We start from the raw sequence: 225,230 nt of genomic DNA, 5'->3' as shown, positions 1-225,230 counted from the left end.
GGTTCCACCCAGTGCCACGACTGGGCGGCGATGACCGCGTCGAATGTCCGGCCGGTCGACTGCCAGGCCTCGAAGGTCGCCACCTCGACCTGCAGGCCGCGGGCTCGCGCGAAGTCGGCCATCCGCGCATCGGGCTCGATGCCGAGCACGGTGCAGCCGGCGGCCTGGAACTGGCGGGCCGCGATACCGGTGCCGCAGCCGACGTCGAGCACTTCAGGGCCAGGGCTTCCGGTGACGATCCGCGTCACCAACGGATCAGGGTAGCCGGCCCGGGCCTGGTCGTAGCGTTGCGCGTCCACGCCGAATGACTCGGCCATCCGCCGGGCCTCATGCGGCTCCGCCGGGGATGATTCCGGCTGCCCTCGCGGTAAAATGGGCATGCGCCCACCTTAGTGGGCACGCGCCCACTGGGCAACGGTTGCCGGTGGGATGACGCACGAGAGGAACTGTGAATGCCGACTGGGGTGCACCTTCGCGACGCGCGGCAGCAGCTGTTCGACGCTGCGGAACGCGTGCTTCTGCGGGACGGGCCGAACGGACTGACCAGCCGGGCCGTTACCGACGAGGCGGGCTGCGCCAAAGGCGTCCTGCACCGGCACTTCACCGACTTCGACGCCTTCCTCACCGACCTCGTACTCGACCGGGCCGCGCAGCTTGAGACGCAGGCGAGTGCGCTGCGCGAGTGCGCCGGCACTGGCGCGGTGGCCGACAACCTCACCAGCGCGCTGACCACCCTGTTCGGACCGATTCCTGTGGCAATCATCCCGCTCATCACCTTCCGTGATGAGCTGCGCGCACGGCTGCGGCAGGCCATGCCCGGGGGCGGCATCGCGATCCTTGCCCAGGCCACGACCGCGATCTCCGTCTATCTGGCCGACGAGCGCGAACTGGGCCGCATCGCGGCCGACGCCGACATCGACTCACTCACCCTCTCGCTGGTCGGTGGCGGGCATCTCCTGTTCGCAGACCGCGACCCCGGCCCGCCGACCACGGCAGCCGTCAACAAGCTCGTGACAGCGGTTATCGCCGATGCCGTGCAGCGACGACCGGTCTAGTGACCCCTTGAGTGTCGACAAACGCATGTACGCCGAGCGTGGTCCGGCCAGCCTTCTTCAGGGCCGGGCCGACCTCCTGGCCGCAGCCGCCGGGGGCCAAGACAGCCATCCCCGCTCCAGCGGGTGCGGAACCACGCTGCGGCCTCCCTCCATCATGCCTCCAGGGCGCTGACGTCACTGCTTGACGTGAACGAAGCCGCGAGAAGCACCCGCTGGCGGAGCAAGGGAGTCCGGCCCGATGGAACATCTGCCGCTTCAGCGCTCCAAGTCTGTTGACGTGTCCCTCGACCACGCCGGAGCTGTAGTCCGAGGTCAGACCAGCCAGCACGGCGTCCGATGTCCTGACGCAGGAATCCGGCGAAGCTCTACGCTCTGACGCTCGCTACTCAGTACGTCAGCGCACTCATGCTCGAAACTAAAGGTCCTGAACTATCGGCGCCAATGAAGAGAGCGATACGAGGTAGCGATGAATCGATGGCTTTTCGGGCACGGGCGGTAGGTGGCTGCCATGTGTACCTCGTAGGCTCGAAACCGTGAGCGATCACGACACTCATGGGTCCGGCCTGATCGACCTGAACCTGCTGCGCACCTTCCTCGCGGTGCACCGACTAGGCTCCTTCACCGCCGCCGCACGGCTGAGCCTGTCGCAGTCCACCGTCACCACGCAGATGCGGGCGCTGGAGAACCGCCTGGGCCACGAGCCGTTCGAGCGCCGGGCGCACGGCGTCAACCCGCTGCCCCATGCGGACGAACTCGCCATGCGGCTGTCGGCCCCCCTCGATCAGTTGGCCGACATCACCGGCGAGGCGCCGAGCAGCACCGTGGCAAGGCCCATCTGGCGGGCCCCGCGGAGTTCCTGAGCGCTTTCGGCCTCAAGGTGCTGGCCCCGATGGTCGCGCAGGGCGTCCGGCTGCGGCTTGGTCATCTGACTGACCGAACTGCTGCTCCGAGTGGGCGTTAAGTCCGTTTCTGGTTGCAGCGGTAGGTAGTCCTGTTACGGTGCCCGGATGACATTTGAAGATCATGACCCGTCGGCCCGACGCACGAACGACGCCTGGGCCGACGCCCTGGCCCGCGCGGTGCAGCTCGCGCTCGCCACACTGCGGCCGGCACCCGCGCAGGCGGAGGCATGGGACGCGAAGGCTGGTGCGCTGGAGTGGACGTGCTGGGAGACGGCCGAGCACCTGGCGGACGACTTGTTCTTCTACGGCATGCAGATCGCGACACCCGGCCTGCCGGCCGGTACCTATGTCCCCCTTGAGATGCACCGTCAACGGCCCGAAGGGCCGGTCAACATACTCCAGGCCGCGCGGGAGCCGGGCCCGTCCGGGCTGCTGACAGTTCTGGAGGCGTGTGGTGCGATGCAGGTCTCCCTGACCCGCACAACTCCCCCGTCCACCCTCGCCCACCACGCCATGGGTGCCTCGGACCCGGCCGGTTTCGCGGCGATGGGCATCGTCGAGACCCTTCTCCACACATACGACATCGCAGCCGGTCTTGGCATGGAATTCACCGCCCCCGACGACCTCTGTGCGATGGTCCTCGATCGGCTCTTTCCACATGTGGAGCGCGGCGAGGAGCCGTGGCAGACGCTGCTGTGGGCGACCGGGCGAGGTGAGCTCGCGGGGCGGGAGCGGCTGGAGAAGTGGCGCTGGTACGGGGAGGTGCGTGAGGCGGAGTGAGGCTCGCTACCGCTCAGAGCCCCGCCTGGCTGGGCCCTCCTCAGCGGACGCTAAGACCGATCTTCCTCGATTCGTGATCGCTCGATCGTGGTGCTGATCGTCACGTCGACCACCCGTTGGACATGTTCATGCCAAGATGTGGGGCATGGAGCGACAGCCGTACCCCAGCGACATGTCGGACGAGCAATGGGTGTTGATCGAGCCGATGATCACAGCCTGGAAGCAGGACCGGGTGAAACCGGGTGAAGCGGTCGGCGACCGGCGACCCCGGGGCCTGCGATCTGAGGGAAGTCGTGAATGCGATCTTCTACCACAACCGGACGGGCTGCCAGTGGCGCTATCGGCCGCATGACCTGCCGGCCTGGTCGGCGGTCTTCTAGTGGCGCGAAGACGGGCTTGACCAGCGGATTCAGGAACTCCTGCGCTGCCGGGTGCGGGAGAGAGCCCGGCGATTAGAGGACCCGTCCCTCGTGATCATCGACACCCAGTCCGTCCGCGCGGCCGCGAGTGCCCCGAAGACCACGACCGGGCTGGATGCCAACAAGAAGGTGTCGGGGCGCAAGCGGGCACTGGCAGTGGACGTGTTGGGGCCCGTCATCGGCGTAGTCGTGCTGGCCGCATCCGCCCACGACAACGCCGCCGGCACCGCCCTGCTCGACCAGGCTGCCCAGCGGTGCGGCCTCCGCCTGGAGAAGGCTCTGGTGGACCAGGGCTTCAAGGATCAGGTCATCATTCACGGGGCGCTACTGGACATCGACGTCGAGGGCGTCCACCGCAACCCCGACCACCAGGGCAAAGGCTTCGTTCCACAGCCGAAGCGGTGGATCGTGGAGCAGGTCAACGGCACGTTGATGTCGCACCGCCGCCTGGCCCGGGAGTACGACCACCGGCCTGACGCCTCCACCTCGCGCGTCTACTGGGCCTCCATCGCGAATATGGCCCGCCGGCTGACCACACCCGCCCCGGCCTGGCGCGACACCTTCGGGCTGGCCGCATGAACAGCATCGAGCCCCTGGCAGACCTCCAGACTCAGCACGACGCGACCGAGGCCCGGGCCGGCGAACTACGCGAGCAGATCCAGCACTTGACTGCCACCTTGGCCAAGACCGAAGCGCGACTCGCGGTCCTGGCCACCACCCGGAAGGTCGTCACCGAACTCGCACCGGCCGGAGGCGAACCCGAGCCGTCCGGGACGAACACCGCCTACCAGGCCATCGCGAACGCCTTCAACAAGCATCCCGACCAGGCATTCCGGGCCCGTGAGCTGCACGAACTCCTCGGCATACCCACCGATGAGGCAACCGTCGACGTCACTCGCGCCCGCCTCGGACGCCTCCTTCGCCAAGGCTTCCTCACCCAGCCCGGACGTGGCCGCTACCAGAAACGGACTTAACGTCCACTGAGAACTGCGTACCGGACGCCACGACATCGTCGTCGCCACCCGCCGACGCCGCGGTCGAGCGCTGCAGGCCGAACGCCTCGCCGATGAGGAATTCGGCCTGGTCACCGCCCCGGCATGGGCCGAACGGCTCAAGGGGCATGAGCTGCCCACTGCCCTGGAGAGCCTCCCAGTGATCGCCTACGCCGAGGACCTGCCCATCGCCCGACGCCACTGGCGCCATGTCTTCGACCGCCGCCTGTACGTCCAGGCCGCCATCACCGTCCCCGACCTGCGCGGCGTCCTCACCGCCGTCACCAATGGCGCCGGCTGGAGTGTCCTGCCCAGCTACCTGTGCCAGGGCGAACTCGCCTCCGGTGCCCTCCGGCCAGTGCACCAACCGGAGGACCCGCCGGTCATCACCGCCTACCTCGTCCAATGCCTGGGCAGCTCCACCAACCCGCACCTGACTCTCGTCCTGGAGCACCTGCTGTCCGCCGCCAAGACCTGGTGAGCCACGTGTGAGACGGTTTCGCAAGTCGCAGAGGCAGAATGGGCCACCACAAGGTGCGGCTTGAAGCGGTTCCAGCCGGGCCAGGGCGAGCCGGGCAGGTGACCCCGGTCGGGACGGTCAGTCGGCCCAGTGCGCCAGGACCTTCTGGCGGATTTCCGTGGGGTAGGCCTGGCCGAAGGAGCTGTGCGGGAGGCGGCCTGAACCCGGTGCGGGCTGGAGGGCGTTGTGGACGACCACCGGGCCGCGGCGGGCCTCCTTCTCCTCGGGCGTGTAGCAGCCCAGGAGGGGATGGATGCGGCCGTCCCACGCCTCTGCGTGCTGGACGGGATGGACGCGGGTGGCCAGGGCCCACAGCAGATCGTCGTCGTCGGCCGGATCGATGTCGTCGTCCAGGACGAAGACGTTCGAGGTCACGCGGCCCGCGCGGGAGGCGGCCAGGACCTCGCCGATCCGGTGGACGAAGGCGTCCGCGTCGGTGCCCGGCAGCCGGTCGCGCCAGTCGGCGGGCACGGTCACCACGGACCAGTGGGCCGCGGCGCGCAGCGGCAGCCAGACGGTGCCGATGGGCAGACCGGCGGTGCGTAGGTCGGCGAGCATCTCGGCGGCTTCGCCGACGCCGGTGACGGTGTGGTACTCGTCCACCGGGCGGCCTTCGGCGACGAGCGGCCAGATGGGGTCGTCCCGGTAGGTGATGGCCTCGACGCTGTAGACGGGCTGCATCGAGGTCTCGTCGGAGGCATACCCGGCGAACTCGCCGAATGGGCCCTCCAGTGCGTCACGGCCCACGGACAGGTGTCCCTCGATGACGATCTCGGCACCGGCAGGGACCTCGAGGTCGTTGGTCTCGCACCGGACCACGGGCAGCGGTTCGCCGTGCAGGGCGCCGATGTAGCCCGCCTCGTCCACGCCCTCGGGCAGCGGGATACCGCCGACGAACGGGACCGCCGGGGCGCCGCCCTGGACCAGGGCGTACGGCATGGGCTTGCCGATCTTCGCCCATTCCTTCCAGATCAGGCCGATGTGCTGGGGCGGCACCACGAGGCCGGTCATGCGTCGGCCGTCGAGCATCATGATCCGGGCGATGGACCAGTTGGTCCACCGGCCGTCGGGGGTGCGTGCGACGATGATGCCCCAGGTGTTGGTGTAGCGCTCGCCGTCGGCCTGGTGCACGCGCGGCACCGGGAAGCGGTCGAGGGTGGCGTCGTCGCCGAGCAGCACGTTCTGCTTGACGGGCGCCTCCTCGCGTGCGACGCGCTTGGGGGGTACGGGGGTGGCGTGCCGGGTGCGGGCCAGGTGCTCGACCAGTTCGGCGGCCGTGGTGTCGGCGGGCAGGCCGACGGAGAGTGCCACGCGGGCCAGCGGCTTGTCCGGCAGCGAGCTGAGCCCGGCGGGGGCGCCCAGCAGGCGGAATCCGGGCTCGACGCCGGTGACGTTCTCGAACAGCGTGGCAGGGGAACGGCGTTCGTAGGAGAGCCGGGTGATAGCGGCGGCCTCCAGGTCGGCGCTCACCTCCCGGTCGATGCGCCTGACGTCGCCCAGGGCGTCCAATGCGTCGAGGTACTCACGCAGGTCGGAGAGATGGGTCACGGTGCAACTCCCTTGCTGTGCTTGCGGAGTGGTGTTCTTGTGGGATGAGGGCGGAACCGCCGTCGTCGACGGGCAGGTCGGCGGGCCGGGTGGCGACGGCGTGCCGCATGCCCTGCCAGCGCCGGGCCGCACCGGATTCGATGCCGAACTGGTCCAGCACCCGGGCCACGATGTGGTCGACGATGTCGTCGACCGTGGCGGGATGGTTGTAGAAGGCGGGCATGGGCGGAACGATCGAGGCGCCCATCCGCGCCAGCGCGAGCATGTTCTCCAGGTGGATCTCGTTCAGCGGGGTTTCCCGCGGTACGAGGACGAGCCGGCGCCGCTCCTTGAGCGTCACATCGGCGGCGCGGGCCACCAGACCCTCGGCATACCCGGCACGGATCCCGGCCAGGGTCTTCATGCTGCACGGGATGATCACCATGCCGTCGGCGCGGAACGAGCCGGAGGAGATCGCGGCGCCCTGGTCCTCGGGCGCGTACATGACGTCGGCGAGCCGAGCCACATCGCGTGCGCCGAGTCCTGTCTCCGTCTCCAGCGTGGCGCGCGCCCACCGGCTGAGCACCAGGTGGGTCTCCACGTCGTCGTGGTGGCGCAGTTCGGTGAGCAGTCGTACACCGAGCACCGCGCCCGTCGCTCCAGTCATCCCCACGATCAGTCGCATGCCGACCCCATCCACATTCAGTACACGGAATGTCTGTACACGGAATATACTCTCTTCCGTGACGAACGCAAACCCACGCAACTGGCTGCAGCTAGACGAGTCGCTGCCCCATCAGCTACGCCGGGCCACCCAGGCATGGACGCTCAGCTGGCAACAGCGCGTACCCGACCTCACGACCCCCCAGTTCGCGGTGCTGCTGGTGCTGCGCGACCACGGCAGCATGGACCAGTCGGCCCTGGGTGCCCTGACCGCCATCGACCGCTCCACCCTCACCCCCCTGCTCGACCGCCTGGAGGCCCGCGAGCTGGTGACCAAGGAGGCCGACCCAGCCAACCGCAGGCGCCGCATCATCACGCTCACCGAAGCGGGCCGCCGACACCTCAAGGCCGCCGTCGCCGAGGCCGCGCGACTGCACGAACGACTGCAACTCCTTTTCGGTGAGGAGGAGTTGCGGCGACTGGTGGACGCGCTCCGCACACTCGGCGACATGCCGCCGGAAGCCACAGACGAGCCCTGACCGCGCCAACCCAACTTGTATCGAGCAGTTGACACAAGATATCAGGCTGCGACATCTTGTAATCACCACTTGATACAAGCACGGCTTGCGGCAAGCAACGCCGAAGGCTCTGGGCGCAAGCCGCGCGGCCACCACACTCACCGAGGTCTCCTATGCTCGACACCGTCCGGCCTGTATCCCGCCTCCGTGCCCGCGCCCACCGCTACGCCCGCTGGGCCGGTCTCGTTGCGGGCCTTATGGCCGCACAGCAGGTGGCCTCCCTGGGCACGAGCAATTTCGGCGACGATTACGGCGCGCTCATCGTGTACGCCATCACCGCTTTCGGCCTCTGCGCGGTGGGCGGCGTCCTGCTCGGAGACGCGCTCACCCTGCGCCCTCAGGAAGCCGTACGCACCGCCGGTCTCGTACCGCGCCGGGTCCGGGACCATGTGCCGCCCCGCATGGCCCCGTTGCTTGTTCTCCAGGCGGTATCCCTCGTCGTGCTGCTGGTGATCGGGGCTGCCACGGCTTCCCCCGATGCGATGGGCCGGGCGGGCCGGGCAATCACTGTCACCTGCGACGGTGCACCCAAACCTCTCGGACCGTGGCCCGGCATCTTCTACGGCATCCCGATCCTCGCCTCTCTCACGGCCGGAACCGGCGCCTGCTTCTGGGCCCTGCGCCGTATCGCCCACCGCGCCGGGGACGATCAGCAGCGCCGTGACCGCTCCTGGGCGATCACCGCAGCCTGGGGAGTGCTGGTCTCGAGTCAGCTGTTGCTCGTCGGTTTGATGATCGCCACCGTGCTGACGCACACGACCTGCGCGGCCACGCTGGGCACTGTCACTGCCTTGGTGATCTACCCTCTGGGCCTGCTGGGTCTGATCAGCCTGGCATGGTGCCTGTTCACCCTGGTGGCACCCCGAGCAGCACGACGATGACGGAGCCAGCCGTCCGCGTCGACACGACCAGCCCGGTGCCACCGTACGAGCAGATCCGCGCCCAGCTCGCCGCCCTGATCATCACCGGCCGACTGACCGAGGGCGAACGCCTGCCGACCGTGCGTCAGCTCGCCGCAGACCTGGGCCTGGCACCGGGCACCGTGGCCCGCGCCTACCGCGAACTGGAGACCGCCGAGCTGATCCGCACCCGCCGTGGCGCGGGCACCCGGGTCGCGGCACCCCCGTCCGAAGCGAAGCAGCCCGACCCGAACCAACTCGCCACGCTGGCCCGACACTTCACCGCAGCCGCACGCGCACTGGGTGCCAGCCCCGAGGCCATCCTTCTCGCCGCCCACCAAGCCCTGAAATAGACCTTGCCGCGTCTGGATCACCTGATCGTCGGCTGCAACCCCCATTTGGTGAGGAGGGGTTCGGCGGCTGATGGACGCGTTGCGGCACTCGGCAACGGGCGACCGGAAGCCGAGGACGAGACCTGACGGGTGTCAGGCAGCGTGTTGCGACTGTCGACGTCCAAACGCTGTGCCAGACCGCAGCCTGTGACCCACTCAAGCATCACCACGAACAGCGGTTTCAGACCTGGGCTCACCCGGGGTGCTGGGCGCCATCGCTCACCTACATCACAAGGCAATTGCCCCTCCCCGGCAACCGGCGAGACACCCGGTTGTTACGCAAGGCCACCAGGGTGTCATGTTCATGCATGCTTCGACTTGGAGGGTTTCCTTGCTGACTTTGCGACGTCCCAAGCTGTCCTGGGCCAAGCGGTTCGCGGTGCTGATCGCCGCCATCGCGTCCGTGTTCAGTGTGTCCGCCGTCAACAGTCCTGCCGCGAATGCGGCGGTCTACAGTTCTTGCAGCATCGACGGATGCTCCGACGCGGCCTCGGCCAACTCGACCTGGTCCGACCTCGGCTACCCGACCACTCGGGGCTGGTACGACTGGCCGGACGGGCAGTGCAGCTACGCGGGCGGCGAGTTCTACAACAACGACGGGGAGTTGCCTTCCGGTGACACCTTCTACGAGTACGACGTCTACCCGCGCTCCTGCGGAGCCCATCGGGACGCCTACCGGATCGTCGTCGACTCCAACACCGGTGCGGTCTGGTATTCGCCCAACCACTACACCGACTTCTACCAGCTCTGATACTGCAGCACGACTTCGACAATCGGCCTGCTCGGATGTGCGGGTGAGTGTAGTCGGCTGATGTGCCCATCAGGGGCGGTCCTCCTGGGACCGCCCCTCGATCATGTGCAGGCGGCCGCTTTGCGGAAGCGTGCTGCGCCTCAGCCCGCCCACCCGATCTCGCCCACCTCGATCGCTCCGGTATGCCGCACGTAGCACCTGTCAGCTGTCGCCGTCAGCAGCCCCATCAACCCAGGTGACGTCACACTCTGAACCGCCACCCGAATACGTGCCACGTCCTGGAACGCGTCGTTGATCGGATAGCCCGCGTCCCGCAGCATCTGCACGGCCGTCTCCAACGGGATCACACCCGCCCGGTACGCGGTGACGACCTCGTCCAGTACCACGGCCCGATCCGTCGGTGTGTGCGGCGCCCACGCCAACCGTGCTGGGAGCACGAACCTCAGCAGCAGCCGGTACTTGTGCTCCCTGGCAAGCCGCACCGACCCCACCAGCGCATCCAACGGCGCCAGCGCCAGCGCCAGCTGGAACGCGTACCCCGACGGCACCTCCGAAGCATCCAGCCCAGCGTGCCCAAACCGGCCGCAATGATCCACGAGTTCGCCGCGATCCGGTCACGAATGCCGGGCCAGGGCGAATCACGGCCACCAGGCCGCCGGTGACATCACGGTCCTGGGAACGGACCGGACCGACTTACAACGGCCCGCTCACCCCGGGGTACCAGTGGGGATGGCGAGTTCCCGGCCGCGATAGAAGCCTTCCCGCTCCTCTACAACGTACGGGGCCATGGCAGCACGCCGCTGTGCCTCGGGCTCGGAGGCCCGCCAGGAATCGCATGCCTCCTTGGAATCCCAGAACGACACACCGGTGATCTCCTGTCCGTCCTCGGACCAGTACGCGAAGGCGCGGCGCATGCCCTGCGGCTGGGCGGCCGGCCGCCATGCCCTCTCGAAGTCCTCCAGTGTGCCCGGCTGAATGCGGCGGGTCGTCACCCAGACAAAGTGTTCCTCCATCGCGGTCTCCTCCGCTACGGCGATTCGGCTCGTCGGCGCCACTTCGACCACCGTAGGTCCACAGCACGGATCACGCCTGCGCGGGAAAGCTGAGGTCGGGGCCGTGCCGATCTCACACATACGGAGGACCGCCGCACCGGCGGCGGCACATCATCGGAAGTCTGGCCGGCTGCCAGGGCGGCGAGACCTTCAGCGGTCGGCATGCGCAGCGCGTGTTGCGGAGCGACCGAGTGCACGTGTGCTCCCGTGCATGGCAGACGTCCAGGGGGCGCGGAAGGCGATACATGATGGAGGTACAGCTGTGTTCTGCGAGGAGGAGTACGGCATCGCCGCCCGGCCGGACCCGCGCGCGTACTTCGGGCGGCTGGACCCGCTGGGGTATGAGATCCCACACCATGCCCAGCCAGTCTTCCGGTAGGCCGCCGGTGCTGGACCTGTGCTGCTTCACCTGGCGGAACTGTGCGAGCGGTGCATCTCCCCCGCTCACCAGACGATGTCGACGGCGGAACTGGCGGCACAGGACAAGGAGTTCTACACCCGGACGTTCACAGCCCTGCTGGACGGCGTCCGGAGACCGGTATGGGTCAGCGCATTCGTGCTGCGGACGGTGTCGTACCACCCGATCGTTCAGGCACTGGTCGCACACGGTAGGAGTACCACCGTCGATGTCACCCGCACCCGTCCGCAGCGTCTCTTCACCGACGAACGCGAACAGCCGTATGCGACAGTCCAAAACCTGCTGGTCACTGCAATGGTCTATGACGAAAGGTGCAACACCTTACATCCGCTCCATACTGATCGCATCCCGACGAGCGGGTGCGGAATCTCCAAGCCTCACCACCCGTCACGACGCGGGTCCTGTCGGCCACCGCGGACATGTCGTGAGGAACCTGTACGGGCCTCACAGCAGCGAAGGTCGATTGCGCCACTGGCGACGCCACAGATCGACTGCCAGGGACCAGAACCACAAGCCCACCGTGATCAGGTGAGCCCTCTGGGCGATCCCCTGTCCGCCCGGTCGGCCGACGTAGGGGCCGACGGAGGAGATCGCCGCGGCCATGGAGACCGGTAGCAGCCAGCGGGCCCGTTGCCCCGTCTGGCAGCCGTTCCCGGGAGCCCGGCGGTCATGGACGAGGAAGGCGGCCATCGAGGCGAACAGGGCGAGGTGCACGAGGCCACTGGTCATCGTGTGCGCGACGCTGTCGGCGGGACATCCGGCCTCGAGGGAGGGCGCACACCGTATCGGCAGAGCGACGTCCGCCACCGAGCAGGTCCCGAACACCAGCAGCGCCCACCACCCGGCAGCGGACCAGCCCCACGGCAGCGCCGTCACGACCAGGGAGGCCACGGCGATCACCAGAGCCGCCGTGACCAGTTCCACCACGCTGAACAGCACGTGGTGGGGCTGATCGGCTGCAAAGGCCTCACTGACGTACGAGTTACGCTGGTCCAGTCCCGTCCGCACCCAGAACTGCAGCAGCCAGTCGTTGTAGGTCACGGCTGCCACCAGCAGCAGCACCGCAGCAACCCGCCACCAAGCACCCAAGTCGTCAGGGCGCAGTATCCCGTACGCATCGGCACCCGCCACGTCGTGCGCACCCAGCGTGTCGTCCTTGCTCAACCGTAGGCTCCCGCGCTGAGACTCCATTGGCGAGTACGACACATACCGGCAGCGGAGGGTGAACACAGCGGCATCAGTGGCCAATCACCCACATAGAGGTCACATCGCCACCGCGCATACGCCTCAGGACCGCCCGCTCCAAGCCGGGAGTTCGGCGGCGGTGACGATGCTGCGGACGCCCAGGCCCGCGCGGAGGGCCGGGGTGGTCTGGTCGACGATGACGGCGCAGCCGGCCCAGTGACCGCCGCACTCCTCGACCATCGACCGCACGGTCGCAGCCTGGCTACCGGTCCCAATCCAGTCGTCCACCAGCAACAGCCGGTCCCCGGATCCCACCGCCGCCCGCTGCAAGCGCAGCTCCTGGCGCAGACCCCGGTAGTCAGGGTCGCTGCACCGGGTGACCTTCGCCCCGGGAAAGATCCCCTCCCGCTTGCGTACCGGAACGAAGCCGACGCCCAGTTCCACGGCCACCGCCGCACCGAGCAGGAATCCCCGCGACTCGATGGCGCAGACCGCCGTGACCCCATCGCCTCGGAAGGACTCAGCCAAGCCGCGGACCACCGCAGCGAGCGCCCGGGAGTCGCGGAAGATCCGCCAAACGTCGGCGTGACCGTCGCAGGCGGACCACGCAATGCGACAGACTCGCCTTCGCCTGCCAGGTCACACGCTTCGTGACAACTTCGGGTCGGGCACGGTCTCCCCTTCGTACACAGTCGCCTCGAACGTCCGTCTACCCGACCGTCACTCTCATGCGCTGCCAACGTGTTCGCACGCATCAACTTTGCGGGATTCCGACCGGACCCGTCCCCGTTGTTACCCGGTGCCTGCTTTCTGCAGTGCCGGGCTCCTGGAACACGACTCAGCATGCCCCGCCGGCGCGCTGCCGGGCTGGGGCCGGGGAGGGAAGCTCGATGGGTTCATGGCGGTGGAACGATCAGCAAAGGCTCGCCGGCACAGTCGGTGTCAGGGCCACTATGGACGCGGTCGCCATGAAGGACGACCCGCAGGCCGCGCAGTGGCCGTACGTTTTCGTGCGCGGCGCGGACTGCGGCCACTCAAAGATCGACGACACAGGTTCTACCGTCCGCGGACCAGGCGCCCCCTGAGACCACAATGAATCGGACCAGATCACCTGAGACGAGGACCAGATCCTTGGAGACGGGACAGCAAGCCGCAGCGGCGGGCTCCGGCTACCCGATGTTCCGTGTCACCGATTACTCCCGTTGGGGTGGTGGCCGCTTCAGCGTGTGGTGTCCGCGGCGGGCTGTGCGGGAGGAGGCAGGTGCCAGGCCAGCAGGCCGGTGGCCACCGCCAGCGCCAGAAGAGCCCGCGGCCAAGCGGCAAGGGAACACAGACATCTGCCCCGACCCGCAGCCCCGGCCACGTGGCGCAGCCCCCTCCACGTGGTCCTGGCGGTCATCCCCCGCGAACTGCACTCCAGCCGGACGGGCACGCACTGGAGGATGAACGCCTACAGCCCGCCTGCTGGGCAGGGAGCGGGATCCCTGTCACCACGCGCCCCCGGCGTACGCTCTGGCCTTGATCGGCTACATCACGAAGCGGGACGCCATCGTTCATGTCCTGGCCAAGGCCTGCGGACCGGCGAAGTCACCGCCCGGTACCCGTCGCCGACCGCTCTCGCCCTGGCCGGGTACGAGCGAGGATAAGTCCGGCGCGAACGCCGCACGGCTGCAACGGACACACGGCCATACGCCCGACGGAGAATCCACCTGCGGTCATCGCGCATGCGCAGACCCGGCAAAGCCAGCAGTGCGGAAGACGGCGTTGGCCACTCCCCTCCCGGCGGGAGCCGGCAGTGCCCGCAGGGACCGGTCAGGCCACCCGGACATGCTCTCCGCCGGGGTGAGCCGGTTCCTGAGCCGGCGGCCAGACCCGGCCGCGCGGGGCGCGTGAGTGCGCCCGTGCGCCCCCCGTGTACACATGGCGGCAGGCGGGCCGGCCCCACACGATGGAGGCAGAAGGTGCAGGCGAGTTCGTTGAGGAGGAGTACGGGATGACCGAGTCGGGCTCCGACGGTTCCGGCGGCGTGGCGGGCGGCAAGTCACGGTTCGACGACATCTACGACCGGCCCGACCCGCGCGCCTACTTCCGGCGGCTGGCCCCGCTGCGGTACGAGATCCCGCACCATGCCCAGCCGATCCTGCGGCAGGCCGCCGCCGAGCGCACCGCCCTGGACGACGGCCACCCCCGCCCCCCGGCGGTGCTGGACCTGTGCTGCTCGTACGGGATCAACGCCGCACTGCTCAACCACGACGTGACCATGGCCGAGATGTACCAGCGCTACACCTCCAGCACCGCCCAGGCCATGTCGACGGCCGAACTCACCGCCTGGGACAAGGAGTTCTACACCGAACGCCGTCGGCCCGACGCGGTCCCCGTGATCGGCCTGGACATCTCGGCACCCGCCGTGGCGTACGCGCATGCGGTCGGTCTGCTGGACATGGTGTTCACGGACGACCTGGAGCAGAGCCCGCCCAGCCCCCGGCTCGCCCGAGCACTCGCGGAGGTCGGCCTGATCACGCTGACCGGGGGCGGAAGCTACATCTCCGCCCGGACCTTCACCGCCCTGCTGGACAAGGCCCGGCGGCCGATGTGGGTCAACGCGTTCGTGCTGCGGACCATCTCCTACGACCCGATCGAGCAGGCCCTGGCCGCACACGGCCTGCGCACGACCTGCGACCCCTCCCGCACCTACCCGCAGCGGCTCTTCACCGACACCCGGGAACAGCACTACGCCATCGAGGCGGTACGCGCACTGGGCCACGACCCCGCCGCCCGGGAACAGGCCGGCCGCTTCCACACCCTGCACTACGTATCCCGCCCCGGCACTCCCCGCTAGCCGACAGCGGCCGGCCGTTCCCTACGCCGCGCGCACACCGGCGAGCGCCTCGGGAAGGGTGACGGTCCCGGCGTAGAGCGCACCCGATCAGGGCCTTCGGTGCCCTGGGGTCGCAGAGCGGCGACGGCCTTCAGGTCGGCGAGGGTGGTGATGCCCCCGGCGGCGAGGACGGCCGCTGGTGTACGTGCGCAGACCTCCTGCAGCAAGGGGAGGTTGGGCCCGGTGAGGCTGCCCTCCCGGCTGACGTCGCTCACCCCGACACGCCCACCGTGGCGGGCGATCGCCTGCGCACACCAGGCCAGATCGGCAAGGTCGCCGCGGCCCAGGTTCAACCGCGCACACCCGGTCCCCAGGGCACGCTCGAGGGAGGCGCCGTCGTCGACGCCCGCCCGGCACATCAACTGCACGTCGATGTCGAGCGCAGCGATGATCCGGCCGGCACCCTCCATCAACATCGAACCCGCCCCGCACCTCGGTCATCACCAGGTGCAGCCACTCCGCGCCTTCCTCCTGAAAAGCCAGCGCGCACTGGATGGGATCGGTGCGCACCTCCTCCTGCACAAACCCGTCTTGCATCAGGTGGACGACCCGCATGCCGGCCACGTGCACAGACGGCAGCACCGTGAAGTCGCCGCCCATGTGCCGATCGGGCCCCATCGCCCCCCTCCTTCCCTCCGGCGTCCCACGGCCATGGGACTCGCCGCGCACCCACCCCGCAAGAGCGGGACAGCTCTGCGTCAAAGAGAGCTTGAACAGGCTTCTTGACGCATCCGCCACCGGTACCTGTCCAGTCGGACTGCCTGATCCCGGGGCCCGTCCAGAGGAGACCCCGCTCTCGGACGGCAACGAGATCAGGCTGAGAGTGTTCCTGTCGCACACCAAGACCCGGCGGGCGAAGCTGAGGGAGGAACAGCTCCAGCGGTTGGCCGGCCTCAGCCTGGAGTGGGCGGCGCAGGCGTCGCCGGCTCCACCAGCTCGCTGGCACGGAGCGCGAGCCGGCACTCAGCCCGGAATGGCACAGCACGCTGTCTGGGCGGGGGTTTTGTATCCGGTGTGTATCAGGGAGCGATTGGTTGTCCATCGGATCGGTGCGTCGGCCCACGGCGCAGGGGGTCCACAGGGAGTTGGAATGCCGTGGGCTCCTCCGGCTGTCCGGGCCGTTGCACCCCATCTGACCTGGGGGTTCACGGATGGGAGAGGCTGCGCGACAGGTACTGCGTGTCCCTCCGCGCGACGCAGTCGCCGCGTCCAGGGTCTGCCGTATCGTTCCTTTCGGATCGTCGGCCGCGCATGAGTCGTCAGTGCGGCCGGAATCGATGTCTCACCTGGACCACCCGAACAGGAGTTTTCCGCCCGTGTCCTCGTCCGCCCCGGCTGAAGTCTCTTCACACCCTGTTCGCGTGCTGCTGGTGGAGGACGACGAACTGATGCGCCGGTCCTTCACCGTCGCCCTGGAGCGCTACGGCTACGAGATGAAGGCCGCGGCCGACGGGTTGGCAGGACTCGAACTCTTCCGAGACGAGGACTTCGACCTGCTGATTCTGGATGTGATGCTGCCCGGTCTGGACGGGATCGGCCTGTGTCGCCGAGTCCGGGAGACCAGCCTGGTCCCCGTTTTGATGATGTCCGCTCGCGGCGACGGGCTCGATGTCGTCGCCGGTCTGGAGGCCGGAGCGGACGACTACGTGGTCAAGCCCGTGGACACCTCCGTGCTCGTGGCGCGCATCCGCTCGCTGCTGCGGCGGGCGGCCTACGCGCCCATCACGAGAGCCGGGCATGCCCCGGACGACGGCTCGGCTCCCGCCGAGGAAAAGGTGCTGAAGTTCGGGGACCTGGCCATCGACACCGCCGGCCTGGAGGTGTCCGTCTGCGGACGCCCCGTGGCGCTGACCCCGACCGAACTGAAACTGCTCCTTGAGTTCGCCGCGCATCCGGGCGTCGTGCTGGAGCGGCACACCCTGCTGCGCAACGTGTGGGACTACGGCTGGGACGGCGACAGCCGGGTCGTGGACCTGTGTGTGCAACGGCTGCGCAGGAAGCTGGGCCGGGACCGGATCGAGACGGTCCGCGGCTTCGGCTACAAGCTCAGGCGCTGAGATCGGTGCGCCCGTTCCACCGGCTGCGGCCAGACCTCGCCTCCCTGCGTTGGAAGATCGCCGCGCTGGCCGCCGCCACAGCCTGCCTGGTCGTGGCCACGGTGGGCGTGCTGGTGCACCTGTGGACCGCACGCGACATCCGCTACCGGGCCGAAGCGCGCGCCTTCAACGGCGTGTACTCGGCCATGGACGTCTACCGGCGCACCGGAACGCTGACTGGCGGTGCCGAACTCGACCCGGCCGACCTGCCCGCCGCACTGCGCGACCCGAGCGACAACATCCGGCACACGGCCTACGACGGGCGCGTCGACGGCAATGTGGGGCCGAGCATGTGGGCCGCGCAGCGGACCGGCGGCCCGGGCAGCCCGGTCCTTGCCGTCCAGGTCAACATGAGCAGCGAGTTCCACGACCTGCGCCAACTCGACGTGACCATGGCAGTGGCCTCGCTGGTCACGCTCGCGGCGGCCACGCCCCTGGCCGGCTACGGGGCCGGGCTGCTCGCCCGCCGGCTGCGGCGGGTCTCCGAGACCGCGGGCCGGATCTCCGCCGGGGACCTCGATGCCCGAACCGGGCCCACCAAGGGCCGCGACGAGGTGGCCGACATCGCCGCCACCGTCGACCTCATGGCCGACAGTCTCGGCAGGCGGCTGCGCACCGAGCGGCAGTTCACCGCGGACGTGGCCCACGAGCTGCGTACCCCTGTCGGCGGTCTGCTGGCCGCCGCCGACCTGCTGCCGCCCGGTGAGACGGAGGATCTGCTCCGTGCCCGGGTGCGCGATCTGCGCGGCCTGGTCGAGGACCTGCTGGAGATCTCCCGCCTGGACGCCGGCGCCGAGCAACCGGTCCGCGCACATGTGCCGCTCGGCGCCGTCGTCTCCGAGGCCGTGGCGCGCACCGGCTTCGACACCGAGGTCACCGTTGCCGAGGCGGAGTCCGCTCCGACCGTGGAGACCGACCCGCGCCGCCTGGAGCGGATCATCGGCAACCTCGTCGTCAACGCCCACCGGCACGGAGACACCCCGGTGCAGGTCACCGTCGAGGGCCATACGGTCGTCGTACGCGACCACGGCCCCGGCTTCCCGAAGGACCTGCTGCTCCACGGCCCGCGCCGCTTCCACACAGGCGCCACGGAGCGCGGCTCCGGCCACGGCCTCGGCCTGACCATCGCCCTGGGACAGGCCCAGCTCCTCGGCGCCGAGCTGCACCTGGACAACGCCCCGGACAGCGGCGCCGTCGCCACCCTGCGCCTGCCGGACTGACCCTCCGGCGCCCACACATCCCTACAGAACCGATACGAAGCAGAGCGGACACCAATACACAGCGGCCCAGGCCCCGATACGTTCCCCGGACACCCTTCGAAGTGCACCTTCCGCACCGAAGAGGAGTCCCCCGTGACCACCGCCCCCCGTTCCCCGCACACGCTGCACACACTGCGCACGACGCCCGGGATCGCGGCCGCTGCCACCGACCTGACGAAGGTCTACGGCAGCGGCGACACCCGGGTCGTAGCCCTGGACCGGGTCAGCATCGGCTTCCGCGAGGGCGAGTTCACCGCGATCATGGGCCCCTCCGGCTGCGGCAAGTCCACCCTGATGCACTGCGTCGCCGGACTCGACTCGCCCAGCTCCGGCAGCGTCCGCGTCGGCACCACCGAACTGAGCACGCTGGGCGACCGGCAGCTCACCCAGCTGCGCCGCGACCGGATCGGCTTCATCTTCCAGGCGTTCAACCTGCTGCCGACGCTGACCGCGCTGGAGAACATCACACTGCCGATGACCATCGCCGGACGCCGCCCCGACCAGCAGTGGCTGGACCGCGTGGTCTCCATGGTCGGCCTCTCCCAGCGCCTCGACCACCGGCCCGCACAACTGTCCGGCGGGCAGCAGCAGCGCGTCGCGGTCGCCCGCGCCCTGGCCGCACAGCCCGCGATCATCTTCGCCGACGAGCCCACCGGCAACCTCGACTCCCGCGCCGGGGCCGAGGTCCTCGGCTTCCTGCGCGACTCGGTGCGCGAACTGGGCCAGACCGTGGCCATGGTCACCCACGACCCCGTCGCCGCCGGCTACGCCGACCGCGTGGTCTTCCTCTCCGACGGCCGCCTGGTCGACGAGATGGCACACCCCACCCCGGACCGGGTCCTGGACCGGATGAAGGCTTTCGACACCCGCTCACGCACCAGCTGACCTGCCCTCACCCCAGCACCGAACCCGCCACCCGCTCGCTCGCAACCCGTCGAGCCCACGTCCACCAGGATCCGCCACCGCCATGTTCCGTACCGCCCTGCGCAACGTGTTCGCGCACAAGGCCCGCCTGCTCATGACCGCGTTCGCGGTCATGCTCGGCGTCACCTTCATCTCCGGCAGCCTCGTCTACGGCGACAGCACGAGCCAGGCCGCCACCACCAAGGCGACCGACGGCTACCAGCGCATCGCCGTCAACGTCTCGGCCGACGCCTCCCCCGGCGGCCGGTCCGCCGGCCTCGGAGCCCGCACCGTGACCGCTTTGGCCAAGCTCCCCGGCGTCGCCGCCGCCTCGGGGCGGGTTAACGGCTTCGCCGCGGTCGCCGACCGCGACGGCAAGGTCATCGGCAACGGCACGTCCTCCCAGGGCGGCAACTTCGCCCCAGCGGCGGACGGCAAGGACCCCGCCTACCGCTTCGCCCAGGGCTCCGGCCCGACCGGCAACGACACGATCGCCCTCGACGAGACCACCGCCGCCAAGGGCGGCTACCGCATCGGCGACACCGTGCGCGTCGGCACGAACAAGGGCGCCGCCTCCTACACCCTCAGCGGCGTCTTCCGCACCGACGGCACCAAGCTCTCCTCTGGCGGCAGCCTGACGCTGTTCACCAATGCCACCGCCCAGCGGCTCCTTCTTGAGCCCGGCCGCTTCCAGGACATCGAACTCACCGCCACACCAGACACCGACGTGAACCAGCTCGTCAGCCGCGTCGAATCGGAGCTGCCCAAGGGGGCCAGCGCGGTCACCGGGGCCCAGCTCGCCCGGATCAAAGCGAACCTCGCCGCCTCGCACAGCGACACCATGAGCCAGATCCTGGTGGGCTTCGCCGCGGTCGCTCTCTTCGTCGCGACCTTCCTCATCTCCAACACCTTCACCATGCTGGTTGCCCGGCGCACCAGGGAGCTGGCCCTGATGCGGGCCGTCGGCGCCACGCGCAAGCAAGTGCGCCGCATCCTGCTGACCGAGTCCCTCTTCGTCGGCGCGATCGCCTCCGTGGCCGGCGTCGCCGCAGGCACCGCGGTCGCCGCCCTGCTGCAGACACTCTTCGCCCCCGCCGACAGCACGGCCGCCCCGCTGGTCCTCACCCCGACCACCGTGATCATCTCCCTGCTGGTCGGCACGCTGCTGCCCATGGTCGCCGCATGGCTGCCGATCCGCCGAGCCATGACCATCCCGCCCGTCGCCGCGCTCAGCGCCGCCGAGCACACGGCGCCCGCACGCACCAGCTCCCTGCGCACCGGCATCAGCGCCGCGCTGCTGCTCACCGGCACCGCCGCCGTCGTATACGGGGCCCTCACCGCGGGGAGGGACGCCCGGACCGTCATCGCCCTCGGCGCGGCCCTCGCCCTGACCGGCACGATCGGCTTCATTCCGCTGCTGTCCCGGCCCTTCGTCGCCCTGCTCCAGCCGCTCCTCACCCGCCTGGCGCCGGTGCACGGCGACCTCGCCACCCGCAACACCGTGCGCGACCCGCGCCGTACCGGCGCCACCGCCGCCGCGCTCGCCATCGCCCTCACCCTCGCCTCGGGCCTGTCCGTCCTGGGGGCCTCCGCCGCCCAGTACCTCGACCGGGCAACCACCCACGCCCTCAGCGCCGACTACGTCGTCAAGTCCGAAGGCGGTCAGCGGATGACCTCCGCCACCGCCGCGCCCCTGAAGAAGCTGCCCGGCGCTGCCTACAGCCCGCTCAACCAGTCCACCGGATACCGCCTGGCCGGAAGCTCCTCCGTCCTGACCGGCGTCGACCCCGCCACCATCGGCCGACTGCTGCGCTACGACGTGATCGAGGGCTCCCTCGACAGCCTCGCCAAGGGCCAGATCGCCGTGGCCGACTTCAAGGCCAAGGAAGCCGGCTGGCACGTCGGCCAGAAACTCCCCCTCCAGCGCCAGGACGACCAGCGCGGCAGCGTCACCATCGGCGCCATCTATCAGGCGGACCAGCAAAACGACCTGATCCCCAGCATCACCGCGCCCGACTCCCTCGTCGCCCGCTACGACTCCACCCCGTCCACCGCCGCGATCCTCGTCGCCACCGACGGCGGACCCAGCCGGGACGCGCTCGCCGGCGTCACCCGCGCCCTCGGTGACAACCCCGCCCTGTCCGTCCTCGACCAGGAGGACATCCGTACCCAGGACAGCAGGGGCATCAGCGAGCAACTCAACGTCTTCTACGCCCTGCTGAGCATGGCCCTGGCAATCGCCGCACTGGGCATCGCCAACACCCTCGCCATGTCCGTCCTCGAACGCCGCAGGGAGATCGGCACGCTGCGCGCCCTCGGCCTCGACCGCGCCGGAGTGACCCGGATGATCCGCCTGGAGGCGCTGCTCCTCGGCGCACTCGGCGCGACCCTCGGCACATCCATGGGCGCCTTCCTGGGCTGGGCGCTCAGCCGCACCCTCCAAGAGAGCGTCGTGGGCTACGAGTTGGTCCTCCCCTGGGGTCGCCTCGCTCTCGGCATGCTCATCGCCCTGGCAGGCGCGCTGCTCGCCTCCCTCTGGCCGGCCCGCAGGGCCGCCCGCGTCGACATTTCCGCGGCGACGACGGCGTAGTGACGACCCGCCAGGAACGCCACGAAGAACCACGCCCGGCGAGGCCACCGCCACCATCCCCGTCGAAGCCGGCCCCCGGCCACCAGGCCGCCGTCACCAGCGGCGCCGAGTCCGGCCGACACCTGGCCATCCTCGGCCTTTGCGGCGCCGCCCCCCTCAAGGAATCCCCGGACGGCATTGCTACCTCGCCCGCACCGCACGCTGCACCTGGATCGCGCCTGCGACGACGGCGCAGATCGCGACGGTCCCCCAGATCTGGGTCCACGGGATCACCGTCGGAGCCGCCGTCCCGAGCCTGCTCAGCGAGGCATGCTGGGTCACCGCAGCCAGTACGGTCGCCACGGCGGCGAGCACTGTTCCGACGACCACGGCCACGGCGGACTCGGCAGCGGCGACCTTCATAATCTGTCCGCGCACGGTGCGGGCGAGTTCGAGCAGGGCGAACTCGCGCCGTCGTCCGGCCATCGCCATGGTCAGCGTGTTGGCGACCGCGATCAGCGCGTACGCCAGTGCGATCCCCAGGATCACCACTGCGGCGTTGTTCGTCTGCCGCGCGGCATGCGAACGCTGGGCCGTGAGGTAGGCGCCGCACGCCATGACGTGGGCGCCGGAGTCCGCCAGTACCCGGTTCACCACGGCCGTCCGCTGCGAGTCGAGTTTCCTGCCGCTGCCGACTGCAGAGTCGACGTAGACCTGACTTGTCGTCAGTGCGTCGCCCAGCGTGGAAGAGACGTAGGTGTCGCCCCTGTGCACGCCGCGCGCGACGACGGCGGCGATGACGGTCGGGACCCGGCAGCCGGTCGGCAGCAGGGCGACCACGTGCTGCCCCACCGACAGGTCGTCGGATTCGGCCGCGTGCTCGTCGATGACCAGGAAGTTCTCGGGCAGCGAGGCGAGAGAGCCGGAGAGCGCGGGCGGCCGGACGGTGGCGCCCATCGCCTTCGTGGGCACCACGTTCGTGCTCAGCGAGTCGATCTGCTCGCCGTGGGCCGTGCCGATCCGGATGTTCATGGCGGCCACCGGGGGGACCCGAACGCCGGGCACGGCCCGGAGCCGGGCCAGGGTCCTCGCATCGATCCCCAGGTCGCTGGGCACCACGACGGCCGCCGCGTGGCAATGGCTCGACGCCGTCCGCCAGGACGACCTGCCCAGCCTCCGCACCCTCGCCGCTGGCATCGACCGCGACCGCGACGCTGTCATCGCCAGCCTCACCCTGCCCTGGAACTCTGGCCTCGTCGAAGGACACGCCAACCGCATCAAGATGCTGAAACGGCAGATGTTCGGCCGCGCGGGCTTCCAACTCCTACGCAAACGAGTTCTGCTGTCGTAAGGAAGTAGGTGCCACCAGCCGCAGTCGGCACATGCTCGTCAGATGACCTGTGCCCAGTTGGTCATCGCAAGGCGCGATCCATGACGATCCGGTGATCGGAGACCCACTGATACGCCTCCTGCACCTCTGTCACTACCCCAGCATCACGGAGGCGGATCATCGCGAGGTTTCCGGATTCGGCAGCAGCCTCAATGCCACGCCAGCACCTGTCCTGCCACCACAAGATCACGGAAACCAGATCACTCCGTTCGACCAGCCCATAGCTGTCAGTGATCAACCTCAACCGACGCGCAGCTTCGGACGTATCCCCGACCCCCGGCCCGAGTCCGAGATACTGCCAGCAAACGTGGGCGACATCATGAATGCGCGCACCCGGCGCTGCCAAGTCCCAGTCGATAAAAGCCACCGGACGCAAGGCGCCACTTACTGGCCGATAGACAGTGTTCTTGGGCGAGAGGTCGTTATGACATACGACCTCATGTGATCCCGCCAGTTCCGTGCCTGCCGTCAGGTCGTGGAACTCCCGCACGAGCTGAGCGACCCGCACCAGACTCTCGTCCGAGAAAACGGCTGACGGCTGCTGTGGTTCCCAGGCCACATGCCCATCGAGGTAGGTGAGAACCTCGCGCCCTTCCTCGTCGATGCCGCGGTAGCGGGGCGCACCCGACCATCCGCTGGCCTCAAATATTCTCAGCAAGTCACCGATGAAACCTGTACTGGCCGACGCGGGACGGCGCACGGTGGAGCCAACGCGCACGACGTGATTAACCAACCCACCAGGCAAGGACGACTCAGTCATCCCTCCATTGTCGATGGCTTTGTCGGCCGCCGAGCCGCCGTCGTACTACGTCTTCATGCGCGCTGGCTGTGGGCCTCCTCGGTTCCGTGATCGACTACCGGCCACACCGAGCAGTCGAGGATGCGTCCGTCCACGGTGCCGATCAGCAGCTGGCCTGGATCAACGAGTTCGAGAGACAGCGGTACGACGCGTTGGTCGCCGATCTTCAGGTGTTGCCGCCAGCGGACCGTTCCGTCCGAGGCGCGAAGGGCCACCAGTTCGCCGGTGTTGAAGCCGACGTAGACCGTTTCCGCGTCGCCGTCCACAGCGGTGGCGGGGTACTCGGCCGTGAATTCCCAGCGGACCACCCCGTCCGTGAGGCTGCGCCGTACGACAAAGGCCCGCTCGCTGTGGCCCGCGAGCATGGTTCCCGCATGCACCAGTTCCCGGCTCTCCGGAGGACCGATCTCGATGCCGGGGCCGCCGAAGAGATGCCTGGGCGGTGACTGCCAGTCGAGCGGGAACAGCCGCTGTGGCACGGATTCGTCATCGGGATCGACCGCGACCACCCACTTGTCCCGCGTCGGCGCGCGCTCCTTGCCGTCGAGGAAGAGCAGCCGGTGGCTGCGGCGGATGGGGAAGGAATGGCTGCGGGGACCGAACTCTCCCAGGCTTGTGGTCCCCTGCGGGGTGCCCTCGGCGGGTGGTATCAGGGCGACCGGCTGTGGCTGGGGTTCGTACTGCCTGTTGGGGGCGGTCGAGCGGAGCGCCAGCCAGCCGTCCTGACGGGCGGCGATCGTGACGGAGTGGCCGAGCGCCAGGGTACTGAGCGTCTTGCCGTCCGCGAGGGACACCCGGGTGACGAGCGGTGGCTCGGCGCCCGGTTCCTGTCCCCTCCAGCTCTCTCGCGTTCGCGCCACGTTGACCCAGGCGTCGAGATCACGGACGACCAGCTGCCGGCCACCCTCCTCGTCGGGAATGCGCCAGCCCAGCCGCCCGTCCGCCAGCCAGGCTTCCGCCAGTACCCCCTCCAGGCATGCCAGCACGCGTCCGTCCGGCAGACCGTGGACGTCCCACACCTGTCGGCGGGGTTCCCAGCAGGACTCCCCGGCCAGCTGCTCGACGGCCCGACGGGCCGCCTGGTCGGGAAAGGACCGCTCGAACTCGACCCACTGACCGTCCAGTTCCTTCTGCTGCACCGAACCCCGGGGCACGGCACTCCAGTTCGGCCGCTCGACGATGGCTTCGTACGCGTGCGAGTCCAGTTCGTCGGGGTCGTCGTAGTCCGTCGCGGCCACGATGAGCCGCAAGGCCAGAGGGCTCTCCCACTCCACCTTCAGGACCTCGCGAGGCCTGCGCATCATCGAGCGCGATCGCCCCGACTCCAGATCGATCAGCAGCAGTTCGCCGTCGAAGGTGTGCTCCCCGTCGTACTGCCCTGTGCCGACGGCCACGAGGGGAAGCGTCGGATGGATCGCGAGGGAGTGGACGGGCCAGCGAGACTCCACGAGCCAGAGGCAGCGCAGATCGTCCGTGCCGTAGACACCCACCCGGTGGGGGCGCCATGCGTACCCGGCGGTCTGGCTCCCGGACCAGCTGAGCCATCCCAAGTCGCCGCCTACGACGGCGATCCCGCGCTCCTGACTGATGGCAACGGCAGACGGCGTTCCGATCTCGGCGAAGGGGTGGTCACCGAGAACGCGGCGGACGGTCAATGAGTCGGGCATGGTGCCATCATCGCCGATGAGAGCCACCCGGCCCCTCTGTCCCCGCACGGGGTAGACGGCCTTGCCCGAAGAGGACAGGCGCTTCGCGAACAGGTAGACCTTGGCCTGCTGGTCAGCCAGACGGATCGTCACGTCACCGATGTCCACCTCTGCCTCGGCTCCCGGCCGGTGGGGCTGCGGAATGGACTCCTTCACCGGTCCGCGGCCCGCCTCGGCAGCGATCCGGGGGCGCCGGTCGGCGACAGACAGGGCCCTCCCTATAGCTCGGGGTTGCGGTCCCAGCCGAGCAGCACCAGGAGGCCTTATTGGCGGCCCGCTTGAGGATGGGCCCGAAGGCCAGTCCTTACCTGCACGGGTGTCCTCACCCCTCTGCCGTGCGGCCGCCGAACATGGCGACGGCTTCACGGCCCTTGATCTGATTCTCGGTGACGTAAGGGCGCAGTTCGGCCTCGTACGCGGCGAACGCGACGCGGTGGTCGCCGTCGGCGGCGGACAGGTGCCGGGCCAGGGAGCGGGCGCCGAGCAGGGCCTGGGAGGTGCCCATGCCCGCGGTCGGGGCGGCGCAGTATCCCGCGTCGCCGAGCAGCGCGATACGGCCCTTCGACCAGCTGTCGAGCTGGACCTGGCAGGTGGAGGCGAAGTAGAAGTCGTCGGCCTCGGCCATGGCCGCAAGCAGCCGGGGGGCCTGCCAGCCGCGGTCGGCGAAGGCGGCGCGCACCGCGTCTTGCTGCTCGTCGCGGCTGCGTCGGTCCAGCGCGGGCGAGTCAGTGGCGAAAGAGAGGCTGACGGTGAGCCGGCGCGGGTCGCCTGCGCTGAAGAGGTAGATGACCGCGTTTCCGGCGAACTGCAGCATGCCCTGGTGGTCCAGGCCGAGGTAGTTGTCGGTGGTGAACCCGACGCCGGACAGGCCCAAGTGACGCAGCGCCTGCTCGTGCGGGCCGAAGGCCAGCCGCCGCACGCGCGAGTAGATCCCGTCGGCACCGAAGACCAGGTCGAACTCGCGGGTGGCGCCGCGCTCGAACTCGACGGTGACGCCTTCTTCGTGCTCGGTCAGCGCCGTGATCGAGTCGTCGAAGAGGTACTCGATGTTGTCGGCGGTCATGCGGTACAGGATCCGGGTGAGGTCGCTCTTGGGGACCTCCAGCTCGCCGGCGAACGCCTCGGCGGGCAGCTGCCCGGTCTCGGCGCCGGTCTCGTCGATCAGGGTGGTACCGCCCATCTTGGTGTCGTGCTCGCGTACTTCGGCGAGGATGCCGAGTTCGTCCAGCACCTCGAAGGCGGCGCCACGGAAGTCGACGGCGTAGCCCCCGCCGCGCACGGCGGGGGCGCGTTCGACGATGGTCACCTGGTAGCCGCCGCGGTGCAGCAGGTGGGCCAGGGCGGGTCCGGCGACGCTCGCACCCGAGATCAGAACCTTGGTGTTGGTGGTCATGACAAGGACCCTAGATCGACTTGGCCATATGGTCAATCCATTTGGATGAACCAAATGGGCAAGCCTCTTGTTATGCTCGACGGCATGGGAAATCGCGAGGATCTGCTGGCGGGCGCCAAGAAGTGCCTGATCGAACGGGGCTGGGGGCGCACGACGGTGCGGGACATCGCCTCTGCCGCAGGAGTCAGCCACGCCGCCATCGGCTACCACTTCGGCTCCCGGGACGCCTTGCTCACACAGGCTCTGGTTGAGGCGGTGGACGAGCTGGGCGAGGAACTCGCCAGCCATTCCCCCGGAGACCGACCGGAGAGTCGCTGGGAGGCACTGATCGACAGCTTCACCACGCACCGCGCGCTGTGGGTGGCCCAGCTGGAGGCCGCCGTGCAGGCACAGCACTCGCCCGAGGTGCGAGAGCGCCTGGCAGACGGCCAGCGCCAGGGCCGCGAGGGCCTCGGCGGCTCGGTGCCGCTCGCGCTGCTGTCCGGCCTGATGCTGCAGTGGCTGGTGGATCCGGAGCATGCGCCGTCTGCTGCCGACGTAATTGCCGAACTTCGCTCCCTGGCCAACGGATTGTGAACGGCGGGGCACTCCGCCTCGGGACAACCCGCTCTGCCCCTACCGCTACCGGTGCTGAGATGCTTTTCCGCTTGGAGCATCCGCCAGTAGGTGGTGAGCTGGGGCTATCGGATGCGGGGCTGGCCGGGCGGGCGCCCCAGCGGTGGGTGTACCAGGCCCGCCGGATGAGGCTACGCACGGTGATGATGTGGCGAGGGCGAGGTAGAACTCAGTGCAGATCCGGCGGCGTTCGGTGTTGCGTCGAAGCTTGCCGAAGTCGTTCATCCACGAGTTCGTGCGCTTCGCAACCCAGCGGCCGTCGGTCTGACTCGGGGGCTTGGTGCCACGCTCGGTGATCTTGCCGGTGATGCCGCGCTCGGCCAGCCCCGAGTAGACCTGCAGTCGGTACCGGTATGCGGCGGCGGTGGCGACGTTGTAGAGGTCTTCGGGCTCGGTGAGGTGGGAGTCGGCGGCGTGCCAGAAGGAAGCAGGCGGGCACAACCGCCCGCGCCTGCTGCGACCGTGCTGTTCGAGGTAGTCCGCGAGCCGGAACAGCTGTCCCGACGAGCGCGGGACTGCCTCAGGCGAGGGCGTTCCGGGCGGGCGGTCCACGGGGCGCCGACGGATGCGGCTGAGGGGTGCCTGCCTGCCGTGGACCGGTCGGGCGAGTTCGGCGTAGGCCGCTTCCACCCCGTCCTCCTCGAGCTGCTCGAAGTCGGCATCGGTGAGGTAGTTGGATGCGGCAGCGGTCAGGAAGGACTGGGCGAGGTACAGGCCGACGCCCAGACGCCGCGCGTCCATCGCCGCCTTCAGGATCGCCCGCGCGGCTGGAGTACCTTCTTTGTGCCGCCGCAGGAGTTCGGGGGCTCCAGCCAGGTCCTGCGCGAGCCGGCCGTGGCCGCCAGCACGAGTCAGCGCCTCGGCCAGCAACCGGTCACCGGCGTCCGCCTTCAGCCTTGCACTGGCCAGCGCCGCCTCGTCGAAGGTGTCCGGGACCGTGAAGCACCGTCCACTGAGCAATTCCCGGGCCCGGCTGTGCGGATCGGGTCTGCCTGGAACGGGAAGATCGGTGTAGCGGCTGGCGTACTCGGGCCACATCGTGCCCACGACCAGGACCGGGCCCCGCGCAGGTGTCGTGAGCAGGCTATGCACAGCGGCCGCAATGCGCTCGCCGTCCCGGGGGGCCGCCGAGGTAGTGCTGGGCCTCGTTCAGCCACACCACCGTCCGCGGACCCACCCGCTGCAAGTCCTCCAACGCGGCCTCCGCCCGAGTCGGATCGAACGGATGCCACAAACGCCACCCCAGACCGGCCAGCGGCTGAACCGCCTCCCAGCACGCCCGGGTCTTGCCTGTCGAGGACGTGCCGACCAGCACCACCATCGCGCTGCGGCCCGCCGTGACCTCCTGCACCGCATCAGCCAACACCCGGTCATGCTCCCGCTCCACGTACCCACTCAGCACCCGCCGGTGACGCACACTGCTGCCCTCACCGCCGGTGCCAGCATCGGCGGGGTGCACCTCCAGGTCGTGCGGGTCCCACAAGGACAGCGCCCGGCCCAGCCCCAGCCCGTCCGCCACCTGCGGACCGACGGGCGTTACGACGCGACGCTGAAGCTCCAGCAGGTCGTCCACCGGCAGCTTCAGCACCTTGGCCAGTGCCGCCACGGTCCTCTCCGATGGAGCGGGGCCACCGGCTCGCAGTGCCTCGTACACCGTGGTGCGCGCAATGCCGGACCTCGACGCGAGCTGCGTCCTGCTCAAGCCGGCGAGAGCTGCGCTGTCCCGCAGCCAGCGCTGCAGCTCGACCAGCGCCGACTCCGGCGTTACCTGATCGCCTTGCACCCGATCCCCTTGCAGCTCGGTGTCCGCAACTGTTCATCTTCGTCCGGCACGGATTCCGGCGTACACCGAATCCGGGACAACGGTCAGACCAGCAGCCCGCCCGACTAACGGGAGTCTGCCGTGACCATCGCCCTCATCCTGCTCATCATCGCGCTCGTGCTGGCCCTCGGAGTTTCATGTGCAACGGGAAGCCGTCACAACACAGCACGGGAAACACCCACAAGGCCATCGGCGTTCCCACAGATCAGCAAATTCCGTCGGTGGCCCCACACACACGCGGGTCCGGCCGTTGGCCGGCATGAGGGCCGGTGTTCTGTCGCACCCAACCATGAGCGAATCTCACCGAGGGCTGACGGATCGCAGTTCGTCTCATCGAAGGTTAAGTGAGCAGATCAGGGCGCTGCCGCAGCGGGCTGCGAGGCTGCCGGCCCAGTAGTCTGCGATCAGCCGAGGCTGGGATGCTCGCCGCCTTAGGGGGTCCGCTCCTCCGGCTTGGGGCAACGAATGAGTACTCGGGCCGCCGCGCGGCAGGCGATCGATACGAGGCAACCGAGTACAGCGACCAAAGGCGTACGGAGTGCCCGTCCCGAGCCCCGTCAGGCCAGGTCAGACCTAAGGTGCTGCCGCGTCGAACAGGCCGGCGCGGGCGGCGAGCAGGGCGGCGGCGGCCGCGCGGTGGGCGGCCGGTTCGTCAAGAGCCTCGCCGGTGATGAAGAGGCGGTGGTAGAGGGGGGCGGTGGCGGCCCGGACCAGCTCCACCGGGTCGACGCCGGCGGGGAGTTGACCGCGTGCCACGGCGCGGGTCACGACTTCGGCAGCTTGCTTATGGCGGGCGGTGAAGAAGGCGCTGAGTGCCGCCGCGCCGAGGGTGGAGCGGAGGGCCGCACTGATCAGGGTGGTGGGGGTGGTGCGCAGGTCGGGGTCGGTGAAGGTGGCGTAAACCTCGCGGGCCAGCAGGTGGATGTCCTCGTCCACACTCCCGGTGTCGGGGATTGGCCAGGGTTGGTCGGCGGAGAGCGCAAGTGCGTCGGCGATCAGGCCATCGACGCCGCCCCAGCGCCGATACACGGTGGCTTTGTGGACGCCGGCTCGGTGGCAGATCGCGTCAACCGTGAGCTGGTCGTACCCCTTCTCGGTGAGTTCGGCGAGTGTCGCGGTGACCACGTCGGTGCGGACCCGGGCGCTTCGCCCGCCAGGCCTGGTGCCTGCCTTCGAGGTATCCGGGCTATCAGACAAAGTCGACTCCAGTCGCTTTAGGGCTTGCGTAGAGGTAGATCCACTGCCAGGATACTAATGCGACCCAGGTCGCGTTAGATGTTGCGGCAGAGGAAGGACTCCAGTCATGACCGTGTCGATCCCGAACCCCGAGACCCTGCACCCGCTGCCCGGGCATGACCGGGTGGTCCTGCTCCGCCCGCTGGTCACCGACCCTCGGATCGAAGTCGGCGAGTACACCTACTACGACGACCCCGACGGTGCGACGGAATTCGAACGCCGCAACGTGCTCTACGGCTACGGGCCCGAGCGGTTGGTCATTGGCAAATACTGCGCGATCGCCGCCGGCACCCGCTTTCTTATGGCGGGCGCCGCCCATCCCACCATGGGCGTCTCCACCTTCCCATTCACCATGTTCGGCGGCAGCTGGACGGAACGGACCCTCGACCTGGTCACCAACATGCCCAGCCGGGGCGACACCGTGATCGGCAACGACGTCTGGATCGGCTACCAGGCACTGATCATGCCCGGCGTGCGGATCGGCGACGGCGCGATCGTCGCGGCCGGCGCGGTGGTCACCGCCGACGTCGAGCCGTACACCATGGTCGGCGGCAACCCCGCCCGCCCGATCCGCCGCCGCTACGAGGACGCCGACGTCGAGCGCCTGCTCCGGGCGGCGTGGTGGGACTGGCCGACGGAACTGGTCACCGAGCACCTGCGCACCATCATGGCGGGCACCCCCGCCGAGATCGAGCGGATCGCGAAGGAGGTCACCGCATGACGGTGGAGGAGCGGATCGACGGCATCGCTGTGCTCGACCACAGCAGGGAAGGGCCTGATGTGCTGCTCCTGCACGGCGCTTGACTGGCAGCCCGTCCGGCCGCACCTGACGGGCCTGCGACTGGTCGCCATGGACTGGGCACCCAACGCTGGGTCCTCGAGCGCGCGTTCGCCCACCTTCACCACTGGTTCCGCCACCTGCGGATCCGCTGGGGTCCGCAACGACGTCCACGAAGCCTTCCTCAACCCGGTATGCGCACTCATCTGCTGACGGCTGCTGGCCGTGGTTCAACGCCACCCGTCGTAGGCGGCGGATGTACCAATCTCCTGCGGCCAGGTCGCCCGGACCGGCTGCAGGCGTTTCGCACTGCTCGTCAGCCCGTCTCTCTACCGGCCGCACCGGGAACCGATGTTCCGGATCGGCAACGTCCTCCATCACGTGGAGCAGGAGTATCCGGAACGGTTCGGACGCCGTGATCACACCAGTCACACGAAGACCATCACGGTGATGCCCGGTACCGGCAGACAGGTTCAGGCCACGGCGTTGACGGAGGATCCGGACGCGAAGGCCAGGATGTGCGGGACTGCTTCGCGCAGGCTCTCGAAGTGGCGGTGCACGCCCTCCACTGCGGCAGCGGCGTTCACGCCCCACACCGTCATACCGGCACGCAGCCCGGACTGCACTCCGGACGGGGCATCCTCAATGACCAGGCAGTCTCCCGGTTCGGCACCCAGTCGCGCAGCGGCCCGCAGATACGGCACGGGAGAGGGCTTGCCCTCTTCAACAGCAGCTGCATCGACGATCAGGCCCGGCACCGGCAGGCCTGTCCGCAGGAAACGGCCGCGTACTCGGTGCTCGTAGTTCGAGGTCACCAACGCCCAGGACCTCGGCGGCAGGCCGCGCAGCACCTCTGCCGCACCGTCGAAGGCCGCGTACAGGCCGGACCGGACGTCCTCGTCCTCCAGCTCGTGCAGCTTGGCCAGGCACTCGTGCGGATCGTGGCACGCGGCGACCTGCGCGAAGGTTTCAGTGGGTCTGGTCCGCAGGGCCACCCTGTAGACCTCGTCCGGGTCCAGTCCGTAGTGCTCCGCCCACGCTCGCCATACCTGGCGCTGGTTGTCCAGGGCGTCGATCAACGTGCCGTCGACATCGAACAGGACGTACCTCGTCCCGCCGGGCTGCCCAGATTCACTCATCACACATTGATCATGCCAGGCGTCGGGCAACCAATCGCGGGACAGCCCTGGAAGCGTTGTTCATTGGCTGCGTGCGCCCCAGGTGGCCCTGGCGCCTTGGTGACGCGGCGAAAGGGAGTTGACGTCCGAGGCGTACTCGGGTCTTCTGCTGCGATGTCTGATCTTCGCTTCCAGCAGCCTCACGATGACGCCACGCTCAGGGACTGGCAGTACGTCCACAACGTGATCATCCCTATGCACCTCCTCTCCCTGGACGAGATACGGGAACGCGCACAGCGCCACCATCTGGAGGTCGCGTACCTCGATGACGTACTCGTGGGCTGCAGCACAGTGCGCCCTCCCTCGGACGACGCGTCGACGGCCACGGTGATCGCCCGCGTGCTGCCTCCTCACCGTGGACAGGGACTCGGCGAGAAGCTCTATGCGCGCGGGCTCGACCGGGCACGGGAGTTGGGCGCCGAGGTGATCGAAACGGTGGTCCTGTCCTCCAACGAGGACGGTCTGCGGTTCGCACGCAAGCACGGGTTCGCCGAGATCGAGCGGTACCTGCTGCCGGGGGAGACGATTCCCTGGATCGATCTGCGCCTTTCCTGACCTGTCTCCTTGCGGGCCTGGGCGGCCTCTTTGGCGGCTGCTTTCGCCTCTTCCTTTTGCTGCTGGTGGCGCACTCCGGCCGAGAGCCAACGGCCCTGTCCCTCCCACAGTGGGATCACTGACGTGGACGGCACTCCCCTCATGCAGGGTTCCGACACCCACGGCTGCCACCCTTCCGGGAGCGGCGGCCAAGAAGGGTCCGGGGGCCATCCGGGCGGTGGCGCCCACCCGGCGGAGTCGGCCAACCCGGCGGCGGATTGAACCTATACAGCAACGTGCCCCCCAACTCGGCCCGTCCCCATCTCCAGCAGCGGTGATCCGCGCCCCTGCAACCGGGCGCGAGAGGTCAGCTGGGGCAGGCACATCCGGCGGCGCTCTTGGCTGCCCTGAAGGTGACGGCCGGGCCATCTCTACTCGGGAACGCGGCACCGATTCAGTCGGGGGCGTACTCGTCGCGGAAGTCCGATCACGTAGATCCCCCGTGGTTCATTGCCGGGACCGGTCGCGCCACACCTAACGGTGCTCCGTGTGCCGGGTGTGGTCGACGGAGGTGAGCCACTGGGTGACGGTGGCGTCGATGAACTCGTCGGTGGCCTCGCACCGGTCGAAGAAGAGGCGGGCGAGGAGCGGCCCGTAGAGCAGGGTGTACTGCTCGGCGGTGATCTGCAGGCCGGACGGTTCCAGGAGTTCGTTGAGGGCGGCGAGGCGGTCTTCGACGATTCGCCGCAGCGCCTGGGCGCTGTCGGGGTCGTGGTCGGCCTGGGCGGCCATGGCGAGGGCGGAGGCGCGGGTGGCGGGGTCGGTGATGCCGGCGCGCAGGCTGATCAGCCAGGCGGTGGCGACAGCGCGTGCGTCGGTTCCGGGTTCGGGGTAGCCGACGTCGGGGCCTTGCAGGGTGAGGTCGGAGAGCAGGGCCGCGCGGCTGGGCCAGTGCCGGTACAGGGTCTGCCGGGTGACGCCGGCCCGATCGGCCAGCAGCGCGTAGGTCAACCGGGCCAGCCCGACCTCGGGCAGCAGTTCACGGGCGACGTCCAGGATCCGGGCGCGGGTGCGCTGGACGCGCGGGTTGCTCGGGTTCGGCTGGCGGAGGTGGACGGGCGGCTTCGGCGGCATGGAGACAACCCTAAACCAAATCACACATCATGTGTGATGCAGGCCGCCTTGCGTCGACTTCGCTTTTCATACGAGGTGTGTGATACACCGGAAAGGCAATCACACGCTCTGGATGATTCAGGTTCAGGGCGTGTGCACCCCCTTCCTCCTGGAGATCTTGATGTCCACCGCGATCATCTACTCCCGCTACGGCGGCCCGGACGTGCTCACCCCGGCCGAGGTCGATGCCCCCGAGCCGGGTCCGGGCCAGGTCCGCATCAAGGTCCGGGCAGCCGCCGTCAACCCGATCGACCTGAAGCTCCGCTCCGGCATGATGGCCGGGATCATGCCCGTCGAGTTCCCGCATCTGCCGGGCTGGGACGTGGCCGGCGTCGTCGACGAGGTGGGCGAGGGCGCCACTGCCTCGGTCGGCGACGAGGTCTTCGGCGTCGCCTCCTTCGGCGGCTACAGCGAGTACGCGTTGCTGGAGAGGCCGGTCGCCAAGCCGGCAGAGGTCTCATTCGCCAGCGCCGCCGCGCTGGTGACCGTGGGTGAGACCGCCTACCGCGGCCTGCACCACCTGGGTGCCGAGGAGGGCGAGACCCTGCTGATCCACGGCGCGGGCGGCAGCGTCGGCACCATCGCCGTGCAGCTAGCCGCCGCCCGGGGCATCACCGTGGTTGCCACCGCCGGCGAGCACGACCTCCAGCGGCTCACCAAACTCGGTGCCAGCGCCGTCCGCTACGGCGAGGGATGGCTGGAGCGGGTCAAGGCCGCCGCCCCGCAGGGCGTGGACCGCGTCTTCGACGCCTCCGGCGCGGGCGTGCTGGCGGACTCCATCGCCCTGACCGGCGACGCGGGCCGGGTGATCACCATCGCCGACATGGCCGCCGCCCAGCACGGCGTGCGCTTCACCGGCGCCGACCCGACCGACCGCCTCCCGCAGGCCCTCCCCGAGCTGGCGGACCTGATGGCCGCCGGCAAGCTCGACCTCCCCATCGGCGCCACCTACCCGCTCGCCGAGGCCGCCCGCGCCCACGCCGACATCGAGGCCCGCCACGCCCGGGGCAAGGTCATTCTCCTGCCCTGACCCGAGACCGCCGTTCCAGCCGCCCTCCGCACCTCATACAGGGCAGATGAGACGGCTCCACCGGGCGCCGGAATCCCCCGTCCGGCCGTCCCAGAGCCGCGGCCGGCTCCTGCACGGACCGGCTGCGGCCCCACCCCAGCGGCGAATCCGCGCATGCCCCGCACCGGCACGCCACGAGACGGGAGGCCGAAGCCGACGGCATGGGGCAGCCTCCCCACGCTGACGGCGGATGCGGACCTGGCTGCTGCACTCACGGTGCTGGGCCAGAAGTGGAACGAGATCATCCTGCACACCCTGGCCACCCGCCCGGTCCGCTACGGCGAACTGCACACCGCCATCCGCCCGATCAGCACCAAGGTGCTCGCCGACCGGCTGCGCGAACTGGTCGAGGCGGAGCTGGTCACCCACGCCCAGCCCCGGCCCGGCCTCACCACCTGCACAGCCCCCACACCCCCGATAAATCACCACAACCCGAAGGACTGATCACCTCATGTCTGCACACCGCCCCCTCGCCCCGGCCCTCGCCCGGACCGTGCTCGGCTCCGGACCCGGCCTCGTCCTGGCCCACGGTGCCGGCAGCAGCATCGACAACACCTACGGCCCGATCCTTCAGGGCCTGGCCGCCCACCACACCGTGGTCGGCGTCGACTACCCCGGCAGCGGCGACACCCCCCGCGCCACCGCGCCCCTCGACCTCGATGAGATGGCCGATCAGCTCATCGCGGCCGCCGACGCCGAGGGCCTGGAGACCTTCGCCCTGCACGGCTACTCCCTCGGCGGCCCGATCGCCATCCGCGCCACCGCCCGCCACCCCGAGCGCGTCACCGCCCTCGCCCTCTCCGCCACCCTGGCCCACCCCAACAACCGGCTGACCCTGATCCTGCGCACCTGGGGCAAGCTCGCCGCCGCCGGCGACCGCCGCCTGCTGACCGAGTTCCTCCTGCCCCACGCCCTCAGCCCCCAGGCCATGGAGGCCATGCCCGCCGAGCAGTTCGAGGAGATCATCGCCTACACCGCCGCCAACATCGCCGACGGCACCGTCGATCACGCCGAACTCGCCACCCGGATCGACGTCCACGACGACCTCGCCGACATCCGCGTCCCCACCCTGGTCATCTCCACCACCGCCGACCATCTCGTCCCGCCCGTCCTGCACCACGAACTCGCGGAGAAGATCCCCGGCGCCGAACTCGCCGAGATCCTCACCGGCCACCTGCCCATGGTCGAACGTCCCGAGGAATGGCAGCAGCTCATCACCGACTTCCTCGCCAAGTAGCCACAGCGCGCCTAACCACCACGCGCACAACGGGACATGGCCCGGCCGGTGCCCCCGGCCGAGCCCCTCGGTTACTCACCACAATGCGGAGACAAGGTGCCGTCTTGTCCCCCTCCCGGCACGAGCGTCAGAAACCCGGTGATCAGGGGGGCCTAGGCCGTTTCGTTTGGATCAGCTGGTCGTTGGGCCGGGTGGCCGCATGAAAGCAGGATCTCCGGTGCAGCACGAGGGTTGCGAAGCCAACTCGAGTGCCGGGGGGTACGTCCGGATCGCCAGGACGGGCGTCAAGCCGATTGACCCATCCGCGGGTGGCTGGGCTGTGTCGTGCCCCGCGTGGATGCACCGGCCGAGGCCTGAACCTCCTGCCCATCAACTGGGTCCTGCTCGTCCTGCTTCAACGAGGTGCGGTCCCGGCCAGTCCGCTTTCGTAGGCGGCGATGACGAGTTGGGCCCGGTCCCTGGCCCCCAGCTTGGTCAGCAGATGACTGACGTGGGTCTTGACCGTGCCAACGGTCAGATACAGCTCGGCGGCGATTTCGTTGTTGGACAGGCCGCGTGCGATCAGACCCAGCACGTCACGTTCGCGGCCGGTCACTCCATCCAGAGTGCGGGTGACCGGGCCGGGGTAGCCGGGGCGCCGGACGTAGGTCTCGATGAGCCTGCGGGTGACGCCGGGTGACAGCAGCGACTCCCCGGTGGCGATCACCCGCACGGCGTCGATCAGGCGTGCGGGCGGAGTATCCTTGAGGAGGAAGCCCGCGGCGCCTGCGCGGAGCGCCTCGAAGACGTACTCGTCCAGGTCGAAGGTGGTGAGCACCAGGACGTGGACGGGCACCGGAGACGGGCCGCCGAGCAGCGTGCGGATGGCCTCGATGCCGTTGAGCCCGGGCATGCGGATGTCCATCAGGGCTACATCGGGGCGCAGTTCGCGGATCAACCTGACCGCCTGGGTCCCGTCGGCCGCCTCGCCGACGACCTGGAGATCGTTTTCCGACTCGATCAGCACCCGGAAGCCGGCACGCACCAGGGTCTCGTCGTCCACCACGACGACCCGCACCGTCATGCGCCCTCCATATCGGCGCCCACGGGGAACTGGGCTGTTCGCTCGTCCGTGGCGTACGGCAGCCGGGCGGTGACGCGAAAGCCGTGCGGCGAGAGCGGGCCCGCGTAAACCTCGCCGCCGTAAAGGGCTGCCCGTTCCTTCATGCCGGTCAGGCCGTGGCCCTCGGTGACCGGGGTTGTCGTGCGGCCGGCTCCGGCATCGACGACTGTGAGAACGACCTCGCCCGGCGCGTAGGCGACCGTCGCCCGGGCGTGGCTGGTGCGGGCATGCTTGACGACGTTGGTCAGGGCTTCCTGCACGATGCGGTAGGCGGCGCGATCGAGACCTCGGGGCAGGGCGTGCGGGTGACCGCTGATCGTCAACTCGACCTGGACACCGGCCCGTCGGGTCTGTTCGAGGAGCGTGTCGAGGTCGTCGAGGCCGCCGGGCAGCCATTCGGCACCGTCGTCATCGCGCAGGACACCCAGCAGCGAACGCAGCTCTCCCAGGGCGGCCCTGCTCGTCGTCTCGATCGCGGAGAGGGACTTCGCGGCCTCGTCAGGCCTGCTGCCGATGACGTGGTGGCCGACGCCCGCCTGGACCGCGACGATGCTCAGGCTGTGCGCGACGACGTCGTGCAACTCCCGGGCGATACGCATGCGTTCCTCGACGAGGAGGAGCTGTGCCCGCTCTTCGGCCTGCTCGACCAGGCCTCGGGTGTAGGCGCGCCCCTGCCTGGTGGACCATCCGATCGCCCAGGCGGCGGCCTCGACGATGAGGCTTTGGCTCATCCCCGGCCACCCCCAGTAGTCGTGCCCTGTTATGCCCTGCATAGGGATCATCAAGGCGAGTTGTGCGGCGCCTGCCACCGCGCCCGCGTACGCCGCCACACGCGCGGGCCGGGCGACCGCCACCCCGTACACCAGCAAAGCAGTCGCCAGCACCCCCGTCAGGCTGAGCGCGCCGTCGGTGGCCATCACCACCGACCCCACCGCCAGTGCAGGCAGTGGAAGCAGCCGCCGGACGGCGACGGCCACGCCCAACGAGCACGTCAGCACGGTCTGCCATGCCGGCCAGCCCGTGCGGTGCGTACCGAGCGTCCACCACAAGACGTTCGACGCCACCAGGACCATGGCCAAAAGCACATCCAGCCCGACCAGCTGAGTCGTCGTCAGCCTCCTGGCGACGGACGCCCCGTCATGCCTCACCATCATGACTCGCACGCATCCGACCCTAGCCGGGAGGGCGATCATCCGCCTCTGTCCAGAGACAGAGATCAGCCGGTCATTCCGTGGCCAGATCCGCGGGGCGGGCACCCTCTGCCAGGGTCGGCCTCATGGATCTCTCCCGGGCCCCCGCCCGCCGATGGCTTTCCCCCGTGCCCTGGGGCTTCGCCCTGCTCGCCGCCGCGTCGTCCCTGACGTACGGCGGTGATCACGCGGTGAACGCCTGGGCATCGACCAACCTGGACAATATGGGTGATCATCCTGTGGAGGCGCTCGTCGCCTCCGCCTTCCTGTTCGGCGCCGATCCCTGGGCCTGTCTGCGCAGCATCGCCCTGGCCGGGGCCATGCTGGCGTTTCTCGTCATCCGGTTCGGCACCATGCGGGCGGTCGCTCTGATCGCGGCCGGCCAAGTCCTCGGCACACTGGTGAGCGAAGGGCTGCTGGCAGCGCGGATCGCGGCGGGCCAAGCAGACCCGGCGCTGCGTGCGACGCTGGACGTCGGCCCTTCCTACGTGATCGTCTCGGCCCTGGCCGCCGTGGTGGCAGCGGGGGCCCGGCGGTGGCACCGGTGGACCGCGCTCGCCGCGCTCGTGGTGCGCGCACCACACATCACGAGCGGCCTGACCACGCTGGGGGTCACTCCCGTCGGCCACGTGACAGCACTGTCCACCGGCATGCTGCTGGCACGGGGTCTGCAGTCGTCCGACGCCCCCCACCGCTACCTGCACCGACTGACGTTACGCGCAGCGCCGCTTCAGACCGAGGGGCGTACCAATGGTCGCGTACCTTCTGTGGTCCGGCCACCAGCACGGCGTCGGGCCACACCCCACGACAGACTGGACGGGACGAGGGTCAAGCCAAGTATCCCGTGCGAGACGCACTGGGGCGCTGCCTCCCTGACCCGCACCGCGCCTGTTCCCAGCAAGGATGGGGACTGCTCAGGCGAATAGTCCCACCCCAACACGGTCCTTGGCCGGGTGATCTCGGCCGGGTGGATGCATGAGTACAGGGCCCCTTGGTAGCTCGGGTTTACGACCACTCGAGTGCCGGAGGCCCTGTTGTTCCAGTCTTGCGTGACGATCCCCGTCTCGCCCAACTCCCGCGTGTCGTCCTGCGATTGTCTCGCAAGGAGTTCCACGACCGGCTGCGCGGCCGGGTCCGCGAGGCCGAGGGCCGCGAGGCAGAGCCGACCGCGGCGGTCATCGACTCACAGTCGGTCAAGGGCGCCGCCTCGGTGCCCGCCGCCACGCGCGGCTACGACGGCGGCAAGAAGATCAACGGAAGACGCCGCCCGCGTCATGCTGCCCCGCCTGCGGGCACGGTTCCACAAGATCACGCTGGTGTGGGTCGACGGCGGCTACACCGGCTGCCTGGTCGCCTGGACGAAGGAGAAACTCCAGCTCACGCTGCAGATCGTCAAACGCAGCGATGACATGAAGGGGTTCGTGGTCCTGCCGAGAAGGTGGGTAGTAGAGCGCACGCTGGGGTGGCTGATGCGCTCGCGCCGCCTGGTGCGGAACTTTGAGACACTGCCCGCCAGCAGCGCGGCGTTCATCTACTTCTCGCGGGCCATGCTCATGAGCCGTCGCCTCGCCCGCCCGGCTTCCCAGCGGCGGCAGGAACAGTCACGGTGAGCCGACGCGGCGTGAACCGCCCGGACGGCGACACGGCCAGCCAGCCCCGTTCGGCCAGGCGTCTCGTCTTGCACCGCACCCCCTCGATCTTCGCCGGCACCAACTCCAGCCCCAGCCCGGACGCGATCTCCTTCGCCGACACCCCCTCACCGCCTTCCGGACCGGCCTCCACCAGCTCCACGATCCGCCGGTAGTCCGGCGCGAGCGCCTCCACCATCACCCCCTCCCCGAAGCGCGGCACGATCGACCCCGCGACCAGGACCTTCACCACTTTGACCGCCGGCACCGGCTCCGGCGCCTCCTGCACGGCCGCATCCGCCGCATCACCGGGGGCGGCCAGGGCCTCGGCCAGCTCCACCCGCGCGATCACCCGCTGCTCCAACACCGCCTCAGCCCCAGCAAGTTCGGACAGGATCCGGTCCGCCTCCGCCTCCGCCTGAAGCTCCTCCACCCGCACCCGGGCAGCGGCCTCCCGCTCCTCCAGCAAACCCATCACCGACGCCACCGGCCACCTCCGCATCGTCGAGGACGAACTGATCGCCCAAACGCTCCCACGACGACACCGGAACCATGCCTGAACAGCGGAAACTCAGTGATCACATCCGGTAAGACAACGGCTTCTGATGGCACAGGCCGATGTGGACGAGAACCTGAACTGGGCGGTCTCGATGGACTCCACGATCGTGCGTGCTCACGAGCACGCGGCCTGGGCCCGCAAAAAGGGGCCCGGCCGGCGAACCGGACGACCACGCCATCGGACGGTCCCGCGGCGGGCTGACCACGAAGATTCACCTCGCCGCCGACGGCAATTGTCGGCCGATGGCCTTCGTACTGACCGCTGGACAGGCTGGTGACGCTCCCGCATTCGCCGACGTGATGGCCCGCCTACGCGTCCCACGCCGACGCGGCAGACCTCGCACCAGGCCGGATGTGATCCTCGCCGACAGGGCCTACTCCTCACGCGCCATCCGTGACCACCTGAGCAAGCGCGGCATCCGAGCGGTGGTCCCCGTACGGGCGGACCAGCAGGGTCACCGACTGCAGCGAGGCAGCCACGGCGGGCGGCCACCCGCCTTCGACCGCGAGGCATACAAGCTGCGCAACACGGTCGAACGGTGCATCAACCGCTTGAAGCAGTGGCGCGGCATCGCCACGCGCTATGAGAAGACCGCGGCCATCTACCTGGCCGGACTTCACCGAATCTTCCTCTGGTCCGCAAGAGGAAGCCCGTCGCTACGACGAGGGTGCCTCTTCCAGGCATGACCGCAGTTGTTCCTTCAGGAATGGTACGGATGCGGCGTCGTACGACATGGCCACGACGAGCCTGCCGAGTTCGATGCCCTCGGGCTTCTGCGTGTAGGACCACCGCTGCCCGGCCCGCAGCAGGGTCTTGAAGAGCAGCAGCCGTCCGGAGGCATCGTCCGGCAGTGCATCGTCCGCAGACTCGATGATCAGTACGTGGTGGTCGGCAGACAGCCAACTCAGATCGCCCAGACAGTCGGAGAGGGCGTTCCAGTTCCAGCCGAAGTAGTCGGGCAGCCGCAGTCGCTCGTAAAACTGCTGGAAGACGGCGTCCGTGTCACGCATCTCGCGGCCGTCGAGACGCGCCACGTACGTCCTACCGGTCACCGGAAGCAGCAGATCGACAGGCAGGGAGCCTTGCTCCGGGACTACGTGCAACCAGGGCGCGATGTGCACCGCCACCCTCCCTCCCGTCATTGAGGCCGTCGACCGCCGTCGGCCCCGGCAGCAGAGCTGCGAAGTCTAGATCTAAACGAAAGGGCCTACGCGTCCACCCGCGGCCTCGGCCACCAGCAGCCAGTACACGCCCGAGCCCGACTCGAGCCCTATTGCACGGCGCCGCGCGTCGTCCCAGGTCGCGGGCGTGACCCTGCGTTCGTCGGCCCGGCCGAAGCACCACGGAAGGGTTCTGGCCTCCCGTGCCCAGTACTCAGCGTCGACCAGGACAGCCACCGTGGCGGCCGCCGTCCGCCGACGCGGGATCCAACTGCCACGGGCCGGTCACCGCTGCACGTAGACATAGTTCCCCTGCCCCCGGCCCACGGTGCCGAGCGCTGGGGCGACGATCTGGAAGGTCACCGAGCCGACGTACGTGCCCGCCGCGATGATCTTCTTCGGGTCGTCGGGCACCGGCGTGTAGTACGTCACCTGCTGCCCGTTGGTCGGCACGGTCTGGGTCTGGTCGGAGGTGGCGGCGGCGCCCGGCGGCCCCTGCGCCGGATGGCCGGGCGAGCCACCGGGGACGTAGCCCAGGGTGCCCCAGACCCGCAGGTTGACCTCGGGCACATTGCCGTTGGTCGTACAGCTCATCCGCGCCTTGAAGATGACGCTGCCCGCGCCGTTGGAGAAGTGCGGGTTGTCGATCTGGGTGGTGCACACGGCGACGTCGTCGACCGAAGCAGGTGCGGCCGCCCGTGACGAGGCCGAGGCAGTGCCGAAGGCGGTCGACAAGGCCAGCAGCGTGGCGGCGGCCGTGAGGACGACACGGCGCCGCACACCATCGGAGGCGTTGGGCATGGGATCTCCTTCCACACAGAGCAAGGCCCGGAACGCAGGAAGTCAGCCGCAGTTCGCGTTGATGTGGTTGGACTCGTGAAACTCGTAACTTCCATCGGCGTGCTGCGAGTTGATGTATGTGCGGAAGCCGTGGATGCCAGTGCCCGCGCAGTCATAGGTGATGGTCTGCGCATGCTGCCCGGTGAAGTTCACGGTGGCCATGTCCTCCCAGCCATACCAACGCGAGCGCTGGATCACGAGCGTCGCCCCGCCACCGCACGGCGCGATGATGGCACCGGAGCCGGAGATGGTGTTGCCGTCCTGGAAGGTAGGGCCGATCGAGGTGCAGGTGAGGTTGGCCCCAACGGGCCGGCTCGGACCGGCTCCGGTAGTGAGCAGGGCGCTTGCGGCGAGCACGGACAGCGCGGCAGCCAGGCGTACACCACGGCGCCTACGGATCCGCGGCCGCCCTGAGCCGTACTGCCCAGCGCGGAAACTGCTCATGTTGTCGGTCATGTCAATCGCTGGTCCCTTCCAGTCCGTTGGGGCCGGCTGCCACGCACTGGGCCGAGCAATGCAACGATGCGTCGCGAATCCAGAGCAGGCGGTAACGTCGCCACCACGGCGCGCGGAGATCACCGGGGGCATACGCGCCACGCTGCGCGCCGCCGACCGCTGCTGCGGCGAGCGCGGACAGCCCGCAGCGCATCCGAGGCGTCGGGTCCGGGGCCGACGCCATCCCACCGTCGGCGGCAGGGCAACTGGACCGGAAAGTCGCCGAAGGTGCCAACAAGAATCGGCCTTCTGGTCCAGGCAGAGCGCTCAGATCCACCGGGCAGCCCGTTCAGCTCACCGTCCTACTAGCAGGCGTTGAGCACGTAGGGCCGTAGCGGCGCAGGATTCGGTGTCGCCCGCCAAGACGCGCAGGAGGGCGGCCCATGACCGGCCACCCGGCGCTCTTCCTCGACCGCGACGGCACGCTGACCGAGCCTCGCCACTACCCCAGCCGTCCGGAGGATCTGGCCCCTGGGTCCGGCATCGCAGAGCCACTGTGCCGTCTCCAGTGATTCAGCCGGCTTCATCGGTGTGCCGCCATGCGATGACGTCCGTGCTCCGGTGACGAAGGCCGTGGGGGTGACAGTGGGCGGCGGCCGTGCCTGTACGGGGAAACCAGCTGTGACGTGACATCGGTTCCGCACGACCAACCCCCAGCCAGGAGTAACCGTGAAGAACACCATCACCACCACAGCGATGCAGTGTTCCGCCGTGCTCGCCGCCGGCGGGTTCCTGACCACCGGCTGCGGCTCGCCCAGCGACAGCGGCTCCGGGCAGGCGGGGACGACGTCGTTCGAGGGGCGCGGGCCCATCACTCTCGCCGCCGGCAGGGACTCCACCGGCGCGACGCAAGCCGCGGTCGACCGCTGGAACAAGTTGCACCCGAAGGAGAAGGTCACCTACATCCGGTTGCCGGCGGACGCGGACTCGCAGCGTCAGCAGATGATCCAGAACGCGGAGATGAAGTCCGACGCCTATACGGTGCTCTCTCTCGACGTGGTGTGGACCTCGGAGTTCGCAGCCCATCGGTGGGTCGACAGGCTGCCCGAGGAGCGATTCCCGCTGGGCCAGATGGTGGGGCCGGTGGTGGAGACGGCCAGGTACCGAGGCGGCCTGTACGCGGTCCCGGCCGGCGTGGGTGGCGCTCTGCTGTACTACCGGACCGACCTGCTGAAGAAGGCCGGCATCGACGGGCCGCCGACGACCTGGGCCCGGATGAAGGCCGACTGCGCGAAGGTGAACAAGCTGATCGAGGCCAAGGGCATGTCGTGCTACGCCGGGCAGTTCCAGAAGTACGAGGGCCTGACGGTGAACTTCTCCGAGGCCGTGAACTCGGCGGGCGGTATCGTCATCGACGCGAGCGGCAGGCCGGATGTCGACACTCCGGCGGCGAGGAAGGGCCTGGACTTCCTCGTCGGCTCTTTCAGGGACGGCACGATCCCCAAGGAGGCCGTCACCTATCAGGAGCAGGAGAGCCGTCTGGCGTTCGAGGGCGGCAAGCTGGTCTTCCTGCGCAACTGGTCGTACATGAATTCCCTGGCCGCGAAGAGCGGGATCGCGGGCAAGTTCGCGACCGCGCAGCTGCCCGGCCTGAACGGGCCCGGCTCCTCCAGCCTGGGCGGCCACAACCTCGCCGTGTCCGCCTACGCCAGGAACAAGGCCACGGCGCTGGACTTCATCAGGTTCTACACGAACCAGAGGAATTCCACCGCGTTCCTCGAGCAGGCCGCCTTCGGCCCGCCCTACACCGCCCTCTACGACGACAAGACGCTGATCAGGCAGTACCCGTTCCTACCCGTCCTCAAGCAGTCCGTCCTGCACGCCGTGCCGCGCCCGCAGGTCGTGCAGTACGGCGATGTGACCGCGGCGATCCAGCAGCAGGCGTACGCCGCCCTGACCCGGACCAAGACCAGCGCGCAGGCGCTGAGGGACCTGCAGAGCACGCTGCTGAAGGCCGTGGATCAGTGAGGAGCGGTGCCATGACGAAGACCGAGATCCCGCCCGGGCCTGCCGCCGTGAGCCCGCGCTCCCAGCGGGTGAGACGACGGCGGGGTGCGCGCAAGCCTGCCAGGGCCGCCGCGGGCTCGGGACGGATGGCGGCCCTGCTGGTGTCCCCGACCCTGCTGGTGCTGACCGTCGTCGTGCTCTGCCCGACCCTCATGGCCCTGAAGGAGTCCCTGTACGGGCCGCAGCGTCTGGACCCGGCGACCGGCTTCATCAGCGACACCGAGCCGTTCGTCGGGCTGGAGAACTACGCCGACATCTTCGGTGCCGCCGGAGACCGGTTCTGGAACGCCTTCTGGAACACCACCTTCTTCACCGTCGTCACGGTCGCACTGGAGACGGTGATCGGTGTGGCCATGGCCTTGATCATGCACAAGGCTTTCCGTGGCCGCGCCCTGGTACGGGCCGGCTTCCTCGTGCCCTGGGCGGCGCCCACCGCCATCTCCGGCCTGCTGTGGCGGTGGATCTTCAACAGCGACGGCATCGCCAACGCCCTGATCGGCCGTCAGATCCTGTGGACCACCGAGGGCTTCCAGGCCAAGGTCGCGGTCGTGGTCGCGGAGGTGTGGAAGACCGCTCCCTTCATCGGACTGCTGGTCCTCGCCGGCCTGCAGGTGATCCCGAAGGACGTCTACGAGGCCGCCCGTATTGACGGGGCGAGCCCGCTGCGCCAGTTCTGGCAGATCACCCTGCCGCTGGTGAAACCCACGCTGCTGGTGGCGGTGCTGTTCCGCTGCATGGACGCGCTGCGCATGTTCGACCTGCCCTACATCCTCATCGGCGCCCAGAAGAACTCGGTGGAAACCCTGTCCATGCTCGTGCAGAACGAGGCGTCCAACGTCCGCCTCGGACCGGCCTCCGCCTATGCGGTGCTCCTCTTCCTCTACGTCCTTCTCGTCGCGTTGGCCTTCGTACGGCTGCTCGGCGCGGACCTCGTCGGTGACGACAGTGCGGGCGCGCCCGGGCGCAAGCCTCGGAGGCTGAGGTTCTCCCGCCGTAATGAGGTGACGGCATGACGAACTCGGCGCAGTGGCGCCAGTGGCGGCCTTACGTGGGTGTCCTCGTGGTGATGGCCTACTGCCTGGCCCCGTTCTACTGGATGCTGGTCTCCAGCCTGCGCCGCACCACGGACATCTTCGACACCTCGCCGCTGCCCTCCCCGGTGTCCTACGAGAACTACCGGGCCGTACTCGATCCCGCGCAGGGCTTCGGGCGGGCGCTCCTCAACAGCCTGATCGTCGCCGGTGTCACCACGGTCCTGGCACTGCTGCTGGCCACGTTCACCGCCTACGCGATGGCCCGGCTGGAGTTCCGGTTCAAGCGGCTGATCCTGACTCTCATCATCGCGACCTCGATGTTCCCGGTCGTCTCGATCGTGGTCCCGCTGCTGAAGGTGTTCACCGACATCGGCTGGATCAACAGCTACCAGGCCATGATCGTGCCGAGCATGTCCTTCGCGCTGCCCCTGGCGGTGTGGAACCTGACCACGTTCTTCCGGCGGATGCCCGACGAACTGGAACACGCCGCCATGGTCGACGGCTGCACCCGCGGCCAGGCGTTCCGCAAGGTCATCATCCCGCTCGCCGCGCCAGGCATCTTCACCACCGCGATCATCACCTTCATCGCCGCTTGGCACGAGTTCCTCATCGCCCTGTCGATGGTCAACAAGCCCAGCATGCAGACCGCACCGGTCGCCATCTCCAAGTTCACCGGCGCCACGACGTACGAGACCCCGTTCGGCAGCCAGATGGCCGCCGGCGTCCTCGTCACGATCCCACTGGTGGTCATGGTCCTGCTCTTCCAGCGCCGCATCATCGCCGGACTGACTGCCGGTGCCGCCAAGTAGCCACGACCTCCCCCGCTCCCGTGGCTCCTCGCGGCACTGCTGCCCGGCCAGTACAGCGCGTCTGGATGCAACCTGCGCAGGCTTGGGGGAAGAGCCAGGTACCAGGCCCCCGTACGGCGACTTCGCAAGCACGCGCTTCGCCTGCCGGGGCGGCGAGCAGGTGGACGCTCTGGGGCACCCTGACCATGCACGGCGTGTGCCGCTTGGGGCCAGCAGACGTGGAGGCCGTGTCGGCGTCCACTTCGACGTGGACTCGGGCCTTGACCTGCGGGTTGCGTGCCAGCCCGTAATGGGCTCAGCCGAGCGCGGCGCCGGCGCACGTCCACCGGGCGAACTGATCGTCAGCGTTTGGCTTGGGGCTCCCCTGTGATCCAGTCCCAATCAGTGATCGTGGTGCGCATCAGCCGGGCGGTGGTCGACAGGTGGTTGTCGGCGCCCCAATAGAGGGTGACCGCACGACGGCAGTCAGGGCTGTCGACGGGGATCCAGGCGATGGGGGCCTGCGTGACGCTGCGGCGGGCGAAGGCGGGGACGAGACCGATACCCAGTCCCGCGCTGATCAGGTCGGCGATGGCGCTGTGTTCGTCGCTTTCGCAGACGATCTTCGGGGTGAGGTCTCGTGCGGCGAAGAGCCGGTCGAGCAGCCGGCGTACCCAATGCCCCTCGCGGGCGGTGACGAAGGGCTGGTCGGCGAGTTCCTCGACGGTCACAGACGTACGGCCCGCCAGCGGATGATCGAGTGGCGTGCCCACCCCCACCGCCTCATCGAACAGCCGCACCGACTCCAGGCCCTCGGCATGGATCGACTGCGAGGCGACGCAAAGATCGACCTCCTGGGCGCGCAGGCGGCGGGCCATGTCCTCGGGCGGCGACCAGTGGAGCTCGATCTCGACGGCGGGATGCGCGCGCTTGTAGGCCGCCAGCGGCCCGGTGAGGGTGAGGAAGGTTTCCGACGCCAGTCTCACGCTGCCCAGGCCCTCGCCGGTGGCCTCGGTGACGGCGCGCCGTCCCGCCTCGAGTTCGCCGAGGGCACGTTCGACGTGATCGCGGAACAGCTTTCCGCTGTCGTTCAGCCGGAGGCGGCCGCCCCGATCGAACAGCGGCACGCCCAGTTCGCTCTCCAGCCGCGCGATGGTCCGGCTCAGCGACGGCTGGGCGATGTGAAGCTCCTCGGCAGCCCGGCTGAGGTGCTCCAGGCGCGCCACCACCAGGAACTGCTTGAGGGGGTTCAGCTCCATCATGCCTCCGGATACATAACTCCATAGCAATATTCATCTTAGACAAGATAACACCCAAGCCATAGCGTCGAGTTCAGGAGAAGCAGGGATTCCACCGCGAAGGGACAGGTTGGGGCAGCAATGACTACGCAACACGAGGTAGACGAAGCCAAGATCCGCCAGCACATCGACAAAATCGCCGAAGGACTCCAAGGCAAAGATCTCGAGGGCCTGAAGCGGCTTTATGCAACGGACATCGTGTCCTTCGACATCCAGCCACCACTTCAGCATGTGGGGATCGAGGCGAAACTCAAGAACTGGGCGCCCGTGTTCACGTCCTTCGAGAGTGTGACTTATGAGGTTCGCGACCTGGCCCTCACCGTGGGCGACGAAGTGGCCTTCGGGCACGCGTTCGCTCGTCTCAGCGGCACGCTCAAGAACGGGACGGCGGCAAACGGTATGTGGGTCAGGGTCACGTACTGCCTCCGGAAGATTGACGGCACTTGGTTGATCGTGCACGACCAGGTCTCGGTCCCGCTCGACGTCTTGAGCGGCACAGGAGTCGTCGACCTCGAGCCCTGATCCCACCGACTCCACCGACCCCACCAACCCCGCCGCGTCGCCGCGACACCACGTCCACGGAGCACATCACCCAGTGCACTCGGCGGCAGCCAACAGTGTCCGTCACCTCGTGATCAGCAAGGCGCATGGCGGTTCACCTTCTACGACGTCACGATCGTCATGAGCGAAGACCTACTGGGCTCGTCGATCGCCGTGACGATCGGCCTTGCGCCCATCAACACCGGCAGCGAGATGCGTGACAACCACCGGCATCGGCCGGGCCGACGACGGTTGGGCCATCGGACGGGGAGCTGACGTTGCACGGCGCCACACGGCAGGTACCGCTCGCCGTCGAGGTCATCGGGCTCGGCTCGGGCCAGTGAGGTGGACAGCGGGCCGGCTTCTCCGCGACCGCATAGATCGACCGGCGCGGCTTCGGGATTGACATCAGCACCCCGCTGGACACCGGCTACTCGCGGTCGGCGACAACGTGTCATCAGCCTCGAGATCCAGGCCGTTTGCCAGAAGTGACCCGGACGGGCAGCCCGCACGGCCGCCATCCACCGATCGTGCGGGGTCCCGATTCCGCGGTTTGACCCAGCGGGACCGGGATCCGCAGCTCTGGTCCAGCGCTCTCGCCGAGATTCATGCGGTGTATCCGTCCCCTTCGGTTCGGCGAAAACACGCGGCGCCGCCCAGAACACCGGCCGATCCGCGCAGCAGCACGGCCTCATCCGACACGACCCGAGAGGTCCCCTGAGATGGCAATTTCCGAGTTCTCCCCTGTCAGGCACAGGTTCGTCGAAGTCGACGGCGTACAGGTCTCCTACGGCCAGTGAGGAGGGCGACTCATGGTCACAATCAAAAGATTCCGTCGGGCCGTGTCGGCCCGAGCCGATGCTGCGCATCGGAAGCGGTCCTCTGCGTGGGTATTGCGGGCGGTCGTCAGCGCGCACACGGTCGCGATCTTCGGTCAACCCGTGTTCGCCGGCGTCTATCTGAGCGGTGACTACGACGCCCTGCGCTGGCACGCGGCCGGCGCCAACGTCGTCACCTCCATCGGCTACGTGCAGTTGATTGCGGCGATCGTGCTCTGGGTCCGGCTGCGCCAGGTCTGGCCGTTCGCCGCCACGCTGGCGTTGGTGGCGGCCGAGACGGTGCAGTACTTCGCCGGTATGGACGGAGCCCTGTGGCTGCACCTCCCCCTGGGCGTGCTGACCATCGTCGCGCTCGCCGTGCTGTTCATCGCCGTGTGGCGGGAGCCCTTCCTGCGGCCGTCCCCACACACGGCGTCGCCCCTGCACAAGGAGAACGTCAATGTCCGAAACCCGTGAAATCGGCAGGCGCCAGGTCCTTGGCATCGGCGGAGCGCTCGGGCTGACGGCGGTCACCGGACTGGCGACCGCGGCGCGCCTGGCGCGCCGCCCGGCGTTCACCGGCGAGCAGCTGCGCAGCGGTGTGCCGCTGCCGCCCGCGTTCCAGGTGCCGTTGCCGCTGCCGTCCGTCCTGAAGCCGGTCAGAACCTCGGGCGGCGTCGACCGCTACAAGATCACCCAGCGTGAGGCGCCCCTGGAAATCCTGCCCGGCGTCAAAACGCCTATGTGGACCTACGGTGGGACATTCCCAGGCCCGCTCATCGAGGCCCGCCGCGGCCGCCCGGTCACCGTGACGCATCACAACGAGCTGCCCGTGCCGACCGTCGTGCACCTGCACGGCGGACGGACCCCGGCCGCCTCCGACGGCTACCCGACCGACCTCGTCCTGCCGAAGAACTGGCAGGCCCCCTCCACCCACACGGTCCACGGGACCCACGGCATGAGCGGCATGGACGGCATGCACGGGATGCACGATCCCAAGGCCGTAGTGACCAGACTGACGCGGGAGTACACGTTCCCGATGGACCAGCGGCCGACGCTGCTCTGGTACCACGACCACCGGATGGACTTCACTGCCCCCGCAATCTGGCGCGGCCTCGCCGGGCTGCACATCATCCGCGACGACGCCGAGGATTCGCTCGGTCTGCCCTCCGGGCCGCGCGAACTGCCGCTCATGATCGCCGACCGCGCGTTCGACGACCACGGCAACCTGCACTACCCCTCCCTCGACCCGACCCTGCGCAAACAACCAGGTGTCGAGGAGGCCTACCTCGCCGGAGTCCTCGGCGATGTGATCCTGGTCAACGGCGCCCCGTGGCCCGTGCACGAGATCGACGCCGCCCGCTACCGACTGCGCATCCTGAACGCCTCCAACGCCCGCCACTACGACCTCGAAGCAGTCACCGACGACGGACGCCGCCTTGACCTCGTCCAGGTCGGCGCCGACCAGGGCCTGCTCGCCGCGCCGGTCACCCACCGCTCCCTGCCGATCGCCCCGGCCGAACGCTACGACGTGATCGTCGACTTCGCGGGAGTCCCGGTCGGCGGCCGCGTCAGGATCGCCAACCGGCTGGGCTCCGGACGCACCCGCGACGTAATGGCCTTCAAGGTCGCGCGCAAGGCCACCGACCACACCCGCATCCCCCGCGACCTCTCCCACGACCTGCCGACCTGGCGCCGGTCGGACGCCACGCGCATACGCGCCTTCTCCTTCCGCGCCGGGCGCATGCACGGCGGCCACGGATGGCTGATCGGCGGGCTCCCGTTCGACCCCGCCCGTTCCGACGTCACCACCCGGCTCGGCGACGTCGAGGTGTGGCGGCTGATCGCGGACGTCCACCACCCCGTCCACCTTCACCTGGTCGGGTTCCGGGTGCTGTCGCGCAGCGGAAGGAAGCCACTCCCCCACGACGCGGGCCTCAAGGACACCATCTCGCTCCGCCCGGGCGAATCGGCGGAGATCATCACCCGCTTCGACGGCTACCGCGGCCGCTACCTCTTCCACTGCCACAACGCCGAACACGAAGACATGGGAATGATGGCCAACCTCGAGATCATCTGACCCCTAGCCGGCGATGATCCCGCCACTGGCACATGTGCGGCGTCGCCACAGCGGACACCCTCCCCGGCCTCAGTCCCGGCAGCCGCGAAGCCATCGCCTGAATTGACTTGCGGAATTCGCACTGGATGAGCATGCCGGTCAGCCTGTGGGCAGGCCGATATGGTCGCGTTCGAGCACGGAGCGGAGTTCCGAGAGGATCTGTACGGCGGCCAGTTCTGAGGGGCCGCCGAGGGCGTCTGCGGCTACTGCGCGACGGGTCCTCTCCTGAAAGGCTCCAGGGCATGCCAGAGATCAGCGGGATTGGAGCAGTCAACGTCGAGTACAGCCACTTCTCCGTAGGCGAGCATCGGGAACGAGGCTTCGAGCGCAGGGAGAGCAAGCCGGACTTCCAGACCGACGAACCGGTCATCACCGTTCCAGGCCAGCTCGTCGTGACGTCGCGGCTTCAGCAGCACACTGCGCCGGTCGTCTTGGCCGTCAACGACCAACTGGACGAGGCACCGGGGCCGACCTGGGACCTGGTCGCTTCTGTGGACTACCAGCCGGTCTACCAGGGCCGCATGGCAGCGTTTGACACGATGAACGGCCCGGCCCGTCCGGCTCGTGAATCGGTTGAGGTGTTCGGTCGGCAAGCCGAACCGGGTGAGCCGTTTGTTGACTTGGACCCGTCCCGTACCTACCGCGCACAGGTGTGGTCACAGGGCCGGAGCGACTCCCTCGAACGACTCAACGCTGCTACGGAGCACCAGGAATGGGATGTTCCTGAGGGTCTCGAGGCGTATGTGATTGTCTTCGTTCCCTCCGGAACGCAGGAACGCCCGGCTCCCTCCGAGACCGGCAGCCGACGAGAGCGCATGGCCCGTACGAACGGAAAGCCCCCACTGAACATGCGCTGATCCATCTGGCAGGTCCGAGGGCGACCCGAGCCCCCCGGGCGACCGTGGTGGCGTGGGCCGGTGTCAGGTGTGTCGCGCGGTGTCCTTGGTCAGTTCCCGCAGGCGTTGTACGGCCTCCTCTCCCAACTCGCTGTCCTCGGCGAAGCGTCTCAGCCACGTCAAGCCCACTTCGCGGCTTCCGTCCAACCGAGCCAAGCCCCAGGCCGCGCATACGCGCTCGCTGCCGCCGAAGGCGGTATCTTCCACGAAGCGGGACAGCAGAGTTGCTCCCGTCTTCTCGTACTCCTCCATACAGGCCAACTGCCAGGCAGCCAACAGGCGTGCGTCATCATCGATCGCGGTGTCTTCGGAGAAACGGGCAAGCCACGCCGCTCCGGATGCCCTGTGTTCGGGAATCGCGACGAGCGCTCGCGCGGCCGTCAGGCGATCGCCCATGCGACATCCGGTGTCTTCCGTGAAACGGACGAGCCACGCCGCACCGGTCTCGCGGTGCCCCTCGATCCAGGCCAGTGCCTCGGCGGCAGCCACACGTTCGTCGACGTCGAGCCAGTCTTTCCATTGGACCCAGCCGGTCAGCCAGGCGGCGGCGACATCCTGATGTCCTTCCAGCCGGCCCAGGTAGCCCATCGCTTTCACACGTTCCCACACTCGGTTGCCGTCGTCCTGTGCGAATCGGGTCAGCATCTCGGCACCGGCTTCCACGTTCCCGTCCAGATGGGTCAACCACCAGGCCGCGTAAACGGGTGCTTCGAGTGGATCGTAGATACTCGGGTGCTCGATCAGGTGGCGTAGGCGGCGGATGAGGGGTTCCACGGGAAGCTTGGTCTTCAGGCCCGCCACCAGCGTCATGAGCACGCTCAGGGTCTTCATCTCTCCGTGCTCCGCCAAGGCACCCACGCGCCGAGTGGCCTCGGTCGCGATGGAGTCATCGGCACTGAGGAGTCCGTCGAGAAGGAACCCCAGGTAGGAGACGGGAAGATCGGGTGGTTTCGGGGGGCTGTCCATGGCCTCATCGGGAAACAGCTCGTGGAGCAACTGGGCACGCGCCGTCTCGTGACGTGTCGCGTAGCGTGCGGCGTGGTATTCGAGAAACGTTCGGTGCGGGAAGCCGAGGCCCCCGGCGCGGTGGACAAGCAGGCCGGTGTGCAGGAACAGGTCCTCCAAGAACGCCTCCCAGCGCTCCGGACGGACCTTCCCGGGACGGCGTACGGCTTCGTGTGCGGCCAGTGCCTGAGGTACGGAGGACTCGCGACCTGTGAACCACCCGTGGGCCACGTACTCGATCAGCTCGGGCAGCTGTACGTGTACCTGTCGCGCGGCGGCGTCCGCTTCCTCGCGTGCTCGCGCACTCTGCACGCTCTCGACCAGGCGCGCAATCGATGCCTCATGGCTGTCCGCGACACGTTTGCTCTCGTTGTTCTCGTAGAGCAGGTCGGTGAACGCCTCGTAAGCCGCGGTACGGCCGTCGGGCAACGTGCGCTCGGGGTCGATGACGTACAGCTGGCAGAGCATGAAGGCCATGAGCGGGGTGCGGGCCAACTCTTCCATACCGATGGTGCGCAGCTCCCGCGTGAACTGGCGAGCGCGACGGGCCGCCTCCGGCGACGACCACCGCGCGCCGAAGTATTGTTCGGCATAGTTGTTCAGGTCGTCGGGAGTGAAGGGCTGCAGTTCGTAGTGCGGCACTTGGCGGTCGAGAACGCTGAGTTCGTTCTCGGCCAAGGGACGGGTCGCGATGACGCACCGGTAGACCGATGGGTGGCTCGTAACAGCGTTGGCCAGCTTCTCCAGCACTGTGCGACGCTCAGCGGCAGTGGCGAGTTCGTCGAGATCGTCGACCAGCAGCTGCCAGTGCGCTCCCGGCCACGGCGGTTCCGGGGGGCCTTCCGGGAATCCCGGACACCGCCCGTACCCCCTGAGCTTTCTGGTGGCGTCCGCAACTGCTTCCGCCACCTGGGTTTCCTCCCCGGCGAGTGTGCGTGCGCTCACCCAGACGGGGACTGCCGGCTCTTCGTCCTCGGCAGTCTCCACTCCGTCGAGCAAGGCGGCGGCAGCGTCACGCAGCCGCATGCGCAGAGTCGTGGATTTGCCGCCCCCCGGGCCGGCGATGAGGACGCACATGCGATCGGCTCTGCGGAAGATGGTCTCGACGCGTTCCGCCGGCGCGCCTGCGCGAGGGGGGCGCCGCGCAGCGGCGGCGTCATCGCCTCGGGACACAGCCTGGTCCCGGGATACCCGGCTGCTTCGCTGGTGTACGAACACCTTGACCAGTGACGGCGGCGCGCTCGGGCCGAGAACGTTTTGGTACGGATGCTGCTCGCCGGCCTTGCGGGCGGCTTGAAGGTAGTCGCGCATCGTGGCCTCCGCCGCGCCTGCCACGCCTTGGGCCGTCAGCTCGTCCACTACGGTCGCTGTGCCGGGGTGGCCGTGCCGGCTCACCAAGTTGGCAAAGTCCGGCAGGCGTACTGCCTCGTGGACGGGGGTCGCTTGCAAGCGGCGCCAGCCCATCGTCCGGTTGTCTTCGGCAACGACACCGACAAGCCGGCCGTGGCAGAAGATCGCCGAGCCCGACGCACCCGCCCACGGGCGCTCTGAGCCGGCGTGCGGCGCAGGCCAGACAGGGCAGTCCAGCACCCAGCCCGCAGAAGTCGTGGAGACCGCCGGCAGGGCTCCGCGCAGGTACTCACACTGAGCCTCGGTTCCATCGCTTCCGGCGGCGAAAGCGGGAAAGCCCGCTCCTTCGAACGGGAGGGGGGCCACACCACCTGGCCGTCCCCACCGTATCGGTGGCCCATCAGTCGGCACCGGTTCTTCAAGCCACAGCAGGGCCACATCCAAGGCGCTGTCGGACGGGGCGCCGTGCCGGGGATCCGGCCAGCACACCCGTGCCGCCACCTCGACCGGTCCGGCCCCGTAATGCGCGTGGCCCACCCTTGCCACCGCCTTGCGGGCCCAGCGGCCCTCGCGCAGGACGACATGCAGCGCCGTCAGGACGAGTCGTGGCCCCACCAGGTATCCGGAGCCGGAACCATTCGGGTCACCGGTCCGGACCAGGACCAGTCGCTGCGGATCCATCTCACTCCTCCCACGGCTGCGGGGGCCCGCCCTGCACAGTGGCTCCCGCACCGTCATCCGACCGCGGGACGTCGTGCGACTGCCGCGGCGACCCGTCGTCCGGCGTGTCCAGTCCGCCGGTGGAACGACTGATTCTGGCCGTGGCACCGCCCAGTGCCTCATCGCGCACCTGCAATGTCAGCGTCAGTATCTGCCGTCGTGTACGGCCGAGCACACCACCGGCCTCGGCACCGGCCTTGGCGCCCAAAGCCTTTACTTCGACCTTCGCTTTGCCGTTGCCTTCCTGGCGGAACTCCAGCTCCAGTGACAGCTCGGCCTTCTCCACCTCGAACCGGAGCTGCTGGTGAGCGCCTTCCGCCTGCGCGGCGTACAACTCGCGCCGCAACTCGGCCAGCGCCTCGGAAAGGGAAATTCCCATGCTGCTTGCTTCCCCCCAACGGTCGCCCCACCCGGAGCGCCCCTAGTGACGTTCGCTCTGATTTCTGATTACTGCCAGCCGCGCTTGACCTCGACGCTGTTGGAGACCTTGTCCGCACCTGCCGGTAGGCTCCATGCGCAGTTGTCGTGCAGGTTGGTCAGCAGCTTCTGCTCCTGGTCGTCGTTGACTCTGAGGTAGTACAGCGTCCGTGTGGACCCGACCTGCGAGTTGTGCACGTCCCGCTCAAAGGTGTACGTCCTCTTTTCCGCTTCGGGGCCGATGGGATCACGCGGGCAGTAGATGGGTGTTCTGTGCCCTTCACACCGACGTTGTCCATCTCGCTGATGAGGTAGTACTTCGTGCCCGTCGGCGGCGGGCACATGAGCTTGGCCGTTGTCTCGAACGTGCCGCCCACTTGACTGGGAGCGTCAAGCTGAACAGCGGGGAACGCACAACTCTGTACTGACTGCGGCTTGTCGTCCGACTTGTGCATGCCGAACCAGCCGTTGATGAACGCGGTGCCGACCGTGCCGGCAACGGTGATGATCGCTGCACCGACCGTGGCATTGAGCCGCCATCCCATGACTGACTCTCCCCCCATACCTTACTGATTATGCTGAACGCGTGCACGCGCCGTGAAGGTCGTATGGTTCCCGAAATCGGAAGAACTTCTGAAAACGCCCGCAAATGACTGGTATAGATGCCTTCGTGCACATGTGGCTCCGCACCGCGGCACCAACCAGTTCGATGAGCCGGAAGGTCTGCCCGTGCCGCGCCTTGACGTGGTGACTGAGGTAGACAGGGTCGATGGGCAGGCAGCGCCCGCCGACGCCCGGGCCGGGCAGGAACTTGGTGAAGCCGAACGGCTTGGTCGCCGCCAACTCCAGGGTGTGCCACACATCGACGCCCAGCGTGTGGGCCATGCGCGACAGCTCGTTGACCAGGGCGATGTTGACGTGCCGGTACGTGTTCTCGAACACCTTGGCCAGCTCTGCCTCTTCCAGACCGGAGGCCGGGACGGTGATGTCGGTGACCGAGTCGTAGAAGGATTCACGCGTTGCAGGCATGCGTCGGTGAGACCCGCGACGATCTTGGGCGTGTTCTCCAGGCGCCAGTCGGCGTTGCCGGGATCGATGCGCTCGGGACTGAACCCGACATGGAAGTCCCGCCCCGCGATGAGGCCCGAACCCTCCTCCTGCAAGGGTATGAGCACGTCGCGGGTGGTGCCGGGGTACGTGGTGGACTCAAGCACCACCATGGCCGCCGGCTCGAGCCACATGGCCAGCGTTCGCCCGGCCTCACGCACACAGGTGAGGTCTGGGGCTCTGTCGGTCAGTGGTGTCGGCACGGTGATGACCGCGATGTCGAAGCCCTTGAGGTCCTTCGGATCCGAGCTGGGCCCGTAGGCGCCCGAACGCAGCACGCCCTGAAGGCGGATGGATGGGATGTCCTCGACGTACGACGTGCCGGAAGCCAGCTTGTCGCAACGCTCCCTGTCCGGTTCGTAGCCGGTCACGGTGTGTCCGGCTTCGGCGGCACCGAGGGCTAAGGGCAGGCCGACATAGCCCTGCCCGAGCACGCAGACGTGCATGGTGTTTCCTCCCTTTGAGCCGGCCTGCGAACGAGCGCAGACCGGAAAACGGCGCCCCTGAAGTGCGGCTTCCTGTTCCTGAAGCAGGCAACCGCGGCGTCGGGTACTGCATGAAGCGCGGCGTGTCAGCGGGCCCCGCCGAAGCCCCCGTCAGGCTGCAGCGGACGCTGATGGTGAGCCACCGCCATTTCAACCATCTCAACCGCGCGCCTGAGGGCCTCGCGTCCAGTGCCAGGCACACTCGATGATCTTCACAACTCCCCCCTATGTGTGGACCTCAAGGCTTCAACAAGCCTTCCCGGTGCGGAATGCTCTTTACCGAGCCGATACCCATGAATCACCTCTGAGGTCTCGGAAACTGGCAATTGTCGAGCAAGTTGCCTTCAAACCAGCCCAGTTGGGATGCGCGCACTAGCATTGTCCACGCTTCGAAGCCCCCCGGCGCCTACACATGACCTACGATCCATGGGTGCGACCCAGTCACGGGTTCCGCTAATAGATCTTCACAATTCCCGCCCGTTCGTGCTTCGTCAAGGTTTAAATATCCGTCCCCCAAACGGAAGCGTTGCTGCCGTATTGCGACCTGCCGACTGAAGCGCGGCGAGTGGACATGCGCCGGTGCGCGCGCCCCTGTACCACCGCCCTGTGGTGACTGTCGCGGAGTCCGTGTGGGTGGCGGTGTCCTCGGCGCGGAAGATCACGCGGACCATCTTGCCGGTCAGGTTCAGCTCGGTCATGCCGGTCCTGCGGATGTACGGCTGCTTGTCGTCACCTTTTGTGGTCCCCCGCACCGACTGGCTGCCACGTACGAATACCGAGGTGTCATCGAGGTCGACAGACGCGGTGCCGCCTCCAGCAGCTGTCCAGCCGTGCCCGGGCTGGAACTGCTGCGACCCCGTAGCCCGCCGGTACCGCGGGCGACGGCTGACCGGTGCGTAGGTCGGCGGGGTTGCGAGATCACTCAAGGCCTTGGCCCCGCGAGGTATAGAGGCGTCGCCCAGCCGCGCTCCGCCGACCGCGACCATGCCGAAGGCTCCGGCACGACGCAGCGCAGACCGACGGCTGAACGGATGTGCGGTCATGGCACACCTCCCTTGTGTTCATCGTGGCCTCCCGACGATGTCTGATCGGGTTCCTTCTCGTCGTACTCTTCCCCCGCGTACTCGCTCACCCGGACCGGGGCGCCCTCCACCAAGGCCGGATTCACCGATCTGTCGTTCGCCGTGTACGACAATGCCGGCGACCCGGTGACGTACCGGCTGCAGGCCGTGGAGCTGGTCCCTGACACCTCGTCCGTGTTCCCCAAGGGCCTCGTCTCCCTGACCTTCGACGACTCCCACGCCTCCCTGCACGATCTGGCGCGGCCGGTGATGGACGCCTACGGATTCCCTGGGACGAACTACAACATCGCAGATGCCATCGGTGCCGACGGCTGCCTGACGATCGGCAAGGTGCGGTCGCTGCAGGACCGCTCGGGCTGGGAAATGGCCGGGCACGCGTGCGCGACGAGCGCCCATGCCGCGAGTTACGGCAGGCTGACAGCGCAGCAGGTCGACGACGACCTTCGAAGGCTGCGTGAGTGGCTGGTGTCGAACGGCTTCGGCGGCACGACGCTGTCGAAGCTGACGGCCGCCGGAGGCGCACTCGACCGCTGTGCCGTCAACGGTGACTGGCTCATCATCTGCCTGCACCGGGTCGTTGCAGGGCGGCCGAGCAGCAATACCGAAATCAGCCAGAGGGGCCTGGCGGCGCTGGTGAAGGCGGTCTCGGACCGTGGCATCCCGCGTGGCGACGGTCGCGGCGGTGATGGAGTACTACGCATAGCGCGGACCGACTCGAGAGGCTCAGTACCGAAAGCCTCCCAATCCCGGGGGTTTCAGGGGGATAGCTGGAGCGCCGCAGGCACAGGCGGAGGGTTGCCCGGACAGGAGGTGTTGGACGGCGCGGAGCCCGTCGCGGACTTCGGCGGCGGTTGCGGGGTCGCTTGGCGAGGCGCGCAAGGACGAGGGCGTCGAACTCGCCGGGGATGCCGGGACGGGCCCGGCCGGGCGGTGCGGGGGTGTCGCGCAGATGGGCGTTAATCATGCCCACTGATCCGTCGGCGTCGAACGGCGCCCATGATCTTGCTCGACTTCTGCGTGGACTTCATGAACCTGGCGATGCGGGCGGTCACGCGGCTGGGCGGGTCAGCGCGGCCTTGTGGCTGTCGCGGTGCTGAGGGGTGATCCAGATGACCGGGCGTGCTGTCCCTCAGCCTGCTGCTGGGCGGCGTACTCGTCTAAGGGCCACGAGCCGCAGGGCCGCCAGCAGGAAACCGCCTCCAGGACGGTGCGCGGGGTGTCGGGAATCGGCACGCCTCCAGTGCTGGCTCAGCCGGTCAGGCGGATCGGCATGAGGAGGTAGCGCAGCGCAGGGTCGTCGCAGCCCGCGCCACGCAGCACGGCGGGCTTGGTGGCGTTGGTGAAGTGGAACTGGACGGACGCGGTGTTGAGCAAGTTGAGCGCGTCAACCGGGTAGGTGGGGTTGAAGGCGATGCTGAGCTCGCCGCCTTCGAGGCCGACGTCGACGCTGTCGACGACCTGGGCGTCGTCGTTGGTGCCGCCCCTCCAGGACGAGAGTGCCGCCAGCGGAGAAAGTAAGCTTGATCGGGGATTCCTTTCCGGGCGGCAGCCGGCGCCGTATCTGCGCGTGAATCATCACTGTGCATGGCCGCCCCATAAATCAGTCGAAACTCGTTCGGCCGGAAGGCTATCCAGGTCGCGGCAGGTGCAACCGGGCACACTGTGCAGTCCGGCACCGGAACGCCCACTTCACAGTGCAGCCAAGCACTTCACGAGGCCTGCCGCCGAAGTAGGTTCTGCATCACGCGCCCTCGGCGCCCTCCGCCCCACCTGGGCGGAGGCGGCTGAACCCGCTCGTACAGCACGTCCGTCGAGACGCCGCCCAGGGGTGTGTGGACTTGTGTGGGAAACGAGACTCCACCCCGCAAGCACGGCAGCCTGGAGGTGCTGCTTCGCGCAAGGCCGGCCCAATCGGCGAAGTGTCAGGAATACGTCTGCTGTTCGTCGTTCTTCAGCTGACCATGCACAAGCAGGCTCGTAGCGGACGCGCCAACCGGGGGATGTCCAGGCGGTTCCATGAAGGGCCGTGACGCAACAACCGGGAGGCCCGGGCCAAGCCTCCGCACTCAACCCAAGGGGGAAGCATGCCTAGTTGGACGGGACGCATGACCAAGGCCGTCGTCGCCGGCAGCATCGCCGTCGCGGGCGTGGTCACCGGCACCGGCACCGCCCACTCGGACCCCGCGACGGACTGCCGAGCGGGGAGCAACAGCCCCACGGTCAACGTCACCAAGACGATCTCCATCGGCTCCTGCTACTACGTCGAAGGCAACGGCTACACCATCTGGGGCTGGATCCCGTACCAGAACAACTCCGGCAGCGCTGTTACGTACTGTGCGCACGCCATCGATGTTCACAACCCCGGCGGCCCCTGGGCCCACGACTTCGGTTGCGACCACACCACTGCCGACAAGCAGGGGATGGCCTACCCGGGCAGGGCGGAGCCGTACCGAAGCTGGGGCTGGCAGACCTGGGATGCGCCGGCGGGCTCGTACGTGATCTCCGCCGGCTTCTGGTTGAACGGCCACTACCTCGGTGACGTCGAGAGCCCGAAGACCACCATCGGCCGACACTGAGGAGGAAGCACATGCCTGATTGGACGGGTGGCGGCGCCGACAAGGGCGAAGCCAGCACGAACACCGCCGAGGAGACCACCACGGCCACCGAGGCGGACACGACCACCGAGGGCACGGCAGCCGGCGAGGAGCTGGCTGAGCCGGACAGCGAGTGACCAGCGAGCAGGGGCCCAGGCCACCAACGTGGGTGGCCCAGGCCCCTGCTCGTCTCAGCGGGTAGACCGCGCGGCCGGTGCCGGACGGCCGAGCCTCGATCGCGCGCACCGTGGTGCCCTCGATCCGCAGCCGGGCCCACGGTGCGGGACCAGCAGCACCGCTCGGCCCGCGACCTGCGCCACCGGGGGCTCGGCCGCCGCCGCTTCGGTGGCGAGCTGTTCGGCCATCCGGTGCCAGACCCGTTCGGCGACGGCGAGTTCGTCGCGCTCGGCCCTGAGCTGCGCGCATGATCTGCCAGAGGGAACTCAGCCTGTCTTCTGTTTGTACAGTTCGAGATCCCGGTTCACAAACAGATGCACATAGCCGCAGTTCCAGCAGATCAGGCCAGTTGCCGACTCGTTCGCCCAACCCAGGCTCATGAACTCCAGGCCAGAGCTGTTGAGCTTGACCTCACGGTCCCTGAACAGGTCACCCTGACAGAAGTTGCACTTGATCCACACGCCCCCGAGAGCCGCGCGAACAGGCTTCGCCATGCCTCCACCTTTCCTATGAACCGCAGTAGTGGTACGCCCGTCTCGCACACGAACTGTGTGGCGGGCGGCGTGATCAGACCCCACCGCATCAGCCCAGTGACCACCCGATCACGAAGACGGCGATGGCGCGCTCTGGGACTCAGGCGATGCCCGGCTGGCGCTGAGCGTCACGGCGACCGATGAGGAACCAGAGCAGGCTCCCGAGGAACGGGGCCATGAGGGCGAAGACGACCCAGACCAGCTTCATCCCTCCGGTGAGGTCGGACCTGACGATGCCGAGCAGAGCGCCGAAGTACAACGCGAGAGCACCGGCGACCACAGCGGCTCCTGCGCAGGCGATCACAACAGTGCCTGTGGGGGCGAGGGCCATCTGGTGTGCGAGCTGTCCTTGCATCGTTTGTTCCTCCTGGTGATGGGGTGATTCTCGGAGGGCCCGGTCGGGCGTCCTCAGCAGGTGGCAGTCCGGCTGTTCCGGGGTGCCGACTGTGTCCTGGTCAAGCCCCTGTTCATGAGGGGTGCCGTGCGGACCGCAGCAGGTAGACGCCTGCGGCGACCGGGAGCAGCGGGACGGCCAGGAGGACGGCGATGAATGCTCCGAGGCCGAAGTTCAGCGTGCCCGCGGGAAGCACCCACTGCGACACCGCGAACAGCGGTGGCACGAGGGCGGCCGCCGTCGCGATCGCCTTGTCCCGGGTGCACCACTGCGGCGCTCTCCACAGCCACCAGATCGCGCCGATCAGGGCGGGGACGCCCAGGAGTGGTGCGAAGACCGTGAGGGGGCCTGTCACCGCCAGCAGTCCCAGCAGGGCGAGGGTGCGTCCTCGGTTCACTTGGGGGGCGCGGGGCTCGTCGCCGAGTGCGGTGGCCGCGATGGTGCGCGGGTCGCCGAGGCGAGTGAGCACGCTGCGGATCCCGTCGTCGCCGGCTGCGGACTCTTCGGCGAAGGTCACGGCGATGTGCTCCTCCAGGTCGGCCAGCAGCTCGTTGCGGCGTTCTGGGCTGAGTCCAGCCGTTCCACGCGCCACGGCGGCCAGGTAACTCTTCACCAGCGGGTGCTCGGTGATCGTCACGATGGTCTCCTGTCAGTCGGTGATGAAGTGGTCGACCGCGTCACGGAAGTGCGGCCAGATGGCGGTGAACTCCTTCAGCGCCGCATGCCCCGACGACGTCAGCTCGTAGTAGCGCCGCGGAGGCCCGCTGGGGGACTCCTGCCAGCGGGTCTCCACCAGTCCGTCACGGCGAAGCCGCGACAGCAAGGGGTAGATCGTCCCCTGGCTCGTGACCATGACGTTCACCGCGCCGAGGGTTTCGAGCAGCTCCACGCCGTAGCGCGGGCCCTGGCGCAGGATCGCGAGCACGCAGTACTCCAGTACCCCCTTGCGCAGCTGGCTCTCCGCTTTGCCTGCGACGGGGTTACCTGCGATGTCAGGTTCCATGCATTGCACAGTACCTGGTCATCCCTGGAAGCCCAAAGGTGATATTGGTGCACCCGTGATGCGGTCGGATCTCGGCTCATCAGCGCGAGCAGCCCTCGTTCCGGGACATAGAGCCGACGGCACAGTGACCCGTCGGACAGGCGCTAGCAGTATCGGGCCGGTCCGGCTCCCGTGTGTTGAAGCTGGCCCGGCCCGTCGCACCCCACCGTCCGCGCCCGCTGCCGGTGGAGCTCCTCGGGCGGATGCGCACGGGCCGGGTGATGCGCAAACCGATCCCGGTGCCGTGGATCTCACCACTGCAGGGCGGGCGCCCGCCCAGGCGCGGCAAGGAGTTCCGCTTCGCCGAGCCGGGCGCCTGGGGCGAGCCGGACGCGGCCACCGCGCTCGCCACCGACCGGTACGGAACCGCCAGCGCGATGGCCTAGAACCGCATCCACCCCCCTCACCACGCGCTGCGCGTGGATCCACCACACTGGCGAACTTCCCACATCGTCAAAGGAACGCTGATCCGCCCGCAGGTCGACCATCTGCCCGCGAGGACGCCTCACTCCCGGCCTGGCTGTGGTCATCCGCCACCGGCCTGACCTGCGACGGTGTCGACGTGCGCTGGCAGGCGTTCTTGCGGTGGTTCGACCTGGAGCACACGTTCCGCATGATCAAACACATCTCCAGTCGGGCAGTCAGACGCTCGCGCCGTGCGGGTTGATCCGGTGGATGCGGCTGCTGCCGGGCGGACACCTGGAGCCTCTCGGCCTGTCTCTCCTCGGGGGTTCCCTGAGGGAGCTGGGCGAGGAGTCCGGCATCCGGGAAGACGTGGGGCCGGTGTTCCTGTCCCCCGTGCGCATCGACGTCCGCCCCATCCCCGCGAACGACGCCAAGAACGAGGCCGCCGCACACCAGCACTTCGACTTCCAGATCCCGTTCCACCTTCAGCGGGATAGTTCGCATTTTCTGCACAGCCGACTCACAGTAAGTGACCGAAAACCGTCTTCAGGCGCCCTGATCTTCCCCGTACGGTCTTCGACTTGGGCGCGATTCGCACACGCGTTTGAAGCTTCCTACGGGGAAGGACACGATTTTTCGTGCAAAGAACCAGACGGTGGTTGACCGGCCACCGCCTCATATCCCGCGCCGCCGTCGGCGACGCCGGCCGCCGGACCCGAACTGCACGGGAACGCCCTCGCGGCTCCCGGTGGTGGAGGGCGGCCCGTCTCGGGCAAGAACCCGGAGGCCGGCCCGACGTGGAACAAGGTCGGGGGGAAATGGCAGGTGGATCGCACCACCGTGACCCTGCGCAACACGGTGACCGACCCCGATGGCGACCAGAGTGATCTGACGTTCGACGTGTGGACCGTGAACGCGGACGGCTCTCCGAAGGCACACCTCGACACCGACAAGAACCAGTACGGCATGCCCGTATCCGGCTACGTCAAGTCGGGTGAGAAAGCCTCCGTCGCCATCGACTACGGCTACCTCCATCCCGGCTGGACGTACGCCTTCCGTACCTCCGCCTACGACGGCAGCCTGTACGAACAGACGTGGTCGCCGTGGGCCACCTTCACCATCCGGGACCACGCCGTCGACATCACGCTTCCCGAACCGGACAAGAACGCGCCCGATGTCGACCTGGCCCAGTACCAGGAACCCCTGAAGGTCGCCCAGCCGTGCTCGCGGATCGTCACCACGCCAAGTGCGAACATCCGCAAGTCCCTCGCCCGCGTCGGCGACCTTCCCAACCTCGTCACCCGGTGCGACCGCTACAGCGGGACCCACATCAACCGCACCGAAGCGTGCGTCGGCGGCTTCACCTACGAAGTCGAAGGTGTCGTGGTGAAGGACGGAAAACCGACCGGTGAAGTCCTGAACGCCACCTGGGCCATCGGCGAACAGTACAAACTCGATCCGCAATCCACGCTGATCTAGCAGCGCATGGTGCTGGTCCCGGTCGAGATGGACCCCAAGTTCGTCAACCTGACGCTGAACGTCAGCATGGACTGCGTCATTGGCACCGACTGCACCAGCAACAACAGCGACCAGAAATGGAGCGGTTCGCTGACCTGGACGCCTGGTGATATCCACGTCGCCACAGGCCTGATGTCGCACACCTACACATCGACCAACGTGGACGTGCGCAGTGTCTGGCTCACATCCAAGATCACGTCCTACTCTCCGGTCACCAACCCCTCCGCCCAGCGCTGGATCGCTAAGGACGCGGAGATCCGCTGTGACACCGTGGTCACGAAAGCCGGCGGATGCGTGTTCCCGAAGTACAAGCCCACCTGGGTCATGAACTTCAAGAAGTTCCCGGCCGCTGTCGCACACGCATGGCTGACACAGGCCAAACTGCCCAATCACCCTGGTAGCGCGCTTACCAACAAGCCGCTGATCTACCTGCCCGCTACCGGTTCCACCACCGGGCGGACTCCGGAACAGAACCGCAAGATCATCTGCCCCAAGGGCTGGGCAGCGAAAAACGGCAACCCCGACGCCACGACCCTGCCCGGTAACACGCCCAGCGGAAAGGATCCTTTTTCCTGCGACGAGTTCGCCTACGCTGCCACCTACAACAGCGGCGGCATGCCGGCTCCCGACGGACTGAACCCCGTGGCTTCCGGCGACCAGTGTCTCCAGACCTACTCCCAGCGCACCCAGCCCGATGTCTGGCACTTCTACGACGAAATCCGACAGGGCGCGCCGACATGGAAGGAGGTGTGCGGACGCTCCGCGATGTCGAACTGGATGAACACGCAGTCCATGCAGCCGTTCCCCAGCAGCTTCAGTCAGCCGAACCGGCTGCTGGAAAAAGACGAGTACTGGTACTACGCGCCCGAGTTCGACAAGTGCGACGCCTCCAAGGCGACCGTGAAGTGCACCCTGAAGTGACCTGATCCGCGCACAGGGGCGGCGTCCGTGAGCTACCGTGGCGCCGCCCCGCCCCATAAAGGAGACATGATCGTGAGCGACGGGATCACCTGGGTCGCCGAGGAAAACCATCCGCTGCCTGGCGGATACTGCGTGATCCTCGCACGCGGTCTCGGCCCCGAAGACCTCGTACACCGGCTCGTCCCCGACGAACAGCCGCGCCCGACGGGACCGCGAACTCAGGAAGCGTTCGAGGACGAGCTGAAGGAACTACTGCGCGCAACCGGCCGGCACTACCCCATGGCCGGTGTGCGGTACGGATCAGTGGGCGATCTCTCCTTCGCCATCGGCCGCGGACAGTGGGAACTGGCGCTGGGCCGGCACGACACACCGGTCATCTGGTACGGCGACGTCCACACGTACGAGCTGTACTACTTCACCGAGCACCCGAACGTCCCGGAGCCGCACTTCCGCTACAGCCACGACGGCAGCGTGCGGCTGTGTTTCGACATCGACACCGACGAGGCCCCCTACCTCTTCGACGTCGACGGCGACGATGCCGCCCTGGTCGCCGACATGGATTCCGCCGGCGAAGTCACTCCCGCATTTGAACTGCTCGAACAGCGCTTCGGTCTGACCCTGCCGAAAGAACTCATCCTCACCGGCGAACTACCGGCCGCGATCATCAAGGGTGCCTGACCGAACGCAGCCCAGCGCTCCCGCCAGGTATGACGCTGCTGATTGAGACCGTCTCCTACGCGGTGAGGCGGACGCTGAGCTGTGCGTGGGGCGGGGTACGTGGAGTTGGATTGCTCCGGGTGGAGTTGGATTGTTCCGGATGGGTTGTGGGAGATCGCGAAGCCGCTGATCCCACCGTCGAAACACGCAAGCCGACGAGTGGTACACCCTCGTCGTACAGGCCGCCGATGTCACCCAGTCCGCCAGTGCCGTGAGCGACCGTCGGCCACCGCGTCCTGGCCGCGCCTCTTCCGCCCGAGCGCCGCCGCCTCCGCACCCGAAAAGGCAGGTCACCCGTCTCCTGGTACGCCGAACGACATGACGACAGCCGCCCCGCCAGCAGCTGCATGGTCACCAGCCTCGACGTCGCCCGCCACCTCGGCGACGTCACGCTCGGCACCGTCTATCGCCAACTCGGCAGATGGGCCGAACAAGGACTCGTTACCAAGACCGGACCCGCGACCTTCGCCAGCCAGAAAACTTCCCCAACCCCCATGCCACCAGCGTAAATTCGCTAACTACCTGGTCTTGGGTAAACGTCAGTTGGGCAGCTGGCCCTTCTCCGGCTCGCCAGCGGGCACCGGCTCCAGCACCGCGACATCCATCGGGCCAGCCAGCTCGTCCGCAATCTCCCCGCCCAAGGCGGCCAGCACCGGTCCGGCCGAGTGGGCGTCGAGGGCAGCCTGATCCGCCCAGTTCTCCACGACGGTGACGCGGTCCTCGCCGGCGTGGACGGCGTAGAGCAGACAGCCAGGCTCGGCATGCACGCCGGAAGCGTGTCGGCGGAACGCCGCAAGCACCTCCTCTCGGCGGCCGGGCTTGGTCCGGAGGGTGGCAACGACGATGGGCACAGAAACTCCTTGGGTTCGTAACTGTCCGTATCACGGACACGATCTCGATGGCCACAAGAACTCTATGCCAGGCACGGTGCCTTGGCCTGGCCGGGCTGCCTGGCCCCGATCACATCGTCGTGAGCGCACCTGAAGCTCTCCGGCAGCCGTCAGTGTCATCGGGGTCTGCCACCACGTAACCCTGCCGCACGCCCCGTCCTCCGTCTGATGGACTGGCCGGACTCTTCTGCTGACCCGGAGCACCTGCCTGTCGCTCTCGTCCGCCGTGACGGTCACCGTGACGATACGTCCGGCGTCCGGCCCTGTCGGTGTCGGCAGGAACAGGGAGTGCACAGAGGGAGAGGTACCCGTGATCGTCTGACACCGGTCGTTCGCGCAGGCTCGCACGGTGGCCTGTTGATGCGATGCCGCCCACGGCGCGACATCCAACAGCACGTCCGGAAGGGGGATGTTCGGCCCGTTGCACACCCGCGGTGACGCACACCCCGCGACCGCACTAATGGCCAGGGTGGCCACCCACAACAACCTGATCGCACCGGACCGCACTGCGCTGCCGCGCACAGCGATGGCTCCGATCGCACACGAGTGGGTGCCGCTTCCGTACCCCTCCGGTAAGCGCATGCCGTCCCCTTGGGATTCGCGCCATGTAAAGGCAGGGTAGCCCGGTCCCCGTACCACGGTGAATGCTGAAACAGACCCACCTGCGTTTGCCCGGCTCGCTGTGCACTACGGCACCGGAACCCCTTCCTCAACACGCTTGAGGGGTACATCCACACGCCCACAACTACAACACGGGCCCAGTTAAGTACAACTGACCCCACCGAGCAGCGCGGCCCACACCCAGCAGGTGGCTCCCGCGCTGCACGGGTCCGGGCACTCGTCCGCAATCCTGGCGGCCTCCAGCACCAGGGGCGAACAGCGGATCGTCGTCGGCGACCCGGCCCTGCCGAGCCGCGGCGGTCCTCGGCATCGTGAGGCCTTTGCTGCCGCCGGCGCGGGTCCGGCCGCAGGGTGGCGGGGTGGCCGACATTGCGTCGGGCGGCTGGACGGTCAGATCGCCGCGGATGCCGCTCGGCGACCCGCCGACACACCGGTACCGGATCCCAGGTGGACTGGTTCACGAACTGCTGCAGGTTCCTTCATCAGTCCCCGCAGACAGCAGACGCCCTTGGCCCGCTGGTCCTTGCGCTGCACCGAGGCGAACACATCCGCCACGAATAACGCCAACGCCGCCCGAACACAGTTCACTTCATGTGCGTCCACACATTCACCGCGCCCCTGAACACGGTCGACACACAAACCTAACGGAGTCCTACCAGGAGGGCCCGGAGGTGGTCTAGAGGAGGCCGTACTCGATGGCCGTCGCGTCCCGGGTGGCCAGAAGACCGTACTCCGTCGCGGACGCGTCAGGGCTGACCTTGGAGTACTTCGGGCCGTCCTGCACGGCATGGGCGGAGTCGACGGAGCTGCCCCCGCCGCTGACGGAGAGCAAAATGGCGACGAGCAGACTGGCGCCGAGCATGGCAGAAGTGCGGAGCCTCATCAGTTCCCCCGTGGATGAGTTGGGCTCAAGTCTGCCTGAAGTCTATTACGTACCAAGGCAGTTGACTACACGCAAATCGACAGGTGTTCGGGCACGTCCCATTTGTACACACCACCAAGACTGTTGATATCCGCCATGCGGTAGGCCAACACCGTTGGTGTCCACGCCCGGTCGCATGGCGTCGCCGTGCGGTTCTTCTTCGACATGGTGGTTGACCTTCGTTCAGGCAGGGCGCGGCGGCGCGGAGCCCCTGGTCACGGCTGGATGGGGCGCGTGGTGTACTGCAGGGCGAACACCTCTTCGGTGGTGCGGCACAGCGACTCCACCGCACGGCGCAAGGACTGCCAGGACGCCAGCCAGAGAACGGCTCCGAGGACTGCCGCGGGCCACCACCAGATGCCGACAAGCGTGACCGCGAGGCTCCACGCCAGGGACTCGCAGACCGTGCCGAAGGTGTCCCGAGCCTCGCTCAGCGCGACGCGCGAGGTATCCGATATCACGAGGAGCAGCTTTGACCACTCGTCGGTGATCTCGACGCCCGTCTCCGTTCGGACGCGCTCCTCCGCCGCGCGGAGCCGGTCGCCCGACCATGTGGGGCAGCCAGGCTCGACCGGTGCCGTGCGGGCCCGGCGCGCGTCGAGCCTGGCCGCGCGCAACTCCCGTCCGGCCCCGCGAGCCCGCACGGCTTCACGCGCGATGTCCGTGGGATGTGTCCAGCGTCGTACCCGCCACCGGGTCAGTCGCTGTCCCACGGGCGCGAGCCACCACGGCCAGGCCCCGGACGCCAGCACGCCCACCGCGCCTGCCGCGTACGGCACCGCGAACGCGGCTCCCGCCGCCGCCACGGCGACGAGCACGAGTGTCGCGGCACCGTCGGCGGTGACGCCTCCGCCCAGCGGCAGCGTGCCGGCGATCCCGTCGCGGGCGAGCCCGAGGTCGTTCCAGTGACGCTGGCCGAGCTGTCCACCGCCCACGACGGCGACCACGACGTACAGCACGGCGGGCAGTAGCCGCCGCAGGAACCACCCGTCGGGTATGCGCTTCTGGAGTTCGATGAGCAGTCCCACCGGAGTCCTCAGTCCACCAGCTGCATCGGACGGCGGACCAGGGCACACGTCGGTGTCTGCGAGGACTCCTCGCGCAGGTCCACTCGGGAACAGCGGCTCGTGGGGCAGACCCAGCCGACCGACCGCGGCGTGGGCCCGGACGGCCAGTCGCCCACGCCCATCGTGGCGCGCAGACCGAGCCCGCCGGGAATCCCTGCCGCCTCGGCCGCGTCATGCAGCGCCCGCACGGCAGCGCGCCACTCGTCGGTGGCCGGGTCGCCGTCCCGGACGACGGCGCAGGGCGCCTCCCACAGCGTGGGGCCGATCAGCCCGCGCAGCGTGTCCGCGTTACGACACAGGTAGTCGACGGCATCCTCGTACAGCCGGTGCACCTTCGCCCCATCTCCCACCGCAAGCCCTCTCAACTCTGCAGGAACCACTGTGCTTTGACGGCAAACCAAACTACTGTGACGAGCAATGACCGAGCTACGGGAACGAGTTACGGCGCGTCTGCTGGCAGCTCAGAATGCCCAGGACCCCGCGGCGCTGCGCGAGCCGGATGCGGTCGGCGACGCGTTCGCGCTCCTGCGCGAGGCCGCACCGTCGCCCGAGGGGCCCATCGACTTGGACTCGGTGCTTGCCGTGTTCTGGACGTTCTGGTTCGGCCATCACGGCGCAGACGCCCCGGAGGCGCAGCGGGACACGTCGATCGTGGTCAGTACGTTCGGCTTCCTCCAGCCGCGGGTTCCGGAGCACATCCGGTTTCCCGAGCCGCTGCGGGAGTCCTTCGATCCCGCCGACCCGGCCCACGACGCGCGCTTCGCATACCTGGTCAGCTCGGTGCACGCCGACGTGCTCAGCGCGGGCGAGTCGGCCGAGCCCGACCAACTGGCCGCGCTGAACCATGCGCTCGCCTGGTCGGACACGGCGCGACAGCTCCTGCCCGAGGATCACGAGGGGTTCATCGAACTGACGGTGCATGCCCTCGGCATCGAGGTGGCGCGGTTCCAACTGGCGGCGGATCCCGCGGCTCTGGCCGCGGCCGCCCGGCACGGGCGGGAGGTGTGCGAGCGATTAGCTGCCGCGGCTCCGGGTTCGGTCGGCCCGGGAGGGGCCGACGCGTGGGCGCTCGCTCTCACCACGGTGCTGGACGCGGCCCGGCTGCTCGGCGATCCCCCTCTCACCGGGGTCGAGCGGCTGGTCACCGCGGCCCCGGACGGGGCGCTCACTCGTGAGGCCGGGGAGGGCCTGCGCTTCCTGCGCGCGGTACACGCCGAGCCCGCCGCCTGGCCGGGGCAGCGGGACCTGCAGATCGGGGCGGCCATCGCCCAGGCGGGCATGCAGGAGCACGACCCGGCCCGCATCGCCTGCGCCGTGCACCGCCTGCGCGCGGCCCTCGAACACACCCCCGGCGGTCATCCGGCCCACGGCCTCGTCACTGCGACGCTCAGTGAGGCGCTCGGCGCCCTCGCCGCGGAGCGCGGCGACGACGGAATGGCCCGCGAGGCGGCCGAGCTGCTCGCCACCGTCGACGCGACAGGCGCCTCGAGCGACGCCGACCAGGAACAGCTCGCCCTTCTCCAGCAGTTGCACAAACTGACCGAGGACGACGATCCGGTGCGGCTGCGTGCTGCGGGACCGCTGGTCGAGCGTCTCGTCGGCCAGTTCAGGCAACAGGCCGCCGAGAGCGGTGAAGCCCCGGACATCGACTTGGAAACCATGTCCCTCGCGGCCACGCTCACCACTGGCGCGGTCTCCGACCAGCGGATCGCCCGGTACCGCACCGCCCTGGCAGCCCTGCCCGCAGACAAGCCACACCGCTACGCGTACACAGCCGTGCTCGCCGCCCTCACCGGCCTAAGGGCACACGAGCTGCGCGAGACGCAACCCACCACGGCCGCACGGCTCGACTCCGAGTCACGGGCGCTGACCGAGGAAACGGCAGCCACGGCACCGGCTGGCCTGCTGCTGCTCGGACTGCTGCGCAAGAACGCTTACGACGCGGCGCTGCCCGTCGCCGTGATGGCGGTTCTCACCGGCGAACCGGACGGCAGAGCGGACCCGGAGATGGCCGAGGCGGTCTCCCGCCTGTCCCGGATGACCGATATCCGCCTCGACGGCCCGGACCACATGGAAGCCGACATCACGGTCATACGAGAACTGCTCGAACGACTCGGCGAGAACGAGACCGACGAACGGGCCTACCTGTCCGCGGCGCTGGGCACCGCGCTGTCATCCCGTCGCGATCCCGCCGACCTCGACGAGGTCGTACGTCTGCTGCGCTACGCCCGCTCGCACGCGTCCGAACTCCCGGAAGGCATCGACGCGATCCTCGCCAGGGCCCTCACGGCGGCGGGGGCCGGACGCCTCGACCCGGAAGCCGCACGCGAGGCGGCCGCGCTGCTCGCGGGGTTGGCGGCCGCAGCGGAACCCTCTGACATCGGCCGCGCGGTTCTGTCGGCTGACACGGAGTTCCACAACGCTTTGCAGAACTACCTGACCGGCCACGAGCCGGGCCAGCTCCACCGGGCCCGGGAGATGGCGCAGCGGCTGAAAGCGCTCAGCGGTGCGGCGGATGCCGGTGCGGAAGAGCTACCGCCGGGGTTCGACGTGCGGGCCGACCACTATCTCGACCTCCTCGACACGGTGGGGCCGGGCGGCGGCCCGAAGCGCGGCATCACCGAGGAACTGGTCGAGCGGTGCCGCCGGACGTACGAGGCGTGTCCGCCCGGTCACCCGACGCGGATCTCCACCGCGATGACGCTCATCCGGGCCCTCGCTCTGCGTGCTCTGGAGATCCGCGAGGCCGACCACGAACACGCACTGCGTCTCGTGGGCGAGGCCGGCCACCTCGTCGACGCCGTTGAGCAGGACGCACCCGACGACTGGGCCGACATGATGCGTCCCATCGTCGTCATGGTCGCCTCCGGAGTCCTGGGCCGGCACCTGCCTCCGGTCTCGTCGGACCGGGCGCCCGAGACCCCGGCCCCGGAACCGGCAAACGCCCTTGAGGCAATGCTGAGGCCCATACTGAACCGCATGGCCGGTGTCGCCGACCCCACCGTGCTGCGCGACCCGAGGATCCCGGTCTGGTTTCGGGCGCACGGGGAGATCGGGGCCGCGGCAGGCGCGTTGGGAAGACCGCAACCGCGTATCGACCTTGCCCTGTCCCACCTCGAAGCGGCCGTCGAGGCGATGCCCAGCATCACCGACCGAGGCAGCGACCAGCAGTCCGCCGAACACGGCCTGACATCATTCGAGGGGGACATACGGGCCATCGTCGAGCTGACACTCTCGGCGATCCTCCTCCGGGACGGCCTCGAAGCGATGAACGAGTACGTGGAAGCCGCCCACCAGCACGTCGCGGCCCTGGAAGAGATCATCGCGACGGCCTCCGAAAAGCCAGGCCTGCCGGAAGCGCTGCCCACGCCTCCCCGTCCCCCGTCGCGTGTCATCGGGGGCCCCGACGTCGACCGAACCACCGAGTTGCTGGAACGCGGCCGTGGACTCCTGCTGTCCCGGCGGCTCGAAGCCCGAGCGGAACTCAGCGAACTGCGGTCCGGGCACCCGGCACTGGCGAGCGACTTCGAGCGGCTGACCGACCAGCTCGCCGACATATCCGAGGCGCCGGACCCTGCCCCCGCCGGACACGCTGAGCGATCCCGGCTTGCCCGGCTGCGCGCGTCGCATGAACTCGACGAGCTGGTCGAACGTATCCGCAGCCAACCCGGGTTCGACGACTTCCTGCGCCCACTGTCAGCCGGGCAGTTGCGCAGCCTGGCGGCTGACGGGCCCATCGTCGTACTCAACCACGCACGGCGCTATTGCCACGCGCTCGTCGTGACGTCCCAGTCGATCAAGGCTCTGTGCCTGGAAGCCGAATCGGACGAGATCACCCAAGCGGCCCGGAACCTGCGCGAAGCCGTCGACGCCATCAATGCCCAGGGCCCCTCCCGGCGGTCCCCGGCCGAACTCATCGCCGCCGGGACCACGATCAGCCGGACGCTGTCCTGGACCTGGCACAAGATCGTGCAACCGGTTCTCGCACTCGTGGGGGCAAACGCACCCGTTCCCGGCACAGGGCCATGGCCGCGGATCTGGTGGGTGCCCACCGGTGCGTTCAACGCCCTGCCACTGCACGCGGCCCAATGCACGCAGCCCGACTGCGAACTCGGCGACTGCGGCGCCGCCCTCGACGCCGTGGTGTCGTCGTACGCGCCAGGGTTCCAGACACTGGCCTACGCGCGCGCCCGGGCCCAGCACCGTGACACCGCGGACAGCGGCAGCGCCCTGCTGGTCGCGGCACCCGAGGACGAACTGCCCGGCGTCGCTGCGGCAGCTGACTACGCGGCCGGGCTGCTGGGTGCCCACCGGCCTCTGGTCGGCGCCCCCGCGACCCGCGCGGCGGTGCTCGCCGGACTCGGCGACGCCTCCTGGGTTCACTTCGGCTGCCATGCGGCCACCGACCCAGCAGCACCCTCCGGTGCTCTGCTCCACCTGCCGAGCGGTGAGCCGCTGTCCGTCCTCGAGATCTGCCGGGCACGGCCGCGCTCGGCACGGCTCGCCTTTCTCGCGGCTTGCGGCACCGCCCGTACGTCCGAACGGCTCAGCGACGAGGCCCTCCACATCACCAGCGCCTTCCTGCTCGCCGGTTTCCCCGCTGCGATCGGAACACTCTGGGAAATCGACAGCACCCATGCGGACCACGTCACCCGAGATTTCTACCGCCGCTCGACCGGCGCCGACGCTGCCGCACACGCCCTGCACCACTGCATTCGAGCGCTACGACAACGGATACCCAACCGCCCGCATGTCTGGGCGGCCTACGTTCACGCCGGTTCCTGAGCAAGCTCTTTCGACCGAGAGGAACACCGCGGGCGGACTATGGCGTCAATGTGCCGGCGCGGGTGATCCGTTGCAGCGGGCAGCAGGTGGCCCTCAGCAGGGCGAGCGGCCTGGTAATCCGCACCCGTAAGCCCTCGGCCACCGCGAGCGCGTGTTCCACCGTCATCGTCGGCGAGGCTGCAGCCACGCGCACCGGGCTTCGTGGGCGCCGACTGCGTGATGCATGTACGCAAGCATGGCGCTGAAGCACTCGCTCCGCCCAGGCGGCAAGGTGACATCGCCAACGGCGACAGGTCGCTAGCATCCAAAATCGGTAGGGAACAAGCAAGTGAGGTCGTTGGCTACTGCGTTTGAGGGTCGATGTCAGCCAGCGGTCACCATGAGTGCGGATGCTCAATGAAGGTCTCCACCTTGCGGCGGGGTGGGTCAGGGGGCAACGGCGAGGACGATCTTGCCGGTGGTGCGGCCGGTCTCACCCAGTGTGTGGGCCCGCGCCGCTTCTTCGAGGGGGAAGATCTCGTCGACGACGACACGCAGGCGTCCCTCCTCGACCAGGGAGGCGATCGCGCGCAACCCTGCATGGTCGGGCTCGACAAGCATGAACACCGCCCGCACTCCGGCCGCTTCGGCCTCCTTGGCGGGGAAGGTGTCGTCCGGCGGCAGGATCGAGACCAGCGTGCCGCCCGGCCGCAGTGTTCGCAGGGACCGGGCCCAGTTGGGGCCGCCCAGGGGATCCAGGACGACATCGACGTCGCGGAGGCTCTCGGCATGATCCTGAGTGCGGTAGTCGATCAGCTCGTCGGCGCCGAGCGAGCGCAACAGGTCGTGCTTGGAGGCGGTGGCCGTGCCGATGACGTACGCGCCGCGAGCCTTGGCGATCTGCACGGCCAGATGACCGACTCCTCCGGCGGCCGCGTGAATCAGGACGCGCTGGCCGGGCCGGACGTTCGCGGTGTCCACCAGGGCCTGCCAGGCGGTCAGTGAGGCCAGCGGCAGGGCGCCGGCCTGGATGTGGGTCAGGCCCTGGGGGCGCGGGGCGAAGTGCCGGGCCGGAGCGGCGACATACTCGGCATAGGCACCCGCCGGATGCGGGAAGCGCGGCATCCCGAACACCTCGTCGCCGGCCTGGAACAGTGTCACCCCGTCGCCGACCGCCTCGACCACACCAGCGACGTCGAAGCCGAGCGTGAACGGCGGCTTGGCGCCGTTGGCGAACACCCCCCGCTCGCGGGTCTTCCAGTCAGCCGGGTTCACGCCCGCCGCGTGCACTCGGACCAGGATCTCGCCCCGGGCTGGGACCGGCCGCTGCGTCTCGACGATCTTGAGGACGTCCGGTGCCCCGGCGATGTTCTGGGAGATGGCGCGCATGGTCGCGGAAGTAGTGGCCTGGTCCATATGACGTGCTCTTTTCAGCAGTGGGCTTCTTGTGGCGTGTGCCGGATTTCCTGGGCACGCCCTCAGACTCCCGCGCTGGACAGCCTCCCAATAGTGGCTTGATGGTCGCGGAATGAAAGGATCGGGCCATGCACCACATTGGCGTTCTGGCCCTGGATGGCGTAGTCCCCTTCGAGCTCGGCATCCCCGCACGGATCTTCGGCGCCGCCCGCGACGCCGTGGGCAACCAGCTCTACTCCGTGACCACGTGCAGCTTGGACGGCCGCCCCGTCCGAACCGAAGCCGACTATCAGCTCACCGTCTCCCACGATGCCTCCCTGCTGGCCACCGCCGATACCGTCGTCATCCCGCCCACTCACGCGCTGGGCCCCATCCGCGAGGAGGGCCGCCTGCCCGACACCCTGCGCAAGGCCCTGGCTGCCATCCGGCCCGGGACCCGGATCGTGGCGATCTGTACCGGCACGTATGTGCTGGCCGCTGCGGGACTGCTCGACGGCCGCCGCGCCACCACACACTGGCGCGAAGCCGACCGCCTGCAGCGCATGTTCACCTCTGTGCGCATCGACCCCGGCGTCCTCTTCATCGACGACGGTGAAATCCTCACCTCCGCCGGGGTAGCCGCCGGCATCGACCTGTGCCTGCACATCGTCCGCCGCGACCACGGCAGCGACATCGCCAATGAGGTCGCCCGCTCCTGCGTCGTACCGCCCTGGCGCGACGGCGGCCAGGCCCAGTACATCCGGCGCCCCGTCCCCGACCCCTCCGCCCCCGGCACCGCCCCCACGCAGGGATGGGTCATGGAGCGCCTCGCTGAACCCATCACGCTGGCTGACATGGCCGCCCACGCCAACGTCAGTGTGCGTACCTTCACCCGCCGCTTTCGCGACGAGGTCGGCACCAGCCCCGGCCAGTGGCTCATCCACCAGCGCGTCGACCTGGCCCGGCACCTGCTGGAGACCACTGATTGGCCCATCGACCTGATCGCCAGCCGCGCCGGATTCGGCACCGGTGTCTCCCTGCGCCATCACCTTCATGCCGCCATCGGGGTCACACCGCAGGCATACCGCCGCACCTTCCGTCCCACACTCGTCGGCGGTTCAGCCCAGTAGCCACGAGCAACCCGCTTGAGACGTGGATCTCGAGGATCTGAGAACGAACATCTCGTGGTCATGAAGCAGTACTCGCCGGAGCTCAAGGCGGATGCGGTCGCGCTCTGCCAGTCACGTCCCGGAGTGACGATCAGGCAGGTCGCCACCGATCTGAAAACCAATCCGGAGACACTGCGCACCTGGGTACGGGCGGCCGGGACAAGTCGGCCCCGGGACGGCGGGCCGGACTCCAGGAAGACGCCCCCCTCGTGGCCCTCAAGAACATGACGATCAGCGTGCGTTCGGTCGACGGCGCGCCTGCGGAGCCCGGCGGCTCGCCTCAGTAAGGGGGTACGGCGCCAGGACGGTAGCCAGAACAGAACGACGGTCCTGGCGCCTCTCAAGCGGCGTCGCTCCCTGCGTGAAGGCTCCGCTCGCGTGCGAGCAGCCGCACGGTTGCGCCTCGTACAGCCGTCGGACGAATCCATGTAGCAGCCACCGTTTCTCAACGCACGGCAACATCCGTGCAACACACGGGCGTTGAATATCACAGCTTGGCCAAGTTCTTCCCGCGCGTTGGTCACACGTTCACGGTGCTTGCCTGATGCGCCCCGTCTGCACGAGCGAACGATTGCTGGTGGCCCACCTTTCCCCCGGGCCGGCCGTCACTCCGGAGCGCCTGTCTCGCTCAAGAAAGGGCCATCATGGCTGAGTTGACACGCCGTAGACTGCTGGGTTCGGTCGCGGGCGCGCTGGGCGCCACCGCGGCCCTCTCCCTCCTCCCGCCAAGCATCCAGAAGGCCGTCGCCGCGGGGCCGCCCCAGCGCGGATCGTTGAGCGACATCGAGCACGTGGTCATGCTGATGCAGGAGAACCGCTCGTTCGACCACTACTTCGGCACCTTGTCGGGGGTCCGGGGCTTCAGCGACCCGGACGCCCTCAGGCTCGGCAACGGGCGTTCGGTCTTCTACCAGCCGGACACCAAGAACCCGAAGGGTTATCTGCTGCCCTTCCACCTCGACACCCACACGTCGAGCGCACAGGCCATCCCATCCACCAGCCACGCCTGGTCCGTGCAACACCAGGCCTGGAACGGCGGCAAGATGGACCAGTGGCTGCCCGCCCACCGCAGAGCCGACGGCGTCAACGGCCCCTATGTCATGGGCTACTACACGCGCGAGGACATCCCGTTCCAGTTCGCGCTCGCCGAGGCCTTCACCATCTGCGACAACTACTACTGCTCGGTGTTCGGACCGACGTGGCCCAATCGCCTGATGTGGATGACCGGCACGATCGACCCCGCCGGCACCCACGGCGGGCCGATCATCAGCAACGTCGCGCCCACACCGTATCGCTGGACGACGTACGCCGAACGACTCCAGGCGGCGGGCGTCAGCTGGAAGGTGTACCAGCAGGACGACGACTACGGCTGCAACCTGCTGGAGCAGTTCGCCACCTTCAAGAACGCGCGGCCCGGCTCCGAGCTGTACGAGCGGGGAGTACGCCCGCAGCCGGAGGGCACCTTCGAGGACGACGCCCGCAACGACCGTCTCCCGGCCGTGAGCTGGATCATTCCGACGGGTTTCCAGTCGGAGCACCCCGACTATCTCCCGGCGGCCGGCGCCGACTTCGTCGCCTCGAAGATCGAGGCCATCGCATCCAACCCTGCGGTGTGGCAAAAGACCGCCTTCGTCCTCAACTACGACGAGAACGACGGCCTGTTCGACCATGTGGTCCCGCCCACCCCGCCCGCGGGCACGGCGGACGAGTACATCCAGGGTCTGCCGATCGGTGGCGGCTTCCGCGTCCCCGCCATCATCATCTCGCCCTGGACCGTGGGTGGTTGGGTCGCCTCGGAGGCCTTTGACCACACCTCGGCCCTGCAGTTCCTGGAGCGGTTCACCGGGGTTGCGGAACCGAACATCAGCGAGTGGCGCCGCGCCACCTTCGGCGACCTCACAACCGCCTTCCGCTTCAGCGACGCCCGCCCGAACTCACCCCAGCTTCCCGACGACACCGCGGAGCAGTTGGAGAAAGCGAAGGAAGAGGTGGCGACTTTGCCGAAGCCGACGCTGCCCGGGGCGGACCAGACCTTCCCGCACCAGGAAAGCGGCCGCCGCCCGCACGTGTGACCCCTCCGAGCCCGTGCACCTTGTCATGTCTCTGGGCCCTCGCCGGGGCCCGGGGACGCACGTGCCTCGGGCAGGTCCAGCGAGTCGATTCGCTCTCCGTAGGACTCGGCTCATCACCTGTTGGCCAGTTGCACTCGCGTTCTTGCCAGCGTCAGTGCCCTGGGTGCTGGTGGGCACGCTTGGGGAGGTCTTAACTCTCTGTGCGTCGATGACGCACGCGGTTGGTTCGGCCTTGCGTCCCTCCTGCCACGGTGGCCAGCCGGTATGACAAGCGCGACTACATCGCCAACGGCACCCCGGCCGTTGCAGCGACGGTCATCCAGCTCCGAGACATCATCCAAGAGCCATGAGCAACGACCTGGCGCCACCCACAACGATGGAAGGGCGCGAGGGTATGCCGCGGTTGAGGTTCTGCGGAGGCTTCGGTCCCCGCGCGTGAAGGCGCCCGTCAATCGCTCCGCTTCTTCGTATGCGCGTCGCCCTCCCGTTCGCCGAACAGCACCTCGGCGGCGGACTCCCATGCCTGGACCAGGTCGACCGTCTCCGGCGCTCGCAGCCACTGGATCTGCAGGCCGTCCATCATCGCCACGATGTGCCGGGCAAGCGATTCGGGATGGTCGCTGATGTCCCTCGCCAGGGACGCGAAGGCGGCTATCGCTTGCTCTTGCCGCTTCACGAAGTAGGCGTGCGCCGGATGGCTTGGTGTCAGCGACTCGGCTTCAAGCACCGTGAAGAGCCGGACGAATTCCGGTTGCTCCGAGTTGCGCTGCACCGTCGCCGAGCACAACTGCCGCAGACCGACTCCGTCGGGGCCGCCGGCGGACCACTCGTCCGGGATCTCGTCCTCACCGACGCCGAGGTGCGCGCGAAGCGATCGGGCATCCTCGACATCCCGGTGTTCCAGCACGGCGATGAGCAAGCCGGTCTTGGACCCGACATGGCGCAGCACACCCGGAACGGTGAGCCCGCACCGATCGGCCACGTCCTGCATCGACAGTCCCCAGAAGCCGCGATCTGCGATAAGTGCGGAGGTTGCGTCGATGATCTGGCGCCGTCGCTCGGCGGCTGGCAGTCGTGGCCGGTCGCGCCGGTACGAGGGCGCCCCCTCAGCCATGTTCGCCAAGACCTTTCCGTCGGGCGTCACCGTCGTTCCGGGACAGCGCTGCGGGACAGTAAGTTCCCCGAGCAATGGTCAGTATTACACGGGAAGACAGCCTGATGGCCCAGGAGTTGATCCACACCACGGCCGCGGCGTGCCCCGTGTGCAGCACAACAGCACAACCCTTCGTCCAGTCGCCGGCCGATGTCGGACATCACCCGCTTCCACTCCCGGGGCGAAGGCCGCCAGTGGCTACCAGGGCGAATTAGTTAGTAGCTACTAGCTAGTGACTTGACTGAGACGGCACCCTAGCCCCGCCCGGACGCGTCGGCAAGGGGTGCGTCCACGTCGCACGGGAAGCGGTGTGGCGACCATGACGATCCGCCAGAGGTCTTGTCTGGCCCGTGAGTTCAAGGGGTGCCGAGGTTGGACGCGTCGCAGTGCGAGGGCGAGGCAACGCCCGTGCGCCGCCAAGGGGACGTCGACTCGAAAGCGCAGAACGTTCCGCTGAGGCTCCGCCATCGACAAGGCCGCTCCGGCAGCCGCCTGTTCGAGACCGCCCCTTCCGTGCTCGTCAGGAGCATCTTGCGTTGGCTTCACAAAGTGAACGGATGCAGACCGCTTGACAGTCGGTCAACCTCGCTGGCTTCATGTGTCGCGGCGTGAGTGAGCTGGGCGAGTTCACACGCCGCCTACTGGTCCCGCCTCACGGCGGCACCGATCCACCGTTTTGGCGCAATCCCTTCTCATTTCATTTCCGGAAGGTTCCGGCGTCGGCGCTCCGCAATATGGGAGCGCTCCCAAAGCGTCGCTCCCCACTCTCCGGATCCATCCCCCACGGCCCGGGTGCCCCACAAGCCGCCTTGGCCATCGAAAGGATTCCCATGACCAGATCGAGCCCGAAGCCTCGCAATGGAGCTGCGGCGGTCGCGGCAGTCGTGGCTGCCCTGTTCCTGGTTGCCCTCACCCTGGCCGGCGCCTCGCCGGCATCCGCGAACACGACCCTCTGCGGCAAGACCGACAGCATGAAGGTCTCGGGCGGCAAGTACATCGTCCAGAACAACGAGTGGGGTGACTCGATCCCCCAGTGCATCGATGTGTCGGACGACGGCTTCAAGGTCACCACCGGCTGGCACGACGTGGGCACCAGCGGCGCTCCGGCAGCGTATCCGTCGATCTACGCCGGTTGCCACTACGGCAACTGCACCAGCGGGAACGGCCTGCCGCTGCAAGTGTCGGCGTTCGGCAACCCGCAGTCCAGCGTTGACTTCTCGACCGCCGACGGCCAGTGGGACGCCTCGTACGACATCTGGTTCGACACCAACTCCAACCCGTCGGGCCAGAACAACGGCGAGGAGATGATGATCTGGGCCAACCACTCCGGATCGCCCAGGCCGTTCGGCACCAAGGTCGGGACGGTGTGGATCGAGGGCGCCAACTGGGATGTCTGGTACGGCCGTCAGGGCGCCGGCATCTCCTGGAACACCGTCTCCTACGTCCGCCAGCAGCCCACCAACGCGATCACGGTGAACATCAAGGACTTCACCAACGACTCGATCAGCCGCAGCTACCTGTCGTCGGCGTGGTACATGACCAGCGTGCAGTTCGGCTTCGAGCCTTGGGTCGGCGGCCCCGGACTGGCTGTGAACTCCTTCTCCTTCGACTCCAATGGCTCCGGGGGCGGTGGTGGCGGTGGTACGTCCGGCACGGTCGCCGGTCAGCAGAGCGGCCGCTGCCTGGACCTGAAGGACTGGGGCACGGCCGACGGCACCCCCGTCCAGCTGTGGGACTGCGGAACCGGCTGGAACCAGAAGTGGACGCGGACCGACGGCACCCTGGTCAACCCGCAGACCGGCAAGTGCCTCGACGTGGCTGCCGGTTCCACGGCCAACGGCGCCAAGGTGCAGCTCTGGTCTTGCAACGGCACCGGCGCCCAGCAGTGGCAGTTCAACGCCAACGGCACCGTCACCAACCCCCGGTCCGGGAAATGCCTGGACGCCGACGGCTCCGGCAATGGCGCGCTGCTGCAGATATGGGACTGCTACGGCGGCGGCACACAGCCCAACCAGGTCTGGACACAGAAGTAGCACCGTCCCTGCGTGGCAGGGCTCGGCGCCTGACACGCAGGACCGGCAGCTGCCGCCTGGGGACCCGCACCACCGCGTGGTGCACCGCAGGCGACAGCTGCCGTACCCAGAGGTGTTTCACAAGGAGTCGTGCTGCGGAGCGCCGGGGCAGATGTCCCAGCGTCCTGCCGTGTCAGGTCACCCTCCCGGTCTCCCGCCTCCAGTGAGCCCGACAGCGACGGCCGGCGCCCCACGACGGTAACGCGGCTGCGGGGCGCCGTCCCGGACACAACTCCGGCACGTCCCCGTCCTCGTCACCCAGCACCCCCTCGGCCGGCACAAGCGCCAGTCCGACCGCCACCACCAAGGCCACCTCACCGACCAGCGCCTCCGCCTCCCCGACCCCGAAAGCACAGCAGTCCCATGGAGGCCACCGCTACGGCTCCTGACAGCCACGCCCGCCCTCGCATCGCCCAGCCATGCAGCCGCACAGCCGCACAGCTCATGATCAGCACTCCCCTGCACCCAGCACTCCCCATACACCCGGCGGAGTAGTCACGATGGCTCCCCCCGAAGGATGACCGAGGGTGTGCCATGGGCGATGCTGTGAGCTGTGACTGCTGATCTTCGCCAAGCCGGAGCCGGGGCCGGAGATGGAGACGGGGACGGGGACGGGGACGGGGGCGCCCCACCGGCATCCGCTCCGACGTCGCCCCCTGCCGAACGTGCGCACCGGCCACGCCGTTCCCGGCTGCGGCGGTGGCTGCGGCGCGCCGCGCTGGGCTGTGCCGTCCTGCTGGTGGTCGTCACAGCGGCCTCGCTCGTCTACAACGGCGTCACGGCCGGGCGTGCCGCGCCGCCGCGGGGGCTCCGGTACGTGCAGGCCGCCGACATCCGCACGCGCTACCAGACCTGGGGTACGGCGGGCCCGCCGGTCGTCCTGGTGCACGGCGCCTTCGAATCCGTGGACACCTGGTCGCGCCTTGCCCCGCTGCTCGCCCGCGACCACCGGGTGTACGCGCTCGACCTGACGGGCGACGGATACAGCGAGCGCCACGGCCCCTACACCGTCGACCATTTCACCCGGCAGCTCCTGGGTTTCCTCGACGCCATGCACCTCGGCGGTCCCGGCGAGCGCCCGCTGTTGGTGGGGCACTCCAGTGGAGCCGCCGCGGTCACCGAGGCGGCGTTGCGGGCCCCTGGTCGACTGGGAGGCGTGATGCTCCTCGACGGCGACGCCCTCGACACGGGTGCCGGGCCGCCGCCCGCCCTCAAGTACGTGCTGATCGACCCGTACCGCACCACCCTGCTGCGGCTCGGGCTCGGCATCGATGCGGTGATCCGCAGCGTGTACGACGCACAGTGCGGGCCTGCATGTCCGCGCCTGGACGCCGCCGGTCTGGATCAGTGGCGACGCCCGCTCCGCGTGCCGGGCGCGGAGAACGCGCTCTGGAGCATGCTGGCCGCCGGTGTGCCGGGTCTGCCCGCGGACCAGGTGGCCCGGCTCGCCGGGGTGCGCCTGCCCAAGTCGGTGGTATTCGGTGCCCAGGACGACGTGTTCACGCGGCAGACCCCGCAGGAGACCGCCCGGCGCATCGGCGCACCACCTGCGACGCTCATCCCGGGCGCCCGGCACCTGACGATGATCTCCAGCCCTGAGGCGGTCGCGACGGCCGTGGACAGACTCACGGCGGCATCGGTCGCGGCATCTCGGTAACCCCGCCGCTGCCCCGGGGCGTACGTCAAGGGCACCCTCGACTCCGACCTGCAGCAGTACCCGGTCGAGATCGCAGGCCCCGCCCTGCAGTCTTCGACGCCGCGTTCGTCACCATGCCGGTATCGGCGGTCAGCCGGGGCGGCATCGACATGGTCAGTTCCACGCCGACCACGACGGTGAGCGGCAGGAACGCCGGGCTCGTGCGTATCTGTTCGCAAACGCCGTTTCCTCGGCCCCCTCCGACCAGTACCCTGTTCGCCACTGTGCGTGAGGATCTGCCGATGCTACGCGGGGGAACAGGGCGGATGAGTGTCCGGGAATTGAAGCCTGAGGGCCGGCAGCCGGTGCGAGCCGAGGACGAGGACGAGCAGCGGCGACTGTCGGTGTTCCACCTCGTCGGCCTGGCGGCGGGGGGCATGATCGGTTCTGGCTGGCTGCTGGGCGCGGACGACGCGTTCCGCCGGGCCGGTTCGGACGCCTACCTGGCCTGGGTGTTCGGCGGCCTGCTCATGCTGCTCATCGCTGCGGTCATGGTCGAGTTGGGCACCGTCGCCCCCAAGACCGGCGGGCTGATATTCCTGCCGTTGCAGAGCAGCGGCGCGCTGGTGGCGACGGTGGTCGCGGCCGGCCTGTGGATCTTCTACGCGATCAACCTCTCCAGTGAGGCCGTCGCGATGACGAGGGGCCTGTCCTGGAAGGTCCACGGGCTCCTGGACCCCTCCCAGGCGCTCACCCTCAAAGGCTGGGGCTACGCGCTGCTGTTCATGGCGGTGATCTCCGCGGTGAACCTTGCGACCCCGCGGATCTTCTTCAGGATCAACTCCTGGCTGACGGTGGTGAAGGTCATCGTCCCGGTCCTGACCGTCGCACTGCTGATCGCGGCCGGCTTCGACCACCACAGTCCCCACGCGAGTGGCGGCGGCACAGGGAAAGGCGCCGGCGCCGCATTGGCAGCGGTCGTCGGCAGCGGCGTGATCTTCGCCTACGTCGGCTTCCAGGGACCGCTGGACTTCGCCGGGAACATCAAGCGATGGGGACGAGGAATCGGCGAGGCGGCCCGGCTTCGTAGGGCGGTCTTCGGAACGATCATCGGGGCGATGATCCTGTACATATCGCTTCAGGTCGTCTTCACGAAGTATCAGGCGTCCTACTGGAGTCCGGCCGACATCGAGCCGTCGCCCTATGCCCAGTTCGCCTTCGCACTCTCCCTGTGGTGGCTCGGGTGGCTGCTCAGGATCGGCGCCGTGATCTCACCCATGGGCGCGGGACTCGTCTTCGCCCATGCGCTCACCCGCGAGGTGGCAGCGCTCAGCCGGGCCCATCTCACCCACCGCGGGCTGCAGACCGCCCGCAAGGCCTCCCTGAAGCGGCGGTACGACGTGTACTGGCTGGTCCTGGTCGTCGACTTCTTCGTCGCGGGCGTCGCGTTGCTGGCGGTCGGCGGCAGCTGGAGTTCTCTCGTCGCGATCACCGGAGTCCTGACGCTGGTCGTCTACGCCGTCCCGGGCGTCGTCCTCGTGTCGCTCCGCGACCACCTGACCGGCTGGTCCCACCTGAGGCGCGGCGTCCGCGAGGTCCTGGCGCGGACCGGTTTCGCCCTGATCGCGCTGATCCTCTACGGGGCGGGCTGGGCCCCCCTGTGGCGAGGCATGGCGACCCTCACGGTGGGCTGCGCCCTGCTGCTGTGCCTGCCGATCCTCGCCCGGTGGCTGCCCGCCTTCGGCCGGATGTACGACGCCAAGGTGCACGTGACACTGTTGCGGCACTGGCGCACCAGTCCCGCCGCCCAGGCTGGGCTCTGGCTGATCGGCCATCTCGCGGTGCTGACGCTGCTGACACTGCTGGGCGATTCCTCGGTCGGAGTCCTCCCCCATCTCCTCGGGGGCTTCCTGGCCGTCGCCGCGGCGCTCGCGGCCTTCGAGGGCCTGGTCAGCGCGTCCAGACGTCACATGGCCGAAGTGGCGCCCATGCTGCCGACTCCGGGCACCGGCCGCCCCGCCGCGGCCGCTAACGCAGCGAACGAATGACCTCCGTGGCCTCCGCCTCGAATCCCCTGCCGCGCAGCTCCTCGACCGCCTCCTCCCGGCGGTTCGTGTCGGACCAGCGGCCCACCGTGGCACGGAGCAGGAAGTACCTGTCCTCTTCCTCCATCGTGCTGGTGCGCAGCCGGTCGACGACCAGAGCCACGCCCTGAGGGGTGACGCGCTGCTCGTTCTCCAGGCATCGTTCGAGCAGGTCCCAGCCGTCGCGGGGCAGATCTGCACCGTACAGGCAGGCGGCGATCTCGGCGATGACCGCACCCGACCCCGGGCGCACCCCGACGGAGTGGGACGGGTCCGCCAGTTCCTTGCAGGCCAGATCGACGGCCTCGGCGCGGCCATGGCCCCGCAGCCCTCTGACGTAGTCGACGAAGAGCCCGGCGTCGGCGCCCTGTTCGAGGACACGCGCGGCCAGTCTCTGGGCGATCGTCTGCGCCACACGGTTGCGGTCCCTCGGCCGCTCGATCCTGACCAGCAGAACGGCCATGTCGGTTCCGGAACGGCCGTCCGTGTGCGCCGCGGCGGCGATGCGCAGCAATCTCCTGCATTCCGGCTGGGCGTTGAAGTTGCCCAGTACCGTGTCCAGGTAGTCGAGTTCCACCGGCGAGCGGGGCCCGGCCGCTCGCGCCGTCCCCCTGGCCACGATCTCGGCGAGCAGGTCCTTGGTCGTCCTGGTGAGGGCCTCTGAGCGGTGCCAGGCGATGACGATCTCCGCCAGGTGCTCCACGTTGTCGCGCGACGCGGCGTGCTCGCGGATCAGGACGCACTTCTCCGAGGACCCCTGTCTGGCCAACTGGCCGCAGATTTCCGCGATGTCGTGCTGGGACAGCCGTTTGCCGACATGCTCCACGAGTGTGTCCGGGCTGTCTGTCCGGGTGGCGATCAGATGGGCGACGATCCGTCTTGTCTCGGGTACGTGATCCGGAATCCGCAACTGTGCGTCGACCCACTCCTCCAGGATCCGCTCGGAGGGACTGAGCTGGTGGAGCGCGCCGGCGAGATCCTGGAACTCCCTGGGAATCGTGTACGAGGCCTGCAACGGCACGTCCACCTGCTCGGTGATCGCGACGAGGGTCTGACGGAGGAGTTCGGCGGCCTCTTCCCCGCACTTCTCATCACGCAGCGCGATGTAGAGGAGGGCCTTGTCGAGATTGGTCCGACCCGAACTCGGTGTGGTGAACACGCGCAGCGTCCTGTCCACCAGCTCGCTCTTTCCGGCGCCACGGCACTCCCGGACGAAGACAGCGACGTCGAGTACCGTCCGCTGGCAAGCGATGTCATGGATGACGCCGTCCGTCAGCCGCGGGTACCGGCCATCATTCGCACGCTCGGCATCCCATTGCCGAATGGCGAGTTCCGCGGCATGGATGATGTTCCGGCTCAGCGCCGCCGTGGCCACCATGTTGACGGCGTCCCGGTAGTCGAAACTCACCGCGCATTCGATGAGCCGGTCGATGGTGCTGAGCATGGCGAACGCGTGCAGGGCCCTGATCGCGTTGGCGGGCCGGGGCCTCTCGCTGCTCTCGGTGACGGGCTGCTCGCCCTCCCGCATGGCCTGCATGCGCTCCCTGAAGGCGGCGACCGAGCACTTGGTCACCCATTCATAGCCGAAGCGCCATGGCTCCGTCGCACCGTCATCCTCGGAACGTCTGGCCACGCCGGAGCCCGCGGCCTTCTGGCCCTCCGTCATACGCGCAGTGCTTTCTCCACCTGGTTCCAGTAGCGGGCGAAGGCATGGGGCGAGTTGAACGCCTGGTTGGCCCTGACGTCGATGTGCCGCGCGAGATGCCGGCTGGCCTCATCCGGCCTGGAGCTGAGCAGAGCGACCACGTCGCCGGTCTTCCGCTCGTCCTTCAGCAGTTCATCGAGGCGGGAGCCCCGGTCCATCATCAACGTCTTGACCCAGTCCGCAGGCTCGACCGGGAGTTGCGGGACCGGGTCGCGCTTCTTCAGCTCCATCTGGTTGGTGAAGAGCGGGGTGCCGTCACGGGCGTCGTTCAGCGACATCCTCGGTACCTGGTGCTGGGCACCTGTGCAGTTCTCCATCTCCTTCTTCACCGCCTCCCGCAGGAGGCCGATGGTGAGCTGGTGATTGTGGTCCTTCGTGCCATCCTGCAGTATGTGCAGCAGATGCCCGCTGAACGGTGTGCACTTCGAGAGATTCCCCGGCAGGGCCGAACAACCGTCAGCAGGCGCGAAATTGGCATTCTTGACGGCCGTGAACACACAGGTGCCCTCGTCCAGCGCGCCCAGGACTCCGGGAAGAACGGGCTCCTCCCCCAGCTGAGGCAGCAGGTTCGAGTAACAGCAGTCGGCGATCAGAACCTTCAGCCTCGCCCTGGCCTTGCGCATGACGCGGTAGACATACCAACTGGAAAGCCAGGTCCATGGCTTGTCCCGGTAGGACGAGCCCACGGAGAAATGGACCTGCGCGCCGGGAACGTCACTCCAGTACTGGCCGTGGCCGACATACACCACCAGGAAGATGTCGTCGGGCCCCGTCTCGTCCGCGGCTTCCTGCAACGCCCTCATCACGCCGTCAGCCGTCTGGACCTCGTCCTCGGTCAGGACCCGGCAGCAGTCGGTACCCCACATCTCGTCGCCCGCGAGGACCTCGCCGTACATACGCGCGCTCGCACCGATCGGAGGATGACCTTCCATCCCCGAACTGACGGCGTACCTCGCCGGTCCTATCACCACCGCACGAGAGGCCATCTCAGCCGTCCAGCCCTTCCGCCGTCGGCTCCGCTGCCAAGTCGGGTACGGACTGGGTGCCGACCGAAGTCTCGGGCGGATCCAGCCGCTCACCGCGCCATCGTTCGACAACCCTCTTCGCGGCGTCCACCGCGGCAGACACGGCCATCTCGGTCGCCTTGCCGACCACGGCCACGAGGACGATCTCGACGATGCCGCCGGTCAGCACCTTGCCCTCGTCGACGGCTGACGAACGCCACGACAGACCGGTCTCCGCCTCCAGCTCGTCAAGCATCCGGTCCGGATCGTCCAGGCCGGTCGGCCCTTTGACGGTCACCGAGATCCTCGTAGCCATGCCAACGCCCCCGCCCCGATCCCAGGTCTACAGCCAGGACGCCGAAACCGGTTCCGCAGTTCCCGTGTCGACGCCTATACCAGCGTACTCACCGCGGCAAGAAGCCGCCCCGGCCGCGGGTATGCCCGCGGGCTGAACCAGCGCGGCCACCTTGCACCCCACGACCCGCCACGCCACGCCACGCCACGCCACGCCCTCAACGACCGTAAACCGCCAAGTTGACGCCGCCACCACGCCGACGCACCACCATCCTCGCGCTGCACATCGGGGGCGCGGAGATCCACGTGATCTATCCGGGGCACCCGAGCGGACGTCAAGCAGTCGCGGGCCTTCTTCGTGGACTTCTGGACCATAGGGTTCACGGATCGCCGCCGTGGACACCTTCACCGCCGCCACCGTCGGCTCGGTCGCGGTGTCCCTCCCCACCGACGCCACCATCGACTTCCCGTGATCCGCCCGGTGGGACCGTCGTCCCCTGCTCGCCGATGCCGGGTGCGCACCAGCACGCCCGGTATCGGCTGTCGCGGCTCAGAACGGGAAGTGGGCGTGACCGCGGGCCTGAGCCGTGACCCAGCGGATGTCGGTGAACGCCTCGACGCCGGGCTGGCCGCCGAAGCGGCCGTAGCCGGAGTCCTTCACCCCGCCGAACGGGGCCTGGGGTTCGTCGGCGATCGACTGGTCGTTGATGTGGACGATCCCGGTGCGCAGCCGGGAGGCGACCTCGAGACCTGCGCGCAGATCCTCCGTGATGACTCCGGCGGTCAGCCCGTAGGGGGTGTCGTTGGCGAGGGCGACCGCTTCGTCGGCGCTGTCGACCACGTGCACCACGGTGACCGGGCCGAAGGTCTCGTCGTAGTAGATCTTCATGTCCTTGGTGACCCCGGTGAGCACCACCGGGCGGATCAGGGTGTCAGGCCCCTCGGGCCGGCCGGTGCCCGCGGCGAGGGCCGCTCCCCGGGCGAGGGCGTCCTCGACAAGTGCGGTGATGCGCTGTGCCGCACGGGAGTTGACGACGGGCCCGATGGCGGTGGCGGCGTCAGAAGGGTCGCCGCAGTTCAGCTGCGTTAGCCGGGCGGCGAATTTCGCGGTGAACTTCTCGGCGAGCGAGCGGTGGACGATGATCCGGTCCAGACACATGCAGATCTGGCCGGAGTTCATGAAGGAGCCGAAGACGGCCGCGTCCACGGCGTAGTCGACGTCCGCGTCCTCCAGGACCACCAGGGCGTTCTTACCGCCGAGTTCGAGGACTGCGGGCTTGAGGTGCTGGGCGGCCTGGACTCCGATGGCCCGGCCCACCTCGGTCGAGCCGGTGAAGTTGACCATGCGCACCCGCGGGTCCGCGATGAGCGCGCCGACCACGTCGGCGGCGTCCGCCCGGTCGTTGGTGACGACGTTGAGCACGCCCGCAGGCAGTCCGGCCTCGTGCAGGACGTCGGCGATGAGCAGGCCGCAGGCGATCGGGGCGTCCTCGCTGGGTTTCATCACGACGGTGTTGCCGACGGCGAGCGGCAGCGCGACCGCGCGCACTCCGAGGATCACGGGTGCGTTCCACGGTGAGATGGCGGCGACGACGCCCTTGGGGACACGTGTCTGGGCGGAGATGACTCCGTCGGCGTCGGTCGCGAGCAACTGGCCGGTGGGCCGGCTGACGGCGGCGGCCGCCTCCAGCAGGATGTCGGCGGCGAGCCGGGCGTTGAAGGCCGCCCATGGGGCGGTGCCGCCGACTTCACCGGCCATGATCCGCACGATGTCGTAGCTTCGGTCGGCCATCAGCCGGGCCGCCTCGAGGAAGATCTGCCGGCGGGTGGCGGGCTTGGTGGCCGCCCACTGCGCGAAGGCGGCGTCGGCGGCGTCCACCGCCCGGGTCACGTCCTGGACGGTTGCGGCGGCGACCTCGGTGTACACCTCTCCGGTCCAGGGATTGGTGTCGGGGGTGGTGCGGGCGGAAGAGGCGGGAACCTCGCGGCCGTTGATGATCAGGCCTCGGGTGGCGGACACGGGCTGCTCCGGTTCAGGTAGGTCGGACGCTCATGCGGTCAGGCGGTGGGTCGGTTGGCTGGTCGTGCGGGTCGGCTGGGCGAGAGCCGGGCTGCCGGACGCGAAAGAGGTCGGTCGGGTCGTGGGGGGGTCGGGCGGAGGACGTCAGGTCGTGGCCGGCTGGGCGGTGGCCGGGCCGCTGGTACGCAGGGCGCGGTGGGCGAGGCCCGCGAGGAGACCGGCGACGAGGGGTGAGAGCAGGTAGATCCACAGGTGCGCGTACTGGCCGGAGAGCAGTGCGGGGCCGAAGGCGCGGGCCGGGTTGATGTTCGCGCCGGTGACTGTGCCGAGCGAGGCGATGACGAGGCCCACTCCCATCGCGATGACGGCGGGGATCAGTGCGTGCAGCCGGGGGTGGCCCATCACCACGGCGACGGCCGCGAGGATGACCACGAGTGCGGCGGTCTCGATGAGGAACAGAGCCGTCGTACCGATGCCGGGGGCTGGGGCGACCACGGCGTAGTGCATCCGGCCGACGGGGGCGCCCCACACCAGCCGGGCGAGGGCGGGACCGCTGACGGAGCCGGCCAGCTGGGCTGCGATGTAGGGCAGGACGGTGCGGGCCGGAAAGAGGCCGTCCGCCCAGAGCAAGACGGTGACGGCGGGGTTGAAGTGGCCGCCTGAGGCGCGGCCGGTCGGGGCGTACATGAGTGCGGCGAGCAGCAGGGCCACGACGGCTCCGGCCGTGCCGAGCATGAGGTGGGGGTCTTTGATCGCCAGGGGCGAGTCCGGCAGGGCGAGCACACGGACCAGGCTGACCACGCCGAAGAAGAGAACGGTGGTCGACAGGAACTCGTAGCCGGTGCGGCGGGCGAGGTCCACCCGGCTACGGGAGGAAGAACTCATGGCTGTCCTCGGGAGTTGGGGTCGGGCCGGCGGATGCGTTCACGACCAGGCGTTCGCATTTTTTCTCTGAGTGAACTTTCGTTCGTTCAGCGTGAGGCTTGAGTCTGCGACGTCTGTGCGGCCCTGTCAACGCTCGGTAGCGTTCTCCTGCGAGAACGATCAGTACGGAGCAGAAACGGGAGCGGCGCCGGCGATGGCAGGACAGGCAAGGGCCACCAGCAGCGACACCGGGGAGGCCGGGGTGGGTACGGAGGCGGAGGGCCCGCTGGCGCGCGGCCTGGCCGTGTTGGAGGCGGTCGCCCGCTCCGCCGAGCCGGTGCGGGCGGCCGACCTGGCCAGGACGACCGGCCTGGCGCGTTCCGCGGTGGACCGGCTGGCCGCGACGGCGGTTCACCTCGGTTACCTGCGCGCCGCGGGCCGTGAGCTGGAAGCGGCCCCGCGGCTGATGGAGTTCGGCAACGCCTATCTGCGCGCCGCGGGCCTGCCCGACGCCGCCCAGCCCCACCTGGACGCCCTGGCCCGCACGCTGGACGAATCCGTGTCGCTGATCGCGACGGACGGCTGCGACATGCGCATCGTGGCCCGCGCGATCCCCCCGGAGCGGGTGATTCCGCTGGGGTTCCGGGTCGGAGACCTGCTGCCCGCGGACCGCTGCGCCGCCGGCGCCGTCCTCGCCGGCGTCTGGGCACCCGAGCAGCACGCGGCCTGGCGGGCGCACCGCGCCGCCGACCCGCTGGATGACGGCTACCCGGCTCTTCCCCCACGCGCCGCACGCCCCGGCCAGGCGGATGAGGCGGAGTTCGCCGCCTGGATCAGCGAGGCGCACGGGCAGGGCTGGGCCCTGGACGACCAGATCGCCGCCCCGGGTCTGGTCGCCCTGTCCGTTCCCGTCCCCGGCCCCGACGGCAGCCCCCGGTACGCGCTGAGCGTGCTCGCCCACACGAGCCGGTGGAGTGCGCAGGCGCTACGCGACCACGGTCTGGCTCATCTGGCCCGCACGGCACGGGAGATGGGCGGCGCTCTCGCTGCCGAGCGGCCGGCGGCGCAGGGGCCCGCGCCGTCGGCGTACACCGACGCCAAGACGGAACTCGGTCCCCTGTTCCTCCAGGCTCTGGCCCGCGGGCTCGCCGTGCTCATCGCGCTCGGCGGCGCACGCGGCGGCCTCACCCTCAACGACGCGGCGCAGGCCGCCGGGCTGTCGTACCAGAGCACCCGCCGCAACCTGCTCACCCTGCTGCGTCTGGGTTACGTCGAACAGTGCGGGCGGCATTACCTCCCCGCCCCGCGCACGCTCGGTCTCGGCTACGCCCCGCTGTCCGGTCTGGGCCTGGCGGACATCGCGCGTCCGCATCTGGCCGCGCTCGCCCGCCAGGTCCGGGAGTCCGCGTCCGTCGCCGTACTCGACGAGGCGGAGGTGCGCTATCTGGCTCGCTCCGCCACCCAGCAGGTCACGAGCGTCGCCATCCACCCGGGTGTCCGGCTGCCCGCCTACGCCACCTCCATGGGTCGTGTCCTGGTGGCGGACCTGCCCCGCGCGGAGCAGGAGCGGCTGCTCGCCCAGCTCCCTCCGCGCCCGCTGACCCCCTTCACCCGGACCTCGCACCGCGAACTCCTCGGCGTCTTCGAGCAGGTGCGGCAGGACGGCTGCGCGCTGGTCGAGCAGGAACTGGAGACGGGCCTTCGCTCCATGGCGGTCCCGCTGCACGATGTGCGAGGCAGGGCCGTCGCCGCCGTCAACCTCGCCCTGCACGCGGGCCCGGAGACCCCCGAGCAGTCTCGTGAACGTCTGCTTCCTTCTCTGCTGTCCGCCGCAGGGGCGATCGAGGCGGATCTGGCCGCGGTCTTCGCTTTCTCACCGGTCCGCAGCGACTGAGACACCTCCCCAGGCGGTGCGGCCGCACTCCCCAGGCGTTGCGGCCGCCGCGGTGTCAGCGGCCGCAACGCAGAAGTCCGGCCGCCTGCTTGGCCGCAAGGACACGCCGTACGCTCTGCTCCACGTGCGCCCGCAGTGCCGGCTCGTCGCCCAGGGCGGCAAGGACGGCAGAGGTCATGGTCGGGATGTGGCCGGAGTTCACGCTCAGCACGAGGTCGCCGCCGGCACGCAGGAAGGCCAGTGCGCGTCGGCCCGGGGGTATGGCCTTGACCGCTGCCGCGTTGCCGAGGTCGTCGGAGATGACGACTCCGTCGAATCCGAGTTCCTTCCGCAGCATGTCCTGGATCACGACAGACGAGAAGGCCGCCTGGTGCGCGGGATCGATCCGGGTGTACGTCGCCAGGGAGATCATGACGAACCGGGCGCCGGCCGTGACGCCTTCGCGGAAGGCGGTCAGGCCGTCGGAGGCGCGGTCGGTGGTGGTGTCCGTGACCTGGACAGTGGTGTCGGTGTTGCCCCGGACACCGCCCAGGCCGGGAAAGTGCTTGAGGGTGGTGAGCACGCCGGCTTGGCGGAAACCCTTGACGAAGGCGGCATCGTGACCGCGGACGGCCTCGGCGGTGGAGCCGAACTGGCGGTCGTAACGTCCGATCGGGCCGTTGGCCCGCCCCAGGTCAGAGGCGACGACGTCAGCGACGGGGGCGAGGTCGAGACGGATGCCCGCACGGCGCAGTTCGCCCGCCCAGACGGCCGCGTTCCGTTGCAGCCGCGGCCCGCTGAAATCGCCCTGGGCGAGCGCGCTGGGGATGTCGGTGAAGCCCGGCCCGCGCAGTGGCTGTACCTGACCGCCCTCCTGGTCGGTGGAGACCAGAGGGGCGATGCGGTGGGCGCCCACGTCCAGGGCGAGCTGGTCCGCGCGGTCCGTCACGGCGCGCACCGCCGGCATGCCCGCGGTGGTCGGTCCCATCAGGATCACCGAGCCGACATGGTGGCGGCGCAGCACGGTCAGACTTGCCTGCGCGCTCCCGTCGGTGCCGCCGGCGACGTGGACCCCTCCCATGAACAGCTGACCCACCTTCTGGGCGGGCGACATCCGCGAGAGGATCCGGTCGACACAGGCCGCCGCCGGGCCGGGGGACGGGGTGGACCGTCCGGTGTCCTGCCGTGCCGCAGTGCCGCCCTCTTCGGCCCGATCCCCCGCTCCCGCCGCCGGTGAGGCCGGGGCCGGCGGATGGGCCTGGGTGGTGCAGCCGAAGAGCAGCACGGCGCAGGCCGCTGCCGGAACGGCGCCGAGACGGCGTGCGAAGCCCCTCCCCCGCCTGCGCAGGAAAGTCGTTGTCTGCCTCATGATGGCACCTCTCGTGTGGTTGGTCCCGGCTGCTCGGTCCGGGCAGCGCCTCGTGCATATGAGTGGCGCGGCGGGCGGGAGGAGTTCGCAGGACGCCGCGTGATGTGAGCAACTCGCACGAGGCCGACGGCCCGTCCACGGGGGCCGACCAGGGTCGCCGCAGCCGTGAAAAGCACACTGTCCTGGCCGAACCGGCAGGAGGTGTCCGATCCGGCGGCAACGGGCAGGGGAGGCTGGCACGCTCGTGGCGTTCGTCGGGGCCGACCATCCGGACCCCCTGCCCGAAAGGTGAACAGTGAATCGTCTTCTTGGTGTCGGAACAGTCATCCTGCTCGCGAGCACACCGCTTACGGCAACCTCCCCCGCGTCCGCTTCGGACCGCCTCGGATGCACCTTCTTACCGAGCGTCCACGGCACCATCGAAGAACAGCGGCTCTCGCATCCCATACCGCAGCAGCTCCTGCGCGGCAGCGAGTTGCAGGAGACGGTGGCGGACTTCACCCGGAGTCTGTGTGCCACGCGCTCGGTGGGTCAGGCCAGGACCGTGATGAGGGACCACGGACACCGGCTGTGGAAGGCGGCCGTCCGGCGCGCTCAGCAGCCCACCGCGGACCAGCAGGCCGCGGGCACGCTCAGCCACGACGATGACAGGCCCCTGTACTGGGCCCGCCTGAGCATGACCCTGGCCCTCAGGCAGTGGAACCCCGCCTTCACCGTGTCCTCGGCACAACGCGGGGCCCTGCTGGAGCTGTTGGAGCGCACCTCACGCGGCCAGGACACCATCTCCTTCGGCAAGGACACCGGAGTCAAACGGATCCTGCTCACCGGGTTCGACCCCTTCGACCTCGACTCGGACAGCCGCACCTCCAATCCCTCCGGCGCCGTCGCCCTGGCACTGGACGGCGTCACGGTGCAGACCCCGTCCGGGCCGGCCCGTATCGAGACAGCCGTTTTCCCAGTGCGCTGGCAGGACTTCGCCGACGGGACCGTGGAGCGGACGCTGGCCTCTCACTTTCGGCCCGGTCCGCAGCAGGTGGACATGTTCGCCACCGTGAGCCAAGGCCGGCCGGACCGCTTCGACATCGAGCGCTGGAACGGCGCATGGCGCGGCGGGTACCAGGACAACGACAACCTCTCCAGCACGGGGACGATCCCCATCCCGGCGGGCCTCCCCACGGTGCTCCCACAGCCGCAGTGGACGCACACCACGCTGCCCTACCAGGCCATCGTGCAGGCCGCGACGGGCCGGTTCCCCGTGTACGACCACACCCAGGTCACCGAGATCCCGGCGGGCGGCACCGAGCCGGTGGTACGCCCGAACGGACCGACGCCCGGTTCGGTGGCACGCGAGGGCGGTGGCGGTGACTACCTGTCCAACGAGATCGCCTACCGCGCCACCCTCCTGCGCGACGCGCTCGACCCGCACATCCCCGGCGGCCACATCCACACCCCCGTGCTGGAGTTCGGTGCCGGCAACAGCACAGACCTGAGCGACCCGACGTTCCTGCGCAACCGCCGGGACATCGTGGCCCAGACACGGGCCATCGTGGAGGCGGCAGCGGCCACTCTCGGCACCCGCCGGTAGCGAGCGGGACCGGTGTCCCTGGTGCGCTGCGCTCGGCGCACCAGGGACACCACGACGGCTACGACGTCGAGTTCGCTCCGGCGGCCATCGACGGGGTGCCTGGTCGGTAGGCGTGCGACACCCCGGTAACTGGCCCGCCCGGGATGCGTGTCACACCCCTCAGTCTCCAGTTCCTCTTGGCAACTCACCCATCTGTGTGGAAAGTTGAATGCCACCAGCACGATGGGCCGACCGCACGAAGGGACGGATTTCCCCTCCCCCTGCGGCGGCGGGATGACGGTGGGCGCGGGCGAGGCGCTCATCCGGCCGCGTGCGGCGTACCGGCCGGTGCACACCGACCGGGGGGACTGGCGTCCCCCTGCGCCCAATACCGTGCTGCGGTCCTGAAGCGGCGCATTGGCCTGGATCCACAACTGCCGGTCCCGGAGCCCCGCCCTAGGCAGATCCCTGGATGCGCTACGTTAGGAGAACGTTGGTTCTCGCTGAAGGGTTCCGGCCATGAAACATGGAGCAGATCTCGGCATGCTCCGCACATTCCTGTGCGTCTACCGATGTGGGGGCGTTGCCAAAGCCGCAGGCCTGCTCGGGCTGTCCCAGCCAGCCGTATCGCGCCATCTGAAAGCGCTGGAAGGCGCCACAGGCCGGGCGCTCTTCAACCGCCTGGGGCGCGGGGTCTCCCCGACCCAGGCGGGCGACCTGCTGGCCGCTCAGATAGCCACGCACCTGGACGCCCTGGAGGACGCGGTCGACACCCTCGTCCCCTCCAGCATGAAGGCTCCGATACTGCTGGGAGCGCCCGGCGATCTACTCTCCGTCCATGTCCTGCCCAAACTGGCCCCCTTGCTGGCGCAGGGTGTCGACGTCCACTGCCGTATCGGTCTCTCCCCCGAGCTGGCCCAGACGCTCCTCCACGACGAGCTGGACCTCGTCGTGGTGACGAAGATCGAACACGCCCCCACCCGCCAGCTTCATCTGCGGCATCTGTGCGAGGAGGAGTTCGTCCTGGTGGGCCGCACGGGAGAGGCGCCGTACGGGCCCGAGGACGACACACGTCGCTTCATCGGCTACTCCCCCGCCATGCCCATGGCACGGCGCTACTTCCGCATGTGCTGGGGCATTGAGCCGCCCGCGCCCGCGTTGACGGTCGCCGACCTTCGGACCGTGGTGGCCGCCGTCGCGGCGGGGGCCGGACTGAGTGTCGTACCGCGCTACCTCGCCCAGGAGGACCTGAACGCCGGCAGGCTCAGCGTGCTGCACACGCCGCTCACTCCGGTGAGCAACTCGATCTACCTGGCCACCCGCCGAGGCCGGGAACACCTGCCCCAGATCAAGGCGACGTTCGAACTCCTCTGCCAGGCAGCGTGACCACGACACGGTCGTACGTGACCGTCGCCATGTGAGTTGAGCATGAGTGGGCGCCTACGGCCACCAGAACGGCAACCCACGGTCGTCGGCGACATCCTGTACGTGGCGCGGGTGTCGACCGTGCGCATGATGACCGTCCACATCGCCCTGGGCACCCGGTTCCCCTCCTATGCCACCGCCATGGGGGGTGTTCTGGTGTCCGGTCTGGACCCCGCCGGGCAGGAGCGTGTCCTCGCCGCCTCCGAGCTGCGGGGCGTGCACCGGGCACGCCGTCACCCTCTTCGGTACGATGCACATCACCTGACCCCGGCCGGCCGGAGGGCCTTGAAGTCCGCAGCAACCTCAAGTCCCTGTCCGCGCCGCCCTGCCCACCCGAAGCCAGCCGTCGCGCCCGGCGATTCACTCGTAGATGGTGCGGCACCACACACGTACCCGTGCCATGTCAGGTGCACAGGATTCCACCCATGTGAACACACGTACTGCCAGAGATTGGTTACACGTGAGGGGGTATCCACAATCGTTGTGAGTACTATTCGGAAACGCAACGGCACATCACCTCGGAAAGAGAGCCACTGTGGCCGAGAACCTTGACGAAACCACCAGCCTCGGGCCGGTCTACGCCGCCCGGCTGGCAGAAGACCTGAAGCGCAACGCCGAGGAACAGGAACGCCTCGCCGGTGAGGCGGCGGCCCTCCAGGAGAAACTGGCGACACTGCGCCACAACCAGGCTCTGCTGGTCAACATGCAGCAGGCATTGGGACATACCGAAAAGGCAGACGAGTCGGCCGCCGCGGGCAGTGGCGAGACTGCCTCGGTTCCCCGACAGGCGACGCCGCCGACACAGGCCGACAAGGTGCAGACGGGCCGTGCCAAGAAGTCGGCAGTCGCCGCGAAGACCACGCCCGCCGCCCGCTCCACTCAGCCGGCCAAGCAGGGCAAGGAGCAGGGCCCGACGCTGCGCGACCTCGTCGTCACTCACCTCAGCCGCGAAGGCGAACCCCGGGCGGCCGTCGACGTCGCCGATGCCCTGAGCAAGGCGCATCCGGAGCGCGGCATCAAGATCACCGTCGTACGCAGCACCCTGGAGGCCATGGTCGCCAAGGGACTCGTCCGGCGCAGCAAGCGCGGCAAGTCCGTCTTCTACACGGCCGATGCCGCCCGGTCCGCGAGCACGAGTCAGCCCGCCACCGCCTGAACCCGCGGCCCATACAAGGCGCGGTCATGCCATGCCAGGCACGAACCGATCGACTGTGTTCTCGGCACAGCCTCGCCGACAGGTCACGGCCTGCTCGCGTACGTCCGCTGCGCTACGTCGTGGGAGCCACCCCACGGTGCGCCGCGGGCACCGGGCACAAACAGCTCCGGACAGAGCAGCATCCTTGACGTAACGGCGTAACTCTCACGGCGATGAGAGCCGTTGACCGACTTGCGTCCGCACGACCGACCCGGGCGCGGGCGGGTAGACGAACAGCGGCGGGGCCCACGGGGGGTCGGGAGCCTCACTGCGCACGCAATGCCCGCGGGAGGCGAGGACGGCGGCCACCGCGGCCGTCAGGATGCCGACGCTGTGAGACAGCCCCGCTCCCTCATCACCCGATGCCCCGTATATCCGCTCGTCGGGAACATTCCACGTCAGAATCAAGCAGTCCTCGGTCACATTCAGATCGATGCCGTCGGGTCCGCATGCCCGCTGCGATGCACCGACCAAGTGCACCGGGATGCCCACACGGTTCAGATCAGACCACACCTGGAACGCGAAGTCGGCGAGCGGAAGACCGGCGAGTAACTGCAACGCCGTTGAGGTCACCCACGCAGCGTACCCGCTGCATCAGGGACGTCGGGCACGGGCGCCTGCAGTCACTCAAGTGAGTTCAAACACCATCCATTTGCTGATACTTAGTGATCGTCTGCGTCATGGCTCGTCCGGTGACGGATGGGTTTAGCTGGACAAGGCCGCAGTTGGCGCCCCGACGCTGCCGTCGCGTGGTGCGAGAAAAGGGAACTCTGCGACCGGACCGTGCTGTCGGTGAGTGCGCGCGCAGGCCGCGGCACCCGCACGCGGCCGTGAAACTCACTGCACAGGAGAGACACATGTCCAGCTCGCGAGGCCGGATCACCGACGGGCAGCAAGCCCCAGCAGGCCGCGGCCACGCCGCACACTTCGCCGGCGACGGTCCACCGCCCGCTTGGAAGGCGGCGGATGCGGTGACCGCCGCATATGAGGCCTTCCCGTCCTGGTCGGCGTCAGCCCCCTCGGAACGCAGCGCGGTCTTGATGCACGCCGCTCAACTGCTGATGCTGCGCACCGGCCGCATCGTCCAGACGATGGCCGCCGAAACCGGCGCGGCCGGTCCCTGGTCAGCGTTCAACGCCAAGCTGGCGGCGCAGTTCCTGCTCGACGCCGCGGCCGCAGCCGTCCGTCCCGGCGGGCAGGTCATGCCCGCATCCTCCGAGGGGTCCTGCTCCCTACAGGTTCGCGTACCCCTGGGGGTGATCGCCGCCCTCACTCCCCGCCATGCCCCGCTCCTCATGGCGGCCCGCGCCGTGGCTCTGCCGTTGGCCCTGGGCAACGCCGTGGTCCTCAAGCCCGGCCAGACAGCCCCTCTTGCGGGCGGGCTGCTGCTGCGGGAGGTGCTGATCGATGCGGGACTGCCGGACGATGTCCTCACCGTCGTCACGCACGACCCCGACGACGCCGACGAGCTGGGCCGTGCCCTGGTCGCCGACCGGCGGGTCCGTGCCGTCACCTTCACCGGCTCGGCCGCGGCCGGCCGCGAGGTCGCCATGGCAGCGGCCCGGCACCTGAAGCCGGCACTGATCGAGGTCGGCGGGAAGAACTCCCTACTCGTGCTGGGCGATGCCGATGTCGAGTACGCCGCCGACGCGGCGGTCGTCAGCTCTTTCCTCGACGCGGGCCAGGGGTGTCTGAGCACCGAGCGGATTTTCGTCGATCGCGCCCTGGCCGACGGCTTCCTCGCCCGACTCACCGACAAGGTCGCGCGAGCCGAGAAAACCGGACCCACCTGGCCCGCCGAAGTCACCGGTGCCATGTCCGACCCGCGTGCCGCGCGCCGCGTGGCAGCCCTGGTCGCCGACGCCCTCGCCAAGGGCGCCACCGCCGTGACAGGCACCGGCCGCCTCGAGGAGAACACCGCTTCCCTCGCACCCGTGGTCCTCACCGATGTGACCGCGGACATGGACATCTGGTCGCAGGAAGTGGCCGGCCCCGTCGTCACGGTGCACGCGGTGGACAGCACCGACGAAGCCGTCGCCCTTGCCGGCACCCCGCCTTGCGGGCCGACGGCGGGTGTCATCACCCGCGACTGGGCGGCCGGTCTCGACGTCGCCCGAAGGCTCCCGGCACGCGCCGTTCACGTCAACAACCGTGCCGCCGACCCCGTGCAGGCCCCGTTCGGGCACATCACCGACTCGGGCTACGGCCCCCAGGCGGGCCTCATGGGCATCGAATACTTCACCGAAACCCGCTGGATCACCGCGGGTGTCTTCGGCCGCCCCGACTTTCCGCTCTGACCACTCCCCCCAGACAACGTTGCCAACGAACGGATCGTGCCGTGCGAACAGTGATCGTAGGAGCCGGCTCCGCCGGCCTGGTGTGTGCGTGGAAGCTCAGCGAGGATCCCGGTCACGAGGTCGTCCTCGTCGACGCGGGCAGCGACCCGGGCCCCGACGTACCGCTGGAACTCGCCACCGAGATACTCCTGCCCGCGCACTACTACTGGCAGTACACCGACGAGGACACGGGCAGCTTCCTACCGCGCGGCAAGGTCTTCGGCGGCAGTTCGGCGGTGAACGCCGCGGCGGCCACGCGCGGTCACCCCTGGTGCTTCGACGCCTGGGATTCTCCTGTGTGGACCTACGACGCCTGTCTGCCGGCCTTCCGCGCCCTGGAAGCCGACCAGCAGTTCGGACAGCAGGACTACCACGGATCTGACGGCCCCATCGCCATCACCCGATACGAACAGAGCGCATTCGATCTCGCGTTCCAGGACGCCTACCGACGCCAGGGCTTTCACCCGCTGGCAGACCACAACGCCCCCGGAGCCCTCGGCTACGGTCCCTTCCCCACCAACCGCATCGACGGCGTGCGCATGAGCACCCTGGTGAGCGTACTGCCCCACCTGCGCGGGCGTAGCAACGTGGTTCTCCGGCCGGACAGCGAGGTCCTGCGGGTACTCATCAGCGGTGGCACGGCCCATGGCGTGGTCCTCGCCGACGGAGACGGGGAGCACATCGTCGAGGCCGATCGCGTCATTCTGTCCGCCGGCACGTTCGGCACACCCGAAATCCTCTTCCACTCCGGCATCGGGGCGGCCGACGACCTGCGCAGCGCCGGCCTGCCGGTCCTCGCCGACGCACCGCAGCTGGGAAGGAACCTGTCCGACCACGTCCTGTTCCAGATGAACGTGGAGGTCACCGATCCCTCCGAGCTGCCCATGCCGGGCGGCCAGGGCACTCTGCTCACCTACGAGCTGCCCGGCGACCGTCATCCACAGGCGCAGATCTTCGCCTACCACGCCCCCTTCTTCGACCCCACCGCAGGCCCGCACACCGCCGCCGTGACCGCCTCGCTGGTCACCCCCGAGAGCCGGGGCCACCTCGCCCTCGGACCCGGACGAGCCCGCGTCCACCTCCACCACCTGACGGCGCCCCTGGACCGGTCGCGGGCGGCCGACATCGTCAGGACGGCCGCCCACATCATCGACGACCTCGCCGCCCAGGGCCGACTGAAGCTTCCCGACACACCCTGGTGGCGGGCCGAGGACCTGCCCCAGGCGTGCCGCGTGCAGGCCCTGTCGTACCACCACCCGGTGGGCACCTGCCGGATGGGACGCGACGATAAGGCCGTCGTGGACGAACATCTGCACGTGCGAGGAGTGGAGCGGCTCATGGTGGCCGACGCCTCCGTCATGCCGACCATTCCCCGGGGTCACACCAATCTGAGCGCCATGATGATCGGCTACCGGGCAGCCGACTTCGCAGCCGGCTGAGCCCCTTCCGACAGCGTGAACGACCCCGGGCGGCCCCGGAACGGCATCCGTTCCCGGGGCCGCCCGGCGCCGTGGCGGGTGCGGCGGAGACGTTTACTCCGCTTCCTGCGGGCCGCTCAGCAGGCGCTTGGTGTCCGGGCTGCTGCCCGGTTCGAGGCCGAACCGGTGTCGGCGTGGGCGCACTGTCAGCGGAAGGCCGCGTGCCCTGTCAGTGCCTGACCGAGCGCGAGTGTGTGCATTTCGGTGGTGCCCTCGTAGGTGAGGACGGACTCCAGGTTGTTCATGTGCCGGATCACCGGGTACTCCAGCGAGATGCCGTTGGCGCCCAGAATCGTACGGGCGGTGCGGCAGATCTCGATGGCCTCGCGTACGTTGTTGAGCTTGCCGAAACTGATCTGTGCGGGTTGGACTCCCGGCCCGTCCTTGAGGCGCGCCAGGTGCAGGGCCGTGAGCGTGGCCTTGTGCAGCTCCAGCGCCATGTCGACGAGCTTTTGCTGTGTGAGCTGGAAGGCGGCGAGCGGCTTTCCGAACTGCTCGCGCTGAGCCGCATAGTGAGCGGCCGCCTGCCAGGCCGAGCGTGCCGCACCCGTGACGCCCCACACGATCCCGTAGCGCGCCTCGTTCAGGCAGGTCAGCGGCGCGGACACGCCACGTGCCCCGGGCAGCAGTGCGCTCGCGGGCAGCCGCACGCTGTCCAGGACCAGTTCGCTGGTGACGCTCGCCCGCAGCGACAGCTTGTGCTTGATCTCAGGCGCGGAGAAACCAGGCGCCGCGGTGGGGACGACGAAGCCTCGGATGCCGTCGTCGGAGCGCGCCCACACGATCGCGACCTCGGCCACCGAGCCGTTGGTGATCCACATCTTACGGCCGTCGAGGATCCAGTCGCCGCGGTTGCGGCGGGCCCGGGTCCGCAGGGACGACGGGTCCGAGCCGTGGTCGGGCTCGGTCAGACCGAAGCAGCCGATGGCCTCGCCGGCCGCCATCCGCGGCAGCCATTCCTGCTTCTGTTCCTCGCTCCCGAACCGGTGGACGGCGAACATGGCGAGGGACCCCTGTACGGAGACGAACGACCGCAGCCCCGAGTCGCAGGCTTCCAACTCGCGGCAGGCGATGCCGTAGGCGAGGGCGGACGTGCCCGCGCAGCCGTACCCCTCAAGGTGCATGCCGAGCAGGCCGAGCTTGCCGAAACCCCGGGCCATTTCCTGCAGGTCAGGCAGCGCGCCGCGCTCGAACCAGTCGGCGATGTGGGGCTCGATCCGCTCGGCGCAGTACCGACGGACGGTGTCTCGTACGTCCCGCTCCTCGTCGCCCAGGAGGGGTTCAAGGCCGAGCGGGTCGGCGGGATCCAGCAAGGGGAAGGGCATGTTCAGTCCTCATGAGCCTGGTGCGGAGTACGGTGCAGCAGACGGGCGATCTCCGCCTCGTCATAGCCGAGTTCGGCCAGTACGTCTTGGCTGTGCTGGCCCAGCGTGGGCGGCGCGGACCGCACAGGAGGGCGCTCGCCGCGGAAGTTCACGGGGAAGGCGACCTGCTGGAGCGGGCCGACGAGGGGGTGGTCCGCCTTCTGGACGATGCCGAGCGCTTCGGTCTGCGGGCAGTCGTAGACCTCGTCGAGGGTGCGGATGGGAGTGACGGGCACGCCCGTGTCCGTCAGCAGGTCGCACCAGTGGGCTACGGTGGCGTCGGCCAGGACCGCGTTCATCTCGGTGTTGAGGGCGCGTCGGTTGTCGACACGGACGCGGTTGGTGGCGAACCGCTGGTCCTCGGCCCACTCGGGGTGGCCGAGGGCCGCGGACAGCTTGCGGAACTGGGCGTCGTTGCCGACCGCGATCACGAAGTGCCCGTCAGAGGCCGGATAGGCCTGGTACGGAACGAGGCTGGGATGCCCGGAGCCGAGGCGGGCGGGCCGCTCACCGGTGGCGAAGTAGCCGGTGGCCCAGTTGACGTGCAGGGCGAGCAGCGACTCGTACAGCGAGGTCGTGACGTACTGCCCGCGTCCTGTCCGCTCGCGCTCCACGAGCGCCGAGGTGACGCCGATGATCCCGAAGAGCGCGGCGCCGAGATCGCCCATCGCGTATCCGGCGCGTACGGGCGGTCCATCCGGTTCGCCGGTCAGGGACATGAGGCCTGCGGACGCTTGCGCCACCATGTCGTAGCCGGGTTCGTCGCGACGTGGACCCTGCTCGCCGAAGGCGGAGATGTGCAGCACGACCAGGCGCGGGTAGCGCTCGCTGAGCTGGCGGTAGTCGAAGCTGCGGGCCAGCGAGCTGCCGGGGCGGAAGTTCTCGACGACGACGTCAGCGGTGGCGATCAGCCGGTGGGCGGCCTCCTGGCCTTCGGGGGCTTTGAGGTCGAGGGTGACGGAGCGCTTGTTGCGGTTGGCGGCCAGGAAGTACGTGGCGTCGGGGCCGTTGAACGGTGGGCCCCAGCTGCGCGTCGGGTCACCGCCGTCGGGGTGTTCGACCTTGATGACGTCGGCGCCCAGGTCGGCGAGGGACATGGTGACGTAGGGTCCGGCGAGGATCTTCGACAGATCGACGACACGCATTCCGGACAGCGGCTCAGGCATGTGCGGCCTCTTTCGCGTCGGCAAGCGGCACCTGTCCCCCGTCGGCCACCTCGGCGAGGCGCTCGACGGCGGGACGAGGCAGCGCGCCGGGATCGTCGATGAGGGCGCGGTAGGTGTGGGCGATGAGCAACTTGCGGGCGTTTCCGGTCGCCCACCACTCGTAGTCGCCCTGTTCCAGGAGCAGTGTCGCCATGACGGCGCGACTCAGCTCGTCCGCGTAGCGTCCGACGCTCATCTCCTGTTCGTCCTCCGGGAGTTCGAGGATCCGGTCGCCCTTGGCACGCAGGGTGTGCCACAGGTCGCCGAGCCTGGTGCCGTAGGTGTCGGCGAGGGTGTGGTGGGCGTCCGTACGCCGCATGCAGCGCAGTACGTCGAGCGCGATGACGTTCGACGAGCCCTCCCAGATCGAGCCGAGGTGGGCGTCGCGCAGCAGCCTGGGGTCGACCCAGTCCTCGATGTAGCCGTTGCCGCCACGGATCTCCATGGTCTCGCCGGTGACGGAGCGGGCACGCTTGCACAGGGTGTACTTGGCGAGCGGAGTGAGGATCCGCACCAGCTCACGGGCCGCGCCGTCCCCTGCGTCCGCGGCGTCGAGGCGGGTGGCGGCTTCGAGGACGAAGCCCAGCGCGGCCTCGGCGTCGAGCAGCAGGGGCAGCAGGGTGGCCCGCATCAGCGGCTGGTCGAACAGCGGTCGGCCGAAGACCTCGCGCCGGCGGGTGTGGTGCACGGCTTCGCGTACCGCTCGGCGCATGAGCGCGGTGGCCCGCATCGCGTTGGACAGCCGGGAGGCATTGAGCATCTCGGCCATCTGCGCGAAGCCACGGGTGAGTTCACCGACGGGTGTCGCGTACGCGTCCTCCAGTGTGACTTCGCCGCTCGGGATGGACCGAGAGCCGAGTTTGTCCTTGAGCCGGTCGACGCGGATCGCGTTGCGGGAGCCGTCCGGGCGCAGCCGCGGGACCAGGAACATCCCGAGTCCTCGGGTGCCCTCGCCCTGTCCCGGCACGCGCGCCAGGGTGAGGACGACGTCCGCGCCCGGGTTGGACGCGAACCACTTGCGGCCGTTCAGCGTCCAGTGCGTGCCGTGGTCGGTGGCGACGGTCGCCGTCAGGCCGACATCCGTGCCGCCCTGCCGTTCGGTCATGAACATCGCCCCGGTGGCTCGTCGTTCGGGGTCGGTGGACGTGAGCGCCGAGATATCGGCGGCGTAGCGCTCGGGGTCGAAGAGACGCAGCACGCGGGCGGCCGAGTCGGTCATCGACAGCGGGCAGGCCATGCCGAACTCGGACTGGACGTAGAGGTACGACAGTGCGTACTTGACGGTGTGCGGGGTCTTCGTGGGCCAGCCGTGGACGCCGGGGCGGTGGGACATGGCGGCGAGACCGAAGCGTTCGTAGGCGATTTCGGCCAGCCGGTCGTGCGCCGGATGGAAGTCGATGTCGTCGATGCGCTCGCCATCCGGGGCGTACGGGCGCAAGCGGGGCGGGTTGGCGTCGGCGAGCCTGGCCTGCCGGTCGATCTCGCCGGCCGCGAGGGCACCGAGTTCGACGAGCAGCGGTTCGATGCGCGCACGGTCGTCGGGGGCGAGGACCCGGTCCAGCAGGGGGCGCAGGGCCGGGTCCTGTGCGGCGAAGTTCATCGGGGGGTTCTCCTGGAAGGAAGGGCCTGATCAGGCGGGGGATGCGGCGGGTTCCGGGGAGAGAACCGGAGCCGTCTGACCGGTGCGGGTGAGCAGCGGCAGGACGCCTGCAAGCGTGATCACGACGTATCCGAGGCCCAGAGCGACGATGGACCAGATGGAGCCAGTGGCGGTGAGCAGGTACTGGGAGACCATCGGGGCCGTCCCGGCGAACACAGCCGTGCACATCTGGTACGAGAGGGACATGCCCGTGTAGCGGACCTCGACGGGGTAGACGCGGGCGAGGATGCCCGCAAGGGCCGCGTAATACATGGCGTGCGGGAAGGTGGCGAGGCTCATGCCGAGGACGGCGAGCCAGAAGTTCCCGGTACCGACGAGCGCGAACATCAGCGGCAGCAGCACGAATTCGGGCAGCAGCATCCACAGGACGGCCTTGCGCAGCGGCCACCGTGCGGCGATGACCGCGCCGAAGGGCTGCACCAGCACCTGGACGACGAGGGCGAGCGAGACGACGGTGAGGAAGGTGGACTTGTCGAAGCCCAGATCGGTGGTGGCCCACGACAGCGCGAACGTCGTCTTGACGTAGGTGATCGCGACTCCGGCCGTGCCCGCGAGCACACCGAGCAGGACGAGCAGCGGGTAGGTGGACAGCACGTCCTTGACGGGGAGCTTGGACGTCTGTTTCCGCGCCAGGACGCCGGCCATCTCGGGGGTCTCGGCGAGCCGCAGCCGGATGAACAGGCCGACGGCGACGAGAACGGCGGAGGCGAGGAAGGGGACGCGCCAGCCCCAGGACTCGAAGGCGGCGTCGGGGAGCTGGGCGATGCCGAGGAAGGCGAGCGTCGCGAGCAAGTTGCCGACGGGGGACCCCTGCTGGGCCAAGGCTCCGTAGAGCAACTTCCGTCTGGGCGGGGCGAATTCGGTGGCGATGAGTACGGCGCCGCCCCACTCGCCGCCCATGGCGATACCCTGGATCAACCGCAGCAGCACCAGCAGGATCGGAGCGGCAGCGCCGATCTGCGCGTATCCGGGGAGCAGCCCGACGCAGAAGGTGGCGCCGCCCATCATGGTCAGGGTGACGACAAGGGCCTTCTTGCGGCCGCGGCGGTCACCGAAGTGCCCGAAGACCAGGCCGCCGAGGGGTCGGGCGAGGAAGCCGATCCAGAAGGTGGCGAAGGCGGCGAGCGTGCCGACGGCGGGCGAGGCGTCGGCGGGCGAGGCGTCGGCGAAGTAGACCTTGCCGAGGACCAGCGCGGCGGCCGATCCGTAGATGTAGAAGTCGAACCACTCGATGGTGGTGCCGATGAACGCGCTGATCCCGGCGCGACGCGCTTCACGGGTGGAGGGCCGAGCGGCGGGGGTTCTGGGGGCGGGGGTGTCTTGCTGCATGACGAGCGTCCTCTCGTAGCGGCAGATCCCGCCGCTACGTCGGGGCCGAGCGGCCGTCCCCGGTCCTGGGCGGGATGCAGGCCACTGTGCACCCCGGGATTAGGACATGTCCAAGACCAAAAATCCCCTCCGTTGAGATGTCATCCCTCATAATCGCGTCAGCCGTCGTAGCCCCGCGGGGTCGGCAATACACGCTCGGCGACGCGCAGCACGGCCTTGAGCGCCGCCGAGGGATTGCCCGTCCGCCACCCGAGGGCGATCGGCAGCACCGGCACGTCGTCCCCGGCCAACGGCCGGAACACCACATGCTCCAGACGGATGGCCTGCGCCGACTCGACCACGACGGCGAGGCCGACCCCGGCACCGACCAGGGCCAGCAGGTTGTACGAGTCGGGGGCCTCCTGCACGATCCTGGGTGCGAACGCTGCCTCGTGACAGGCCTGTACCAGGGCATCGCGCACCGCGGATCCGCGCGAGACCGGGAAGGTCACGAAGGGCTCGTGCGCCAGGTCGGCGAAAGAGACGTCCGCGCGCTGCGCGAGCGGATGGCTGTCCGGGAGGGCGATCATCAGCCGCTCCATCCGGACGACCCGGGTGCTGATCCCGCGCCGCACGGGCAGGGCCACGAAGCCGACGTCCAGTGAGCCCTCCGCGATCCGGCCGAGCGCCTCACCGGCGTACGTCTGGCCCTCCAGGACCAGCTCGATGCCGGGCAGTTCGGAGGTGACGGCCCGGGTGAGCACGGGCAGCACCGAGTAGCTGCTGGCGCCCGCGAAGCCGATCGTGACCCGGCCGACCTCTCCCAGATGGGCTGCCTGCACGGTACGGCGCACCGCGGACGCCTCGGCCAGCAGATGCCTGGCCGGCTCCAGCAACGCCTGCCCGGCGGCGGTGAGCCGCACGGAACGGGTGGTGCGCTCGAAGAGCGTGACCCCGAGATCCCGCTCCAGCAGCCTGATCTGCTGACTGAGCGGCGACTGGGCGATGTGCAGCCGCTCGGCGGCCCGCCCGAAGTGCAGTTCCTCGGCAACGGCGACGAATCCGGAAAGGTGACGTAGCTCCACCCCACAGACAATGCCAGGCCGGGCGGCTCAGTCCCTTGGCAGCCCGAGAATCGGCTCCGCGACGACACTGGGCTGGACCCATGGGCGGCGTAACCGGCGAAGGTGCCGGTGTGCGTCGGCCACCGGTTCTCCCGGGCCGCCCCGCTGGTCCGGGTCGACCACGAGCCGGGAACTGCGGACCTGGTCCAGCACCAGTTCGGCCACCGGCATGACCATGTGCCGTCCCCACCAGCCCTCGGAGACGTGACAGAAGGGCAGACAGCCGGAGTAGCCTCCGGAACGAGCTATTCCCAGCGCTCTGGGCGGAACGCGGCCTCGTCCTCCCACACGGCCGGGTGCCTGTGGGAGAGCAGCGGCAGCAGCCCGGACCGTCCGCCCCGCAAGGCCGGTGAGGTGGCCGTCGGGCCGGTGCCAACCTGGGAGCGGCGCAGCAATGCGCTACCGCTGCCCGACCGGGTCACGGCATCCTCGTCCAGCTGCCCGATCGACCCGAGTACTCCCTACTCGCCGGAGTAGTTAAAATTGGAACCACGGGGCGGGACTACGGAACGGCGAGGTGGGAGGGCACAGTGGCCGACACGGTTTGGCTCAATCAACGCCAGCTGGATGCATGGAGAGCGTTTCTGCTGGTCAGCTCATTGATCGAGCGACAGGTCGAGCAGCAGCTGCGAGACGACGCGCAACTGTCTCATCAGCAGTACGAAGTTCTCAGCCGTCTCGCTGACGCCCCGGACCGTGAGCTGCGCATGACCGTCCTGGCGGACGTAGCCCTGACTTCGAAGAGCGGGTTGACGTACCAGGTGACACAACTGGAGAAGGCCGGGCTGGTCCGGCGCCGCTCTTGCGCCGGCGACGACCGCGGGGTCGTCGCTTCCCTGACCGACGCAGGGCTGGAGAGGGTCGTCGCCGCCGCGCCTGGGCATGCCGGCCTCGTCCGCGCATTGTTCGTCGACGGCCTGTCGGATGAAGAGTTCGACGGACTCAGCAAGGGGCTCGGCGCCCTTGTCGACCGGCTGACCAACTCGGAAACCCGTCCCTCCTGAAAGGGCACTGAACGGATCCACCGACCCCAGCGACTCATCAGCGACCTGCGCTCACGGCTGTTGCGGAGCCCCGAACGACTTAACGACACCCAGGCCGGTGACCGGCGATGCACCCATGGACATGCATGGGCCGCCCGGCCTGCGGCAGGGCGGCCCACGGGTGGGGTATGACCGGGGTCAGGAGAGGGTCTTCAGGGCGGCGTTGGCGAAGTCGGCGTCGAGTTCGCCGGTGGGGGCGCCGGAGACGCCGATACCTCCGACGATCTTGCCGTCGACCTTGATGGGGATGCCGCCGGGCAGGATGCTGAAGCCGGGGATGTAGGTGAAGCCGGGCGAGGTCTTGGCGGCGTTCTGCAGGTCGGCGGTGGGGGTCTGGAAGCCGGCTGCGGCGTAGGCCTTCTCAAAGCTGACCTGGACGGTGGCGCCGGTCGCGGTGTCCGCGCGCTGCTGGTTGATGACCACGCCGTCACGGTCCACGACGGTCACGGAGACGGGGTAGCCCTTCTCGATGCCCTTCTGCATCGCGATGTCCGAGACCTTCTTGGCCACCGCCAGCGGCAGGTAGGGGGCAGTGCCGAGACGCGTACTGGTGGCGGCGGGCTGGGATGCGGCCCCGTTCGGGGTGGCCGACGCGCTGGGCAGGGTGGTCAGCACGGTGGTCACGGCGCCAGCGACGGCGAGAGCGGCAGCAGCGGTGAGGCTCTTGCGGGTCATGATGCTCTCCAGGTTGTTTGAATTGGAACTTCTTGACGGGATGGAACACTAGTCTAGAAGTTCAAACTCGAATAACCTCGGCGGATGTGACCTGCGCCACTGATGCCTCGCAGTGCGCCTTTACCTCAAATGGCGTCGACCGCAGCAGTAGGGGGCGGTGTGCAGCGCGACCGCATCCGCTATCCGTCTACAGCCCGCGCGCCAGCCAGCGTCCAGGTTCATCTGCAGCGAGGACGGGCCTGGCACTCCAGCCGGACTTCTGCATTTCTCCTGGTCAACGGCTTGGCGGTGGGGAGTGTGGGGGCGGCTTGGCGTGCGGGGCACGGTCTTGCGCCAGCCGTGGCACCAACGCACGCCCGCGCCGCATGCAATGACAGCGCCGGGCACACGCGTTTCCCGACCGCGGCCTTCCTGGACCACCTCACCCGACGCAAGACCGGCCGGGCGAATGCACACAAGAACTCGACGCCGCCTGCGCAGCCAACCGGGAACTCAGCGCCTAACCCTTGCGCGAGAACCATCGTTCTCATAGAGTCGTACATGATAGAGAGAACGATCGTTCTAAGCACCGACCGAACATGCACGCGCCGGCGGCAATACGACACAAGCCCAAGGAGACAACATGACCGAGCACCCACGCCCTCCGCTCCCGCCGTTCACCCGAGAGACCGCCATCGAGAAGGTCCGCCTGGCGGAAGACGGCTGGAATTCCCGCGACCCGGAGAAGGTCGCCCTGGCGTATACCGTGGACTCGCGCTGGAGGAACCGCGCGGAGTTCGCCACCGGCCGCGCCGAGATCATCGCCTTCCTCACCCGCAAGTGGGACCGGGAGCCGGAATACCGGCTCATCAAGGAGCTGTGGGCCTTCGGCGGCAACCGCATCGCCGTGCGCTTCGCCTACGAATGGCGCGACGACTCACGCAACTGGTTCCGCTCCTACGGCAACGAGAACTGGGAGTTCGACGACAACGGCCTGATGCGACGGCGCTATGCCTGCATCAACGACCTGCCCATCAAGGAGTCGGAGCGCAAGTACCACTGGCCGCTGGGGCGCCGCCCCGACGACCACCCCGGCCTGAGCGACCTCGACCTCTGACCGTCCGGTCCCGCGCCGTAGATCCAGGTCCCGACACTGGATCTACGGCGGGGCGGGCAGGACTTCCCCGTAGACCCTGAAAGCTCTCTGCCCTGCGATGATCGTGGGGCGTTGCTCCAGATTCGGCAATTCCCTCATCGCCCTTCGTGGAGAACTAGCGTTCTCTAGACTGAGACCAGATGCGAGAATGAACGTTCTCAGAGTTCAATGGTGCGTTCCCATGACCCTCTCGGAAACCGCAACGCAACTTCCGCCGGCGGCCCCGCCCGCGGCCGGCGAACAGCCCCGGACCGCCTCCGCGACCACTGCGCCGTCCTGCGTTCATGCGGACATGCACCGGAACGGCGTGATCGCCCTTCCCGCCGAGGAACGCTGGGTATGCACAGCCCGCCACTTCGCCGCGTCTCTGCTGGCCCGATGGGACGTTGTCCCAGAGGATCAGGATTCCGTCCTGCTGATCGTCAGCGAGCTTGCGGGGAACGCAGCCCAACACGGACGAGCCGACATGATCGTGAGCCTCACGTTCGAGGGCCGGGCCGTGTGCATTGAAGTTGCGGACTCCGGCGCCTCGGCGCCCGCGCCCCACCCTCGCTGCGCCGATCCCTGTGATGAGCACGGCCGCGGCGTGGACATCGTCGAACTCCTGGCCGACTGGACCGAGACACTTGAGGAACGGGATCACCGGCGGGACCGCGCCGGTCTTCGCGTCGCCACCGCATCAGCCGAGTCGCCCCAGGCAGGCCTTGCGCTCGCTTGAGCGGGCAACGGGCAACACGCCCGGCCCTGACCGGGCAGGGCTCGTACGGCGACGAGCCGGCCCGCACCCGGGAGTGTACTTGCGACCTGGCGCGCTATACCGTGGGAGAACGTTCGTTTTCGAGAATGGGGTGATCGAGATGGAACTCGAAGCGACTGAGCAGCGGATCCTCGATGCTGCCGAGGAACTGTTCTACGGCCAGGGCATACAGTCGGTGGGAATGGATGCCATCCGCACCGCCTCTGCGGTGCCCCTCAAACGCCTGTACCAGATCTTCCCTTCCAAGAATTCCCTGGTCGAGGCGTACCTGAGGCGGCGGGACGCGAGATGGCTTCGCGATCTGGCCCAGTACGTGGATACCTACGACTCCCCCACGCAGCGGGTTCTGGCAGTCTTCGACTGGCTGTTCCTCTGGTTCAACGAGCCGGGCTTCCGAGGCTGCGGCTTCATCAACTCCTTCGGGGAGCTGGGAGCGACCTCCCAGGCTGTGGCCGATATCGCGAAAGCCCACAAGAATGCCTTCCGGCGATATCTCGCCGACCTCGTGGCCGCCGCCGACGCACCCACATGGCTGACCGACCACCTCGTTCTCCTCGCCGAGGGCGCGATGACCACAGCGGCCATCTCTGGGTCCCCAGAGGCCGCCCGTCACGCCAAGGACGCCGCACGCATCTTGCTGCGGACCGCCCACGCAGACATCGTCGCCGCTGTCTGAGCACGCGGTCACAAGGCACACGTGAGGCTGACTTTTCGTAGGAACATCCTGGCCCTTTGCAGCGCGATTCGGAGTGTTCAGGCGCAGAGTGAGGACAGCTCGAACGAGGTCGTGATGCGGCGCGGCAGCCGTCAGGTTCTGAGTGCGGCGCCACAGCCTGTTTCAGGTAGGTGACGTCGGTGACCTGCTACCAGGACAGGTCCGTGCGCGTCTCGGCCTCAACAACCCCAACGGCCAGACCCTGACGAGCAAGCAGGGCGGAACTGAGCTTGCACCATGAGGGTGTTCATTTCCAACGTGCTGGCTCGCACCACGGCGGGCGCAGCGGACTCGTACGACCGGGGGGGCAGATCGCCGGATGGTGGTCTGGACAAGAAGGGGGCAGGGCGGCTCAGGCCCTGAGGGCGGCGGAGCAACCTGTGACTGGGGCGAGTTGGTCAACCGTGTCGGTGGGGACTGCCTGATCCAGCACTTTCAAGAGCACTGCGGCTGCCAACGCGTCAACCGCAGGCATGACCGATGCGCCGCCCCAGCCGGACGAGTCCACCCACATCTCTGAAGGGCATTCAGATGCCCCAGAGTTGGAACAGGCCGGCCGCTTCTCTCGCGCTGTTGCCTGACCAGCACACCGGGCCCACCGAACCAACCAGCGCCCCTACCACCTCGCCCGACGGAGCCAAACGCCTCGCACCGGGCGGCCTCCGTCGGTTAGTCATCGACCGCCTCAACGCCCACCCTGGCGAAGCTTTCACCGCCACGAAGATCAGCCACGCGATCAACCACTCGTCCGGTGCCATCGTCAACGCCCTCGCCGGGGACCGGCGTCGCGTCGTCCCCTCTGCCCCACGCGATGACCTGCAGTGGCAGCCCCGCTCCCCCAGGGCCAGGCCAAACCAGCCGCCGGAGGCTGCCCGACGTGCCCCTTGGCCCCACACACGGGAGGCCGCGGACCTCCTGTCAGGAGTCGCGATCCGCGCATCGGCCTGCCCGCGGCCCGGGCCGGTGCAGCGAGCCGGCGCTCTCGCGAAGGGCAAGGCTCAGGGGGTGTTCCGGTGTGCGGCGGGAACAACCGGTCCGGCCGACAGTGTTGCACCGGCCAGGAGACCGGTGCCGCAGGGGTGGGGGAACACAGAGACCAACAGGCCATCCCGACATGGTCCGGAGCCCTCGGGTCCGCGGTACGCCCGGCCATCCGACGAACGATATCGAGGGGCGACCGCTCCTACGCCTGCCGCGGACTCGGACCGACGCCTTTTCACACAGGAGGACTGCTTCATGAATGACCGGCCGTTGACGCTCATGGCGGTACACGCCCACCCCGACGATGAGGCCACCGGAACAGGAGGTGTCCTCGCACGGTACGCGGCGGAGGGCATTCGCACGGTCCTCGTGACGTGCACCGACGGCGGTTGCGGTGACGGACCGGGGGGTGTCAAGCCGGGCGATCCCGGGCATGATCCGGCGGCCGTGGCCTTGATGCGGCGTCAAGAACTCGAGGCAAGCTGCGAAGTCCTGAAGGTCAGTCATCTGGAGATGCTGGACTACGCCGACTCCGGGATGATGGGCTGGCCGACCAATGACGCCCCCGGATCCTTCTGGCAGACACCCGTGGAGGAGTGCGCTGCCCGACTCGCGGAACTCTTGCGGCGCTACCAGCCCGATGTGGTCGTCACCTACGACGAGAACGGCTTCTATGGCCACCCCGACCACATCCAGGCAAACCGCATCACCATGGCGGCGCTGGCGATGACCGCGCTGACACCGAAGGTGTACTGGACGACGGCGCCCCGCTCGGCGATGCAGCGGTTCGGGGAGGTCATGCGCGAGTTCGGTGCGGACTGGCAGGAGCCGGATCCCGCTGCGGCCACCGCGATGGCCGAGATCGGACTTCCCGACGAGGAGATCACCACCTGGGTGGACACCACCGCGTTCGGCGGCCAGAAGTTCAATGCGCTGGCCGCGCACGCCAGCCAGGGCGAGAACATCTTCTTCCTCAGGATGGGCCAGGAGAGGTTCACCGAGCTGATGGGCGTCGAGACCTTCGCACGTGTCCAGGACACCACCGGCGCGGCCGTGCCCGAGAACGACCTCTTCGCCGGGCTGCGCTGATCCACCCGCCCACCGGGGCCGAGAGAACTCATGGTCGGTACGGCTCGATCGGACGTGCTCGCACACCCGGAGGCTTGTTCATGTGAGTTCCGCTCCGGCGGCCCTTGATCATCAGGATGGCCCTGCCCGGGCGCGTGGCGATTACGAGGACGCCAGTCCCCCAACCACCCGGTCAGGGCGGGGCACCACCCGCGTCACCGTCCAGTACGACGGCGCCGAGAAATGCTCCCCCCGCTGGGGGGGGAGGGTGGGGCCCCTGTCATCACCCGCTGCCGTCGGCAGCCGGATTCCCGGCTGCTGTCGACGTATCCGCCCTGGTGCGGTCGAACAGGGCTTCACCTGTGCGCGGCTGCGCGTGCAGGCCCTGGTCGAGTCGGTCCCGCCATCTCTCCGCACCGCGCTCCGCCGCTTCCGCGGGCTTCGCGCCCTTCGCGTAGTTGAGGATTCCGTGCACCACGACGACCGGAGCCATGCCCCGTCCTCTCCCCGTCACCGCAAGCCCCCCGGCGGCTCCTGCACCGCTCCATACCCATGCCCCGTGCCACGCGCTCCGGCGTGAGGGTCTCGGGGCACGGTGTCGGCGGGCCTCCGAAGCGTTCTTCGGGCAGGTAACGGGGACGGTGGGGCCGATGGCGGCCCGGCGAGGCCGACCGGTGCCCGCGCGGGCGCGTGATCAAGGTTCGGTGGCACGGGATGTCCTGCGCCACCGAACCTTGAGTGTGTGCCAACCAAGTTTGAGTGGCCTGATTTACTTACTCGTGACGTGGCCTACGTCGAAGGTCGGCGGGTTGGCCTGGCCCGGCGTGACCCGTGTTCAGGGGCTCTCCAGCCAGTCCGTGTACCAGGCGCGAAAGCCGGGGCTAACCGGTACGAAGCCGCCCCAGTCCGGATCGATCTGCCAGACCTGGCCGGCTCGCGGGCCGTTCAGGACCAGCCGTGTGAAGATGCCGCAGCCCTGTTCGGCCAGCGTGACCGTGCCCCGGGTCAATGCGTCGGTCGGTGCGCCGATCCGGCCGGGCAGAGGTGCGGTGACAGGGAACGGCTCAGCGAGTCGGCCCGGCAGTCGGTCTTCCCGCCACTCGGCGTCCACGGCCCACTCGTCGTCGGCCTCCGGGCGGGAGACGGTCAACGGCATCAACCCATGGCTGGGTCCGGCAGGGCCGTTGCCCACCTCTGCGACGAAGGACCGGTACTCCACCGGCAGACCGATGCCGTGGGATTCCTCGAACGCTCGGATCTCCGCCTCCGGCAGCCCGGGCGACAACTCGTACCGGTGCGTGTCCGCCCCGAAGCGCGCCAACCCCGGATCCCGTGCTGCCATCTCCCGTATCCGTGCGCGTACGCCGTCCCCGTCCCAGCTCTCCATCCAGCGACCGTAACAAGGGCGTCTTCGCCCCGGTCCGCCGAGCCCTCAAGCTACGCCGCTGCCAGCGGCGGGTTCGGCGGCTGCGCTTCTGACCAGGGCACTCAGACTTCCCTACGTTGTCCTGCGGGACACGGTGAGTCCTTCGTATGGTTCACCCACCCAGGGGCGTCAGGGGTGGCCTTCAAACTCTGCCGGCACACCTCACGGCGGCACAACTTGGCCGCGATCCGGACCGGCATCGATGCCGGAAAGACCCACCACCACTGCGTCGCGATCAACGACGCCGGCTGCCAGCTTCTGTCGCGACGCGTCCGGAACAACGGGCCGCAACTGCTCGAACTTCTCGCCGACGTCCTGGCCGGGGGCGACGAGGTGACCTGGGGCAACGACCGTGCCGACAGCGGAACTCGAGCCCGTCCCGCCCAGTGCCCTCGCGGCTTGGCAGACCGCATCAGGAATCGGTGAGACGGGACAGACAGCGAACGTTGATGATTTGCCACCGCAGTCCGACTGGCGGGTACGGCAGTGGTCAGTGGCCGCCGCTCGGGGGCTCGCAGCCGGTTCCGTCGGGGTAGCCGCCGAAGGCATCCGCCTTGGTGGAGTCACTGCTCATGGTGCCCTCCACACACCAGGGAGAGGCGCCGATGTCGATGAGGAAGCCGACCCCGGCGGATCCGTCCTGGTACGCCTGCACCTTCCCGGCGGAGTAGCCGAGGCTGGTCAGCGCGTTGCGGACGCCGTCCGGGGCGAAGTCGCCGCGTTGGCGCAGCGGTTCGAGTGCTTTCTTGACGCGTCCGACGGCTCTGAGTCCGTCGCAGCGGCTTTGGCCGTGGAGCGGGATGGGAACTCTGAAGCCGTGGTTTTCGGCATAGTGGTCGGTCGGCGGCGCGGTTGAGCTGGGGGTAGCGGCGGCCGTAGGCGCCGTCGGCTTGGGGCTCTCGCCAGGGCAGGGGAAGTCTGCTGGTGTACTCGGCGTCGATATGCCGGTCGGCGTTGGATGCGAACGCCGGTACGCGTCGGCGGCATCCCCTGCCCGCTGCGTTCCGCACCCCGCCGCCAGCAGGACCATCGCCGCCAACGGCAGCATCCCGAGCCGGACCCTCGTCTTCCTTAGCGTCGTCATCCCAAGATCCTCCCCCGCGGCTCGGTGGGAGTCATGAGTACTTTTACTCATCGGGCCACAACACCCCGGTCAGCCTTCTCCACGTTCTTCCGCGGGACGGGGCGAGCCCTTCGTATGGTTGGCCCACCCAGGGACGTTCGGGTCTGATTTTCAAACTTCTGCCGCTTGCGGCTTCCATCACCCGAACTGTCAGCTCGTTGCGGGCTCTCAGCTGTCAGTGGTCAGAACCTTCATCAGGGCCTCGACAGCGACCACGGCATGCGGGGTGGCCAGCACAAGCACCGGCTCAGGGCTCTGCAACAGGAGCCCGCTCCACACTCGGAAGACGACGCTGCCGTCCGCCCCCTCCTTCGCGAAGGAGATACATCCCGGCACATATCTCACGTCGTCGCGCCCCCCGGGCACCCAGGGCGGAGGACCGTCCGAGAACCGGAGGTAGTTGTGACTGGTGGACGGATACCACTGGCTCAATGCGGTCGCCCGGGCGGCCAGCACCAGCTCCTCCTCAACAGGAGGTACCCACGAGTCCGTGTCGCGCAGCAACGCATCGTGAGTTCGTGCGCATTGGATCTGCCAATCCCAGTCATCGTCCAGCGACCATTGGACGCCATCTCCCATGCGCCGAGTCTGACCGAACTCCTGGGCGCGGGTAACCCCCAACGGGAGCGGACTTGGGATGCTCCTTCCTGGTCCCGATCTCAGCCGATCTGGCACGACTCGCCCGTCGTCTCAGGCGATCTGGCCGATGTGACGACCGACTGCGCGGTGAAGTCGAGGAATCCGAGGCTGCCGCCCGTCAGGGGGAACCCGGAGTGGTTCAGCCCGGGCAGTCCCGACCTTGCGCTTCAAGGCCGTGGGCTGCCCGGGCGTTCTCGGGATGCCAACCGTAAGTGTCAGCCTCGGAGTGCGCCGAAGAAGGCGCGGACGTCGGTGACGAACGCCTCTGGCTGCTCCAGCGCGAGGAAGTTGCCGCCGCGTTCCAGCTCGGTCCAGTGGGTGACGTTGTGGTCGCGCTCGGCGAAGCGCCGGATGGCGATGTCGGTGTGCAGGGCGACGGCCACGCCGGTCGGGACGGTGCCGCGCGGTTTCGGGGCCCAGGCGCTCGGGTCGTGGCCCGACTCGTAGTACAGGTTCGCCGAGGAGCCCGCCGTACCGGTGAACCAGTAGACGCTGATGTTGGTCAGCAGGCGGTCGCGGCCCACGGCGTCCTCGGGAAGTTCAGCGGCGGGGTCCGTCCATTCCTTGAACTTCTCGGTGATCCAGGCGAGTTGGCCGACCGGCGAGTCGTGCAGTCCATAGGCGAGGGTCTGCGGGCGGGTGGACTGGATGGCGTTGAAGCCCATCTTGTCCTGCTGGAAGTTCTCCAGCCGGGCCAGCCGCTCCTGCTCGAGCTCGGTCAGCCCGTCGAGTTCGGCGGGGTCCCCGGAAGGGAAGGTGACCAGGCCGTTGACGTGAACGCCGATGACCCGGTCGGGTGCCTGGCGCCCCATCTCGGCGGCGATCCAGGCTCCGCCGCCCGTTCCCTGGACGCCGTAGGCGCCGTAGCCGAGCCGCCCCATCAGCTCGATGAATGCGCCTGCGATGCGGCCAGTGTTCCATCCAGCCGCACCGAGCGGACCGGAGAAGCCGGTGCCGGGCGTTGAGGTCACGACGACGTGGAAGTCCTCCGCGAGCGGCCGGATGACCTCGACGAACTGCACGAACGAGCAGGGCCAGTCATGCAGCAGAAGCAACGGCACGGCCGTCGGGTTCTGCGATGGGACATGCAGGAAGTGGATGTTCTGACCGTCGATCTCGGTGGTGAACTGCGGGAACTCATTGAGCTCCGCCTCCGCTTTGCGCCAGTCGAAACCGTCGGCCCAGTACACGGCCAGGTCCTTGAGGTAGGCGGTCGGCACGCCCCTGCTCCAGCCGGCGCCGGGGATCTCGCTGCCCCAGCGGGTACGTGCCAGCCGCTCCCGCAGGTCATCGAGTTCGTCCTGCGGGACGTCGATACGGAACGGGTGGATCCGGGCGTCGGTATTGCTGCTGCTCTCCATGGGTAAGACAGTATTCTCAATATAGGCACACTACGTGCCTAATGGCACAACAGGCTGGGTCTCATGCTCGATACCTCCGCACGGTTGCTGCGCCTGCTCTCCTTGTTGCAGACCCCGAGGGCCTGGCCCGGATCCGAACTGGCCGAGCGCCTCGGGGTGAGCGGCCGTACCATCCGCAATGACATCGACCGACTGCGCGAACTCGGCTATCCAGTGGACGCCACCCGCGGAGCCACCGGCGGCTACCGGCTGGGCGCCGGGGCGGCGATGCCCCCGCTGCTGCTCGATGACGAGGAAGCCGTCGCGGTGACGGTCGCCCTGCGCACCGCTGCTCAGGGCGCCGTCCCCGGCACCGCCGAGACCTCGCTGCAGGCACTGGCCAAGCTGGAGCAAGTGCTGCCCTCGCGGCTGCGCCGACGGGTGCGGACTCTCCAGGCGTACACCGTGGCTGTGCCGGCCGACCGACCGGTCCCGACCATCTCCGCGGACGTGCTGACCACTCTGGTATCCGCTTGCCGCGACCGGGAACGGCTGCGCTTCGACTACCTGGACCACACCGGCAGGCCTACCCGCCGCCTTGTGGAGCCATATCGGGCGGTGAACTGGGGGCATCGCTGGTACCTGCTGGCATGGGACGTCGAGCGCGAGGACTGGCGGACCTTCCGGGTCGACCGGATAGAGCCCCGCACCCCGACCGGACCGCGCTTCACTCCGCGCGAACTGCCTGGCGGTGACGCCGCGGCGTACGTCTCCCAACGGGTATCGGGCGCGGCCTGGCGCTACCACACGCGGGTGATCGTCCACGCCCCGGCAACGGCGGTGATCGAGCGGATCAACCCCGCGGTGGGCACGGTCGAGGCACTCGACGCCGACACCTGCGTCCTGATCACCGGCGCCGACACGGTGCAGACACTCGCGGTCTATCTGGGCATGCTCGACTTCGACTTCGACGTCACCGAGCCCGCGGAGCTGGTCACCCACCTGCGTCGACTCGCGGGCCGCTACGCCCGCTCCACACCGCCTACCCGCTGAGGCGGAAGGACCCGCCAGGTCCGCCGGGCCCGGTACCCACCAGATCCGCCGCTGCCGGACCAGATCATCTGAGAAGCCGCTGCCGTACCGATCTCCAGGCAACGAGCGAGTGTCCCTCGCGGAAGGTGACGACCCTGTGACGGATTGCATGCCATGATCGGAGGCATGGGCTCCAACGTCTACTTTGACATCGACATCAACGACAAATCCGAAGGGCGGATCGTCTTCAAGCTGTACGACGACGACGTGCCCAAGACCGCTCGGAACTTCCGCGAGCTGGCCACCGGCGAGCATGGCTTCGGCTATGAGGGCTCGAAGTTCCACCGCATCATCCCGGAGTTCATGCTTCAGGGCGGTGACTTCACACGTGGCGATGGCACTGGCGGCATGAGTATCTACGGAGAGAAGTTCGCCGACGAGAACTTCAAGCACAAGCACACCAAGGAAGGCCTGCTGTCGATGGCGAACGCGGGTCCTCACACGAACGGCTCCCAGTTCTTCATCACTACCGTCAAAACGGCCTGGCTGGACGGTAAGCACGTCGTCTTCGGCGAGGTTGTCGAAGGCTTCGATCTGGTGAAGAAGATCGAGGGGCTGGGCACGCAGACAGGTAAGCCCAAGGCAGTCGTCAAGATCGCCAAGTCGGGCACAGTCGACAGCTGAGCAGCCGTTGCTCTATCGATCTTGGTGATCGTGAGTTCGAGGCCGTCGACTCAGTCGGTGGCCTTCTGGGCGACCAGGCATGAAAGCAGGACCTCACACACAGCTCGTGGGTATCGAATCCAGCCGAGCAACAGGAGGCCCCTGGTGCCGCAGTTTTCCGTGTCTACGCTGGTGTCTTCCAACTCGGTCGCTCGGTCGTGTGATTGCCTCGCTCACCGTTTCGAGAACGCCAGGGAGTGATCACACAGGCGGGCCGAAATAACCATCCGCCATGAGCGACGCGGAGTGGTCCGACGTGCGCGACGCGATGCCCGTCCCCGCCTGGCTGGAGAGCAGGGGCGGGCAACCGGAGGGCTACTCCCATCGGCAGATGGGCGACGCGGTGCGCTATCTGGTCGCGGGCGGCATCACCTGGCGGGCGGTGCCCGCGAACTCCCCCGCGGGCACCGTGTCTACGCGTTCGCCTGCCGCTGGGGCACGCAGGGGCTGCTGGCCGAGCTGCACAACCGGCTGCACGGCTTGGCGCGTGAGGACGCCGGCCGCGCCCCGGAGCCGACCGCCGCCATCGCCGACTCGCAGTCGGTGCGGGCCGCCGCCACGGTCCCCGCGTCCTCTCGCGGCTACGACGCGGGCGAGAAGGTGCCCGGGCGCAAGCGCCACATCGTGGTGGACTGCCTCGACCTGCTCCTGGTGGTCATGGTGACCACCGCGAGCGTCCACGACAGCAACGCCGCCGTGCCCCTGCTGGAACGTCCGCGGGACCGCTGAAAGAAGATCACCCTGGTGTGGGCCGACGGCAGCTACGCGGGCCGCCTGGTCGTCTGGTCGAAAGAGCAGCTCGAACTCACCGTACAGATCGTCAAGCGCACCGACGACGCTGCGAGGTTCGTGGTGCTACCAAGGCGCTGGTACGTGGAGCGGACGTTCGCATGGCTGTTCTGCTCGCGCCGACTAGTGCGCGACTATGAGACGCTGTCCGCCGTCCATGAGCAGATGGTGCTGTGGTCGTTGACGATGTTCATGAGCCGCAGGCTGGTCCGTCGGCGAGCGTGAACCGGCCCGGGGCCGGCTCAGTGGCCCAGCCGCGGTCCGCGAGCCGCTTCATCTTCGACCGCACACCCTCCACGCTGGCCGGGCACAGCCCGAGTACGACGGCGTTCTCCTGACGCCTCATCACTTCGCCCCCGCTCGACCGGCGTTCCACCAGCGCGGACAGGACGCGCTGGTAGTCCGCAGCGGGCACGTCCGTAGTCAACTCGGGCCGCCACACCGGCACGATCGAACCCGTCCGTACAACCCATTCGGGGCAGACACCACGGTGGGCGCGCCCGCCCCCGGCACGGGATCCGGCTCCGGCGCGGAGAGAGGGGACCTCAGCCCCGGTGGGCTGGATGGCGCTGCGGTATCCGGCCTGGCCACGACTGCTGCACCGCCAACTCGTTGGGCCTGATCAACTCTGACGGATAGGTTGTCGGTCCATGGATCGACGCCCGCTCAAGCTCGTGGCCGACGTATCACTCATGCTGGTCGGCACCCTGCTGGGCATTGCCACCAACTACGCGACCGGGCAGACGGACCATGTCCCGCTGCCGCTACGGCTGTTGCGGGACTGGTCGGTGCCACTGATCGGCATCGCACTGGTGCTGCTCGTCGGGGGCCAGATCGCGTTGCACTTCCTCGATCGGCCGGCGCCGGTGCGTCGTGAGTGGGACCGGGACCAGCCACCGTACCCGGGGCTCGAAGCCTTCACGGAGGACGATGCGGCCGTCTTCTTCGGGCGGGACCGGGAGATCGCCGAACTGGTCGGGCGGCTGCACCCGGCGGTGCCGGGGCGGGCGCAGCGGTTCGTTACCGTGGTCGGGCCGTCGGGCAGCGGCAAGTCGTCATTGGTGCGCGCCGGACTGCTGCCGACGCTGGCCCGGCGTCGGGGACGCTGGACGGTCGCGGCACCGTTCTCGCCCGGCGCGGATCCGGTCGGCACTCTCCGGCAGCGGCTGTCCCACCTGCCCGGCGAACGACCGGCGCTGCTGGTGATCGACCAGCTGGAGGAGTTGCTCACCCTGTGCGGTCGCGAGGAACGGGACGGGTTCCTGACCGCCGTTGGCGAAGCTTTGCGCCGTGACCCACGGTTGTGGGTGGTAGCCACCTTGCGCTCGGACTTTCTCACCGGGTTCCTGGAGTCCGGTTTCGCCGAGCTGGTGCGCGAGCCGACCCTCGTCGGCGCGCTCGGCCGGGACGCGCTCCACGAGGTCATCGAAAGGCCCGCCGAGCAGGCAGGGTTGACTTTCGCGCCTGGCGTCGTGGCCCGCATGGTCGACGAATGCGGCGGCGGCGACGCGCTGCCGCTGCTCGCCTACACCCTCCAAGAGCTGTACCGGCGCGCCGGAGGAGCTGGCGGGACCGCGAGTGAGGAGGCCTACCGCGCGCTCGGCGGCGTCGCCGGAGCCCTGACCGAACAGGCCGACCGGATCACCGCCGAGCTAGGGGTGGCGCCCGTGATCGAGACACTGCTGCGGTTCGTCACCGTGGACCGCAATGAGGCCACCCGGCGCCGGGTCCGCCGTGCCGACCTCACCGCGCAGGAGCAGAAGGTCGCCGACGCCTTCGTCGCCGGACGTCTGCTCACCGGCGACAGGGACGTGCTGGACGTGGCCCACGAGGCGCTGTTCCGCCAGTGGGCGCCGCTGCGCCAGGCGGTCGTCGCACGCGCCGAGGAGTTGCGCCGCCGCACCGAGGTGGAGCGCTGGGCCCAGGACTGGGACCGGGTAGGGCGTCAGGACGGATACCTCCTCACCGGGGAGCGGCTGTCCGTCGCCCGGCGGTGGATGGCGGAGTCCGCGCGGGCGCTCGGCACGACGCCCCTGGTCGAAGAGTTCGTGGACCGGTCGCTCCGGGCGGACCGGTCCACGATGCAACACGCTGCCGACGCGGTGGCCGTCCGGGTGCTCGAACGCCTCGACAGGGAGCCGGAAGCCGCGGTGCTCGCCGCCCTGTCGGCGGTCGAGGAGTGCGCGGCCACTTCCGGCGCGGTGCAGGCGCTGCACACGGCTTTGGGCGCGGCGCGTCTGCGAGCGGTGCTGCGTGGCTTCGAAGGCGGTGCGTCAGGGGTGGCCTGGTCGCCGGACGGGCGGCAGCTGGCCGTGTCGAGCGACGACGGCACCGTCCGGGTGTGGCAGCCGGACCGCGACGCTCGACCGGTCGTGCTCGCGGGGGACGGTGCCTGGACGCAAGGGGTGGCCTGGTCCCCCGACGGAGGCAAGCTTGCGGCAGGCTGCCGGGACAGCACGGTCCGCGTCTGGTCCACCGGCGCCTGGGCTGAGTTGGCCGTCCTCCGCCACACCGCCGCGACCGGAGACCGTGAGGAGGGCGTCGGCGGCGTGGCCTGGTCGCCCGACGGCAGTCGCCTGGCGTCGGGCGGTAGCGATTGCGCCGTGCGGATCTGGGATGCCGGCACCTACGCCGCGTGCGCGGTACTGCGCGGGCACCGGCGCATGGTCTGGAGCGTGACCTGGTCAGCTGACGGGACGCGGGTGGCCAGCGGCGGAGAGGACGGCACGGTCCGGGTCTGGGCCGTGCCCACCGGAGCCCTCGTCACCGCACTCACCGAACACGAGGGCAACATCGAGTCGGTCCAGTGGTCGCCGGACGGTCACCGGCTTGCCTCGGCCTGCGGTGATGGGGCCGTACGCATCTGGGACACCCGCAACTGGGAGGTGGTGTGGGTACAGAATTCGGAGGTCATCAACTCCCTGGCCTGGTCCCCGGACAGCACCCGCCTCGCCGGTGGTGACGCGGACCGCACGGCCTACGTGTGGAACCTCTCCGGCACCCGAGGCGAGCATTACGCGACCGAAAGCGAGATCCAGCTCACCGGCCACGTCGACACCCTCTACGGAATCGCCTGGTCCCCCGACGGAAAGCAAGTGGCAACGGCCTCTCGCGACCGCACGGCGGTGGTCTGGGACGTCTCCGAACCCACCAACGTCCTCACCGGCCACGATGATGCCGTCCTCCGTGTCGCCTGGTCACCTGACGGGACCCGCATCGCGGCCGCTTCCCAGGACGCCTTCGTGCGCATCCAGGATGTCGCCACCGGCCGCACAACGGGCGGTTGGCCCGCCGTCGGGGTGACCGACGTGGCCTGGTCCCCCGACGGCGCCCGCCTGGCCATCGCCCTGCGCGACGGGTCCGCGGTGGTGCGGCGGACCGACGGCAGCGACGACAGCCTCAGCCTGACCGGGCACGCTGAGGAACTTTCCCACGTCACGTGGTCCCCGGACGGCACCCGCATAGCCACCGGCTCCCACGACGGAACGGCCCGCATCTGGGACGCCGTCACCGGTGCGCCCGTCCATCTCCTGCGTGGCCACCAGGACTGGGTCGCCGGTACGGCCTGGTCACCGGACAGCCGCTACCTCGCCACGTCCAGCACCGACCGCACCGCCCTCGTCTGGGACACCGCCGATGGCACCACCATCACCACCCTGCGCGGTCACCTGGACTACGTCTGGAAGGTCCACTGGTCCCCCGACGGCCAGCGCCTTGCCACCTGCTCCCGCGACCGGACCATCCGCCTGTGGAGCCCTGTCGAAGGCACCGAACTCGCTGTCCTGCTCGGCCACGAGGACCGGGTCCAGAACCTGGCGTGGTCGCCTGACGGGACCCGTATCGCGTCAGTGTCCCGGGACCGCACGGTCCGGCTCTGGGACCCGGACACCGCCACCCAGGTGGCCGTGCTCGGCGTCCACGCCGACTGGGTGAACGGCCTGGCCTGGCACCCGGACGGCACCCGCCTGGCGACCGCCTCCCACGACCGGACCATACGCCTATGGACGCTGGCCGATCACGACGTCGACGGCCTGCTCAGCCGCGCCCGCAAAGGAGTCTTCCGAGAACTCACCGCCCAGGAGCGCCGCACCTTCCTGCTTCCGGACAGGCGCTGAATGTGCTGGAGCAATGCCGATGAGTAACGAGCACCTCAGCTGGTCGACTTCGGTTTGCGCCACCAGTGACTTGCTTGCTGGCTGGCTGGCTGCGGGTGAGACGCTCGGTTATCACGCTGAATGCCCACGTCAGGTGGGCCTCGGAGTGCCAGGGCAGGCATTCGAGCCGACTCGGACCGTTCTGTTCCCCAACCTCGACACGCGTGTGCCTCCGGTCAATGTGACTGGGCTGACGTGTGTCGAGGTCGTTCGGCCACACTCCACGGAGCCACTGGAGTCCCAATCGCGGTAGCGCGTCGAGGCAGCGAGGATGCGCTAGCAGTCCGGCGAGAATGGTCTCCTCCGCGCCCGGCTCACGGTGCGGGCTCAGCATCAACTTCCGACCGCCCACCTGCCTTGGCGCCGACGCGGCCGAGGCGCGCTCGCCCGCTCAAAGATACGTTCACTCAAAGACAGGATGCACCCATCGTCGCTGAACTCAGAGCTCGCGCCGGTAGCGGACCTCAGTGAGCGTGATCTCGTCGTAGACGTCATCTTGAGCCGCACCATCGACTTGATAGCCGGCCCGCTCGTAGAAGCGCCGGGCTCGGTGGTTGTCACAGAGAACCCACAAGGCCGACGCTCCGAAGCCCTGGTTCTTCATCTGAGCGTGAGCCTCGCCCAGGAGCCTCCGACCGATGCCCTCGCCGATCAGATCCGGCAATACGTACAAGGCGTAGACCTCACCCACCTGCCTCAGACCAGACATCTCACTGCGGCACGGCCCAAAGCAGATCCATCCCACCGGGCCACGGTCACTGAGCGCCACGAGGTCTCGGGACTTCCGACGGGTTGAGAGAACAACTGCCGCCTCTGACCGGCATCACCTTCGACCGTCATTGCATCCAAGTACGTCTGGGGAACGATGCCGGCGTACGCCGCCTGCCATCCCCGGGCCCGGATCGCCGAGACGGCCTCAATGTCAGGCTCAACCATCTCCCGCACATGCACCATCGCGTCACAGTAATGCCGCAGGCACCTCAGAACGAGCTGCTTTACCTCGCTGCCGAAGAACCGAACACACCAGCCCTTTGACCTGCGACTGCAAGTTGACGAAGGCTCGATGTAGCGCATCGTGGTGGCGATCCAGGCGTGTCCCAGCGGCTCCTGGCAGGACGTGCGGGGCGAGCTTCCCGGCCCAGGCCGGAAGGTGGCGCACGCTGGCCTCGGCCAGCGCGGTGCGAACTACCTCGGTGCCGGCCGGGCCGGAGGCCGTGCGCTCCAAGTGCCTGACGTCGCAGTGGATCGTCCCGTCGGTCAGACGGGCTGACGCACATGCCAGGACGAACGCGGCCAACACATCAGTCTCGGAGTCCTCCAGCTCCCCCGGACCCGGCGCCCCGCGGCTCAGCCCCACACGATCGAGTGAGCAACATCCTGGCCAGCACCTGGAACAACACCTCGGCGATCGATGCTCCGCTGACGAACATCAGAGTTGTCGCACACGGTCCGAGCCGCCCCGCACGGACATCTTGCCCGGCGTGTCGTCGTAGCAGTGGGTAAGCGGTGAGCACCCACGGGTCGGTGAGCATCGTGCCGGTGCAGACGCCGGCAGAGGCGTTCTTGTGCTCGATGGCCACCTCAGTCGACACATTGTGTTCAAGCACCGCGGCCCGTGCCCTGGCCAGGTCGCAGAGGACCGGTCGCAGTGTGATCGACTCGGCCGGGATCCGGGCGAGACGGTCCCCGCGCTCCCTCAGTGTGCCTTTGCTGGGCTTGAGCGTTTGGTCCAGTTCGACGAGCCAGTACTGTAGATCGGCCTCCAGCATGCTGCGGCCAGCGCCGGAGCCTCTTGGCCATCAACAGGAACAGCGGTCTGCTCCACGGCACGATCTCGGCGACGACATCGACCGGCTCGTGGCGCACGGTGAACGGGGTGCCGTTCAGGTTTTTCAGAAGCGGACTATTCCCGTAGGTCGGTCAGCTTCTTCCTGAGCCGAAGGACTGCTCTTGTGTGGATCTGGCTGACTCGGCTCTCGGTCATGCCCAGTACCTGCCCGATCTCGGGGAGCATGAGCCCTTCGTGGTAGTAGAGGGTGACGACGGTCCTCTCGTGTTCGGGGAGGCCGATGACGGCGCGGGCCAGCAGTCGTCGCTGCTCGCGGTCCTCGACGACGTCGACAGGATTGTCGGCGGCAGCGTCCTCTAGCGTGTCGACAAGGCTGAGCTGGCCTCCATCATTCCCTTCGGTCTGCAGCAGCTCTTCCAGTGGCACCACGTCGGCCCGCGACAACTGGCTGAATACCGAGTGGAGTTCATCGAGCCCGATGTTCAGTTCGGCGGCGACCTCGGCATCCGAGGGGCTGCGCCGGAGACGGGCCTCCAGCACTGCGTAGGCGCGTTCCACGGCGTTCGCCTTCAGCCGCACCGAGCGGGGTATCCAGTCCAGGGCACGCAGCTCGTCGAGCATTGCGCAGCGGATCCTGCTAATCGCATACGTCTCGAACTTGGCGGTCCGCTCAGGGTCGAAGGTCTTGACGGCGTAGAAGAGTCCGAACACTCCGGAGGAAACAAAGTCGGCCGACTCGACATTGGATGGGAGGCCGGCGCCGACTCGGCCCGCCACGTAGTTGACCAACGGCAGGTAGTGCAAGATCAATTGGTCCCGCAGCCGCTGGTCGGCTGTCACCCTGTACAACTGCCACAGTTCTTCGACCGAGGAGAGCGTGCGAGGTTGTAGTCGCCACCGCAACACCATGGTGTCCCGGTCAACAAGCACCTCTGGTGCCCCGGACACGCTCTCCCCTCGCTCCTTGAGGCGCGCCCGAAGCTGTGCCAGAGCGTTCGCCACGCCCTTCTCCAAGACTTCCTCCTTGCCGGGGTCCGGCAGGCGGAAGACACGTCGCCATGCGGCGAGCCATATCTCCTGGTCGTTCTCGGGGACGTCACAAGCAGTAAGGAAAGCAACGAACTGCTCGATGCTGGCGGGAAGGGCCTTCCGACGCACGATGCGGTGAGCGGTGGTGTGGGGCAAGATGCCCAGCCCTCCGACTCGCTTCTCCATCACGCGCAGCGGTGGCGCTCCGGCGCGTTCGTACAGTTCAACCAGCGCCGTGCTCAGATCGGCCACGCCACGAATCAGACGCACATGAGGCGCGGGCGAGTGGTTCAGCCCAGTCATGGCCTTACGACGCGCCCAGCGAGCCCGCTTCCATAACGCCTTGGCATGAGTCACCGCTTGCTTGACCGCGGCATCCCCTGCCGTAGGAGGCAGGCACGCCTGGACGTAGGCGACAACCACGGGCAACCTCGGCACGGTGGTGCCGCCGGCCGCGGCTCGTTGCAGCGTCGACCGGTCGTACCCAGCCCGTTCGGCGAGCTGCGCGTAGGTCAGCTTCGCCGCATGACGACGTGCGCGCATGAAGTCTGCGAGGTCCGCGACTTCGCGGCACGTGCGGTCAACGGGCCTTTCCTGGCGTCCCATGCTGACTCAGTCACTCGGTGGGCCCTGCCAGGGCACGCAGCGCCCTGAGAATCCGGTGAGATACGCCTGTGTGGATGACGACGATGACGACGGCAGCAATCAGCCCGGCACCGAACAGGAGCTTGAGTACGCTGACCATCGGCATGCCAATGGCGGCCAGCACCGCACTGGCGACGACGATGACGATCACCACGGCGGCCTCCGCCAGACCGAGACGGCGGTTTGGAGACTCGCCTTCACCACCTGCATCCGCAGGGCCAGGAGCAGAGGCAGACTGCTTCTTATTCACGGGGTTTTCTCCCTGGTTGGGCCGTCCGACGACGCAGATCGCAGCCGGACGGGGCTACTGGCTCCAACGGGCGGACCACAGGCGGTTGGCGCCGCACGACGTGGTCCTCCACGTGCTACCCGAGCATCTCAGCCGAACGGCCCCTCACGCTCACCGCTTTGCCGGGTTCACCTTCTTTGGTGCATGCCTGTCCCCGCGTCGACAGACGATCAAGCCGTGACGCACGGTCAGCATCACTTCAGCAGAGCGTCGATAAGCAGCAGCAGGCGATACCTGTTCGCTGCTGTCATGGGCGCTGCTATGCCAGCTTTGATGCATTCTCGTCCCAAGTTGGCTTGCACGCCGCACTTCCCCCTGCGATCCTCAGCCCAGTAGGTCGCATCGCTTCTATGAGGCGACTGCTCGCCCTGAGTGCTACTGGCTCCAACCACAGCTGACCAGGGATCTGCAGGACTACGTTGGCGCGTGTCCTGCCGGATAGCCGGTGATCCACATGGACACCGGCTTGTTCCGTATCAGCTCACTCCCAGGACTGGACGGGGCACGACGTCCGTTCGAGCAGCTCTGGTCTGGAGGTCCTGGCGTACGAGCTGATGGTTGAACACCTTGCGGCTGAGGGGACGCCGGGGAGCAGCCACGAGGACTGACCGGCTAGTGCTGTGACCAGGGACGTTGGAAGGGATGTGCCGTCCGTTGCGACGGGGTCGGCGACCCGGGCGCTCGCGCTGTCGTCGGGCGGGAGATGAAGCAGCCCTGTTCTCCGTAAGCCGCTGCCCTCGGCCGCAGTGATCCGTGCAGTCGGCTGAGTCGCGCTCCGGTCGCAGGCTGCGGCGTTCAACGAGATCGGCCCTATGCTGACGGTCGTGCAGGTACTGGGTATGAGCAGTGAGGACGAGATGATCGCCTGCTTCTTGAGCGGCGAGCTGTCCAGCCGGAGGTTCGGCCCGGGCCTGCGATCCCACTTGTCGGCAGCCGGGCAGGCCGAGCAGTTGCTGACGCATCCAGACCTCTCCGACGCTGGAGCGAACTTCGCACGTCGCGCTCTGCTCGCTGCGACGCGCGGGTACGGCGAGAACCGCGACCTGTTCGAGAACTTCCCCACTCAAGTCACGTGGGCCAGGGCTCTCCTGTCCCCCGACGAGGCCGCCAGCGTGCGCTATCTCGACTATTCCTACTGGGTCGAACTGTCGGGTGGCAGCCGCCGGCCGACCGACGCGGCCGCACGCATCAAGGCAGGGCTGCGGGCGTTCGACGTGACCAACGATCCTTTCGTCGACGCAGCCCAGGCGCTCATCGGAGGCGAGTGCTTTCCTCCGCTCATCCTCGTCGGCGAGAGGCAGGACAACCTGGTCTGCCTTGAGGGCCATCTGCGCCTGACCGCCCACGCCCTCGCTGGCTTCCCTGCCGACATCGAGTGCCTGATCGGTACCGCGCCGGCCATGGGACGCTGGGCGCAGTAGTACGAGAAGGCGACATCTGACAGATCGGCAGCGACTTCAACGGCTTGGTGGCCGTAAGTGTCCGCCGAGCCAACGCGTGGCATGAGGCATCACCAGGGCTCTGACCAGGAGGTCAAGGGGAATGTCCGGCGTGAAGGTCATGCTGCGCTGGGCAAAGCGCGGGGTTTCGGTGAAGGAGACCAACGCCTCTCGGTCACCCCTTTGGCAAGTCGCCGCTCCGGACCGCGACCAGTCCGCGCGGGGCGGCGCCGTCGCCGGGCGCATGGTGCCCGGCGCACCGTCGGCAGGTCAGCCAGATGGCCAGCACGGCGAGGGCGCACGCCGGCCAGGTCGAGATGCTCAGCGGCCCGGCGAGCAGCGGATCGACGAGGTGCCCCGAGACGTCGCTGGTCAGCGGCAGCGCGAACTCGTTGAGCGACAGGTGCGCCGCGACGGCCGCCCACACCGACCCGGTGGACAGCCGGACGGTGGCGATCACCGTTCCGAGGAGCATGGCGGTCACCACGGCGACTGGTATGCCCAGCAGCACCGAATGGCCGGGGTAGCTTCCGCCGAGGGCGGTCATCGGGACGTGCCAGGCCCCCCAGATCGCGCCGCTGATCAGTAGGCCGCGGATCCTGCCATGACGTAGCAACCGGGGCAGCAGGTAGCCCTGCCAGCCGAGTTCCTCGCCGAAGTACAGCGGAATGGACACCAGCGCGCTCAGCACGAGCGGCGTGATCGTGGCGGGCCCGGGCAGGTGCGCGGGGGTGTACCAGTGGGCGAGTGTGGCCACGATCAGGCCGGCGGCGGTGAGGCCGAGCGGGATCGTGAGCGCGATCGCGACGGAGTGGACTTCGTGCCGCCACGGTGTGGCCCTGGCCAGTCCGAGGACCCGCACGGCCTCGCGCGGCCCTTGTCGGCGCGCGGTGAGACCGAAGGCGGTCAGCGCCGGCACCAGCATCATGAGGATCATGCACAGCGCCGCGAGCCGCGGAGTCCCCTGCGCGGCGCTCGTCCGACGGAGGCCGTCGAGCCAGAGTGGGATCATAGTGATCCACGCCCCGACAAAGCTGATTGCCAGGAAGGGGACGAGACCGGGGCGAGAGCCGCCCGGGGTGTTCGTTCGTTTCATGGCCTTGACGCTACGAACTGCGAGGTGACGGAGGCGGTCGTGCACGCTCGCCAACCAATGGTGTAGCGCGCACCACTGCGCCGGGAGGCCGGGGAGGGGAAGACTGGCCGTCGTGATTGCGTTCTCGATGGCGCGAGCGAGCGGGGTGCGTTCGGCCCATGCCGCCGGGTACTGCGCGGTAGCGTGCGTCCGGGGATTGACCCTGGTCGTGCTGGTGCCCGTGCTGATGTACTCGGCCGTGCTCTGCCTGGTCGGCGTGGGTCTGCTCGTCCTGCCGCTCGAGCTGCGGCTGCTGCGCCGGCTGGCCGACGGCGAGCGCGAGCGGCTGGGACGGTGGGCGGCCGCATCTACGGCACCGGCCGGACCGCACGCGCGAAGGCGCCTGATGGCGGTGCTGTCGGATCCGGCGACCGGCCGCGACCTGCGCTGGGCCCCCTGCATGATGGTCGTCGGCACCACGTTCGGCCTCATCGGCGTGGCGCTGTTCCTGTTCCCGGCGGCCGTGCTCGCACTCGTAGGCCTGTGGTGGCTGTTCCCCGAGGACGAGCCGATCAGGCTGATGCTGAACATCCCGATCGACGGCTGGGGATCCGCGGTCTACGTCGGAGTTCCGCAGTTCCTGCTGAGCGTGTTGCTCGCCCTGTTCGGCCCGCCCCTGCTGGCCAGGCTGGCGGCGTCTGTGAGCCGGTGGCTGCTCGCCCCCTCGGCCGCCGCGATCCTCGCCGAGCGCGTGTTGACGCTGGACCGGACGCGCACCGGGGCGATCAACGCGCACGGCAGCGAGCTGCGCCGCATCGAGCGGGACCTGCACGACGGCACCCAAGCGCGGCTGGTGTCCCTGGCCATGCAGCTCGGGCTCGCCGAGCGGACGCTGGGCTCCAACCCCGCAGCGGTGGGCCCGCTGTTGGCCCGGGCGCGGGAGGGCGCCGAGGAGGCGATGGCCGAGCTGCGCGACGTGCTGCGCTCCGTCTACCCGCCGATCCTCGCCGACCGGGGCCTGGCCGGCGCGGTCTCGGCGGTCGTCGCCCGCTGCCCGATACCCGCCACCGTGGAACTCGGCGAACTCGGCGATGTACCGGCGCAGGCCGAGGTCGCCGTGTACTTCGCCATCACCGAGGCGCTCACCAATGCGGCCAAGCACGGCCACGCCGGTTCCGTGTCGGTCACCCTGGCCAGGGTCGGCGGCACGGTCCGCGCGGTGATCACCGACGACGGCCGAGGCGGGGCAGTCGAGGGCAGCGGCACCGGGTTGCGCGGCATGCGGCAGCGCGTCGAGGCAGTTGACGGCGGGCTGCGGGTGCAGAGCCCGCCCGGCGGGCCCACAGTGATCACCGTGGAGTGCCCGTGCGAATCCTGATCGCCGAGGACAACGCGCTGCTCGCGCAGGGCCTTTCCGCGATGCTGGAGGCCCTGGGGAACGAGGTACTCGCCACGACCGAGGACGCCGAGTCCTTCGTGACGGCTGCTGTTGCCCACCGGCCGGACGTGGCCGTGGTGGACGTCCGCCTCCCCCCGTCCTTCACCGACGAGGGCATCAGAGCCGCACTGCGCGCCAGGGCGCTTGTCCCGGGCCTCCCGATCCTCGTGCTCTCCCAGTACGTCGAGGACACCTACGCCCGAGAGCTGCTCGCCGACGGCACCGGCGTGGGCTACCTGCTCAAGGACCGAGTCGCCCGCGTCGACGACTTCCTTGAGGCGCTGCGCAGGGTGGCGGCCGGCGGCACGGCGCTCGACCCCGACGTGGTCCGGCAGCTCCTCGCGGTGCGCGGCAACCCCTTGGCGAGGCTCACCGAGCGCGAACGCGAAGTACTCGCGATGATGGCCCAGGGATACGGGAACTCCGAGATCGCCGATCGCTTCGTTGTCACCGAGCGGGCCGTGCACAAGCACGTCGGGAACATTTTCGCGAAGCTCGACCTCCCCCCTGAGGACAGCGGCCACCGGCGTGTCCTCGCAGTTCTCACCTATCTCGGCGCCCCCCAACGTGAATCCTGACGTCCGGGATGAGGAGCAATGCCGTTGTTCAGACCTCGGGCGAGTAGCGGGTGCTCGAAGCTTGCGGGACCCAAGCGGCCACTTGACCCATGCGCAACCAATCGGTTGCGCATGGGCTCCTGGATATGCAACCTTTGGGTAGCGCATCCGGATGAGATGAGGTTGCAATGATCCCCAACACGATCGAACGCGCCATCCTGATCAATACCTCCAGGGAACGGGTCTGGTCCGTGCTGAGCGAGCCCGCTTTCCTCGGTCGCTGGTTCGGGAACGGAGAGCCGGTCAAGATCGACCTGCGCCCCGGCGGTCTCCTGGTCTTCGACCACGGCATCCACGGCGTCATTCCCGCCCGTATCCAGACAGTCGAACCGCCACGTGTCCTGTCCTGGCGGTGGTCCCAAGGCGCCGCAGGCGAGGAGCCGGACGACTCCAACGCCTCCCTGGTCGAGTTCACCCTGACCGAAGACGACTCCACAGGAGGCACCCGGCTCACCATGGTCGAGAGCGGCTTCGCGCACCTCGGGCTGCCCACCGACGAGGCCACCGACCGGCACCGCGCCAACAGCCAGAACTGGCCCGGCAAGCTCGACCAACTGCGCGCGGACTGCGAACAGACCACGGCATGACCCGCACCACCAAAGGCGAACAGGCCCCCGATGACGTCCTGGTGGCCCTAGCCGACCCGATCCGCCGAGAAGTCCTGGCCGTCCTTGCCCGCGAAGGCGGCGCGACCTCGACATCCCTGGCAGTAAGCCTCCCCATCACCCGCCAGGCGGTGGCCAAACACCTGGCCGTCCTCGACCGCGCCGGACTGGTACGCGCCCACCGGGCCGGACGCGAGGTCCGCTACGAAGCCGACCTGCAGCCGCTGAAGCGGACAACGCGGTGGCTGGACGCCCTCGCCACCCAGTGGGAACACCGCCTCAACGCGATCAAGGATCTGGCGGAAGGGGCCACTGGGCCCTGAACCCCCGCAGTGCCGCCTCAGTGGGGGTCTTTCTACCTCGATGCCACAGGTCAGGGCGGCCATGTTACCCGTGAGGCAGAAGCTGCCGTTTCGCTTTGGCGCATCGGCAACGACATGTCGAGACAGCACGACATCCCGGTACCCCACGACCGACCTCGGCGCCCCCGACCTCCCGCGACCCGTACCAGCCACGCGCAGTTGGCCCGCAGCCAAGCCCTAATCAAAGCAGCCGCAATGGAGTCACCGTCGACGGCGTGGCTGCCGTGGCCGGGTAGCGTCGGTTGCCGACCACCGTGCCCGCGGCGTGCGTGGAGGATCTGCAGGCCGCAGCTCACGACACCGAATCATATTTTCGAGCGGCACGGGCATCGCTGCCGTGTTGATCGGGCTCCCGGTCAGCCACGGCCAGCCTTGTCGGGACCCGCAGGGCGCAGCACGAACGTGGAGGACCACCCATGGCCCCCATGGGTGGTCCTCCAAGGGCAACTCCCCGGTTCAGCGCACTGTGACCGTGTAGGCCCGGGAAGTCGGGCCGTACTGGTAGTGCTTGTCCTTGGGTGATTTGCTCTCGATCAGAGCACCACGGAACTGGTAGGAGCCTTTGTGTGACGCCTTTATGCGTATGTCGAGACCGGTGGCGTAGCCGTAGTCACCCTTAGCGCACTTGAGGTTGTGCCAGGCTTCATGTCCGGTCCGCTCCTGAATACACAAGCGCTCCCACACACTGGCGTCGTCGTCGCCTCCATCCACCTTCAGATGAATCATCCCGCCCACATGGGCGGTACGCGGGCCGGCTGTGAACTCGATGTTGGACTTGGCGGAGGCGGTGGTAGCCGCGAGGCCGAGCGCGGAGACTCCTGCCAAAGCGACGATGGCGGTGCGCATGGCACCACGATTGAGCCTGCTCATGTTCTTGCATTCCCCTTTGCTGAAAGGCGAAAAGCCAGTTGATACAGGCCCTGAGGGAAACCGGTCGAGCTTCCCCCTGTTTCCGGCCCGTACGAGTATTCAGACGGCGGAGAGAGGCATGTGGTTGTCGGCCCGTTCACCGCGGTTTCGTAACGGGTATGCAGCGACCGCACTTGTGGCCGACGCTGAGCGCAGGCCACAGGTGCGGACAGGACGGGGCCCACGCTCAGTCGTGGGCGTGGGCGAGCCGCGGAGCCTGGGCCAGATCGAGATCGATGGTCTCGGGGGCGAGGAAGTGCGAGACCAGCCCTTCGAGGGCGAGCACCCCGGCTCCGATGAGGAGCACGAATTCGGCGCCGAAGTGAGCCAGGCCCATTGGCAGGAGGAGGGTGCCGATGGCGGCCCCGCCCCGGCTCATCGCCGCGGCGAAGCCCACGCCCATGGTCCCCATGGAGGTGGGAAAGACCTCCAGCGGGTAGACGGCGGTCAGCGTGCTGGAGGCGCCGTTGAGCAAGATGAAGAAGAGGAAGCCCGCGACCACGACGAAGCTGGAACCGGGCCACACGGCGAGCCGTCGACGGCCGCCCGGGAGAAGTCCAGGCCGTTCGCGCTGTGGAGCTTGGCAAGGAGGGTCTCGTGCAGCCGGGATCACACCCCGGCCTCGGTCCACTCGGCCAGGCGCCGCCGGCAGGTCGTGCCCGGCCCGAAGCCGAGGTCCTGCGGCAGGTGCTCCCAGGAAATCCCGGTGTGCAACACGAACACGATGCCCTGGAACGCCAGCCCATTAGCTGCGCTGGCGACTTGATGACCGACGAGCGCTTGCCGGCACTCTTGAGATTGAGATCCTTGCCGCTGACGACGACCTGTTCCGTGTACGTCCCGCCCTGGACGAGGATGGCGTCACCCGAGGAAGCCGCGTCCACCGCCGCCTGAATGGTGCGGTAGTCACCTGGCACGACCAGCGTCGCAGCCGCCTGGGCGGCAGGTGCGATGGCAACTATCGCACCCTGCGTCGCCAGGACTGACAGAACGGCAAGGACGCCTCTCGTACCCAGATTCTCTGACGTCTTCAAAGCGCCCTTCATGGAACTCCTTGTTCATCACATGGGCGAACTGGATAAAACTACCAATACCTGACCAAATGGAAATCGAGCGGCGCGCCATGCGATCAAGGCAAGGCGTCGCCTGTCTGGTTCGGGCGCTCTCATCCGTGCCCCGCCCCCTTCTGCGGACCGTGACGGATGGCCGCAGGAGCCTGGTTGTAGGACAGCGGCGATACGGCAGCCACAGCCGAAGTGCCTGGTCAGCAGAGGTGGTGTGACCTCGTTTCGGGCTGCTCGTACTGGTCGCGGGCGGCAGTCTGGAATGTAGATCGCTGGCAGGGTGGGTTTGCCGATGAGTTCACCGTCCTCGAACGGTCTACCAAGCGACACGACCGTTCTCGACAGGAGTGCCATGTCCACCATCCAGCCAGTGATCATCACTGCCGACCAGGAAGTCCTGCTCGGCTTCTATACGAAATTGTTCGGCGCCAAGGAGATCTTCCGGGTACCGGCGGAAGGCCCGGCCTTCTACCTCGGCCTGCGCATCGGTGACACCGACCTCGGGCTGGTGGCCAAGACGAACCCGGGGACTGGGGCGGCACCGCGGATCCTGCTCAGCATTGGTGTCGACGACGTCGACGAGACGCTCGGCCGGGTGACGGCGCTGGGCGGCTCGGTCCGCAGCGGCCCCAACGACATGCCGTGGGGACAGCGCGTCGCCCACATCCAGGACCCCGACGGCAACCCGGTGAATCTCACCCAGCCGATCCCGGCTCAGTGACGCTGCTCCGGGTGCTTGTCCTGGTTCGGACGTGGAGGTCTTGCCCGCCCCGTTCGGGCCGAGCAGCGTGCAGATCTGGCCGGCTTCGACGGCGAAGCAGAGCCCGCTGACGGCCTGTCTGCGCCCGTAACTGTTTGGACAGTTCACGGGCACAGATCACAGGCGCTGCTGTTCCAGCAGTGTGGACCGTTCCATCGTCACGCCGTTCACCGGTTCGCACCCGGTCGTCGAAAGTGGATGCCGGCCGCGCCCGCCTGGTGGCGGCGCGAGCCGGAGGGCCCCTGGGGGAAGCAGGCGAGCAGGACAGCCGCCGTGATCACGGACGCGGCCAGACCGGCGCCCAGCGTGAGGGCGGCCAGCGCCGGAACGGACGCCAGTGGTCCCGTCCCGAACACCGGCCACAGGGCGTCGCGGAACGCCGTCGCCACGCTGATCGCGACGCATCCGGCGACCGTCGATGCCTCGGCGATGCGGCGGGTCCGGGTGCGCGGCAGCCGGGCGATGAACCCGGCGACCGCGTTGCTGATCACGCAGAACGCGAGGTTGGAGGTCGCCACGACGATCAGCATCCAGGCGATGAGCAGCGGATCCGTCCAGTGTTCGCCGATGGCCTGGGCGGCAGTGATACCCGCCGCCGCCAGCGTGCTCAGTACGGCGAACACCGTCATCGCTCGGCGGCGCACCCAGCCCACGGCATCCGCATCGGCCCAACGCCGCAGCACCGGAATCCGCCGGCAGACGAACACGGCGTCGCCGAGCCAGTCGTGCCGCCGGCTGCGGGACGAGCCGGGCCGTCGGCGACACCGCACCAGCCACGCCGCTGCCACCACAGTGAGTACGGAGTTGACGGCCAGCCCGCTGATCAGCACCGACGCCCATCCCGAGAACGAGGACGGCGTGCGGGCGATGACCGCGACGCACTCGAACGCAAGCGTGAGCCCGACCAGTGTGGTCATCGCCCCCGCCGCACGCATCGTCTGCCGCGCCCGGTCGGCACCGCCCGGCGCCCGCCACGCGAGCAGCCGCAGCGCGATCACCAGAGCGAGCATCGGCACCGTGAACTGAGCCAAGGACACCATCACGTCGTACGGGTCGTCCTGCCACGGGCTGACCGCTCTGACCGTCTTGTCCTGGGTTGCCAGCACCGTCAACGCCTCGAACACAGCGGCGCCGCCGAGGCTCACCCAGACCACGGCCGAGGACACCCGGCCGTTCTCCTCCATGGGTTCCATGCCGCGTCATAGTACGCGCCTCGTACTACGTGACAAGTAGTATCGCGGGTCGTAGCATGTGGGGCGGGAGGCAAAGAGACCGATGCACAGCAACGACGCCCAGATGCTCGTGCTCACCGTCCTCGCGGGCGGCCCACTGCACGGATACGCCATCAACACCGCGATCGAGGAACTCACCGGCCGCAGACTCGGCCCCGGCAGCCTCTACGGAGCGCTGTCCCGGCTGGAGGCGCGCGAGCTGATCCGGCCCGCGGACGAGACGTCCGACGCCCAGGAACGCCACCGCACCATGCAGATCACCGACACCGGCCGCGACCAACTGCGCACCGAACTCCAGCAGATGGCCCGCGTCTCCGCCGCCGGCCTGCGCGCACTCGGGATCACCCCGGCATGAACGCAGCCACGCTCCTGACCCGGCTCTACCCGCCGGCCGTTCGCGAGCGCTGGGGCGAAGACATCAGTCACGAGGTGTCCGCATCGGGAATCCGCTGCTGGCCCGACACCCTCGTGGGGGCCGCGCGACTCTGGCTGCACCCCCGGCGACTGGCCCGAGACGTGCGCCGGCCAGACCCGGCGCGTGCTGACCGTCGCCCTGTTCGCGCTCACCGCGGCCACCGGCCTGCTGCTGCGCTCGGCCGAACCCTCCACCACGCTGACGGCCGACCTCCACCACCCCGCCACCAGTCTCTGGCTTGCCCCGCTCCTGCTCGGCATCGGCCTCGCCGCGCCACTTCCCCCGCTGCGCGGCGAAGCGCTGCGCCGCCTGACCTCCGCGGTGGTCCGCGCCCTGGCAACTCCGACCGCCGCGTTCCTGGCCATGTGCCTGATGGCATGGAGCGGCACTGCCGAACACGTCACAGGCGTCGCCGACGCAGCCATGGTCATCTACTACTGGCTCGCGCTCGGATTCGCCGCGTTCCGTCTGTGCACCCTCGTCGCCCGCGTGGCCCGGACCGCCGCCCTGCCGACAACACGCCGACTGTCCACGGCTCTCCTGCTCATCGGCGCGGGACTGGCCCTCGCCGCGAGCCAGAACTTCCTCGCCATGGTCCGGACTCTGCCCCGCCCGGGCTCCCTCGCCGAGACCCTGGCGCTGAGTCTCCTGGCCGCCGCGGCGATCAGCACCGGCCGCGATCTACGGCGGATGAGGTCATAGGCTCCAACAGAGGCACAAGGCGGGGCCTCACCGCCGATCATCCCGGACATACCAGACGACGTCAGAGCGGGCCCGCGACCGGCGCTCCGCGAAGCCAAGTGACCAGCACCCCTGAACCACTCCCAACCCCCTCCCCAGGAATTGCCGATGGCTGTCCAATCCCCGAAGATCGTTGTCGTCGTGCCGACCTACAACGAGCGGGACAACCTGCCTGTCCTGGCCGGCCTGCTCGCGGACCTTCCGATGCCCGACCTGCACCTGCTCGTGGTCGACGACAACTCGCCCGACGGCACCGGCGCCGTCGCCGACGAACTCGCAGCCGAGTCACCGGACACCGTCGGCGTGCTGCACCGCAGCGCCAAAGACGGTCTCGGCCGCGCCTACGTCGCGGGGATGGCCCGCGCGCTGGACGAGGGCGCCGATGTAGTGGTCCAGATGGACGCCGATCTCTCGCACCCGGCCTCAGCGATCCCCGCCATGGTCGACACGCTGCTGACGAAGAACGCCGCCGTCGTACTCGGATCCCGCTACGTGACAGGAGGCTCGACCGCCACCGACTGGCCGTGGCACCGCAAGACCCTGTCCACGTGGGCCAACCTCTACGTCAACGCGATCCTTCGACTACACGTGAAGGACGCCACCGCCGGGTTCAAGGCATGGCGGGCCGAGACGCTGCGAGCGATCGACCTGCCGTCGATCCGCAGCAACGGGTACTCCTTCCAGGTCGAGATGAACTACCGCACCATCAAGCGGGGGCTGACCATCCTCGAAGTGCCCATCAAGTTCGAGGAACGCACGCGAGGGGCATCGAAGATGAGCCTGGAAGTACAGCTCGAATCCGCACTCACCCCGTGGAAGCTGCGCTTCGGCAGCACGCCGAGCTGAGTCGTTCCTCAGAGGCCCGTCAGCGAGCCCACACATACCTTCTCTGCCTCAGCGATACGTGAGCGGAAGGTCCGGCACGAGCGGGACCGCGTACGAAAACCCCGTCTTCGGCCGGGACGGCCCACTCGATGAGGACTCGGGAACATCGGAGCAGCCATTAGCTCCAAGGAACGAGGTCGTGTCCCGCCCGACGTGGTGTGGGGGATCAAGCGCTGTGCGTTCCGGTTCGAGGCCTATGGCGATCTGTGTGGAGGCCGCAGCTCACGAAGTGTCCTGGCAAGGTGAGTTGAGCACCCAATTGGGCCGAACCACCGTTCCTGGCCTGCAGATTCCGGTGTCTTGATCCCCTACACCACCTGGCGGGACGCCATCAGGAACGATCTACCGACCGAAAGCCGGTGCAAGGCGCAGGGGCCATGGGAAGATTGCGAAGCTCAGGGGGAAGTCCTCCACGAGAATCTCATTGACCAGGAGACCACTCATGCCCAACGTCACTCTCGGCGGAAACCCGATCACCGTCAGCGGTACTTTCCCGAAGCAGGGCGACAAGGCACCGGCGTTCACACTCGTCCGCAATGACCTGTCGGACGTCTCACTGGACAGCTTCGCCGGCAAGCGCAAGGTCCTGAACATCTTCCCCAGCCTCGACACCGCCACCTGTGCCACGTCCGTGCGCAGGTTCAATCAAGACGCGGCAAAGCTCAGCGACACCGTGGTGCTGTGCATCTCCGCAGACCTGCCGTTCGCCCAGAAGCGCTTCTGCGAGGCTGAGGGCATCACGGAGGTGGTCGCCCTCTCCATGATGCGCGGCCGCGAATTCCTCGCCAACTACGGTGTGGCAATGGAGAGCGGCGCGCTGAGTGGACTGGCCGCCCGGGCTGTCGTCGTCCTCGACACCGACAACACGGTTCTGTACTCGGAGCTGGTGCCTGAGATCGCCCAGGAGCCTGGCTACGACGCGGCTTTGGCCGCCCTGCAGTAATCCACCCAGCCCGGCGGGCTCGGTCACCCCGGGCCCACGCCCAGGGTGACCGGTCTTGAACCGGAACCACCGCAATTCCCTACAGCAACGCGGCACGTGAGGCCGTAGTCGCACGAAAGTGGTCACCTGAACCGCTCAATGGCCAACTGGGGGGTTCTGGCCGCGATTGTGTGGTGCTACGTCTGGACGAGGATGCGGGCTCCGAGGAGTGAGAACGAGGTGCGTCCGTACATCTGGCGCTTGATGGTCTTGATCCGGTTGACGTGTCCTTCGACCGCGCCCGAGCTGTACGGGAGGGTGAGGCCGGCGGTGACAGGGTCGAGGTCCTGGCGGAGGTAGCCGGCGAAGCTGCGGATCGGGGCGGGAGCGTCCCGCTCCGCTCGCTTGATCCATTCCATGAGCAGGTGGCCGCGACGGTGGCGGGGCAGGTTTGAGCCCGCCGACGAGGCCGTTGCTCGGGCGGGACATGGCTTCAGCGTTCGGGTTTGGGGCCGTCATCTGGATCTGAAAGGCATCCCCCTGGCTGGCGCCTGGGGGATGCCTGGGTGTCCTCGCTCCTGAAGGCGGTTGCGGCCTGACGGCTGTGGCATGCCGTGGGCCGGCGCATGACTGCGTCGACGCGGCGGGTGTGAACGCCGGCCGGTGGAGCGGTGTGTTTACTCCAGGTGGATGTCGCCGTACTGGTTCAGGGTCGCGAACATGCGGCTGAACTGGCCGTTTGTGAAGCGGGTGCGGCATGTGTCGTAGGACCAGTCCATCATGTTATGGATCGGGTCCTCATAGTTGGGTGAACAGCTGTGGCGGCCGATGGGACAGCCCACGGCCGGGGAGGCTTCGGGCGTGGTGTCGTCGACGTAGTCCCCGCCCTTCAAGCTACAGACGCCCTTGGAAGGTGTTGAAGAGCCCCACCCAGTGGCGGATCTGATGGATCGCCGTCTTGCCCTGGTTGTGGTGGGGGTCGGTGCCACCGGGCAGGCTGTCGTAGGGGAGCACCACGCCGTCTTGATCCGGATGGTCTTGGTAGTCCCAGGGATAGGTGAACCAGCCGCCGGGCATCTGGTCGGAGTTGGCCGAGTAGATGTTGACGGTCTGCTCATTGCCCATGTGGTACTGCCGCTTCAGGGGCCCATCGTTGAAATACTCGAGGCCGTGGAGAGTCGTGTGGTCCGTGGCGACGCGATTCCTGCGCATGAGCTGGAAACGCAGACCGATGTTCCGGAAGTACGTGTTCGCCAATTCGATCTGCTTGTTGATGGCCTCGTCGGGGATGCTCCCGTCGGACGGGTTGTCCTTGTCGTAGAGGACGGTCCAGTACACCGGGACGGTGAACGATGGGTGCGGCCGCTTCTTCGCAGGGTGGACGCTCGGATGCTGCTGGAGGTCTCGTTGTACGGCCTCGTCCGGTGTCCTGCTGACGGCGTCCTCGCGAACGGTGCCGGTTTCCTTTGCCGAACGAGTGATGCAGGCGTGGGCGGTACCTGCGGCGCCGGAACTGGCCGGGACGACCAGGCAGGCAGCCAGCAGTCCCGACAAGGCCAACCCGCGACGAAGCAGTCTCGTCGCCCTCATGCCATCACCCCCTGCGTGAGTCCATGCCGCCGCTTCGGAGCAGCGAACGAGGCCGCCGCGACGGCGAGAGCCGCAACGGCGGCACCCGCCGCCAGACGCTGCTTCACAGTGTGGAACACACCCCCCTCCATTACTCTTCGCTTACAGTTGAACATAATTAGCGAGCATGCTGTGAGGTCACTGCCGCCGTGCCGGCCTCGCCCCGATTCCGCCCCGCGAAACACCCCGATATGGGGAAACTTCCTGTCGCTCACAGTCGCCAGCCTCACTCCGCCCGCGCCTGTCGGTGTCACCGTCAGCGAGGCCAAGAGCACAGCCGGCCTCACCCTCCCGTACAGCTCGGGCGCAGTCGAAGGACACGTCAACCGGATCAAGACCATCAAGCGCCAGATGTACGGCGCACCTCGTTCTCACTCCTCGGAGCCCGCATCCTCGTCCAGACGTAGGCATCACACAATCGCGGCCAGAACCCCCCAGTTGGCACCGCTCGCCAAGTACGTTGCTCAGTTCGGCGAGAAGGCGGGCGGTGTACACGTCGCCGGAGCGGTCGGACCCATCAGGAGCTGCTCCAGGCGTATGCGTCCCAGTAGCCGTCGTGGCGGACGCAGCCGCCGTCGGCGACGACCAGTCCCTCGCCGGTACGCCGGCCGGGGCGCAGCGACAGCTCGACGCCGTGGTCATCGGTGGTGTGGATCTCTTGCAGGCCGGTCGCTTTGTCGGTGAGTGGGTCGGTCCCCGGCTCCGTCGTCACCTTCCATCCCCGCTCGGACCACTGCCTGCGAAGGTTGGCGACCGCTGCACGGTACCCGGCGTCGCCGTTCTCGAAATCCGGGGCCCAGGAGACAGACGGCTGGTCCCGGTGAGCACGCCGAAGCCAACCGCGAGCGTGCCCAGTCCGAATGCCGTCCTCCGTCTGATGGCGGTCATGACGATCTCCTTCTGGTCGCGATGAATCCCGCGGTTGTCAGTCGCCGAGGGCTGCCGCAGGCGGGGAGCGCGAGCACTGTCCTTCACAGCTCTCGGCGACTCGCTCCGGCGACTGTCACGCAGGCGCGGGGCCGCCCGCAGGGAGCCCGGCATCATTGCAGGACCTGCTGCTTGACCACGATGTGGCCGGCGTCCGGGTTGAGGCTGCCGCCGAGACGGCTGAAGGCTCCGTCGGTCAGGTCGAGGCACTTCGGTTCCTGCGGCGTCTGCTGGAAGGTGCCGCGGTCGTTGATGCGTACGACCAGGGACTTGCCGTTCGCGACGTTGGTGACCTTCACCCGGGTCCCGAACGGCAGTTGCGGGTTGCGGATCAGCGAAGTCGCCGCGGTGTTCTTGTTGTTGTCGAAGACCTCGCCGCTGGCCGTGAGGGCGCCAGGAGGCATGGGACCGTAGTGCGTCGCCCAGCAGCTCCCGGCCTGCGGGGCGCTGGGGGCTGCCGAACTGGCCGGGGACAGCCCCAGTATGGACGTCAGGGCGACGGCCCCGGCCGCCAGCGGGACGTAGAGCATGCGCTTGCTCATGCTTGTTCCTCGTTTCATGTGGCGTTGTTCCATGGGGTGGTGAGGCGGTGAAAGGAGGTGCGAGTGCTCCATGGCCGTGATGGCATGGGAGAACCGGTGCGGCCGTGTTGGCGTCCAGACCGCGGGCTGTTTCTCAACCGGCCGCGCGATACGCGGCGCCCACCTGGTTGGCCGTCGCACCGTTGTAGAGACCGGTGCCGTCGCCGCGGCTGGTGGAGAGGGTGAACCACGCATACCGTTCGACGAACGGCAGCCCTTGCAGCATGGCCGTCGACTGCTTCACGAACGCCGCCTGCTGCGCCTGGGTCGGATACCTCGGCGTGCCGGTCGAGAAGTCGATCAGCGCATACTCGGTGAGCCAGATCGGCTTGTGGTAGCGGTTGTATGTGGCCTGGAGGTAGTTCCGCAGCTGGGCCGTGGCGTTCGTGCCATTGAAGTCCGCGCCGTACCAGTGCAGGGGAATGAAGTCGACCTTGTCATGACGGTCGGCGACGCCCTGCATGAAGCGATCGAGCCAGCCGCCCGCGACATCGGCGCCGGCGGCCACGGCCGGCGCTCCGAGCCGCAGACCCGTCGACTGCAGCCGGGGCCACAGATCGAGCGCCTGCTGCACGGTCATGTTCGCCTGCCCCTGCATGTCGGGTTCGTTGAACCCGAGCAGCGTCTTGCCCTGCTGTTTGGCCTGGTCCAGGTCCGCGTCGGTCACCGATCCCTTTCCCCAGATCATGGGCACGAACTCGACACCGGCCGGGGGCGTGATCTGCTGCTTTCCGGAGGACCAGGTGTAGAACCAGCCGGCCTTCGAGTCGGCCAACGCCTGGGTGACTCCGGTGAAGTTCCAGGCACTGATGCCCTTCTTCTTCGCCGCGGCGAAGGACACGTTCGCCGTTTCAGCGGAGGTTCCGGCATGGTTGCCGATTGCGAGCAGGGCCAGCACCGCCAGAAGTACGGCGAGTCCCCGTAACTTTCCTATCTTTCGCACGACTTCCTCCTTGGCGTCACGACGCACGGTGGAAAGTGACGGTGAAGCCGCTGCACTTGCTGCACTGCTGCATCACCTTGTTGCCTGGCTCCTGGTCCTGCCGGGACCACCCATAAGCCTTAGGGCAATGCGAGGCGATCATGTCGCTGTAGGCGGTCTTGACGTCCCGGTCGGGGTTGGTGCACAGCATCGGCGTGCCGTCCGGCCAGCGCGTCAGATTGGCAGCGGGGCAATTCGGCAGCAGGTTGTTCGCGCAGCCCACCGTGTCGCATCCGCCACCGCCGGGGCTCGCGTTCCGGGGGGCGATGGTGACCGGCACCGAGAAAGCGTTCACGTAGCTCACGTCGTACCAGGGAGCGACCGCGTCCCTGGAGTCGAAGTTGAACTCCGCAAGGCTGGTCGGCTGTTCACCCGTGTCCTTGGCGCAGTGGTCGTCGAACTTCCCGCAGTCCCCCACCGCGCAGTGGAATGTGCTGCCCGGCGTCCCGACGCACCCCATGCGGGCGAAGAACTTTCCGCGCCAGTGGCCGGGGTCCGCTGTCTCGGGGATGGTCACCGTCGCCGACTGGCCGGGCCCCAGGACCGGCAGCCTGGTGAAGTTCTTGGACCCGTCGGCGTTGACAGCACTGCCGATCCAGATCTTCTTGCCGGTGTTGTTGACGAATGTGACCGTGTGGTTGACCGCGGCCGCGGCCGCCGGTGCGGCGGAACGTGGCCCGATCGCGCTCGCGCCCGTACTCGGTGTGAGCACCAGCAGAGCCGCGACGACTGCGGCGACCAGGGCGGTCAGGAGGGTTGGCAGGGAAGGTCGCAGGGGAGGTCGCAGGGGGATTCTCGGAGGCGTTCCAGGCATGATTCCTCGTCGGTCGACGTCATCGAGCAGGACTGAACGGTGTGAGGGCGCTACGTCAGCGGAGCGACGGGGGTGTCGACGGCCGGTTCTGTGGCCCTGGGGCCCACGGTCGCCGTCAACGTGCTCAGCAGGTCAGCTTGTCGCCGGGGGTGACGCCCAGGGTCTGCGTGAACTGCTGGTAAAGGTTGACCCGGTCCTGCATCTCGGCGGGGTTGCGGCCGTTGCACTCCTGCGCGCCGTTGATGCTGCGGATCGTCTCGCCGAATCCGGCGCCGGTGGTCATCGCCTGATGCGGCGTCATGGAGCCGGGGCCGGCTTGGGTGGTCCAGTACCACAGAGCGGTCTTCCACGAGATCGTGGCGTCGGTCTCCACGAGGCTCGGCTTGTGCAGCAGGTCGATACCCAACGCGTCGCCCGCCGCCTTGTAGTTGAAGTTCCAGCTCAGCTGCATCGGCCCGCGCCCGTAGTAGGCCGCCTGGCCGGCCGGGCAGCCGTAGGGCTGGTTCGCGTCGCAGTAGTGCGAGTAGTTGGCGGTGTTCTGCTCCTTCTTGTAACGCAGGCCGCCGGTCTCATGGCTGACGTTGGCCAGGAAGGCGGCAGCCTCCTGCTTCTTGACCGTGTCGCTGCCGGTGTGGGCGAAAGCGGGGAAGGAGTTCATGGCGTTGCGCAGCCCGTCGTAGGTATAGAACGGGTTCTTGTTCGGGAACATCCTCTGGAACTGGGCCTGACTCACGACGAAGTCGGCCGAGGCCGCTGCGGGCTTTGCGGTCGCGGCCCCGGCAGAGGCAGCGGGAAGGGCGACCGCCGACGCGGCGGCCACCACTGCCGCGACAGCCACGGCGCGCGTTATGGACATCACATTTCGCATGACGACTCCTGGTGCGATGCGTGGGCGAGAAGGACGATCCGCTGTCGGCGACCACCGCCGCATGCCCGCGATCGCACGGGCAAGGGCGGCACCGAAACAGCAGGCGGGCCTTTTCCGTTCGGTCACCGCCGCAGGATCGTCCCGCGCTTCAAGATTCCCCCCTGACGGAGAGCCACCGCATCGGCAATACCCACCGTTACGCCGATGCCGCGCCGGCTCTTCCCGGTCCCACGGCGCCGACGCCGCCACAGTCGCAGCAGCACGACGTACGACCACAGCTGCAGCACCAGCACCAGCACCAGCACCAGCACCAGCACCAGCACCAGCACGACATACGGCCACAACAAGAGTGCGCCGCCAAGGGTGACCCGTCTCCCCTGGCGGCGCTGACTGCCGTGCTCTGCCGATCGGTTACGCCACGAACCCAGCCCCTGCTCCTCCTTCGACGCCCACGGCCACCCCCTGTGCCCGACATACGGCCCATGCGGCGACATGGGCACGGGAGCGCAGACCGAGCGTCGTGCGGATATTGCGCATGTGGGTCTCGACGGTGCGCACCGACACATACAACCGAGCCGCTATCTGACGATTCGTCAATCCTGCGGTGACCAGGGTGACCACTTCCCGTTCACGCGGGCTGAGCGGGTCATGGCCCCCGGACCCGGCGTCGGCCCCATTTCCCGTGCCGCCGTGTTCGGCACCGTCCGCCCCAGGCGGAACTGCCCGCCGTCCGTCCAGCGCGTAGTCCACGACCTGCCGTGGATCCAGCCGGCGCCCCGCCGCGAGCGCGCTCTCGGCCCGCACCTTCGGCAGCGCTCTCAGCGCTGTGTCCGCCGCTTCCTCCACCCGCGCCCGTAACCAGGGTGGCGGCAGCACACAGGTCACGGACACGCCGCGCCTTTCAACGGCCGCGAACAGCCGCAGCGCCCGCTCGAAGCGCCCCTTCCGCACCGCGCTGACGGCCAGCCCCCAGAGCGCGGGGCCGGCTCCGCCCAGGTGGTCCGTGCCACTTGGGAGGCCCGTGTCGCCGAGCGACTCGGTGAAATACGCCTCCGCCGCGGCGAGGTCGTCGCGTTCCAGGGCGATGACGCCGGCGGTTTGCAGGATCATGCGCAGCAGGACCGGGTTCGCCTCGCCCCTCAGGACCGGGAGGGCTTCGTCCACCAGCCGCGCCGCCCTGGCCGTATCGCGGCCACCGAGCAGCAACTGCCAGGCGAGCAGGGTCAGACAGAACGCGGTCATGACGCGATCGCCGACCCGGCGGCCGATCATCAGGCACTCCTCCAGATCGGCCCTCGTCCCCTGGTCGCCGCATTGCAGCCGGGTCAGACTCAACACCAGCAGCAGGCGGCAGAGCAGATCCTCGCGACGGTCGGGGCGCCGGCGTTCGAGCGCCACGGCCTGCTCGGCCAGCGGTACCGCTTCACCGTGGTCTCCTTCCCACGCGGCGAGCAACGCCGCCATGCACAGACAGAGGCTGCGGTCGCCCGCCCCCGGGTGCGTACGGTCCAGCGCGCCGGCCAGCATGGACCGGGACTCCGCCGTGTACCCCCGGTTGATGTCCACGAGGGCCAGTGCCCCGGCGAGGAGAAGCTGGCGCGGGTCGCTGCCCGCGCTCAACCACTGCAGCAGACACGTGAGGTTGTCGTGTTCCTCGTCCAGCCGTCGACAGGTCTCGGCAGGCGTGAGCGCCGCCTCCCGGAACGGACGCGCGAGTTCCGTCAGCCACTCCACGAGACGGTCGTACGCCTGTACCTCCTCGCCCTCGGCACGGAGCCGCTCGTGCCCGTAACACCGGATCGACTCCAGCATCCGGAACCGGGCGGAACCCACCGGACCTGCACAGGGAACGATGAGGGACTTTGCCTCCAGACCGGCGAGCAGCTGCGGCACCGCCGACTCGGGAATGTCCTTGGCCACGGCGACAGCCGCGGCGGCGTCCGTCCCGAACCCGCCCGGCAGCAGCGAGAGCGACCGCACCAGCGACCGTTCGTCAGGGGTCAGCAGCTCATAGCTCCATTCGATCGCCGAGCGAAGACTCTGATGACGTGGATCCGCAGTGCGCCAGCCGCACGTCAGCAACGAAAGGCGGTCGTCCAACCGGTGATGGATCTCGGCCGGCGGAAAGGCCCGTACGAGCCCGGCCGCCAACTCCAGCGCCAGCGGCAGCCCGTCGAGCCTGGCGCACAGCCCGGCGATGTGCGCGGCGTTCTCCTCGGTGAGCTGGAAGTCGGAGGAGACGGCCCGCCCGCGGTCGACAAAGAGCCGAACGGCGTCCGAGCGCAGCAGGGCGACAGGCGATCTGCAATCACGGGCATCCGGCAGGGCTAGACCGCCCACCGAGTACACCGTCTCGCCCGGCAGCCGCAAGGGTTCGCGGCTGGTGGCCAGGATCCGCAGACCCGGACGGCCGGGGAGCAGTGCGCTGAGGACCAGACCGCAGGCGTCGAGCACATGCTCACAGTTGTCCAGCACCAGCAGCCGATCACGGTCGGCGCCGACCGCGCCAGGTGTCCCCGCGATCAGGGTGCCCGCTCCGCCGGAACCCACTCCCCCGGCCCCGGCCAGCGCCTCGGTGATCCGCTGCCGCGCCTGCTCACCCGTGGTCGCCGAGCCCAGCTCCACAAGGCCGACCTCACAGCGTCCGCCGCGTTGTTCCAGGGTCGCCGTTTCCAGCGCGAGTCGTGTCTTGCCCACGCCTCCGGGACCCGTCAGGGTCAGCAGTCGTGTGGTGCGCAGCAGCCTCTTCAGCTCCACCAGCTCATCGGTACGGCCGATGAAGCCGCCCAGACGAGCCATCCCGGCCGAAACCGAAGCACTGACTTCGTCGCCCTTGAGCCGCTGACGGTAGGCACGCTGACGGCAGGCGTTCGAGCAGTATCGCGGAGGCTTTTTCCTGATCCTCGTGCCCTCTGCGTCACCTCGGCGAACCGGTGCGCCACACGCATCGCATGCGGGCAAGGCCGATTCGACCCGATTCCTGCAAGATCTCCCGTCGCACTGCACCTGCTACTCCCTTCGCGAGTGGGTTGTACGACATCGACGACGTGGGCGTCTGCCTCGGTCTGGACCTCGGCAAGAGCACCCGTCACAGGCACGGGCTGACTCCGCCCGGCAAGAAGGACTTCGGCGAGCGACCGCCCAACAGCGAGCCCAAGCTGCGGGCCGTGTTCGACATCCTCACGGCGAGTTCGGGGGCGTACCGGTGATCCTGGACTGGCCTGCCTCCATCGGAGCCCTCCCGCTCACGGTCACCCGGGGCGCGGGCTGCAAGGTCGCCTGCCTGCCGGGCCTTGCCATGCTCCGGATCGCCGATCTGTATCCGGGCGAGGCGACGACCGATGCCAAGGACGCCGCGGTGATCGCGGATGCCGCCCGCACCGTGCCGCACACCCTGCGCTCGCTGGAACGGACCGAGGAGATCACCGCCGAGCCGACCGTACTGGTCGGCTTCGACCAGGACCTCGCGGCCGAGGCCACCCGCGCCTCCCACCGCATACGCGGCCTGCTCCCCCAGTTCCACTCCAGTCTGGAGCGCGTCCTCGGGCCGCATCTGGACCACCCCGCGGTGACCTGGCTGCTGGAAGGCTACGGTTCCCCGGACGGCTTGCGAAAGGCTGGTCGTCGCAGGCTGGTTGAGGTGATACGACCCAAGGCCCCGCGCATGGCGCGGCGGTTGATCGACGAGGTCTTCGACGCGCTCGACGAACAGACCGTCCCGAGCACCGACACGCCCGCCGCTCACCTGGCCTCCTACGCCGACACCGCCCCGACAACAAGGTCGCCTGGGGCCTCGATCCACGGCGAACACGCGCCCTGAGGCCGCAACCGGCCCCCCAAGCGGGCGATGTTCCTCTCCGCGTTCGCCGCCTTGCACGATCCCGCCTCCCGTTCCTACTACGACCTACGACCGATGCCGGGCCCGCGGGACGACCCACACACAGGGTCTTTCCCGCCTGGCCCACCACCGCATCAGCGTGCCTCCGGACACCCGGCTGCCTCCGGTCCCGAAAGTGCTCACTGCCCTCCTGATCCTCGACTCTCGCGGGGGGGGCATATTCCGTTGTGCGGGCCTCCAACGAGTGGTCGAGGACCGTTGCCCGTCGGTGTCCGCCGTCCCGGGCGGCGCGGCCGCGCGGACGGCGGACGGCGGGCGGCGGGCGGCGGGCGGCGGGCGGCGGGCGGAGAGAGTCGACGGGTGGGGAGGCGAGAGGGGCGGCCGCGCGGGTGCCGGGTCAGCGGATGGCGAGTGCGCGGCCCGCCTGCTGCGCGGCCTCCCGGGCGCGGGTGTGGAGGTCGTCGGCGAGTTCGCGGAACTGCTCCATCTCGGGCTTGATGCCTGCGAGGGTCAGTTCGCGTTCGACGAGGGTGAGGTCGGCCTGCCACATGTCGGCCAGGACACGGGTGAGGAAGGGGGTCGAGTGGTCCCAGCCCTCGCGCGGGGTGCCCGGACCGTAGCCGCCCCCGCGGACGGTGACCAGGACGGTGGGGACGCCCTTGAGGGCGGGGCCGCTGTTGCCGGTGGTGTGGACGATCATGTCCACCCACGCCTTGAAGTGCTGGGAGACGCCGTAGTTGTACAGCGGCACGGCGAGCAGCACGGCGTCGGCCGCCCGGAGTTCGGCGGCGAGTTCGTCGGCCAGAGCGAGGGCGTCCCGGTGCCCGGGGGTGAGCTGGTCCTCGGGGAGGAAACGGGACAGGGTGGCCAGCGGCCAGGCGTCGGCGGGGATCGGATGGGTTCCCAGATGGCGGCGGGTGACAGAGCCGTCGGGGTGGGCGGCCTTCCACTCGGCCTCGACTATGTCGGCGAGTTCGGAGCTGGCGGACATGGAGGGCATGATGCTGGTGTCCATGCGGAACAGGTTCATGGTGCTTCTTCCTTGATCGTGCCGGGTGGTGGCCCGGCCGCTGGTGGACGGGACTGGTCGGCGGGGTTACAGCGACAGCGGACGGCGTCCTGCGCCCACGAGCAGCAGGGGGTCGCCTAGGTCGAAGCCGGGCAGGTCGACGTACAACTCGACTTCGTTCCCGTCGGGGTCGGTCACGTACAGGGAGTGGAAGACGGTGGCGTCCACCGCCCCCAGGACGGTGCCGAGGCCGGGGTGGGCGTCCAGCCGTGCGAGCACGGCCCGCAGGTCGTCGTCGCTGTCTCCGACCTTGACCCCGAAGTGGTAGAGGCCGAGCCTGCGGCCGGTGGGCACCGGCGTTGCGGCCGCACCGACCTCGATGAGCATCAGGTCGTGGTGGGTCTCGCCCGCACGGAACCCTGCGAACCGGTGCGGTCCGCTCGGGACCGGCAGAAGAGGCCAGCCGAGGACGTCCCGGTAGAACACCAGGGACCGTTCGAGGTCGGCGACGTACAGGACGATGTGCCCCAGCCCCCGAACCCGGCCCGCCGCAGGCGGAGGCGGAGGCGGAGGCGGAGGCGGAGGCGGAGTGTTGTGGTCGATGGCCATGAGTGACAGCTCTCCTTCGGCTCGGCCTCCTGGGTGGGCCGCGGTGCTGACACAGGCCCGAAACGCAACTCCGGAAGGTTGAACGTTCACGCTGAGAGTAGGCACGTCCAACATGAAGCGTCAACCTGGTCAGCGTGAATATTCAACTTGCATGGGTGTCCTTGCCTCGGCATACACGCATAGAATCGGCTCATGGACGCAACTGAGCCGCAGTGGCTGAACGAAGGCGAAACCCGCACCTGGCTCGCGCTCGTCGCCCTTGCCACCCGTCTTCCTGCCGCCCTGGACGCACACATGCAGCGCGATGCCGGAATGACCCATTTCGAGTACCACGTCATGGCCGCCCTCGGCATGGCGCCCGAGGGCACCATGCGCCCCAGCGACCTCGCCACCGCCGTCGGCAGCTCTCTCTCCCGCGTCTCCCACTTGCTGCGCCGTCTGGAGGACAAGGGCTGGATCGAGCGCACCCCCGATCCCAGCGACAGCCGTTACAGCTACGCGTCACTGACGCCGGCAGGGCAGGAGAAGATGGCTCGCACCGCACCAGGCCACGTCGCCACCGCACGCCGCCTGGTCTTCGACGCGCTCACCCCTGCCCAGCAGCGGCAACTGACCGTCATCGGGGAGCGGGTCTGCTCCGCGATCGACCAGAACGACGCCCGCAACCGCTGAGGTCGTCGCCTCCGCGGTCGGCGGCCCACGCCCACGCCAAGCCCTGCTCCGCCTCGCCCTCCTCCGCCTCACCCCCCACCGCACCGGCGTGCCGTTCGCGATGCTCCGCGACGGCACCTGCCACCAACCCCGAACCCGACACCTCGCTTGACGAAAGACAGAGAGGCACCCGAGCTGATGGCGCTCTCCCGGATCTACGACCCTCACGGCGGGTCCGCGCAGGCGGCGAGGTAATCCGCCCAACTGCCCTGCGCGTACGGGGCCATCCGCCTGCCTCACGGACCTGGACATCGGCCGGCTGGAGCACCTACTGACTGAAGGAGCCGTCCATGGCGGTGCGAGAAATCGACGCAGTGGCGGCCGTTGCGCCGCTGGGGATTTCCAGCCGACGGGAGGGGCGACTGTGCGGGCCTGACCCAGGTGGAAGACCTCCCGGGCAGCGCATCCGCTGCCCAGGAAGAGGCTGGGCCAGGACACGGCCGAAAGGCATCAGATGCAAAGCCGATCCGTGTTCGCCGGGGCCGCAGCCGCCGCACTGCTCACCCTGGCAGGCTGCGGGCACACCCCGTCGGCCACCCCGAAACCGTCACGCATTACTGGAGGACCGTTGAAGCCGTCGCCGAGTGAGTCCGCCCCGCATTCCTCGAAGCTGGATGCCGCGCTGCCTCCGGCACCGACAGGTGAGCGACGGGATCAGTACCTGAGCCACATGCTGTTCCACACTCCGATGATCAGGTCGTTCAGCCCGGACGAGGTGGTCGAGAAAGGGCGTAGGCAGTGCGCGGTACTGAACCGTCCGGACGCTGTGGAGCGAACGATCGAGGCGTTCACCAGCGGCCCTAACAAGCCCACACCCGATCAGGCGCGGGAACTGAACAAGGTGATCAGTACCTACATCTGCGATCACTGGCAGAAGAGCTGAACGACGGAAATCTCCGTCAGCAACCTGAGCCGTGCCGAAGCCCCCGTCAGCCACCCGGCCGGCGGGGGGCTCGTCGCCCTGGCCGAGGAGTGCGTGATCCCCTTTACGGCCAGGCGGAGCATGTGGCGCCGCAGTGTCCCCATCCCTCTCAGCCATACGCACAAGTCATTCAGGAAAAACCATGCTCCGCACCACCGCCTCGTCATCTGAAACCGTCAGGTCCGCCCGCTTGCCGGGCTTCTCCACCAACGACTGGGCCGCCCCCGCCCTCAAACATCTTCCTCAGCCTCTACGCCGACGTCCGCCTCCAGGCCGCCGACCCACGCCGCTAACGCTCAGACCCGGGCGCCCGCCACCCTCGCCTCACTGGCGGTCAACATCATCGCCATCTGACACGGCGAGCGACTGAGGCGGTCGCGTCCGGACGGCTGGAGACCGTGAGAGCGATATCGTCATAAAATCGGCAAGTCATCTCAGATCATCGCGCCGAAGATGGCACCGTAAATACGCGTGAAACCGACCGGAACCAGACAAACCGACCACTCCATGCGCTGGAGGCTGCTGCTGGCCAGCGCCACCATGCTCTTCGTCGAGCTGGCGCTGATCAGATGGGCGGGCGCCAACGTCGTCCACCTCAGCTACTTCTCGAACTTCATCCTGCTGGGATCGTTCCTGGGTATCGGCATCGGGTTCCTGATCCCCGCCGCGCGCGGGCAGTGGCTCGCACGCTGGGCACCGGTGCCGCTCGCGGTTCTCGTCATCCTGGTACGCGAATTTCCGGTGCAGGTGCGTCAAAGCAGCGGCCAGGTCATCTACTTCACCGCCGTGAAGACCACCGGCCTTCCCGGGTGGGTGACACTGCCGGCCATCTTCCTGCTCACCGCGGTGATCATGGCCGCGATCGGTAAGATCACCGCCGACCTCTTCCGGCGGCTTCCCTCGCTCGACGCCTACCGCTGCGACCTGCTCGGCAGCATCACCGGCTCGGTGTCCTTCGCCCTGGTGTCCTGGCTCCGCGCTCCCTCGGTCGTATGGGGCGTACTCGCCGCCGCTGCCCTGCTGATCCTCGGTGGGCGACGCAACACCGTGCGGTACGGCATCCCCCTGATGGCGATGGTCGCTGTGCTGTTCGTGGAGACGACGACGGCCGGTATCTCCTGGTCGCCCTACTACAAGATCCAGCTCACGCCGTCGGCGTCCACCACACGGGAGTACCGCATCTCCGCCAACGGTGTCCCGCACCAGAGCATCGCGCCGCTCCCGGTGCTGATGCAAAGGAACTCGCCCTATCGGCAGCCGTACGACCGTACGCCGGGCAATCCGCACAAGCGCGTGCTGGTCATCGGGGCCGGAAACGGCAATGACGTCGCGGTCGCGCTGGCGCACGGAACGCGGCGCGTGGACGCGGTCGAGATCGATCCCCGGCTGCAGCAGATCGGCGCACAGCTGCACCCCGCGAAGCCGTACGACGACCCCCGGGTGCACGTCTACATCAACGACGGACGGGCTTTCCTGGAACGGACGAACGCCAAGTACGACCTCGTCGTCCTGGCGCTGCCGGACTCGCTGACACTGGTGGCCGGGGCGAGCAATCTGCGCCTGGAGAGCTACCTGTTCACCCGGCAGGCGTTCGAGGCCGCGCGCGATCACCTGGCGCCGAACGGCGCGTTCGCCATGTACAACTATTACCGGACGAGCTGGCTGGTCGACCGCTTCGCCGGCTCCCTCGATGACATCTACGGCCACGCCCCCTGTATGACGACGTTCGGCAAGAACGCGGCCGTGCTGGTGGCCGGGATGACGACTGCCGACCAGTCGTGCCGTCAGATCTGGCAGCCCAGCGGGGCGGTCCCGGCAGCCGCGAGCGATGACCACCCTTTCCCGTATCTGCTCCACCGGGACATTCCCACGCTCTACCTGGGCGCGCTGGGTGCGATTCTGCTGGTGACACTCCTGGCGGTGCGCCTGACCGGGGTCCGGATCCGAAGCACGGTCCGCTACACCGACATGTTCCTGATGGGCGCGGCCTTCATGCTGCTCGAAACGAAGAACGTGATCGGCTTCGCGCTCTACTTCGGTACGACCTGGCTGGTCAACGCCCTGGTCTTCATCGGCGTCCTGCTCGCCGTCCTCGCGGCGGTCGAGGTCCGGCGCCGGCTGCGGCGGGTCCACCGGCTGGCGCTGCAGCTCCTGCTCTTCGGTACCCTCGCGGCAGCCTGGCTCGTTCCGGCGCACGCCGTGCTCTCGCTGCCCTTCGCCGGACGGCTCGCCGCCGCCATCGCCCTGGCCTTCGCCCCTATCTTCTGCGCCAACCTCATCTTCTCGGACCGCCTCGCGCTCGCCGCGGACCCGACATCCGCGTTCGGCGCGAATCTGCTGGGCGCGCTGACCGGGGGCGCGCTGGAATATCTGGCGCTGGTGACGGGCTATCAGGCGCTGCTGCTGGTCGTCGCCCTGCTGTACCTGGGAGCGTGCATCGCCATGCGGTTCGCCGGGCGCGGGCCGGGCGCGCAGTCACGGTCGGTGCCGGACGAGACGGTGGCCCTCAACAGCCGCTAGAGCGGGGGCAGGCTGATGTGGGTGTGCATATATGTCGCGGGGGCAGGCGGGGAGCGTCGACCCTGCCGTCAGGCGTCGCGCTGCGGGCGCACGTAGAGCCCCCGCCGGAGTGGGCTCAGCTCGGCGGCCACGGCCTCCAGGTGCTCGCGCCCGTGCCGGGACAGGTCGTTGCTCTTCGGGAAGTACTGCCGCAGCAGGCCGTTCGCATTCTCGTTCGATCCGCGTTGCCGGGGCTGCCCGGATCGCAGAAGTAGACCGGTGGCGATCGCCGACCTGCCATCCCTTCCGGTGATGAGGTCTCCCTCCCAGGGGCCGGGGACGGCCCGGTCGGCGGCCTCCGCCGGCCGCTCGCAACATCACCGGCCGGTAGGCCCGGTGGGAGGAGTCACCACGCAGCGGCAGCCCGTTGCCAGGAAGCAGCACGCCGCCGACGCCGAGCGCGCCAAGCAGACACAGCAGGTCATCGAACAGCAGCGACAGCAGCAGGCGCAGACCCCCGGCGCGGCTCACGTCGTGAAGATCGTCACCGTCGTACGACGGCACAGCGGCGGTCAGGCCGCTACGGCTCCCCAGGCGCCCGGCGCCGCCACCCGCTCCGCACCCGCAGCACCGGCCCGTGCCGCCGCCCCGGCACCCGCGGCCCCCGCACCCGCTCCCGCGCCGGTCACCAACTCCCGTGCCAGCAAGGTGACCGACCGCCCCGACGGCACGAACAGCACAGCCCTTGTACCGGGCTGCCCCGGCATCGAGATCGACGGCGGCCGGATCCTCGTACCCGAAGGCGCCCGGCTGGACCTGGGTGGCATCGGCAAGGGGTACGCCGCCGACCTCGTCGCCTACGAGCTGCGCACGGCCCGGGCCGCCGGCGCCCTGGTCAACCTGGGCGGCGACGTCCGCGTCAGCGGTACACCGCCCACCGACGCCGGCTGGGTCGTCTCCGTGGCCGACCCGTGGCAGGACGGCCGGGACCTGGTAACCCTCGCCGTGGCCGAAGGCGCGGTCGCCACCTCCAGCCGGCTGCGCCGCAGTTGGCGCAGGGGCGGGCAGGAGGCGCATCACCTGATCGATCCCCGCACCGGCGCGCCCGCGGCCGACGGGATCGCCGCCGTCACCGTGGTCGCCCAGCAGGCCCACTGGGCGGAGATCCTGGCCAAGGCCGCGCTGATCGCCGGACCTGACCCCCGACCCGATCTGCTCGCCGCGCACGGCGCCGCGGGTCTGATAGCCCTGCACGACACGACGCTGCTGCGCTGCGGCGGCCTGGAAAGGTACGAGACATGGACCCCAAGCTCTGGTGGGACCTCGCCCGCGCCGGCGGGCTGACCGCCTGATGGCTGGTCTCGCTGGCCGTGCTGTGGGGGCTGCTGCTGTCCACCCGCGTGCTCGGCGGCCGTACCGCCCCCTCCTGGCTCCTCGACGTGCACCGGCTGCTCGGCGGCCTCGCGGTCGTCTTCACCGGCCTGCACATCACGGGCCTGGTGATGGACAAGTGGGTGCACTTCCGCTGCGCGGACGTGCTCGTGCCGATGGCCGCCTCATACCGGCCCGGCGCCGCGGCCTGGGGCGTCGTGGCCTTCTACTTCCTCGCCGCGATCCAGATCACCTCGCTGCTCAAGTCCCGTATCCCCGAGGCGCTGTGGCGGTGGGTGCACCGCACGGCCTTCGCCGTGTTCGTGCTGGGCACGGTGCACACCTTCACCGCGGGCACGGACGCCGGCGGACCGCTGGTGCGCTGGAGTGCCGCCGTCATCGCGGGCGCGTTCGTGTTCCTGGTGACGTACCGGATCGCGGCCGGCCACAGGATCACCAAGCGCACTCCTGCGGTTACGACGCCTCGTCCCGGCCGCGGCTTCAACCGGCTCACCATCCGCGAGGTCCGGCGCGAGACCGAGGACGCAGCGTAGGTCGTCTTCGACGTCCCCGCGGAACTCGTCCCCGGCTACCGATTCACCCCCGGTCAGCACCTCACCCTCAAGGTCGCAGATCAACGTCGCACGTACTCCCTGTGCAGCGGCGTCGGCGACGGCGAACTGCGCATCGCCGTCAAGCGGGTGCCCGGCGGGCGCGTCTCCACCTGGATCACCACCGGGCTGCGCGTGGGAGACACGGTCGAGGTCTCCGCCCCGGCCGGCCGCTTCACCACCGAGACCAACCCCCTCAACTCCCGCCACCTCGTGGGCGTCGCCGCAGGCAGCGGCATCACCCCCGTCGCCGCGATAGTCAAGAGCGTCCTGCTCCTGGAACCACACAGCCACTGCACGCTGGTGTACGGCAACAAGGACCCCGAGTCGGTGATACTCTCCCGCGACTTGGCGGAACTGGTGGCCCGGCACGCCGACCGGTTCCACCTGATCCACGTCTACAGCCGCCACGACGAGGGCGACCCGGAGCGATACGGCCGCCTCACCAAGGACCGCTTCCAGGCCCTGGTCACCCGCCACGCTCCCGACATCGCGAAGGCCGACGAGGCCTTCCTCTGCAGGCCGCTGGAGATGACCGACGCGGTCCGCGAGGCCCTGACCGGCCTCGGCGTACCCGCCAACCGCATCCACTCCGAACGCTTCACCGGCTCCACCCCGCCTGGAGCCGCGACGCGGGCCGCCGACGCGACCGCCGAGCACGACGTGACGATCCTCGACCAGGGAGCCAGGACCACCGTCACCGTCCGCCCCGCCGAAACCGTCCTCGACGCGGGCCTGCGCGCCGGCCTGGACCTCCCCTACTCCTGTCAGGAAGGCATCTGCGGCACCTGCCGCGCCAAGTCGACCGGCGGCCCCGTCCGCCTCGACGACTGCGACCTCGACCAGACCGACATCGACGCCAACTACATCCTGACCTGCCGCACCCGCCCCCTCAACGACACCGCCGTCATCGACTTCGACCAGACCTGAGAGCCGCACGCGCAGCGCGGTTCCGGTGGGCGCTGGATGTCGACCGCGTAGGTGGAGAAGGTGGTGAAACCGCCCCGGGCCCCACTGCTGAAGTAGGCGCGCACCTGCCGGTGCGCGGCCCGCATGTCGGTGATGATCACCATGAAGACGTCGACGATGCCGCAGATTGACGGCGGTGCGCTCGTCGCCGACGCCATCACCGGCCGCGTCCTCGGCGTCGCTCAGCTCCATCCCGACTGCTGGAGCGACAGGGACATGCGCCGACGCCGAACCCGGTTTCCACACCGTGGGGAATGGCAGCACACGACGCAAGATGAGATGATCGGCATGTTGCGTCCGATCTGGAACGGCACGGCGCTCACTGAGGCACCCCACGCGAAGGTGGTTGAGACAACAAGTATTTCCGGGCGGGGTCCTTGCGCCGGGAGTACTTCCTCGACAGTCCGCCCCACGATGGTGTGCCCGCGGACAGGGCTCGCCCGCCACCACACCGGTGCGCGTCGACGGCCGACTCAACCCGGCGTAGCCCGGTACTACCTCCTCGCCGACAGCATCAGGAACCACGTCGGAAGGACGTGATGGCTGGAGCCCCCGAGCAGGCGTCGTGCGCCGTAGCAACAAGGGTGGCCGCGAAGTCGGGCGCAGCCTTTGCTGGGGCCCTGCCCCAGTGGCTTCCGCCGGTGGAGAGGAGACTCCGATGGCCGGGACCGCGGCCGTGCTGTCCGGCGGGAGAGCCTGGGTGCCATCCAGGTGGGCATGCTGCTGGCGCTGGCCGACCTGTGGCGGGCCATGCGCCGTAACGACAGCTTCCCGGTCCAGCCCGTACGTGGGCTGCTCGCTCCGACCGGCCGGGGCAACCATCTCGTCGCTGCCGATGCCTTCCCGTGGCTGCCTGAACAGCATTTGGGCGTCAGACGTCTGGAGGACGCCGCCTGCCAACTGTGCTCGATGGCCGCCGAGGTCACGACCGGCAGGCAGGCGGTGCTCTCCCGCCGCCCGGTCTTCGACGCGGGGATGGCCGGCGCCGCGGTACCCGGAGTGTTTCCTCCGGTGCGGCCCACGCAACGGAACCTGATGGACGGCGCAGTGGCGAACCGCACGCCGATCTCGGTTGCCGTAGAGGCCGGGACACAGACGGTGTACGCCGCGTACGGTTCCTCGGTTGCACGTGCACGCCGCACCGCCGCTGTGCCCGCTGGGCATCTCCCCGGCCGATTTCCGCCACAACCCCGCACTCATCACACGCGCCCAGGAGAGCACCCGCACCTGGCTTGCCGACGGAGCGCCCGGCGATGCGCGGTACCCGCAGACGCACACGCATCAATGACCGGTTGCGGCCTTCGCGGGCTGCCGACGTCAGGGTGAGGAGGGTCAGGCAACTCGGAGGTGTTCCAGATGGAAAAAGGCTCTTCGGGGTCGGTCGCCAGCGGGCGGCTGGAGCGCCATGACGGGTACGCGCCGCTGCGGGATTACGCGGCCATCGGGGACGGCCGCACCGTCGCGCTGGTGGCCCGCGACGGTGCCGTGGACTGGCTGCCGGTGCCCGATCTGGACTCCCCAACGGTGTTCACCGCGGTCCTCGACAGTCGTCACGGTGGCAGCTGCACTCTGCGGCCGACCGTACCCTGGACAGTGGCCCGCCGCTACCTGCCTGGCACCAACGTGCTGGAGACCACCTTCACCACCGCCCTGGGCACGGTCCGTGTCACCGATGCGATGACGGTGCCGGACACCCGTCTGACGCCCATGCGGGAGCTGCAGCGCCAGGTCGACGGACTGTCGGGAAGCGTGCCGATGCACTGGAGCGTGACACCCCGCTTCGGCTACGGCAGCGGCCCGACACGCATCCGCACGCGGGCAGGGGTCCCGGTGGCCTCCCGCGGGGCGGACGCGGTCGCGGTCTGCACCTGGCAGGCCGGCCGACCGCAGTGCACCGAGTCGGCGATCAGCGGCCGCTTCGAAACCCAGCCGGGGTCCCGCGCACTGATCGCCTTGTCCTTCGCCCACCAGGAACCGCTGATCCTCCCCTCATGTGCCGAGTGCGATGCGCGCCTGGCACACACCTGCGCCGCCTGGCGCCGCTGGCTGGGCGAGCGCACCTTCGGCGGGCCGTGGCAGCAGGCGGTGGAGCGCAGCGCCCTGGCGCTGAAGCTGCTCGTCTTCGCCCCCTCGGGCACGATCGCGGCAGCCGCCACGTCCTCCTTGCCCGAGCAGATAGGCGGGATCCGCAACTGGGACTACCGGTTCTCCTGGATCCGGGACTCGGCGTTCACCCTGGACGCGTTCCTGCGGCTGGACTGCGCCCGCGAGGCGCACGCCTACTTCTGGTGGCTGATGCACGCCACCCAGCTCACCCATCCGCGCCTGCGCGTGCTCTACGGGCTGGACGGCGGCGCCCGCGCCATCGAGCGGACGCTGCCGCTCCCGGGCTACCAGGGGTCCGCGCCGGCCCGGATCGGTAACGCGGCCTCCGACCAACTGCAGCTGGACACCTACGGTGAGCTGCTGCAGACCGCATGGCTGTACGCGCAAGCCGCAGGGCGGCTGGACGCCGACATCGCCCGCCGCGTCGCAGAGATGGCCGACCTGGTGTGCAGGCTGTGGCGGGAGCCGGACGCGGGGATCTGGGAGGTCCGCAGCCGCCCGCTGCACTTCACCCAGTCCAAGATGATGTGCTGGGTGGCCCTGGACCGCGCCACACGCATGGCCGACCTGCGCCTCATCCCCGCCCGCCACGCCGACCGCTGGCGGCAGGAACGCCAGGCGATCAGGCACTTCATCGAGACACACTGCTTCAGCGACCGCAAGCACAGCTACACCCGCACCGCCGGCAGCGAGGAGGTGGACGCCAGCCTGCTGCTCGGCCTGCTGTACGGCTACGCCGACCCCGACCAGCCGCGGCTGCGCGGCACGGTCGAGGCCATCCGCCGCGAGCTGGCCCACGGCCCGTTCGTCCACCGCTACAGCGACGCCGACGGCCTGCCCGGCAGCGAGGGCGCGTTCCTGGCCTGTTCCTTCTGGCTCGCTGAGGCGCTGGCCGACTGCGGACGCGTCACGGAAGCCGCCGACCTGATGGACCAGCTGATCACGTTGGCCAACGACGTCGGCCTGTACAGCGAGGAGATCGACCCGGCCGACGGCGCGTTCCTGGGCAACCTGCCGCAGGCCCTCAGCCACCTGGCGCTGATCAGCGCCGCCTGCGCCCTCACCGAACGGGACCAGCGATGAGTGTGACAGCAGCGCTCGCGGGCGGGTTCCTCGGGACCCTGGTCCTCACCACCATGCTGCGGGCGGCGGGCGAACTCAGACTCACCCGCATCGACCTGCCCTTCCTCCTCGGCAGCGCCTTCACCGTCAACCGCACCCGCGCCAAGGCCCTCGGATACCTGCTGCACTTCATCATCGGGCAGCTCTTCGCCCTCGGCTACTACGCCCTGTTTCTTGCCCTGGGCCACAGCAGCTGGTGGCTGGGGACGCTGTTCGGACTCGCCCACGGCGTGTTCGCCGGCACCGTACTCGTCAACATCCTGCTGCCCCTGGTCCACCCCCGTATGGGCAGCCCCCTCACCAGCGCCCCCGATGTGGCGCTGCTGGAACCTCCCGGCTTCCTCATGCTCAACTACGGCCTGGCCACCCCGATCGTCACCCTCGTCGCGCACCTCGCCTACGGCGCCGTCGTCGGCGCCTTCACCTCCCTGAGCACATAGCCCCCCCCGGGCTGGCCCGCCCCGTTTCGGGGGCGACGGCCGAGCTGGCTGGGGCGGTGACGGTGCGCGCCGCCGCGAGCAGCTGTTCCGGGCGGCGCGGACGGGATGCGGCTGACCTGCTACGTCACCCGCGCCACCGGCCTGCGCAGCCTCCCCCGTCGGTTGACGGACGAGGAGGGAATCGCTCTGCAGCGCATCGTGCGGCGGGGCCAGCACAGCACGATCAAGGTCCTCCGCGCGATGACCACGCATCGCTGCTATGCGGCCGGAGCACTGCTCGCCTCCACCGACGCGGCGGGCATCTGGACGGTGCAGTCCGGCATCTTCCCGGAGAACGCCGCCAGCCTCGCCCCGCAACGGCGGGCCGGATTCCGCGTGATCGGCACCGCGAGCGCGTCGGCCGTCACCGCGGAAAGTGGCGCCACGTCGTCCTCGTGCGTCGGTACCGAGAGGAAGCAGAACATCAACAACAGAAGCTTGGGGAAGTCATTACGCGCCATGCCGTCGGGGGCAAATCCCGATGAAGGTCATTTCCGTATGAGTTCATAAGAGGCAAAAACCTCCTGCACAACAACCTCATCGAAAGGTTTCGTCAAGGTTTCGCCGATATTCATGGTCGATATGCCGACATAGAGGGATTGGATCACGCCTCGCTGACCAGCTTGGCCGCCCTCGGCGACGCCACGCGTCGACGCATGTTCGAGCTCATCCGGCAAGAGCGGCGGCCGATGACGCGCGAGGAGGTGGCCGACAGCCTCGGCATCTCCCGCAAGTTGGCGGCCTTCCACCTGGACAAGCTGGTGGCGGCAGGGCTGCTCCAGGCTCGCTACGAATCGCCCACGGGCATCCGCAAGGTCGGCCGCCGGCCCAAGGTGTACGAGCCGGCCGACGACGCCGTGGCGGTGAGCATCCCCGAGCGCCGCTACGGCATGCTGGCCGACGTCCTCACCGAGGCCGTGCTCACCGAGACGGACGAGGAATCGGCCCACGACGCCGCCCTGCGCGTGGCACGCCGACGCGGGGAAACCCTGGGCCGCGCCGAACGCGAGCGGGTGCGTCCCGGTCGCCTCAGCGCCGAGCGCGGACTGACCGTGGCGGCCGAAACACTGGCGGAGTTCGGCTTCGAGCCCGAGCGCATCACGCCCACTCTGATGCGGCTGCGCAACTGCCCCTTCCATCCCATGGCAGCCAAGGCCCCGGAACTGGTCTGCGCCGTCAATCAGGCCTTCCTGGCCGGCTACCTGCACAGCCTGGGAAGCGACAAGACCACAGCGGTACTCGCCCCGCGGCCCGGCTCATGCTGCGTCGAACTGCGTGGCGAGGGCTCGGCTGAAGGCAGTTCGGAGACAGGTTCCACCTGCGAGCGATGAGCCGAGGCCCTGCTGCACTCGCATCCCACGGCGCCTCTGGGCCGACCTGCGCCTTGCACAAGAACAGCTGGAGTTGTCATGAACTCCACCTCCGCCACCGAAGTCGCCCCGAGAGGAGTGGGAGCGTGCTGCGCCGTCGGCAACGCGGTGCTGCACGGTCTCCTCATCCCTTCTCATCTTGAGGAGGTGTTGTACATCGGCGTCCTGTTCGCCCTGGGTAGTGCCGTCATGCTCGTCGTGGCGGTGCACTGGTGGCCGTGTGGCATGCCACGCTCGCCTGGCTGAGCGGGGTCCTCGTCAGCCTTGGCATGATCGTCGGTTTCCTGCTGTCGCGCACCGTCGGCCTGCCGGAAGGCTACCGCGAAACCAGCTGGGAGCTGCCCTACGGCCCCCTCTCCCTGATCGTCGAGGGAGTATTCGTCCTCGCCTTCCTTGCCCGGCCGGGCAGGAGGCCGACGACCCATGTCGCCCCAGGGCCCCCGCACAGGGAGGACCACGAGCGGATCACGTCTGGGCGGGGCGGACAGAGGAGGTGATGCCTGTTCTCCAGGTCGGTGCCTTCGCGGGCGGCGGGTGACGCACAGAGCTACGCGCAGGCTCTGAAGCGCAGCGGACGGCCCGCCGAGGCCGCCCTGAAGTCAAGTACACCCTCGGAGAGGGGCTCAAAATGCGCGTGCACATCACCCGTATCAAGAGAGTGGCCATCGCGGTTGCTTCTGCACCGATCCTGGCCATCTCCGCCGGAGCTGGAGCCGCCCACGCAGCCGCCACCGCCGCGCCCGAGCACGTCGTCTCGTTCCACCAGGACGACGGCTGGGGCTGGGGCTGGGGTGACGACAGCGGCTCAGGCTGGGGTGGAGGACATCACGGCCACGGCTGGGGCTGGGGCTGGGGCTGGGGTGGAGAGCACCACGGCCACGGCTGGGGCTGGGGTGGAGGACATCACAGCCACGGCTGGGGCTGGGGCTGGGGCGACTGAGTGTCAGCAGAACTGATCGCAACCCCCTGACGACAAAGGATGGATCCGGGCGCTCGATCCCATCGGGCACCCGGATCCATATGACGAAACCCCTGATGTACCTGATGTGTCGGTGTCTGCGACGACGGGGGGATCCCAATCATGTTGTCAAGCAGGGGTGGTGACGCCTTGTGAGCGATCATGCCGCTATGGCAGCAGGCTGGGGGCCGAGTGCTGTGTCGCTCCAGTCGTCGGCGACCTGGTCAACGTCCACCGCACCCACCAGTTCCAGCGAATCATCGCCGAGGAGTTCCCGCTCCTCGTTGGCGAGTTCTCAAGAACGAGTGCGGTTTCCCGAAGGCGGTTGTGGAATCTGCCCAGCGTCTACGCCTCATGGGTGCGGACGAGCAGACGGCCGTAGACCGGGCGGCACGGGATGTGCGATCGGCCGCCCCCATGCCTCCTTTGGGCGGTCCGGCGGGGTGCTGCTGCTTCCACTACTGCCGGCGCAGTTGATGCTCGGCCTCCGGCGCCGTTCACGACCCCGGCATGTCCCTCCCTGTGCGTCGCCCCGACTCACGTCTGCGGCCGCAGATTCCCGCCGCCCAGGGCTATTCATTCTCAGCCGTGCTGATGAGGGTGACGAGCGCGGCAACACCGGTGACCTTGAGAGCCTCGTCACGGGCGTCGGTGATCAGGGCCCCGTCGAAGCGGTCGAGGACCAAGCCGTACCCTTCGAGAACGGCGGAGCCGTCCAGCACGACGGCGAGCAGCGTCGCCCCGGCGGGTACGGAGAACGCCACCGTGCCGCGTACGATTTCCACCTGCGCGGTGGCCCGTCCCCGCCGAACCATCACGTTGAAGTCCACGAGCGGACCACCGAGCAGCTGGCAGTCGGTGGTGGCCTCTCCGGAGAAGGGGAAAGGGACGTACCGCTCGGCCACGGTGTGGGAGGTTCCGTCGACGGTCAGCACCATGCCGGGGCCGTCGACCAGGGTGATGACCCGGTCAACACCTTCGAAGCGGGAAAACGGACCTGGCTCGGCCACGTCGGCGAGACTGACGCGCCACACAAAGTCTGACACCCCTGCCTGGCTCGGGGCCGAGGCGATCTCGCGGGTCAGTCCACCCCCGTTCTTCCATGGCACCGCAGGGCGCTCGTCCGCTCTCAGCACGCGCACCGCCATCTCATACCCCTTCTCGTCCGAGGTCAGCGTCGGCGGCCCCGTCCTCGTCCCGGACGGCGAGCGCGCTCAACGCGGCTTCCGTGAAGACGCGGTAGCCGACACCACGCGTGTAGCCGTGGATCTCCCGGGTGTCCAGCGCCTCCGTGAAGGCCAGTACGCCTGCCCTGATCGCCTGGCCCGGCACCAGGATAGGAAAGCCTGACGGGTAGGGCGTGACGATCGTTGCCGACACCGTCTCACGTATCTCCGCCATGGCCTTGGCGATGTCGTCGGCACTGAGGAACTCACACAGGTTCTCGTCATAGGCCGAATAGAAGGCCTTGCACATGTCTCCCTCAGGTGTGCGGCCACCCGGCCTCGAGGGATCAGTTCTGGTTCACCGGCCACACTGCGGCCGGATCGCAGTGGTCTGGACAGGCGAGCAGGTAGACCTCGTTGCCGAGAAACAGCCAGTAGGTATCGGCGCTGATGCTGTAGGGCTGCTCTGGCTGGCCGGGCCGGATGGCGAACTGCATGTGCTCAGGTACCTGGCAGATGTACATCAAATCGGTGCCGCACGGACACCGGTAGTACTCGGGATCCTGAGCCCAGGACGGCCTACCGCCCACCTTGAACACCTGGGCCCGCAGTCCTCGCGCATCAGAGGTGACGGCGAAGGGGTGCAGGGTCAGCGGCAGGGCGCACACGGACGGTTCGGGCTCCGCCGCCTGCAGCGTTGCGTTGCGCTGGAGCAGCACGCGCCAGAACGGACGCGGGTAGGGCGGCTGCGGAGCGTCCCAGTACCGTGGGCCGCCCACCGAGTTCCGCACCGGCTGCTCCAGCGGCTCGGTTCCGCTCTCGATCGCATGGGCACGCAGCACCGCTTGCATCTTCCTCACATGACATTCGAGTATCCACTCACCCTAAGCCTCGATCCACCGATGTGATGCCTGGGAGATGGGTGTCGGGATGTAAGGGATACCTCGTGACCTGTGATGATGGACTTGTCGGAGCCTTCTTCACGCACGATCGGCGAGGCATCTCGTGGGTGAAGACATCCCATGCCGTTTCGGCGGTCTCTGTCTGGTTCGACGGAGCGAGTCTGACGCCGATGCGGGGCTGTTGCCGCTGATCCAGCTGGCGGGTCGGGCCCGGCCGCCGTGGTGCACCAGACCGGTACGGTGAGGAGATGATCTCATCTGACCGTAGAGCAGCCGAACGTGAGGCGGCGGAGGCAATCACCTATCGTGTGGCGGAGAGTGAGAGGGACAAGTCCGCCGTCATCAAGGGCGAGTTCAGCTCGGATACCGTCTTCGAAGTGGTCGGTTCCGAAGGCGGGTTCACCATTCGGCCCGCCCGGCTGGACCCGCCGGTTCACAAGGTCTTCCCCGACGACGAGCCCGAGGCCGATGAGGCGTCCGAGGGCAAGCGGCGGTTTGTCGCGCTGGATGGCGAACTCGTGTGCGGCTATGTCGACACGGAGTATGAGCCCTGGAACCGGCGGCTGACCATTGCCGATATCGAGGTGGCCGGGCCGTACCGAGGCCGGGGAATCGGGCGGACACTGATGAGCCACGCCATCGGCTGGGCCCGGGAATGCGGTGCCGGGCACGTCTGGCTGGAAGTGACGAACATCAACGCTCCGGCCATCCGCGCCTACCGGCGGATGGGGTTCACCCTCTGCGGCCTGGACACTTCCCTCTACAGCGGTACCGAGTCCGAGGGGGAGACGGCACTGTACATGAGCCGCTTCCTCGACTGATCCGCTGGCCGGTAGCCGGTCCAGTGCTTGAACATGGAGACGCGGATGTCCTCTGAGCTGGGACGATGGGACTTCCTACGGTTCCACGTCCGAAGAGCAAGAGAACACCCCGCGAGATGCAATCCTCCCATGCCGCTTCATCGGTGTCCGCCGCGTTCGATGACGCGAACCTGGCCGCGCATGCCGGGCTGGTCCCCGTGATGCGCCTGGCCGAGCGGTGCGGGCTTGCCCGTCTGACGGCGCAGAAGGTGAAGCTGCGCGGGGCCAAGAACAGTGCGGGTGCCGCAGCGGACGCCAAGGCCACCAGCATCGTGGCCGGTATGGCCGCGGGTGCGGACAGCATTGACGACCTGGACGTCCTGCGGCACGGTGCGATACCGGCCCTGTTCGACGGGATCCATGCCCCCTCCACACTCGGCACATTCCTGCGCGCGTTCACTCACGGCCATGCGCGCCAACTCCACGCCGTGCACCGCAGGTTCCTCGCCGCGCTGCCCGCGCACACCCTGCTGCTGCCGGGCGCCGGCGAGACGGCGTTCATCGATGTCGACTCCACCCACAAACGCGTCTACGGCCGCACCAAGCAGGGCGCGGAATACGGTCGGTTCAAAGGGATACGCACCCTGCAATCCCTGCTCGCCACCATCTGCACCACCACCTCCCGGCCGGTGATCGCTACCGTGCGGCTGCGCCGCGGCAAAGCGGCCGACTCCCGCGGCGCCCCGAAACTCGTCAGCGAAGCACTGGCCACCGCGGCCGAGGCCGGCTGCACCGGCCTGCGCATCCTGCGCGCGGACTCGCAGTTCTACAACGCCCGTGTGATCGCCGCCTGCCGCCGGGCCCAACCCCGCTTCTCGATCACCTCCGGCATGAACCCTTCTGTCAAACGGGCCGTCCTGGCCGTCCCCGAGGCCGCATGGCAGCAGATCACCTACCCCACCGCCGTGCCCGACGCCGACACCGGCGAACTCATCCTCGACGCGGAGGTCGCCGAGATCGCCTACACCGCCTTCACCGGCAGAAGGAAGGCGGAGCAGGTCACCGCCCGGCTGATCGTGCGCCGGGTCCGCGACCTCGCCAAACCCGCCACCGTCGGCGAGCAGGGCGAACTGTTCCCCGTCTGGCGCCATCACCCGTTCTTCACCGACAACCCCGCGCCGATGCTCCAGGCCGAGCGGGAACACCGCCACCACGCCGTCGTCGAGCAGATCATCGCCGACAGCAAAGCCTCCGCCCTGGCCCACCTACCCTCGGGAGACTTCCACGCCAACGCCGCCTGGCTGACCCTGTGGGCCATGGCCTACCACCTGCTGTGGGCCGCAGGCACCCTGGCCTCGGCCTTCCACGCCAAAGCCACCACCGCCACCCTGCGCACTCACCTCGTCCGTGTCCCTGCCAGGATCGCCCGCTCCGCCCGGCGCCTGACACTGCACCTGCCGCAGCGATGGCTCTGGCAGGACCCATGGACGCAGTTGTTCGCCGCCGCCCACGCACCGCCCGAAGCAGCCCTATGCCCCTGACCACTTCGCCCGCCAGGGCCCAACCGGAGCAGAAATCGTGGAAGAGCTGGGCAGACCAGCGGGTACCTCCTACCCACACCGGCCCCGAACCCCGACACCCTGCCCCAGCAGCCCCAGAAGATCACTTCAAGATCCGGCCGGTGGATCGAGGCTAAGGGGTCAACGCTCGAAGTTCTTCGGGGTTTGAGCCGAGAGCAGGGTTTGTGGCGAGGCCCGTCCGGGTTGTCCTGGTTGTAGAGCGAGGTTGCCGCCAGGGTCGGGCCGCCGTATCAGCGCCGCCGTTACTGCTCGCCGGGTCCAGTCACTGATTGCCCAGTCAGAGGTGTCGCTGAGTGGGTCAACGGCACCCCTGATGGCCCAGATGGCGAGACGGGCATGTGTCAGCCCAGCGTGTACTCCAAAACGTAGGAGTGGCTGCCGTCCTCGGACTGGATGATCTCGAAGGCACCCGTGATCCCCGCGAGGTCACCGGAGCCCGATCCCTGGACCACGCGGATCGCGATCTGCTCGCCATGGCTACCGGGCGCGCTGTGCTGGAGGACGAAAGAGCCCTTGCGGCCGTTGAGTTCGCCCGTGAATCGCTCCACGGCGACATAGGCGGCGGGACTGCCCTTAATGTCGGCGACCGACAGCATGTTCACGGTGCTGGTGCCGGCCAGGCCGCCGTGGAAGGTCTTGGTGATCCGTACGCGGCCAAGCGCAGCGCCCGGGCCTTCGTCGAGCATCTCCGGTTCGAACGATGTGAGGTCGAACGTTCCGCTGGCCTTCGTGCTAATTTCGCACCTCTCGAATCTTGATCGTCTGTATCGCGCAGCAGCCTTGCACACAGCACTGACATCCCGAACGCCGACCGTCGAAAGCCCGGCTCAGTACTTCCGGCAGCGGGCCGACAGGCCGTCGACGTCCGTCTGCATGTTGATGGGGAGCTGGTCGAGGACTGAATCGGGCTTGCGGGAGATCTCCCCGAAGGCAACTCGGGGGCAGCGCCGGGGGCGTTGCCTTGGCGGGGCAGGATACGGGGACGGGTGCGGCCCGGTGTCGGCCCGCTCCCTGTTGCCCCTGAAGGATCGGCCGCTTTCCTCTCGTGCCCCTCGTCTCCCCGTGCCCGTCGTGCTGCTCGCCGCTCGGGGGCGCTCCAACGCCCGGACAGCCGCGCAGACGCCGCTGCACGTGGACACGGTGCGCACCTGGCGGGTCCGGTTCGCCGCCGGCGGCCTGCCCGCCCTGGCTGACCGCAAGCGGTCCGGCCGGCCGGTCTCATTCACCGCGCTCCAGGTTGCCGAGGTCAAGGCGCTGGCCTGTCAGTTACCCGCCGAGACTGGCACGCCGCTGTCGCACTGGTCGAGTCCGGAGCTGGCCCGGGAGGCGGTCACCCGGTCCATCGCCAGGTCGATCTCCACTTCCACGGTGCGGCGCTGGCTCAAGCAGGACGCGCTCAAGCCCTGGCCGTACCGGTCCTGGATCTCCGTGCGCGGCCCCGCCTTCCGGCCCAAGGCCGCGCGCGTGCTGGACCTGTACGCCCGCACCTTCGACGGCGTCCCGCTGGGCGAGGACGAGTACGTGATCTCCGCGGACGAGAAGACTTCCATCCAGGCGCGCTGCCGCTGCCACCCGACCCTGGGACCCGGGCAGGCTCGGGCGATGCGTGACAATCACGAATATGACCGCGGCGGCGCGTTGGCCTACCTGGCCGCTTACGAGGTCCATCGCGGCCGTGTCTTTGGCCGCTGCAAACCCAAGACCGGCATCAGACCCTTCATGAACCTGGTCACCCAAGTCATAACCACCGAGCCCTACGCCGGTGCCAGATGCGTCTTCTGGGGCGTCGACAACGGCTCCTCCCACCGAGGAAGGAAGGATGTAGATCGCCTGACCAGGGCGTTTCCGAACACCGACACACACTCGATCGGCAGGAAATATCCTCGGCCCGTCTCGCCGCGTGATCAACCCCTGAAGGACTTCGAGCGCCGACCGCTGCTTCGGCATCGAGTTGGACCAGTGTGTCCTGGGCCGCCGGCGAGGCTGACTTGCAGTCCCTCGACCTCGCCGGAGCGAGCGTCTGACGCCCCGTTGGCTGAACGGATAGTGATAATTGGGCAGTTCAGGGGGGATGCCGCCTGCGGTCGCTACGTTCACCGGTCGTGATGAACGATGCTCCCCAACGGGATCTGGCGACGTTGGTGGTACCTCGGCGGGACTGGCTGGTGGCCTACTTCCAGGAGTTGCTGGCGGCAGGGAAAGCCCCGTCGACGGTGGGATGGATGTGCTCCGGTGGTGACGGTTCCTGCACGCAGTGGGCGTTGCTTGGGGCCGGGCGAGCCGGGCGGAGGCCAGGGACTTCGGCCGCTGGATCCAGCTGCGGTCAAGCCAAGGCAAGCTAAGACTCCGGCTCGGCGGTCGGTACAAGCGGCCGACGCCCCGAATCCTGTGACGGCTGACGCGGAGCGGCCCGACCGCCGACACCCAGATCCACCTCTTACCTGTATGCCCCACTCTTCCCATTCGGGTGAGAGGGCGGTGAGACCTATACGCGGTTAAGTCTCCGTTCAGATTCCGTGCATGTCGACCGACGGATACTCCTCAAGATCCGGATTGCCCACCGCATCCGGATTGAGTCTTCGGGAGTCCTGAAAGGCCGTTCATGCTCACCCCCCACAGCGAGCCGACCCGAGAGCGCGGCACCGAGCCGACGTCGGCGCGCGCTATCTCCGCCGTGTTGCCCCGTCCCCGCGGCGGCGGGTCGGCGCCGCCCGCACCCCGCACGGGTAAGACGCGGCCGACGTACGAGTTCCCGGTGCTGCTGGGCATAGTAGCGGTCGCCGCCGTGCTCACCCTGTGGGGCCTGGACCACAGCTCGTTCCATGGGTTCTACGCGGCCGGCGTGCGCAGCATGACCGACAATCCGGTCGCCTTCTTCTACGGATCCTTCGACCCGGGCAACACGATCACGATCGACAAGCTGCCCGGCTACCTGTGGCCGCAGGCCCTCTCGGCGCTGGTCTTCGGCTTCCACCCATGGGCGCTGGTGCTGCCGCAGGCGATCGAAGGCATGGCCTGCGTGGTCCTGCTCCATGGTCTGGTACGCCGCTGGGTGGGCGTGCCGGCCGGTCTGCTGGCGGCGGGGTTTCTGACCCTCACTCCCGTGTTCGTTGGCCTTGGGCGGTCCGTCACGGAGGACTCGCCGTTCGTCCTGCTGCTGCTTCTGGCCGCCGTGGCCACCCAGCGGGCGACCGAGCGGGGCCGGGGACGCTGTCTGCTGCTCGCGGGCGTGTGGGTGGGCGTGGCATTCCAGTGCAAGATGCTGGAGGCCTGGGCGGTGCTGCCCGCGCTTGCCGTCACCTACCTCGTCGCCGCGCCCACGGCCCTGCGCCGTCGGCTCGTGCACGTCGCGCTGGCCAGCGCGGCGGCGTTCGCCGTGTCGGTGTCGTGGATGGTGGTGGCCACGCTGACCCCGGCGTCTGACCGCCCCTACCTCGACGGCACCACGGACAACTCGGCGTACGGTCTGGTCGTCGGCTACAACTTCCTGACCCGCTTCCACGGCCTCGACGCGGCCGCCGCCGGCAGCGTCGCCCCCAACGAGAGCCTGCGGACGGCCGGCACCGGGCCCGGCATGGGCGACAGCGTCTGGAAGATGTTCAGCCCCGGGATCGCCACACAGACCGGATGGCTGTACCCGCTGGCCGCGCTCGGGGTCGCGGGCGGCGCATGGGCGCTGTGGCGGCGGCGTGCGTCCCGCACTGACCGGGTGCTGGCGGGCTATGTGCTGTGGGGGTCATGGCTGGCCACGTTCTTCCTGGTGTTCAGCTTCGGCAAAGTGACCGGGCACACCTACTACATGGGTGTCGTCGCCGTAGCGCTGGCCGCGATGGGCGGCGCCGGGGCCGTGCGGGCCTGGCGGGCGTGCCGCAAGGGCGGCCGACGGGCCTGGGTGCTGCCCGGTGTGATTGCCGTGAACCTCGCCTGGTGCGTGACCCTGACGCTGTGGTACCCGCACTTCTTCCCCTGGTCCGTGCCCACCGCCGCCGCCCTCGGCCTGGTCGCCCTGGTGCTGTCCTGCATCCGCCGACGGCCGCGCCTCGTCACGGCCGGCCTGGCCGTCGGCATCGCCGCGGTCCTGCTGATCCCGGCCGCCTGGTCGGCGTCGGCGCTGTCCCTGCGCTACAACCAGCCCGGCTCGCTGGGCCGAGTGGGCCCGACCAACCACCGGGTGGGCAACCCGCTCGCGAAGCTCGGCCCGAGCCGGGAACGCCTGCTGGCCTACCTGACCGCGCACCAGGGCGGCGCCGAGTACCTGGCCGCAGTGCCCGGCTGGTGGGAGGCCGCGCCCTACATCATCTCCGCCAACGCGCCCGTGCTGCCCGTGGGCGGCTTCACCGGCCGGGTCCCATATCCGACGGCCGGTGGCTTCCGCGAGCTGATCGACACCGGCCGGCTGCGCTACGTCGTCCTGAAGCGCGCCGAGGCGACCAGGAGCCTGCGCCACGCGGTCACGCCCACCGCCGTGATCATTCGCTGGACCGTCGGCCACTGCACGGTCGTGCCCCCGGCGGCCTACGGCTCCGGCGACCACTCGGAGGTGCTGTACGACTGCGGCCCGGGACACGACGGGCGCCCCGGGCCGAAGCACGTGAAGGTGCCTCATCGCCGGTGACTACGGCGCCTTGTTCCACTCCGCGATCACGGATCGCCCGCTCGGTGATCACGACAGCGTGACAGCGGCGTGCTCGCTTTGGCGGGCCGCCGCAAGCCAGGACCTTGACCTCCTGCGTGGCCTGCGGCGCAGGGCGCCGCGACTGCCGCCAGCGCGGCGACGGCCTCCATCGCGCGGCCCAGGCCGTTGCCCACATGCACAACCTGGCCCTCGCGCCATGAGCAGACCACCCGGTTCACGGGCTCTGACCTGCCTGGGCAGAGCCTTGTGTAACACCCTTTGGGGGGATTCGTCCGCGCCGTGTCAACTCATCACCGCGGCGGCCTACTTGATGGACTCTGGGGAGGCAGGTAGCCCGCCGGACGGCGGTCGCGAACGCGACGCGATGGCCGGACTGGCAGACTCGAATACCGAGTCCGGTGGCAAGGTGGGTCGTTGAGGGCACCGACTTCCAGCAGGGATTCGACGCTCTTCCGGCAGGTGTTCGCCGACGACCTGCGCCTACGGCCGTGGGGAGTTGAGGATCGTGCAGATGTCGTCCGTGGTGCAGGCAGCGGGGTCGGTGGTTGCGGCGCGGTCCGCCAGGGCCCGGAGCGCGTCGCGGGTGGTGGCGAGTTCGGCCATGCGCCGCTCGATGTCCTCCAGGTGCTCGTGGATGAGGCCGGTGACGTGGCTGCAGGGGGCGTGACCGTCGTCGCGCAGGACGAGGATCGAACGGATCTCGGCGAGGGTGAGACCGGCGCGCTGGGCGTCGCGGACGAACGCTAGCCGGGTCACCGTGTGATCGGGGTAGTCCCGGTAGCCGCCCGGCGTGCGCGGTGGCGCGGGCAGCAGGCCGCTGTCCTCGTAGAAGCGGATGGTCTTGGCCGTCAGCCCGGTGCGGACGGCGAGGTCACCGATGCGCATACCTACAGGCTAGCCCTTGACCTTCCAGTGCGCTGGAAGGTCTAGCGTCGGGTGGAGAAGCCGGACGACGGCCCGGGAGGACAGGACGTATGCGGATCACGGTGCTGGCGGTGACGGACTGCCCGAACGCGCGGCCCGTGCTGGAGCGGGTGACCACCGCGCTGGACGGGCGAGAAGCCGAGATCGAGCTGATCGAGGTGGCCGATGAGACAGGAGCTGCTCGCCTGGGTATGTACGGGTCGCCGACGATCCTGATCGACGGCACCGACCCGTTCTCGCCGTCCGGAGCGATGCCGAGCCTGTCGTGCCGCCTGTACCGGAACGCCGACGGCACCGTGTCCGGCATGCCGGACGAGAACGCACTGCGCCAGGCCCTCGCCGGGGCGACCGCACCGACTCGCAGCGCGGAGGCAGCGGACTGCTGCACCCCGCAGCCGGATCCCCTGGATGTCGTCGGCCGGGCCGGCCGCGGGCGCTGCGCCCCCGCCGAGCGCGGTCTGCGCGCGGTGCGTCAACGGATCCTGCGCCACTTCGCCGCCACGGGGGTCACGCCCGATACACAGATGCTCCAGGCGGTGGCGGCGGGAGCCGGGCGGAGCGCAACCGACGTGCTTGCCGAACTGGCCGCCGAGGACTTCCTCACCCTGGACGAGGCGGGGAACATTCGTGCCGCTTACCCCTTCTCCGCAATCCCCACCCGCCACAGGGTCCTCCTCGAGAGCGGAGTGGAGGTGTGGTCGATGTGTGCCATCGACGCCCTGGGCATCCCAGCCATGCTCGGCCAGGACGCGGTGATCTCCTCCACCGACCCCGTGAGCGGCGACCCCATCACCATCACGTCGACCACCGGCACTTTTCGGTGGGAACCGGCGAGCGCGGTGGTCTTCCTCGGACACCGCCCCGAAGGCGGCCCTGCGGCCACCGCCTGCTGCGACGCACTGAACTTCTTCACCGACGCAGCCAACGCCCGCGCCTGGACGCGCCGACACCCGGACGTACCCGGCCGCATAGTCGACCAGCCCGACGCCGAGCACATCGGCCAGCAGACGTTCGGACCCCTGCTCGCCTCTTGAACGCCACCTGACGGCCGGCCCGCGACGCTGCACCCCACACGGTCGCAGCGCCGGGAGCCCAGTACTCGCGCGTCAGTCGCAGGTATCGGGCATCTTGACGAGCGTGTTCTTCTCACGTGCCGTGATACTCAGCCCGTACACGTACTTGATGTCGGTCCAGGCCGACGGCGATCAGCTGGGAGTGATCGACATCGGCACACTCGTAGATCATGAAAGGCGACAGCAGCGAGCAGGCTCCGAAGCGGCTGGTTCAAGCCGAAGAGTGGTACACCGTCACCGGCAGCCCCTCCCCCATTCCGCCCGACGGACTCGTCATCCTCCACCGGGACTTCCTCGAACGTGCCCGTCGCGGCGGCCGCGCCGAAGCCCCGCGCTGGCAGCCGGACCAGGAGGAGGCCCTCGTCGGCCGCCCCAACGCCTGGGTCGTCGGCCTTGGCCACGAACGAGCCGAGCGCCCCGCCGCGGGGGAAGGCGCGAGTCTGGCCGGCGTCCACGATCCCCGTGCCCTCTCCGCACTACGCCGTGCGCACCGGACACTCGCTGCCGCGCGGCGGCGGGACACGTCTGAGCCGTCAACGAAGTCCCGCCTCCGGGGCGTCCAGCACCCCAGGCGGGTAAGCCCGAACGGGGCATCTCCCGTTATGTTGCGGCGCGCTACGCAGTACAGGGAGGATTTAACGACGGAGAATTTCAGGGCATGCGAATCACAGAAAGGGAAGAAAATGCCCGAGGGGATTCTCCGCGAGAAGATGGCTAAACTTTTCGAGGCTTACGACGCCGACGGCAATGGCTATATCGAGCGCCGTGACTTCGAGACCGTGGCGGAAAGAATCAACGACAGCCTGTCGGACGCGGGTTCACAGCACGCGGCTGCTGTCACCGCCGTCTTCCAGGAGGTGTGGGAGGGTCTGGCCTCACGCATGGACGCCGACGGCGACCAACGTATCTCCCTCGATGAGTTCATCACCGACAAGCTCGAAGCGGCCCGGACCGGTGCCGACGCCTCACACACCCGGAAACGGGAGGAGCTGAGAAGGCGCCTTTTCGAGGCGATGGACCGCGACGGAGACGGCAAGGTGAGCATGGACGAATACCGGGGCTTCTTCCGGGCTTTCGGCGTCTCGGCAACCGATGCCGAGAAGGCGTTCGCCAGGCTTGACGTGGACAAAGACGGCTTCCTGACCATCGATGAGATGATCGAAGCGACCCTTGAGTACAACACCAACGCCGATCCACAGGCGAGCAGCAGCGACCTGCTCGGCCCCCTTGAGTCAGAGCCGATGTAGCCAGGCCAGCTGAGGCCGAGCCCGCTGAGAGCTGTGCCTGGTCATGCCGACATCACCCCCGGGCACCAGACGCCCCGGGCGGTGGCGTTCGACGACCGCGCTGACTGGGCACTGTCACACCGGCACAGCTCGGCCAGCTCCGCCACCACCCGCCCGGCACCCCATCCGACGTCGACGACAGCCGCGCCCGTCGGGGAGCCTCACAGGGCAGCGGGAGAGACGTTGCCGCCGGGCAGTTGAGGCTGCTGACGCAGCGGGCGTGCGGCAGGCCAGGGAGCGGAGGGCAAGACCCGTGCCAGTTCGTGGCGCACGCGGTCGGCTTCACCACGCGCCTGGGCCGGCACATCACCGCGCTCTGCGACAAGGCGGTTGAAGATCGGGGTTTCCTGGAACACGCTGGGATCTGCCTTCTGAGGTTGACGCGGCACGGCAACCGCCGAACTGCGAGCCGATCATCTGACAGATCGAGTATCCAGTACCGCGAGCCGGGGCAGTGACCAGCCGTATCCCAAGCGAGCGGTCCGCCCGACCCCAACCCCGGCAGCGCCCCAGGACCCGGCCAAGTATCCGGCAGCGGCCGCCCTCAGAAGGGCGACCGTATCCCGCGGTTGGACCGCTCACATCCCACAGCAGGGCCTTGCCGTCCGCTGCGTCGGCGGCCGCCCGGCGGGAGAAGGCCAGTGCGTACAGCCAGGAGCCGGACGCCACTAGCTGCGTCACTTTCGCCGGACGGCCCATGTCGCCGACGTCGATCAGCCAGACCGCCTTCTCCCTTCGGTGGACGGCGGGGCGGACATCCCGCCGCTTCGCGCAGTTTCCGCGAGTCGGCCGCTAGCCGTGGCAATTGTCCAGCTGTTGATGTCCGGCGTCCACGTCCCGGCGCCGGACAACCCCTGCCAGCTAGACATGGCCCAGCGCAACCGCGCAATGGCTAGAAGGAGGAAGCATGAGAGCTGCGAATCGACTGGTTCGGCTTCTGGCGACCACCGCGCTCGGGGTCGGCAGCAGCTTCACGGGTTCACCGGCGGTCGCCGCGGCACCGCTGCTCAATTCCAATCCGACCCCCGCTGGAGGGCTCATGTCCGCTTCACGCCGCAGGCCCAGGCTCCTCACCGCGACGGCCGTCGCAGTCCTCCTCTCCGTCGTCGGGGTCGGCGTCGCCGTCCCCGCGAGCGCGACGACCGTCACCGCTTCGAGGACCATCTCCATGCGGTCCGCCGGGTTCTACGCCGGCGGGATCTGGGACATCTACCAGAGCAACGCCTTCTTGACGGTCAACCTGACGCAGGACAGCAACGGGAACCTCTACGGCTCCGCCGTCCAGGGCGACATCGTCGGCACCCTCCTGAACGGCGCCGTGGACGGCCAGAACATCTACTTCACCATCAGCTGGTCGAACAGGGCCGTCGGCCGCTACACCGGGGTTCGGGGCGCGGACGGGCGCCTGTCCGGGACCACGTTCGACCTGAACAACCCGTCCAGTCAGGCGACCTGGGTGACCTCGCGCAGGTTCTGACCGAACGGCAGAAGACCCCCACGGTGTCGGGATACCCGCCGCGGGGGTCTTCGCGTTGCACCGTCAGGCCACTCGGCATGCACAGGCCGTTCACCGTGGCAAGGACGTGGACCCGCATTTTGGCCACGCTGCGACATCTTGCCACCGGGGCCCTTCGCCTGAGGGGCTACGGCAGCATCGCCGTGCCGGCGGGTGGAGTGAGGACGGTGCGGTCGAACGGCCCCCCATGCGCGGCGGCGTACTTGATGGCGTCGTTGACGGCGTCGAGGGGGAAGGTCCGGACCTGTTCGGGGGCGATATCGAGCGCGTGGGATGCGATGAGTCGGATCATGCCGACGTTCGCCGAGCGGGGGTACATCCACTGCCCGCGCAGGGTGACCGAGTTGCGCATGAGCCACGGGTAGGGAATGGCGAGGTCTGCCCCGCCGAGCATGCCGACTCAGCCCATGAGGACGACGCGGCCGTACCCGCGGACGGTCATGGCCGCCGCCCGCGTCGCCGAGCTGGGCGCGGCGGGCGGGAGCAGGTCGATCACCATGTCGATCGGGCCCACGGCGGCCGCAGACATCGCCGTGCGGTCGGTGGCTTCGTCTCCGGTCAGTTCTACCGTGCGCACGCGCGGTCCGAACCGGTCGGCGAGGAGGTCGAGCGCCACGCGGTTGCGGCCCGGCGCGATCACGCGGCCTGCCCCCATGGCGAGTGCCACGGCGACCGCGGCGCTGCCGAGGTTGCCGGTGGCCCCGCTGACGAGCAGCGTTTCACCGGCTTGGAGTCCGCCGGCCTGTAGTCCTCCGTAGGGGATGGCGTACACGCCGAGCGAGGACCAGCGCGCCGGATCGTCCTCCGCTTCCGTGGGCAGTGGGTAGACGTTCTCCGTGGGAAGGCGCAGGAGTTCGGCGAAGGACCCCTCGTGCAGGTGCCGGGCGAGCCTGGCGCCGCCGTCACCGCGGGAACTCCAGCCCTGCAGCATGACGTCGGGAGTCAGTGCGTCGTCGCGAGAGCGGACCGTGCAGTCGCACCACACCAGGTCGCCGACGCGCAGCCGGGTGGCGTCCGGTCCGGCGCTGACGATCCGTCCCACGCCACCAGGACCTGGGACCACGAGGGGTTCGAGCGGGTAGTTCCGCCAGCCGCTGAAGACCTCCTCCGCGTACGGCAGGACGCAGGTCGCCAGGACCTGTACCAGCACCTCGCCGCCGCCTGCTTCGGGATCGGGTATCTCCTGCACGGTGAGTGGGGCGCCGAACCTTGTCAGGACTGCAGCTCGCATCTGCTGACCTCCTTGATCGTCCGTCTTGAGGCTAGGAGCACAGTGGGCATGCGCCAAGCGAGGATCTGGCATAGGTGGTATGCGTAGTGCGCATGGACCTATCGAGTACGGCTCTGCGGGTTCTGCGGCAGGTCGCCGAGTCGGGGAGCTTCACCGCGGCGGCCTCCCAGCTCGGCTACACCCAGTCGGCGGTCTCGCGCCAGGCGGCGGCCCTCGAACGCAGTGCGGGCGCTGTGCTGTTCGAGCGCCGCTTCGACGGGGTCCAGCTCACTCCCGCCGGCCTGACCCTGCTGCGGCACGCCCGCGCAATCCTGGACTCCGTCGCGGCGGCCGAGCACGAGATCACGGGCGCCGTTTCTCAGACGGAACTTGTGCGGTTGGGAATGTTCCCCAGCGCCGGGGCAGTGAGCCTGCCCGGTGTACTCACACGGCTCGCGGCGGCCAGCCCACACATCACGGTCACGACGCGCGAGGGCGCCACGCCCGGCCTGATCCGGTCCCTGCGGGCGGGCTCGATCGATATCGCCGTGCTTTCGTCCCGCCCACCGCACCGGCCGTCGGACGGCGAGTCCCCCGGCTGCACATCGAAACGATCGAGGACAGCGAACTGCTCGTAGCGGCGCCGACGACCGGCGTGTTCTCCGGTCGCACCGCGGTGCACGTCGACGAACTCGTGGACGCTCCTTGGATCGCCACCCCGTCATCGAGTGCCGAACCTCAGCTCGGCGTCTGGCCCGGCCTGCCTGGGCGGCCACGGATCATCCACACCACGAGCGACTGGCTGACGAAACTGCAGCTGGTCGCCGGCGGTTTCGGCGTGACAACTGTCCCCTCCCGCATGTCGACGCTGTTGCCGCACGGCGTGAGCCTGCTACGCGTGGACGGAGTACCCACCGAGGTCCGCCGGATACTCATCGCGCGGCTCCCCGGCCGACCGGCCCCGGCAATCTCTGCTGTCACCCAAGCGATTACCTCGGCCGCCTGACCCGCCGCCGCAGCCCGCCGACGAGGTTATCGCCCCTGAGGTGCGCATCGAGCGGCCCCGTGGCGGCTGGGCAGGCTGCGCGAGGAGGGACTGGTCGACCGCATCACCCTGCCGCAAGCTGGACGGACCAGGGTGTGGTTCCCCGGCGCTGGAGCAGACGTAACGCGCGGCCGCCGCAACGGACACACCCTGGCAGCTGCTGACCAGCCATGGTCGGGGGTGAGCGCGGCGACGGCCGGGGACGTCGGGATCGTCCTTGTCAGCTGCGCCGGAGGATGAAGTAGAAAGCCTGGCCCTTGTCGGAGGGTTCGTCGCCGCCAGTCATGATGCCCATGAGGGTGTCGGGGTCAGCTGCTTTGAAGTAGTCGACGACGGGTCTGCCGTCGTAGAGCAGCGCGGCGGTGATGTCGTTGCGGAAGGGAAGCATGCGCAGCCTTCCCTCTTCTCCCGATGCCTCGGTGTTGGAGTACAGGCGTCCCTGCTGGTCGCGGCAGATCAGCGGCTGAACGTCGTCGGGGGAATTGAACCGCTTGCCGTACCAGCGCATGTCCCGCAGGCGGCGTTGTGCGGAGTGGCCGGTATTGAGCGGAGTGCCGCGCCAGGTTCCGAGGATCTGCTCGGGGCGGACACTGGCCAGGGCTTCCCACACGGCGTCGAGTTCCGCGGGTTCGACGCGGGCCTGTGTGTCGGCGAGGCCGGTGAGCTGAGGGCGGGGCTGCGCGGACAGCGCGGCGGGATGCGTCTGGGGGGAAGCTGCGGCGCTCGGCAGGCCGTGGCCGGTGATCAGGTCTGCGGCCTTCTCGGCGATCATGATGGCTGCGGCATTGGTGTTTCCGCGGGGGACGCTGGGCAGGACCGAGGCGTCTGCCACCCGCAGGCCGTCGATGCCGAGAACGCGCAGCTGCGGGTCGACAACGCTGCCGATGGCGCAGGTCGATGTGGGGTGGTAGGTGCTGCATCCGGTGCGTCGGATGAAGTCCTCGATGGCACTGTCGGTGCCGGATTCGGGCACGAGGTAGGGGCGGCCTCCCCGGGAGCGCAGAGCGAGCCGGCCGGCGATGTCGAGGGCGAGCCGTACGCTCTCCACGGCGGTCGTCTTTTCCTCCGTGGTGCTGAGGTAGTTGTTCACGATGCGCGGCTTGTGGTCGGGGGCCGCTGAGCGCAGCGTCACGCGGCCTCGGCTTGCCGGGCTGATGGACGAGGCGAGGATGGTGTAGGCGTCCGTGTCGACCTCGCCGAGCCCTTCCTGGTGGAACATTGCGTGGGACAGGTAGAGCTGGATGTCCGGGGCCGGCTGGTCCGCGGTGCTCCGGAAGAAGCCGCCGGATTCGCTGCCGTTGGAGGTCATGGGCCCCCGGCCTTCGTTCAAGGCCGTCTGCAGGGCGTGCGGGGTGGACTGTGAGTGCAGCGTCTTCTCGTGCGTGCGCCACACCAGTGGTACCGCGAGATGGTCTTGCAGTCCGTGGCCGACCGGCAGGTCCTGATGGGTGTTGATGCCGTGGGCCGCCAGCTCGGTCGCCGGGCCGATGCCGGAGAGCAGCAGGAGCTGAGGCGAGTTGTAGGTTCCGGCGCACAGGACGACCTCCTGCGCGGCGGTGACGGTGAGTTCCTCGCCGCCGCGCTTGATCCGTACGCCCGTCGCCCGGCCTCGCTCGATGATGACGTGCAGGACGAGCGCCCCGGTGAGCACGGTCAGGTTGGGCCGGGCCCGTGCCGGACGCAGAAAGGCGCTGGTGCTGCAGCGGCGTCCGTCACGTTGTGTGAGCTGGTAGCGGCCGACCCCGTCCTGGCAGGGGCCGTTGAAGTCGGGGTTGCGAGGGTGTCCGGCCTGTGTGCAGGCGTCGAGGAACGCGTCTGCCAGCGGGTGCCGCGACCGGCCGTCGGAGACGGCGAGCGGACCGCCCGTCCCGTGGTAGGCGTCCTTGCCGCGCTCGTTGTCCTCCGAACGGCGAAAATAGGGCAGGACGTCCTCGTAGGACCATCCCTCGGCTCCATGGGCGGCGTAGCTGTCGTAGTCATGGTGATTGCCGCGGATGTAGATCATGCCGTTCTGGGAGCTGCATCCGCCCAGTACCAGTCCCCGGGTCAGCGGCAGCCGGCGGCCGCCGAGGCCGGGTTCGGGTTCGCTCCACAGGTTCCAGTCATAGGCGCTTTGGAACAGGCGGGCATAGGCGGCGGGGACGTGGATCTCCTTGGCGTCGTCCGGCCTTCCTGCTTCGATGAGAACGACGTTGACGCTGGGATCCTCGCTCAGCCGGGCCGCGAGGACGCAGCCGGCCGATCCCCCGCCCACGATGATGTAGTCGTACCAGGCCATCCAGGATCTGCCCTTCCTATGCGCGGAGCGCCGGGGTGCGACCGCCGCCCGTGAGGCGCAACGGACGCAGCGCGCTCATACCGATGCCGCCGAAGTCACCGTCGGTGCCCCATGCCGTGGGAGCGGGTCGGGCGGCCGGCGTAAGCCGGGGGGCGGCGGGGGCGCGGTCGGGCAGCCGTCCCAGTCGCCTGAGGTCGCCGAGCGCTGTGAGGACGTACAGGTCGGCCATGCCGGGGAAGTTGTACGGGATGGGGCGGGGGGCGACCTGGTCGGGGATGGAGGTGAAGCCCCCGTCCGGTCGCTGCTGGCGCAGCAGGTAGTGCAGTCCCCCGCCGCTCCAGTTGGGAGTGCCCAGGACGGCGGCGGCACTGAGCGTGTGTGCGGTGCTGATCGGATCGCTGTCGTCGCCCGGACGTTGGCCCCAGCCGCCGTCGGCGTTCTGGGTCCGCTCCAGGTAGGCGCCGGCACGCGCGTACGCCTGGGCGATGCCGTCCGCGAAGCACGGCCGGGCCTGCTCGGGGACCCGGTGCAGGGCGTGCAGGACGCGCCGGATGGCGTGGGCCTCGCTCAGGCTCCAGCTGCGCTCGTAGGTGCCGTCCGGTTTCTGCGCGTCGAGAAGGAAGGCGACGGCGGACTCCAGGACGCGGCCGTGCCTGTCCCATTCGGGGGCGAGGGCGTTGACGGTGTTGGCGGTCATGACGACTTCCGAGGAGTGCCCCTGCCGGTAGGTGGGGAAACCGCCGTCGCTGTTCGCCATGGCCAGGAGGTAGTCGGCTGCGCGGGCCAGGGGCGCCTGGTAGCGGTGGGGGTCCACGGCCCGCAGGACTTCGATGACGGCCCCAGCCCCTTCCACGTCTGTCTCTCGTACCCGCTCGGTGAAGGGCCAGCTTCCGTTGTCGGCCTGCTGCTCGGCGAGGTAGTCGCCGATGCGGTGCAGCAGCAGGGGTTCGGCGTCCACCGTGGCCAGCGCAAGCCCGGCCAGGGCGCCGAAGAAGACGGTGTAGTCGGGGATGAAGGGCAGGCCGCCGTCCGGGTTGCGCGCCGCCAGGATGGCGGCGATGCCGTCGCGGACCGGCTGGCTGCCCGGCGCGAACTCGTGGACTGCCAGGAGAGCCATCAGGTGCGCGGAGATGTTCGCTTCCCAGATGTCCCTGCGTCCTTCGCCGAGGCGGGCCAGAAGGAATTCGCGGTCCTCGTCGCGGGCCAGGTCGGGCCGGCCCTGCCCATGAGCGTTGAGGATCTTCATGGCGCACAGGGCCAGCTCTACCCAGGTGGCGTGGCCGTGGTAGTCGATCGCGGTGACATCCACATCCGGGTAGGGGGCGGCGCCGAGCACGGCCAGGTACGTCCTGAGTGCCAGCTGCTTGCGGCCTGCGGTGAAGTGGTCGAAGTCGCCCAGCAGTTCTTCGGCACCATCTCGTCCCTCGGTGGTGCCGAGGCTGATGTCGGCCAAGTGGCGTTCCACCGGATTGAGCAGGGGGTCACGGCGGCGTTCGGCGAGGAACCGTTCGAGAGCGTGCCGGACGGCGGGGAGGCGGTCTTCGCGGCGCAGCAGCGCCAGCATCATCGTGGACTCGGTGACCCGGCTGTCGCAGGCTTCTCGGAAGGCTCCTCGGTCGTCGAAGGACTGGGCCACCCGTGCGGCGAGACGGGCGGTGCGTTCCCGGATGGGCAGGTCGCCGATGTCATCGGTTGCCGTCTGTGGTGTGCCGGACAGGCCGGCTCGCAGCTGCTGGAGGCGGGGCGAGGTGCACAAGCCGGAGAGCCGGCCAAGGAGGGACGTGGACCATGCCCGGTGGAGTGCTTCGGTGGATTCGGCCCCCAACGCCGCCCGGCTGTCGACCATGTCCGTGAGCTGGCCGCGCAGGTCCCCTGCCAGGGCGAGCAAGGAGGTATGGACGCCGTGGTGCCATTCGTCGGCGGTGACGGACCGGCTGCGCGACCACAGTTCGGCAAGCCCGCGTTCCATCGGGTTCGCCGGCTTCAGATCCGGCCCGGTGCCGTCCGGGGGCATGAACTGCGGCAGGCGGGAGAGGAACGCGGTCGCCCCGACCACGTCGCGGCTGTGCAGGTAGCGGGTCGAGAAGAAGTCATCGGCGAACCGTGACCACACATACCAGGCTGCGAGGAGTTCGACCTCCTGCGCGCCAAGGTGCCGCTGTTCCCTGGCTGGGGACAGCAGCGGGCTCAGCACCGTCAGGTCGAGGCCGGACAGATCCCGCTCTTCCCACACGGCGAACAGCGGGTCGGTCATGCCCACGCCCCGCGCCCACGTCAACGCACGGTGTGCTGCCGTGGCCAAGCCCACGGTGCGCCGGGCATCGTCCACCACAGTGGTCACGGTGGACGCATCCGCAGACGGCCCTGCAGCGGCGCCACCGCTGCACTCACCCAGCTGTTCGGCAGAGCGCTCCAGCTGCGACCGGACATGCGACGTGCCGCGCCCGTCGGGACCACCGAGAACGGTCAACTGCGAGTGTGAGTCCGCCCGTTCAGGCGGGGCATTGCGACCGGAGTGCCCGTTCCACCACTGACTGCCGGCAATGAAGTCCCGCAGTCCCTGCACATAGCGCAGTACGCCCGCCTGAGCGGACGGCCCAAGGGCCTGATCCACGAAGAGCACCGGCAGCTCGGTGGCGACGATCTCCTCGAACCGGTGCATCCGGGCGTCCAGCAGGTCCCGGACGACCGTCTGCGCCTGCTCGGGCCCGCACCCGAGGAAGCGCTGCACCGCGAGCACCTGGTTGTTGACCTCCCCCTCCTCCACCTCCCGCCGGTAGGAGCTGAGGTCGTTGTCCAGACGCACCACATCACCGAAGGCATCCTCCAGCGCCCGCACCGGCCCACTGCCGCAGATCACCACCGGAAGCTGTGCCGCGAGGGCCAGCTCCACCAGCTCGGCCGCCCATGGACCACCGCGCCCCTGACGACGCATGTCGAGATAGCTGATGGGATCAGGCGCCTGACGGCGCCCATAGAACACCAGCTCACGCTCATGCTCGTCGAGAACGCCTTGATTACTTTCCCTGAACCGCCGCCGCCAGTCACCGGCCGCCCCCAAAGGCGCCGTACGCGACCACAAGTCAGCCAACGCCCGTTCCGCAGGATCGTCCGACGCCAGGACGGACGCGTGCCCACCAGCCAGCACCGCGGACAACCGCCTCAGAAAGGCCCTGGCTCCCACCACGTCACCGCGGCGCATATACGCCTCATCGAAGTGGTCATCGAGGTAGAACAGCCACACGTACCAGTCCGCGACCAGCGGAAGCCGGTCCGCAGCCGCGTCCGGGTAGCACGCGGCGGCCAGCAGTGCATAGTCCGCCGCGTCGAAGGACGCCTCACTCCACACGCCCCCGCTCTCCAGCATCCCCATGCCGCGCGCCCAGTCCTTGGTGTGCCCGCGCGCTGCGGCCAGATGAGGACTGACACGAACCAGCGGGGATGCCGCTACCACCGAACGCATGACGGACGCCTGCCTTCCTCGGACTCACTCACGGCCTACGGCGCCGTCGCCCCACCCTGTCCACGGCGGATCCGCGGGCACAGCGTGATGGCCGCCAGCCCATGGCGCCAGCCTCCTGAAGTGCCGATGATCTCCCAGGAGTTGGAGACAATGCCCGCTCGGGCACCACCGACCACCCGAACGAGTGGATCTTGCCCGAACGGGCAGCTGGGCCAAGACAGAATTGGCCAGCGCTCACCTCATGGTTACTCGTGTCCCTCCAGCAGCGCCTTCAGGAGCAGCCGTGTCCAGACCGTGGCCGGACGGCACATCGGGGCCGCCCCCACCGCCGGTCAGCGGCCCGGTGATCTTGTCGACCTGCGCGGTTCGTGTTCGTGTGGTTGGCGCGGCACGTCCCGTTACCCCATCGACTGGTCCCAGGTCGACGGTTTCCATCCGTACGAGTACGACACCTCCGGCCCGTACGAAGACTGGGCGCAGCACATCGCCGAGGTCGAGGCGCGATCCGTGCCGCTGCCCGAGGACGTCACGGATCTGGTGGGCCGACTGGACGAGAGGCTGAACTCACTGGCCGACCAAGCTCCGCTGGCCGCCTTGAAGGTGGTGGCAGCCCTGGAACGCATCGCCGAGAACGTCGGCCGCCGGGCAGCCTCCGACGTACAGGCCGACGAGCTGTCGTGGGAGACGGTCGCAAAGGCGCTCGGCCTGACGGAGGACGACGCCCGCGCCCGTCTGTTCCACTACAGCTTCAGACACTGAACGATTCATGCGCTGGCAGCCGATATGCAGAACTCCTGGAGGGCAAGGAGAGGTTGAAGCCGCACGTCTGTCAGTGCTCCGGCTGCCTAGCAGGACAAAACAGGGACGCGGTCGCGAGGATGTGTGTGATGGCCTTTCGGCGGCACATTTGACGCTGGTCCACGACAGCCCTCCGGAGGACGCGGAGGGTCCGACCGCAAAGGACCTCCTGGGCTGCCTCCAAGAGCGATCCGGCCCCGACCGGAACGAGCAGGGAGACTCCGACAACCGGCGGCCTCCAGTTCGTACGGGGCCCTCGCTGGCGTCGGCGTAGCCTTCTGGGCAGGTCGCGCGGTGATGGGCGGCATCACGTCCGGTCGCTGACGGCAGCGGCGAACTCTGCGAGATGGCGGGGGTTGCGCGCTCGCCCCCTGACCGCCAAGAGTGGCCTCAATGAGTGTCGGCGAGTAGCAGATCAGCTCGCCAGCCGGTCCGGTGACCGCCTGGATGTTCGCTCCGTGCCGCCTGGCTTGCCGGAGTAGTCGTACTCGCCGTCGCCGGCCCGGTCGCACTCGGCGATGGTGCCGTCCACCACACCAGGACGTACTCCGGCTTGGCCCGCCGCATCCCGGCAACGTCCATGAGCCGGATGCGTCTGTTGCGTGGGTGGGTGCGGCGCCGTCCACCTGCATGAGCGTGACGACGAGCGGTTCGTGATGCTGCTGGAGCGGCTTCAGCCGTCGACCCTGGCGGAGGTCGGGGACGGCGGCACACCGCTGAAGTCCCGCGCTGCAGGGTCGCGCGGCTGGTGATCGAGCGTAGATCCCTGGAAACGAAGGTCTTGGTCGGGTGTGTTCACGGTCGGCCATGCGCGGTTGTCCACCGTCAGAAATGGCTCACCCACCACGGTCGCCGGCGTTGAGCCGGTGAACGCCATGATGTCCCGATGCAGATGGGACTGATCGCAGTAGCCGGCGTCCGCCGCGACTCGGGCCGCGCCTTCACCCCCGACCATGCGGTGCACCGCATGGTCGAAGCGGACCAGCTTCGCGGCACGTTTCGGCGGCATGCCGATGTGCGAGTGGAACCGGGACCACAGACGCTTGCGGCTCCAGCCGAGTTCGGCCGCCAGGTGGTCGACCCGGACGAGGCCCCTGCTGGCCACGATCCTGTTCCAGGCCCAGGCCACCGCCGGGTCCATCGGCGACCGCGCCTCACATCGGCGGGCGAGCAGCGCGTCCATGAACACGAAGCGGTCCTGCCACGAGCGGATCTCGCTCAGTTGCTCGCGAATCCGTGACGCCTCCCGGCCCCACAGGTCGTCGAGGGACACCATGGCACCGGCTAGATCGGCCGGACAGGCGCCCAACAGCGCGCCTGCGATCACTGGCGACAGGCGCACCTGCACACACTCGATCTGTTCACCCCACGCTCGAACCCCGCCTCCCGAGCCGAATCCGGGCCCGGCGACGAGACTTCCCCTATGCCGCCGCCCAGCGCCGTCGTCCACGGCGGACGCGCTCGCCCCGAACTCCAGGACCAGCATCACGGCCGGGTGCGGAACCACCCGCAGGCCGCCGATGAGCGGGCCCGGGACCCGGAACCCAGCCATGTCGAGACCAGCCACCCGGCTGGGCCGCTGCGGACGCGCGACGTCCCACACAGCAGGATCGTCACGTTCACTCGTGGTGGACGCCATCGTCGAATGCTACGCGGGCCGAAGAAGGAACATTCGTCCAAGCCGTAGGCGCGCACCGGAAGCGACAGTGGGCCCATGACTCCTCCCGACAGGAACCCGCATGTGAACGGCGACGCCGGCACCACCGAGGATTCGATCCTCCGCCTGGAAGACGGCGACATCTACGTCTGCCAGGACGGCCCTCGCGACGCCCACGCTCTCCTGCTCGTCCACGGATCCGCCGCCTCGAGCCGTTCGTGGGATGCGCTGGTTCCACTGCTGACCACGTCCCATCACGTCATCCGGATCGACCTGCCAGGGCACGGCCGTTCTGCCGAACCGGTCGACGGCGGCTACGAAACCTCCAAGCAAGCACGCAGGCTCGGCACGGCACTGGACCGACTCTGCGTCAAGCACGTTACGGCCGTCGGCCATTCCAGCGGCGGCTATGCCGCCACCGCTCTCGCCGAGCAACGACCCGACCTGGTGACCGCGCTCGTACTCATCAACACCGGCCCCAGTCTGGACGCCTTCATCGCGCCCGAGCCCACCACGATCGACCCCACCCAGTGGCCACCGACCGACGAGCAGATTCGCCAGTTTGCGAGCACCGGATTCCGCACGGGTTACCAAGTCCCACAAGAACTCGTCGACGAGCTGCGCAGTATGAAGTACCACGCGGTCACTGCGGCGATGCAGGCATCCACCGCCTATCTGAAGCAGCACGCACTCCCAAGTCGGCTGACGGCCCTCGGCAAGCCACTACAGGTGATCTTCGGCGACCAAGACCGCAGATGGCGCCCCTCGTCCGCAGCCGCCTACCGCGTAGTACCGGACGCGAAGGTCGAGTTGCTACCCGGTGCCGGACACACGCCCATTCTGGAGGAACCGCAGCGGACCGCCGCACTACTCCTGGACTTCACCGAAAGGCACACCACTCAAGCGCCCAACGTCACTTGACGATTTCGGCTCTACTCAAACGAGCCATGGCTGTGACCTGCAAGCCTCAGGTCCACGTCGGATCCGGCTCACGTACGTGTCGTTCTCACGGGATACCGCTCTGGCAAGTCGCAGCTCGCTCGCGAGGGTCAGCCCGGCCAAGGCCGAGGAACTATGGAGTTTCCGTTCGCACGCTGAAGCAGTGGGCCGCTGACTTTCGGCGGCACGGCGAAGCTGGGCTCCCTGCGAAGAGGCAGCTTAGGGAACGAGCGTGACACAAACCCGGTAATCGCTGGGTGGAGGCCGCGCTAGAGGTGATGGTCGAGCACAACGACCGGTCCCGGCCGACGCGCACGCTGGTGATCGAACGGACCCGGGCTCGGGCGCGGGTGATCGCGCGGTTCGATCCGGATGTGGTGTCGTAGCCGGGCCGGGCTACGCGTTCCGGACCCTGGTCGAGTTGGAGGGGCGGCGCCCGCTGTTCCGGCTGAGCGCGAAACGCAACCGGGACATCGCCGCGCGCACGGAGGGGCCCTATAGAAAGGTGCGGCCGACGCGGCCGGGGACAAGTACCTGCTGATGGAAATCGACCCGGCTCGACGTCTCGGCCACCACCATCCGGGACATGCTGAAGCGGCCCTCCGCACCGGCAGACGTAAGTGCCGCCGCCTATGGGCAGTGACTTCGGCTGTTCCGTGTCACCGGTGAGGTGAGGTGAGACGTCGTGAAGGCCACCGCTCCCTCAGTTACCGGCCCTCACTCACTCCGTGCGCAATACCCGGGCGATGGTCTGCCGTGCCGCCGCGCGTGCCGGGATCACCGCGCCCAGTGCGGCGATCGCCACCCCGGCCAGTACCAGCAGTGTCATCGACCCGGGGTGCCAGACATCCAGCATCCGTGCCGGGAACGTGAGTTGGGCTGCGTGCTCGGTTATCGGGATCACCACATGGTACGCCGCGACTCCGAGCGGCAGTCCCAGGATCCCGCCGAGCAGGCCGAGTCCGGCCATGGACACCACCATCATCACCGTGACCTGGCGTGGCGTCATGCCGATCGACTTGAGCATCCCGAGGTCGCGCTGGCGCTCCCGGGCACTGAGCACAACGGTGTTGAACACGCCCATCGCGGCGACCAGCGTCAGCATCAGGGTCAGCGCAGATGCGGAGCTGATGACGGTCACGGCGTCCGCGTTCAGCATGGTGTTCCTTGTCGGGTAGAGCCCCGGGTCGGCGGCTTGTACCGCCTTCGCATAGGCGTTGAAGTCGGCTGCGTGGGTGAGCCACACCCAGTACTGGTTGGCCTGCGCGTCCGGTGTCAGGGCGGTCGCCGTCGCCCAGTCCGCGCGCATCCAGTCCTCCGGGCCGGCCAGGATCTCCCCGACCAGGGTCACGCGCTCCCGCCGGCCGCCCGCCACGGTCAGGGTGAAGGAGTCACCGAGCCGCAGCCCCTGCTTGGCGAGGAATCTGCCGGAGGCCACCACTTCGCCGGGCCTGCGCATCCAGCGCCCCCGCGACAGGTCGTCCGGGAGAGTAGACCGTCCCCCGCGTACGCCCTCGATCGCCACTCCTTCGCTCCGACCGAGGATCCGTACGTTGGTGAAGCCCACTGCGGCCACGTCCGCGACATGCGGCAGACCGCGCAGGAGATTCTGTGTCGCGGCGTCGTCGTGGTGCGGGGCGGTCTGATCGAACCTTGTCTGGCCTCGCCAGACGGTCGACTGTGCCTTGCCGAAGTCCTGTTCCGCGTGGCCATAGGAGACCATGGTGGCCGACAGACCGGTCGCGAAGGTCACCGTCGCCACGCCGAGCAGGACCGAGGCGACGGTGAGCAGCGCCCGTCCGGGCCGGGCGAAGGGCAGGCCCAGGCCCAGGGTCACCGCGCGCGGGAGCCGGACGCCGGTCAGCCACCGCTGTACGGCCGGTCCCCGTCCGGCGTGCGGTGCGCTGCCCGCGCTGATGGCGCGTGCCGCGGAGAGCCGGTGGGCGCGCAGAGCTGGGATCAGTGCGGCCAGCAGCACCGTCACGGGCATGCCGAGTGCGGCGGTCGCGTACGCCCAGGCGCCGATCGTCGGCTCTACGTTCGCGGTGCCGAGCTGTGCGCCCTGGAAGACCTGGTGCAGCAGCGGCCGTGCCACCACCCCGCCGAGAGCTGTGCCGACCGCCGCGCCCGCCGTGGCGGGGACGCAGACCATCAGCAGGCAGACGGCGACGACCTGATTGGGCGTGAATCCCAGGGACTTGAGCACGCCGATGTGCCGGAAGCCGGAGACCACGGCACCGCTCACCACGTTGCCCACGATCAGGACCGCCACCAGCAGGCCGAGGATCCCGAAGGCCATGAGGAACGGCACGAAGGTGTTGGGATTGGCTGCGACCTGCGCCTTCAAGGTCAGGTACGACTGGTGGGCGACCATCGATCCGGACGGCAGGCCGGCGCTGACCGCCGCGGTGTCCTCGTTGACCTGACGGGGTGTCGTGGCGCGGTCGAACCGGTACAGCATCTGGTACGTCGTGGGGTGCAGGGCCGTGATCTGCCGCGGGGAGACCCATGCCTGCGCGGTCCCGCTCATGCTGGACGCGAGGCCCACCACGCTCAGCGGCTGCTGCCCGGGCAGTCGGATCCGCTTGCCGAGCGGCGAGTGCGGCCCGCTGCCCATCCCGGGCGCGTCCGGCAGTGACAGCACGATCTGGCCGGGTCCGGTGGCCCAGTGCCCGGCGAACAAGTCCAGCCGGTCGACCGGGCCACCGGGGTCCGCACGCCCCACGACCGTCAGGGGGCCCGGCGCCATCCCGGGCATCTCGGACGCCGCATTCTCCGGCATCTCGATCACGGCTTCCGGAAATGGTCCGGCCGAGGCCCGTACGCCGGGACGGTGCGCGGTCCGGGCGAGCTGCGCGCCGGAGACCTTCGTCGCGTCGAAGGTGGCGATGACGTGTGCGCCGTGCATCCGGCCGAAGAGTTGGTCGAAGGGTCGGGACACGACGTCCAGCAGCCCAAGCGCGACCACCAGAGCCATGCTGGAGACCAGCACCACCACCCCGATCACCGAGGTCTGCAGCCGACGGCGGCGCACGGCCGCGATCGAGGCGCGCCACACCGTGCTCATGCCGTCCGCTCCAGGGTTCGCTCGCCGGTGATCCGGCCGTCCGCCATCGTCACCAGCCGGCTGGCGCACCGGGTGGCCAGCCGCTCGTCATGCGTCACCAACAACAGTGTCTGGCCTGACTGGTTGAGGTCGATGAGCAGGTCCATCACCTGCTCCCCCGCGTGACTGTCCAGGGCTCCGGTCGGCTCGTCGGCCAGCAGCAGGGCGGGGCGGTTCATCAGCGCGCGGGCCACCGCCACCCGCTGGCGCTCGCCGCCGCCCAGTACGGCCGGGTAGACGTTCTTGCGGTCAGCGATGCCGAGTTCGTCCAGCAATTCCAGGGCCCGGCGCCTAGCCTGACGGGCCGGTGTCCCGGTGAGCTGGGTGGCCAGGGCGACGTTGTCGATCGCGGGCAGGTCGTCGATGAGATTGAAGAACTGGAAGATCATGCCGACCCGGCGGCGCCGGAAGAGCGCCAGCCCGGTCTCATTCATCGCGACCAGGTCATCGCCGTGGACACGTACCTGGCCGGCGCTCGGCCGGTTCAGCCCGGCGATCATGTTGAGCAGGGTGGACTTGCCACAGCCGGACGGACCCATCACCGTCACCACCTCCCCGGCCCCGATCTCCAGCGACACCGCGTTCAGGGCGACGGTGTCGCCGTACTCCTTGCGTAACCCGCTGACCCGGACGACCACCTGCTCCCGCATGGCGACCACCCCGGCCCCTGTGCCCGTACCGCTGCTCTCTTCGCTGATCATGACAAGGACGTTAGGCGGCGCGGCCTGGCCCGGTCGTCAGCCCCCGGATGTAACCCAGGGCGGTGCTCATCCCGGGGATGTACAAGGATGGCCCCGCAGGTGGAGCCCGGGGCACCTCTGGCCCGGACAGGGGTTGCCCCTGTGCCCCCAAGGCGCCCTCAGAGGAACCGGCCGCGCTGATGAGACAGAAGTCCTTGCAAGGTGCGATCGTCGATTCGGACCGACCGCGTCGCACCATCCGTACCTTGTATTCGTCAGCCCTGCCGGGTCCACGGTCAGACCGTGCTGCGGCGCCACGGCTTGTCGTACGAGCCGCCGCAGGCGCGGCACGAGGCGGTGTAAACGGCGCTGGCGGGGGTCATCTGCTCGGCGGGCTCGGCCGGATGGGGGCGGCCCAGGATGATCGCGGTAAGTTCCGGTTCCGCGCAGCCGCACGGGCCGTCTGTGCGCCTGGGACGGGGAAAGACCGTCCGGGGCGCAGGTGCCGCGGCTGTGTCCAGCGGAGCGGCCTGGATGTGCTCCATGCGCCAGCCGTCGATGGGGACCTTCCGGCGGCGGGTGTTGCGGTCGAAACGCTGCTGCTCGGCGGCCGTCTCGAACAGCAGCAGCATCCCCGCCAGCAGGCGGAACGCCTCCCCTCTCACTAGCCCGGACACCGGGGACAGGACGGCGACCGGGGTATCGTCCGGGCCGATCAGTGCGGTCCCGCCGCCCCACCGCCCTTCGTCGGTGCTCATCCCGACTGTGGCGGCGATGTGGTGCTCGCGCGCCAGATGCTCCACCGCCTGCTCCACGCCCGGTCGGCGCATGAGCTTGTTGCGCCACTGGGCCCCGGCGGGCCCGAGGTTCGCCCGGCGCGCGTCGGCCTCGGCGGTGGTGGCCCGCTCCAGCGCGGCCCGGCGGGAGGCGGCGTTCTTCCGGTCGATGTCGGCCCGTCTGCGCGACGCCTTCTCCTTGAACCGCGCCCGCTGCTCGGCCGCCTCGCGCTGCCGCTGCTCCTCCCGCCACAGGTACTCGTCCTCCGCCGCGATGTACTGCGGCGCCGTCCAGACCTGGGTGAGCTGGCGCTGCGGATAGCGCAGCCGCACCCGCGGGACGTGAGGGCCGATCTGGCACGTGAACACCCAGCGCAGGAAGTCTGCGACGGGCACCTGCGGCACAGCATTCCACCCACACCCGGCGAACTTCACCAGGCCCTCGGCGACCGCGACGCCGTCGTCCGTGGTCACCAGCCGCACGGAGGGAACGGCGCCGAGCCAGTGCGGGCGGGGACGGTCGCTGAACCAGCAGCAGGTCACGCCGTGCGCGTCCATCCGTTCGGTGCGCTCGGTGATGTCCGCGGCGGTGATCGGGGAGAGCTGGGCCTCCAGCGCCATCCGCCACGTCCCCGTCGGGTCGCTGGCCACCACGTCCGCCCGCCAGGAGCCGTCCGGTGCCCTCACCTCCAGCTCGGCGTGCGCCCCGGCTTCCCTGGCAGCGCTGGCGAGTTCGAGCTTGAGGAGGTGGTGAGCCTCGGACTCGCCCTGACGGGCGATCTCGCAGTCCGGGGCGTGCGGGGCGTGGGCGAAGAACCGCAGGCCCCGCTCGGATATCTTCGCGTGCATCGGGTGCAGGCACTCCGCACAGGTGATCGGCGCAGGCGGCCGGACCTTCCACACCGCCTCCCACGACTGCCCGCACCCCAGGTCGGGCAGGTGCGCGAACACGGTTCCCCACTCGGCGTGCACGGCCCGGAACGCCATCCGTCCTCCCCCGTCGGTGATCTCCTCAAAGTGTCGCGGCGACCACTGACAATCGGTATGGCTCTGCCGGCGGACTGGCTGATGCAGTACGGCCTCAACCAGACCGACGTGAACGCCGTGCCTAGAAGCGCCGCAGCCGTCCCGCGCTCCGAGGAAGGAGTCGACCGGCTGCCGTGAATCTCACCCGCACTGCCCGGCCGCACCCACGCCCTCGCGGCGGCCCACACCCACCGGATCACCCATATCTGCGAACGCCACGGCATCCCCGTCCTCGCCGACCGCGCCTACACGGGAGACGGCCGGTGGGTGACGACGCCCCTCAGTCGCCCGCCGGGCCGCGACCCCACACCGACCCAGCCAACCATCAACCGCACTCGTTCTGCGGCCCGGGCACCGGTCGAGCACGGCGTCGCACGAGTGAAGTCGTGGCGGATCTTCCACAGGTCCCGGTGCAGCCCGAATCGAATGTCGTCCATCTCCGCCGCCGTCCTCACCCTGGAGCAGCAACACTGAAAGGGCTCACCGCTCCGCTCATGGCAAGGTCTGGAGTCCAGCTTCCGTCCGTGCCGCACCGCAGCAACGGGGAGGGCCCTGGGAATCGCAGGCCCGGCTCTACCGGGACGGCAGTCCTAGACCACGCAGGCGAGAGGCACCCAGCCCTTGATACCTCGATAGCTGATGTAGTCCCAGCGGTTGTCGTCCTTCCACTTGCAGAGGGAGTACGTCCCGCCGATCGATACCTCGCACTTGAGCAGCTTGGGCTTAGCGCCCTTGGGCAGCAGCCCAAGCGCTGTCGAGTTCAGCTTCTTGTCCTTGTGGATCCTTACGCTCTCGTGCGCCTTGGCAGTCCACGGGCAGCTCTCCGCCGCCACCTGTGTCACGGTGGAAGCGCTGTGCGTCGTGGGTGCAGCGTTCGCCGTACCTCCTGTGAAGGCCAGGCCTGTCACGGCGACGAGCCCGATCGTCGTTGCCAACTGCCTCATCTTCAAGTCCGTTCATCCCTCCGTTTGATCATGAACGTGGCCGGTCAGCCTAACTTGAACACGGTCGGCAAGATCCACAGAGCGGGTGCCGGCCGACACACCCACCCCACCCCCTCACCGTTCGTACACCCCCTCCACCTCCCCCTCGCGAAGTCCCGCATCACCGCCTCCCTCCACAGCTTCATCGGGGCGACACATTTGCCACCCTCTGTGATCAGGAGCCCCTTCTTGCGGCCGGTGATCGTCAGATAGCCCTCGTTGTCCAGTTCGCTCGTCTGCGTGCCGACGGCCGACGCCGTGCCCTTGACGCTGCGTGCGACCGGGATGTTCGCCGACGGGGATCCCGGGCGGCAGGCGGCCCTGCGAGCGACCCTTGAAGAGGTGATGCGGCTTGCTCGTCCCGAGGTGCGAGCCATCCAGCGCGCACGGTGGCTGGCGAGACCCAGGACGAGATCGCCGAAAATCTCGCCTCCAGCCGCAGGGCCGTCGAAGGACGGCCCTAGCGATTTCAGCCGCCGCCTACCTGTCCCCCATCGTCGGCATCGTCCCGCGCGTCCTGTTCGCCGACTGGTCACAGGAGATCACCGGCCGCGACTGGATCGCGCACAGCCACCTCGCCGGTGTGCCCGCCCCCGAGCGTCTCGGCGCCTACTCCCCGATCTCTGGCCGTGCTTCTTCGCCCAACTCGGACAGATCACGGCACGCGTGCACACCGTCCGCGGCCCGCACTTCGGCCCGGTCGCGGGTCCTGGCCGCCCCACCTGGAGCGCAGCCGTGAGCGCCTCCCTCCACACCGTCGCCGACGAGTGTCCTCGACGAGATCACCGAACCGCGCCGACTCACGGGGACCTTGTGACCCGTTCACAAGGCAAGTCGACTGTCGGAAGCAGGGCTGTCGGGGCGCAGGCGTGTCAGCGGGTGCGGCGTCGGACGGCCCAGGTGCCCCAGCCGGCTGCGGACTCGGTCTTCTGCCAGGCGCCGGGCAGGGCTGCCGCGACGGCAGCCGCGGGCAGGTACAGCGGCCCGTCGCTGCCGAGCTGGTTGATCCAGTACTCCGTCGTACGCCAGGACGCGGACGGCCTCGGTGGGGAACAGCAGCATGTCGATCGCGCCGATGACGGAAACGCAGGTCGGGCAACGACAGTGCGCTCGCGTCGGCTCGGATACGCAGCGATGAGCGGTCGTGGGCCTGACGCAGTATGCCCAGCGACAGGTCCACGCTGATCATCTGCGGTGGCGCGGGTGGTCTCCCAGTCGGTGGCGAGCTGGTCGAACTGCGCGCGATGAACTGAGCGGTCTCAGCCGTCCAGGGCCGCCGCCCGGCAGCCAGGTCACGGGCGAAGGCCCGGAAGACGTCAGCGATGCCGGGCGGCGGGATCGGTTGCCGTCCGGGCTGGGCAGGACGCGCGGCAAGGTGGCAGTCACAGCACCACTCCAGCATGTCGACGGCGGTTCACGGATCGGCCCGTGGGCAGAATTGGCTCTCCACCCACGGGCGGAGGACGCCCCTCAGTGGTGGTGCCCGCCTTGCGTGTCCCCTGCTTGTTGCCCGTGTTGCGGACGGCCTGTGTGATCGTGGCCGGTGTCGGGTGAGCCGCCCATCATGCGGAGCATGGACGGCCCGCCGGTGCGCAAGAAGCGCATCAGGAGCGCCGCGGCCAGGAGGAGGAAGGCGATGTTGAGCCAGGTGGTGTAGTTCCAGCTCACGCCCTCCATGGGAATCTTCGCATCGGCCTGGTCGGGGATCAGGCCGAGCCCGCCGAAGGCGAATTCGACGATGTACCCGGCGATGACCATCGCGAGGTAGAAGGTGCCGAGCAGGAAGGCGGCCGTCTTGGCGCCGTAGTACTTCCGGTAGATGTTGAGGATCGGCAGGATCAGCAGGTCGGCGAAGATGAACGCCACCACTCCGCCGAAGCTGATGCCGCCCTTCCACAGCACCACCGCCAGCGGCACGTTGCCGATGGAACACACGAATGAGGCGATCGCTACGAGCGGGCCGACGATCGGGCCCCACAGCTTGGCAGCGAGAGGGTGGCCGTCGAAGAAGAAGGTGCGCCAGAAGGAGTCGGGAACCCAGGCGGCGATGGCGCCGGCGATCAGCAGGCCGACGACCAGGTCGCGCAGGATCGCCGCCCACTCCATGACGAAGACATGCGAGGTCGAGGTGAAACCCTCGCGGGAGAACAGACGCCGGGCGAAGGAGCCCTCACGGTGAATGGACATGTCCATCGCGGCGTGACCCTCCATCGAGCCGGCCAGTCCGCGTTCAGCCTGCTCGCGGGCGGCGCGCAGGAGTGTGTCACGCAGGGCGAGCCGGAACAGGACCGCCAGCAGGATGATCATGATCGGGCCGCCGACGAATTCGGCAGCGGTGAACTGCCAGCCCATCAGCAGGGCCAGGATTACGCCGAGTTCGACGACCAGGTTGGTCGATGCGATCTCGAACGCCATCGCGGCGGTGAAGTTCGCGCCTTTACGGAACAGCGAGCGGGCCAGCGCGACGGCCGCGTACGAGCAGGATGAGGACGCCGCGCCCAGGCCTGCGGCGATGGCGAGCGTGCGGGGCCGGTCATCGCCCAGGAGCGAGACCACGGTGGACTTGCGGACCACGGCCTGGACGACAGCGGACAGGGCGAAGCCCAGAATCAGGGCCCAGGTGATCTCCCAGGTCATGGACCCGGCAATCGACAGTGCGTGCAGTACGGTGTGCATCTGTAAAGCCTTCCTCCGAAGGGTGCGGCCCGCCGCTTACATACACGCTCTCGCTGGGTCACAGCTCCGTGACACTCACGCGAGCGGTCGTCGTTGAGCGGACATGGATGCCGAGGATCTGGAGATCGCGTGGGCGCAAGCACGCCATGGCCACTTGCCGTTCGGCGCTGTCCTGGTCGACACCGCATCGGGCCGGGTCAGGGCCCGGGGACACGCCACTGTCGAAGGCGGCGATCTGACCGCGCACGCAGAAATGAGCGTGCTGTGCATAACCGATGCACACCAGATGCCCGTTGCCGCTCAGATCGTGGTCTCCACGGCGGAGCCCTGCCCCATGTGCGCTGGAGCCCTGCTGTGGAGCAAGGTCGCGTGAGAGGCGGATCGCTCGGCCGTGGGCCGGAGCGCTCCGCCGGTACGCGTGATGGCCACGGGGCCAACGGCCTCACGCCGCTCGGGCAGCCACGACGCCATCACCGCCGCCGCCGGTCGGCGAGCAGTCCCACTCGACGACCGCGACGCCGGTCCTCCGGTACCAGCCCCGAACGACACTGTCGACGTTGCTGAGGCGTCGGACCAGGACCCGAGCGCGACGGCTACAGCTCGGGCGTGGCCGGCGGCGATCCGTCTCTGCCGGTGTCCGGCCGGGTGCCGACCTGGCGTCGCAGGCGTCCCTCTCACCACGAGGTGGCGGAACGCTGGAGCGGGTCAGCGGGTCAGCGGGCCGGGCGCCGGGCGAGCCGGGGCGTGCGAAGTGCGCGCCGGGTCGCACGACTTCACCAATGACTACTTAGCGTCACGCCTTTAGGTGGACTCGACGGCATTCCCGTCACTCTGCGTGGGTACGTTGCGCTGCATGGACGCAGATGCATACGCGCGGAGTGACGATGACCTCCAGTGAGAGTGATCAAGGGGTAAGCGTCTTACCCTTCGGGGCGAGCAGTGAAGGGGTCCTTCAACGAGGGGATCACGCGCTGTTCGGAGTCAGTACGGGCAACAGCTACTTCAGCCGCCGGCGTCTGGCCGATGCCATGGCGTGGGCGGTGCAGTGCTTTGCTGTCGTGGACGTGGTGCACGCGGATGTCGCTCTGGAGGCGATGCTCGAAGCCCTGGGCTACGAGCGTCTCGCCGCGCGCAGGAGCGTGGCCAAGCAACTGCGGGGCGTGCGGCGGCGCATCGACCGCGCGCTGGAGGACCTCGGGGCGCCGGCAGAGCGCGTACGGGCTCGGCCGTTATCCGATTTCCTCGACCAGCCCGGTTACCGGGAGGTGCGGGCGCGGACGCGGACGGCACTCCGTACCGACCTGGAGTTACGGTCGGTCCGGGACGCCATGGCGTACCAGTTCCACACCAAGCGGCTGAAGCCGGGCGGTCTGCCCTCTCCCGGCCAGGTGCAGGCGGCGCTCGCCTACGTGGACGCCGAGTTGCCGTTCTTCGTCGACACCCCACGGATCCTGGGTGCCGCCTCGTCCGTCCACTGCTACCACACCGTCCTTCCGCTGGGCCGCCTGCTGTTCGGCGAGCGCCGGACAGGGCTGCGCCCAGCCGACAACCAGGGCTACGCCATCGTCGCGTGCCACGACCGATCCGAGCAGGGCTTCCCTGCAAAGCCGTAGAAGAAGGCAGACCGCCATGACATCCACGCCCACCACCGAAACCTCCCTGCCCCCTTACGCCGATGTCGAGTGGTCGCTGTCCCGGCGCGGTGACATCGTGCCCGCCGAGTGCACGCGGCTGCGCGAGAAGAACCCCGTCGCGCGGATCAGAACTCTCACGGGCGACGACGCCTGGCTGGTCACCAGCTACGCGCTGGCCCGGCAGGTCCTGGAAGACGAGCGCTTCAGCCTGCGCGACACGGCGGCTCCCGATGTGCCGCGCCGGTACGCCCTGACGATCCCCCCGGAGGTCGTCAACACCATGGGCAACGTCAACAGCGCCGGGCTCCACCAGGAAGTGCTGCGCGCCTTCGGGCCCCGCTCCGGGCCGGCGTCCGCGGAATGGATGTCCGCGCGGGCGCACGAACTGGTCGACGCCATGATCGAGGAGGGGCCACCGGTCGACCTGCGACAGCGGTTCGCCGAGCCGTATTCCGCCGCTCTGGTCTGCAAGGTGCTCGGCCTGCCCTACGAGGACGGGCTGCGGCTCATGTCCGGCCTGGACCTCGGCTTCGTCACCAGCCCCGTCGTCTACGACGGCTGCACCGCCGACTGGGACAAGGACTACGCCTTCGTCCTGCGGTACGTGCGCGCTGATCGTGACGACCAGCAGGGCCTGATCCGGCGGCTGCGCGAGCTGCGCGACGACCCGGAGCGCGACGGCGGCGACCTGACCGACGAGATGCTCGCCACCACGGTCACCTCACTCTTCGGCGCCGGCGCCATGAGCACCTACGTGTTCCTGCTGCACGCCGTGCTGACTCTGATCCGTCACCCGTCAGCGATGGACCACCTGCGCCAGCGGCCCGAGGCGATGCCGCGCGCGGTGGAGGAACTGCTGCGGTCCACGCTGTCGATCGGCGACGGACTACCCCGGATCGCGCGGGCCGATGTCCAGGTCGGTGACGTCCTCGTACGGGCCGGGGAACTGGTGCTGGTCTGTGTGGAAGGCGCGAACTTCGCCCCAGAACAGTTCCCGGATGCCGAGCGGTTCAACCTCGACCGCTCGCCCAACGCGCACCTGGCGTTCGGAGCGGGCCGCCACTTCTGCCCTGCTTCCGCGATCTCCCGCGTCCACGCCGCCGAGGCCCTCACCGTCCTCCTCGAACGCCTCCCGCGGCTGCGTCTCGCGCTCCCCGCCGACCAGCTTGTCTGGCCCACGGGCAACATCAAGCGGGTGCCCGAGAGGCTCCCGGTCCTGTGGTGACCTCACCGGAAGGCGCCGCCATGGCACGCCTCTTCGAGAGTCTGGGCATGGAGTACGAGCAGGCCTTCACGGGGCGGAAACAGGCCCAGATCGACGCCGTCGAGGAGCTGTCGCGCCGCCTCTCCCCCGGCTCCCGCGTCCTCGACGTGGGGTGCGCGACCGGCCGCCCCACCGCAGAGCAACTGTGCGCCGGAGGCCTGGACGTCACAGGCATCGACGTCTCCGAAGTCATGCTGGCCCACGCACGGCGCCAGGTCCCCCGGGCCCGGTTCATCCTGGCCGACCTCTTCAGCGACACCGCCGGCCTCGGTGTGTACGACGCCGTCGTATGCCTGTTCTGCCTCATCAACCTGCCCGAACCACGCTTCGTCGAGGGCCTGCGGCGACTCTCGGCCCTCACCGTGCCAGGCGGCACCATCATCGTCGCGGTGCCGGAATCCCAGGGCACGGAGGAGGTGCAGTTCCTCGACCTGACGTACCGCCCCATGCGCTGCCTGCCCGAGGACGTCCACCGCTACGCCCAACTCGCCGGACTGGAGACAGAGCGCGTGCAGGCACTTACCGAACCCGGATCACACGACCAGACCACACCCGGCAGAAGCCTGTTCCTATGGGCAGGAAGCCCGGTGCCCTCACCGCGCACACCAGGCCCGGACACCGGCGACACGATTCCGCTCTGACGTCCATGTGCACATCGAGCAGACCCGGCGGCGGAGGTGCTGCTGCTGAGTGGCGGCCGTGAGCACTCGTCGGTGTGTGGCGGGCGTGATGGCAGGATGTGAGGATGGCGGCGAATCAACCCTGGGCAGGGCTTCATGGTGACCTGATCGCGGCGAAGGCATTGGTGTACGACCCGAGTGGCTTTGCTTGCTCACGGCCGGTGCCCGAACCGGAGAGTTCTGAGTACTCAGCTCACGGGTTCACCCTCGATGGGATGTCGGTCAGGTTCCGCGTGGCCAAGACCACCCCGACGAAGGTCGGCCAGTTCGTCACCGTGTGGCAGCGATCCGTGGAAGGACCGATCCGGCCCTTCGATGCCGAGGACGGGGTTGATCTCTTCGTCATCAGCAGCCGCGACAACGGCTACTTCGGACAGTTCGTGTTCCCGCGAGAGGCGTTGTGTCAGCGCGGCATCGTGTCCCGGAACGGCTCCGGCGGCAAGCGAGGCTTCCGCGTCTACCCGCCGTGGGTGACCACGACCAATCGTCAGGCATCCAGCTCTCAGGCGTGGCAGGTGGACTACTTCCTGTATCTCGGGGAGGCCGAGCCTGTCGACGTGGCGCGTGCCCAAGCCCTCTACCACCCGTAGGCGCACCCTTCAGTCCCTGGGGCCTCTTCCCGGCCTGTCCGATAGGACGCCCATGAGAGCTGCGCCCGGTCTCACGACCGGACACTGCGTGCGCCTCCCGCGCCCCCTGTGAGTGTGGTTTTCATGATCCTGCTGCGGCCCATGCTCAGGACGAACTCTCTGAGCACCAGGAGGAACTCATGCGTGTACGTGCCGCCATCACCGCGATCGTCTTGACCGCCGCAGGCGTTGTCGCCTGCACAGGGACTGCCGTCGCTGACGCCGACGCCAACGGGGCGGCCGTGGGCTCGCCCGGCGTCATCTCGGGCAATGCCATCCAGGCCCCGATCCACCTTCCGATCAACCTCTGCGGCAACTCCATTGACATCGTCGCCCTCCTTAATCCGACATTCGGGAACACGTGCGTGGCCGATTAGTACTGGCAGAAGGGGCTCCAGCGCCACCTTCCGGGAGAGGACCTAAGCGTCCACCACCGCCATGGACCAGCCCTGGCCCCCACCGTCTACGACAAGCAACTGGGTGCAGTCCTCGGCATTCGGCAGATATACAGACTTGCCATCCGCGATGGTCTTGATCACGTACTCGCCGAATCCCCGGGCTCCAAGCCCCAGAAGTAGGGCCCGGCCGCAGTTCGTGCATGCATGAACTGCGGCCGGGCGTCTTTTCTTTCTGATCGGCGGGCCAACCAGATGAAGATGCCCACGACGAGGAGTCCGGCTCCGAAGACGATGGCGGTCTTCTCGTAGCGGGTGGCCAGGCCGCGCGCCAGTTCTTCAGATCTGCCATGGTGTCAGGCGACCGGGCAGCCGTTGTAGTACCCGCCGAGGCAGTGAGCACCAGTCGGGCTCACTGACGAGTGCACGACGTCACCGCCGCCTTCGACGCACAAGTACGCAGAGACGAACGGCCCCCGTGCCTCCGCGGAACCGATGAACCGGTCCCGGGCGTGCGGATGCTCTGCGTTGTCCCCGGTGTTCCGGCCCGGCTCCGCCGCACCTGGTGTAGAAGGTGGCGATGCGGCAGGGAGCGGGATCAGCTCGCCCGGCCGTAGCGGTCAATGATCGCGGCGCGCAATGCGGGGGCTGACACCCCGAGCGCCGACAGCAGGGAAGGCACCAACCCGCGGTTCATGGCGATGAGGTCGAGGGCGAGGTGTTCAGTGCCGATGTAGTCGTCGTGCCGGTCCTGCGCCCGGCGGACGGCGTTGGCCAGGCTCTCCTTGGCGCGAGGGGCGAAGGGGATGTGCCCGGTGGGGCGGGTGCCGGTGGCCTGGTAGAGGCCGGTGGGAGCGGGGGCCGGTGCCGTGAGTACGGCGCGTCGGCGCCGGCGCCAGTGGTGCACGAATCCCGGGTGCACTGCGCGCCGGGGGTTGAGCCTGGAGGGGCGGGGCCTCCGGTGGACGGCTCGGTCGGCTCGTGCGAGGGCTTCTGCTCCGAAGGATTCTTCGAGCCTGGCATGCACGGCGTCGAGATCGATCCCGATGGAGGCCAGCGCGTCCCGGTTGAGGGTGTCGAGCAGGTGGGACCCAGCCCCGAGTCCGGCCTGACGGACGATCTCTTCCTCGACGCGCTGTGGCGTGAGACCGTGCTGGCGCAGAACGGCGCTCGCCGGCTGGTCGGTGGCGACGACGGCGAGCAAGAGATGTTCGCAGTCGATGTAGTGGTGTCCGAGCCGGCGGGCGTGCTCTTGGGCGTGAACCACGACGGTGCGGGCTTCCGGCGCGAAGCGTTCGAACATCATCGCCTCCCCATGAGATGGCCGTACTTGCGGTGCACGGTCTGCTTGGTGACGCCGAGCCGCTCGGCGATGTCCTGCCAAGACCATCCCAGCTTCCGCGCGTTCTCGATTTGGAGGATCTCCAGCCGTTCGGCGAGTTCTCGTAGGGCGGCCACCGCGCGGAGCCCAACGTCCGGGTCATTACTGGCGGCACCCTCGGCGATTTCGAGTGTGTTCTCCATGGCCGTCATCACATGCTGACAACCAGGGTTGCATCAACGTATGCTGACGGCGCGCAGGCCGAGCCGCACGGTTCATCCACCCTGGCCCGTGTTCTCTCGCTGCAAGGCGTCGACCGCCAGCTGGTTCCTCCACTTCCTCGCCGGAGGCGAGCCGTAACCGCATCACCTGCTCCTTACCACCGGAGCATGTCAGCCGGGTATGGCGCTGCGCTCCGGAAAAGGGTGCCCGGTACGCACTCGTCGACCGTGGCTGCACAGGATCACCGGCCATGACCCGCAGCAGGCTGGGCGACCTGATCGCCACCGGTTTGATCGACCGCCTTGACCCGCGTGACCGGATGCTCTTGGAGCGTCGTGCGCGTATCAAGTCCACCGGTGATGAGCCCTTTCCCCTGGATGGTTCCGCCCATGCAGTGCACCACGAAAGCAAGGCCCATCACCCACCCCACGGCGCTGAACTCCGTGTCGGTAGCCGCCCAGGCCGCCAGGCCGACCAAGGCGCCCCCGATCAGCGCGCCGCCCGCCGCCCAGCTCTCACTGCGCGGGTATACCCAGGCCTCGTAGCTCCGCAGGCCCATGATGAGCAGGGCGCCAACGCCCAATACAGTCTCCGCACAGCGCCTCCCCCGACCAGCACCGCCGCACACCGATTTGTCCACCAGCTTCGCGCGAAACGCAGCACTGCGCCAGACCCTCAGCGCCGTTGTCGCTGTCACCGCGTCACATGCAGGGGGAAGCGAACAACGGGCGGGCCGGCGCGGACGCGCGGACGCGGCGACAAGGGACCAGGATTCACCCACACCACAGAAACGCGTGAACTGCAGAAGAAGTCCCCTCAGCAGTCGCTCGACGACATCCGAGATGAACTCGACGACAATCAGGTCTCACGTCTTCGTGGCAGCGGCACTGCGTCAGCCGCTCTGGTGAGTGGTGCTGCTGCCGGGCTTCGAGTTCGTTGGACCTCTTCGTCCAGCCGTTCTGCAGGCTGTTGCGGGTCCGCGCACTGGTCAGGGCATCATCGAGGTGAGATGTGGCCATGCCAGGCGGGCCCAGGCTGCGATTCGAGCCGGTGCAGGCCAAGGTGATGAGCGCCGCCCTGAGAACAATCCGTCCCATTCAGCTTCGCGGGAGACCGGCTGCCCGCTACTGCGGGACATGCTCCACGCGAGCACGGACCTTGCGGTGGGCGGCGTTGTCGTCCTCCTCACTCGGCCGCGAAGAGGCCGCGCCTGGCTGATGACCAAGAGGGAGGCCTGCTAGGACGGGTGGCGGGATGCCGGGTGCAGCAGGCTGGCGTCCAGGGCGGCCAGGTCCGTCCGGCCGCACAGCGCCATGGCGGTCTCCAACTCGGAGCCCAGGATGGACAGTACGTCCCGTGCGCCCTCGGCCGCCGAGACGGCCATGCCCCACAGCACAGGCCTGCCCACCAGCACCGCCCGGGCGCCCAGAGCCAGGGCGATCAGCACGTCCGAGCCACGGCGGATGCCGCCGTCGATGAGCACCTCGCAGCGTCCGGCGACGGCGGAGACCACCTCGGGCAGAGCGTCGAGAGCGGTGACCGAGCCGTCCAGCTGGCGGCCGCCGTGGTTGGACACCACGATCGCAGCCACCCCCAACTCGGCCGCGCGGGCCGCGTCCTCGGCGGTGACCACTCCCTTCAGGACGACCGGAAGCCGGGTCAGCGAGCGCAGCCAGGCCAGATCGTCCCAGGTGAAGGCGGGGTCGATGCGCCGGGCCAGCTGCGCGGCCAGCTCGGCCGAGGAGCCGTCGGCGCAGGTGTCGGGGAAGTTCGCCGGTGCCAGACCCGGCGGGAGGGCGAAGGCGTTGCGCAGATCCCGTACCCGGCGCCCACGGACCGGGGCGTCCACCGTGACGACGAGCGCCCGGTACCCGGCTGCCTCGGCCCGCTTGACGAGATCCTCGCTGACTGCGCGATCCCGGAAGACGTAGAGCTGCATCCACAGCGGTCCCCGCGCGACCCGTGCGACGTCCTCGAGTCGTGTGGTGGAGAACGTGCTGACCACCATCAGCGCGCCCGCGTCTCCCGCGGCGAGGGCACAGGCCGACTCGGCTTCCGGCGTGACCAGGCCGTGGAAGCCCATGGGGGCGACGGCGATGGGCAGGGCGACCGGGGAACCGAGCAGGGTGGTGTGCATGTCGATGCGGGAGACGTCGACCAGGACGCGGGGGCGCAGCCGGTAGCGCCGGTAGCCGGCCAGGTTCTCGCGCAGGGTCGTCTCATCACCGCTGCCGCCATCGATGTAGTCCCAGGCGCACGACTCGACCAGGGGACGTGCCGCGGTGTAGTAGTCGTCCAGCGTGACCATGGTCCGGCCGGAGGAATCAGGAAAATTGTCAGGGGTGTCCTTGTCCGCTGCCACGACGATCACCTCACCAGGCCCGCCCACCCGGGGGCAAGCCCGCATCCGGCCAGCCCGGCCATAGCTCGGTGCGCTGACCGGAGGCCGCTACAGACGCAGACACCTGTGCGTTGGCGCCGCACACGCCGCGATCGGTGTGCGCGGTGGCAGGACCATCGATGCCCCGTTACTGCGCTGCACGTCGGTTGCCGTCATGTGCGCGGTCTTCCATGGACTGTTGTTGTGGTGCCGGTGAGCCAGGCGGCCAGGGCCGGGCGGTCGATCTTGGTGCTGTGCCGGTGGTCGACGGGCAGCCGGCCGGGGTAGGCAACCGGGTGTGCCAGGGACCAGCCGAGGTGCAAGGCGATGGCATGGACCTGGTCGGCAGGGGCGGCGCGCTGTTCGTCTGCAGGAACGACGAGGAACAGCCCGTCATCGGGCACAGCGATCAGGGCGCACTGCGTCAGGCCGAGCCGCTGGTTGTACGTGAACTCCTGCTGGTCGGGATACACCAGGCCGTGGGATGTATGGATCAAGTGCTTTCTGCGGCACAGAAACCACAGCATCCCGTCGGCGTCGAGGTAGCCCACGTCCCCCATGCGGTGCCACAGCGATCCGTCACGGTGACGCAGCTTCGCCCGCGCGGTCAGCTGCGGCCACCGCGCGTACTCACGCGAGACCCGCGGCCCGGCAACGACGATTTCCCCGATCCCCCCTGCGGGCAGCTCGTCCGAGTCCTCGAACTCCCGTACGTCAGTGGCGTCCAGGGGGAGGATGGCGATGCGGGTGTCCTGGGCGGTGCCCACCGGTACGCCCCGCCCGCGGCGAGCCGCGCTCTCGGCCAGTGCGGCCAACTGCCGGGCCTCCACGACCGCCAGTGGCATCGGCGCCTCGGTGCTGGAGTAGTGCACATCGATACGCGTCTGGGGCAGGGCACGCAGCAAGTCCTCCACCACACGGGGGCTGGCCGGTGCCCCGGAGACGGTGGCCACCCTGACCGGAGGCAGCGGCAGCCTGTGGTCTCGGCAGTGACTGGCCAAGCGGCGCCAGAACGCCAGGGAGGCAAAGGTGTAGTCACACCCCAGAGCGGTCATCTGCCGATGGGCGGCCTGGATGTCGGCCAGTCCCGGCTCCGCATCGCCCAGGTCCGGCAGCACCAGCGTCCGCCCCAGTGCCGCGTCCATCAGCCCCAGGAACGGCAGCACCACGAACTCCGTGGCCAGCCGACAGTCCCCGTACAGCAGGCGCTGCTGGTCGAGGTAGGAGGCGACGTTGGAGCAGGTCCACACCACCGGCTTGGGCGGTCCGGTCGTCCCACTGGTGTGGATGATCAGACAGGGATGCTCGGTCCCGACCGCCACGGGCGGGGCCACGCGGGCAGGCCCCTCGAACAGTTCACGCGCGGCCGCCGCGCCCGTCTCGTGCCCCTCCGCGGTCACCCACAGCGCCACCGACAGGCGCTCCAAGCCCTGGCCGGCCACCTCAGGCGGCATCGCCGGATCGAACAGTGCCGGCACGGCCCCCAGCGGCAGGCACGCATATACGACGGTCACGAACTCCGCCGTGGCCCGCAGGGTGATGGCCACCCGATCGCCACGCCCGACGCCTCGGCGGGCCAGAGCGCCGGCACACCGCGCGACCTCGTCGAGGAAGGCTCCCACCTCAAGGCGCCGTCCGCTGTGGGCATCGACGAGCATCACCTCCCTCGGGTCGCGGGCCAGCAGTCCGCCGAGCATCGGATTGTGGAGCACACCGACCTCTTTCGTGATCGCGGGACTTGCACCGTGTCCTACATGGTCAGTCGGTCGCTGGCCGGGTCTTGGGGAGTGGGCGGTGGGCGGTGGGCATGGATCGGCCGGACGGACACTTGGAGATCGCGAGGCCTTTGCTGCCGCCAGCGCGGCTGTGGCCGCCGGGCGGCGGGGTGGCGGTGACGGCCTCGCCGCGGCCCTCCGCTGCTACAAGCGCCCGCCAAACTAACCATGCAGGACACGGCGTTAGACGGTCTTCGTCAACAGCCTGCCCCAGGCGTCGACGCAGTAGCCCAGGCCGTACCGGCGCAGTGGCGCGTAGCAGCATTCATCTGCCTGCCGGGTGATGGGGATCCGCTGCTTTCCCCAGGGCCGCCAGCATTCCTCACTTGGTTTCACACCCAACAAGGGGTCAGGCCGCCCCATCGTGACGTGGGGGCCGTGCCGAAACGTTGACTGCTCCTCCGCCGGCGCGGCGGACCCTACTGAGCGGCTCGCGTGAACGTGGGGTGGCGGGGCGCCGAGGCGGGCCCCGCCGTTGCAGGGAGGCAGCTAAGAGCCGAACTTGACGCTGTGGGGGAGGTCCCCGAAGAAGTCGGTGAACTGGCGGGGCTGCAGGCTGCCCCAGGAGTTCTGGCAGTTGCCGTCGAAGTAGAGCGTGGCGGTGGCGTTGGTCTGGTTCGAGGCGTTGGTCGCGCCGTCGTGGAGGGGCTGGCACGCGCCGAGGGGCGGATTGCTGATCCGGAAGTCCCCCACCGACGAGTGGTAGAAGAACGTGCCGCTGGCGTCGGCGGCGTGAGCACTGCTCATGGGCAGAGCGGTGAAGACCGCGACGGCGGCGCCCACGGACAGGGCCAAGCGGCCGAGGCGGGTCGCCGGGACGTGTGTGATGGTCATGAGCGCAACGTTCCAGACGGCACCGAGAGCGCTGAGAGCGCCACGCGGACCGGGAAGCAGAAGCGGAAGCAGGAGCAGGCAATGCGCGCTCCCCGCCGCGCCTTGCGCGCCTGTCCTGCTCCTGTGCCACAGCACTCATCGCCTGATCGCAGAGAGACGTTCGGACTCACGCCAGGGTCCCGCAAGGTGGGGAATCGGGGCGAGCGGGTCTGTCCCACCCCTGAGCAAGGGGTGGGACATTTCAATTTCAATGAGCCCTTATCACGGGGCAATCCCCCGGCACAGCAGCCGAAACCAGGGGCCGCCCGGCAGCGCCGTGAGCAGTGTCCCCGGCCTCTGCATGGGCCGGGTCCACCCGCACGAGCAGAGCCGCCGGTCCGCGCGCTCGCGGGCCATCTCGGTTCCTGGCCAGGTGGCGCGCCACGCACCCTTGCGGGGACCTGCCGGCCTCCGGTCTGGTGAAAGCCCGTCCACGGCGCATCGGAGGGACTATGACCGAGTCGGTAATCGGAGCATCCTCGCCCGGCGCGGCAGCGCGCCTGCCCCGCCGCCCGCTGGTACGCGTACGGGACCCGGAAGCGGCGGAGCTGTGGGGTCCGGTCTTCGGGGACCAGGACGTCGACGCGCTCGACGCAGACCTCACCCGGCAGTGCCCGGGCCAGCCGCACGGCGAGTGCATCACCGTCACCGGACGGGTCACTGACCAACACGGCATGCCGGTACGCCGGCAGCTGGTGGAGATCTGGCAGGCCAACGCCTCCGGCCGGTACGCCCACCAGGCCGACCGCGGCCCAGGCCCCCTGGACCCGCACTTCGCCGGTGTGGGCCGCTGCCTGACGGACGACCAGGGACAATACCGGTTCACCACGATCAAGCCCGGCGCCTATCCCTGGCGCACGGACTTCAATGCCTGGCGGCCTGCGCACATCCACTTCTCACTGTTCGGCACCGCCTTCACCCAGCGCGCGGTGACGCAGATGTACTTCCCCGGTGATCCGCTGCTGGCGCACGACCCGTTCTTCCAAGCCGTCACGGATGCGAGAGCCCGCGCGCGTCTGGTCGCCACGTACGACCACGAGCTGTCCATGCCGGGCCGGACACTGGCTTACCGGTGGGACATCGTCCTCGACGGCCCGGCCGCGACGCGGAGGGAGACCAACGCATGACCATGCCACCGCCCCCGCTCGTGCCCACACCCCCGCAAACCATCGGACCCTACTTCGGCCACGCCCTGCCCTTCGCCGGCGGGACCGATATCGCGCCAGACGGCCACCCGGACACCGTCACCATCCAAGGGCACCTCTACGACGGCGAAGGCGACCCGGTTCACGACGGACTGCTGGAGATATGGCAGCCCGCACCCGACGGCACACGCGCGGGAGCGCCCGGTTCACGGCGACGAGGAGCCGCCGCTGGTCATAGCGGATTCACCGGCTTCGGACGGGTCGCCACCGACGCCCAGGGGCGATGGGCAGTCCGCACCCTCCCACCGGGCGGCGTCGGATACCTCTCACTGTGCCTCTTCGCCCGAGGACTGCCCGGCCATCTCCGAACCCGCCTCTACCTTCCCCCGATTCAGGACGACGGCACCACGGATCCCCTCTTGTCCTCCCTTCCACCCGACCGCCGCCGCACCATGATCGCCGTGGCGACCGGCCCGCGCAGCTACCGCTTCGACATCCATCTCCAAGGACCCGCCGAAACCGTCTTCCTCGAATTCGGCCACCCATGAACCCGACTTCAGGAACCCCACACACCACGCTCAGCTCCGCCGACCGGCGATCTCGACGAGCCCGCCGCTGCGTGGGGGCGTCCATTTCGGGTGAGAGGACCTCAACGTCGATCACTCTGGCGGCAACATCGCGTGCACGGGCCCCACGGCCACACCTGACAGCCGTCAGCAGGGAGCCCGCCCACGGCCGACGGAGCCGAACAGCTCAATCATTGCTCGGGATCCACCCAGGTACGCCAGGCAGTGGCAACTCTGAGTGACGTCCCAGTGTCGGCGGACGGCACCCGAACGCGCCCGGAAACAAATCGTCATCGAGGCGGCCGGGCTGAATATCCGGGCCGTGACAGAGGACGGCGTCTTTGGGCCTCGCGTGCCCCCACGGTGATACAGGCACCGCTACCCGGAATCTCGTGGACAAGCACGTGGTGTTCGACGCATGCCTGCCCGAACTCCGCGGTCACCTGCCCCAGGGGCAGCCACAGGAAGTCGGCCCGGATGGCTGGTACATCCCCCTTGGGCAGACAGCGCGCGCGTCATCCCGTCCCGCTCCCGGACCACCAGGCTGACCCGGGAGTTCAATTCGTCCTCCGCGGCCAGCGAGGCGATGGCCGCAGCCTGGGCCAGCCTGCTCACCGCAGACGGGCAGGGCCTCCGCCCGAGCCGCCGCAGCGATCCAGGATCCGGCAAGCGCGTATCCGACACGCAGCGCGGCCAGCCCTTATGCGTGCGAGAGAGTGCGGACCACGCACGCGTTCGGCCGATTCGGGGGGAGGCCGACACGGTACACCACGGAGGCCTGGATCCGGGTCTCGTCCATGCCCGTCTCCGTGATGAACTTGCGATAACGCTCGTCGATGACGACGAAGACGTCGGCGGGCACCCTGTCAAGCAGCCCCATAACTAGACATGACTCACCGTCGTGGCAGTCGGGGCGTTGGGGCTGCCGACTGCGACCGCGAGCCAACGACCTCATCGCCCGGGCCGACCACCATCCGTAACAGCAGCTGCATCACGGCGATCTACCGCAGCTCCTTTCGACCACAGTCACCACTCCTGGCAGCGGAGTGAAGAGGACCTCGTCGCGAGCTGCCCCGTAGGTTGATGTCACTCTTGGCATCAACACGGCGGCAACGGGCGTTGAGAAAGCTCTGACAACCTGGCTTTCGGACGACGCAAGGCCGGATTTCATTAGCCCCCAGCGCTGTGACCGGAGACGACCACCGATCCGGTGGGGGGCGAATGTTTGGCGCAGGGAGGCGATGATGAGGGTATGACCGCCAGTTCTCGCGCCCAGTCGTTCGATGTAGCCGCGACTCAGTACGCGGCGAGTCGGCCTTCTTATCCAGCCGCGCTCTTTGACACCATCGAGGAGTTCGCAGGCTGTCGTTTGGCGGGTTCCCGGGTCGCCGATGTCGGCGCGGGTACCGGAATCGCCAGCGTGCTTCTGCGGGAGCGGGGTGCCGATGTGATCGGTGTGGAGCCGGGTGAGGCCATGGCCGGTGAGTTCCGCCAAGCGCTCCCGGGGGTGCCGATCGTGAGGGGTGACGGTAATGCTCTGCCGCTGGCCGAGGCTTCCTGCGACCTGATCACGTATGCGCAGTCCTGGCAGTGGACCGACCCCGGCCAGTCCGTCCCGGAGGCGTTGCGTGTCCTGCGAGTGGGCGGTGCGCTGGCTATCTGGTGGAACACCACAGCCTTCGACGTGCCGTGGATCCGTGAGCAGCACGAGCGCATCGCGCACCACTGCGGGGTGAAGCCAAGGTCTGCGGTGCGACCTTCGGACAGCGATGCCATCAGGCTGGCGGGTCTGACGGGTCTGCGAGTTGCGCGCCGTCAAGTGCGCTGGAGCCGCACCGTCTCTCTGGACATGCATCTCGCCAACATTGGCAGCCGCTCGGCATTCCTCGTCCTTGAAGAGGCCGACCGCCATGCGTTTTTCGTCGCTGAGCGTCAGCGGCTGGGCAGGATTTTCCCTCGCGAGGATGTGGAAGAGACCTACGTGGTTGATCTCCTGGTGGCACTCCGCCCCTGACGTTGTGCGGCCGCGGGGTGGGGCGGTGCCGTCATGCTGCCGAGGCAAGCGGTCGACCGCCCCAGCGGATTCCTTTCTCAGTGCGGATGCGGGCGCGTTCCTTGCGTTCGGCGGCCAGGACGTCGCGGTGGCAGGTGTTGGCGTTGCGCCGGCGCCGGTAGGCGTGCAGGGCTCGGGTCTGCACCGTGTGGTTGGGACGGTTGGAGTTGGCGATGGTGAACTGCCGTAGTGGTCCGAAGCGCGCTTCGATCGGGTTCGCCCACGATGCGTAGGTCGGGGTGAAACACAGCTCGACCTTGTTCTTCGCCGCCCAACAGCGGATGTCAACGCCCTTGTGGGCAGACAAGTTGTCCAGGATCACGTAGATCGGTGCGCCGCCGGGCCGGCGGCACGGATCGACTTCAGCGCGGCCACCCCGCTTGTTCTGCCGGCAGGCGGGTGGGGCCGTCGCGTGTCGCTGCGGCTGCGCCGGCTTCCACGGGCCCGGAGACTGCGATTGTCCTCCTTCGTGTTCCAGGCCGCTTCGAGGCAGAGGTACCGGAGGCTGGCATATCAGATGCTGTCGCATCAAATAGCAATAAGTTACCCAAAAGGCGCATTGAGCCCATTTCTATGGATGGCGCCGAGTGGAATTTGTCCCGTCGACGGGATGGCCCATGTTTTCGTATGTCTCACGTTTTCGCGCTCCGCCGGATTGCGTTTGTCAACCGCAGGGGAACGACGGCGAGAAGGAAAGAGGGCGTGGCTGACCCTTTGATGGGTGGCCGAAAGACCTTCACCGTGCCGATGGTTGTCACGAAGAATTGTGATCACGGGGGACGTTACTGAATACGTCCGTATTCGGCCATTGATCAGTCCTCGGGGCTGTGGGTACGCTCCTCACCGACCGAACTGCGACCGCTGTGACGGCCGCAATACAGTTACCTTGCTGGCCTGCACGGATTCTCCGACTTTCGCGATTCCATGTCTGATGTGATGGGCAGCGATTGGAGCAATGGAAAGGCGTCGACGGTGGCGTAAATTCTATGGGATTTGTGCGGTTCGTCAGCGCGCCGTGCTAGCAATGAGGAAGTCCGGTAGACGGACGAATTCCCGGGGGCGCGTTGCTCCGCGGGTTTGGCTGCACCATGACTAGAAGAGGGGAACTTCATGCGTATACGTCATGCACTGACGGGCCTGGTCCTGGGGGGTGCGATCGCCCTCGGAGGCGCAGTCGTGCCCGCCCAGGCGGCCGAACTCACGCAATCGGCGAAGGTCTCGGCCAGCGACACGGCCGCCGCCGCGCCCAGTTGGCACTACCGTGCCACGTACTACAACGACCCGACAATGTGCGAGAACGCCGGCAAAGCCACGGGCCTCCCCTACAAGTGCGAATTCGGCCTGCCCGGAGCAGTCTTGCCAATTTTTCTGTATGTGTGGTACTGATATCGTAGGTTTGGTCATCGGTTGATCCCAGATAATCTAAGGGACATCCTTTAAGGACTCGTAACACGATCATGAGTTGCGCTTCCGGTCCAAGTGCCTTCTCGGGCCGGGGCGGCAACATCGGCTCAATCGGCGGACACAGATCATCGTCCACGATCCATGGCCGGTGGTCACACCATCCGGAACAGCCGCCACATCGGGCAGGGCCGACCAGGGGCGCTCAACAAGATCGTGTTACGAGTTCTCTTACTCCAGCAGCGGTTCGTGTCCTGTGCTGGTTCTACCTTGGTACCCGCGTCTACGATTGGTGGACCGAGCACATCCGGCCCCTCCGCCGTTCCGGCTGGGACCAGTTCCCAGGCCGCAAAGAACGAGACCGGGCTGGACCGCTACAAGGTCCGCGGCTACGAAGCTTGGTAACGGCACATCACTCTGTCCATGGCCGCTGCTGCTTTCCTCGTCATCCTCCGCTGCGCCATGGACGAGATGGCGGCTCAAGTCGAGGAAGGGCTTACCAGGTGCGCACAATAGGAATGCACGAACCGGCCGAATAGAGCGGGCGTGCAAACCGGACCGAGTGGAGCGAGAAGTATCCCTGGGTGTTTCCCTCAAGAATCTCCATCAGTCCCGATCTCCGCCCTACCCTGTCTGCTGAAGCTCCTTCTCCAGCAGCGTGAAGGACTTGGGCGTACCGCCCGGCTGCGGCTTGCCCTCCTTCTGGCCCACGATGCGGTAACCGGCATTTTGGTAGTAGGCGTTCAGCTGCGCATTACCGGCCAAGCAGTCCAGGCGTACACATGTCCGTCCCACCGCAGCCACTCGGTGTTCCGCCGCGCTCAACAGCAGCCGCCCTGTCCCGTGTGCAGCGACGCCCCGGTCCACCATGAGCCGGTGCACGTATCCGGCCACGGGCGGCTGCGGACCCCAGGCGGCCTCGTCCTCCCACCACAGCTCCCAGGCGCCGGCGATACGCCGGCCGACCTCCGCGAGCCAGACCTCGCCATGCGCCATGACCTGGCGGAAGTGGCCCTCGTCCAGCTCTCCCGGCCGCCACTGCCCGGTGATGCCCCGGGTCAGCATCCAGCGTGCCGCGTCGTCGCGGAGGCGGACGAGACTGGCCAAGTCGCCCTCGCCGGCCGGGCGGACGCGTAGATCATTCACCCGGAGATCCTCGCACATCCGTCCAACTACGGTCTCCGCCAGACCTGCTGTTGCTCCGCAACCAGCGAAGCGGGTTGAAGGTGTGGATCTTCCCCATACCCAGGGCCGGACCGGATTCTGGGGTGGTCCTCCAGCCAGGTCCGGGTGGACACGCTGTTGTCCGAGGACAGGTTGTCGATGACGGCATAGATGTCCCCGGCGGGATCGGCTGTCTCGACCTTCTGGAGAAACTGCTGGTAGAAGGCGCCGTTGCGGGAGGAGACGGTCATGGTGACCTCGTATCCGTCCCGCACTCGCAGCGCGCCGTAGATCGAGGTCTTCTCCGGTCCGCAACCGTAGTCAACCTCGGACTTGATGCGGTGGCCGTCCGGCGACCAGCCCAGCGCTGGTGGGAACGTGCAGGGATCGCCGGTCCGAGTGCGTCGGGCCAGACGACCGTCGCGCCCTCGGGCGGGCAGGCGTAGAACTCGATGCCCCTTGTCCCTTTCCCTCGAATTCTGCGTCCTTTTCCCTCGAATTCTGCGTCCTCCGAGCGAGTCCAGGACAGGGTGCGTCGCCAGTGCACGCCCTCGGCCAGCAGGATCCGGCGAACTTGGCTGCGGCCGACGTCGATGACCAGTCGCTGTGCTTGAGCAGCCAGTGCGTCGAGGGTCCACGCGGCGAAGCCACCGTGGAGTCCACGCTGACCAGCGACAGATCCACCTGCCGATCGGCAAGAATAGCTCGATCGGTTCCCACGTGAGACATTGCACGGGGCGGCAGGATCAACCCAGCGGGCGGGCTTCGTGGAACCCGCTCACCGCATCCGCCTTTGGTCTCGCGCGGCGGCGACGAATGGATACTGCGCAGCATGAGCCAGACGCACGGCGTACGCCTGACGGGCAGCGTGACGGGGATGACCGCCGCGGCTGTGGTCGTCGCGGCTATATCTGTGCTGCGGCGGGTGCTGCCTGCGAGTGTGCTGGTTCTCGCCGGTGCGATGGTCGGCGTGCTCGGGGGCACATGGTCCCCCGTCATTCCCCTGTTGATGGTGGCGGGCTGGTCGGCGGGCGCGAGAATCGAGCCGTGGCGACGGGTGCTTTCAGCGTTTATAACCTCGTTTGTGCTCTATGCGGTGCTCTGCGTGGAGCAGGAGGCGCCCGGAGTGTCCGCACTGGTGACACTGCTGAACGCCACGCCCACATTCCTTGCGGCAGCGGTCGTGCCCGGGCTGGTCGGCCGCTATCGCGCCCAGCGTCGCAGGCTCCTGTCCGCGCTGCATGAACACAACGCCCAGCTGCTGCGGGAACGCGAACTCATCGCGTCCCACACCCGCATGCGGGAGCGGCAGCGGATCGCCCAGGACATGCACGACAGCCTCGGCCATCAGCTGACGCTGATCGCCGTGCACGCGGGCGCGCTGGAGGTGGACCCGGGGCTGGCGGAGGGGCAGCGGGAGGCGGTCGGCGTACTGCGGGACGCGTCCACGGCTGCGATGCACGAGCTGCGCGAAGCGGTCGGCATCCTGCGCGACGGTACGCCGACGCAGCACACAGAGAGCGAACGGTGCCCGCGAGCCGCGGCGTGGCGGGAATCGACGGTCTGGTGGAGGCGTCCCGGGTCGCGGGGGCGGGCGTGGAGCTGCTGCGGTACGAGCCGGATGCGCTCGTGGTCGAGGTGGTCAACGGGCCGAGGCCTGCGATGGCCGCCGGCGGGCAGTGGCCTGCGGTGATCGGCGGGCAGGGGCTCACCGGGCTGCAGGAACGGGCCGGACTGGTCGGCGGCATGGTGCACGCCGGGCCGGCGGCGGACGGCGGGTTCCGGGTCGCGGGCCTTCTGTCGTACGCGTCGCAGGGGCCTCACTGCGCGCTGGAAACCGTCTGCAGCGGGCTGAGGACCCTGCACATGTCGCGCCGCGGCTGTGAGGCGGGAGCCGTGGCAGTCTGGTCCGGAGGAGCACGGGCTGATGGACCGTCGTGCCAGTCGTCGTGAGGAGACCGACGCGGCCGCTCTGCTGAGGTTCCCGTCACCCGGTTGGACGGCATACAGCGTCGGAGTGTGTCGAAGTGTGGCTGCGCAGGCCGCCGAACCTGGTGGTCAGCCGTCGAGTGGGTAGTCCGGGGTAAGGGCGAGCAGTTGCGAGGGAGCTGGTCGAGCAGGGCGGCCCAGCCGGACCCGACCGTGTAAGTCCGGGCGGGACCTGCCACGGGCTCCAGATGGGGTGGGTGCACCGGTCCATCCCGCACCACGCCCTGGCGCACGGGTCTGACAGTGGCATCTGCTGTAGTCGCGGCCCGCGATTGAACCGTGTCCTGGCTGGCTACCAAGGCCTCCCCCGCAGCCACGAACGGAAGCCGAACACTTCCTTGCCTCCACCGGTGTAGCCGCAGCCCTGATCAACCAACACGCCGGGCCAGCGGGCGGACGGCGGGTTCCAGGCCGCGGGCCTCCTGCCATGCATACGGGCCTGGCACATCCGACAGCGGGCGAGGCCGGGCTGCGGCGACTTTCGTCGATGCGGGCGACGACTTTCGGGGCAGAGCGGAGGGGTGCTGCTCGGCGAGGTTGGAGCTGTCACCGATTGGTCCAGTGCGGCGGGCGGGTCACAAGGCCCGGCGAGTGAACGCGTGTACGGACACCGCAACCGCCGCACATCACGAAGGTAGGTCAGATGTCACGGAACGAAGCAACTGAGGTCACCGGGGAATTGGGCGGGGGGCGTTCCGCAAAGCTCCGAAGGGCGGGGCGGTACGGCGTACCGGTCGCGGCGGCGGGGGTGATTGCGGCGACGATTGGGCTGGTCCCGGCCTTCGCCGACTCCGGTTCTGCGCACACGGGATCCGGTTCTCCGCACCTGCCGAGGATCTCCGCGAAGGCCCGGATGGCCAGGATGTCCAAGTCCGACATCAGCGGTTCTCCGGCACGGTCCAACTCACGGGCTTTGGCAGGGCGGCCCTGAACGGCGTCGGAAACGGCGGGGGCTCCGCCGCCGCGTCGCAGAGCAAGTCCAAGACGGAGACGCAGCAGATCGCCGCCGACGGCCCTGAGAAGCAGCGGATGCCGATCCACGGCAAGACCCTCATCCACAATGACACGGAGGCCTGGGAGTACGACAGCGGCAGCAACATCGCCGTGCACCACACCGTCCCCCGGGACGCCCCCCACGGCAAGGGTGATATGACCTTCGAGGAACTGTTGCAGATGTCCACCCTGCAGTGGGCGACCAAGCAGACCCTGAGGGCGGTGGGGGACGCCGGCTCGGCCACGCTCAGCGGCACCACCAAGGTCGCCGGACGGGACGCCTACCAGCTCGTCATCAAGCCCAGGCACGACGAGCACGGGGAATCGATCCGGTTCGCGGTGGACGCCGTCAACAGCGTCCCGCTGAAGCTCACCATCACCTCGAAGAGCGGCGGCCCGGCCGCGATGAGTGTCGGCTACACCCGCGTCGACTTCACCAAGCCCGCCGCGAGCACCTTTGCCCCGCCCAAGGGCCCCAAGATCGTCGAAGGCGACCAGAAGCCGGCGAAGGCGGACCGCGAGCACGGCAAGGGCCGCTGAACTGTCCGGTCAACAGTGTCGACAGTGCGGACACACCAGGGCAACGCCGATCCGCGGCGGCCGAGGTCTTGGCCTACCCGCTGAACAGCCGGGGGGGGCGGTGTGGGGGGTGCCGCCCGGCCCCCGCCAATTGACGCCGGGCCGGTGGTCGCC

Annotated in this window: 208 protein-coding genes and 23 pseudogenes (1 of these 231 running past the window's edge); 116 read left to right on the top strand and 115 right to left on the bottom strand. The window is 68.7% G+C overall.

What is annotated here, in order from left to right:
* A protein-coding gene (locus tag AB0L75_RS25355; protein ID WP_365184797.1) for a class I SAM-dependent methyltransferase crosses the window boundary here: on the bottom strand, positions 1-380 show its beginning. It extends 448 nt beyond the left edge of the window; 380 of the gene's 828 nt are visible here — the first part of the coding sequence; its start codon is at positions 378-380; its stop codon lies off the left edge, out of view.
* A gap of 72 nt (positions 381-452) precedes the next feature.
* Here AB0L75_RS25355 and AB0L75_RS25350 point away from each other — a divergent pair, with 72 nt between their 5' ends.
* The 6 genes and pseudogenes from AB0L75_RS25350 (at position 453) to AB0L75_RS25325 (ending at position 4,629) form a co-directional block, all read left to right on the top strand.
* Positions 453-1,055 carry a TetR/AcrR family transcriptional regulator gene (locus tag AB0L75_RS25350; RefSeq protein WP_365184794.1) on the top strand — a complete coding sequence of 201 codons (603 nt, stop codon included), beginning with the start codon at positions 453-455 and terminating at the stop codon, positions 1,053-1,055.
* Between the two features lie 533 nt (positions 1,056-1,588).
* A complete protein-coding gene (locus tag AB0L75_RS25345; protein WP_365184792.1) occupies positions 1,589-1,915 on the top strand; it encodes a LysR family transcriptional regulator in 327 nt (108 codons plus the stop codon).
* 147 nt (positions 1,916-2,062) lie between these two features.
* Complete coding sequence (locus AB0L75_RS25340) at positions 2,063-2,737, top strand: hypothetical protein (RefSeq protein WP_365184789.1); 675 nt, start codon at positions 2,063-2,065, stop codon at positions 2,735-2,737.
* Positions 2,738-2,882: 145 nt separating this feature from the next.
* A pseudogene (locus AB0L75_RS25335) lies at positions 2,883-3,735 on the top strand (IS5 family transposase).
* On the top strand, positions 3,732-4,130 hold the full coding sequence (locus tag AB0L75_RS25330; protein ID WP_365184787.1) for a hypothetical protein: 399 nt from the start codon (positions 3,732-3,734) through the stop codon (positions 4,128-4,130). Before AB0L75_RS25335 ends, AB0L75_RS25330 begins: the two are co-directional and overlap by 4 nt.
* A gap of 13 nt (positions 4,131-4,143) precedes the next feature.
* Entirely contained in the window at positions 4,144-4,629 is a 486-nt protein-coding gene (locus AB0L75_RS25325; protein WP_365184870.1) for a substrate-binding domain-containing protein, read from the top strand.
* A gap of 117 nt (positions 4,630-4,746) precedes the next feature.
* Here AB0L75_RS25325 and AB0L75_RS25320 read toward each other — a convergent pair whose 3' ends face one another.
* Both AB0L75_RS25320 and AB0L75_RS25315 read right to left on the bottom strand, forming a co-directional pair.
* Positions 4,747-6,216, bottom strand: a complete 1,470-nt coding sequence (locus AB0L75_RS25320) for a UbiD family decarboxylase (protein WP_365184784.1) — start codon at positions 6,214-6,216, stop codon at positions 4,747-4,749.
* Positions 6,191-6,880 carry a non-oxidative hydroxyarylic acid decarboxylases subunit B gene (locus AB0L75_RS25315; protein ID WP_365184782.1) on the bottom strand — a complete coding sequence of 230 codons (690 nt, stop codon included), beginning with the start codon at positions 6,878-6,880 and terminating at the stop codon, positions 6,191-6,193. Before AB0L75_RS25315 ends, AB0L75_RS25320 begins: the two co-directional genes overlap by 26 nt.
* A 58-nt stretch (positions 6,881-6,938) precedes the next feature.
* On the opposite strand from AB0L75_RS25315, the gene bagL reads away from it, so the two are divergent.
* The 4 genes from bagL (at position 6,939) to AB0L75_RS25295 (ending at position 9,478) form a co-directional block, all read left to right on the top strand.
* Complete coding sequence (gene bagL, locus AB0L75_RS25310) at positions 6,939-7,397, top strand: MarR family transcriptional regulator BagL/FevM (protein ID WP_365184779.1); 459 nt, start codon at positions 6,939-6,941, stop codon at positions 7,395-7,397.
* A 152-nt stretch (positions 7,398-7,549) separates the two neighbouring features.
* Entirely contained in the window at positions 7,550-8,317 is a 768-nt protein-coding gene (locus AB0L75_RS25305) for a hypothetical protein (protein WP_365184777.1), read from the top strand.
* Positions 8,314-8,688: a GntR family transcriptional regulator gene (locus AB0L75_RS25300; protein ID WP_365184774.1), complete on the top strand. Its 375-nt coding sequence runs from the start codon at positions 8,314-8,316 to the stop codon at positions 8,686-8,688. Before AB0L75_RS25305 ends, AB0L75_RS25300 begins: the two co-directional genes overlap by 4 nt.
* A gap of 370 nt (positions 8,689-9,058) precedes the next feature.
* On the top strand, positions 9,059-9,478 hold the full coding sequence (locus AB0L75_RS25295; RefSeq protein ID WP_365184772.1) for a ribonuclease domain-containing protein: 420 nt from the start codon (positions 9,059-9,061) through the stop codon (positions 9,476-9,478).
* Between the two features lie 140 nt (positions 9,479-9,618).
* On the opposite strand, the gene AB0L75_RS25290 is transcribed toward AB0L75_RS25295, so the two are convergent.
* From AB0L75_RS25290 to AB0L75_RS25275, 4 genes are all read right to left on the bottom strand, one after another.
* The gene (locus tag AB0L75_RS25290; RefSeq protein ID WP_365184771.1) at positions 9,619-10,026 is read right to left on the bottom strand and encodes a hypothetical protein; all 408 of its coding nucleotides are present in this window, start codon (positions 10,024-10,026) and stop codon (positions 9,619-9,621) included.
* A 159-nt stretch (positions 10,027-10,185) separates the two neighbouring features.
* The gene (locus tag AB0L75_RS25285; RefSeq protein WP_365184768.1) at positions 10,186-10,491 is read right to left on the bottom strand and encodes a hypothetical protein; all 306 of its coding nucleotides are present in this window, start codon (positions 10,489-10,491) and stop codon (positions 10,186-10,188) included.
* Positions 10,492-11,392: 901 nt separating this feature from the next.
* Positions 11,393-12,112 (bottom strand): DUF998 domain-containing protein, encoded by a 720-nt coding sequence (locus tag AB0L75_RS25280; RefSeq protein WP_365184766.1) that lies wholly within the window; start codon positions 12,110-12,112, stop codon positions 11,393-11,395.
* A 123-nt stretch (positions 12,113-12,235) separates the two neighbouring features.
* Positions 12,236-12,703 carry a phosphoribosyltransferase family protein gene (locus AB0L75_RS25275; protein WP_365184867.1) on the bottom strand — a complete coding sequence of 156 codons (468 nt, stop codon included), beginning with the start codon at positions 12,701-12,703 and terminating at the stop codon, positions 12,236-12,238.
* Between the two features lie 1,423 nt (positions 12,704-14,126).
* Between AB0L75_RS25275 and AB0L75_RS25270 the strand changes: the two genes are divergently transcribed.
* Positions 14,127-14,972, top strand: a complete 846-nt coding sequence (locus tag AB0L75_RS25270) for a hypothetical protein (RefSeq protein WP_365184764.1) — start codon at positions 14,127-14,129, stop codon at positions 14,970-14,972.
* Here the strand turns inward: AB0L75_RS25270 and AB0L75_RS25265 are convergent.
* Complete coding sequence (locus AB0L75_RS25265; protein WP_365184762.1) at positions 14,969-15,427, bottom strand: HisA/HisF-related TIM barrel protein; 459 nt, start codon at positions 15,425-15,427, stop codon at positions 14,969-14,971. The genes AB0L75_RS25270 and AB0L75_RS25265 overlap by 4 nt on opposite strands.
* Before the next feature lie 945 nt (positions 15,428-16,372).
* On the opposite strand from AB0L75_RS25265, the gene cseB reads away from it, so the two are divergent.
* The 4 genes from cseB to AB0L75_RS25245 all read left to right on the top strand — a co-directional run bounded on the left by cseB (position 16,373) and on the right by AB0L75_RS25245 (position 21,859).
* The gene (gene cseB / locus AB0L75_RS25260) at positions 16,373-17,068 is read left to right on the top strand and encodes a two-component system response regulator CseB (protein WP_365184760.1); all 696 of its coding nucleotides are present in this window, start codon (positions 16,373-16,375) and stop codon (positions 17,066-17,068) included.
* A gap of 5 nt (positions 17,069-17,073) precedes the next feature.
* Entirely contained in the window at positions 17,074-18,327 is a 1,254-nt protein-coding gene (locus AB0L75_RS25255; protein WP_365184758.1) for a HAMP domain-containing sensor histidine kinase, read from the top strand.
* 162 nt (positions 18,328-18,489) lie between these two features.
* Positions 18,490-19,251: an ABC transporter ATP-binding protein gene (locus tag AB0L75_RS25250; RefSeq protein ID WP_365184865.1), complete on the top strand. Its 762-nt coding sequence runs from the start codon at positions 18,490-18,492 to the stop codon at positions 19,249-19,251.
* Between the two features lie 82 nt (positions 19,252-19,333).
* Positions 19,334-21,859: an FtsX-like permease family protein gene (locus AB0L75_RS25245; protein ID WP_365184755.1), complete on the top strand. Its 2,526-nt coding sequence runs from the start codon at positions 19,334-19,336 to the stop codon at positions 21,857-21,859.
* Between the two features lie 180 nt (positions 21,860-22,039).
* Here AB0L75_RS25245 and AB0L75_RS25240 read toward each other — a convergent pair whose 3' ends face one another.
* Positions 22,040-22,870: an FtsX-like permease family protein gene (locus AB0L75_RS25240; RefSeq protein ID WP_365184754.1), complete on the bottom strand. Its 831-nt coding sequence runs from the start codon at positions 22,868-22,870 to the stop codon at positions 22,040-22,042.
* A 106-nt stretch (positions 22,871-22,976) separates the two neighbouring features.
* Between AB0L75_RS25240 and AB0L75_RS25235 the strand changes: the two are divergent.
* Positions 22,977-23,189, top strand: a pseudogene (locus tag AB0L75_RS25235) (transposase); the annotation flags it as partial.
* Between the two features lie 61 nt (positions 23,190-23,250).
* On the opposite strand, the gene AB0L75_RS25230 reads toward AB0L75_RS25235, so the two are convergent.
* The 3 genes from AB0L75_RS25230 to AB0L75_RS25220 form a co-directional block, all read right to left on the bottom strand.
* Positions 23,251-23,988 carry a phosphotransferase gene (locus AB0L75_RS25230; RefSeq protein WP_365184751.1) on the bottom strand — a complete coding sequence of 246 codons (738 nt, stop codon included), beginning with the start codon at positions 23,986-23,988 and terminating at the stop codon, positions 23,251-23,253.
* Positions 23,989-24,041: 53 nt separating this feature from the next.
* A complete protein-coding gene (locus tag AB0L75_RS25225; protein WP_365184749.1) occupies positions 24,042-25,826 on the bottom strand; it encodes a hypothetical protein in 1,785 nt (594 codons plus the stop codon).
* A 229-nt stretch (positions 25,827-26,055) separates the two neighbouring features.
* Positions 26,056-27,126, bottom strand: a complete 1,071-nt coding sequence (locus tag AB0L75_RS25220; RefSeq protein ID WP_365184746.1) for an FAD-dependent monooxygenase — start codon at positions 27,124-27,126, stop codon at positions 26,056-26,058.
* An 84-nt stretch (positions 27,127-27,210) separates the two neighbouring features.
* On the opposite strand from AB0L75_RS25220, the gene AB0L75_RS25215 reads away from it, so the two are divergent.
* On the top strand, positions 27,211-27,702 hold the full coding sequence (locus AB0L75_RS25215; protein WP_365184863.1) for a TetR/AcrR family transcriptional regulator: 492 nt from the start codon (positions 27,211-27,213) through the stop codon (positions 27,700-27,702).
* A 115-nt stretch (positions 27,703-27,817) separates the two neighbouring features.
* Here AB0L75_RS25215 and AB0L75_RS25210 read toward each other — a convergent pair.
* The 3 genes and pseudogenes from AB0L75_RS25210 to AB0L75_RS25200 form a co-directional block, all read right to left on the bottom strand.
* Positions 27,818-28,113 (bottom strand): annotated as a pseudogene (locus AB0L75_RS25210) (IS5/IS1182 family transposase); the annotation flags it as partial.
* Positions 28,114-28,825: 712 nt separating this feature from the next.
* Positions 28,826-29,524 (bottom strand): helix-turn-helix transcriptional regulator, encoded by a 699-nt coding sequence (locus AB0L75_RS25205; protein WP_365184744.1) that lies wholly within the window; start codon positions 29,522-29,524, stop codon positions 28,826-28,828.
* A gap of 612 nt (positions 29,525-30,136) precedes the next feature.
* Entirely contained in the window at positions 30,137-30,688 is a 552-nt protein-coding gene (locus AB0L75_RS25200; RefSeq protein ID WP_365184741.1) for a TetR/AcrR family transcriptional regulator, read from the bottom strand.
* A 178-nt stretch (positions 30,689-30,866) separates the two neighbouring features.
* Between AB0L75_RS25200 and AB0L75_RS25195 the strand changes: the two genes are divergently transcribed.
* Positions 30,867-31,520 (top strand): CatB-related O-acetyltransferase, encoded by a 654-nt coding sequence (locus AB0L75_RS25195; protein WP_365184739.1) that lies wholly within the window; start codon positions 30,867-30,869, stop codon positions 31,518-31,520.
* Between the two features lie 530 nt (positions 31,521-32,050).
* On the opposite strand, the gene AB0L75_RS25190 is transcribed toward AB0L75_RS25195, so the two are convergent.
* Positions 32,051-32,716 carry an HAD-IA family hydrolase gene (locus AB0L75_RS25190; protein ID WP_365184736.1) on the bottom strand — a complete coding sequence of 222 codons (666 nt, stop codon included), beginning with the start codon at positions 32,714-32,716 and terminating at the stop codon, positions 32,051-32,053.
* Between the two features lie 153 nt (positions 32,717-32,869).
* Between AB0L75_RS25190 and AB0L75_RS25185 the strand changes: the two genes are divergently transcribed.
* Positions 32,870-33,310 carry a GNAT family N-acetyltransferase gene (locus tag AB0L75_RS25185; protein ID WP_365184733.1) on the top strand — a complete coding sequence of 147 codons (441 nt, stop codon included), beginning with the start codon at positions 32,870-32,872 and terminating at the stop codon, positions 33,308-33,310.
* 513 nt (positions 33,311-33,823) lie between these two features.
* On the opposite strand, the gene AB0L75_RS25180 is transcribed toward AB0L75_RS25185, so the two are convergent.
* A complete protein-coding gene (locus tag AB0L75_RS25180; protein ID WP_365184731.1) occupies positions 33,824-34,423 on the bottom strand; it encodes a helix-turn-helix domain-containing protein in 600 nt (199 codons plus the stop codon).
* A gap of 160 nt (positions 34,424-34,583) precedes the next feature.
* Here AB0L75_RS25180 and AB0L75_RS25175 point away from each other — a divergent pair, with 160 nt between their 5' ends.
* The 3 genes from AB0L75_RS25175 to AB0L75_RS25165 all read left to right on the top strand — a co-directional run bounded on the left by AB0L75_RS25175 (position 34,584) and on the right by AB0L75_RS25165 (position 36,768).
* Complete coding sequence (locus tag AB0L75_RS25175) at positions 34,584-35,492, top strand: NADP-dependent oxidoreductase (protein WP_365184861.1); 909 nt, start codon at positions 34,584-34,586, stop codon at positions 35,490-35,492.
* Between the two features lie 153 nt (positions 35,493-35,645).
* A complete protein-coding gene (locus AB0L75_RS25170; protein WP_365184728.1) occupies positions 35,646-35,975 on the top strand; it encodes a winged helix-turn-helix transcriptional regulator in 330 nt (109 codons plus the stop codon).
* Positions 35,976-35,982: 7 nt separating this feature from the next.
* The gene (locus AB0L75_RS25165; RefSeq protein ID WP_365184725.1) at positions 35,983-36,768 is read left to right on the top strand and encodes an alpha/beta fold hydrolase; all 786 of its coding nucleotides are present in this window, start codon (positions 35,983-35,985) and stop codon (positions 36,766-36,768) included.
* A 394-nt stretch (positions 36,769-37,162) separates the two neighbouring features.
* Here AB0L75_RS25165 and AB0L75_RS25160 read toward each other — a convergent pair whose 3' ends face one another.
* Positions 37,163-37,831, bottom strand: a complete 669-nt coding sequence (locus AB0L75_RS25160; protein ID WP_365184722.1) for a response regulator transcription factor — start codon at positions 37,829-37,831, stop codon at positions 37,163-37,165.
* Positions 37,828-39,024 carry a sensor histidine kinase gene (locus AB0L75_RS25155; RefSeq protein WP_365184720.1) on the bottom strand — a complete coding sequence of 399 codons (1,197 nt, stop codon included), beginning with the start codon at positions 39,022-39,024 and terminating at the stop codon, positions 37,828-37,830. The genes AB0L75_RS25160 and AB0L75_RS25155 overlap by 4 nt, the downstream gene beginning before the upstream one ends.
* A gap of 164 nt (positions 39,025-39,188) precedes the next feature.
* On the opposite strand from AB0L75_RS25155, the gene AB0L75_RS25150 reads away from it, so the two are divergent.
* Positions 39,189-39,986 (top strand): rhomboid-like protein, encoded by a 798-nt coding sequence (locus tag AB0L75_RS25150; protein ID WP_365184717.1) that lies wholly within the window; start codon positions 39,189-39,191, stop codon positions 39,984-39,986.
* A 348-nt stretch (positions 39,987-40,334) separates the two neighbouring features.
* Positions 40,335-40,670 carry a transposase gene (locus tag AB0L75_RS25145; protein ID WP_365184714.1) on the top strand — a complete coding sequence of 112 codons (336 nt, stop codon included), beginning with the start codon at positions 40,335-40,337 and terminating at the stop codon, positions 40,668-40,670.
* Here AB0L75_RS25145 and AB0L75_RS25140 read toward each other — a convergent pair.
* On the bottom strand, positions 40,612-41,175 hold the full coding sequence (locus AB0L75_RS25140; protein WP_365184711.1) for a hypothetical protein: 564 nt from the start codon (positions 41,173-41,175) through the stop codon (positions 40,612-40,614). The genes AB0L75_RS25145 and AB0L75_RS25140 overlap by 59 nt on opposite strands.
* 157 nt (positions 41,176-41,332) lie before the next feature.
* On the opposite strand from AB0L75_RS25140, the pseudogene AB0L75_RS25135 reads away from it, so the two are divergent.
* Positions 41,333-41,933 (top strand): annotated as a pseudogene (locus AB0L75_RS25135) (IS5 family transposase); the annotation flags it as partial.
* Here AB0L75_RS25135 and AB0L75_RS25130 read toward each other — a convergent pair.
* From AB0L75_RS25130 to AB0L75_RS25120, 3 genes are all read right to left on the bottom strand, one after another.
* Entirely contained in the window at positions 41,904-42,299 is a 396-nt protein-coding gene (locus AB0L75_RS25130; RefSeq protein ID WP_365184709.1) for a barstar family protein, read from the bottom strand. The pseudogene AB0L75_RS25135 and the gene AB0L75_RS25130 overlap by 30 nt on opposite strands.
* 393 nt (positions 42,300-42,692) lie before the next feature.
* On the bottom strand, positions 42,693-43,208 hold the full coding sequence (locus tag AB0L75_RS25125; RefSeq protein ID WP_365184707.1) for a hypothetical protein: 516 nt from the start codon (positions 43,206-43,208) through the stop codon (positions 42,693-42,695).
* A 42-nt stretch (positions 43,209-43,250) separates the two neighbouring features.
* Entirely contained in the window at positions 43,251-43,703 is a 453-nt protein-coding gene (locus tag AB0L75_RS25120) for a hypothetical protein (protein WP_365184705.1), read from the bottom strand.
* A 422-nt stretch (positions 43,704-44,125) separates the two neighbouring features.
* Here AB0L75_RS25120 and AB0L75_RS25115 point away from each other — a divergent pair, with 422 nt between their 5' ends.
* The 4 genes from AB0L75_RS25115 to AB0L75_RS25100 all read left to right on the top strand — a co-directional run bounded on the left by AB0L75_RS25115 (position 44,126) and on the right by AB0L75_RS25100 (position 47,592).
* Positions 44,126-44,254 carry a hypothetical protein gene (locus tag AB0L75_RS25115; protein ID WP_365184702.1) on the top strand — a complete coding sequence of 43 codons (129 nt, stop codon included), beginning with the start codon at positions 44,126-44,128 and terminating at the stop codon, positions 44,252-44,254.
* Positions 44,255-44,411: 157 nt separating this feature from the next.
* A complete protein-coding gene (locus AB0L75_RS25110; protein WP_365184699.1) occupies positions 44,412-45,710 on the top strand; it encodes an ABC transporter substrate-binding protein in 1,299 nt (432 codons plus the stop codon).
* Positions 45,711-45,721: 11 nt separating this feature from the next.
* Positions 45,722-46,762 carry a sugar ABC transporter permease gene (locus AB0L75_RS25105; protein WP_365184696.1) on the top strand — a complete coding sequence of 347 codons (1,041 nt, stop codon included), beginning with the start codon at positions 45,722-45,724 and terminating at the stop codon, positions 46,760-46,762.
* Positions 46,759-47,592 carry a carbohydrate ABC transporter permease gene (locus tag AB0L75_RS25100; protein WP_365184693.1) on the top strand — a complete coding sequence of 278 codons (834 nt, stop codon included), beginning with the start codon at positions 46,759-46,761 and terminating at the stop codon, positions 47,590-47,592. The genes AB0L75_RS25105 and AB0L75_RS25100 overlap by 4 nt, the downstream gene beginning before the upstream one ends.
* 341 nt (positions 47,593-47,933) lie before the next feature.
* Here AB0L75_RS25100 and AB0L75_RS25095 read toward each other — a convergent pair whose 3' ends face one another.
* The gene (locus AB0L75_RS25095) at positions 47,934-48,833 is read right to left on the bottom strand and encodes a LysR substrate-binding domain-containing protein (protein ID WP_365184690.1); all 900 of its coding nucleotides are present in this window, start codon (positions 48,831-48,833) and stop codon (positions 47,934-47,936) included.
* A gap of 117 nt (positions 48,834-48,950) precedes the next feature.
* Here AB0L75_RS25095 and AB0L75_RS25090 point away from each other — a divergent pair, with 117 nt between their 5' ends.
* The 4 genes from AB0L75_RS25090 to AB0L75_RS25075 all read left to right on the top strand — a co-directional run bounded on the left by AB0L75_RS25090 (position 48,951) and on the right by AB0L75_RS25075 (position 53,203).
* Positions 48,951-49,391, top strand: a complete 441-nt coding sequence (locus tag AB0L75_RS25090; RefSeq protein ID WP_365184688.1) for a nuclear transport factor 2 family protein — start codon at positions 48,951-48,953, stop codon at positions 49,389-49,391.
* Between the two features lie 959 nt (positions 49,392-50,350).
* Complete coding sequence (locus AB0L75_RS25085; RefSeq protein ID WP_365184685.1) at positions 50,351-50,704, top strand: hypothetical protein; 354 nt, start codon at positions 50,351-50,353, stop codon at positions 50,702-50,704.
* The gene (locus tag AB0L75_RS25080) at positions 50,688-52,307 is read left to right on the top strand and encodes a multicopper oxidase family protein (RefSeq protein WP_365184682.1); all 1,620 of its coding nucleotides are present in this window, start codon (positions 50,688-50,690) and stop codon (positions 52,305-52,307) included. The genes AB0L75_RS25085 and AB0L75_RS25080 overlap by 17 nt, the downstream gene beginning before the upstream one ends.
* Positions 52,308-52,588: 281 nt before the next feature.
* Entirely contained in the window at positions 52,589-53,203 is a 615-nt protein-coding gene (locus AB0L75_RS25075) for a hypothetical protein (protein WP_365184679.1), read from the top strand.
* Positions 53,204-53,266: 63 nt separating this feature from the next.
* Here AB0L75_RS25075 and AB0L75_RS25070 read toward each other — a convergent pair whose 3' ends face one another.
* The 6 genes and pseudogenes from AB0L75_RS25070 to AB0L75_RS25045 all read right to left on the bottom strand — a co-directional run bounded on the left by AB0L75_RS25070 (position 53,267) and on the right by AB0L75_RS25045 (position 59,369).
* Positions 53,267-56,278 (bottom strand): trypsin-like peptidase domain-containing protein, encoded by a 3,012-nt coding sequence (locus AB0L75_RS25070; protein ID WP_365184677.1) that lies wholly within the window; start codon positions 56,276-56,278, stop codon positions 53,267-53,269.
* A gap of 1 nt (position 56,279) precedes the next feature.
* Positions 56,280-56,696, bottom strand: coding sequence for a trypco2 family protein (locus AB0L75_RS25065; RefSeq protein ID WP_365184674.1), 417 nt, complete (start codon positions 56,694-56,696; stop codon positions 56,280-56,282).
* Positions 56,697-56,764: 68 nt separating this feature from the next.
* Positions 56,765-56,932, bottom strand: a complete 168-nt coding sequence (locus AB0L75_RS25060) for a hypothetical protein (protein ID WP_365184671.1) — start codon at positions 56,930-56,932, stop codon at positions 56,765-56,767.
* Positions 56,933-57,307: 375 nt separating this feature from the next.
* Positions 57,308-57,763, bottom strand: coding sequence for a hypothetical protein (locus AB0L75_RS25055; protein WP_365184668.1), 456 nt, complete (start codon positions 57,761-57,763; stop codon positions 57,308-57,310).
* A 50-nt stretch (positions 57,764-57,813) separates the two neighbouring features.
* A pseudogene (locus AB0L75_RS25050) lies at positions 57,814-58,287 on the bottom strand (NAD(P)-binding domain-containing protein); the annotation flags it as partial.
* A 530-nt stretch (positions 58,288-58,817) separates the two neighbouring features.
* Positions 58,818-59,369, bottom strand: a complete 552-nt coding sequence (locus tag AB0L75_RS25045) for a hypothetical protein (protein ID WP_365184665.1) — start codon at positions 59,367-59,369, stop codon at positions 58,818-58,820.
* 141 nt (positions 59,370-59,510) lie between these two features.
* Here AB0L75_RS25045 and AB0L75_RS25040 point away from each other — a divergent pair, with 141 nt between their 5' ends.
* Entirely contained in the window at positions 59,511-60,368 is an 858-nt protein-coding gene (locus tag AB0L75_RS25040) for a polysaccharide deacetylase family protein (protein WP_365184662.1), read from the top strand.
* Positions 60,369-60,656: 288 nt separating this feature from the next.
* On the opposite strand, the gene AB0L75_RS25035 is transcribed toward AB0L75_RS25040, so the two are convergent.
* Positions 60,657-60,914, bottom strand: a complete 258-nt coding sequence (locus AB0L75_RS25035; RefSeq protein ID WP_365184860.1) for a hypothetical protein — start codon at positions 60,912-60,914, stop codon at positions 60,657-60,659.
* A gap of 578 nt (positions 60,915-61,492) precedes the next feature.
* Between AB0L75_RS25035 and AB0L75_RS25030 the strand changes: the two genes are divergently transcribed.
* The 3 genes from AB0L75_RS25030 to AB0L75_RS25020 all read left to right on the top strand — a co-directional run bounded on the left by AB0L75_RS25030 (position 61,493) and on the right by AB0L75_RS25020 (position 62,430).
* Complete coding sequence (locus AB0L75_RS25030; RefSeq protein ID WP_365184659.1) at positions 61,493-61,984, top strand: hypothetical protein; 492 nt, start codon at positions 61,493-61,495, stop codon at positions 61,982-61,984.
* Positions 61,985-61,995: 11 nt separating this feature from the next.
* Complete coding sequence (locus AB0L75_RS25025) at positions 61,996-62,139, top strand: hypothetical protein (protein ID WP_365184656.1); 144 nt, start codon at positions 61,996-61,998, stop codon at positions 62,137-62,139.
* A gap of 141 nt (positions 62,140-62,280) precedes the next feature.
* A complete protein-coding gene (locus AB0L75_RS25020; RefSeq protein ID WP_365184653.1) occupies positions 62,281-62,430 on the top strand; it encodes a hypothetical protein in 150 nt (49 codons plus the stop codon).
* Positions 62,431-62,445: 15 nt separating this feature from the next.
* Here AB0L75_RS25020 and AB0L75_RS25015 read toward each other — a convergent pair whose 3' ends face one another.
* The 4 genes from AB0L75_RS25015 to AB0L75_RS25000 form a co-directional block, all read right to left on the bottom strand.
* Complete coding sequence (locus AB0L75_RS25015; protein WP_365184650.1) at positions 62,446-62,673, bottom strand: hypothetical protein; 228 nt, start codon at positions 62,671-62,673, stop codon at positions 62,446-62,448.
* 139 nt (positions 62,674-62,812) lie between these two features.
* A complete protein-coding gene (locus AB0L75_RS25010) occupies positions 62,813-63,067 on the bottom strand; it encodes a PLD nuclease N-terminal domain-containing protein (RefSeq protein ID WP_365184647.1) in 255 nt (84 codons plus the stop codon).
* Positions 63,068-63,179: 112 nt separating this feature from the next.
* Positions 63,180-63,743 (bottom strand): hypothetical protein, encoded by a 564-nt coding sequence (locus AB0L75_RS25005; protein WP_365184645.1) that lies wholly within the window; start codon positions 63,741-63,743, stop codon positions 63,180-63,182.
* Between the two features lie 12 nt (positions 63,744-63,755).
* Positions 63,756-64,109, bottom strand: coding sequence for a PadR family transcriptional regulator (locus AB0L75_RS25000; RefSeq protein ID WP_365184642.1), 354 nt, complete (start codon positions 64,107-64,109; stop codon positions 63,756-63,758).
* Between the two features lie 218 nt (positions 64,110-64,327).
* On the opposite strand from AB0L75_RS25000, the pseudogene AB0L75_RS24995 reads away from it, so the two are divergent.
* From AB0L75_RS24995 to AB0L75_RS24980, 4 genes and pseudogenes are all read left to right on the top strand, one after another.
* Positions 64,328-64,770, top strand: a pseudogene (locus AB0L75_RS24995) (transposase); the annotation flags it as partial.
* Positions 64,771-65,378: 608 nt separating this feature from the next.
* Positions 65,379-66,032 (top strand): hypothetical protein, encoded by a 654-nt coding sequence (locus AB0L75_RS24990; protein ID WP_365184639.1) that lies wholly within the window; start codon positions 65,379-65,381, stop codon positions 66,030-66,032.
* A gap of 6 nt (positions 66,033-66,038) precedes the next feature.
* Positions 66,039-66,992, top strand: a complete 954-nt coding sequence (locus AB0L75_RS24985) for a hypothetical protein (protein ID WP_365184636.1) — start codon at positions 66,039-66,041, stop codon at positions 66,990-66,992.
* A 72-nt stretch (positions 66,993-67,064) separates the two neighbouring features.
* Positions 67,065-67,670 carry a hypothetical protein gene (locus AB0L75_RS24980; RefSeq protein WP_365184633.1) on the top strand — a complete coding sequence of 202 codons (606 nt, stop codon included), beginning with the start codon at positions 67,065-67,067 and terminating at the stop codon, positions 67,668-67,670.
* A gap of 578 nt (positions 67,671-68,248) precedes the next feature.
* Here AB0L75_RS24980 and AB0L75_RS24975 read toward each other — a convergent pair.
* The 6 genes and pseudogenes from AB0L75_RS24975 to AB0L75_RS24950 all read right to left on the bottom strand — a co-directional run bounded on the left by AB0L75_RS24975 (position 68,249) and on the right by AB0L75_RS24950 (position 71,559).
* Positions 68,249-68,560: a putative quinol monooxygenase gene (locus AB0L75_RS24975; RefSeq protein WP_365184630.1), complete on the bottom strand. Its 312-nt coding sequence runs from the start codon at positions 68,558-68,560 to the stop codon at positions 68,249-68,251.
* Between the two features lie 1,067 nt (positions 68,561-69,627).
* A pseudogene (locus tag AB0L75_RS24970) lies at positions 69,628-69,823 on the bottom strand (IS701 family transposase); the annotation flags it as partial.
* A 73-nt stretch (positions 69,824-69,896) separates the two neighbouring features.
* The gene (locus AB0L75_RS24965) at positions 69,897-70,082 is read right to left on the bottom strand and encodes a hypothetical protein (RefSeq protein ID WP_365184627.1); all 186 of its coding nucleotides are present in this window, start codon (positions 70,080-70,082) and stop codon (positions 69,897-69,899) included.
* Positions 70,083-70,168: 86 nt separating this feature from the next.
* The gene (locus AB0L75_RS24960; protein WP_365184624.1) at positions 70,169-70,309 is read right to left on the bottom strand and encodes a hypothetical protein; all 141 of its coding nucleotides are present in this window, start codon (positions 70,307-70,309) and stop codon (positions 70,169-70,171) included.
* A 48-nt stretch (positions 70,310-70,357) separates the two neighbouring features.
* A complete protein-coding gene (locus tag AB0L75_RS24955; RefSeq protein ID WP_365184621.1) occupies positions 70,358-71,170 on the bottom strand; it encodes a hypothetical protein in 813 nt (270 codons plus the stop codon).
* 8 nt (positions 71,171-71,178) lie between these two features.
* Entirely contained in the window at positions 71,179-71,559 is a 381-nt protein-coding gene (locus tag AB0L75_RS24950) for a hypothetical protein (RefSeq protein ID WP_365184618.1), read from the bottom strand.
* 67 nt (positions 71,560-71,626) lie between these two features.
* Here AB0L75_RS24950 and AB0L75_RS24945 point away from each other — a divergent pair, with 67 nt between their 5' ends.
* The gene (locus AB0L75_RS24945; protein WP_365184615.1) at positions 71,627-75,994 is read left to right on the top strand and encodes a CHAT domain-containing protein; all 4,368 of its coding nucleotides are present in this window, start codon (positions 71,627-71,629) and stop codon (positions 75,992-75,994) included.
* 426 nt (positions 75,995-76,420) lie between these two features.
* On the opposite strand, the gene AB0L75_RS24940 is transcribed toward AB0L75_RS24945, so the two are convergent.
* The gene (locus tag AB0L75_RS24940; RefSeq protein ID WP_365184612.1) at positions 76,421-77,389 is read right to left on the bottom strand and encodes an NADP-dependent oxidoreductase; all 969 of its coding nucleotides are present in this window, start codon (positions 77,387-77,389) and stop codon (positions 76,421-76,423) included.
* 128 nt (positions 77,390-77,517) lie between these two features.
* On the opposite strand from AB0L75_RS24940, the gene AB0L75_RS24935 reads away from it, so the two are divergent.
* The 3 genes from AB0L75_RS24935 (at position 77,518) to AB0L75_RS24925 (ending at position 80,609) form a co-directional block, all read left to right on the top strand.
* A complete protein-coding gene (locus AB0L75_RS24935; protein WP_365184609.1) occupies positions 77,518-78,498 on the top strand; it encodes a helix-turn-helix domain-containing protein in 981 nt (326 codons plus the stop codon).
* 60 nt (positions 78,499-78,558) lie between these two features.
* Positions 78,559-78,765: a transposase gene (locus tag AB0L75_RS24930; protein WP_365184606.1), complete on the top strand. Its 207-nt coding sequence runs from the start codon at positions 78,559-78,561 to the stop codon at positions 78,763-78,765.
* 416 nt (positions 78,766-79,181) lie between these two features.
* Positions 79,182-80,609, top strand: coding sequence for an alkaline phosphatase family protein (locus AB0L75_RS24925; RefSeq protein ID WP_365184603.1), 1,428 nt, complete (start codon positions 79,182-79,184; stop codon positions 80,607-80,609).
* 141 nt (positions 80,610-80,750) lie between these two features.
* Here the strand turns inward: AB0L75_RS24925 and AB0L75_RS24920 are convergent.
* Both AB0L75_RS24920 and AB0L75_RS24915 read right to left on the bottom strand, forming a co-directional pair.
* Positions 80,751-80,883, bottom strand: a pseudogene (locus AB0L75_RS24920) (IS5/IS1182 family transposase); the annotation flags it as partial.
* A gap of 174 nt (positions 80,884-81,057) precedes the next feature.
* Positions 81,058-81,723, bottom strand: a complete 666-nt coding sequence (locus AB0L75_RS24915) for a TetR/AcrR family transcriptional regulator (protein ID WP_365184600.1) — start codon at positions 81,721-81,723, stop codon at positions 81,058-81,060.
* 869 nt (positions 81,724-82,592) lie between these two features.
* On the opposite strand from AB0L75_RS24915, the gene AB0L75_RS24910 reads away from it, so the two are divergent.
* The 3 genes from AB0L75_RS24910 (at position 82,593) to AB0L75_RS24900 (ending at position 87,518) form a co-directional block, all read left to right on the top strand.
* A complete protein-coding gene (locus AB0L75_RS24910) occupies positions 82,593-83,795 on the top strand; it encodes an RICIN domain-containing protein (protein WP_365184597.1) in 1,203 nt (400 codons plus the stop codon).
* Positions 83,796-84,573: 778 nt separating this feature from the next.
* Positions 84,574-85,491: an alpha/beta hydrolase gene (locus tag AB0L75_RS24905; RefSeq protein ID WP_365184594.1), complete on the top strand. Its 918-nt coding sequence runs from the start codon at positions 84,574-84,576 to the stop codon at positions 85,489-85,491.
* A 305-nt stretch (positions 85,492-85,796) separates the two neighbouring features.
* Positions 85,797-87,518: an APC family permease gene (locus AB0L75_RS24900; RefSeq protein ID WP_365184591.1), complete on the top strand. Its 1,722-nt coding sequence runs from the start codon at positions 85,797-85,799 to the stop codon at positions 87,516-87,518.
* Here the strand turns inward: AB0L75_RS24900 and AB0L75_RS24895 are convergent.
* The 5 genes from AB0L75_RS24895 to AB0L75_RS24875 all read right to left on the bottom strand — a co-directional run bounded on the left by AB0L75_RS24895 (position 87,499) and on the right by AB0L75_RS24875 (position 93,462).
* Positions 87,499-89,220 carry a hypothetical protein gene (locus AB0L75_RS24895; protein WP_365184589.1) on the bottom strand — a complete coding sequence of 574 codons (1,722 nt, stop codon included), beginning with the start codon at positions 89,218-89,220 and terminating at the stop codon, positions 87,499-87,501. The two genes, AB0L75_RS24900 and AB0L75_RS24895, sit on opposite strands and share 20 nt — an antisense overlap.
* Positions 89,217-90,191, bottom strand: coding sequence for a hypothetical protein (locus AB0L75_RS24890; protein ID WP_365184586.1), 975 nt, complete (start codon positions 90,189-90,191; stop codon positions 89,217-89,219). Before AB0L75_RS24890 ends, AB0L75_RS24895 begins: the two co-directional genes overlap by 4 nt.
* Before the next feature lie 55 nt (positions 90,192-90,246).
* Complete coding sequence (locus tag AB0L75_RS24885) at positions 90,247-90,579, bottom strand: hypothetical protein (RefSeq protein WP_365184583.1); 333 nt, start codon at positions 90,577-90,579, stop codon at positions 90,247-90,249.
* Positions 90,580-91,107: 528 nt separating this feature from the next.
* Positions 91,108-92,577: an aldehyde dehydrogenase family protein gene (locus tag AB0L75_RS24880; protein WP_365184580.1), complete on the bottom strand. Its 1,470-nt coding sequence runs from the start codon at positions 92,575-92,577 to the stop codon at positions 91,108-91,110.
* A 144-nt stretch (positions 92,578-92,721) separates the two neighbouring features.
* Complete coding sequence (locus AB0L75_RS24875) at positions 92,722-93,462, bottom strand: aquaporin (protein ID WP_365184578.1); 741 nt, start codon at positions 93,460-93,462, stop codon at positions 92,722-92,724.
* A 193-nt stretch (positions 93,463-93,655) separates the two neighbouring features.
* Between AB0L75_RS24875 and AB0L75_RS24870 the strand changes: the two genes are divergently transcribed.
* On the top strand, positions 93,656-95,335 hold the full coding sequence (locus AB0L75_RS24870) for an IclR family transcriptional regulator C-terminal domain-containing protein (protein WP_365184575.1): 1,680 nt from the start codon (positions 93,656-93,658) through the stop codon (positions 95,333-95,335).
* Between the two features lie 55 nt (positions 95,336-95,390).
* On the opposite strand, the gene AB0L75_RS24865 is transcribed toward AB0L75_RS24870, so the two are convergent.
* Positions 95,391-96,683, bottom strand: coding sequence for a glycoside hydrolase family 3 N-terminal domain-containing protein (locus tag AB0L75_RS24865; RefSeq protein ID WP_365184572.1), 1,293 nt, complete (start codon positions 96,681-96,683; stop codon positions 95,391-95,393).
* Between the two features lie 295 nt (positions 96,684-96,978).
* Between AB0L75_RS24865 and AB0L75_RS24860 the strand changes: the two genes are divergently transcribed.
* From AB0L75_RS24860 to AB0L75_RS24850, 3 genes are all read left to right on the top strand, one after another.
* Positions 96,979-98,268 carry a pyroglutamyl peptidase gene (locus tag AB0L75_RS24860; protein WP_365184569.1) on the top strand — a complete coding sequence of 430 codons (1,290 nt, stop codon included), beginning with the start codon at positions 96,979-96,981 and terminating at the stop codon, positions 98,266-98,268.
* 522 nt (positions 98,269-98,790) lie between these two features.
* Positions 98,791-99,633 carry a LysR family transcriptional regulator gene (locus AB0L75_RS24855; RefSeq protein ID WP_365184567.1) on the top strand — a complete coding sequence of 281 codons (843 nt, stop codon included), beginning with the start codon at positions 98,791-98,793 and terminating at the stop codon, positions 99,631-99,633.
* Between the two features lie 574 nt (positions 99,634-100,207).
* Entirely contained in the window at positions 100,208-100,828 is a 621-nt protein-coding gene (locus AB0L75_RS24850; protein WP_365184564.1) for a hypothetical protein, read from the top strand.
* 204 nt (positions 100,829-101,032) lie between these two features.
* Here AB0L75_RS24850 and AB0L75_RS24845 read toward each other — a convergent pair whose 3' ends face one another.
* Positions 101,033-101,440, bottom strand: a complete 408-nt coding sequence (locus AB0L75_RS24845; protein WP_365184561.1) for a hypothetical protein — start codon at positions 101,438-101,440, stop codon at positions 101,033-101,035.
* Positions 101,441-101,724: 284 nt separating this feature from the next.
* Here AB0L75_RS24845 and AB0L75_RS24840 point away from each other — a divergent pair, with 284 nt between their 5' ends.
* Positions 101,725-103,164: an aldehyde dehydrogenase family protein gene (locus AB0L75_RS24840; RefSeq protein ID WP_365184558.1), complete on the top strand. Its 1,440-nt coding sequence runs from the start codon at positions 101,725-101,727 to the stop codon at positions 103,162-103,164.
* A gap of 41 nt (positions 103,165-103,205) precedes the next feature.
* On the top strand, positions 103,206-104,642 hold the full coding sequence (locus AB0L75_RS24835) for a GMC family oxidoreductase (protein ID WP_365184555.1): 1,437 nt from the start codon (positions 103,206-103,208) through the stop codon (positions 104,640-104,642).
* Positions 104,643-104,827: 185 nt separating this feature from the next.
* Here AB0L75_RS24835 and AB0L75_RS24830 read toward each other — a convergent pair whose 3' ends face one another.
* The 6 genes from AB0L75_RS24830 to AB0L75_RS24805 form a co-directional block, all read right to left on the bottom strand.
* The gene (locus AB0L75_RS24830) at positions 104,828-106,006 is read right to left on the bottom strand and encodes an acyl-CoA dehydrogenase family protein (RefSeq protein ID WP_365184552.1); all 1,179 of its coding nucleotides are present in this window, start codon (positions 106,004-106,006) and stop codon (positions 104,828-104,830) included.
* Positions 106,007-106,008: 2 nt separating this feature from the next.
* A complete protein-coding gene (locus AB0L75_RS24825) occupies positions 106,009-107,211 on the bottom strand; it encodes a CoA transferase (RefSeq protein WP_365184549.1) in 1,203 nt (400 codons plus the stop codon).
* Entirely contained in the window at positions 107,204-108,850 is a 1,647-nt protein-coding gene (locus tag AB0L75_RS24820) for an acyl-CoA dehydrogenase family protein (RefSeq protein WP_365184546.1), read from the bottom strand. The genes AB0L75_RS24825 and AB0L75_RS24820 overlap by 8 nt, the downstream gene beginning before the upstream one ends.
* Before the next feature lie 30 nt (positions 108,851-108,880).
* Positions 108,881-110,239 carry an MFS transporter gene (locus tag AB0L75_RS24815; protein ID WP_365184543.1) on the bottom strand — a complete coding sequence of 453 codons (1,359 nt, stop codon included), beginning with the start codon at positions 110,237-110,239 and terminating at the stop codon, positions 108,881-108,883.
* Between the two features lie 158 nt (positions 110,240-110,397).
* Complete coding sequence (locus tag AB0L75_RS24810) at positions 110,398-111,303, bottom strand: LysR family transcriptional regulator (RefSeq protein ID WP_365184540.1); 906 nt, start codon at positions 111,301-111,303, stop codon at positions 110,398-110,400.
* Positions 111,304-111,330: 27 nt separating this feature from the next.
* Positions 111,331-111,519, bottom strand: coding sequence for a hypothetical protein (locus tag AB0L75_RS24805; protein WP_365184538.1), 189 nt, complete (start codon positions 111,517-111,519; stop codon positions 111,331-111,333).
* Positions 111,520-111,872: 353 nt separating this feature from the next.
* Here AB0L75_RS24805 and AB0L75_RS24800 point away from each other — a divergent pair, with 353 nt between their 5' ends.
* Positions 111,873-112,346 carry a MarR family transcriptional regulator gene (locus AB0L75_RS24800; protein WP_365184535.1) on the top strand — a complete coding sequence of 158 codons (474 nt, stop codon included), beginning with the start codon at positions 111,873-111,875 and terminating at the stop codon, positions 112,344-112,346.
* Between the two features lie 177 nt (positions 112,347-112,523).
* Here AB0L75_RS24800 and AB0L75_RS24795 read toward each other — a convergent pair whose 3' ends face one another.
* Positions 112,524-113,060: a heme-binding protein gene (locus AB0L75_RS24795; protein ID WP_365184532.1), complete on the bottom strand. Its 537-nt coding sequence runs from the start codon at positions 113,058-113,060 to the stop codon at positions 112,524-112,526.
* Positions 113,061-113,682: 622 nt separating this feature from the next.
* Between AB0L75_RS24795 and AB0L75_RS24790 the strand changes: the two genes are divergently transcribed.
* The 4 genes from AB0L75_RS24790 to AB0L75_RS24775 all read left to right on the top strand — a co-directional run bounded on the left by AB0L75_RS24790 (position 113,683) and on the right by AB0L75_RS24775 (position 117,737).
* On the top strand, positions 113,683-114,156 hold the full coding sequence (locus AB0L75_RS24790) for a nuclear transport factor 2 family protein (protein ID WP_365184529.1): 474 nt from the start codon (positions 113,683-113,685) through the stop codon (positions 114,154-114,156).
* A 220-nt stretch (positions 114,157-114,376) separates the two neighbouring features.
* Positions 114,377-114,913 carry an ATP-binding protein gene (locus AB0L75_RS24785; protein WP_365184526.1) on the top strand — a complete coding sequence of 179 codons (537 nt, stop codon included), beginning with the start codon at positions 114,377-114,379 and terminating at the stop codon, positions 114,911-114,913.
* Positions 114,914-115,052: 139 nt separating this feature from the next.
* Complete coding sequence (locus tag AB0L75_RS24780; protein WP_365184523.1) at positions 115,053-115,628, top strand: TetR/AcrR family transcriptional regulator; 576 nt, start codon at positions 115,053-115,055, stop codon at positions 115,626-115,628.
* Between the two features lie 1,275 nt (positions 115,629-116,903).
* Positions 116,904-117,737: a PIG-L family deacetylase gene (locus AB0L75_RS24775; RefSeq protein WP_365184520.1), complete on the top strand. Its 834-nt coding sequence runs from the start codon at positions 116,904-116,906 to the stop codon at positions 117,735-117,737.
* A gap of 262 nt (positions 117,738-117,999) precedes the next feature.
* On the opposite strand, the gene AB0L75_RS24770 is transcribed toward AB0L75_RS24775, so the two are convergent.
* Positions 118,000-118,209, bottom strand: coding sequence for a hypothetical protein (locus tag AB0L75_RS24770; protein WP_365184517.1), 210 nt, complete (start codon positions 118,207-118,209; stop codon positions 118,000-118,002).
* Between the two features lie 342 nt (positions 118,210-118,551).
* Positions 118,552-119,103, bottom strand: a complete 552-nt coding sequence (locus tag AB0L75_RS24765; RefSeq protein ID WP_365184514.1) for an SMI1/KNR4 family protein — start codon at positions 119,101-119,103, stop codon at positions 118,552-118,554.
* Positions 119,104-119,277: 174 nt separating this feature from the next.
* Between AB0L75_RS24765 and AB0L75_RS24760 the strand changes: the two genes are divergently transcribed.
* Positions 119,278-119,568, top strand: coding sequence for a transposase (locus tag AB0L75_RS24760; RefSeq protein ID WP_365184511.1), 291 nt, complete (start codon positions 119,278-119,280; stop codon positions 119,566-119,568).
* A gap of 64 nt (positions 119,569-119,632) precedes the next feature.
* Here AB0L75_RS24760 and AB0L75_RS24755 read toward each other — a convergent pair whose 3' ends face one another.
* From AB0L75_RS24755 to AB0L75_RS24745, 3 genes are all read right to left on the bottom strand, one after another.
* A complete protein-coding gene (locus AB0L75_RS24755; RefSeq protein ID WP_365184508.1) occupies positions 119,633-120,226 on the bottom strand; it encodes a hypothetical protein in 594 nt (197 codons plus the stop codon).
* A gap of 207 nt (positions 120,227-120,433) precedes the next feature.
* Positions 120,434-120,844, bottom strand: coding sequence for a hypothetical protein (locus AB0L75_RS24750; protein WP_365184505.1), 411 nt, complete (start codon positions 120,842-120,844; stop codon positions 120,434-120,436).
* A 275-nt stretch (positions 120,845-121,119) separates the two neighbouring features.
* Positions 121,120-122,265, bottom strand: a complete 1,146-nt coding sequence (locus tag AB0L75_RS24745; protein WP_365184502.1) for an epoxide hydrolase family protein — start codon at positions 122,263-122,265, stop codon at positions 121,120-121,122.
* A 63-nt stretch (positions 122,266-122,328) separates the two neighbouring features.
* On the opposite strand from AB0L75_RS24745, the gene AB0L75_RS24740 reads away from it, so the two are divergent.
* From AB0L75_RS24740 to AB0L75_RS24725, 4 genes and pseudogenes are all read left to right on the top strand, one after another.
* Entirely contained in the window at positions 122,329-123,297 is a 969-nt protein-coding gene (locus AB0L75_RS24740; protein WP_365184499.1) for a YafY family protein, read from the top strand.
* Between the two features lie 165 nt (positions 123,298-123,462).
* Positions 123,463-123,960 (top strand): peptidylprolyl isomerase, encoded by a 498-nt coding sequence (locus AB0L75_RS24735; RefSeq protein WP_365184496.1) that lies wholly within the window; start codon positions 123,463-123,465, stop codon positions 123,958-123,960.
* Positions 123,961-124,231: 271 nt separating this feature from the next.
* Positions 124,232-124,663, top strand: a complete 432-nt coding sequence (locus AB0L75_RS24730) for a transposase (RefSeq protein WP_365184494.1) — start codon at positions 124,232-124,234, stop codon at positions 124,661-124,663.
* Positions 124,573-125,013 (top strand): annotated as a pseudogene (locus AB0L75_RS24725) (transposase); the annotation flags it as partial. The gene AB0L75_RS24730 and the pseudogene AB0L75_RS24725, both read left to right, overlap by 91 nt.
* Here AB0L75_RS24725 and AB0L75_RS24720 read toward each other — a convergent pair.
* Entirely contained in the window at positions 124,979-125,203 is a 225-nt protein-coding gene (locus AB0L75_RS24720; protein ID WP_365184491.1) for a hypothetical protein, read from the bottom strand. The pseudogene AB0L75_RS24725 and the gene AB0L75_RS24720 sit on opposite strands and share 35 nt — an antisense overlap.
* 235 nt (positions 125,204-125,438) lie before the next feature.
* Here AB0L75_RS24720 and AB0L75_RS24715 point away from each other — a divergent pair, with 235 nt between their 5' ends.
* Entirely contained in the window at positions 125,439-128,903 is a 3,465-nt protein-coding gene (locus AB0L75_RS24715) for a WD40 repeat domain-containing protein (RefSeq protein WP_365184488.1), read from the top strand.
* A gap of 478 nt (positions 128,904-129,381) precedes the next feature.
* Here AB0L75_RS24715 and AB0L75_RS24710 read toward each other — a convergent pair whose 3' ends face one another.
* The 5 genes and pseudogenes from AB0L75_RS24710 to AB0L75_RS24690 form a co-directional block, all read right to left on the bottom strand.
* Positions 129,382-129,687 carry a GNAT family N-acetyltransferase gene (locus AB0L75_RS24710; protein ID WP_365184858.1) on the bottom strand — a complete coding sequence of 102 codons (306 nt, stop codon included), beginning with the start codon at positions 129,685-129,687 and terminating at the stop codon, positions 129,382-129,384.
* Between the two features lie 556 nt (positions 129,688-130,243).
* Positions 130,244-130,711 carry a hypothetical protein gene (locus tag AB0L75_RS24705; protein ID WP_365184485.1) on the bottom strand — a complete coding sequence of 156 codons (468 nt, stop codon included), beginning with the start codon at positions 130,709-130,711 and terminating at the stop codon, positions 130,244-130,246.
* 134 nt (positions 130,712-130,845) lie between these two features.
* Positions 130,846-131,640, bottom strand: a complete 795-nt coding sequence (whiG, locus tag AB0L75_RS24700; protein WP_365184856.1) for an RNA polymerase sigma factor WhiG — start codon at positions 131,638-131,640, stop codon at positions 130,846-130,848.
* A 528-nt stretch (positions 131,641-132,168) separates the two neighbouring features.
* Positions 132,169-132,366, bottom strand: a pseudogene (locus AB0L75_RS24695) (helix-turn-helix transcriptional regulator); the annotation flags it as partial.
* Positions 132,367-132,376: 10 nt separating this feature from the next.
* Entirely contained in the window at positions 132,377-132,655 is a 279-nt protein-coding gene (locus AB0L75_RS24690) for a hypothetical protein (protein ID WP_365184482.1), read from the bottom strand.
* A gap of 851 nt (positions 132,656-133,506) precedes the next feature.
* On the opposite strand from AB0L75_RS24690, the gene AB0L75_RS24685 reads away from it, so the two are divergent.
* Positions 133,507-134,115 (top strand): hypothetical protein, encoded by a 609-nt coding sequence (locus tag AB0L75_RS24685; protein ID WP_365184479.1) that lies wholly within the window; start codon positions 133,507-133,509, stop codon positions 134,113-134,115.
* Between the two features lie 193 nt (positions 134,116-134,308).
* Here AB0L75_RS24685 and AB0L75_RS24680 read toward each other — a convergent pair whose 3' ends face one another.
* Positions 134,309-135,145, bottom strand: coding sequence for a CPBP family intramembrane glutamic endopeptidase (locus AB0L75_RS24680; protein WP_365184477.1), 837 nt, complete (start codon positions 135,143-135,145; stop codon positions 134,309-134,311).
* 196 nt (positions 135,146-135,341) lie between these two features.
* Between AB0L75_RS24680 and AB0L75_RS24675 the strand changes: the two genes are divergently transcribed.
* The 4 genes from AB0L75_RS24675 (at position 135,342) to AB0L75_RS24660 (ending at position 138,191) form a co-directional block, all read left to right on the top strand.
* Entirely contained in the window at positions 135,342-136,586 is a 1,245-nt protein-coding gene (locus tag AB0L75_RS24675; RefSeq protein ID WP_365184474.1) for a sensor histidine kinase, read from the top strand.
* Complete coding sequence (locus AB0L75_RS24670; RefSeq protein WP_365184471.1) at positions 136,574-137,224, top strand: response regulator transcription factor; 651 nt, start codon at positions 136,574-136,576, stop codon at positions 137,222-137,224. The genes AB0L75_RS24675 and AB0L75_RS24670 overlap by 13 nt, the downstream gene beginning before the upstream one ends.
* Positions 137,225-137,391: 167 nt before the next feature.
* On the top strand, positions 137,392-137,850 hold the full coding sequence (locus AB0L75_RS24665; RefSeq protein WP_365184468.1) for an SRPBCC domain-containing protein: 459 nt from the start codon (positions 137,392-137,394) through the stop codon (positions 137,848-137,850).
* On the top strand, positions 137,847-138,191 hold the full coding sequence (locus tag AB0L75_RS24660) for a metalloregulator ArsR/SmtB family transcription factor (protein ID WP_365184465.1): 345 nt from the start codon (positions 137,847-137,849) through the stop codon (positions 138,189-138,191). The genes AB0L75_RS24665 and AB0L75_RS24660 overlap by 4 nt, the downstream gene beginning before the upstream one ends.
* Positions 138,192-138,686: 495 nt before the next feature.
* Here the strand turns inward: AB0L75_RS24660 and AB0L75_RS24655 are convergent, their stop codons facing one another.
* The 3 genes and pseudogenes from AB0L75_RS24655 to AB0L75_RS24645 all read right to left on the bottom strand — a co-directional run.
* On the bottom strand, positions 138,687-139,076 hold the full coding sequence (locus AB0L75_RS24655; protein ID WP_365184462.1) for a hypothetical protein: 390 nt from the start codon (positions 139,074-139,076) through the stop codon (positions 138,687-138,689).
* A gap of 250 nt (positions 139,077-139,326) precedes the next feature.
* Positions 139,327-139,665 (bottom strand): MFS transporter, encoded by a 339-nt coding sequence (locus tag AB0L75_RS24650; protein ID WP_365184460.1) that lies wholly within the window; start codon positions 139,663-139,665, stop codon positions 139,327-139,329.
* 2 nt (positions 139,666-139,667) lie between these two features.
* A pseudogene (locus AB0L75_RS24645) lies at positions 139,668-139,868 on the bottom strand (transposase); the annotation flags it as partial.
* 687 nt (positions 139,869-140,555) lie between these two features.
* On the opposite strand from AB0L75_RS24645, the gene AB0L75_RS24640 reads away from it, so the two are divergent.
* Entirely contained in the window at positions 140,556-140,924 is a 369-nt protein-coding gene (locus AB0L75_RS24640; protein ID WP_365184457.1) for a VOC family protein, read from the top strand.
* Between the two features lie 30 nt (positions 140,925-140,954).
* Here the strand turns inward: AB0L75_RS24640 and AB0L75_RS24635 are convergent.
* A pseudogene (locus AB0L75_RS24635) lies at positions 140,955-141,077 on the bottom strand (multidrug ABC transporter ATP-binding protein); the annotation flags it as partial.
* 53 nt (positions 141,078-141,130) lie between these two features.
* Positions 141,131-142,156, bottom strand: coding sequence for a hypothetical protein (locus AB0L75_RS24630; protein WP_365184454.1), 1,026 nt, complete (start codon positions 142,154-142,156; stop codon positions 141,131-141,133).
* 82 nt (positions 142,157-142,238) lie between these two features.
* Here AB0L75_RS24630 and AB0L75_RS24625 point away from each other — a divergent pair, with 82 nt between their 5' ends.
* The 4 genes from AB0L75_RS24625 to tpx all read left to right on the top strand — a co-directional run bounded on the left by AB0L75_RS24625 (position 142,239) and on the right by tpx (position 145,179).
* Positions 142,239-142,550 (top strand): helix-turn-helix transcriptional regulator, encoded by a 312-nt coding sequence (locus AB0L75_RS24625; protein ID WP_365184452.1) that lies wholly within the window; start codon positions 142,239-142,241, stop codon positions 142,548-142,550.
* 183 nt (positions 142,551-142,733) lie between these two features.
* The gene (locus AB0L75_RS24620; RefSeq protein ID WP_365184449.1) at positions 142,734-143,312 is read left to right on the top strand and encodes a hypothetical protein; all 579 of its coding nucleotides are present in this window, start codon (positions 142,734-142,736) and stop codon (positions 143,310-143,312) included.
* Positions 143,313-143,459: 147 nt separating this feature from the next.
* Positions 143,460-144,197 carry a polyprenol monophosphomannose synthase gene (locus AB0L75_RS24615; protein ID WP_365184447.1) on the top strand — a complete coding sequence of 246 codons (738 nt, stop codon included), beginning with the start codon at positions 143,460-143,462 and terminating at the stop codon, positions 144,195-144,197.
* A gap of 481 nt (positions 144,198-144,678) precedes the next feature.
* The gene (gene tpx, locus AB0L75_RS24610; RefSeq protein ID WP_365184444.1) at positions 144,679-145,179 is read left to right on the top strand and encodes a thiol peroxidase; all 501 of its coding nucleotides are present in this window, start codon (positions 144,679-144,681) and stop codon (positions 145,177-145,179) included.
* Positions 145,180-145,355: 176 nt separating this feature from the next.
* Here the strand turns inward: tpx and AB0L75_RS24605 are convergent, their stop codons facing one another.
* From AB0L75_RS24605 to AB0L75_RS24560, 10 genes are all read right to left on the bottom strand, one after another.
* Positions 145,356-145,607: a transposase gene (locus tag AB0L75_RS24605; protein ID WP_365184853.1), complete on the bottom strand. Its 252-nt coding sequence runs from the start codon at positions 145,605-145,607 to the stop codon at positions 145,356-145,358.
* Positions 145,608-145,835: 228 nt separating this feature from the next.
* Positions 145,836-146,051: a hypothetical protein gene (locus tag AB0L75_RS24600; RefSeq protein ID WP_365184441.1), complete on the bottom strand. Its 216-nt coding sequence runs from the start codon at positions 146,049-146,051 to the stop codon at positions 145,836-145,838.
* Between the two features lies 1 nt (position 146,052).
* Entirely contained in the window at positions 146,053-146,748 is a 696-nt protein-coding gene (locus AB0L75_RS24595) for a hypothetical protein (protein ID WP_365184438.1), read from the bottom strand.
* A 556-nt stretch (positions 146,749-147,304) separates the two neighbouring features.
* Complete coding sequence (locus AB0L75_RS24590) at positions 147,305-147,499, bottom strand: hypothetical protein (RefSeq protein WP_365184435.1); 195 nt, start codon at positions 147,497-147,499, stop codon at positions 147,305-147,307.
* A gap of 328 nt (positions 147,500-147,827) precedes the next feature.
* On the bottom strand, positions 147,828-148,256 hold the full coding sequence (locus AB0L75_RS24585) for a septal ring lytic transglycosylase RlpA family protein (protein WP_365184433.1): 429 nt from the start codon (positions 148,254-148,256) through the stop codon (positions 147,828-147,830).
* Positions 148,257-148,389: 133 nt separating this feature from the next.
* The gene (locus tag AB0L75_RS24580) at positions 148,390-149,265 is read right to left on the bottom strand and encodes a glycosyl hydrolase (RefSeq protein ID WP_365184430.1); all 876 of its coding nucleotides are present in this window, start codon (positions 149,263-149,265) and stop codon (positions 148,390-148,392) included.
* On the bottom strand, positions 149,255-150,091 hold the full coding sequence (locus AB0L75_RS24575) for a thaumatin family protein (protein ID WP_365184428.1): 837 nt from the start codon (positions 150,089-150,091) through the stop codon (positions 149,255-149,257). The genes AB0L75_RS24580 and AB0L75_RS24575 overlap by 11 nt, the downstream gene beginning before the upstream one ends.
* 124 nt (positions 150,092-150,215) lie before the next feature.
* A complete protein-coding gene (locus tag AB0L75_RS24570) occupies positions 150,216-150,947 on the bottom strand; it encodes a chitinase (protein WP_365184850.1) in 732 nt (243 codons plus the stop codon).
* Positions 150,948-151,081: 134 nt separating this feature from the next.
* The gene (locus tag AB0L75_RS24565; protein ID WP_365184425.1) at positions 151,082-151,288 is read right to left on the bottom strand and encodes a hypothetical protein; all 207 of its coding nucleotides are present in this window, start codon (positions 151,286-151,288) and stop codon (positions 151,082-151,084) included.
* Positions 151,289-151,370: 82 nt separating this feature from the next.
* A complete protein-coding gene (locus AB0L75_RS24560) occupies positions 151,371-153,758 on the bottom strand; it encodes a LuxR C-terminal-related transcriptional regulator (RefSeq protein ID WP_365184422.1) in 2,388 nt (795 codons plus the stop codon).
* A 230-nt stretch (positions 153,759-153,988) separates the two neighbouring features.
* On the opposite strand from AB0L75_RS24560, the pseudogene AB0L75_RS24555 reads away from it, so the two are divergent.
* Positions 153,989-154,939, top strand: a pseudogene (locus tag AB0L75_RS24555) (IS110 family transposase); the annotation flags it as partial.
* Positions 154,940-155,194: 255 nt separating this feature from the next.
* Here AB0L75_RS24555 and AB0L75_RS24550 read toward each other — a convergent pair.
* Both AB0L75_RS24550 and AB0L75_RS24545 read right to left on the bottom strand, forming a co-directional pair.
* Positions 155,195-155,827, bottom strand: coding sequence for an NAD(P)H-dependent oxidoreductase (locus AB0L75_RS24550; RefSeq protein ID WP_365184420.1), 633 nt, complete (start codon positions 155,825-155,827; stop codon positions 155,195-155,197).
* Positions 155,828-155,893: 66 nt separating this feature from the next.
* Positions 155,894-156,415 (bottom strand): VOC family protein, encoded by a 522-nt coding sequence (locus tag AB0L75_RS24545; RefSeq protein ID WP_365184417.1) that lies wholly within the window; start codon positions 156,413-156,415, stop codon positions 155,894-155,896.
* Between the two features lie 192 nt (positions 156,416-156,607).
* On the opposite strand from AB0L75_RS24545, the gene AB0L75_RS24540 reads away from it, so the two are divergent.
* From AB0L75_RS24540 to AB0L75_RS24530, 3 genes are all read left to right on the top strand, one after another.
* On the top strand, positions 156,608-157,087 hold the full coding sequence (locus AB0L75_RS24540) for a MarR family transcriptional regulator (protein ID WP_365184415.1): 480 nt from the start codon (positions 156,608-156,610) through the stop codon (positions 157,085-157,087).
* A gap of 508 nt (positions 157,088-157,595) precedes the next feature.
* Entirely contained in the window at positions 157,596-158,009 is a 414-nt protein-coding gene (locus AB0L75_RS24535) for a hypothetical protein (RefSeq protein ID WP_365184412.1), read from the top strand.
* Between the two features lie 510 nt (positions 158,010-158,519).
* A complete protein-coding gene (locus AB0L75_RS24530) occupies positions 158,520-160,568 on the top strand; it encodes a spermidine synthase (protein ID WP_365184410.1) in 2,049 nt (682 codons plus the stop codon).
* Positions 160,569-160,681: 113 nt separating this feature from the next.
* Here the strand turns inward: AB0L75_RS24530 and AB0L75_RS24525 are convergent.
* A pseudogene (locus AB0L75_RS24525) lies at positions 160,682-160,918 on the bottom strand (IS30 family transposase); the annotation flags it as partial.
* A gap of 25 nt (positions 160,919-160,943) precedes the next feature.
* Here AB0L75_RS24525 and AB0L75_RS24520 point away from each other — a divergent pair.
* The 4 genes and pseudogenes from AB0L75_RS24520 (at position 160,944) to AB0L75_RS24505 (ending at position 163,459) form a co-directional block, all read left to right on the top strand.
* Positions 160,944-161,891 carry an FAD:protein FMN transferase gene (locus AB0L75_RS24520; RefSeq protein WP_365184408.1) on the top strand — a complete coding sequence of 316 codons (948 nt, stop codon included), beginning with the start codon at positions 160,944-160,946 and terminating at the stop codon, positions 161,889-161,891.
* A gap of 26 nt (positions 161,892-161,917) precedes the next feature.
* Positions 161,918-162,472 carry a ferric reductase-like transmembrane domain-containing protein gene (locus AB0L75_RS24515; RefSeq protein ID WP_365184405.1) on the top strand — a complete coding sequence of 185 codons (555 nt, stop codon included), beginning with the start codon at positions 161,918-161,920 and terminating at the stop codon, positions 162,470-162,472.
* 51 nt (positions 162,473-162,523) lie between these two features.
* Positions 162,524-163,066, top strand: a pseudogene (locus AB0L75_RS24510) (FAD-binding oxidoreductase); the annotation flags it as partial.
* Entirely contained in the window at positions 163,061-163,459 is a 399-nt protein-coding gene (locus tag AB0L75_RS24505) for a 2Fe-2S iron-sulfur cluster-binding protein (protein WP_365184847.1), read from the top strand. The pseudogene AB0L75_RS24510 and the gene AB0L75_RS24505, both read left to right, overlap by 6 nt.
* A gap of 29 nt (positions 163,460-163,488) precedes the next feature.
* Here the strand turns inward: AB0L75_RS24505 and AB0L75_RS24500 are convergent.
* Positions 163,489-163,623, bottom strand: a pseudogene (locus tag AB0L75_RS24500) (CrcB protein); the annotation flags it as partial.
* A gap of 592 nt (positions 163,624-164,215) precedes the next feature.
* Here AB0L75_RS24500 and AB0L75_RS24495 point away from each other — a divergent pair.
* The 8 genes and pseudogenes from AB0L75_RS24495 (at position 164,216) to AB0L75_RS24460 (ending at position 169,515) form a co-directional block, all read left to right on the top strand.
* On the top strand, positions 164,216-164,824 hold the full coding sequence (locus tag AB0L75_RS24495) for a patatin-like phospholipase family protein (RefSeq protein ID WP_365184402.1): 609 nt from the start codon (positions 164,216-164,218) through the stop codon (positions 164,822-164,824).
* A 30-nt stretch (positions 164,825-164,854) separates the two neighbouring features.
* Complete coding sequence (locus tag AB0L75_RS24490; protein WP_365184400.1) at positions 164,855-166,687, top strand: glycoside hydrolase family 15 protein; 1,833 nt, start codon at positions 164,855-164,857, stop codon at positions 166,685-166,687.
* Positions 166,684-167,166 carry a hypothetical protein gene (locus AB0L75_RS24485; protein ID WP_365184397.1) on the top strand — a complete coding sequence of 161 codons (483 nt, stop codon included), beginning with the start codon at positions 166,684-166,686 and terminating at the stop codon, positions 167,164-167,166. The genes AB0L75_RS24490 and AB0L75_RS24485 overlap by 4 nt, the downstream gene beginning before the upstream one ends.
* A gap of 270 nt (positions 167,167-167,436) precedes the next feature.
* Positions 167,437-167,609 (top strand): annotated as a pseudogene (locus tag AB0L75_RS24480) (N-acetyltransferase); the annotation flags it as partial.
* Between the two features lie 195 nt (positions 167,610-167,804).
* Positions 167,805-168,536, top strand: a complete 732-nt coding sequence (locus tag AB0L75_RS24475) for a helix-turn-helix domain-containing protein (RefSeq protein ID WP_365184394.1) — start codon at positions 167,805-167,807, stop codon at positions 168,534-168,536.
* Positions 168,537-168,614: 78 nt separating this feature from the next.
* The gene (locus AB0L75_RS24470) at positions 168,615-168,821 is read left to right on the top strand and encodes a hypothetical protein (protein WP_365184392.1); all 207 of its coding nucleotides are present in this window, start codon (positions 168,615-168,617) and stop codon (positions 168,819-168,821) included.
* Positions 168,788-169,072 (top strand): hypothetical protein, encoded by a 285-nt coding sequence (locus tag AB0L75_RS24465; protein WP_365184389.1) that lies wholly within the window; start codon positions 168,788-168,790, stop codon positions 169,070-169,072. The genes AB0L75_RS24470 and AB0L75_RS24465 overlap by 34 nt, the downstream gene beginning before the upstream one ends.
* A 131-nt stretch (positions 169,073-169,203) precedes the next feature.
* Positions 169,204-169,515, top strand: coding sequence for a hypothetical protein (locus AB0L75_RS24460; protein WP_365184387.1), 312 nt, complete (start codon positions 169,204-169,206; stop codon positions 169,513-169,515).
* A 590-nt stretch (positions 169,516-170,105) separates the two neighbouring features.
* Here the strand turns inward: AB0L75_RS24460 and AB0L75_RS24455 are convergent.
* From AB0L75_RS24455 to AB0L75_RS24445, 3 genes are read right to left on the bottom strand one after another with little or no spacing between them, the layout of a single operon-like run.
* Positions 170,106-170,681 (bottom strand): HutD family protein, encoded by a 576-nt coding sequence (locus AB0L75_RS24455; RefSeq protein WP_365184384.1) that lies wholly within the window; start codon positions 170,679-170,681, stop codon positions 170,106-170,108.
* Position 170,682: 1 nt separating this feature from the next.
* Positions 170,683-171,009 carry a hypothetical protein gene (locus AB0L75_RS24450; protein WP_365184381.1) on the bottom strand — a complete coding sequence of 109 codons (327 nt, stop codon included), beginning with the start codon at positions 171,007-171,009 and terminating at the stop codon, positions 170,683-170,685.
* A 37-nt stretch (positions 171,010-171,046) separates the two neighbouring features.
* On the bottom strand, positions 171,047-171,550 hold the full coding sequence (locus AB0L75_RS24445; RefSeq protein WP_365184378.1) for a hypothetical protein: 504 nt from the start codon (positions 171,548-171,550) through the stop codon (positions 171,047-171,049).
* Positions 171,551-171,849: 299 nt separating this feature from the next.
* Here AB0L75_RS24445 and AB0L75_RS24440 point away from each other — a divergent pair, with 299 nt between their 5' ends.
* Positions 171,850-172,422 (top strand): GNAT family N-acetyltransferase, encoded by a 573-nt coding sequence (locus tag AB0L75_RS24440; RefSeq protein ID WP_365184377.1) that lies wholly within the window; start codon positions 171,850-171,852, stop codon positions 172,420-172,422.
* Positions 172,423-172,538: 116 nt separating this feature from the next.
* A complete protein-coding gene (locus tag AB0L75_RS24435; protein WP_365184374.1) occupies positions 172,539-173,942 on the top strand; it encodes an IS1380 family transposase in 1,404 nt (467 codons plus the stop codon).
* A gap of 380 nt (positions 173,943-174,322) precedes the next feature.
* Here the strand turns inward: AB0L75_RS24435 and AB0L75_RS24430 are convergent, their stop codons facing one another.
* A complete protein-coding gene (locus AB0L75_RS24430) occupies positions 174,323-174,769 on the bottom strand; it encodes a DUF3224 domain-containing protein (protein ID WP_365184371.1) in 447 nt (148 codons plus the stop codon).
* A 274-nt stretch (positions 174,770-175,043) separates the two neighbouring features.
* Between AB0L75_RS24430 and AB0L75_RS24425 the strand changes: the two genes are divergently transcribed.
* The 3 genes and pseudogenes from AB0L75_RS24425 to AB0L75_RS24415 form a co-directional block, all read left to right on the top strand.
* Positions 175,044-176,087: a helix-turn-helix domain-containing protein gene (locus tag AB0L75_RS24425; RefSeq protein ID WP_365184369.1), complete on the top strand. Its 1,044-nt coding sequence runs from the start codon at positions 175,044-175,046 to the stop codon at positions 176,085-176,087.
* A gap of 496 nt (positions 176,088-176,583) precedes the next feature.
* The gene (locus AB0L75_RS24420; protein ID WP_365184367.1) at positions 176,584-178,596 is read left to right on the top strand and encodes a glycosyltransferase family 39 protein; all 2,013 of its coding nucleotides are present in this window, start codon (positions 176,584-176,586) and stop codon (positions 178,594-178,596) included.
* A 137-nt stretch (positions 178,597-178,733) separates the two neighbouring features.
* Positions 178,734-178,817, top strand: a pseudogene (locus AB0L75_RS24415) (IS5/IS1182 family transposase); the annotation flags it as partial.
* A 280-nt stretch (positions 178,818-179,097) separates the two neighbouring features.
* On the opposite strand, the gene AB0L75_RS24410 reads toward AB0L75_RS24415, so the two are convergent.
* Positions 179,098-179,502, bottom strand: coding sequence for a heavy metal-responsive transcriptional regulator (locus tag AB0L75_RS24410; protein ID WP_365184364.1), 405 nt, complete (start codon positions 179,500-179,502; stop codon positions 179,098-179,100).
* 89 nt (positions 179,503-179,591) lie between these two features.
* On the opposite strand from AB0L75_RS24410, the gene AB0L75_RS24405 reads away from it, so the two are divergent.
* Both AB0L75_RS24405 and AB0L75_RS24400 read left to right on the top strand, forming a co-directional pair.
* Positions 179,592-180,575 carry an alkylmercury lyase family protein gene (locus AB0L75_RS24405; protein ID WP_365184361.1) on the top strand — a complete coding sequence of 328 codons (984 nt, stop codon included), beginning with the start codon at positions 179,592-179,594 and terminating at the stop codon, positions 180,573-180,575.
* A gap of 209 nt (positions 180,576-180,784) precedes the next feature.
* Positions 180,785-181,861 carry an EF-hand domain-containing protein gene (locus AB0L75_RS24400; protein WP_365184358.1) on the top strand — a complete coding sequence of 359 codons (1,077 nt, stop codon included), beginning with the start codon at positions 180,785-180,787 and terminating at the stop codon, positions 181,859-181,861.
* 200 nt (positions 181,862-182,061) lie between these two features.
* Here AB0L75_RS24400 and AB0L75_RS24395 read toward each other — a convergent pair whose 3' ends face one another.
* Positions 182,062-182,256 carry a hypothetical protein gene (locus AB0L75_RS24395; RefSeq protein WP_365184355.1) on the bottom strand — a complete coding sequence of 65 codons (195 nt, stop codon included), beginning with the start codon at positions 182,254-182,256 and terminating at the stop codon, positions 182,062-182,064.
* Positions 182,257-182,939: 683 nt separating this feature from the next.
* Here AB0L75_RS24395 and AB0L75_RS24390 point away from each other — a divergent pair.
* A complete protein-coding gene (locus tag AB0L75_RS24390) occupies positions 182,940-183,377 on the top strand; it encodes a hypothetical protein (protein ID WP_365184353.1) in 438 nt (145 codons plus the stop codon).
* 166 nt (positions 183,378-183,543) lie between these two features.
* Here the strand turns inward: AB0L75_RS24390 and AB0L75_RS24385 are convergent.
* Positions 183,544-184,647, bottom strand: a pseudogene (locus AB0L75_RS24385) (zinc-binding dehydrogenase).
* Between the two features lie 92 nt (positions 184,648-184,739).
* On the opposite strand from AB0L75_RS24385, the pseudogene AB0L75_RS24380 reads away from it, so the two are divergent.
* Positions 184,740-185,632 (top strand): annotated as a pseudogene (locus AB0L75_RS24380) (LysR family transcriptional regulator).
* A 259-nt stretch (positions 185,633-185,891) separates the two neighbouring features.
* Here the strand turns inward: AB0L75_RS24380 and AB0L75_RS24375 are convergent.
* Both AB0L75_RS24375 and AB0L75_RS24370 read right to left on the bottom strand, forming a co-directional pair.
* Positions 185,892-187,949 carry a GMC family oxidoreductase N-terminal domain-containing protein gene (locus tag AB0L75_RS24375; RefSeq protein WP_365184350.1) on the bottom strand — a complete coding sequence of 686 codons (2,058 nt, stop codon included), beginning with the start codon at positions 187,947-187,949 and terminating at the stop codon, positions 185,892-185,894.
* Between the two features lie 16 nt (positions 187,950-187,965).
* On the bottom strand, positions 187,966-191,412 hold the full coding sequence (locus AB0L75_RS24370; RefSeq protein ID WP_365184348.1) for a prenyltransferase/squalene oxidase repeat-containing protein: 3,447 nt from the start codon (positions 191,410-191,412) through the stop codon (positions 187,966-187,968).
* Between the two features lie 294 nt (positions 191,413-191,706).
* Between AB0L75_RS24370 and AB0L75_RS24365 the strand changes: the two genes are divergently transcribed.
* Together AB0L75_RS24365 and AB0L75_RS24360 are read left to right on the top strand one after the other, a co-directional pair.
* Entirely contained in the window at positions 191,707-192,171 is a 465-nt protein-coding gene (locus AB0L75_RS24365) for a hypothetical protein (protein WP_365184345.1), read from the top strand.
* Between the two features lie 582 nt (positions 192,172-192,753).
* Positions 192,754-192,917: pseudogene (locus tag AB0L75_RS24360) on the top strand (kinase); the annotation flags it as partial.
* Here AB0L75_RS24360 and AB0L75_RS24355 read toward each other — a convergent pair.
* Positions 192,884-193,762 (bottom strand): helix-turn-helix domain-containing protein, encoded by an 879-nt coding sequence (locus AB0L75_RS24355; RefSeq protein ID WP_365184844.1) that lies wholly within the window; start codon positions 193,760-193,762, stop codon positions 192,884-192,886. The pseudogene AB0L75_RS24360 and the gene AB0L75_RS24355 overlap by 34 nt on opposite strands.
* A 162-nt stretch (positions 193,763-193,924) precedes the next feature.
* On the opposite strand from AB0L75_RS24355, the gene AB0L75_RS24350 reads away from it, so the two are divergent.
* Positions 193,925-194,788 (top strand): alpha/beta hydrolase, encoded by an 864-nt coding sequence (locus tag AB0L75_RS24350; protein ID WP_365184343.1) that lies wholly within the window; start codon positions 193,925-193,927, stop codon positions 194,786-194,788.
* Between the two features lie 739 nt (positions 194,789-195,527).
* Here the strand turns inward: AB0L75_RS24350 and AB0L75_RS24345 are convergent.
* The 3 genes from AB0L75_RS24345 to AB0L75_RS24335 form a co-directional block, all read right to left on the bottom strand.
* The gene (locus AB0L75_RS24345; RefSeq protein WP_365184340.1) at positions 195,528-197,873 is read right to left on the bottom strand and encodes an FtsX-like permease family protein; all 2,346 of its coding nucleotides are present in this window, start codon (positions 197,871-197,873) and stop codon (positions 195,528-195,530) included.
* A complete protein-coding gene (locus tag AB0L75_RS24340; protein WP_365184842.1) occupies positions 197,870-198,562 on the bottom strand; it encodes an ABC transporter ATP-binding protein in 693 nt (230 codons plus the stop codon). The genes AB0L75_RS24345 and AB0L75_RS24340 overlap by 4 nt, the downstream gene beginning before the upstream one ends.
* 326 nt (positions 198,563-198,888) lie before the next feature.
* Positions 198,889-200,355 (bottom strand): competence protein CoiA family protein, encoded by a 1,467-nt coding sequence (locus tag AB0L75_RS24335; protein ID WP_365184337.1) that lies wholly within the window; start codon positions 200,353-200,355, stop codon positions 198,889-198,891.
* Positions 200,356-200,532: 177 nt separating this feature from the next.
* Here AB0L75_RS24335 and AB0L75_RS24330 point away from each other — a divergent pair.
* Positions 200,533-200,868: pseudogene (locus AB0L75_RS24330) on the top strand (transposase family protein); the annotation flags it as partial.
* Between the two features lie 116 nt (positions 200,869-200,984).
* Here the strand turns inward: AB0L75_RS24330 and AB0L75_RS24325 are convergent.
* The 3 genes from AB0L75_RS24325 to AB0L75_RS24315 all read right to left on the bottom strand — a co-directional run bounded on the left by AB0L75_RS24325 (position 200,985) and on the right by AB0L75_RS24315 (position 204,053).
* The gene (locus AB0L75_RS24325) at positions 200,985-201,338 is read right to left on the bottom strand and encodes a hypothetical protein (protein WP_365184334.1); all 354 of its coding nucleotides are present in this window, start codon (positions 201,336-201,338) and stop codon (positions 200,985-200,987) included.
* Positions 201,339-201,382: 44 nt separating this feature from the next.
* Complete coding sequence (locus AB0L75_RS24320) at positions 201,383-201,754, bottom strand: hypothetical protein (protein ID WP_365184876.1); 372 nt, start codon at positions 201,752-201,754, stop codon at positions 201,383-201,385.
* 1,093 nt (positions 201,755-202,847) lie between these two features.
* On the bottom strand, positions 202,848-204,053 hold the full coding sequence (locus tag AB0L75_RS24315) for a permease (protein WP_365184331.1): 1,206 nt from the start codon (positions 204,051-204,053) through the stop codon (positions 202,848-202,850).
* A 103-nt stretch (positions 204,054-204,156) separates the two neighbouring features.
* Between AB0L75_RS24315 and AB0L75_RS24310 the strand changes: the two genes are divergently transcribed.
* From AB0L75_RS24310 to AB0L75_RS24285, 6 genes are all read left to right on the top strand, one after another.
* Positions 204,157-204,426 (top strand): hypothetical protein, encoded by a 270-nt coding sequence (locus AB0L75_RS24310; protein ID WP_365184329.1) that lies wholly within the window; start codon positions 204,157-204,159, stop codon positions 204,424-204,426.
* 490 nt (positions 204,427-204,916) lie between these two features.
* Positions 204,917-205,666, top strand: a complete 750-nt coding sequence (locus AB0L75_RS24305; RefSeq protein ID WP_365184327.1) for a tRNA-dependent cyclodipeptide synthase — start codon at positions 204,917-204,919, stop codon at positions 205,664-205,666.
* A 16-nt stretch (positions 205,667-205,682) separates the two neighbouring features.
* Positions 205,683-206,912 carry a cytochrome P450 gene (locus tag AB0L75_RS24300; RefSeq protein ID WP_365184324.1) on the top strand — a complete coding sequence of 410 codons (1,230 nt, stop codon included), beginning with the start codon at positions 205,683-205,685 and terminating at the stop codon, positions 206,910-206,912.
* A gap of 20 nt (positions 206,913-206,932) precedes the next feature.
* On the top strand, positions 206,933-207,592 hold the full coding sequence (locus AB0L75_RS24295) for a methyltransferase domain-containing protein (RefSeq protein ID WP_365184321.1): 660 nt from the start codon (positions 206,933-206,935) through the stop codon (positions 207,590-207,592).
* 104 nt (positions 207,593-207,696) lie between these two features.
* Entirely contained in the window at positions 207,697-208,221 is a 525-nt protein-coding gene (locus AB0L75_RS24290) for a MepB family protein (protein WP_365184319.1), read from the top strand.
* A gap of 179 nt (positions 208,222-208,400) precedes the next feature.
* Entirely contained in the window at positions 208,401-208,637 is a 237-nt protein-coding gene (locus AB0L75_RS24285) for a chaplin (protein WP_365184316.1), read from the top strand.
* Positions 208,638-209,253: 616 nt separating this feature from the next.
* On the opposite strand, the gene AB0L75_RS24280 is transcribed toward AB0L75_RS24285, so the two are convergent.
* The 6 genes from AB0L75_RS24280 to AB0L75_RS24255 form a co-directional block, all read right to left on the bottom strand.
* Positions 209,254-209,961 (bottom strand): Clp protease N-terminal domain-containing protein, encoded by a 708-nt coding sequence (locus AB0L75_RS24280; RefSeq protein ID WP_365184313.1) that lies wholly within the window; start codon positions 209,959-209,961, stop codon positions 209,254-209,256.
* On the bottom strand, positions 209,958-210,179 hold the full coding sequence (locus tag AB0L75_RS24275) for an AsnC family protein (protein ID WP_365184311.1): 222 nt from the start codon (positions 210,177-210,179) through the stop codon (positions 209,958-209,960). Before AB0L75_RS24275 ends, AB0L75_RS24280 begins: the two co-directional genes overlap by 4 nt.
* Positions 210,180-210,439: 260 nt before the next feature.
* A complete protein-coding gene (locus AB0L75_RS24270; RefSeq protein WP_365184310.1) occupies positions 210,440-210,781 on the bottom strand; it encodes a hypothetical protein in 342 nt (113 codons plus the stop codon).
* Between the two features lie 654 nt (positions 210,782-211,435).
* Positions 211,436-212,560 carry an alpha-hydroxy acid oxidase gene (locus AB0L75_RS24265; protein WP_365184308.1) on the bottom strand — a complete coding sequence of 375 codons (1,125 nt, stop codon included), beginning with the start codon at positions 212,558-212,560 and terminating at the stop codon, positions 211,436-211,438.
* 191 nt (positions 212,561-212,751) lie between these two features.
* Complete coding sequence (locus AB0L75_RS24260; RefSeq protein ID WP_365184306.1) at positions 212,752-214,290, bottom strand: AMP-binding protein; 1,539 nt, start codon at positions 214,288-214,290, stop codon at positions 212,752-212,754.
* 552 nt (positions 214,291-214,842) lie between these two features.
* A complete protein-coding gene (locus AB0L75_RS24255; protein ID WP_365184304.1) occupies positions 214,843-215,187 on the bottom strand; it encodes a hypothetical protein in 345 nt (114 codons plus the stop codon).
* 491 nt (positions 215,188-215,678) lie between these two features.
* Between AB0L75_RS24255 and pcaH the strand changes: the two genes are divergently transcribed.
* Positions 215,679-216,353 (top strand): protocatechuate 3,4-dioxygenase subunit beta, encoded by a 675-nt coding sequence (pcaH, locus tag AB0L75_RS24250; protein ID WP_365184301.1) that lies wholly within the window; start codon positions 215,679-215,681, stop codon positions 216,351-216,353.
* A complete protein-coding gene (gene pcaG / locus AB0L75_RS24245; RefSeq protein WP_365184298.1) occupies positions 216,350-216,919 on the top strand; it encodes a protocatechuate 3,4-dioxygenase subunit alpha in 570 nt (189 codons plus the stop codon). The genes pcaH and pcaG overlap by 4 nt, the downstream gene beginning before the upstream one ends.
* A 718-nt stretch (positions 216,920-217,637) precedes the next feature.
* Here pcaG and AB0L75_RS24240 read toward each other — a convergent pair.
* The gene (locus AB0L75_RS24240; RefSeq protein WP_365184295.1) at positions 217,638-217,817 is read right to left on the bottom strand and encodes a hypothetical protein; all 180 of its coding nucleotides are present in this window, start codon (positions 217,815-217,817) and stop codon (positions 217,638-217,640) included.
* 372 nt (positions 217,818-218,189) lie between these two features.
* On the opposite strand from AB0L75_RS24240, the gene AB0L75_RS24235 reads away from it, so the two are divergent.
* Positions 218,190-218,951 (top strand): class I SAM-dependent methyltransferase, encoded by a 762-nt coding sequence (locus AB0L75_RS24235; RefSeq protein ID WP_365184292.1) that lies wholly within the window; start codon positions 218,190-218,192, stop codon positions 218,949-218,951.
* Positions 218,952-218,982: 31 nt separating this feature from the next.
* On the opposite strand, the pseudogene AB0L75_RS24230 reads toward AB0L75_RS24235, so the two are convergent.
* Positions 218,983-219,371, bottom strand: a pseudogene (locus AB0L75_RS24230) (transposase); the annotation flags it as partial.
* A 729-nt stretch (positions 219,372-220,100) separates the two neighbouring features.
* On the opposite strand from AB0L75_RS24230, the gene AB0L75_RS24225 reads away from it, so the two are divergent.
* On the top strand, positions 220,101-220,376 hold the full coding sequence (locus AB0L75_RS24225) for a hypothetical protein (protein WP_365184291.1): 276 nt from the start codon (positions 220,101-220,103) through the stop codon (positions 220,374-220,376).
* A 639-nt stretch (positions 220,377-221,015) separates the two neighbouring features.
* Here AB0L75_RS24225 and AB0L75_RS24220 read toward each other — a convergent pair.
* Together AB0L75_RS24220 and AB0L75_RS24215 are read right to left on the bottom strand one after the other, a co-directional pair.
* Positions 221,016-221,555 (bottom strand): GNAT family N-acetyltransferase, encoded by a 540-nt coding sequence (locus tag AB0L75_RS24220; protein WP_365184288.1) that lies wholly within the window; start codon positions 221,553-221,555, stop codon positions 221,016-221,018.
* 8 nt (positions 221,556-221,563) lie between these two features.
* Entirely contained in the window at positions 221,564-221,806 is a 243-nt protein-coding gene (locus AB0L75_RS24215; protein ID WP_365184285.1) for a hypothetical protein, read from the bottom strand.
* Positions 221,807-222,387: 581 nt separating this feature from the next.
* Between AB0L75_RS24215 and AB0L75_RS24210 the strand changes: the two genes are divergently transcribed.
* Positions 222,388-223,248, top strand: a complete 861-nt coding sequence (locus AB0L75_RS24210; protein WP_365184283.1) for a histidine kinase — start codon at positions 222,388-222,390, stop codon at positions 223,246-223,248.
* 1,325 nt (positions 223,249-224,573) lie between these two features.
* Complete coding sequence (locus tag AB0L75_RS24205) at positions 224,574-225,077, top strand: hypothetical protein (protein ID WP_365184282.1); 504 nt, start codon at positions 224,574-224,576, stop codon at positions 225,075-225,077.
* Positions 225,078-225,230 lie beyond the last annotated feature (153 nt).

The sequence above is a fragment of the Streptomyces sp. NPDC052101 genome, assembly GCF_040680235.1.
Classification (GTDB): Bacteria; Actinomycetota; Actinomycetes; order Streptomycetales; family Streptomycetaceae; genus Streptomyces.
The sequence above is the reverse complement of the archived record's forward strand: the minus strand, read 5'-3'. Positions and strand labels throughout refer to the sequence as shown.

Excerpts from the sequence above, each read along its gene's own strand:
- AB0L75_RS25350 (WP_365184794.1), top strand. The coding sequence starts at position 453 with ATGCCGACTGGGGTGCACCTTCGCGACGCGCGGCAGCAGCTGTTCGAC.
- AB0L75_RS25340 (WP_365184789.1), top strand. The coding sequence starts at position 2,063 with ATGACATTTGAAGATCATGACCCGTCGGCCCGACGCACGAACGACGCC.
- AB0L75_RS25330 (WP_365184787.1), top strand. The coding sequence starts at position 3,732 with ATGAACAGCATCGAGCCCCTGGCAGACCTCCAGACTCAGCACGACGCG.
- AB0L75_RS25315 (WP_365184782.1), bottom strand. The coding sequence starts at position 6,880 with ATGCGACTGATCGTGGGGATGACTGGAGCGACGGGCGCGGTGCTCGGT.
- AB0L75_RS25305 (WP_365184777.1), top strand. The coding sequence starts at position 7,550 with ATGCTCGACACCGTCCGGCCTGTATCCCGCCTCCGTGCCCGCGCCCAC.
- AB0L75_RS25300 (WP_365184774.1), top strand. The coding sequence starts at position 8,314 with ATGACGGAGCCAGCCGTCCGCGTCGACACGACCAGCCCGGTGCCACCG.
- AB0L75_RS25285 (WP_365184768.1), bottom strand. The coding sequence starts at position 10,491 with ATGGAGGAACACTTTGTCTGGGTGACGACCCGCCGCATTCAGCCGGGC.
- AB0L75_RS25270 (WP_365184764.1), top strand. The coding sequence starts at position 14,127 with ATGACCGAGTCGGGCTCCGACGGTTCCGGCGGCGTGGCGGGCGGCAAG.
- AB0L75_RS25265 (WP_365184762.1), bottom strand. The coding sequence starts at position 15,427 with ATGTTGATGGAGGGTGCCGGCCGGATCATCGCTGCGCTCGACATCGAC.
- AB0L75_RS25245 (WP_365184755.1), top strand. The coding sequence starts at position 19,334 with ATGTTCCGTACCGCCCTGCGCAACGTGTTCGCGCACAAGGCCCGCCTG.
- AB0L75_RS25240 (WP_365184754.1), bottom strand. The coding sequence starts at position 22,870 with ATGAACATCCGGATCGGCACGGCCCACGGCGAGCAGATCGACTCGCTG.
- AB0L75_RS25230 (WP_365184751.1), bottom strand. The coding sequence starts at position 23,988 with ATGACTGAGTCGTCCTTGCCTGGTGGGTTGGTTAATCACGTCGTGCGC.
- AB0L75_RS25220 (WP_365184746.1), bottom strand. The coding sequence starts at position 27,126 with ATGACCACCAACACCAAGGTTCTGATCTCGGGTGCGAGCGTCGCCGGA.
- AB0L75_RS25215 (WP_365184863.1), top strand. The coding sequence starts at position 27,211 with ATGGGAAATCGCGAGGATCTGCTGGCGGGCGCCAAGAAGTGCCTGATC.
- AB0L75_RS25195 (WP_365184739.1), top strand. The coding sequence starts at position 30,867 with ATGACCGTGTCGATCCCGAACCCCGAGACCCTGCACCCGCTGCCCGGG.
- AB0L75_RS25190 (WP_365184736.1), bottom strand. The coding sequence starts at position 32,716 with ATGAGTGAATCTGGGCAGCCCGGCGGGACGAGGTACGTCCTGTTCGAT.
- AB0L75_RS25185 (WP_365184733.1), top strand. The coding sequence starts at position 32,870 with ATGTCTGATCTTCGCTTCCAGCAGCCTCACGATGACGCCACGCTCAGG.
- AB0L75_RS25180 (WP_365184731.1), bottom strand. The coding sequence starts at position 34,423 with ATGCCGCCGAAGCCGCCCGTCCACCTCCGCCAGCCGAACCCGAGCAAC.
- AB0L75_RS25175 (WP_365184861.1), top strand. The coding sequence starts at position 34,584 with ATGTCCACCGCGATCATCTACTCCCGCTACGGCGGCCCGGACGTGCTC.
- AB0L75_RS25170 (WP_365184728.1), top strand. The coding sequence starts at position 35,646 with ATGCCCCGCACCGGCACGCCACGAGACGGGAGGCCGAAGCCGACGGCA.
- AB0L75_RS25165 (WP_365184725.1), top strand. The coding sequence starts at position 35,983 with ATGTCTGCACACCGCCCCCTCGCCCCGGCCCTCGCCCGGACCGTGCTC.
- AB0L75_RS25160 (WP_365184722.1), bottom strand. The coding sequence starts at position 37,831 with ATGACGGTGCGGGTCGTCGTGGTGGACGACGAGACCCTGGTGCGTGCC.
- AB0L75_RS25155 (WP_365184720.1), bottom strand. The coding sequence starts at position 39,024 with ATGATGGTGAGGCATGACGGGGCGTCCGTCGCCAGGAGGCTGACGACG.
- AB0L75_RS25145 (WP_365184714.1), top strand. The coding sequence starts at position 40,335 with ATGCTGCCCCGCCTGCGGGCACGGTTCCACAAGATCACGCTGGTGTGG.
- AB0L75_RS25125 (WP_365184707.1), bottom strand. The coding sequence starts at position 43,208 with ATGCCCAACGCCTCCGATGGTGTGCGGCGCCGTGTCGTCCTCACGGCC.
- AB0L75_RS25120 (WP_365184705.1), bottom strand. The coding sequence starts at position 43,703 with ATGACCGACAACATGAGCAGTTTCCGCGCTGGGCAGTACGGCTCAGGG.
- AB0L75_RS25115 (WP_365184702.1), top strand. The coding sequence starts at position 44,126 with ATGACCGGCCACCCGGCGCTCTTCCTCGACCGCGACGGCACGCTGACC.
- AB0L75_RS25105 (WP_365184696.1), top strand. The coding sequence starts at position 45,722 with ATGACGAAGACCGAGATCCCGCCCGGGCCTGCCGCCGTGAGCCCGCGC.
- AB0L75_RS25100 (WP_365184693.1), top strand. The coding sequence starts at position 46,759 with ATGACGAACTCGGCGCAGTGGCGCCAGTGGCGGCCTTACGTGGGTGTC.
- AB0L75_RS25095 (WP_365184690.1), bottom strand. The coding sequence starts at position 48,833 with ATGATGGAGCTGAACCCCCTCAAGCAGTTCCTGGTGGTGGCGCGCCTG.
- AB0L75_RS25090 (WP_365184688.1), top strand. The coding sequence starts at position 48,951 with ATGACTACGCAACACGAGGTAGACGAAGCCAAGATCCGCCAGCACATC.
- AB0L75_RS25080 (WP_365184682.1), top strand. The coding sequence starts at position 50,688 with ATGTCCGAAACCCGTGAAATCGGCAGGCGCCAGGTCCTTGGCATCGGC.
- AB0L75_RS25075 (WP_365184679.1), top strand. The coding sequence starts at position 52,589 with ATGCCAGAGATCAGCGGGATTGGAGCAGTCAACGTCGAGTACAGCCAC.
- AB0L75_RS25070 (WP_365184677.1), bottom strand. The coding sequence starts at position 56,278 with ATGGATCCGCAGCGACTGGTCCTGGTCCGGACCGGTGACCCGAATGGT.
- AB0L75_RS25065 (WP_365184674.1), bottom strand. The coding sequence starts at position 56,696 with ATGGGAATTTCCCTTTCCGAGGCGCTGGCCGAGTTGCGGCGCGAGTTG.
- AB0L75_RS25055 (WP_365184668.1), bottom strand. The coding sequence starts at position 57,763 with ATGCCTGCAACGCGTGAATCCTTCTACGACTCGGTCACCGACATCACC.
- AB0L75_RS25045 (WP_365184665.1), bottom strand. The coding sequence starts at position 59,369 with ATGACCGCACATCCGTTCAGCCGTCGGTCTGCGCTGCGTCGTGCCGGA.
- AB0L75_RS25030 (WP_365184659.1), top strand. The coding sequence starts at position 61,493 with ATGCCTAGTTGGACGGGACGCATGACCAAGGCCGTCGTCGCCGGCAGC.
- AB0L75_RS25025 (WP_365184656.1), top strand. The coding sequence starts at position 61,996 with ATGCCTGATTGGACGGGTGGCGGCGCCGACAAGGGCGAAGCCAGCACG.
- AB0L75_RS25015 (WP_365184650.1), bottom strand. The coding sequence starts at position 62,673 with ATGGCGAAGCCTGTTCGCGCGGCTCTCGGGGGCGTGTGGATCAAGTGC.
- AB0L75_RS25010 (WP_365184647.1), bottom strand. The coding sequence starts at position 63,067 with ATGCAAGGACAGCTCGCACACCAGATGGCCCTCGCCCCCACAGGCACT.
- AB0L75_RS25000 (WP_365184642.1), bottom strand. The coding sequence starts at position 64,109 with ATGGAACCTGACATCGCAGGTAACCCCGTCGCAGGCAAAGCGGAGAGC.
- AB0L75_RS24985 (WP_365184636.1), top strand. The coding sequence starts at position 66,039 with ATGGTGCTGGTCCCGGTCGAGATGGACCCCAAGTTCGTCAACCTGACG.
- AB0L75_RS24965 (WP_365184627.1), bottom strand. The coding sequence starts at position 70,082 with ATGCTCGGCGCCAGTCTGCTCGTCGCCATTTTGCTCTCCGTCAGCGGC.
- AB0L75_RS24960 (WP_365184624.1), bottom strand. The coding sequence starts at position 70,309 with ATGTCGAAGAAGAACCGCACGGCGACGCCATGCGACCGGGCGTGGACA.
- AB0L75_RS24945 (WP_365184615.1), top strand. The coding sequence starts at position 71,627 with ATGACCGAGCTACGGGAACGAGTTACGGCGCGTCTGCTGGCAGCTCAG.
- AB0L75_RS24940 (WP_365184612.1), bottom strand. The coding sequence starts at position 77,389 with ATGGACCAGGCCACTACTTCCGCGACCATGCGCGCCATCTCCCAGAAC.
- AB0L75_RS24935 (WP_365184609.1), top strand. The coding sequence starts at position 77,518 with ATGCACCACATTGGCGTTCTGGCCCTGGATGGCGTAGTCCCCTTCGAG.
- AB0L75_RS24930 (WP_365184606.1), top strand. The coding sequence starts at position 78,559 with ATGAAGCAGTACTCGCCGGAGCTCAAGGCGGATGCGGTCGCGCTCTGC.
- AB0L75_RS24925 (WP_365184603.1), top strand. The coding sequence starts at position 79,182 with ATGGCTGAGTTGACACGCCGTAGACTGCTGGGTTCGGTCGCGGGCGCG.
- AB0L75_RS24915 (WP_365184600.1), bottom strand. The coding sequence starts at position 81,723 with ATGGCTGAGGGGGCGCCCTCGTACCGGCGCGACCGGCCACGACTGCCA.
- AB0L75_RS24910 (WP_365184597.1), top strand. The coding sequence starts at position 82,593 with ATGACCAGATCGAGCCCGAAGCCTCGCAATGGAGCTGCGGCGGTCGCG.
- AB0L75_RS24900 (WP_365184591.1), top strand. The coding sequence starts at position 85,797 with ATGAGTGTCCGGGAATTGAAGCCTGAGGGCCGGCAGCCGGTGCGAGCC.
- AB0L75_RS24895 (WP_365184589.1), bottom strand. The coding sequence starts at position 89,220 with ATGACGGAGGGCCAGAAGGCCGCGGGCTCCGGCGTGGCCAGACGTTCC.
- AB0L75_RS24890 (WP_365184586.1), bottom strand. The coding sequence starts at position 90,191 with ATGGAAGGTCATCCTCCGATCGGTGCGAGCGCGCGTATGTACGGCGAG.
- AB0L75_RS24885 (WP_365184583.1), bottom strand. The coding sequence starts at position 90,579 with ATGGCTACGAGGATCTCGGTGACCGTCAAAGGGCCGACCGGCCTGGAC.
- AB0L75_RS24875 (WP_365184578.1), bottom strand. The coding sequence starts at position 93,462 with ATGAGTTCTTCCTCCCGTAGCCGGGTGGACCTCGCCCGCCGCACCGGC.
- AB0L75_RS24870 (WP_365184575.1), top strand. The coding sequence starts at position 93,656 with ATGGCAGGACAGGCAAGGGCCACCAGCAGCGACACCGGGGAGGCCGGG.
- AB0L75_RS24865 (WP_365184572.1), bottom strand. The coding sequence starts at position 96,683 with ATGAGGCAGACAACGACTTTCCTGCGCAGGCGGGGGAGGGGCTTCGCA.
- AB0L75_RS24855 (WP_365184567.1), top strand. The coding sequence starts at position 98,791 with ATGCTCCGCACATTCCTGTGCGTCTACCGATGTGGGGGCGTTGCCAAA.
- AB0L75_RS24840 (WP_365184558.1), top strand. The coding sequence starts at position 101,725 with ATGTCCAGCTCGCGAGGCCGGATCACCGACGGGCAGCAAGCCCCAGCA.
- AB0L75_RS24830 (WP_365184552.1), bottom strand. The coding sequence starts at position 106,006 with ATGCCCTTCCCCTTGCTGGATCCCGCCGACCCGCTCGGCCTTGAACCC.
- AB0L75_RS24825 (WP_365184549.1), bottom strand. The coding sequence starts at position 107,211 with ATGCCTGAGCCGCTGTCCGGAATGCGTGTCGTCGATCTGTCGAAGATC.
- AB0L75_RS24820 (WP_365184546.1), bottom strand. The coding sequence starts at position 108,850 with ATGAACTTCGCCGCACAGGACCCGGCCCTGCGCCCCCTGCTGGACCGG.
- AB0L75_RS24815 (WP_365184543.1), bottom strand. The coding sequence starts at position 110,239 with ATGCAGCAAGACACCCCCGCCCCCAGAACCCCCGCCGCTCGGCCCTCC.
- AB0L75_RS24805 (WP_365184538.1), bottom strand. The coding sequence starts at position 111,519 with ATGGTCATGCCGGTGGCCGAACTGGTGCTGGACCAGGTCCGCAGTTCC.
- AB0L75_RS24795 (WP_365184532.1), bottom strand. The coding sequence starts at position 113,060 with ATGACCCGCAAGAGCCTCACCGCTGCTGCCGCTCTCGCCGTCGCTGGC.
- AB0L75_RS24790 (WP_365184529.1), top strand. The coding sequence starts at position 113,683 with ATGACCGAGCACCCACGCCCTCCGCTCCCGCCGTTCACCCGAGAGACC.
- AB0L75_RS24785 (WP_365184526.1), top strand. The coding sequence starts at position 114,377 with ATGACCCTCTCGGAAACCGCAACGCAACTTCCGCCGGCGGCCCCGCCC.
- AB0L75_RS24780 (WP_365184523.1), top strand. The coding sequence starts at position 115,053 with ATGGAACTCGAAGCGACTGAGCAGCGGATCCTCGATGCTGCCGAGGAA.
- AB0L75_RS24775 (WP_365184520.1), top strand. The coding sequence starts at position 116,904 with ATGAATGACCGGCCGTTGACGCTCATGGCGGTACACGCCCACCCCGAC.
- AB0L75_RS24770 (WP_365184517.1), bottom strand. The coding sequence starts at position 118,209 with ATGGCTCCGGTCGTCGTGGTGCACGGAATCCTCAACTACGCGAAGGGC.
- AB0L75_RS24765 (WP_365184514.1), bottom strand. The coding sequence starts at position 119,103 with ATGGAGAGCTGGGACGGGGACGGCGTACGCGCACGGATACGGGAGATG.
- AB0L75_RS24755 (WP_365184508.1), bottom strand. The coding sequence starts at position 120,226 with ATGACGACGCTAAGGAAGACGAGGGTCCGGCTCGGGATGCTGCCGTTG.
- AB0L75_RS24750 (WP_365184505.1), bottom strand. The coding sequence starts at position 120,844 with ATGGGAGATGGCGTCCAATGGTCGCTGGACGATGACTGGGATTGGCAG.
- AB0L75_RS24745 (WP_365184502.1), bottom strand. The coding sequence starts at position 122,265 with ATGGAGAGCAGCAGCAATACCGACGCCCGGATCCACCCGTTCCGTATC.
- AB0L75_RS24740 (WP_365184499.1), top strand. The coding sequence starts at position 122,329 with ATGCTCGATACCTCCGCACGGTTGCTGCGCCTGCTCTCCTTGTTGCAG.
- AB0L75_RS24735 (WP_365184496.1), top strand. The coding sequence starts at position 123,463 with ATGGGCTCCAACGTCTACTTTGACATCGACATCAACGACAAATCCGAA.
- AB0L75_RS24730 (WP_365184494.1), top strand. The coding sequence starts at position 124,232 with ATGAGCGACGCGGAGTGGTCCGACGTGCGCGACGCGATGCCCGTCCCC.
- AB0L75_RS24715 (WP_365184488.1), top strand. The coding sequence starts at position 125,439 with ATGGATCGACGCCCGCTCAAGCTCGTGGCCGACGTATCACTCATGCTG.
- AB0L75_RS24705 (WP_365184485.1), bottom strand. The coding sequence starts at position 130,711 with ATGCTGGAGGCCGATCTACAGTACTGGCTCGTCGAACTGGACCAAACG.
- whiG (WP_365184856.1), bottom strand. The coding sequence starts at position 131,640 with ATGGTGTTGCGGTGGCGACTACAACCTCGCACGCTCTCCTCGGTCGAA.
- AB0L75_RS24685 (WP_365184479.1), top strand. The coding sequence starts at position 133,507 with ATGCTGACGGTCGTGCAGGTACTGGGTATGAGCAGTGAGGACGAGATG.
- AB0L75_RS24680 (WP_365184477.1), bottom strand. The coding sequence starts at position 135,145 with ATGATCCCACTCTGGCTCGACGGCCTCCGTCGGACGAGCGCCGCGCAG.
- AB0L75_RS24665 (WP_365184468.1), top strand. The coding sequence starts at position 137,392 with ATGATCCCCAACACGATCGAACGCGCCATCCTGATCAATACCTCCAGG.
- AB0L75_RS24660 (WP_365184465.1), top strand. The coding sequence starts at position 137,847 with ATGACCCGCACCACCAAAGGCGAACAGGCCCCCGATGACGTCCTGGTG.
- AB0L75_RS24655 (WP_365184462.1), bottom strand. The coding sequence starts at position 139,076 with ATGCGCACCGCCATCGTCGCTTTGGCAGGAGTCTCCGCGCTCGGCCTC.
- AB0L75_RS24640 (WP_365184457.1), top strand. The coding sequence starts at position 140,556 with ATGTCCACCATCCAGCCAGTGATCATCACTGCCGACCAGGAAGTCCTG.
- AB0L75_RS24630 (WP_365184454.1), bottom strand. The coding sequence starts at position 142,156 with ATGGAACCCATGGAGGAGAACGGCCGGGTGTCCTCGGCCGTGGTCTGG.
- AB0L75_RS24625 (WP_365184452.1), top strand. The coding sequence starts at position 142,239 with ATGCACAGCAACGACGCCCAGATGCTCGTGCTCACCGTCCTCGCGGGC.
- AB0L75_RS24615 (WP_365184447.1), top strand. The coding sequence starts at position 143,460 with ATGGCTGTCCAATCCCCGAAGATCGTTGTCGTCGTGCCGACCTACAAC.
- tpx (WP_365184444.1), top strand. The coding sequence starts at position 144,679 with ATGCCCAACGTCACTCTCGGCGGAAACCCGATCACCGTCAGCGGTACT.
- AB0L75_RS24595 (WP_365184438.1), bottom strand. The coding sequence starts at position 146,748 with ATGAGGGCGACGAGACTGCTTCGTCGCGGGTTGGCCTTGTCGGGACTG.
- AB0L75_RS24585 (WP_365184433.1), bottom strand. The coding sequence starts at position 148,256 with ATGAGCAAGCGCATGCTCTACGTCCCGCTGGCGGCCGGGGCCGTCGCC.
- AB0L75_RS24575 (WP_365184428.1), bottom strand. The coding sequence starts at position 150,091 with ATGCCTGGAACGCCTCCGAGAATCCCCCTGCGACCTCCCCTGCGACCT.
- AB0L75_RS24570 (WP_365184850.1), bottom strand. The coding sequence starts at position 150,947 with ATGTCCATAACGCGCGCCGTGGCTGTCGCGGCAGTGGTGGCCGCCGCG.
- AB0L75_RS24560 (WP_365184422.1), bottom strand. The coding sequence starts at position 153,758 with ATGGCTCGTCTGGGCGGCTTCATCGGCCGTACCGATGAGCTGGTGGAG.
- AB0L75_RS24550 (WP_365184420.1), bottom strand. The coding sequence starts at position 155,827 with ATGAACCTGTTCCGCATGGACACCAGCATCATGCCCTCCATGTCCGCC.
- AB0L75_RS24545 (WP_365184417.1), bottom strand. The coding sequence starts at position 156,415 with ATGGCCATCGACCACAACACTCCGCCTCCGCCTCCGCCTCCGCCTCCG.
- AB0L75_RS24540 (WP_365184415.1), top strand. The coding sequence starts at position 156,608 with ATGGACGCAACTGAGCCGCAGTGGCTGAACGAAGGCGAAACCCGCACC.
- AB0L75_RS24505 (WP_365184847.1), top strand. The coding sequence starts at position 163,061 with ATGACCGACGCGGTCCGCGAGGCCCTGACCGGCCTCGGCGTACCCGCC.
- AB0L75_RS24495 (WP_365184402.1), top strand. The coding sequence starts at position 164,216 with ATGCTGCTGGCGCTGGCCGACCTGTGGCGGGCCATGCGCCGTAACGAC.
- AB0L75_RS24490 (WP_365184400.1), top strand. The coding sequence starts at position 164,855 with ATGGAAAAAGGCTCTTCGGGGTCGGTCGCCAGCGGGCGGCTGGAGCGC.
- AB0L75_RS24485 (WP_365184397.1), top strand. The coding sequence starts at position 166,684 with ATGAGTGTGACAGCAGCGCTCGCGGGCGGGTTCCTCGGGACCCTGGTC.
- AB0L75_RS24470 (WP_365184392.1), top strand. The coding sequence starts at position 168,615 with ATGAACTCCACCTCCGCCACCGAAGTCGCCCCGAGAGGAGTGGGAGCG.
- AB0L75_RS24460 (WP_365184387.1), top strand. The coding sequence starts at position 169,204 with ATGCGCGTGCACATCACCCGTATCAAGAGAGTGGCCATCGCGGTTGCT.
- AB0L75_RS24455 (WP_365184384.1), bottom strand. The coding sequence starts at position 170,681 with ATGGCGGTGCGCGTGCTGAGAGCGGACGAGCGCCCTGCGGTGCCATGG.
- AB0L75_RS24450 (WP_365184381.1), bottom strand. The coding sequence starts at position 171,009 with ATGTGCAAGGCCTTCTATTCGGCCTATGACGAGAACCTGTGTGAGTTC.
- AB0L75_RS24445 (WP_365184378.1), bottom strand. The coding sequence starts at position 171,550 with ATGCAAGCGGTGCTGCGTGCCCATGCGATCGAGAGCGGAACCGAGCCG.
- AB0L75_RS24440 (WP_365184377.1), top strand. The coding sequence starts at position 171,850 with ATGATCTCATCTGACCGTAGAGCAGCCGAACGTGAGGCGGCGGAGGCA.
- AB0L75_RS24435 (WP_365184374.1), top strand. The coding sequence starts at position 172,539 with ATGCAATCCTCCCATGCCGCTTCATCGGTGTCCGCCGCGTTCGATGAC.
- AB0L75_RS24420 (WP_365184367.1), top strand. The coding sequence starts at position 176,584 with ATGCTCACCCCCCACAGCGAGCCGACCCGAGAGCGCGGCACCGAGCCG.
- AB0L75_RS24410 (WP_365184364.1), bottom strand. The coding sequence starts at position 179,502 with ATGCGCATCGGTGACCTCGCCGTCCGCACCGGGCTGACGGCCAAGACC.
- AB0L75_RS24405 (WP_365184361.1), top strand. The coding sequence starts at position 179,592 with ATGCGGATCACGGTGCTGGCGGTGACGGACTGCCCGAACGCGCGGCCC.
- AB0L75_RS24400 (WP_365184358.1), top strand. The coding sequence starts at position 180,785 with ATGAAAGGCGACAGCAGCGAGCAGGCTCCGAAGCGGCTGGTTCAAGCC.
- AB0L75_RS24390 (WP_365184353.1), top strand. The coding sequence starts at position 182,940 with ATGTCCGCTTCACGCCGCAGGCCCAGGCTCCTCACCGCGACGGCCGTC.
- AB0L75_RS24375 (WP_365184350.1), bottom strand. The coding sequence starts at position 187,949 with ATGGCCTGGTACGACTACATCATCGTGGGCGGGGGATCGGCCGGCTGC.
- AB0L75_RS24370 (WP_365184348.1), bottom strand. The coding sequence starts at position 191,412 with ATGCGTTCGGTGGTAGCGGCATCCCCGCTGGTTCGTGTCAGTCCTCAT.
- AB0L75_RS24355 (WP_365184844.1), bottom strand. The coding sequence starts at position 193,762 with ATGGCTGGGTTCCGGGTCCCGGGCCCGCTCATCGGCGGCCTGCGGGTG.
- AB0L75_RS24350 (WP_365184343.1), top strand. The coding sequence starts at position 193,925 with ATGACTCCTCCCGACAGGAACCCGCATGTGAACGGCGACGCCGGCACC.
- AB0L75_RS24345 (WP_365184340.1), bottom strand. The coding sequence starts at position 197,873 with ATGAGCACGGTGTGGCGCGCCTCGATCGCGGCCGTGCGCCGCCGTCGG.
- AB0L75_RS24340 (WP_365184842.1), bottom strand. The coding sequence starts at position 198,562 with ATGCGGGAGCAGGTGGTCGTCCGGGTCAGCGGGTTACGCAAGGAGTAC.
- AB0L75_RS24335 (WP_365184337.1), bottom strand. The coding sequence starts at position 200,355 with ATGGCGTTCCGGGCCGTGCACGCCGAGTGGGGAACCGTGTTCGCGCAC.
- AB0L75_RS24325 (WP_365184334.1), bottom strand. The coding sequence starts at position 201,338 with ATGAGGCAGTTGGCAACGACGATCGGGCTCGTCGCCGTGACAGGCCTG.
- AB0L75_RS24320 (WP_365184876.1), bottom strand. The coding sequence starts at position 201,754 with ATGGCTCGCACCTCGGGACGAGCAAGCCGCATCACCTCTTCAAGGGTC.
- AB0L75_RS24315 (WP_365184331.1), bottom strand. The coding sequence starts at position 204,053 with ATGCACACCGTACTGCACGCACTGTCGATTGCCGGGTCCATGACCTGG.
- AB0L75_RS24310 (WP_365184329.1), top strand. The coding sequence starts at position 204,157 with ATGGATGCCGAGGATCTGGAGATCGCGTGGGCGCAAGCACGCCATGGC.
- AB0L75_RS24305 (WP_365184327.1), top strand. The coding sequence starts at position 204,917 with ATGCATACGCGCGGAGTGACGATGACCTCCAGTGAGAGTGATCAAGGG.
- AB0L75_RS24300 (WP_365184324.1), top strand. The coding sequence starts at position 205,683 with ATGACATCCACGCCCACCACCGAAACCTCCCTGCCCCCTTACGCCGAT.
- AB0L75_RS24295 (WP_365184321.1), top strand. The coding sequence starts at position 206,933 with ATGGCACGCCTCTTCGAGAGTCTGGGCATGGAGTACGAGCAGGCCTTC.
- AB0L75_RS24290 (WP_365184319.1), top strand. The coding sequence starts at position 207,697 with ATGGCGGCGAATCAACCCTGGGCAGGGCTTCATGGTGACCTGATCGCG.
- AB0L75_RS24285 (WP_365184316.1), top strand. The coding sequence starts at position 208,401 with ATGCGTGTACGTGCCGCCATCACCGCGATCGTCTTGACCGCCGCAGGC.
- AB0L75_RS24280 (WP_365184313.1), bottom strand. The coding sequence starts at position 209,961 with ATGATGTTCGAACGCTTCGCGCCGGAAGCCCGCACCGTCGTGGTTCAC.
- AB0L75_RS24275 (WP_365184311.1), bottom strand. The coding sequence starts at position 210,179 with ATGGAGAACACACTCGAAATCGCCGAGGGTGCCGCCAGTAATGACCCG.
- AB0L75_RS24255 (WP_365184304.1), bottom strand. The coding sequence starts at position 215,187 with ATGACCATCACACACGTCCCGGCGACCCGCCTCGGCCGCTTGGCCCTG.
- pcaH (WP_365184301.1), top strand. The coding sequence starts at position 215,679 with ATGACCGAGTCGGTAATCGGAGCATCCTCGCCCGGCGCGGCAGCGCGC.
- pcaG (WP_365184298.1), top strand. The coding sequence starts at position 216,350 with ATGACCATGCCACCGCCCCCGCTCGTGCCCACACCCCCGCAAACCATC.
- AB0L75_RS24240 (WP_365184295.1), bottom strand. The coding sequence starts at position 217,817 with ATGGGGCTGCTTGACAGGGTGCCCGCCGACGTCTTCGTCGTCATCGAC.
- AB0L75_RS24235 (WP_365184292.1), top strand. The coding sequence starts at position 218,190 with ATGACCGCCAGTTCTCGCGCCCAGTCGTTCGATGTAGCCGCGACTCAG.
- AB0L75_RS24225 (WP_365184291.1), top strand. The coding sequence starts at position 220,101 with ATGCGTATACGTCATGCACTGACGGGCCTGGTCCTGGGGGGTGCGATC.
- AB0L75_RS24220 (WP_365184288.1), bottom strand. The coding sequence starts at position 221,555 with ATGTGCGAGGATCTCCGGGTGAATGATCTACGCGTCCGCCCGGCCGGC.
- AB0L75_RS24215 (WP_365184285.1), bottom strand. The coding sequence starts at position 221,806 with ATGACCGTCTCCTCCCGCAACGGCGCCTTCTACCAGCAGTTTCTCCAG.
- AB0L75_RS24210 (WP_365184283.1), top strand. The coding sequence starts at position 222,388 with ATGAGCCAGACGCACGGCGTACGCCTGACGGGCAGCGTGACGGGGATG.
- AB0L75_RS24205 (WP_365184282.1), top strand. The coding sequence starts at position 224,574 with ATGCCGATCCACGGCAAGACCCTCATCCACAATGACACGGAGGCCTGG.